General features: G+C 70.6%; 134 protein-coding genes, 1 tRNA gene, 1 rRNA gene, 1 pseudogene and 1 riboswitch (1 of these 138 only partly in view). Of the genes and pseudogenes, 44 read left to right on the forward strand and 93 right to left on the reverse strand.

What is annotated here, in order from left to right; genetic code table 11:
* From ABZV42_RS13900 to ABZV42_RS13915, 4 genes are all read right to left on the reverse strand, one after another.
* Window positions 1-35, reverse strand: partial view of an SRPBCC family protein gene (locus ABZV42_RS13900; RefSeq protein ID WP_355981097.1) — the 5' portion only. Its footprint begins 490 nt before the window's first position; the window shows 35 of its 525 coding nt (coding positions 1-35); it begins with the start codon at window positions 33-35; its stop codon lies off the left edge, out of view.
* Between the two features lie 198 nt (window positions 36-233).
* Window positions 234-683 carry a helix-turn-helix domain-containing protein gene (locus tag ABZV42_RS13905; RefSeq protein ID WP_355981095.1) on the reverse strand — a complete coding sequence of 150 codons (450 nt, stop codon included), beginning with the start codon at window positions 681-683 and terminating at the stop codon, window positions 234-236.
* Window positions 684-885: 202 nt separating this feature from the next.
* Entirely contained in the window at window positions 886-2,874 is a 1,989-nt protein-coding gene (locus tag ABZV42_RS13910; RefSeq protein WP_355981092.1) for an N-acetylmuramoyl-L-alanine amidase, read from the reverse strand.
* Between the two features lie 396 nt (window positions 2,875-3,270).
* The gene (locus ABZV42_RS13915) at window positions 3,271-5,949 is read right to left on the reverse strand and encodes a glycosyl hydrolase (RefSeq protein WP_356052027.1); all 2,679 of its coding nucleotides are present in this window, start codon (window positions 5,947-5,949) and stop codon (window positions 3,271-3,273) included.
* Window positions 5,950-6,345: 396 nt separating this feature from the next.
* Between ABZV42_RS13915 and ABZV42_RS13920 the strand changes: the two genes are divergently transcribed.
* The 3 genes from ABZV42_RS13920 to ABZV42_RS13930 all read left to right on the forward strand — a co-directional run bounded on the left by ABZV42_RS13920 (window position 6,346) and on the right by ABZV42_RS13930 (window position 8,404).
* A complete protein-coding gene (locus ABZV42_RS13920) occupies window positions 6,346-7,002 on the forward strand; it encodes a hypothetical protein (protein ID WP_355981086.1) in 657 nt (218 codons plus the stop codon).
* Window positions 7,002-8,078, forward strand: a complete 1,077-nt coding sequence (locus tag ABZV42_RS13925; protein ID WP_356052030.1) for a hypothetical protein — start codon at window positions 7,002-7,004, stop codon at window positions 8,076-8,078. The genes ABZV42_RS13920 and ABZV42_RS13925 overlap by 1 nt, the downstream gene beginning before the upstream one ends.
* Window positions 8,079-8,209: 131 nt before the next feature.
* Window positions 8,210-8,404 carry a hypothetical protein gene (locus ABZV42_RS13930; RefSeq protein ID WP_355981083.1) on the forward strand — a complete coding sequence of 65 codons (195 nt, stop codon included), beginning with the start codon at window positions 8,210-8,212 and terminating at the stop codon, window positions 8,402-8,404.
* 344 nt (window positions 8,405-8,748) lie between these two features.
* Here the strand turns inward: ABZV42_RS13930 and ABZV42_RS13935 are convergent, their stop codons facing one another.
* Window positions 8,749-10,077, reverse strand: coding sequence for a TRAM domain-containing protein (locus ABZV42_RS13935; RefSeq protein ID WP_356052032.1), 1,329 nt, complete (start codon window positions 10,075-10,077; stop codon window positions 8,749-8,751).
* A gap of 149 nt (window positions 10,078-10,226) precedes the next feature.
* On the reverse strand, window positions 10,227-12,275 hold the full coding sequence (locus ABZV42_RS13940; RefSeq protein WP_355981077.1) for an APC family permease: 2,049 nt from the start codon (window positions 12,273-12,275) through the stop codon (window positions 10,227-10,229).
* A gap of 474 nt (window positions 12,276-12,749) precedes the next feature.
* Between ABZV42_RS13940 and ABZV42_RS13945 the strand changes: the two genes are divergently transcribed.
* The gene (locus ABZV42_RS13945) at window positions 12,750-13,421 is read left to right on the forward strand and encodes a TrkA family potassium uptake protein (RefSeq protein WP_326785032.1); all 672 of its coding nucleotides are present in this window, start codon (window positions 12,750-12,752) and stop codon (window positions 13,419-13,421) included.
* Window positions 13,421-14,101, forward strand: coding sequence for a TrkA family potassium uptake protein (locus ABZV42_RS13950; protein WP_326785033.1), 681 nt, complete (start codon window positions 13,421-13,423; stop codon window positions 14,099-14,101). The genes ABZV42_RS13945 and ABZV42_RS13950 overlap by 1 nt, the downstream gene beginning before the upstream one ends.
* A gap of 126 nt (window positions 14,102-14,227) precedes the next feature.
* Here the strand turns inward: ABZV42_RS13950 and ABZV42_RS13955 are convergent, their stop codons facing one another.
* The 8 genes from ABZV42_RS13955 to ABZV42_RS13990 all read right to left on the reverse strand — a co-directional run bounded on the left by ABZV42_RS13955 (window position 14,228) and on the right by ABZV42_RS13990 (window position 22,624).
* Window positions 14,228-14,995, reverse strand: coding sequence for a DUF3159 domain-containing protein (locus ABZV42_RS13955; protein WP_356052034.1), 768 nt, complete (start codon window positions 14,993-14,995; stop codon window positions 14,228-14,230).
* A gap of 3 nt (window positions 14,996-14,998) precedes the next feature.
* The gene (locus ABZV42_RS13960; protein ID WP_078943188.1) at window positions 14,999-15,397 is read right to left on the reverse strand and encodes an OB-fold nucleic acid binding domain-containing protein; all 399 of its coding nucleotides are present in this window, start codon (window positions 15,395-15,397) and stop codon (window positions 14,999-15,001) included.
* Window positions 15,398-15,545: 148 nt separating this feature from the next.
* Window positions 15,546-16,229, reverse strand: a complete 684-nt coding sequence (locus ABZV42_RS13965; RefSeq protein WP_355981070.1) for a response regulator — start codon at window positions 16,227-16,229, stop codon at window positions 15,546-15,548.
* Complete coding sequence (locus ABZV42_RS13970) at window positions 16,226-18,769, reverse strand: ATP-binding protein (protein ID WP_355981067.1); 2,544 nt, start codon at window positions 18,767-18,769, stop codon at window positions 16,226-16,228. The genes ABZV42_RS13965 and ABZV42_RS13970 overlap by 4 nt, the downstream gene beginning before the upstream one ends.
* Before the next feature lie 319 nt (window positions 18,770-19,088).
* Window positions 19,089-20,309, reverse strand: coding sequence for an alginate lyase family protein (locus ABZV42_RS13975; protein ID WP_356052036.1), 1,221 nt, complete (start codon window positions 20,307-20,309; stop codon window positions 19,089-19,091).
* A 428-nt stretch (window positions 20,310-20,737) separates the two neighbouring features.
* Window positions 20,738-21,502, reverse strand: a complete 765-nt coding sequence (locus ABZV42_RS13980; RefSeq protein ID WP_355981064.1) for a DUF3710 domain-containing protein — start codon at window positions 21,500-21,502, stop codon at window positions 20,738-20,740.
* Window position 21,503: 1 nt separating this feature from the next.
* Window positions 21,504-21,995, reverse strand: coding sequence for a dUTP diphosphatase (dut, locus tag ABZV42_RS13985; RefSeq protein ID WP_356052095.1), 492 nt, complete (start codon window positions 21,993-21,995; stop codon window positions 21,504-21,506).
* A gap of 44 nt (window positions 21,996-22,039) precedes the next feature.
* Window positions 22,040-22,624, reverse strand: a complete 585-nt coding sequence (locus tag ABZV42_RS13990) for a PaaI family thioesterase (RefSeq protein WP_355981061.1) — start codon at window positions 22,622-22,624, stop codon at window positions 22,040-22,042.
* 58 nt (window positions 22,625-22,682) lie between these two features.
* Here ABZV42_RS13990 and ABZV42_RS13995 point away from each other — a divergent pair, with 58 nt between their 5' ends.
* Window positions 22,683-23,159 (forward strand): DUF3093 domain-containing protein, encoded by a 477-nt coding sequence (locus ABZV42_RS13995; protein WP_355981058.1) that lies wholly within the window; start codon window positions 22,683-22,685, stop codon window positions 23,157-23,159.
* Between the two features lie 172 nt (window positions 23,160-23,331).
* Here the strand turns inward: ABZV42_RS13995 and ABZV42_RS14000 are convergent, their stop codons facing one another.
* From ABZV42_RS14000 to ABZV42_RS14015, 4 genes are all read right to left on the reverse strand, one after another.
* Window positions 23,332-24,243, reverse strand: a complete 912-nt coding sequence (locus ABZV42_RS14000) for a hypothetical protein (protein ID WP_356052038.1) — start codon at window positions 24,241-24,243, stop codon at window positions 23,332-23,334.
* A gap of 13 nt (window positions 24,244-24,256) precedes the next feature.
* The gene (locus tag ABZV42_RS14005; protein WP_003997302.1) at window positions 24,257-24,553 is read right to left on the reverse strand and encodes a DUF4193 domain-containing protein; all 297 of its coding nucleotides are present in this window, start codon (window positions 24,551-24,553) and stop codon (window positions 24,257-24,259) included.
* Between the two features lie 394 nt (window positions 24,554-24,947).
* The gene (locus ABZV42_RS14010; protein WP_355981053.1) at window positions 24,948-26,180 is read right to left on the reverse strand and encodes a HAMP domain-containing sensor histidine kinase; all 1,233 of its coding nucleotides are present in this window, start codon (window positions 26,178-26,180) and stop codon (window positions 24,948-24,950) included.
* A gap of 6 nt (window positions 26,181-26,186) precedes the next feature.
* On the reverse strand, window positions 26,187-26,840 hold the full coding sequence (locus ABZV42_RS14015; protein ID WP_103549594.1) for a response regulator transcription factor: 654 nt from the start codon (window positions 26,838-26,840) through the stop codon (window positions 26,187-26,189).
* A gap of 413 nt (window positions 26,841-27,253) precedes the next feature.
* Between ABZV42_RS14015 and ABZV42_RS14020 the strand changes: the two genes are divergently transcribed.
* Window positions 27,254-27,427 (forward strand): hypothetical protein, encoded by a 174-nt coding sequence (locus ABZV42_RS14020; protein WP_355981050.1) that lies wholly within the window; start codon window positions 27,254-27,256, stop codon window positions 27,425-27,427.
* Between the two features lie 123 nt (window positions 27,428-27,550).
* On the opposite strand, the gene ABZV42_RS14025 is transcribed toward ABZV42_RS14020, so the two are convergent.
* Entirely contained in the window at window positions 27,551-28,366 is an 816-nt protein-coding gene (locus ABZV42_RS14025) for an inositol monophosphatase family protein (RefSeq protein WP_355981047.1), read from the reverse strand.
* Window positions 28,367-28,374: 8 nt separating this feature from the next.
* Window positions 28,375-29,502, reverse strand: coding sequence for a ferrochelatase (locus ABZV42_RS14030; RefSeq protein WP_356052039.1), 1,128 nt, complete (start codon window positions 29,500-29,502; stop codon window positions 28,375-28,377).
* A 378-nt stretch (window positions 29,503-29,880) separates the two neighbouring features.
* Here ABZV42_RS14030 and ABZV42_RS14035 point away from each other — a divergent pair, with 378 nt between their 5' ends.
* Window positions 29,881-31,119 carry an MFS transporter gene (locus ABZV42_RS14035; protein WP_356052042.1) on the forward strand — a complete coding sequence of 413 codons (1,239 nt, stop codon included), beginning with the start codon at window positions 29,881-29,883 and terminating at the stop codon, window positions 31,117-31,119.
* On the forward strand, window positions 31,079-32,398 hold the full coding sequence (locus ABZV42_RS14040) for a D-arabinono-1,4-lactone oxidase (RefSeq protein WP_356052044.1): 1,320 nt from the start codon (window positions 31,079-31,081) through the stop codon (window positions 32,396-32,398). The genes ABZV42_RS14035 and ABZV42_RS14040 overlap by 41 nt, the downstream gene beginning before the upstream one ends.
* Here ABZV42_RS14040 and ABZV42_RS14045 read toward each other — a convergent pair.
* Complete coding sequence (locus tag ABZV42_RS14045) at window positions 32,322-33,122, reverse strand: hypothetical protein (protein ID WP_356052046.1); 801 nt, start codon at window positions 33,120-33,122, stop codon at window positions 32,322-32,324. The genes ABZV42_RS14040 and ABZV42_RS14045 overlap by 77 nt on opposite strands.
* 472 nt (window positions 33,123-33,594) lie before the next feature.
* Between ABZV42_RS14045 and sepH the strand changes: the two genes are divergently transcribed.
* Window positions 33,595-34,647 (forward strand): septation protein SepH, encoded by a 1,053-nt coding sequence (gene sepH, locus ABZV42_RS14050; protein ID WP_355981035.1) that lies wholly within the window; start codon window positions 33,595-33,597, stop codon window positions 34,645-34,647.
* Window positions 34,648-34,755: 108 nt separating this feature from the next.
* On the opposite strand, the gene ABZV42_RS14055 is transcribed toward sepH, so the two are convergent.
* Window positions 34,756-35,583 carry a sulfurtransferase gene (locus ABZV42_RS14055; RefSeq protein WP_355981032.1) on the reverse strand — a complete coding sequence of 276 codons (828 nt, stop codon included), beginning with the start codon at window positions 35,581-35,583 and terminating at the stop codon, window positions 34,756-34,758.
* 322 nt (window positions 35,584-35,905) lie between these two features.
* Between ABZV42_RS14055 and ABZV42_RS14060 the strand changes: the two genes are divergently transcribed.
* Complete coding sequence (locus ABZV42_RS14060; protein ID WP_355981029.1) at window positions 35,906-36,709, forward strand: VOC family protein; 804 nt, start codon at window positions 35,906-35,908, stop codon at window positions 36,707-36,709.
* A gap of 53 nt (window positions 36,710-36,762) precedes the next feature.
* Here the strand turns inward: ABZV42_RS14060 and ABZV42_RS14065 are convergent, their stop codons facing one another.
* The 4 genes from ABZV42_RS14065 to ABZV42_RS14080 all read right to left on the reverse strand — a co-directional run bounded on the left by ABZV42_RS14065 (window position 36,763) and on the right by ABZV42_RS14080 (window position 42,427).
* Entirely contained in the window at window positions 36,763-37,410 is a 648-nt protein-coding gene (locus tag ABZV42_RS14065) for a thymidine kinase (RefSeq protein ID WP_355981026.1), read from the reverse strand.
* A 50-nt stretch (window positions 37,411-37,460) separates the two neighbouring features.
* Window positions 37,461-38,648 (reverse strand): nucleotide pyrophosphatase/phosphodiesterase family protein, encoded by a 1,188-nt coding sequence (locus ABZV42_RS14070; RefSeq protein WP_355981023.1) that lies wholly within the window; start codon window positions 38,646-38,648, stop codon window positions 37,461-37,463.
* Window positions 38,648-39,235 carry a DUF5998 family protein gene (locus ABZV42_RS14075; protein ID WP_355981021.1) on the reverse strand — a complete coding sequence of 196 codons (588 nt, stop codon included), beginning with the start codon at window positions 39,233-39,235 and terminating at the stop codon, window positions 38,648-38,650. Before ABZV42_RS14075 ends, ABZV42_RS14070 begins: the two co-directional genes overlap by 1 nt.
* Before the next feature lie 363 nt (window positions 39,236-39,598).
* Window positions 39,599-42,427 (reverse strand): GNAT family N-acetyltransferase, encoded by a 2,829-nt coding sequence (locus ABZV42_RS14080; RefSeq protein ID WP_355981019.1) that lies wholly within the window; start codon window positions 42,425-42,427, stop codon window positions 39,599-39,601.
* Window positions 42,428-42,603: 176 nt separating this feature from the next.
* Between ABZV42_RS14080 and ABZV42_RS14085 the strand changes: the two genes are divergently transcribed.
* Window positions 42,604-42,885 carry an HPr family phosphocarrier protein gene (locus ABZV42_RS14085; RefSeq protein ID WP_355981017.1) on the forward strand — a complete coding sequence of 94 codons (282 nt, stop codon included), beginning with the start codon at window positions 42,604-42,606 and terminating at the stop codon, window positions 42,883-42,885.
* Between the two features lie 242 nt (window positions 42,886-43,127).
* Here ABZV42_RS14085 and ABZV42_RS14090 read toward each other — a convergent pair whose 3' ends face one another.
* From ABZV42_RS14090 to ABZV42_RS14105, 4 genes are all read right to left on the reverse strand, one after another.
* Entirely contained in the window at window positions 43,128-43,820 is a 693-nt protein-coding gene (locus ABZV42_RS14090; protein ID WP_356052049.1) for a GntR family transcriptional regulator, read from the reverse strand.
* A gap of 195 nt (window positions 43,821-44,015) precedes the next feature.
* Entirely contained in the window at window positions 44,016-44,783 is a 768-nt protein-coding gene (locus ABZV42_RS14095) for a peptidoglycan DD-metalloendopeptidase family protein (RefSeq protein ID WP_356052051.1), read from the reverse strand.
* 12 nt (window positions 44,784-44,795) lie between these two features.
* Window positions 44,796-44,952, reverse strand: a riboswitch (cyclic di-AMP (ydaO/yuaA leader).
* 214 nt (window positions 44,953-45,166) lie between these two features.
* Window positions 45,167-46,555: a pitrilysin family protein gene (locus ABZV42_RS14100; RefSeq protein WP_355981009.1), complete on the reverse strand. Its 1,389-nt coding sequence runs from the start codon at window positions 46,553-46,555 to the stop codon at window positions 45,167-45,169.
* Window positions 46,552-47,913 (reverse strand): pitrilysin family protein, encoded by a 1,362-nt coding sequence (locus ABZV42_RS14105; protein ID WP_355981007.1) that lies wholly within the window; start codon window positions 47,911-47,913, stop codon window positions 46,552-46,554. Before ABZV42_RS14105 ends, ABZV42_RS14100 begins: the two co-directional genes overlap by 4 nt.
* 348 nt (window positions 47,914-48,261) lie before the next feature.
* Between ABZV42_RS14105 and ABZV42_RS14110 the strand changes: the two genes are divergently transcribed.
* The gene (locus tag ABZV42_RS14110) at window positions 48,262-50,721 is read left to right on the forward strand and encodes a DNA topoisomerase IV subunit A (RefSeq protein WP_355981005.1); all 2,460 of its coding nucleotides are present in this window, start codon (window positions 48,262-48,264) and stop codon (window positions 50,719-50,721) included.
* Between the two features lie 44 nt (window positions 50,722-50,765).
* Here ABZV42_RS14110 and ABZV42_RS14115 read toward each other — a convergent pair whose 3' ends face one another.
* The gene (locus ABZV42_RS14115) at window positions 50,766-51,902 is read right to left on the reverse strand and encodes a GTP-binding protein (protein ID WP_356052053.1); all 1,137 of its coding nucleotides are present in this window, start codon (window positions 51,900-51,902) and stop codon (window positions 50,766-50,768) included.
* A 320-nt stretch (window positions 51,903-52,222) separates the two neighbouring features.
* Between ABZV42_RS14115 and ABZV42_RS14120 the strand changes: the two genes are divergently transcribed.
* Together ABZV42_RS14120 and ABZV42_RS14125 are read left to right on the forward strand one after the other, a co-directional pair.
* Window positions 52,223-52,723, forward strand: a complete 501-nt coding sequence (locus ABZV42_RS14120) for a DUF6082 family protein (protein ID WP_355981001.1) — start codon at window positions 52,223-52,225, stop codon at window positions 52,721-52,723.
* A gap of 356 nt (window positions 52,724-53,079) precedes the next feature.
* Window positions 53,080-53,316, forward strand: coding sequence for a hypothetical protein (locus tag ABZV42_RS14125; protein WP_355980998.1), 237 nt, complete (start codon window positions 53,080-53,082; stop codon window positions 53,314-53,316).
* Window positions 53,317-53,559: 243 nt separating this feature from the next.
* Here the strand turns inward: ABZV42_RS14125 and ABZV42_RS14130 are convergent, their stop codons facing one another.
* Window positions 53,560-54,738 carry a citrate synthase/methylcitrate synthase gene (locus ABZV42_RS14130; RefSeq protein WP_355980995.1) on the reverse strand — a complete coding sequence of 393 codons (1,179 nt, stop codon included), beginning with the start codon at window positions 54,736-54,738 and terminating at the stop codon, window positions 53,560-53,562.
* Between the two features lie 97 nt (window positions 54,739-54,835).
* On the opposite strand from ABZV42_RS14130, the gene ABZV42_RS14135 reads away from it, so the two are divergent.
* The 4 genes from ABZV42_RS14135 to ABZV42_RS14150 all read left to right on the forward strand — a co-directional run bounded on the left by ABZV42_RS14135 (window position 54,836) and on the right by ABZV42_RS14150 (window position 59,906).
* The gene (locus ABZV42_RS14135; protein ID WP_355980992.1) at window positions 54,836-56,095 is read left to right on the forward strand and encodes a citrate synthase; all 1,260 of its coding nucleotides are present in this window, start codon (window positions 54,836-54,838) and stop codon (window positions 56,093-56,095) included.
* 164 nt (window positions 56,096-56,259) lie between these two features.
* Window positions 56,260-57,204 carry a sucrase ferredoxin gene (locus ABZV42_RS14140; protein ID WP_356052055.1) on the forward strand — a complete coding sequence of 315 codons (945 nt, stop codon included), beginning with the start codon at window positions 56,260-56,262 and terminating at the stop codon, window positions 57,202-57,204.
* Window positions 57,205-57,522: 318 nt separating this feature from the next.
* Complete coding sequence (locus tag ABZV42_RS14145) at window positions 57,523-59,226, forward strand: sensor histidine kinase (RefSeq protein WP_356052057.1); 1,704 nt, start codon at window positions 57,523-57,525, stop codon at window positions 59,224-59,226.
* Window positions 59,226-59,906 carry a response regulator gene (locus ABZV42_RS14150; protein ID WP_355980984.1) on the forward strand — a complete coding sequence of 227 codons (681 nt, stop codon included), beginning with the start codon at window positions 59,226-59,228 and terminating at the stop codon, window positions 59,904-59,906. Before ABZV42_RS14145 ends, ABZV42_RS14150 begins: the two co-directional genes overlap by 1 nt.
* Before the next feature lie 108 nt (window positions 59,907-60,014).
* On the opposite strand, the gene ABZV42_RS14155 is transcribed toward ABZV42_RS14150, so the two are convergent.
* From ABZV42_RS14155 to ABZV42_RS14165, 3 genes are all read right to left on the reverse strand, one after another.
* Complete coding sequence (locus tag ABZV42_RS14155; protein WP_355980982.1) at window positions 60,015-61,076, reverse strand: ABC transporter substrate-binding protein; 1,062 nt, start codon at window positions 61,074-61,076, stop codon at window positions 60,015-60,017.
* Between the two features lie 117 nt (window positions 61,077-61,193).
* On the reverse strand, window positions 61,194-62,057 hold the full coding sequence (locus ABZV42_RS14160; protein ID WP_355980979.1) for an ABC transporter permease: 864 nt from the start codon (window positions 62,055-62,057) through the stop codon (window positions 61,194-61,196).
* A complete protein-coding gene (locus ABZV42_RS14165) occupies window positions 62,047-62,862 on the reverse strand; it encodes an ABC transporter ATP-binding protein (protein ID WP_355980977.1) in 816 nt (271 codons plus the stop codon). Before ABZV42_RS14165 ends, ABZV42_RS14160 begins: the two co-directional genes overlap by 11 nt.
* Before the next feature lie 162 nt (window positions 62,863-63,024).
* Here ABZV42_RS14165 and ABZV42_RS14170 point away from each other — a divergent pair, with 162 nt between their 5' ends.
* Window positions 63,025-63,717: a response regulator gene (locus ABZV42_RS14170; RefSeq protein WP_356052059.1), complete on the forward strand. Its 693-nt coding sequence runs from the start codon at window positions 63,025-63,027 to the stop codon at window positions 63,715-63,717.
* A 76-nt stretch (window positions 63,718-63,793) separates the two neighbouring features.
* Here ABZV42_RS14170 and ABZV42_RS14175 read toward each other — a convergent pair whose 3' ends face one another.
* From ABZV42_RS14175 to ABZV42_RS14200, 6 genes are all read right to left on the reverse strand, one after another.
* Window positions 63,794-65,386, reverse strand: coding sequence for a cation acetate symporter (locus tag ABZV42_RS14175; protein ID WP_355980971.1), 1,593 nt, complete (start codon window positions 65,384-65,386; stop codon window positions 63,794-63,796).
* Complete coding sequence (locus ABZV42_RS14180) at window positions 65,383-65,871, reverse strand: DUF485 domain-containing protein (protein WP_355980968.1); 489 nt, start codon at window positions 65,869-65,871, stop codon at window positions 65,383-65,385. Before ABZV42_RS14180 ends, ABZV42_RS14175 begins: the two co-directional genes overlap by 4 nt.
* A 105-nt stretch (window positions 65,872-65,976) precedes the next feature.
* Entirely contained in the window at window positions 65,977-66,663 is a 687-nt protein-coding gene (locus ABZV42_RS14185; protein WP_355980965.1) for a response regulator transcription factor, read from the reverse strand.
* Window positions 66,660-67,811, reverse strand: coding sequence for a histidine kinase (locus ABZV42_RS14190; protein ID WP_355980962.1), 1,152 nt, complete (start codon window positions 67,809-67,811; stop codon window positions 66,660-66,662). Before ABZV42_RS14190 ends, ABZV42_RS14185 begins: the two co-directional genes overlap by 4 nt.
* A complete protein-coding gene (locus ABZV42_RS14195) occupies window positions 67,808-68,350 on the reverse strand; it encodes a DUF1453 domain-containing protein (protein WP_355980959.1) in 543 nt (180 codons plus the stop codon). The genes ABZV42_RS14190 and ABZV42_RS14195 overlap by 4 nt, the downstream gene beginning before the upstream one ends.
* Window positions 68,351-68,893: 543 nt before the next feature.
* Entirely contained in the window at window positions 68,894-71,017 is a 2,124-nt protein-coding gene (locus ABZV42_RS14200) for a DNA topoisomerase IV subunit B (protein WP_356052061.1), read from the reverse strand.
* Window positions 71,018-71,458: 441 nt separating this feature from the next.
* Between ABZV42_RS14200 and ABZV42_RS14205 the strand changes: the two genes are divergently transcribed.
* On the forward strand, window positions 71,459-71,689 hold the full coding sequence (locus tag ABZV42_RS14205) for a hypothetical protein (RefSeq protein ID WP_266763423.1): 231 nt from the start codon (window positions 71,459-71,461) through the stop codon (window positions 71,687-71,689).
* Between the two features lie 109 nt (window positions 71,690-71,798).
* Here ABZV42_RS14205 and ABZV42_RS14210 read toward each other — a convergent pair whose 3' ends face one another.
* The 7 genes from ABZV42_RS14210 to ABZV42_RS14240 all read right to left on the reverse strand — a co-directional run bounded on the left by ABZV42_RS14210 (window position 71,799) and on the right by ABZV42_RS14240 (window position 82,720).
* A complete protein-coding gene (locus tag ABZV42_RS14210) occupies window positions 71,799-72,617 on the reverse strand; it encodes a serine protease (RefSeq protein ID WP_356052063.1) in 819 nt (272 codons plus the stop codon).
* Window positions 72,618-72,749: 132 nt separating this feature from the next.
* Window positions 72,750-74,285 carry an RNA polymerase sigma factor gene (locus ABZV42_RS14215; RefSeq protein WP_355980952.1) on the reverse strand — a complete coding sequence of 512 codons (1,536 nt, stop codon included), beginning with the start codon at window positions 74,283-74,285 and terminating at the stop codon, window positions 72,750-72,752.
* Between the two features lie 405 nt (window positions 74,286-74,690).
* The gene (locus ABZV42_RS14220; RefSeq protein ID WP_355980949.1) at window positions 74,691-75,578 is read right to left on the reverse strand and encodes an FCD domain-containing protein; all 888 of its coding nucleotides are present in this window, start codon (window positions 75,576-75,578) and stop codon (window positions 74,691-74,693) included.
* Between the two features lie 165 nt (window positions 75,579-75,743).
* A complete protein-coding gene (locus ABZV42_RS14225) occupies window positions 75,744-77,540 on the reverse strand; it encodes an ABC transporter ATP-binding protein (RefSeq protein ID WP_356052065.1) in 1,797 nt (598 codons plus the stop codon).
* A gap of 123 nt (window positions 77,541-77,663) precedes the next feature.
* Window positions 77,664-78,422, reverse strand: a complete 759-nt coding sequence (locus ABZV42_RS14230; RefSeq protein ID WP_261707644.1) for an NUDIX hydrolase — start codon at window positions 78,420-78,422, stop codon at window positions 77,664-77,666.
* A 126-nt stretch (window positions 78,423-78,548) separates the two neighbouring features.
* Window positions 78,549-80,489: a glycogen debranching N-terminal domain-containing protein gene (locus ABZV42_RS14235; protein WP_355981292.1), complete on the reverse strand. Its 1,941-nt coding sequence runs from the start codon at window positions 80,487-80,489 to the stop codon at window positions 78,549-78,551.
* Between the two features lie 794 nt (window positions 80,490-81,283).
* Window positions 81,284-82,720, reverse strand: a complete 1,437-nt coding sequence (locus ABZV42_RS14240; protein ID WP_355981289.1) for a DUF4192 domain-containing protein — start codon at window positions 82,718-82,720, stop codon at window positions 81,284-81,286.
* Window positions 82,721-83,227: 507 nt separating this feature from the next.
* Here ABZV42_RS14240 and ABZV42_RS14245 point away from each other — a divergent pair.
* Window positions 83,228-85,432 carry a RecQ family ATP-dependent DNA helicase gene (locus ABZV42_RS14245; RefSeq protein ID WP_355980945.1) on the forward strand — a complete coding sequence of 735 codons (2,205 nt, stop codon included), beginning with the start codon at window positions 83,228-83,230 and terminating at the stop codon, window positions 85,430-85,432.
* Window positions 85,433-85,656: 224 nt separating this feature from the next.
* Window positions 85,657-86,289, forward strand: coding sequence for a hypothetical protein (locus ABZV42_RS14250; RefSeq protein ID WP_355980943.1), 633 nt, complete (start codon window positions 85,657-85,659; stop codon window positions 86,287-86,289).
* 581 nt (window positions 86,290-86,870) lie between these two features.
* Here the strand turns inward: ABZV42_RS14250 and ABZV42_RS14255 are convergent.
* The 3 genes from ABZV42_RS14255 to ABZV42_RS14265 all read right to left on the reverse strand — a co-directional run bounded on the left by ABZV42_RS14255 (window position 86,871) and on the right by ABZV42_RS14265 (window position 89,316).
* Window positions 86,871-87,491, reverse strand: coding sequence for a hypothetical protein (locus ABZV42_RS14255; protein WP_356052067.1), 621 nt, complete (start codon window positions 87,489-87,491; stop codon window positions 86,871-86,873).
* A gap of 68 nt (window positions 87,492-87,559) precedes the next feature.
* Entirely contained in the window at window positions 87,560-88,261 is a 702-nt protein-coding gene (locus ABZV42_RS14260; RefSeq protein ID WP_355980938.1) for a ribonuclease HII, read from the reverse strand.
* A 431-nt stretch (window positions 88,262-88,692) separates the two neighbouring features.
* Window positions 88,693-89,316, reverse strand: a complete 624-nt coding sequence (locus ABZV42_RS14265; RefSeq protein WP_356052069.1) for a TetR/AcrR family transcriptional regulator — start codon at window positions 89,314-89,316, stop codon at window positions 88,693-88,695.
* Between the two features lie 269 nt (window positions 89,317-89,585).
* Between ABZV42_RS14265 and ABZV42_RS14270 the strand changes: the two genes are divergently transcribed.
* Window positions 89,586-91,133, forward strand: coding sequence for an MFS transporter (locus ABZV42_RS14270; protein WP_356052072.1), 1,548 nt, complete (start codon window positions 89,586-89,588; stop codon window positions 91,131-91,133).
* A gap of 360 nt (window positions 91,134-91,493) precedes the next feature.
* On the opposite strand, the gene ABZV42_RS14275 is transcribed toward ABZV42_RS14270, so the two are convergent.
* The 4 genes from ABZV42_RS14275 to ABZV42_RS14290 all read right to left on the reverse strand — a co-directional run bounded on the left by ABZV42_RS14275 (window position 91,494) and on the right by ABZV42_RS14290 (window position 95,984).
* A complete protein-coding gene (locus ABZV42_RS14275) occupies window positions 91,494-92,957 on the reverse strand; it encodes a DUF4173 domain-containing protein (protein WP_356052097.1) in 1,464 nt (487 codons plus the stop codon).
* 689 nt (window positions 92,958-93,646) lie between these two features.
* Entirely contained in the window at window positions 93,647-94,576 is a 930-nt protein-coding gene (locus ABZV42_RS14280; RefSeq protein WP_356052074.1) for an ADP-ribosylglycohydrolase family protein, read from the reverse strand.
* Window positions 94,577-94,588: 12 nt separating this feature from the next.
* Window positions 94,589-95,248 (reverse strand): histidine phosphatase family protein, encoded by a 660-nt coding sequence (locus ABZV42_RS14285; protein WP_355980929.1) that lies wholly within the window; start codon window positions 95,246-95,248, stop codon window positions 94,589-94,591.
* A 130-nt stretch (window positions 95,249-95,378) separates the two neighbouring features.
* Complete coding sequence (locus ABZV42_RS14290; protein WP_355980927.1) at window positions 95,379-95,984, reverse strand: YdbC family protein; 606 nt, start codon at window positions 95,982-95,984, stop codon at window positions 95,379-95,381.
* 154 nt (window positions 95,985-96,138) lie between these two features.
* Between ABZV42_RS14290 and ABZV42_RS14295 the strand changes: the two genes are divergently transcribed.
* The gene (locus ABZV42_RS14295) at window positions 96,139-96,672 is read left to right on the forward strand and encodes a TerD family protein (protein ID WP_355980925.1); all 534 of its coding nucleotides are present in this window, start codon (window positions 96,139-96,141) and stop codon (window positions 96,670-96,672) included.
* Between the two features lie 66 nt (window positions 96,673-96,738).
* On the opposite strand, the gene ABZV42_RS14300 is transcribed toward ABZV42_RS14295, so the two are convergent.
* The 3 genes from ABZV42_RS14300 to nrdR all read right to left on the reverse strand — a co-directional run bounded on the left by ABZV42_RS14300 (window position 96,739) and on the right by nrdR (window position 101,361).
* A complete protein-coding gene (locus ABZV42_RS14300) occupies window positions 96,739-97,419 on the reverse strand; it encodes a DUF6215 domain-containing protein (RefSeq protein WP_355980923.1) in 681 nt (226 codons plus the stop codon).
* Between the two features lie 330 nt (window positions 97,420-97,749).
* A complete protein-coding gene (locus ABZV42_RS14305) occupies window positions 97,750-100,647 on the reverse strand; it encodes a vitamin B12-dependent ribonucleotide reductase (RefSeq protein WP_355980921.1) in 2,898 nt (965 codons plus the stop codon).
* A 162-nt stretch (window positions 100,648-100,809) separates the two neighbouring features.
* Entirely contained in the window at window positions 100,810-101,361 is a 552-nt protein-coding gene (gene nrdR, locus ABZV42_RS14310) for a transcriptional regulator NrdR (protein WP_356052076.1), read from the reverse strand.
* Between the two features lie 518 nt (window positions 101,362-101,879).
* Here nrdR and lexA point away from each other — a divergent pair.
* Window positions 101,880-102,656, forward strand: a complete 777-nt coding sequence (gene lexA / locus ABZV42_RS14315) for a transcriptional repressor LexA (RefSeq protein WP_103549644.1) — start codon at window positions 101,880-101,882, stop codon at window positions 102,654-102,656.
* 432 nt (window positions 102,657-103,088) lie between these two features.
* On the opposite strand, the gene ABZV42_RS14320 is transcribed toward lexA, so the two are convergent.
* The 4 genes from ABZV42_RS14320 to ABZV42_RS14335 all read right to left on the reverse strand — a co-directional run bounded on the left by ABZV42_RS14320 (window position 103,089) and on the right by ABZV42_RS14335 (window position 110,079).
* On the reverse strand, window positions 103,089-105,155 hold the full coding sequence (locus ABZV42_RS14320) for an ATP-dependent DNA helicase (protein ID WP_355987848.1): 2,067 nt from the start codon (window positions 105,153-105,155) through the stop codon (window positions 103,089-103,091).
* A gap of 231 nt (window positions 105,156-105,386) precedes the next feature.
* On the reverse strand, window positions 105,387-106,229 hold the full coding sequence (locus tag ABZV42_RS14325; protein WP_356052078.1) for a GNAT family N-acetyltransferase: 843 nt from the start codon (window positions 106,227-106,229) through the stop codon (window positions 105,387-105,389).
* Window positions 106,230-106,268: 39 nt separating this feature from the next.
* Window positions 106,269-108,152, reverse strand: coding sequence for an IucA/IucC family protein (locus ABZV42_RS14330; protein ID WP_355987934.1), 1,884 nt, complete (start codon window positions 108,150-108,152; stop codon window positions 106,269-106,271).
* 460 nt (window positions 108,153-108,612) lie between these two features.
* Entirely contained in the window at window positions 108,613-110,079 is a 1,467-nt protein-coding gene (locus tag ABZV42_RS14335; protein ID WP_355987852.1) for a diaminobutyrate--2-oxoglutarate transaminase family protein, read from the reverse strand.
* 347 nt (window positions 110,080-110,426) lie between these two features.
* Here ABZV42_RS14335 and ABZV42_RS14340 point away from each other — a divergent pair, with 347 nt between their 5' ends.
* Window positions 110,427-111,656 (forward strand): hypothetical protein, encoded by a 1,230-nt coding sequence (locus ABZV42_RS14340; protein WP_355987855.1) that lies wholly within the window; start codon window positions 110,427-110,429, stop codon window positions 111,654-111,656.
* Window positions 111,657-111,815: 159 nt separating this feature from the next.
* On the opposite strand, the gene hflX is transcribed toward ABZV42_RS14340, so the two are convergent.
* From hflX to miaA, 6 genes are all read right to left on the reverse strand, one after another.
* Window positions 111,816-113,312, reverse strand: coding sequence for a GTPase HflX (gene hflX / locus ABZV42_RS14345; protein WP_355987857.1), 1,497 nt, complete (start codon window positions 113,310-113,312; stop codon window positions 111,816-111,818).
* Window positions 113,313-113,622: 310 nt separating this feature from the next.
* A complete protein-coding gene (locus tag ABZV42_RS14350; protein ID WP_355987859.1) occupies window positions 113,623-115,119 on the reverse strand; it encodes a M1 family metallopeptidase in 1,497 nt (498 codons plus the stop codon).
* A 378-nt stretch (window positions 115,120-115,497) separates the two neighbouring features.
* Window positions 115,498-117,693, reverse strand: coding sequence for an HD domain-containing protein (locus tag ABZV42_RS14355; RefSeq protein ID WP_356052080.1), 2,196 nt, complete (start codon window positions 117,691-117,693; stop codon window positions 115,498-115,500).
* Between the two features lie 397 nt (window positions 117,694-118,090).
* Window positions 118,091-118,960, reverse strand: a complete 870-nt coding sequence (gene dapF / locus ABZV42_RS14360) for a diaminopimelate epimerase (protein ID WP_355987863.1) — start codon at window positions 118,958-118,960, stop codon at window positions 118,091-118,093.
* A gap of 148 nt (window positions 118,961-119,108) precedes the next feature.
* On the reverse strand, window positions 119,109-119,648 hold the full coding sequence (locus tag ABZV42_RS14365; protein ID WP_355987936.1) for a hypothetical protein: 540 nt from the start codon (window positions 119,646-119,648) through the stop codon (window positions 119,109-119,111).
* A gap of 107 nt (window positions 119,649-119,755) precedes the next feature.
* Complete coding sequence (gene miaA / locus ABZV42_RS14370; protein ID WP_355987865.1) at window positions 119,756-120,694, reverse strand: tRNA (adenosine(37)-N6)-dimethylallyltransferase MiaA; 939 nt, start codon at window positions 120,692-120,694, stop codon at window positions 119,756-119,758.
* A 182-nt stretch (window positions 120,695-120,876) separates the two neighbouring features.
* Here miaA and ABZV42_RS14375 point away from each other — a divergent pair, with 182 nt between their 5' ends.
* Together ABZV42_RS14375 and ABZV42_RS14380 are read left to right on the forward strand one after the other, a co-directional pair.
* Window positions 120,877-121,170 (forward strand): hypothetical protein, encoded by a 294-nt coding sequence (locus ABZV42_RS14375; RefSeq protein ID WP_355987867.1) that lies wholly within the window; start codon window positions 120,877-120,879, stop codon window positions 121,168-121,170.
* A gap of 24 nt (window positions 121,171-121,194) precedes the next feature.
* Entirely contained in the window at window positions 121,195-121,449 is a 255-nt protein-coding gene (locus ABZV42_RS14380) for an antitoxin (protein ID WP_355987869.1), read from the forward strand.
* Between the two features lie 246 nt (window positions 121,450-121,695).
* Here the strand turns inward: ABZV42_RS14380 and ABZV42_RS14385 are convergent, their stop codons facing one another.
* The 4 genes from ABZV42_RS14385 to ABZV42_RS14400 all read right to left on the reverse strand — a co-directional run bounded on the left by ABZV42_RS14385 (window position 121,696) and on the right by ABZV42_RS14400 (window position 125,908).
* Window positions 121,696-122,463, reverse strand: a complete 768-nt coding sequence (locus ABZV42_RS14385) for a class III extradiol dioxygenase subunit B-like domain-containing protein (protein ID WP_356052082.1) — start codon at window positions 122,461-122,463, stop codon at window positions 121,696-121,698.
* A 267-nt stretch (window positions 122,464-122,730) separates the two neighbouring features.
* Window positions 122,731-124,257 (reverse strand): tRNA (N6-isopentenyl adenosine(37)-C2)-methylthiotransferase MiaB, encoded by a 1,527-nt coding sequence (gene miaB / locus ABZV42_RS14390; protein ID WP_356052084.1) that lies wholly within the window; start codon window positions 124,255-124,257, stop codon window positions 122,731-122,733.
* Window positions 124,258-124,405: 148 nt separating this feature from the next.
* Window positions 124,406-125,284, reverse strand: coding sequence for an alpha/beta hydrolase (locus ABZV42_RS14395; RefSeq protein WP_355987875.1), 879 nt, complete (start codon window positions 125,282-125,284; stop codon window positions 124,406-124,408).
* 213 nt (window positions 125,285-125,497) lie between these two features.
* Entirely contained in the window at window positions 125,498-125,908 is a 411-nt protein-coding gene (locus tag ABZV42_RS14400) for a MazG nucleotide pyrophosphohydrolase domain-containing protein (protein WP_355987877.1), read from the reverse strand.
* A 281-nt stretch (window positions 125,909-126,189) separates the two neighbouring features.
* Here ABZV42_RS14400 and ABZV42_RS14405 point away from each other — a divergent pair, with 281 nt between their 5' ends.
* Entirely contained in the window at window positions 126,190-127,188 is a 999-nt protein-coding gene (locus ABZV42_RS14405; protein WP_355987879.1) for a TAXI family TRAP transporter solute-binding subunit, read from the forward strand.
* 34 nt (window positions 127,189-127,222) lie between these two features.
* Here the strand turns inward: ABZV42_RS14405 and ABZV42_RS14410 are convergent, their stop codons facing one another.
* Window positions 127,223-128,629: a HAMP domain-containing sensor histidine kinase gene (locus ABZV42_RS14410; RefSeq protein ID WP_355987881.1), complete on the reverse strand. Its 1,407-nt coding sequence runs from the start codon at window positions 128,627-128,629 to the stop codon at window positions 127,223-127,225.
* Between the two features lie 9 nt (window positions 128,630-128,638).
* Window positions 128,639-129,325 carry a response regulator transcription factor gene (locus ABZV42_RS14415; protein WP_355987883.1) on the reverse strand — a complete coding sequence of 229 codons (687 nt, stop codon included), beginning with the start codon at window positions 129,323-129,325 and terminating at the stop codon, window positions 128,639-128,641.
* A 334-nt stretch (window positions 129,326-129,659) separates the two neighbouring features.
* Between ABZV42_RS14415 and ABZV42_RS14420 the strand changes: the two genes are divergently transcribed.
* The 8 genes from ABZV42_RS14420 to ABZV42_RS14455 all read left to right on the forward strand — a co-directional run bounded on the left by ABZV42_RS14420 (window position 129,660) and on the right by ABZV42_RS14455 (window position 136,344).
* On the forward strand, window positions 129,660-130,436 hold the full coding sequence (locus ABZV42_RS14420) for an amino acid ABC transporter ATP-binding protein (RefSeq protein WP_355987885.1): 777 nt from the start codon (window positions 129,660-129,662) through the stop codon (window positions 130,434-130,436).
* 104 nt (window positions 130,437-130,540) lie between these two features.
* A complete protein-coding gene (locus ABZV42_RS14425; protein ID WP_355987887.1) occupies window positions 130,541-131,377 on the forward strand; it encodes a glutamate ABC transporter substrate-binding protein in 837 nt (278 codons plus the stop codon).
* Between the two features lie 160 nt (window positions 131,378-131,537).
* On the forward strand, window positions 131,538-132,206 hold the full coding sequence (locus tag ABZV42_RS14430) for an amino acid ABC transporter permease (RefSeq protein WP_355987889.1): 669 nt from the start codon (window positions 131,538-131,540) through the stop codon (window positions 132,204-132,206).
* Entirely contained in the window at window positions 132,203-133,093 is an 891-nt protein-coding gene (locus tag ABZV42_RS14435; RefSeq protein WP_355987891.1) for an amino acid ABC transporter permease, read from the forward strand. The genes ABZV42_RS14430 and ABZV42_RS14435 overlap by 4 nt, the downstream gene beginning before the upstream one ends.
* Before the next feature lie 253 nt (window positions 133,094-133,346).
* Window positions 133,347-135,095, forward strand: a complete 1,749-nt coding sequence (locus tag ABZV42_RS14440) for an FAD-dependent monooxygenase (RefSeq protein ID WP_355987893.1) — start codon at window positions 133,347-133,349, stop codon at window positions 135,093-135,095.
* Window positions 135,096-135,217: 122 nt separating this feature from the next.
* A complete protein-coding gene (locus tag ABZV42_RS14445) occupies window positions 135,218-135,289 on the forward strand; it encodes a putative leader peptide (RefSeq protein ID WP_355987938.1) in 72 nt (23 codons plus the stop codon).
* 123 nt (window positions 135,290-135,412) lie between these two features.
* On the forward strand, window positions 135,413-135,934 hold the full coding sequence (locus ABZV42_RS14450; protein ID WP_355987940.1) for a cysteine dioxygenase: 522 nt from the start codon (window positions 135,413-135,415) through the stop codon (window positions 135,932-135,934).
* Window positions 135,931-136,344 carry a rhodanese-like domain-containing protein gene (locus tag ABZV42_RS14455; RefSeq protein ID WP_356052086.1) on the forward strand — a complete coding sequence of 138 codons (414 nt, stop codon included), beginning with the start codon at window positions 135,931-135,933 and terminating at the stop codon, window positions 136,342-136,344. Before ABZV42_RS14450 ends, ABZV42_RS14455 begins: the two co-directional genes overlap by 4 nt.
* A gap of 343 nt (window positions 136,345-136,687) precedes the next feature.
* On the opposite strand, the gene recX is transcribed toward ABZV42_RS14455, so the two are convergent.
* Together recX and recA are read right to left on the reverse strand one after the other, a co-directional pair.
* Complete coding sequence (recX, locus tag ABZV42_RS14460) at window positions 136,688-137,614, reverse strand: recombination regulator RecX (protein WP_355987897.1); 927 nt, start codon at window positions 137,612-137,614, stop codon at window positions 136,688-136,690.
* A gap of 3 nt (window positions 137,615-137,617) precedes the next feature.
* Window positions 137,618-138,739 (reverse strand): recombinase RecA, encoded by a 1,122-nt coding sequence (recA, locus tag ABZV42_RS14465; protein WP_355987899.1) that lies wholly within the window; start codon window positions 138,737-138,739, stop codon window positions 137,618-137,620.
* 390 nt (window positions 138,740-139,129) lie between these two features.
* On the opposite strand from recA, the gene ABZV42_RS14470 reads away from it, so the two are divergent.
* Window positions 139,130-139,906, forward strand: coding sequence for a hypothetical protein (locus ABZV42_RS14470; protein ID WP_355987901.1), 777 nt, complete (start codon window positions 139,130-139,132; stop codon window positions 139,904-139,906).
* Between the two features lie 28 nt (window positions 139,907-139,934).
* On the opposite strand, the gene ABZV42_RS14475 is transcribed toward ABZV42_RS14470, so the two are convergent.
* Both ABZV42_RS14475 and ABZV42_RS14480 read right to left on the reverse strand, forming a co-directional pair.
* On the reverse strand, window positions 139,935-141,146 hold the full coding sequence (locus ABZV42_RS14475; RefSeq protein ID WP_355987903.1) for an AI-2E family transporter: 1,212 nt from the start codon (window positions 141,144-141,146) through the stop codon (window positions 139,935-139,937).
* 71 nt (window positions 141,147-141,217) lie between these two features.
* Complete coding sequence (locus ABZV42_RS14480; RefSeq protein ID WP_355987905.1) at window positions 141,218-141,412, reverse strand: DUF3046 domain-containing protein; 195 nt, start codon at window positions 141,410-141,412, stop codon at window positions 141,218-141,220.
* A 79-nt stretch (window positions 141,413-141,491) separates the two neighbouring features.
* Here ABZV42_RS14480 and ABZV42_RS14485 point away from each other — a divergent pair, with 79 nt between their 5' ends.
* A complete protein-coding gene (locus ABZV42_RS14485; RefSeq protein WP_355987907.1) occupies window positions 141,492-142,436 on the forward strand; it encodes a hypothetical protein in 945 nt (314 codons plus the stop codon).
* Between the two features lie 119 nt (window positions 142,437-142,555).
* Here the strand turns inward: ABZV42_RS14485 and ABZV42_RS14490 are convergent, their stop codons facing one another.
* From ABZV42_RS14490 to ABZV42_RS14500, 3 genes and pseudogenes are all read right to left on the reverse strand, one after another.
* The gene (locus tag ABZV42_RS14490; protein WP_355987909.1) at window positions 142,556-142,864 is read right to left on the reverse strand and encodes an AzlD domain-containing protein; all 309 of its coding nucleotides are present in this window, start codon (window positions 142,862-142,864) and stop codon (window positions 142,556-142,558) included.
* The gene (locus ABZV42_RS14495) at window positions 142,861-143,688 is read right to left on the reverse strand and encodes an AzlC family ABC transporter permease (RefSeq protein ID WP_355987942.1); all 828 of its coding nucleotides are present in this window, start codon (window positions 143,686-143,688) and stop codon (window positions 142,861-142,863) included. Before ABZV42_RS14495 ends, ABZV42_RS14490 begins: the two co-directional genes overlap by 4 nt.
* 117 nt (window positions 143,689-143,805) lie before the next feature.
* A pseudogene (locus ABZV42_RS14500) lies at window positions 143,806-144,693 on the reverse strand (AraC family transcriptional regulator); the annotation flags it as partial.
* Window positions 144,694-144,846: 153 nt separating this feature from the next.
* On the opposite strand from ABZV42_RS14500, the gene ABZV42_RS14505 reads away from it, so the two are divergent.
* The 3 genes from ABZV42_RS14505 to ABZV42_RS14515 all read left to right on the forward strand — a co-directional run bounded on the left by ABZV42_RS14505 (window position 144,847) and on the right by ABZV42_RS14515 (window position 151,690).
* Window positions 144,847-149,976 carry an ATP-dependent helicase gene (locus tag ABZV42_RS14505; protein ID WP_355987911.1) on the forward strand — a complete coding sequence of 1,710 codons (5,130 nt, stop codon included), beginning with the start codon at window positions 144,847-144,849 and terminating at the stop codon, window positions 149,974-149,976.
* A 42-nt stretch (window positions 149,977-150,018) separates the two neighbouring features.
* Window positions 150,019-150,867 (forward strand): DNA-formamidopyrimidine glycosylase family protein, encoded by an 849-nt coding sequence (locus ABZV42_RS14510; protein ID WP_355987913.1) that lies wholly within the window; start codon window positions 150,019-150,021, stop codon window positions 150,865-150,867.
* Window positions 150,868-150,928: 61 nt separating this feature from the next.
* Window positions 150,929-151,690 (forward strand): SDR family NAD(P)-dependent oxidoreductase, encoded by a 762-nt coding sequence (locus ABZV42_RS14515; protein WP_355987915.1) that lies wholly within the window; start codon window positions 150,929-150,931, stop codon window positions 151,688-151,690.
* Here the strand turns inward: ABZV42_RS14515 and ABZV42_RS14520 are convergent.
* The 9 genes from ABZV42_RS14520 to ABZV42_RS14560 all read right to left on the reverse strand — a co-directional run bounded on the left by ABZV42_RS14520 (window position 151,638) and on the right by ABZV42_RS14560 (window position 166,179).
* Window positions 151,638-151,937, reverse strand: a complete 300-nt coding sequence (locus ABZV42_RS14520; RefSeq protein ID WP_355987917.1) for a hypothetical protein — start codon at window positions 151,935-151,937, stop codon at window positions 151,638-151,640. The genes ABZV42_RS14515 and ABZV42_RS14520 overlap by 53 nt on opposite strands.
* A gap of 333 nt (window positions 151,938-152,270) precedes the next feature.
* Window positions 152,271-152,648 (reverse strand): helix-turn-helix transcriptional regulator, encoded by a 378-nt coding sequence (locus ABZV42_RS14525; protein ID WP_355987919.1) that lies wholly within the window; start codon window positions 152,646-152,648, stop codon window positions 152,271-152,273.
* A 109-nt stretch (window positions 152,649-152,757) separates the two neighbouring features.
* Window positions 152,758-153,303, reverse strand: a complete 546-nt coding sequence (locus ABZV42_RS14530; RefSeq protein WP_355987921.1) for a CinA family protein — start codon at window positions 153,301-153,303, stop codon at window positions 152,758-152,760.
* Window positions 153,300-154,043 (reverse strand): CDP-diacylglycerol--glycerol-3-phosphate 3-phosphatidyltransferase, encoded by a 744-nt coding sequence (gene pgsA / locus ABZV42_RS14535; RefSeq protein WP_355987923.1) that lies wholly within the window; start codon window positions 154,041-154,043, stop codon window positions 153,300-153,302. Before pgsA ends, ABZV42_RS14530 begins: the two co-directional genes overlap by 4 nt.
* A complete protein-coding gene (rimO, locus tag ABZV42_RS14540; protein ID WP_356052088.1) occupies window positions 154,040-155,515 on the reverse strand; it encodes a 30S ribosomal protein S12 methylthiotransferase RimO in 1,476 nt (491 codons plus the stop codon). Before rimO ends, pgsA begins: the two co-directional genes overlap by 4 nt.
* Before the next feature lie 92 nt (window positions 155,516-155,607).
* Entirely contained in the window at window positions 155,608-156,462 is an 855-nt protein-coding gene (locus tag ABZV42_RS14545; protein WP_355987927.1) for a RodZ domain-containing protein, read from the reverse strand.
* 334 nt (window positions 156,463-156,796) lie between these two features.
* Window positions 156,797-159,535 carry a DNA translocase FtsK gene (locus ABZV42_RS14550; RefSeq protein WP_355987930.1) on the reverse strand — a complete coding sequence of 913 codons (2,739 nt, stop codon included), beginning with the start codon at window positions 159,533-159,535 and terminating at the stop codon, window positions 156,797-156,799.
* Between the two features lie 134 nt (window positions 159,536-159,669).
* Window positions 159,670-160,353 (reverse strand): response regulator, encoded by a 684-nt coding sequence (locus ABZV42_RS14555; RefSeq protein ID WP_037620357.1) that lies wholly within the window; start codon window positions 160,351-160,353, stop codon window positions 159,670-159,672.
* Window positions 160,354-160,686: 333 nt separating this feature from the next.
* Entirely contained in the window at window positions 160,687-166,179 is a 5,493-nt protein-coding gene (locus ABZV42_RS14560; RefSeq protein WP_355987932.1) for a HAMP domain-containing protein, read from the reverse strand.
* 410 nt (window positions 166,180-166,589) lie between these two features.
* Between ABZV42_RS14560 and ABZV42_RS14565 the strand changes: the two genes are divergently transcribed.
* Window positions 166,590-169,337, forward strand: coding sequence for a SpoIIE family protein phosphatase (locus ABZV42_RS14565; protein WP_355987944.1), 2,748 nt, complete (start codon window positions 166,590-166,592; stop codon window positions 169,335-169,337).
* Between the two features lie 114 nt (window positions 169,338-169,451).
* Here the strand turns inward: ABZV42_RS14565 and ABZV42_RS14570 are convergent.
* The 3 genes from ABZV42_RS14570 to rrf form a co-directional block, all read right to left on the reverse strand.
* A tRNA-Thr gene (locus ABZV42_RS14570) sits at window positions 169,452-169,524 on the reverse strand.
* Between the two features lie 83 nt (window positions 169,525-169,607).
* Window positions 169,608-170,270 (reverse strand): DegT/DnrJ/EryC1/StrS family aminotransferase, encoded by a 663-nt coding sequence (locus ABZV42_RS14575; protein ID WP_355987946.1) that lies wholly within the window; start codon window positions 170,268-170,270, stop codon window positions 169,608-169,610.
* A 113-nt stretch (window positions 170,271-170,383) separates the two neighbouring features.
* Window positions 170,384-170,471, reverse strand: a 5S ribosomal RNA gene (gene rrf, locus ABZV42_RS14580); the annotation flags it as partial.

Below are 170,471 nucleotides of genomic sequence, written 5' to 3' on the forward strand. Positions count from 1 at the left end.
GGCTGGTCAGCGTAGCGCGCGCCCGTCCACTCCATGAGTCTCCGGCCTTCCTCTCATCCCCCAGGAAGCTCACCCACCTTAGGGCCCTGACCTTGAGAGTTGCGTAGATAGACTGTCCTGTCAAGGAAAACCGCTCCCGGCGCGAAGCCGGAAGCGGGAGCGGAGGCGAGATCACCGGAGGAAGCGGCCGGGAGGAAGCCGGAGCAGAGGCGGATCCGCGAACGGGATCGAGCTCAGGCGGTGAACCGCCTTCGGATGTCCGGACGTTCGGCGAGATGCGGCGGGTAGCCGGGGCCGAGCCGCGGACGGGTGTCCTCGGCCGTCATCGGCTCACCGCAGTCGGCGCACACGACCGCGGCCTCGCTCTCGTGCCCGCAGCGGTCGTGGTGGAAGACGACCGGCGGCCCCTGCTCCCCGCTGAGCCAGCGGTTGCCCCAGCTGTTCATGGCGGCCAGCACCCCGAAGAAGTCCCGGCCCATCTCGGTGAGCACGTAGTCGTAGCGCACCGGGTCCGTCTGATAGGCCCGCTTCTCCATGAGCCCCTCGTCGACCAGCCTGCGGAGCCGGTCGGTCAGCGTGTTGCGCGCGATACCGAGCTCCTGCTGGAACGCGTCGAACCGCTTGATCCCGTAGAACGCCTCCCGCAGCACCAGCGGCGTCCACCAGTCGCCCAGCAGATCCATGGTGCGCGCGATGGAACAGGGCCAGTTCGCAAAAGATGTCCGCCTCACACACCCAGCATACGAGGGTCTCGCAAATGGACCCAGCAGTTGGGAGCGGAGTGCTCGGGCCTACCGCGGACGGACTGTTCCGTGCCCGGCACATCATGGGATGTGCCGGGCACGGGTGCGCCGGGCCGCCGGTGTGGGCGCGGCCCGGGCGGGGTCACACGCCGGTCGCGGTCACGTCCGACGAATAGACCAGCGCGACGCGGTGGTTGTACTGGACGGTGTACATCTGCTTCGCGCCGGTGACGACCGCCCCGGAGGTGAAGTAGTCGTCGGTGTTGGCCGGCGGCCGGGTGGCGACGTACGACTGGCCGACGGGAACGGTGTAGTAGCTGATCGGTGCCTGCGTCGAAGGGGACAGCCCCGCGGGGTACTCGGCCCGGTCGGGGTAGCTGGAGCCGTAGACCGCCACCGGCGTGGTGCCCGCGGCGGAGACCAGCGTCACGTCGTGCGCGGGCGTGGTGTTGACGCCGCCCGGGTTGTAGAACCACACCATGGAGCCGCTGTACCAGATGGCGGTCCAGTCGCCGTCGGTCCCGGCCACCACGAACTGCTGTCCCGCCTGAGCGGTGGAACCCCAGTCGCTGATCCGGTCGGTGCCCGCCGCACCCTTGTGAACGGCCTGATCCCCGAAGAGCGGGGCCGTGTCGCTGGGCCCGGTGCGCAGGAAGACGAAGTTGGACGCCTGCTGCTGCTCGGTGCACGCGGGGGTGGCGCCGGTGGGGTCGTCACCGGGGCAGATCTGCACAGTCTGCTGATTCCCGGTGAAGCCGGGGGTGATCGTCACCGCCGACCCGACCGGCCCGACGCCGTGCTCGCCGGTCACCGGAGCGCCGAGCAGGCTCATCAGGTGCTCCCAGTCCCAGGACGTGCCCGGGTCCCAGTGCATGCCGGAGACGAGGCTGGAGCTGGGTCCGGCGACGTTGTCGTGGCCGATGACGTGCTCACGGTCCAGCGGAATGCCGAAGCGGTCCGACAGGTACCGCACCAGGGACGCCGTGGCCTCGTACTGCGCCTCGGTGTACCAGGTGCCTCCGTGCGCGGCGTAGCCCTCGTGCTCGATGCCTATGGAGTGCAGGTTCGCCGAGTAGTTGCCGGCGTGGAAGGCGATGTCCTTGGTGGGCACCATCTGCGTCACCGCGCCGTCCGAGGACCGCATGACATAGTGCGCGGAACCGCCGCCCGCGTTCTGGAACGTGGCGATGGCCGACTCGTACGACGACTCGGTGTCATGGATGACGATCGTGTCGATCCTGATGCCGTTGGCCGGGCGGCTGGAGACCTGGCCGTTGGACGAGGCGGCCGGAACGAAGGTGCACGAGACCTCCGCCGGGCACTCGGTCGCCGCGGATGCCGCGACACCGGCCAGGGAGACCTTGCCCAACTGCCCTGTCGCGACACGGACCTTGGCGTCGGCGGCCAGCGAGACCCGCTGACCGTCAAGGGTCACCCGCGAGGCCCCGGACCTGACCGTGGCGAAGACCCGGTCGGCGAAGGCGCTCGCGCTCCGCCGCTGCGAAGAACCGCTGTAGCGGGCCACCGCCCCGTACCACTGACCCGCGTCCGAGGACCGGCGACCGGAAACGGACTGCTGGTACGAGGCCAACAGCGCGGCCCCGCCCGCGATGTTGGCGGCAGGGTCGTCGCGCAGCTCGGCGGAGGTCAGACCGGTGAGCTTCGCCGCGGCCCGCAGCGTGTGCAGAGCGGGATCCTTCGCCCTGTCCGCCAGATCCGCCCGCCCCACCGCCCCGGCCGGACCACCGGCCAGCATCGCGGGAGTGACGTCGGTCAGATGCATCGGGCCGTAGCCGCCGCTGGTGCTCATCCGGCCGGAGTGGGCGTCCCACGCCGACTCCTGGTACGCCACGGCCAGCAACACCCCTACGGGGACGCGGTACTTGGCGGCGGCGGCCACGAAGGCCCGCTGCCGCGCACTCGACGCGGAAGGCGCGGAGGTTCCGGCGCGGTCGGCGGTTCCGGTCTGTGCGGCGGTTCCGGTCTGTGCGGCAGTACCGGCTTGTGCGGCCGCCGGCATCAGGGCGGTCAGCGCTCCTGCGGTCAGCGCACTCGCTGCGGCTAATCCGACCAGCCGACGGCGCGCCACGCGCTTGCGGTCACCACGGTCCGCCGTTGTCTTCGTCTTCACGTGTTTCCGTACTCCAGGACGAACAGGAAGGAATGATCGGTGCGCCGGACGGCGGAACCGATGACACTTCGAGGTGGAAAATGAGGAAAACCCAGGGATCGCCATGGGGCGAACACCCCCGACAGGACTCCTGCCCGCCCTACGGTACGCGGCGATCATCGCCTTCCCGCACCCGGCACGAACGCACACCGAGCGCGTCAATCCACAACGAGGAAAGAGTGTTTGGGATCTGCACGCGCCACCTTCATCCTGCACGCGGATGCGGTGCCGCACCGACGCGGGGGTGACCCCGGAAGCCCGGGACCATGCCCGGGATCACGCTCGGGATCACCCCCTGCGGTCGCCGCGCCGGCGAAGACCGCGGACGTCGGACAGCTGCTGTGCGGCGGCGCCGCGTCAGCGGAGGTCGCGCACCCTGAACGTGTAGATGCCACGTCCGTGCGTGGCCGCGTACAGCGTGCGGCCGTCAGGGCTCGTCTTCAGCTGGAGCACGGCGACCGCCGGGAGGCTGCCGACGCGCTGCCACTTCGTTCGGCCGGGCGCCCGGTAGACCACGCCGAGGTCGGTGGCGACGGCGAGACCGCCGTTCGCCGTGACGAGCGCGGAGTCGGCCGGTACGTCGGGAAGGCCGGTGGAGATGTCCTTCCAGGTGGTGCCGCCGTCCCTCGACTCGAAGACGTGGCCGACACCGGCGCCCGGTCCTTCGGTCCAGTGCCGGGAGAAGCCGTTGACCGCCAGATAGACGTGGTCGGCGTTCTTCGGGTCGATGGCGAAGCCGCTGAGGTAGCGGTTGGGCACCGTGCCGTCCGCGCCGGTGGCCGGGAGGGTGACGTCGTGCCAGCCGGTGCCTCCCCCAGACTTCGTCCGGGAGGTGCCCCCAACGTTGCCGACGGAGATGCCGCGCGCGAAGCCCTGGTTGTTGCAGGGGCCGCACCAGGCCGCGTACACCTTGCCGCCCGAAGCGGCGACGGCGGTCGCGGTGCGCCCGGCACCGAAGTCGTGGACGCTCGTCCACTCGTCGCCGCTGCGGATGGCGTAACCATGCGTCTGCACCCAGACGTGACGGCCTCCGGCGATCCACGTCGAGCTGTTCTTCATGTCGGCCGCGAGCGGCGCGATGAAGCGGGCCTCGCTCGTGGCGTTGTCGGCCGGGGCGACGTTGTACGACGTGACCTTGCTCGGGTCGCTCACCCAACTTCCGTCGTTGACGGCGCAGTTCTGCGTGACCTGGACGGAGAGGTAGACGTACTCCTCGGCGAGGTTGCAGCCGTTCGCCGGATCGGTGAGGGTGTCGCCGCCGTCACCGCCGAAGTCGGAGCCCATCACCTTGTCGTTGCCGCGCAGGATCGACTGGCCGTTGTCCTGGAGTCCGCCGGTCACGGAGACTCCGCCGTACGCAAGGTCCTTGCCGATGCCCACCGAGTAGTACTGGAGGGTGTCGATGGTGCCGTCGTTGAGGGAGGTCCAGTCGGTGGCGTGGCCGGAGGAGTCCTGGGAGCCGGCGACCGGACGCCGGTAGACGCCGCCGTCGTTGCCGACGTAGACGTAACTCCTGCCGTGGTAGCTGCCGATGGCGACGCCGTGCTGGTCGGAGTGGGTCGTCTGGTTGCAGTCACCGGTCTGCTTGGCCGGGTCGATGCTCCAGCAGGAGAAGCCGAAGTTCCAGTACGGGCCGACGGTGGACCAGCTGCCGCCGCCGTCCTTGGTCTCGTAGACCTCTTCGAGCCCCGCGTACACATGCTCCGCGTTCGCCGGGTCGACCGTGAGGAACTGGTTGTACCAGGCCTGCACACCCGGCATGTAGCCGCTGGAGGTGAGGGCCGAACCGTCGGACGCGAGTTGCTTGTAGTCGGCGATCTGAGTCCACGGGCCAGTGGGGGAACCGGACTTGGAGACGTAGATGCCTTCGAGCCCGCTGTCCGGGTTGGTGTTCAGCTGTTCCGGCGACTGGTCGATGGCGTAGTAGCGGGAGCCGTCGGCGGAGCGGGCGAAGGTGACGCTGCCGACGTTGTCCGCGTCGGAGGGAAGGTCACCCAGACCGCCGGTGATCCGTGTCCAGCCGCCGCCGGAGCCCTTGCTGTAGAAGCCGTTGTAGTCGTCGCCGCTGCGCCAGCCCACCGCGAGGACCACCTTGGCGGGGTTCCTCGGGTCGATCGCGATGTCGTTGGTGATGTTCTTGTACGGGGCCGAGGGATCGTCGGCCAGTGAACCACCCGGCAGATAGGCCGGGTTGGGCGCGAACTCCAGCTTCCAGGGGCCGCTCAGCTTTTTGCTGGAGTGACTCCACACACCTTCACTCGTCGCGGCCCACACCTTGCCGCCGCCGAACCTCAGCTGGTGGACGGTGGTGCTCTCCAGCTCGTCCCCGCCGACCCTGCTGCGCGAGGAGAACGTGCCGTGCCGCGGGTCGCTCAGCACGTACACCCCGCTGCCGAGGTAGGCGTCCGCGTTGGTGTTCGCCTCGCCGGTGCCCAGCCACAGACGCCCGGAGCCGTCCAGCGCGAGTGCGCCGGTCGACTGGGAGGACAGCCGGTCGCTGATGACTTGCCAGTGCCCGCCCCCCGACCGGGACCGCCAGACACCGCCGCCCGCGCTGCCGGCGTAGACGTACCCGTCACTGCCCGCCGCCATCGCGGTCATCCGCCCGGTGACATTGCCGGACCCGCCACTGGAGTTGGAGTCGTAGTCGCGGTACCGGGAGTCGTCGGAGTTGTACGGCAGATCCGTGACGTTCCGCCAGCTGCCTTTCGTGGAGGGCATGTTGGCAAGCCCAGCCCATGCGGCCCCGTACGCACCGGGCGCGACGACACCGGGCGAGGTACGGGCCTCCGCGTACTGATCGGCCCCCTCGGCGATCTCGTCGGCTTCGTTCCCGTCGTCGTCCTCCGCCACCGCCTTGGGGGTAACGGCACCCACGGACTCCCTGTGCTCAGTGCCGAGTTGCTTGAGGGCCCGGACCCCGAAGGGGCTGCCGCCCCCGCCGGGCGCCGCGCCCGCGGGTATCGCCATGAGGGCGGCGGACGCGGTGATGGCGCAGATCGTGAGCAATCGTCTCTTGCGAGTTGTCGCTGACAACAGATCCTCCCGAACACGGTTCGACACAGCCGTCGCAGGAGACCCGACCACTCACACAGGATGCCGTCCACCATTTGGACAACCTTTGAACAGAACCTGCCACATTCCTCATCCGGACCGATAGCGGGCCGTACGGCGCTCCAGGGGGGCGGCGGTGTTGTGCCGGGCGGTGCCGGGGTTCCGACGTCGACGCCGACACGACCCACACCATCGGGAGCACAGTTGGCCGGCCGAAGCGGGGCAACCAGGCACAGGGTGCGGAGACAGCGACGGCCAAACCGTCCCATGTCAAACGTCAGTTGTCCCGGTTCGACGGAATCCCAACTGGTGTCAACGCAAGCCCCACAGATAGCGTTGATTCACTTGCGCAACCCCCCACCTCAACAGGAGTCCCAAGTGAACCGCCCCGCCCGGCTCGTCGTAGCCGCGCTCACCGCATCCACGGCCCTGCTGCTGACCGCCTGCGGCTCCGGCAGGGGCGACGACTCGTCCTCGGACAAGATCAAAGGGGCGGACACCGGCGGCGGGAAGGCCTCGGCCGGCGCGAGCGCTTCCGCTCCGGCGTCGCAGGACCCGGCCACTCGGCCGAAGATCACGCTCTCCAAGGAGTTCCGGGCGAACTTCGAAGGATGGACGAACAGCGATCCGAAGCTCCAGGCGATCCTGAACGACGGACGGGAGGAACTGAGGTCGGAGTACGCCGCAGTCATCGAGGCGAATCTGAATTCCGTCGCGGTGGCGTTCTACAACTCGGATGCCACCTTGGTCACAGCCCATAAGTGGATCAAGCAGTTCGTCGGCGACGACGAGAGTCTGATCGGCAGCGTCACAGCCTTCGACCCCCAGGTCCACATCAACGACACCGGCTCGGGCGTGCTCTTCTACTGCGTCGACGAACGCAAGGCGTCCACGAAGAACCGCAGGACCGCGAAGATCACCACCACCGCCGACAAGCCCGAGAACGTACTCCAGTACCGCAATAAACTGGACAAGAACCCCCAAGGCGTTTGGAAGACCACGTCCTCGACGGTGGTTCCGGGAGCCTGCGGCTGATGAGCTTCACGGCGAAGACGTGCACGCTGTTGACCATGTCGGTCTTCGCGGTGGTCCTCTCCTCCACAGCGGCTTACGGGGCCATCGGAGATCAGGACAACAAGCCCCCGTCCTCGACGCGTTCAGGCGGCGCATCCGGCAACACGCTGAGAGCCAAGGCCACCGCCACCCAGATCAAGGTCACGCAGCTCAGCGGCAGCACCTCGGGTACCTCACCCAAGGTCCTCGCCCCCGTGGACCCCAACTGGAAGCCCCCTGCCTGCTGGTACGAGCCGGTGGCCACTCCGCAGGCACTCAAGGCGGCGGTGGACCGCCTCAAGAAGAACCCCAACTCGGACCTCGTGCCCGTCACGCCCACGCTGAGCTGGGGCGAGGATCTGATGGTGGGCCACTACGAGAAAGGCAAGGCGGAGTCCGGCAGCGGGGACGGCTACGAGAACTACAACCTCGGCAAGGACGGCATGTTCTGGCGTGGGGTCATCAATGCGGACAGCGCGAACGACCCCGCGTCGTACGACTGCGAGGACACCCTGTTCTGGCAGAACGCCAGGACGCTCCCCGCCAACAAGCACGCCCCCACCCCTGACGTCCTCGCCGCCTACGCCTACGACAAGATCAAGGTTCCGGAGACCGAGGTCGAGCTGAAGCCTGCCGCCAAGTCCACGGTGAACGTGCCTACCTGGGTCTGGCTGGACAAGGGCACCTTCAAGGAGGTCAAGGTCCGGGCTGAACTGGCAGCGGCGGGAGTCTGGGCCGAAACAACGGCGAAGCCTGTCGCCCTCCGTCTGAACCCGGGCACGGGCGACGCCGAGACCTCCCCCGCCTCGGGCGACTGCTCGATCAACGACGACGGCTCCATCGGCACCCCATACACCAAGGCCGGCACCGGCCGGACCCCGCCGTGCGGCATCACCTATCTGCTGGCCACGGACGGGAATCCGTACCGGCTGAGCGCGTCCATCACCTGGCGGATCTCCTGGCAGGGCAGCGGCGGCGCACAAGGGGACTTGCCTGACGGCACGTTCGAGACCACCCAGGACATGAACGTCCAGGAGATCCAGTCCGTCAACCGCTGATCACGGATCGTTCCGCGGCGGCGGGCAGAACACACCCTGGCCCCGGATGCCCTCGGCGTGGTGCCGGCAGGTGGCGTTTTCAAGGGCATGTCGAGAGTTGTGCCAGCCAGGAACTGGAAGCGAGCCGCACGATGAAAGACCCGGAAATACAGTCCCGCTTCGACGGGCGAGGCCGCGCCGAGTTCCTCATCGGCGGCTTCGAGGGCAGTCAGTCCAACAAGATCACGGCGGATCTCTACGACGAGCAGCGGATCGGCCAGGTCGGACCCCCGCCACCACCGCCCGATCCTTCCGACCGGCGACCTGTTACAGGGAGCGGACAGTGACGCAGGTTCCACGCCATGAACCCTGTCCCCTCTGCGGCTGAGGCGGACAGCGCAGGTGCCTGCCGGCCATCGAACACGGACAGAGCGAAGCGGGCCTTGGCGTCACCTCACCCACGAAGTCCGCCGAGGCTTCGGAGCGGTCGGTCCCCTCGTAGAGGCAGCTGCGGACAGGTGATCGTTCCTGGCCCGGCAGCGTCGCTACGTCCTTCGGCGGGCGGGAGGACCGGGCCCAGGCCATGGCGCTGCGCGATCGAGGCCGCGCAGGCGGGGCCATCCCCGGTCCTCCCTGAAGGATGTCGTGCGACAGCCACCCCGGTTCGGATGTGAGCCCGGTGGCCTCGGCCTCAGCCGGACTTCGAAACCGGCTCCAGGATCGCCACGCACTCCACGTGATGCGTCATCGGGAACAGGTCGAACGCCCTCAGTGTCCGCACCTTGTAGCCGGCGTCGCGGAAGTACGCCAGGTCGCGGGCCAGCGCCGCCGGGTCGCAGGCCACGTACGCGATCTTGCGGGCGCCCAGCGATGCCAGGTGCTCGACCGTCTTCTTGCCCGCGCCCGCGCGGGGCGGGTCCAGGACGATGATGTCGACCTCGGTGATGCCGGTGCGCGGGAGGTCCGTCTCGACCTTGCCCTGTTCGACGCGGACGCGGTCGAAGGCGGCGAGGTTGTGGCGGGCGTCCTCGACCGCACGCTTGCCGGACTCCATGCCGAGGACCGCGCCCTTGTCGCCGAGGCGGTCGGCGAGGGCGCCGGCGAAGAGGCCGACCCCGCAGTAGAGGTCGAGGGCCATGTCGCCCTTGCGCGGCAGCAGTCCCTGCATGACGGCCTTGACGAGGGTGTCGGCGGCCATCGGGTGGACCTGCCAGAAGCCGCCGCTGCCGACCCGGTGGGTGCGGCCGTCGGCGCGCTCGCGCACGAACGCGCGGCCGTGGACGCGGTGGATGCCGCCGTCCTGTTCGGAGACCCGCATCACGGAGACCGGCTTGTCGAGTTCGACCAGGGGGAGGCGGGCGCCGGGGCGCGGCTCCAGGATGACCATGCGGTCCTGGGAACCCGTCGCGGCGATCGCCTCGACGGCCTCCATGCCGGACCAGTCGCGCTCCTCGATGCCGAGCTCGGTGACCCCCGGGGCGGCGATCATGCAGCGCTCGATGGGCTCGACCTCGTGCGAGCGGTGGCGGCGCAGTCCGGCGTTGCCGTCGGGGTCGACGGCGTACTGCACGCGGGTGCGCCAGGCCGGTACCTCCCCGGCGGGCAGCTTGTCGCCCTCGGCGGGCATCACCGTGCCGTCCCAGCCGGCCTCCTCGGGCGTGAGGCCCGCGAGGCGCTGCAACTGCTCGGCGATGACCTCGCCCTTGAGACGGCGCTGAGCGCCCGGCTTCGCGTGCTGCCAGTCGCAGCCGCCGCAGCGGCCGGGACCCGCGTACGGGCAGGGCGCCTCGACGCGGTCCTTGGAGGCGTCGATGATCCGCACGGCGTCGGCGCGCAGGAACCGCGCGCCCTCTTCGCCCTCGGTCACCCGGGCGACGACCCGCTCACCGGGCAGGGCGTGCCGGACGAAGAGGACCTGGCCCTCGTCCGTACGGGCGATGCAGTGCCCGCCGTGCGCGACGGGGCCGATCTCGACCTCGTGCTCGTCCCCCACCAGCGACTTCTTCGGTTCTGCCTGCATGGTGGGGTGACTCCAGTTGAGAAGGGGGGAACGGCCGGACAACAGCCGTCCAGTCTACGTGCTCGCGGCGCGCATCCGTACGAGCCCGCGGCACGCCTCCCGTACAAGCCCGACCGCCGTACGAGCGCACGGCGCGCTTCCCGCCCCCGTCAGTTCTTCTGGGTGGGCTCCTTGGGCCGCTCGTGAGCCGGGCCCCGGCGCACCGCGCCCGGAGCGTTCCAGTCCTGCCGCTTGCGGGCGCGCAGCTTCGCGGCCTCGGACGACTCCAGCTGGTAGGGCACCGAGGTCACCATGACGCCGGGGGTGAACAGCAGACGGCCCTTGAGGCGCAGGGCGCTCTGGTTGTGCAGCAGGTGCTCGTACCAGTGGCCGACCACGTACTCGGGGATGATCACGGAGACCGCGTCGCGCGGCGACTCCTTGCGCAGTCCCTTCACGTACTCGATGACCGGACGGGTGATCTCGCGGTAGGGCGAGTCGAGGACCTTCAGCGGTACGTCGATGCCGCGCCGCTCCCACTCGTCGCGCAGGGTCTTGGTCTCGGCCGGGTCGACGTTGACGCTGAGGGCTTCGAGGGTGTCGGAGCGCAGCAGCTTGGCGTAGGCGAGGGCGCGCAGGGCGGGCCGGTGGATCTTGGAGACCAGGACGACGGAGTGGACGCGGGAGGGCCGGACGCTGTCGTCGGACGGGCCCTCGGGTGCGGCGAGCTCCTCGGCGACGCGGTCGTAGTGCTTACGGATCGCGGTCATCGTCGCGTAGAAGATCACCATGCCGAGCAGGGCGACCCAGGCGCCGTGGGTGAACTTGGTGACGAGGACCACGACCAGGACCAGCCCGGTGAAGAACGCGCCGAAGGCGTTGATCGCGCGGGAGCGGACCATGTGGCTGCGCTTGGCCGGGTCGGTCTCACTGGCCAGGTGACGGTTCCAGTGGCGGACCATGCCGGTCTGGCTGAGAGTGAAGGAGACGAAGACGCCGACGATGTAGAGCTGGATCAGACGCGTCGAGTCGGCCCCGTAGATGATGACGAGCATGCTCGCGGCGCCGGCCAGGAGCACGATGCCGTTCGAGAAGGCCAGACGGTCGCCGCGGGTGTGGAGCTGGCGCGGCAGGTAGCGGTCCTGGGCGAGGATCGAACCGAGCAGCGGGAAGCCGTTGTACGCGGTGTTCGCGGCCAGGAACAGGACGAGGGCGGTGGCGGCGGCCAGCAGGATGAACAGGAAGCTGCCCTTGCCGAACACGGCCTCGGCGACCTGGGAGATCACCGGGTTCTGGACGTAGCCGGCGCCGACGGCCACACCGTTGTGGATCAGGTCCGTGGCGGGGTTCTCGGCCATGCGCACCTTGGTGGTCATGGCCAGGGCGATGATGCCGCAGAACATGGTGACGGCGAGCAGGCCCATGGCCGCGAGGGTGCTCGCGGCGTTCTTCGACTTCGGCTTGCGGAAGGCCGGGACACCGTTGGAGATCGCCTCGACGCCGGTGAGCGCGGCACAGCCGGACGAGAAGGCGCGCAGCAGCAGGAAGACGAGGGCGAAGCCCGCGAGCCCCTGGTGCTCGGCCTTGATGTGGTACTCGGCGGTCGGCGCCATCATGCTGTCGCCGAGCACGAGTCCGCGGAACGCGCCCCAGGCGATCATGATGAAGACGCCTGCGACGAAGACGTACGTCGGAATCGCGAAGAGCTTTCCGGACTCCTTGACTCCGCGCAGGTTCATCAGCGTGAGCAGGATGATGACGGCGACCGCGCAGAAGACCTTGTGCTGCACCACGAACGGCACCGCCGAGCCGAGGTTCTCGATGCCGGAGGCGATGGAGACGGCGACGGTGAGGACGTAGTCGACGAGCAGCGCGCTGGCGACGGTGAGGCCGGCCCGCGGGCCGAGGTTGGTGGTGGCGACCTCGTAGTCGCCGCCTCCGCTCGGGTAGGCGTGCACGTTCTGGCGGTAGGACGCGACCACCGTGAACATCAGCACGACGACCGCGACCGCGATCCAGGGGCTGAAGTGGTAGGCCGACACGCCCGCGATGGAGAGGACCAGCAGCACTTCTCCGGGCGCGTACGCGACGGAGGAGAGGGGGTCGGATGCGAAGACGGGGAGGGCGATGCGCTTCGGCAGAAGCGTTTCCCCCAGCCGGTCGCTGCGCAGTGCGCGCCCGATGAGGATCCGCTTCGGCACGTCGGTCAGTTTGGACACAACAGGGAATCGTAAGGGTTCGAACTGGCTGTCGCCCACCCGCCGTCCCTCTTCGGTCCGTCATCTGCTCTCCGGGTGAAAACAGGGAGGGCTCCGGCTGCGGATTCCGCAGCCCCGTGGATCGACGTGTCTATATGACGAAACCGCGTCCCCGACCGTCCTGGAGGACCCATGCATCTGACCCCCGAGCTGATCGGCGCGGCCGTCGCACTGGCCGGCCTCGGAATCCTGACCCTCGCGAGTGTTCGCAGCATCACACGGCGCTGAGCTCCACGCGTTCGCCGCCGCTCACCATTGGTCGCGGCCGTTCACCATCGGTCGCCGTCGTTCACCGTCGTTCCCCGAACGTTCCGCGAAAAAGGCACAGGCGAACCTGCGCAACGATGCCCCCGGTCGACCGTGCGTGTGTAGCTTGGGCGGCGGTCTGAGACCCTGTTTAGCCTGAGCCGTAACCATTCATGCGGAAGGACGGTCGTGCACATCGTCATCATGGGCTGCGGAAGAGTAGGTTCCGCTCTTGCCCAGAACCTGGAGCAACAGGGGCACACGGTCGCCGTGATCGACCAGGACCCCACCGCCTTCCGGCGGCTGGGCTCCGGGTTCGGCGGCCGTCGTGTCACCGGAGTCGGCTTCGACCAGGACACCCTGCGCGAGGCGGGCATCGAGGAGGCCGGCGCGTTCGCGGCGGTCTCCAGCGGCGACAACTCCAACATCATCGCCGCCCGCGTGGCCCGCGAGATGTTCGGCATCGAGAACGTCGCCGCCCGGATCTACGACCCCCGTCGCGCCGAGGTCTACCAGCGCCTCGGCATCCCGACCGTCGCCACCGTCCGCTGGACGGCCGACCAGATGCTCCGCCGGCTGCTGCCCTCGGGGGCCGAGCCGCTGTGGCGCGACCCCACGGGCGGGGTGCAGCTCGCCGAGGTGCACACCTCCGTCGCCTGGGTGGGCCACAAGATCAGCCGCCTCCAGGACGAGACGGGTGTACGCGTCGCTTTCCTCACCCGGCTGGGCGAGGCGGTTCTGCCCTCCTCCCAGACGGTGCTCCAGGAGGGCGATCTGGTGCACGTCATGATGCGCACCGACGAAGTGGACAAGGTCGAGGCGGCATTCGCCAAGGGCCCTGAAGAAGAGGCGGGGCACTGATGAGAGTCGCCATTGCCGGTGCCGGTGCCGTGGGCCGCTCGATCGCGGGCGAACTGCTGGAGAACGGCCACGAGATCCTGCTGATCGACAAGGCGCCGACCGCCATCTCGGTCGAGCGCGTCCCGCAGGCGGAGTGGCTGCTCGCCGACGCCTGCGAGATCACCTCCCTGGACGAGGCGGCGTTGCAGCGCTGCAACGTGGTCATCGCGGCCACCGGGGACGACAAGGTCAACCTCGTGGTCTCGCTCCTCGCGAAGACCGAGTACGGGGTCCCGCGCGTCGTCGCCCGCGTGAACAACCCCAAGAACGAGTGGCTGTTCAACGAGTCCTGGGGCGTGGACGTGGCCGTCTCCACCCCGCGCCTGATGTCGGCGCTCGTGGAGGAGGCCGTGAGTGTCGGTGACCTGGTGCGGCTGCTCCGCTTCAGTCACGGCGACGCCAACCTCGTCGAGCTGACCCTGCCGCCGGAGTCCGCCCTGGCCGGCACGACCGTCGGCGACGTCGCGTGGCCGGAGGACACCTCGCTGGTGACCATCATCCGCGGCACTCGCGTCCTGACCCCCTCCCGGGAGGACTCCCTGGAGGCGGGTGACGAGCTCCTCTTCGTGGCCGCCCAGGCCCGTGAGGAGCAGCTCGAGGACCTGCTGTCGGTGCGCCGCGACACGAGCACGACGAAGTAGGCAGCCGTTCCCGTTGTACGACGAAGGGGGCGCCCGGAAATTCTCCGGGCGCCCCCTTCGTCGTACAACAGGTGTGCCGCGGGCGTGCGGCACCGCAGGCTCAGGCGTCGTCGGCCGAGGCCGGGCTCACGCCTCGCGGCGGTGCCGGGCCGGGGCGGGGGTGTCGCCGCGCTCCTGCGCGAGAGCGGCCTTGCGCTCCTTCTCCGCCTGCTCCTCGGCCTCCATCTCCGCGAACACGTCGATGGGCGGCGGCGCCTTGGCCAGGAAGACCCAGGTGAGCCAGACGGCGAGCAGGAACGGGGGGATCTTCAGGGCGATCAGGACCCAGCCGAACTGGGTGGTGTCGCCCCACCAGTAGAGCGGGAACAGCACCGCGCACTTGGCGAGCAGGATCAGGCCCCAGGCCCAACTGGCCTTCGCGTACGCCTTCTTGCGGCCCGGGTTGCGGGTGCGCCAGGAGAGGTTCTCCTTGAACACCGGGCCGAGGATCAGCCCGATCAGCGGGACGCCCGCGAGGGTGGTCACGATGTACGCGACGGCGAGACCGAGCGTGTACAGCATCCCCGGCAGATAGAAGTCCTTCGCGTTGCCCGTCATCATCGCGAAGACCACACCGAAGGCGACGCCGAAGACACCGCTGAAGGCGTGCTTCACGGTGTCGCGCCGCACCAGGCGGACCACGACGAGCAACAGGGACACGGCGAGGGCGGCGATCGCCGCCCAGTGCAGGTTCTTGTTGATCGTGAAGATGGTGACGAAGAGCAGGCCGGGCATCACGGTTTCGACCATGCCCCGCACGCCGCCGAACGCCTCGAAGAGTGCGGCCTCGGTCACCGCCCGTGCATCCTGCTCGGCGTCCTGGGCGTCTTCGGTCGGCTTGTCGAGCGACGTCACCGGCTACTCCCGTCCGAGGGGTCTGAGTTCGTACTTCGGATTGAACAACACCCTACGGCCCCGGCTCATCGAGATACGGCCCGAGGCGATCAACTTGCGTCCGGGCTCGATGCCGACGATGGAACGGCGGCCGAGCCAGACGACGTCCAGGGCGGCCGAGCCGTCGAACAGCTCGGCTTCCAGGGCCGGGACACCGGCCCTCGGCCGCAGAGTGACCGTGCGCAAGGTACCAGTAACCGTGACTATCTGCCGGTCGTGGCAGTCACCGATACGGGTGCAGCCCGCGGTCGCCGTGTCCTCCCGCAGCTCCTCGGATTCCAGGTCCTCCTGGGACGAGGAGAGCCGGTCCATCATGCGCCGGAAGCGGCCCGCCGGCTTTTCGGAACGAGGAACAGCACTCATACCGAAAGCGTACCGGGGGCACTGACAGCTTCGTACCCGCGGCACCGCTGACCGAACCGGCCCCGGACTCCGCCCGATCGGGCGACCGCGCCGGCGGTCCAGCAGTCCGGCGGTCCGGCGGTCCGGCGGTCCGGCGGTCATGATCGCGTCACCGTTCGAACCTGTATCCCATCCCCGGCTCGGTGATGAAGTGTTTCGGGTGCGAGGGGTCCACCTCCAGCTTGCGGCGCAGCTGGGCCATGTAGACCCGCAGATAGTTCGTCTCCGTGCCGTAGGACGGACCCCAGACCTCCTGAAGCAGCTGCTTCTGGCTGACGAGCCGGCCCGTGTTGCGGACCAGGACGTCGAGCAGATGCCACTCCGTGGGGGTGAGCCGGACGTCCCGCCCGTCGCGGTGCACCTTCTTCGCCGCCAGGTCGACGGTGAACCCGGCGGTCTCCACGATCACGTCGTCCTCACCGCCCCCGGTGGGCTCCGCCCGGCGGACGGCGGCGCGGAGCCTGGCGAGCAGTTCGTCCATGCCGAAGGGCTTGGTGACGTAGTCGTCGGCGCCCGCGTCGAGCGCCTCGACCTTCTCGTCCGAGGAGTGCCGGGCCGACAGCACCAGGATCGGCACCCGGGTCCAGCCGCGCAGCCCCCTGATCACCTCGACGCCGTCCATGTCGGGCAGGCCGAGGTCGAGCACGACGACGTCGGGGTGACGGGCGGCCGCGAGCTGGAGCGCGGTGGCGCCGTCGGGGGCCGCGTCCACCTCGTACTTGCGTGCCTTCAGGTTGATCACGAGGGCTCGGGTGATCTGCGGCTCGTCGTCGACCACGAGGACCCGGGTCATGAAGCCTGCCTTTCTGCGACTGCTGATCGGTCTGCCTGGCCGGGACGGCGCTCCACCGCCCGCACCGTGAGCACCATGGTGAGTCCGCCGCCGGGGGTGTCCTCGGCGTTGAGGGTGCCGCCCATCGACTCGGCGAAGCCACGGGCGACCGCGAGGCCGAGACCCACACCGGTGCCGCGCGGGGCGTCTCCGTAGCGCTGGAAGGGCGCGAATATCCGGTCCTTGGCGTCGTCCGGGACTCCGGGGCCGCGGTCCACCACACGTACCTCCAAGCGGTCGGCGATGGCGCTCGCGGCGACCAGGACCCGTTGGTCGACGGGGCTGTACTTGACGGCGTTCTCGACGAGGTTGGCCATGGCACGCTCCAGGAGCCCGGCGTCGACGGCGACCATCGGCAGGCTCTCCGGGATGTCGAGGTCCACGCTGTCCTCGGGGACGCCGCCGAGGGCCATCGGGACGACCTCGTCGAGGTCGATCTCGCGGATCAGCGGGGCGACCGTGCCGGTCTGGAGCCTGGACATGTCCAGCAGGTTGCCCACCAGGTGGTCGAGGCGGTCGGCGCCGTCCTCGATGCCTTCGAGGAGCTCGGCGCGGTCCTCCTCGGACCAGGCCACGTCGTCGGAGCGCAGGGACGAGACCGCCGCCTTGATCCCGGCGAGCGGGGTGCGCAGGTCGTGGCTCACGGCGGCGAGCAGGGCGGTGCGGATGCGGTTGCCCTCGGCCAGCTCCTTGGCCTGGGACGCCTCGTGCTGGAGGCGCTGGCGGTCCAGGACCACCACGGCCTGCGCGGCGAACGCGGCCAGCACCCGGCGGTCGGAGGCGGGCAGCACCCGCCCGGACAGCGCGAGGGCCGTGTGGTCGCCGACCGGCATGTCGACGTCGGCGTCCTCGGGGCGGGTCGCGGGCGACGGTCCGGCGCTGCCCGCACACGTCCACGGCTCGACATCGCCCGCGCGCTCGAGGAGCGCGACCGATTCCATTCCGAAGGTCTCCCGGACCCGCTCCAGCAGCGCCTCGAGGCTGGTCTCGCCGCGCAGCACGCTGCCCGCCAGGAAGGAGAGGATCTCCGACTCGGCCCGCAACCGCGCCGCCTGGTGGGTACGGCGGGCCGCCAGGTCCACCACCGACGCGACGGAGACGGCGACGCCCACGAAGATCACGATGGCGACGATGTTCTTCGGATCGGCGACGGTCAGCCGGTGCAGGGGCGGTGTGTAGAAGTAGTTCAGCAGCAGCGAGCCGAAGGCCGCCGAGGCGAGGGCCGGAAGCAGACCGCCGAGCAGGGCGGCCGCGACCGTCACCGACAGGAACAGCAGCATGTCGTTGGCGAGGCCGAGGTCGATGGTGTTCAGCAGCAGGGCCATGACCACGGGGCCGCCGATGCCGACCGCCCAGCCCCAGATGATCCGGGAGCGGCCGAGCCGTGCTCCGCGCGCCACCGGCAGACCACGCCCCTTGGCGACCTCTTCGTGGGTGACGATGTGGACGTCCAGGTCGGGTCCCGACTCCCGGGCGACCGTGGTGCCGACGCCCGGCCCGAACATGTACTGCCAGGTCTTGCGGCGGGAGGAGCCGAGCACGATCTGGGTGGCGTTGACACCGCGCGCGAAGTCCAGCAGCGAGGCGGGGATGTCGTCGCCGACCACATGGTGGAAGGTGCCGCCCAGGTCCTCCGCCAGGGTGCGCTGGACGGCCAGCTCCTTCGGCGAGGCGGAGGTGAGACCGTCGCTGCGGGCGATGTAGACCGCCATGACCTCGCCCCCCGCCCCCTTCTCGGCCAGCCGCGCCGCGCGCCGGATCAGCGTCCGCCCCTCGGGACCACCGGTCAGCCCGACGACGATCCGCTCCCGTGACCCCCAGATCTTGGAGACCTGGTGCTCGCTGCGGTACTCGGTCAGATATTCGTCGGCCCGGTCGGCGACCCACAGCAGCGCGAGCTCGCGGAGGGCCGTGAGATTGCCGGGGCGGAAGTAGTTGGACAGGGCCGCGTCGACCTTGTCGGATTTGTAGATGTTGCCGTGCGCCATCCGGCGGCGCAGGGCGGGCGGAGACATGTCGACGAGCTCGATCTGGTCCGCCCGCCGCACCACCTCGTCCGGCACCGTCTCGCGTTGCCGCACGCCCGTTATCGACTCGACGACGTCACCCAGTGACTCCAGGTGCTGGATGTTGACGGTGGAGACGACGTCGACGCCTGCGGCGAGGAGTTCCTCCACGTCCTGCCAGCGCTTGTCGTTGCGGGAGCCTGGCACATTGGTGTGCGCCAGTTCGTCCACCAGGGCGACGGCAGGGGCACGCCGGAGCACGGCGTCGACGTCCATCTCGGTGAAGGTCCCGCCCCGGTACTCCAGCTCCTTGCGCGGCACCTGCTCCAGGCCGTGCAGCATCACTTCGGTGCGGGGCCGGTGGTGATGCTCGACGAACGCCACCACGCAGTCCGTCCCGCGTTCGACGCGGCGGTGCGCCTCGGAGAGCATCGCGTAGGTCTTGCCCACGCCGGGTGCCGCACCGAGGTAGATCCGAAGTTTGCCGCGTCCCATGAGCCTATTGTCTTCCTGTCACCGCTGTGTACGCAGCGTCGACCCTACGGCCAGGTTTCCCGACGAATGGGACGAACGTCCCGCCGCGGAAGCTCTTTGACGCAACCCTGATGCGCCGCGCGGCCTCGCGCGGTTCCACGAGGCCCGGCGCGGTCCCCTACGGCTGACCGTGCTGGTGGCAGTGCTGGTGGCGGTGCTGATGCTGGTGGTGACGGCTCGGCTCATGGTTCCTCCCGGTGATCCCCGTGGACCGGGCGCCGGTGTCCCGGCCGGACGCCCGGTCCCTCATCCCTTCATCGGATGGGACCCCGGTTCCGGTTCACGCGGGATTGTCGCCGTGTGTCAGCGTCTCCCACGCGACGAAGAGGTTGTTGCTGCCGGCCGGACGGTTCTGCTCGGTGAGCGCCTGGGTGTTGGTCATCGCGATGCCCAGCCGGTTGTGCAGGGCGTTGTAGCCGACCTCGGTGACCGGGCCGAGCCCGAGGTTCAGCGAGCCGCCGCACAGCCAGCTCGGCACGGCCGCACCCAGCTGGTACTTCGACTGGAAGCCGAGCGCCTGGCGCAGCCGCTCTCCGACGTCGGTGCCGTACAGGTCCTGCCCCTGGATGCGGCGGGTCTCGGCGATGTGCGAGATGGCCGAGATGCCGTACCCGGTGTGGGTGAGGTCCCGGCAGGTCTCCTGGGTGAGCCCGGTGACGAAGGTGGACTGACCCTGCCAGTAGCTGACGATCTTCGCGGTGGTGTCGAGGTTCTGGCTCGGCACGGTCTTCGGCACGGACCCGTCGGTGGACAGGTACACGTACGCCGCGGTGCGCGTCCGGAACCTCGCCATGGCCTTGTCGTACGAAGTCTTGTCCTCCAGGAAGACGGAGATGCCGACGGCGGCCTCCATCATCGACAGCTCCCAGTTCCCGTTGGAGTTGGAGCCGTTGATGATCTCGGGCAGGTAGACGGTGCGCAGCATGGTCGCGAAGCGGCCGGATTCGGCCCAGGAGCCGGTGTACGTGTACTTGATGATCTCGGCGGCCTTGGGCCAGGAGGAGCCCGCCCAGCCGGTCTGGAGCGGCGCGTTGCTGTTGGTGTGGTCCTTGATCACCGCGGACCAGGCGTCCATCAGCTCGATGGCCTTCCTGGCGTACCGGTCGTCGCGCGTGATGTACCAGGCGAGGGCGTCGGTGTACGCGGCGATCGCGTCCTCGCGCTCGTCCGTGCAGCCGTAGTCGGGATTGGAGTACGAGCCGCACTCGACGGTCGCGCGGGGCTTGGGGGTGCGCGTGAGCGAGGCGTACTTGCTCGCCGCCAGCTGGTCGTAGGCGCCCTTCCAGGGCTGGACGCCGGCCAGGACCTCGGTGCGGGCGAAGTCCAGCTGCCCCCTGGAGACGGTGACTCCGGGGTGGACGAAGGCGGCGGGCGCGGCTTCGGCCCGGTGCGCGCCGGGCCAGGACAGGAGGGTGCCGACCAGGGCGGCGGTCGCGGCGGCGACGGTGAGGAGGAAGGCAGGGCGCCGTCGGCGGGGATGCCGAGTGGGGGTGTCGGACATGCAGAGCCATCCATTCTTGTATGTGAACTACACACGGGATGCTGAACATGAAGCGCTGGCCGGTGACCATAGGTACGGACCAGGCTTCCGTCAAGCCCTGAAGAAAGAGCAGCTGCTCAACCGTTGTTCACATACGGGAACCTCGTTGGGGTGGGTCCTGCTGCCGCCCTCCGAGGCCGCGCGAACTGCGTACAAGCACCTGCACAGGAGCCATGCGAACCCGCGCGAACTGTGTACCGGGGCCTGCGCGGGATCCCGGCGAACCCGCGCGAACGGTGTACCGGGACCTGGACGGGATCCCGCCGAACCCGTGCGAACCGTGTACCGGAACCCGCACGGGATCCCGCCGAACCCGCGCACGGAAAAGGGCCGCATCCCTGAGGATGCGGCCCTTCTGTTGCCCGTCTCTTCGACTGTCCCTCGTCCGTCTAGCGGACTTCGGTGATCTCCGGTCCGCGCTGGAGCTGTCCCATGCCGCCGGAGAAGCGTGAGCCGCTCTGGTCCTCCTGCTGAACGCCCTCGGGGACCATCTGAGCGTCGTTCGGCAGCTTCAGGACGATCGGGTCGCGCGGGGCCATCGGGCCCTCACCGCGGACGACGACCGTGTCCCGGAAGATCTGCTCCAGCAGGCCCGCGGCCTGCGGCTGCACCGCGCCCTGCCCGGAGATCACTCCGCGCAGGAACCAGCGGGGACCGTCCACGCCGACGAACCGCACGACCTGGAAACCGCCCGTGCCGTCCGGCAGCTGGACCGGTACCTGAGCCCGCAGCTCCCAGCCCAGCGGTCCTTCGACCTCGTCGATCACGCCGCCCTGCTGGGTGATCCCGGAGGCGATCTCCTCGCGCACCTCGCCCCAGATGCCCTCGCGCTTGGGAGCGGCGAAGGCCTGGAGCTGTACGGCGCTGTCGTTGACGACGACGGTCGCCGCGACGATCGCGTCACCCGCGACCTCGACCCGCAGCTCCATGCCGTCGACTCCGGGCACGAACAGACCACCGAGGTCCACCCGGCCCTCGGCCGGGTCACGAACCTCTTCACTGTCCCAGGGTCCGTCGGGGCGCGGCTCGGGTTCGAGCCTCACGCGCCGGCGCTCCTCGTCCTCGTCCGCCTCAGTGTCGACGCCGTCGACGACCTGCTCGGCCTCGCCCGCCGCGTCCTCGGCGGCACTGCCCTTCTTGCGACGTCCGAACACGTCACTGTCCTTCCCGGTCGGATACGACCGACGCGTATCGATTCCCACCCGTTGTGCTGTCCACGGCGGCATGACCGCCGGTGGACCCGAAGCCCCCTGCGGCCCGCGCCGAGTCGGGAAGTTCCGCGACCTCCTGGAAGCGAACCTTCTCGACTTGCTGGACGACCAGTTGAGCAATCCGGTCGAAGCGCTCGAACCGCACCGACTCGCGCGGATCGAGATTCACCACGATCACCTTGATCTCCCCACGGTACCCGGCATCCACCGTCCCCGGGGCATTCACGAGGGCTACACCGCAGCGGGCGGCGAGGCCGGAGCGCGGGTGCACGAAGGCCGCGTACCCCTCGGGCAACGCGATGGACACTCCCGTCGGCAGCACGGCCCGCTCACCGGGCTCGAGCTCGCGGCTCTCGGTGGTGCGAAGATCGGCTCCCGCGTCACCCGGGTGCGCATACTCGGGGAGCGGGACCTCCGGATCGACGCGCCTGATCATCACGGCGACTTCTGGACGGGGCTCACTGGCCCCGGGGCTACGGGTCACGGGTTCACCTCGAAGGCACGGGCTCGCCGGATCTGGTCCGGGTCGCTCATCGCCGCGCGGATCTCCTCCGGGCGGCCGTTGTCGATGAAGTGGTCGACCTTCACCTCGACGAAGAGGGCGTCCGCGCGGACGGCGACAGGCCCGTCGGGGCCGCCGATCCGCCCCGTGGCGGTGCAGTAGATCTTCCGGCCGGCCACCGCGGTGACCTCGGCCTCCAGATACAGCACGGTGTCGACGGGTACGGGGCGCCGGAAGTCGGTCTCCAGGCGGCCCGTCACGGCGATCGTCCGCAGCAGCCAGTTCAGCGAGCCGAGGGTCTCGTCGAGCGCGGTGGCGAGAACACCGCCGTGCGCGAGGCCCGGGGCGCCCTGGTGGACGGGGCGCACCGTGAACTCCGCCGTGATCCTGACACCGTCCCCGGCACGGGCCTCCAGATGGAGTCCGTGAGGCTGTGCTTCACCGCACCCGAAACAGTGTTCGTAGTGTGCCCCGAGGAGCTCTCCGGGGGCGGGCGCGTCGGGGTGCCGCACCGGCGCGACGGCGTCGGCGGGAGGCGTCAGAGCTGCGGAAGTACCACTCACAGCCGCAGACCTTACCCGCGCGTCCAGCAAGTCTTCGCACCGTGCCAAGCTTGGCGTCATGCAGCTCTCCGCCTCTCCGTACGAAGAACGACTCACCGCACCCCGGTCGTGGTGGGCGATCAGCTTCCTGGTCGGGCTCGCGCTGGCCCTGGTCTTCCTCCCGTTCGGCACACTGCCGATGCTCGGAGCGCTCGTCGGCGGTACCGCGTTCGCGGCGGTCGCGGCAAGTGCGTACGGCTCGATCCGCATCCGCGTGGTCGGTGACTCGCTGATCGCCGGCGACGCCAGGATCCCGGTCTCGGCCCTCGGTGGCACGGAGATCATGGACCCGGAGGAAGCGCGCGCCTGGCGGACCTACAAGGCCGACACCCGCGCCTTCATGCTCCTGCGCTCGTACATCCCCACGGCGCTGCGCGTCCAGGTCACCGACCCGGCCGACCCGACGCCCTATCTGTACCTGTCGACCCGGGAGCCGGAGCGCCTGGCCGCAGCCCTGAAGACGGCGCGGGAGTCGGCCCGACCCGCAGAGAGCTGAGGCTGCGGGCTGCGGGCCCTAAGGCTGAGACAGTCACGGACCACAGCTGGTACGGCGACGCCTGATCGGCCATGCCGGCTGACGGAGGGGACCCGCCTGGCGCGGTCGCACGGCCACAGTTCGAACGGCCGCGGGCGCCGGCCGCGTGAACGAGCTTGATCGCCGGGCCGCCTCAGTCCCCCAGGTCCGTGGGAATCTCCCCGATCCGCACCGGATCCGTCGGCTTCTCCAGCGGTGGCAGTTGCGGAAGGGCGTCCCACGGCACCTGCATCTTGCGCAGGTCCTTGCGGATGTGGCCGGCCACGCGTCTGGTGTCGCGGCGGTTCATCACCGCTCCTACGGCCGCTCCGACCATGAACGGCATCAGGTTGGGCAGGTCGCGGACGGTTCGCTTCATGATCTGCTGGCGCAGCTCGCGCTTCATCTGGCCGCCCAGCGCGGCGTTGATCGTCATGGGCTTGGCCACGTCGATGCCGCGCTCGCCCGACCAGGAGTGCAGATAGGCCGTACTGCGCTCCTTGAGGTTGCCCTGCGGACGCAGGCCGTAGACCTCGTGGAGTTCGGCGATCAGCTTCAGCTCGATCGCGGCGACGGCGGTGATCTCGGCCGCCAGCTCCGTGGGCATGGCGGGCGGCACCGGCAGCATGGCGGCGGCGCCGATCCCGGCGCCGACGGTGGACGTCGCGGCGGCGGCGCCCGCGACGAGCTTGTCCGCGATCTCCTCGGGGCCGAGGCCCGGGAACTGTCCGCGGAGGGTGGCCAGGTCCCGGACGGGAACCCGTGGAGCGATGTCGATGATGCGGTCCGTGACATACGCGAGGCCCGCCCTGGCCCGGACGCCGCTCCTCGTGACGCCTCGCTTGAGCCCGTCCCGAACAGCCTCCACGCGACGCCTCGCTACGGGCGAGGAGGTCTCCGTGGGGGCCGTCAGGCCGTCTGTGACGCCCGCTCGGTCGAGCGAGGCTGATCCCTGTTCGGAAGAGCCCCGCTCGTCGTCACGCACGCCTTCAGGGCCCTTGGAGGGCCCTTCGTCCGCCGCCCTGGAAAGGAGGCGGCGCTTCCAAGGCGGAGTCGAGCCGGTCACGGCCGACCCTGCCTCAGTCGCAGTCGCGGCAGATCGGCTGACCGTTCTTCTCGCGGGCCAGCTGGCTGCGGTGGTGCACCAGGAAGCAGCTCATGCAGGTGAACTCGTCCTGCTGCTTGGGCAGCACCCGGACGGCCAGCTCTTCGTTCGAGAGGTCCGCACCGGGCAGCTCCAGGCCTTCCGCGGCCTCGAACTCATCTACGTCGACGGACGAGGTCGACTTGTCGTTCCGGCGAGCCTTCAGTTCTTCAAGGCTGTCCGAGTCGACGTCGTCGTCGGTCTTGCGCGGGGTGTCGTAATCCGTTGCCATTGTCGCTCTCCCCCTCTGGGTGTCTGCGGTGTCTCCAGCGCACGTAACGCGTGAGAGGCCGGACTTGTGCCCGACCCGAGGCGGAGATTTTGCCTCACATCAAGGTCTGTTACTCAATCGACACCCAACCGGCCTCATCAAGAGTGGTCGGCTTGGATGGCGATGCGGACCGTACACGGTCCGAGGGCCGCACTTCAAAGGCGCCCCACCGTGTACTTCCCGTGATCGGGACCCCTGAAAACCCGGATTTTCCCGGCTTTCCGACAGCCTGCATGATCACGGAGAGTGGATGGATCGAAATTCGTCCTTGTGATCGATCACACACGGGTCACCCGGGTGGGTGATCCGGAAATTCCGCGCAAAGCGAACATCGCCGCGTGTCCGCGACATGCTCTCAGATGGGAAGGGTGACGCGCATCACGAGCCCACCCCCTTCTCGGGGCTGAGCGACGATGTGGCCCCCGTGCGCACGGGCCACCGACCGGACGATCGACAGGCCGAGGCCCACGCCCTTGTCGCTGCCGGTGCGCTCCGTGCGCAGCCGCCGGAACGGTTCGAAAAGATTGTCGACCTCGTACGCGGGAACGACCGGTCCCGTGTTCGACACCTCCAGGACGGCCCGGCCGTGCTCCGTGTCGGTCGTGACCTCGACCCAGCCGTCCCGCGGCACGTTGTACCGAACGGCGTTCTGGACGAGGTTCAGGGCGATCCGCTCCAGGAGCACGCCGTTGCCCTGGACAACCACCGGAGCGCGCAGCCCGCGGATCTCCACGCCCTTGGCCTCCGCCTCGGCGTGCACCTGGTCGATGGCCTGCGAGGCGACCTCGGCGAGATCGACCGGCTTGCGCTCGATGATCTGGTTGTCGCTGCGGGCCAGCAGCAGGAGTCCCTCGACCAGCTCCTCACTGCGCTCGTTCGTGGCGAGCAGCGTCTTGCCGAGCTGTTGCATCTCCGACGGCACCCCGGGTCCCGACAGGTGCACCTCCAGGAGCGTGCGGTTGATCGCGAGGGGGGTGCGCAGTTCGTGGGAGGCGTTCCCGACGAAACGCTGCTGGGCGGTGAAGGCCCGCTGGAGCCGCTCCAGCATGTCGTCGAAGGTGTCCGCGAGCTCCTTCAGCTCGTCGTCCGGGCCGTCCAGCTCGATCCGCCGGGACAGATCGGAGCCGGCCACCGCACGCGCGGTGCGGGTGATGTGGCCGAGCGGCGACAGGACGCGGCCCGCCATCGCGTAGCCGAACGCGAAGGCGATGACCGCGAGGCCGAGCAGGGCCAGCAGGGACCGGCTGAGCAGGTCGTCCAGGGCGTGCTGGCGCTGCTGGTTCACGCAGTCGGCCATCGCGCGGTTGAGCTCGTCCGCCGAGGGCGCCGTCGGAAGGTTGCAGGTGCTGCTGCCGACCTGACCGGAAATGATCTTGAAGGGGAGTTCGCTGCCGACGTTCAGCGCCTGTGCCGCGAGCAGGTAGATGATCGACAGCAGCATGATGCCGGCGATCAGGAACATGCCGCCGTACAGCAGCGTGAGCCGTATGCGGATCGTGGGGCGCAGCCAGGGGAAGGGCGGTTCCGCCCTTCTCGGCTCCCAGGTGGGCTTCGGAGGCGCCGCGGGCGGCGCGGGGGTGGTGGCCACGGTGGATCAGATCCTGTACCCGGAGCCGGGCACGGTGACGATCACGGCGGGCTCGCCGAGCTTGCGCCGCAGCGTCATGACGGTCACGCGCACGACGTTGGTGAACGGGTCCGTGTTCTCGTCCCAGGCCTTCTCCAGGAGCTGCTCGGCGGAGACCACCGCGCCCTCGCTGCGCAGCAGCACCTCCAGGACGGCGAACTCCTTGGGGGCGAGCTGGACCTCCTTGCCGTCGCGGAAGACCTCGCGGCGGTTGGGGTCGAGCTTGATCCCGGCACGCTCCAGGACCGGCGGCAGCGGCACGCTCGTACGACGTCCGAGGGCACGCACGCGTGCGGTCAGCTCGCTGAACGCGAACGGCTTGGGGAGATAGTCGTCGGCACCGATCTCCAGGCCCTCGACACGGTCGCTGACGTCGCCGGACGCGGTCAGCATCAGCACGCGGGTGGGCATGCCGAGCTCGACGATCTTCCGGCAGACGTCGTCGCCGTGCACGAGCGGGAGGTCGCGGTCGAGGACGACCACGTCGTAGTCGTTGACCCCGATGCGCTCCAGCGCGGCCGCGCCGTCGTACACGACGTCGACGGCCATGGCCTCCCGGCGCAGTCCGGTGGCCACCGCATCGGCGAGCAGCTGCTCGTCCTCGACGACGAGTACGCGCACGTCGCTTGTCCTTCCTCTGTCCACCGGCGGGCACGTTTCAGCGCACCACGCGGGCAGGTCCGTCACGGATGAGAGCTCCATCCTGCCCGTTTCGGCCATAAACCGGCTGTAAGACGGGGGAGGCGCCAGGGAAGCGCGTCCGGAGGACCGGGAATGCGAGATTTTCTCGTCGGGTTGAGGTTTCCACGGAAGAGAGCGGGGGGAGGACGGCTTTACACCCCGCGATCACGCTCTGCATGTGGCAAACCACATTGTGGTACGTCCAACGCTTCCGCAGAGCGGGCGTGGGTGTCCGGCACCGTCGCCGCCCAGAGCGGGCAGCGCTGGGCACCCCATTCGGAGACGTGATCGCCCCTTCCCATCGGCACACCCCCGTGCCACCCGACCCACGACCCAGGACGAGGGGGCGCAGCATGGACGCATTCACCACAGGACTTCTGCAGCGCATAAGGACGACCGAGTCCGACCTGACGCTGGCCCGCGAAACAGGCGACGACTTCCTCGCGGAGGTCGAGCAGGCCGAGCTGGACGACCTGCACCGCCTCGCCGCGGAGCACGGTGTGGAGGTCGGCGCCACACGCGTCTGATCGGTACGCACGAGAGCGGGGCCCCGGTATCGATCCAGTACCGGGGCCCCGCTCCGTTGTCGTGCTCCGCCGTCCCCCGTCCCGGCCGGTCGTCCACCGTCGGCCGGTCCCTCGGAGGGGCCGTCAGTCGTGCCAGGCGCCGAAGTCCTCCAGGAGCCGCTGGAGCGGTTCGAAGACGCCCGGGGAGGCAGCCACAGCGAGATCGCCCGTGGGGCGCTCTCCGGGGCGTCCACCGGTCACCGCGCCCGCTTCCCGGGCGATCAGGTCCCCCGCCGCGAGGTCCCAGGGGTGCAGACCCCGCTCGTAGTAGCCGTCGAGGCGGCCGGCCGCGACGTCGCACAGGTCGACCGCCGCCGAGCCGGAGCGCCGGATGTCGCGCACCAGCGGGATCAGCCGCTGGGCCACGTCGGCCTGATGGGTCTTGACCGAGGTGACGTAGTTGAAGCCCGTCGAGACGAGCGCCTGGTCGAGCGGCGGGGACGGGCGACAGGCCAGCCGGCGTTCGCCGACCCAGGCGCCGGAGGCCCGGGCGCCCCGGCCGCGAACCGCGTGGTACGTCTCGCCGCGCATGGGTGCCGCCACGACGCCGACGACGGTCTCGCCGTCCTTCTGGGCCGCGATGGACACGGCCCAGGTCGGCAGTCCGTACAGGTAGTTGACGGTGCCGTCGAGCGGGTCGACGATCCAGCGGACGCCGCTGGTGCCCTCGCTCGCTGCGCCCTCCTCACCGAGGAGTCCGTCGTCGGGCCGGTGTTCGGCGATCAGTGAGGTGATCAGCTTCTCGGCGGCGATGTCCATCTCGGTGACGACGTCGATCGGGCTGGACTTGGTGGCGGCCACCGCGAGGTCCGCCGGGCGGCCGTCGCGCAGCAGCTCGCCCGCGCGGCGGGCGGCCTCGTGCGCGAGCTGGAGGAGTTCGGTGTGCAGGGGCTCGGTCACGTGACTCCTCATGCGAAGGGGCTGTCGGCGCCCGCGGCGGCGGGCTTGGGCGTGCGGGCCGGACAGCAGCCCACCGGGCACAGGTCGTGACTCGCGCCCAGCGCTCCCAGGGCACACCGTGTCACCTGGCGGCCGCTCTCGACCGCGGCGCGCTCCAGCACCAGGTCACGGACCGCCGCGGCGAACCGGGGATCGGAGCCCACCGTGGCCGAACGGCGCACGGGCAGCTCCAGCTCCCCCGCCTTCGCCCGCGCCTCGGTGTCCAGGTCGTACAGGACCTCCATGTGGTCCGAGACGAACCCGATCGGCACCATCACCGCGGCCGGGGCCCCCGCCCCGTGCAGCTCCTCCAGGTGATCGCAGATGTCGGGCTCCAGCCACGGGATGTGCGGGGCCCCGGAGCGCGACTGGTACACGAGCCGCCACGGGTGGTCGGTCCCGGTCTTCTCGCGCACCGCCTCCGCGATGAGCCGGGCCACGTCCAGATGCTGCCTGACGTACGCGCCACCGTCGCCGTGCCCCTCGGCCGGACCGGAGGTGTCCGCCGCGGCGACCGGGATCGAATGGGTGGTGAACACCAGGTGCGCGCCCGCCCGGACGTCCTCGGGCAGCTCGGCGAGCGATCCGAGGACGCTCTCGGTCATGGGCTCCACGAACCCGGGGTGGTTGAAGTAGTGCCGCAGCTTGTCGACCCTCGGCGGCTCCAGCCCCTCCCCCTCCAGAACGGCCAGGGCTCCCGCCAGATCCTCGCGGTACTGCCGGCAGCCCGAGTACGAGGCGTACGCGCTGGTGGCCAGCACCAGGATCCTGCGCCGCCCGTCGGCGGCCATCTCGCGCAGCGTGTCGGTCAGGTACGGCGCCCAGTTCCGGTTGCCCCAGTAGACCGGCAGATCCAGACCGTGCCCGGCGAAGTCCTTGCGCAGCGCGTCGAGCAGCGCGCGGTTCTGGTCGTTGATCGGGCTGATCCCGTCGAACAGGAAGTAGTGCTGCCCGACCTCCTTGAGCCGTTCCTTGGGGATGCCCCTGCCCCGCGTCACGTTCTCCAGGAACGGAACCACTTCGTCCGGGCCCTCCGGACCGCCGAACGAGAGCAGGAGCAGGGCGTCGTAGGGGCTGGCATCGAGCGCTTCTGGCATGGGTCCGATCCTGCCACCCGCCACCGACAGGCAAGAACCGGCAGGGTGACGGGCCGGCGACGGCGGCGGGGCGCACGGCGGCCGGGCGCCGGGACGGCCCGCGCGGAGGCCGACCGGACGAGCACCTCGCGGACGCCGAGCGGAAACAGCCGGACAGACACCCCGCGGACGCCGACCGGACGAGCACCCTCGCGGACGCCGAACGCACAAACGGCCGGACGGGCACCTCGCGGACGTCGACGGGACAAACAGCCGGAGGGCACGAGGGGCTGTATTAGGCTTACCTAACCAGTAAGCTGTATCGGCCAGCTTCACGCCTTACGAAGTTCGGGCCGCCCGAGGCGACCGGGAGGGCCGAGCCGAGCCGACGGAGACCTTGTGCCCAGCCCGTACCGCGCCCTGTTCACCGCCCCCGGCTCCACGAGCTTCTCCGCCGCGGGCCTGCTCGGCCGGATGCCGCTGTCCATGATGGGCATCGGCGTCGTCACGATGATCTCCCAGCTGACCGGGCGCTACGGCCTCGCGGGCGCCCTCTCGGCGACCATGGCGCTGGCGGCTGCGGCGATGGGCCCGCAGGTCTCGCGAATGGTGGACCGGCACGGTCAGCGGCGGGTCCTGCGTCCGGTGACGCTGTTCGCGCTCGCGGCGGCCGGGGGGCTGCTGGCCGCCGCGCACTTCGGGTGGCCGGACTGGGTCCTGTTCGCGTGCGCGGCCGGCATCGGCTGCGTCCCGAGCATCGGCGCGATGATCCGGGCCCGCTGGGCGGCCCTCTACGGAGGCACCCCGCAACTGCACACCGCGTACTCCCTGGAGTCCGTGGTGGACGAGATCTGCTTCATCTTCGGACCGATCATCTCCATCGGCCTGTCCACGGTGTGGTTCCCGGAGGCCGGCCCACTGCTCGCCGCCTGCTTCCTGGCGGCCGGGGTCTTCTGGCTGACCTCGCAGCGCGCCACCGAGCCCCAGCCGCATCCGCGCGGACTGCACAGCGGCGGCTCGGCGCTCCGCTCGGCCGGGCTCCAGGTCCTCGTCGCCACGTTCGTGGCGACCGGGGCGATCTTCGGAGCCGTGGACGTGGTGACCGTCGCCTTCGCCGACGAACAGGGCCACAAGGGCGCCGCGAGCATCGTCCTGGCGCTCTACGCGGCGGGCTCCTGCCTCGCTGGGGCGGTCTTCGGACTGCTGCACTTCAAGGGGGCGGCGGAAGGCAGGTGGCTGCTGGGCATATGCGCGATGGCCGTGAGTATGATCCCCCTCCTACTGGTCGGAAACTTGCCGTTCCTGGCCGTGGCGCTTTTCGTTGCGGGCCTGTCCATCGCTCCCACGATGATCACGACGATGTCCCTCATCGAGCAGCACGTACCTCGCGCGAAACTGACCGAAGGCATGACCTGGGTGAGCACAGGGCTCGCCGTCGGGGTCGCGCTCGGTTCCTCCGTGGCCGGCTGGGTGATCGACTCCGCCGGCGCGAAAGCCGGGTACGGGGTTCCGGCGGTGTCCGGGGCCGTCGCGGTCGCGGTCGGTTTCCTCGGGTACCGCCGGCTCAGCAGGCCGGTTCTTCGGCGGGGAGGGTCGCATGAGCACCACAGCGAGCGAGAAGAACGGCACGTGGCGTAACTGGGCGGGAAACGTCACCGCCCTTCCCGCACGGGAGGTCACCCCTGCCTCGGTCGACGAACTGTCCGCCGCCGTGCGGAAGGCCGCCGAGGACGGTCTGACGGTGAAGGCCGTCGGCACCGGGCACTCCTTCACGGCCGCTGCCGCGACCGACGGTGTATTGATCCGCCCTCAACTGTTGACCGGGATCCGCAAGATCGACCGCACGGCCATGACCGTCACGGTCGAGGCGGGCACTCCGCTCAAGAGGCTCAACATGGCCCTCGCACGCGAGGGTCTGTCGCTCACCAACATGGGCGACATCATGGAACAGACGGTCTCGGGGGCGACCAGCACCGGAACGCACGGCACCGGGCGGGACTCGGCCTCGATCGCCGCCCAGATCAAGGGCCTGGAACTGGTGACGGCCGACGGCTCGGTGCTGGCCTGCTCCGAGACCGAGAACCCGGAGATCTTCGCGTCGGCCCGCATAGGCATCGGCGCCCTGGGGATCATCACCGCGATCACCTTCGCCGTGGAGCCCGTCTTCCTGCTCGCGGCCCGCGAGGAGCCGATGACCTTCGACAAGGTCACCGCCGACTTCGAGGAACTCTTCACCGAGAACGAGCACTTCGAGTTCTACTGGTTCCCGCACACCGGCAACTGCAACACCAAGCGCAACAACCGCAGCGCGGGTCCCGAGAACCCGATGGGCCCCATCCGCGGCTGGATCGAGGACGAGTTCCTCTCCAACGGCGCCTTCCAGGTGGCCAACCTGCTCGGCCGGGCCGTTCCCGCGGCCATCCCCTCGATCGCCGGTTTCTCCAGCCGCGCGCTGTCCTCGCGGACCTACACCGACATCCCGTACAAGGTGTTCACCTCTCCGCGCCGCGTGCGTTTCGTGGAGATGGAGTACGCGGTGCCGCGCGAGGCCCTGGTCGAGACGCTGCGCGAGCTGAAGTCGATGGTCGACAACTCGACCCTGCGGGTGAGCTTCCCCGTGGAGGTGCGCACGGCGCCGGCCGACGACATCACCCTCTCCACGGCGTCCGGGCGGGAGAGCGCGTACATCGCCGTCCACATGTTCCGGGGCACCCCCTATCAGGCGTACTTCACGGCCGCCGAGCGGATCTTCACCGCGCACGAGGGCCGGCCGCACTGGGGCAAGGTGCACACCCGGGACGCGGAGTACTTCTCCAAGGTCTATCCGCGCTTCGGTGAGTTCACCGCGCTGCGGGACCGGCTCGATCCGGACCGGCGCTTTGCGAACGACTACTTGCGGAGGGTTCTGGGGTCGTAGCGGTCGCGCTGGGTCGGGGAGCCGGGGTGCCGTCCCCTGCTCCCGGTCCGGACGAGGCGCTGTACCCCGGGGCCGGCGCGGAGGCCGTGCCACCACCGTCGGCGCCGCCGTCGACAGAACCGCTCCCGTTGCCCGAACCGGTGCCGGCGGACGGCGTCGGCGCCTCCGAAGAGGCCGCCGGCGAGGACGGTGACGAACCGGTCGACGGTGTCGTACCCGACTCACGGTTCCCCGGGCCCGACGTGTGCCCCTTGAAGGCGTCGCCGACCGTCGTGCTCGTGCCGTCGCCGCTGAAGCTCTGCCCCGAGACCGTTTCGTACGTGGTGATTCCGGCCATCGTCACGCCGAAGACGAGAGCGGTCGCGACCAGAGGCCTCTTCCAGCTCCTGACCCGCGCGCGGTAGACGGTCCCTTCGGTGAACCCACCGGGGAGACCGGGCACCTGCCGGGGCTTCGGTTTCGGCGGCACCTTCACGTCACGGATCTGTTCACCCGTGCGCCTGAAGAAGTGCTGGAACAGCGTTCCTCCGCAGGTGGCGACGATGCTGACCAGCCCGGCGCCCAGGATCGTCCCGTAGACACCGAAGTAGGACGCGAGTTTCGCCGCGACCACCGCGGCGACCGCGCTCCCCGCCACCTGGGGGACGCTCAGGTCCAGCCGCCTCTTCCTCGGTTTTACGTCGACACCCGGCTGCTCGCCGCCGACATCCGGCTTCTCACGCATTCCCGGACCCTGCCTACCTTTCCCGTACTTGATCGACCGACCGCACGAGAAAGGGACGTACAGGCGAAACGATAAGTTCCGTTTCTGCCGATTACGTGAAGTGCGCCACGTTCCCGGACCGCCGAGAGGGCGCCGGGATCGGCCAACTAGCACCCCCCGCTAGAAGTTGAGCGGCGTGCCGATCCACGCAAGTGGCCCGAATGGAGTACTGTTGCGAGCCCTGGGTCCGGACTCCCGCCAGGGTGTCCGGGGCCTTGCAGGACCGCCGGGAGGGGGCTCGTTGCACAGGGTGATGGAGTTCGTCACTTAGCGTTGCAAAATAGGTACCGTGTCATAACGGCGACCCCGGGCCCGCGCCCGACACGCCGGGCAACTCGGCAAGGTTGTGGCAGGCTGCACCCGGGCAGGCCACACTCGACTAGCGGAAGCAGCGACGCACGTGACGTCGGCAGGCACCACCCGGGAGGTCCCCATGCCCGAACTGCGTGTCGTGGCCGTCTCTAACGACGGCACACGGCTGGTGCTGAAGGCTGCGGACAGTACGGAATACACGCTTCCGATTGACGAGCGGCTGCGCGCCGCCGTACGCGGCGACCGTCCCCGCCTCGGCCAGATCGAGATCGAGGTGGAGAGCCATCTCCGCCCCCGTGACATCCAGGCGCGTATACGTGCCGGTGCCTCCGCGGAGGAAGTCGCCCAGATGGCCGGCATCCCCGTCGATCGTGTACGCCGCTTCGAGGGGCCCGTGCTGGCCGAGCGCGCCTTCATGGCCGAGCGCGCCAGGAAGACTCCCGTCCGCCGCCCCGGCGAGAACGCCGGTCCCATGCTCGGTGAGGCCGTCCAGGAGCGGCTGCTGATCCGGGGTGCCGAGAAGGACACGGTTCAGTGGGACTCCTGGCGCCGCGACGACGGCACCTGGGAAGTCTTGCTGGTCTACCGCGTCGCGGGCGAACCGCACGCCGCGAGCTGGACCTACGACCCGCCCCGGCGGCTCGTCCAGGCCGTCGACGAGGAGGCGCGCTCGCTGATCGGCGAGTCCGACGACCTCTCGGCGCCCGAGCCGAGCTTCCCGTTCGTGCCGCGGATCGCCCGGCTGCCCCGCGACCGGCCGCTGGACCGTGCCCTGGACCGGCAGACGGAACGCCCGAGCCTGCCTCCGGCGCCCCCGGATCCGGCGGAAGAGGCCGAGGACCGGGACTCCCTGACCAGCCTTCTGGAAGCGGTGCCCAGCTTCCGGGGCGACATGGTGGTGCCCGAGCGGGCCGCCCCCGCCGAACGGCCCGCCGCCGAGGAGCCCGTCGCCGAGCCCGAGGAGGAGGAGCCCCCGGCTCCCGCCGCCTCGGCGGGTGCCGGTTCCGCGTACGCGGACGTGCTCATGCCCCGCTCGGTGGGCAGCCATCGCGACCGGCTCGTCGGCGCGACGGACCGCCAGGCCGAGGCCGACGGCGTCCGTCCGGGCCGCAGAGCGGCGGTCCCGAGCTGGGACGAGATCGTCTTCGGCACACGGCGCAAGAAGCAGGACTAGTCGGATCGACGTCGACGGGGCCCGCACCGATCCGGTGCGGGCCCCGCAGTCGCGCACGGCGTCACCCGGGCGGATGCTCCAGGCTCCACCACGCCGGCACCGCGGGCGTCACTGCGGATCGGGGCCCACCGCGACGGGGCGGTCTCCGTCCTGGGACCACTCCGACCACGAGCCCACGTACAGCGCCGCGGAAACGCCCGCCACGGCGAGCGCCAGCACCTCGTGCGCGCCCGAGACACCGGAGCCGCAGTAGACGCCGACCTCGGACGCCGGTGTCACCCCGAAGGACTTGAAGCGGTCGGCCAGTTCGGCCGGCGGCAGGAACCGTCCGTCCTCCGTGACGTTCTCGGCGGTGGGCGCCGATACGGCGCCCGGGATGTGACCGCCGACCGGATCGATCGGCTCGACCTCGCCCCGGTACCGCTCCCCCGCGCGGGCATCCAGCAGCAGCCCGGTGCGGGCGAGCGCGGCCGCCCCGTCCGCGTCCAGGAGCGGCCTGGCGCCCACCGTCGGTACGAACGTTCCGGGCGCCGGCGTCGCGAGCTCCGAAGAAACCGGTCCGCTCCAGGCGGCGAACCCTCCGTCAAGCACGCGTACCGACGGATGACCCGAATAGCCCAGCAGCCACCAGGCGCGCGCGGCGGCCCAGCCCTGCCCGCCGTCGTACACGACGACGTCACGATTGTCGGACACTCCCGCGGCCCGCATCGCCGCGCCGAAGACCTCGGGGCCGGGAAGCGGGTGCCGGCCCGCCGCACCGGCCCCACCAGCGAGTTCGGAATCCAGATCGACGAAGACGGCGCCGGGGATGTGGGCCTTGTCGTACTCGGAGCGCAGGTTGGGACCACCCAACTGCCAGCGGACGTCGAGGAGGACGGGCGGGTTCGGCCCCGCCAGGTCACTCGCGAGTTCGGGTGCCGTGATGATGGCGTTCATGGCTCCATCCTTGCGCACGGGGTGGCCGCTTCGTCCATGTCCGGCTACTGTGCTCCGCCGGGCAGGCCTGATCACCGGGCGTACGGGATCGGGCACATGCTGTACAACTGATGGCCACCACACGGCAGTCACTCCGCGACGGACGAGCGACGGCGGAACAGGGCGTCCTCCGTCCGTGCGCCGCCCGACGGCGGCGCGGGAGGGACACACGTACGACCGGTGGTGCGAACATCGGCACGGGGCGTGCACGGACGCGACTGAATACGCGTGTTCGCAGGCGGAAGGTGACCGGCCACCGCGAGGGGCCGAGAAGAGAGTGACGATGACCGAGGCACGGGAATCGGCCGGCCCGAACGGCACCACGCACGCTCGGCCCACACCCGGGACACCCTGCTGGGTGAGCCTGATGGCGCATGAGACGGCCGCGACCCAGGATTTCTACGGAGCGCTGTTCGGCTGGGAGTTCCAGCCGGGCCCTCCGCAGCTCGGCCCCTACGCGCGGGCGCTGCTCGACGGCCAGGAGGTGGCCGGGATCGGCCACTTGCCGCCCGACCGCCTCCTTCCGATCGCCTGGACGCCCTACTTCGCCTCGGCCGACGTGGATCACACCGCCGAGACCGTACGGCACAGCGGCGGAACCGTGGGCGTGGGCCCGCTGGACGCCGCCGAGGCCGGTCGCCTGGCGATCGCCTCCGACCCGTCGGGCGCCGTCTTCGGCATCTGGCAGGGGGTGGGCCAACACGGCACGGAGATCACCGGAGTACCGGGCACCCCGGCGTGGAACGAACTCGTGACGCGCGACACCGAGAGCGTCGTCAAGTTCTACAAGGGGGTCTTCGGCTACGAACTGGAGGCGGCCGGCCCGGCCGAGTTCGACTACGTGACCCTGCACATCGACGGACGGCCGGTGGCCGGCGTCCACGGCGTCGGAGACGCCCTGCCGCGCGACCGGGGCCCGCACTGGCTGACGTACTTCGAAGCCGCCGAACTGGACGACACCGTCAGCCTGGTCGAGGAACTCGGCGGGCACCTCCTGCGGGCGGCCCACGACTCCCCGCACGGCCGCGTGGCGACGGTGGCCGATCCGGAGGGCGCGGTCTTCTCCCTGATCCATGCCGCCACCTGACTCGGCGGCTCTCCAGGGGGCAGTGCTCCGGAAACGGTGCTCCGGGACGGGACTCAGACCGAAGCGATCGGCAGGACGTCGGGGGACAGGGCGCTCGCGCGGGCCGTGGCGGCCGTCATACGGCGCCGGTGATGCCGGCGGCACAGGACCTCGTAGCCGATGCTCTCGAGCTGGTTGACGTCGCCGACGACGACCTGGGCACCCTCGACGACCATCTCGCCGCCCACGGTGCGGGCGTTGTGCGTGGCGCGGGCACCGCACCAGCACAGGGCCTCGACCTGGAGGACCTCGACCCGGTCGGCCAGTTCGACGAGACGCTGGGAGCCCGGGAAGAGCTTGGACCGGAAGTCGGTGGTGATCCCGAAGGCGAAGACGTCGACGTCCAGGTCGTCCACCACGCGCGCCAGCTGGTCGATCTGCGCGGGGGCCAGGAACTGCGCCTCGTCCGCGATCACGTAGTCCGCCCGGCCGCCCTGCGAGAGGTGGTCGACCAGATAGGCGTACAGGTCCTGCTCGTCCGCCACCTCGACGGCGTCGGTGACCAGGCCGAGGCGCGAGGAGAGCTTGCCCTCGCCGGCCCGGTCGTCCCGCGTGAAGATCATGCCCTGCAGACCCCGCGCCGAGCGGTTGTGCTCGATCTGGAGAGCCAGCGTGGACTTCCCGCAGTCCATCGTTCCGGAGAAGAACACCAGCTCGGGCATGGGTGGTTGAGCACCTTTCGGCAGCGGGGGAAGGAAGGAGGGGGCGGGCGTCAGGAGCGTACCTGGAGGAGCGGCACCAACTGCTCGGCCGGGGTCATCGAGCCGTGGTTGCCGACCATCAGGGACTCCTTCGGCTCCCGCTCGGACGCGGTGATCAGGACGTCGTCCCGGGCGGCGGCGATGACGTCGCCCAGCCGGGCGTACACCCGCTCGTCGACCTGCGGGCCGAACCAGCCCGCGTCGATCGCCTCGTCACGGGAGGCGACCCAGAACTGCTCGCCGAGGACCTCGCGCCAGCAGGTCAGCACGTCCGTCTCGGCGCCCTGGACCGCGTACACATGGCGGGCGCGGCCCTCTCCGCCCAGCAGGGCGACCCCGGCGCGCAGCTCCCAGTCCTCGTCGAAGTCGATGCGGTGCTGCTCGTCGAACGGGATGTCGATCATGCCGTGGTCGGCGGTGACATACAGCGCCGAGCCCGGTGGCAGCTGCTCCGCCAGCCGCTGGACCAGCCGGTCGACGTACATGAGCTGGCCCCGCCAGGGGTCGGAGTCGATGCCGAAGCGGTGGCCCTTGCCGTCCACCTCCGCGTAGTACGTGTAGACCAAGGAGCGGTCACCGGCGGCCAGTTGCTCGGCGGCGAGGTCCATGCGCTCCTCGCCCGACAGCCTGCCGTGGAACGTCCCGCCGCTGAGCGCGATCTTCGTCAGCGGGGTGTTCTGGAAGGTCGGCGAGGAGACCTGCGCAGTGTGCACACCGGCCGCGTCGGCCAGCTGGAAGATCGTGGGGTAGGGCTGCCAGGCACGCGGCTCGGTCCACGGGTTCCAGCGGAGCTGGTTCATCAGCTCGCCGGTGGCGGGGTTCCGCGCGGTGTAGCCGGGCAGGCCGTGGGCGCCCGGGGGCAGTCCGGTGCCCACGGAGGCGAGGGAGGTCGCGGTGGTGGCCGGGTAGCCGGCGGTGATCGGACGTCCGGTGCCACCGCGCGAGGACGCCAGGAGCGACGTCATGAAGGGTGCCTCGTCCGGGTGGGCCCTGAGCTGCTCCCAGCCGAGGCCGTCGATCAGGAACACACAGTTCCGGTCGGCCGCTGTCAGCTCGGGTATGGCGGCGGTCACGCCGGGCACGGACATACCGGCGGCGAGGGTGGGCAGCAGATCGGCCAGCGAACCGGCGCCGTACTCGGGGACGGGCGCGGAGTCGATGGCGAGCGGTTCCGGGTGGTCCCAGGTGGGCAGGGCCATCAGCGGGCGACGTCCGCGGTCGCTTCGGAAAGGGACTGCGCGAAGACGAGGGCCTGGCGGACGGTCTCCGGACCGTCCCCGGCCTCGCTGACCCGCAGGCTCAGGTCGTCCGCCGTCGAGCTGCCGGTGTAGCCGTGATCGGCGTCGCAGTTGGGGTCACCGCAGGCGGCCGGCTCCAGGTCGATACGGGAGACGGCGCCCCAGCCGATGGTCAGCACCACTTCGCGGGGCAGCGTGCCGGGCGTGTACGACTCGGGGTTCGCGACGACGCGGCTGACGACGACCGAGGAGATGCGGCCGAGCTTGACCGATTCCGTCGAGGTCGTGGCGTAGGGCGTCGGGGAGGTGGTGTCCGCGTTCTGCTCGTCGGTGTGGCTCACGATGAAGCGGTTGCCGGTGAGGACGAGCACGGTGACGTGCCGCCGCACCTCGTTCGCGTCGAACGTCGTCTCCTGGTGGACCAGGTACGACCGGATGGTGTCGCCGCCGATCGCGGCCTCCACCGCCTCGGCCACGAGGGCCGGGTAGTAGCCGCTGCGCTCGATCGCCGCTCGCAGCCCCTGGGTCGTCGTACTGGTCTTGGCCATGACGTCCATCCTACGGGGGCCCACTGACTGCGAGGCACCGCTCGCGTGGGTCTGTCGTGGACGGATCAGACCGAAACGCGCGGGGTGCCCGGCGCGGCGCGGGCGTGGCGGACGTCCGTGCGGGGCCTCCGGCGGGACGGATCCAGGGCGAGCGGCGGGACGGGATCCCGCCCGTCCCACGGACACCCGCTTCCAGCGTCCTGGGCGTCCCGGCCTCTCGGCGTCCCGGCCTCTCGGCGGCTCGGCGGCTCGGCGGCTCGGCGGCTCGGCGGCTCGGCGGCTCGGCGGCTCGGCGGCTCGGCGGCTCGGCGCGACTGTGGTGATCATCGTGCCCCGGACCACCACGGTGACCCGGCCCGGCGCTCAGACGACGGGCAGGGTCCGGGGGCCGAGGTCGTCCCGGAGCGGCGCGCGGGCCAGCCGTACCGTGGCGCCGAGGACACTCACGCCGGTCGGGGCGACCACCACCGGCTCCAGGGAGACGGCGACGACCTCCGGGTGGTCGTCGACCAGCCGGGAGACGCGCAGCATGAGCTCTTCGAGGGCCGCCGTGTCGACCGGGGCGGAACCCCGCCAGCCGAACAGGAGCGGCGCCGTCCTGATCGACCGGACCAGGGAGGCCGCGTCCCGGTCGGTGACCGGGATCAGCCGGTGCGCGGTGTCCCCGAGCAGTTCGGAGGCGGCTCCCGAGAGCCCGAAGGAGAGCACCGCCCCGGCCGCCGGGTCGATCACCGCGTGGACGACCGTGTCGACGCCGCGCGGCGCCATCCCCTGCACGACAGGGCGCAGCACGGTCGGCGGCCCGAACAGCTCGGTCAGCTCCGCGTACGCCCGGCGCAGTTGCTCCTCGTCCGCCACGTCCAGGCGTACTCCGCCGAGGTCGGCGCGGTGCCGAAGGTGCGGGGCGGTGGTCTTGAGGGCGACGGGGTATCCGATGGTCCGCGCGGCCGCGACGGCGTCGTCGGGGGTGGGCGCGGGCAGAGCGCGGTGAACGTCGATGCCGTATCGCCCGAGGAGCGCCGCCGTCTGCTCGCCTCCCAGGGTCAGTCCCTCCCCGCGCGCGAGGAGGTCGTCGATCAGCCGGGCCGCCGACTTCTCGTCGATGTCCTCGTACTCGGGCACCTTGCCGGGCTCCCCTGCGTCCAGGCGCCACTGGGCGTACTTGACGGCTTCGGCCAGGGCGCGGACGGCGCGTTCGGCGGCGGGGTAGGCGGGGATGAGCCGGGAGTCCGGCGGGGATTCGGCCCTCGGCGCCGCGGGTGACAGGTCCGAGGGGTGGAAGCGGGCGCCGGGGGCGGCGCCCGGCGCTGTTTCGGGGGCCTGCGGTGCGGTGCTCACGGCGGCGGACAGGGCTTCGGCGAGTCCGCCCAGTTCGACGTGCACCACGAGGACGGGCTTCGCCGGAGCCTCCAGGGCGGAGGACCGCAGCGCCTCGGCGAGTGCAGCGTCGGCGGCCGAGGTCTCCCCCACCGCCGGTATCGCCGTCACGACGACGGCGTCGCAGCCGTCGTCGGCGAGTGCCGCCGACAGGGCCCGGTGGAAGTCCTCCGCCGAGGCGGCCGTGGTCAGGTCCCGCGGCGGCAGCGGCCTGAGCCCTTCCGCGAGGCACGCGTCGTACGTCAGCAGCCCGAGCGACTCGGAGTTCCCGAGGATCGCGACGCGGGGTCCCCGGGGAAGCGGCTGGCGGGCCAGCAGGAGGCCCGCGTCGACGAGTTCGGTGATCGTGTCCACGCGGATCACTCCGGCCTGGCGCAGCAGCGCGGACACGGTGGCGTGTGGCAGCCGGGTGGCCCGTATGGCGTGGCCTTGGGGAGCGGCCCCGCCGTGTCGCGCCCCCTGGACCACGACCAGCGGCTTGGCTGCCGCCGTCCGCCGCGCGATGCGGGTGAACTTGCGCGGGTTGCCGATGGATTCGAGGTACATCAGGGCGACGTCGGTGTCCGGGTCGTCGTACCAGTACTGCAGGACGTCGTTGCCGGAGACGTCCGCCCGGTTCCCGGTGGAGACGAAGGTCGAGACTCCGGTCACACCTGTGACGCCGCCGCCGCGACGCTCCAGCCGGGACAGCAGGGCGATGCCGATGGCGCCGGACTGCGCGAACAGGCCGATGCGTCCGGGGCGGGGCGGGTGCGGGGCGAGCGAGGCGTTCAGACGCACGTCGGGCGACGTGTTGATGACTCCGAAGGCGTTGGGCCCGATGATGCGCATCCCGTACGTGCGCGCGTGACGTACGAGTTCACGCTGGCGCTCGCGCCCCTCGGAGCCGCTCTCGGCATAGCCGGCGGAGACCACCACCAGCCCCTGCACGCCGTGTTCGCCGCATTCCGTCACGACCGCGGGGACGTTCTCGGCGGGCACGGCGACGACGGCGAGGTCCACGGGCTCGGCGATGTCCCTGATGGAGCGGTGGGCCGGGACTCCGTCGAGTTCCTTGTCCTGGAGTGCCGCGTTCACGGCGTACAGCCGTCCGGTGAACCCTGCTTCCCGGAGGTTGTCGAGGACGCTGCGGCCGACCCCGCCGGGTGTGCGCCCGGCGCCGATGACGGCGACGGAACCGGGAGCAAGCAGTCGCTGTACCGAGCGGGCCTCGGCACGCTGCTCACGCGCGCGCTGCACGGCGAGGGAGCGGTCGGTGGGTTCGAGGTCGAACTCCAGGCGGACGACGCCGTCCTCGAAGCTGCGCTTCTGGGTGTATCCGGCGTCCGTGAACACCTTGATCATCTTGTTGTTGGCGGGCAGCACCTCGGCGGCGAAGCGGCGGATGGCGCGCTCGCGGGCCACCGCGGCGATGTGTTCGAGCAGCGCGGAGGCGACGCCGCGGCCCTGGTGGGCGTCCTGGACGAGGAAGGCGACCTCGGCCTCGTCGGCGGGCGCGGAGGCGGGCATGCCGTCCGCGTTGATCCGGTCGTAGCGGACGGTGGCGATGAACTCGCCGCCCACCGTGGCCGCGAGGCCCACCCGGTCCACGAAGTCGTGGTGGGTGAAGCGGCGGACGTCCTTGGCGGACAGCCGCGGATAGGGCGCGAAGAAGCGGTAGTACTTCGACTCGTCCGACACCTGCTCGTAGAAGCTGACCAGTCGTTCGGCGTCGTCCACGGTGATGGGCCTGATGCGCGCGGTGCCGCCGTCGCGCAGCACCACGTCGGCCTCCCAGTGGGCTGGGTACTCGTGCCGGTCCGACGAGGTCTGCATGGGGCCCAGAGTACGGCTCGCGTACGACAACGGCGCGAGGCAGTCTGAGGGTGACGGGCGTCGGAACGGGCGTTTGACCGACACCGCGGCAGGGCGGGACCCGGGACCGTCCGGGCATGCCTCACGATATGGAACACTGGTCTAGACAACCCTGAACACCCGAAGGGCAGCATCACATGGCTGAGCGCCGCGTCAACGTCGGCTGGACCGAGGGCCTCCACGCCCGCCCCGCCTCCATCTTCGTCCGGGCGGCCACGGCCTCCGGCGTCCCCCTGACGATCGCCAAGGCCGGTGGAGACCCCGTCAACGCGGCCTCCATGCTCGCGGTCCTCGGCCTCGGCGCCCAGGGCGGCGAGGAGATCGTCCTCTCGTCGGACTCCGAGGGCGCGGAGGCCGCTCTCGACCGTCTGGCGAGGCTGGTCGCCGAGGGGCTCGACGAGCTCCCCGAGACCGTCTGAGCCGCCCACAAGGCATCAGGACGCATGCGGCTGAGCCGCGCCCCCTCTCCGGGTGGCGCGGCTCAGCCGTTTCCGTACCCCGCTCGGCGATTCCCCCGGGTGCCCCGCCGGGCCCCTCGCGGCGCGGGTACGAGAATGTCGTGTGCCGGAATTCCGGAGACAGGAAGGAATCCGGACACACAAATAAAAGGGCACCGAAATTGAGCCCCGCAAATTATCTCTCTTTGTATACGGCGTCCGTGTTAATGACGCAGGCCCATCATGTTTACGGGATGTTGCGAACTTCTCACACGGTCCGGCCGTTCGCCGCCGGGAAATCGGAGCCGGTGCGCGGTCGTGGCACGCTCGGCGTGCAGGGCCGTGATCGCGCGGGCCCGCTCGCTGTCGCCGCGGGCCACCGCGTCCACGATGCCGCCGTGCTCCGCCCAGGACTCCGCGGGATCGGCCGGCGCCTCCACCGAGTACATCCAGGCGATCTTGTGGCGCAGCTGGGCGAGCGCGGAGGTCAGGGCGGAACTGCCGGACGCCTGCGCGAGCGTTTCGTGGAACCAGCCGCCCAGCGAGCGCAGATCCTCGCTGTGGCCTCGCCTGGAACGCTCCTGCCCCAGCCTGACCAGGCCGCGCAGCACCTTGAGATGGGCCTCCGTGCGCCGCTGCGCGGCCCTCGCGGCGCCCAGCGGCTCCAGCAGCATGCGCATCTCCAGGAGGTCCGCCGCCTCCTGCTCGGTGGGCTCCGCGACACACGCGCCCGCGTGCCGGCGGGTGACCACGAAGCCCTCGGCCTCGAGCGTGCGCAGAGCCTCGCGCACGGGGACGCGCGAGACGCCGTACCGCCGCGCCAGCAGTTCCTCGGTGAGCCGGCCGCCGCGCTCGTAGACACCCGCGACGATGTCGTCACGGATCGCCGTGCACACCGAGTGCGCCGGAATACGCATGACCGACCTCCGCTTTAATCCCCGTGAAACGCCGTCCATTGACGCTTCTTCAGTGACTCTATTGCAGGAAGCCTGAATTTCCGATGGCAGGCCGGAATCCATGGATATTTTTTGGACAGACGGCCGCGGAAACGATGATGCCCCGGCTCGGTGAGCCGGGGCATCGAAAGCGGTGAAGAAGCCGCGAAGCGGTCGTCAGACGTTGACGCCGTGCGAGCGCAGGTACGCGACCGGGTCGATGTCCGAGCCGTACTCCGCGGTCGTACGGGCCTCGAAGTGGAGGTGCGGTCCCGTGGTGTTGCCGGTGTCCCCGGAGAGGCCGATCTGCTGCCCAGGGGTGACTGTCTGCCCCACGGACACCCCGATGGACGACAGGTGGCCGTACATGGTGTACGTGCCGTCGTGCATCTTGATCACGACTTGATTGCCGTAGGCGCCGCCCCAGCCGGCCGTGACGACCGTGCCGGCGCCGACGACGTGGACCGAGGTGCCGGACGCGGCGTGGAAGTCGACGCCGGTGTGGCTGCCGGAGGACCAGAGGCTGCTGCTGGCCTTGTAGCCGGTGGAGACGTACGAACCGGTGATCGGCATGACGAAGGTGTTCAGGCGCTTTCGCTCGGCCTCGCGGGCGGCGCGCTCCTTGGTCTCACGAAGCTTCGCGGCCTGCTCCGCGGCCTGCTTGCGCGCGGTCTGCTCGGCCTGCTTGCGCGCGGCGGCCTCGTCGGCGGCGCGCTGCTGCGCGAAGGCCTGGGCGTCGATCTGGTCGGCGACCGTGTCGTTGAGGGTGACGGCCTGGGTCAGCCCGGTCTGCTCGACGGAGGCTTCCGCGGCGAACGCGGGGGCGGCCAGGGTTCCGATCACGCCGGTGGTGGTGAGCGCCGCGACCCCGACGGCGGTCGTGGTGGTGCTGTGCACCCGGCTGCTCGTACGACGATGCTTGCCGGTGCCACAGGTGAACGCCATGTAGGGGCTGATCCTTTCCTTCCCTCTCGCCTACCGGGTTAGCTGACGGGTTCGGAGCAGGAAGGTCTCCTACGGACTCCCTCCGAAGAGGGCGTCCGATTCACCCCAGGGACTGCGTGGGTCCCCGGCTCCCCTGACTCGCGTCACGGGGACTCGGCGATGACTGTCCGGTGCCGCGGGCGCGGCGCACTGCATGACGAACAGCCGCCCCGACGCTAGACGGGGCCTCTTTCGAACAACAAACGGATCACGATTTTTGTAACGCATCCCACAGGGCAGAAGGGCAACCAGCATACGAATGCGGACATCTTGGGGGCTGTGGCGAAAAAGGGAGGGCCCTGACGGCTCCTCAGCCGTCAGGGCCCTCCCGGGGCGCACGGGTTCTACTCGGCGGCCACCACGGTGACTTCACCGATTCCGAGAGCCCTGACCGGCTCCGCGATCTGCGCCGCGTCGCCGACCAGGACGGTCACCAGACGGTCCGTCGGGAAGGCGCTCACGGCGGCCGCGGTGGCCTCCACCGTGCCGGTGGCGGCCAGTTGCCGGTAGAGCGTCGCCTGATAGTCGTCCGGCAGGTGCTGCTCGACCTGGTCGGCGAGTGTGCTCGCGACGGCCGCCGCCGTCTCGAACTTGAGGGGTGCGACACCCACCAGGTTCTGCACGGCGACGTCGCGCTCCTGGTCGGTCAGCCCCTCGGCGGCGAGGGTGCGCAGCACCTTCCACAGGTCGTCGAGCGCCGGACCGGTGTTGGGGGTGTCGATCGAGCCGCTGATGGCGAGCATCGCGGCGCCCGTGCCGTCCGGCGCGGAGCGCAGGACCTGCCCGAACGCCCGCACGCCGTAGGTGTAGCCCTTCTCCTCGCGCAGGACGCGGTCGAGGCGCGAGGTGAGGGTCCCGCCGAGGCAGTACGTGCCGAGGACCTGGGCGGCCCACACACGGTCGTGCCGGTCGGCACCCACCCGGCCGATGAGCAGCTGCGTCTGGACGGCGCCGGGGCGGTCGACGACGATCACGCGGCCGGTGTCGTCGGCGCTCACCGGCGGCACGGGAAGCGGTTCGGCGAACGAGCCCGTCCAGGAGCCGAGCGTGTCGGCGAGCAGCTCGTCGAGCTCGACATCGGTCAGGTCGCCGACGACGACGGCGGTGGCCGTGGCGGGGCGCACGTGCTTCTCGTAGAAGCCGCGTACGGCCGACGAGTCGATGTTCCGGACGGTCTCCTCGGTGCCCTGGCGCGGGCGTGCCATGCGCGCGCTCGCCGGGAACAGCTCCTTGGAGAGCTCCTTGGCCGCGCGACGGGCGGGATTGGCCGTCTCGTGCGGGATCTCGTCCAGCCGGTTGGTCACCAGCCGCTCGACCTCGCTGTCCGCGAACGCGGGGGCCCGCAGGGCGTCGGCGAGCAGGCCGAGGGCCTTGGCCAGGCGCGAGACGGGCACTTCGAGCGACAGGCGTACGCCGGGGTGGTCGGCGTGCGCGTCGAGCGTGGCGCCGCAGCGCTCCAGTTCGGCGGCGAAGTCCTCGGCCGAGTGCTTGTCGGTGCCCTCGGAGAAGGCGCGCGCCATGATCGTGGCGATGCCGTCCAGGCCCGCGGGCTCGGCGTCCAGCGGCGCGGCGAGGTTCACCTCGACGGCGACGACCTGCTGGCCGGGGCGGTGGCAGCGCAGCACGGTCAGACCGTTGTCCAGGGTGCCGCGCTCGGGGGCGGGGAACGCCCACGGCTTCGGCCGGCCCGCCTCGGGCTGCGGGTGGAAGTCCATGGTGGCGAGCTCGGTCACTTCGCCGCCTCCTCGTCGGTCTCGTCGGCGGAGTCAGCCGCGTCCGCGGCTTGGGCGGTGGTCGGCTCGTAGACGAGCACCGCGCGGTTGTCGGGGCGCAGGCGGGCCTTGGCGGCCTCCCGGACCTCATCAGCCGTGACGTCGAGGACGCGCTGCACGGCGGTCAGGGCGAGCTGCGGGTCACCGAACAGGACGGCGAACCGGCACAGTTCGTCGGCACGGCCGGCGACGGTGCCGAGCCGGTCGAGCCATTCGCGTTCCAACTGGGCCTGGGCGCGCTCCATTTCCCTGGCCGTGGGGCCCTCCTCGGCGAACCGGGCGAGCTCCTCGTCGACTGCGGCCTCGATGACCGGGACCTCGACGTCGCCGGACGTCTTCACGTCCAGCCACCCCAGGGAGGGCGCTCCGGCGAGCCGCAGCAGGCCGAACCCGGCCGCGACGGCGGTACGGTCACGGCGCACGAGCCGGTTGTAGAGCCGGGAGGACTCGCCGCCTCCGAGGACGGTGAGTGCCAGGTCGGCGGCGTCGCACGCGCGCGTGCCGTCCTCCGGGAGCCGGTAGGCGGCCATCAGCGCGCGTGCCGGGACGTCCTCCTCGACGACCTCGCGCAGCTGCTCGCCGATGATCTCGGGGAGCGAGCCGTCCCGCGGGGCGGGCTTGCCGTCGTGCCCGGGGATGGAGCCGAAGTACTTCTCGACCCAGGCGAGCGTCTGCTCCGGATCGATGTCGCCGACGACGGACAGGACCGCGTTGTTGGGCGCGTAGTTGGTGCGGAAGAACGCGCGGGCGTCCTCCAGGGTGGCCGCGTCCAGGTCCGCCATCGACCCGATCGGGGTGTGGTGGTACGGGTGGCCCTCGGGGTACGAGAGCGCGGTGAGCTTCTCGAAGGCGGTGCCGTAAGGGACGTTGTCGTAACGCTGGCGGCGCTCGTTCTTCACGACGTCGCGCTGGTTCTCCATGGACTCGTCGTCCAGCGCCTCCAGCAGCGACCCCATGCGGTCGGCCTCCAGCCAGAGGGCGAGCTCCAGCTGGTGGGTGGGCATGGTCTCGAAGTAGTTGGTGCGCTCGAAGCTCGTCGTGCCGTTGAGCGAGCCGCCGGCGCCCTGGACGAGTTCGAAGTGGCCGTTGCCGTGGACCTGCTTGGAGCCCTGGAACATCAGGTGCTCGAAAAGGTGGGCGAGTCCGGTCCGGCCCTTGACCTCGTGGCGTGAGCCGACGTCGTACCAGAGGCACACCGCGGCGACCGGGGTCAGATGGTCCTCGGAGAGCACCACGCGCAGGCCGTTGGCCAGGCGGTGCTCGGTCGCTGTCAGGCCGCCGGAGCCTGCCTCAGCTGTGGCCGTGTGACCCATGGGCATGTACGTCCCTTCGATCGCGGAACTGCGTCATTCCTGTCGGTCCTGCCACTGTATGCAAGCGCGCGGACGGCTGGCGCGGTTCCCGCGCCTCGTACGCCGAGAGCGAGACTCACGCGTGCCCCCGGCCCGCTTGGGGAAGCTCCTGCGGAAACGCCGCGAACGCGCTCGGGGCCCGCCGGGCACCGGGCCGCGGGGCTGTCCGGGAGGGGTCCCGGCGACGCCCGCGGAGCGCGCCGGAGGGGCGCTACGGACGGGTCGCGGTCGGCGTTGTCAGTGGGGCGGTCCACAATGGTGCGCGTCAGAACCCGTTCATGCCCCGGCAGAGACCGTGAAGGAGCCGCAGCAGCGATGGCCCGCCGTAGCACGAAGACCCCGCCGCCCGACGACTCGTACGAGGAGAAGATCCTCGACATCGACGTCGTGGACGAGATGCAGGGCTCCTTCCTCGAATACGCGTACTCGGTCATCTACTCGCGAGCCCTGCCCGACGCCCGAGACGGCCTGAAGCCGGTTCACCGTCGCATCGTGTACCAGATGAACGAGATGGGCCTGCGCCCCGACCGCGGCTATGTGAAGTGCGCCCGTGTCGTCGGCGAGGTCATGGGTAAGCTGCACCCGCACGGCGACGCGTCGATCTACGACGCCCTGGTGCGTCTGGCGCAGCCCTTCTCCATGCGTGTGCCCCTGGTCGACGGCCACGGCAACTTCGGCTCGCTCGGCAACGACGACCCGCCGGCCGCGATGCGTTACACCGAGGCCCGGATGGCCGACGCGACGTCGCTCATGACGGAGTCGATCGACGAGGACACCGTCGACTTCACGCCCAACTACGACGGCCAGGAGCGGGAGCCGGTGGCTCTCCCCGCCGCCTTCCCGAACCTCCTGGTCAACGGCTCGTCGGGGATCGCCGTCGGCATGGCCACCAACATGCCGCCGCACAACCTCGGCGAGGTCATCGCCGCCGCCCGGCACCTCATCCGCTACCCGGGCGCCGACCTCGAGACGCTGATGAAGCATGTCCCGGGCCCGGACCTGCCCACCGGCGGCCGGATCGTCGGCCTCTCCGGGATCAGGGACGCGTACGAGTCGGGCCGCGGCACCTTCAAGATCCGCGCCACGGTGTCCGTGGAGGACGTCACGGCGCGCCGCAAGGGCATCGTCGTCACCGAACTGCCCTTCGCCGTCGGTCCCGAGAAGGTGATCTCCAAGATCAAGGACCTGGTCGGCTCGAAGAAGCTCCAGGGCATCGCCGACGTCAAGGACCTCACCGACCGTGCGCACGGCCTGCGCCTGGTCATCGAGATCAAGAACGGCTTCGTGCCGGAGGCCGTCCTCGAACAGCTCTACAAGCTGACGCCGATGGAGGAGTCCTTCGGCATCAACAACGTGGCCCTGGTGGACGGCCAGCCGCTCACCCTGGGCCTCAAGGAGCTGCTGGAGGTCTACCTCGACCACCGCTTCGAGGTCGTACGCCGCCGCAGCGAGTTCCGCCGCACCAAGAAGCGCGACCGGCTGCACCTGGTCGAGGGGCTCCTCGTCGCCCTCCTGGACATCGACGAGGTCATCCGCCTCATCCGCTCCAGCGACAACTCGGCGCAGGCCAAGGAGCGCCTGATCGAGCACTTCTCGCTCTCCGAGATCCAGACGCAGTACATCCTGGACACGCCGCTGCGCCGCCTCACCCGGTTCGACCGCATCGAGCTGGAGTCGGAGCGCGACCGCCTCAACGGCGAGATCGACGAGCTGACCGGCATCCTGGATTCGGACGCCGAGCTGCGCAAGCTGGTCTCCGGCGAACTGGCCGCGGTGGCCAAGAAGTTCGGCACCGACCGCCGGACCGTGCTCCTGGAGTCCGCGGGCAGCCCCGCCCCCACGGTCTCGCTCCAGGTCGCCGACGACCCGTGCCGGATCCTGCTGTCCTCGACGGGACTGCTTGCGCGTACGGCGACGGGTGACCCCTTCGGGGAGGACCCGGACGGCAAGCGCACCAAGCACGATGTGATCGTCTCCGCGGTGCCCGCGACGGCACGCGGCGAGATCGGTGCGGTGACATCCCTCGGCCGTCTCCTGCGCCTGAACGTGATCGATCTCCCGCGGCTGCCGGAGACGGCGTCGGCGCCCAATCTCTCCGGGGGCGCTCCGGTCTCGGAGTTCCTGTCCTCCCTGGAGCCGAACGAGACGGTGATCTGCCTGACGACGCTCGACGAGTCGTCGCCGGGCCTCGCGATCGGCACGGAGCAGGGTGTCGTCAAGCGTGTGGTGCCCGACTACCCCTCGAACAAGGAGGAGTTGGAGGTCATCACGCTCAAGGACGGCGACCGGATCGTCGGTGCCGTGGAGCTGCGCACCGGCGAGGAGGACCTGGTCTTCATCACGGACGACGCCCAGTTGCTGCGCTACCAGGCCTCGCAGGTACGTCCGCAGGGCCGTGCGGCGGGCGGCATGGCGGGCGTCAAGCTGACGGACGGCGCGAAGGTGATCTCGTTCAACGCGGTCGACCCGGCCGTCGAAGCGGTGGTGTTCACGGTGGCGGGTTCACGCGGGACGCTGGACGACTCCGTCCAGACCACGGCCAAGCTGACTCCCTTCGACCAGTATCCGCGCAAGGGCCGCGCCACGGGCGGGGTGCGCTGCCAGCGGTTCCTGAAGGGCGAGGACTGTCTGTCGCTGGCCTGGGCCGGTCCGACGCCGGGACGCGCGGCGCAGAAGACGGGCATGCCCGTCGACCTGCCGGAGATCGACCCGCGCCGTGACGGCTCGGGCGTGTCGCTGGGCAAGCCGGTGTCGGTGGTGGCCGGCCCGGTGTAGTCCGGGGCCTGCCCAGTGGGCCGACGGGCCCGGTGCGGTCCGGGTCAGCCCTCCGGGTTCGGCTCCTGTACGTAGCGGAGGACGCCCCACATGCCGTGTTCATCGGCATGCGGGGCGTCCTCCTTGCATGCCTCCAGCTCCTTGGCCAGCGCCACCGTGTCGATGCCGGAGCCGATGAGGACGAGCTGGGTGAGCCGCTCGCCGGCATCGGCCCAGGGCTCCGGGTAGAAGCGCAGGAACCGCCCGACGGCATGCACGGCATACCGGTTGCGGGGGTCCTGGACGCCGAAGTCGACGTAGCCCTTGATCCGGTAGAGCCCTTCGGGCCTGCTGTCGAGGAAGGCCATCAACTGCCTTGGCCCGAGCGGCACTTCGGAGCTGAAAGAGAGGGAATCGTAGGCGGAGTGCAGATGGCCGAGGTGGCCGCGCCGCTCCTGGCCACGCTCCTCACGGCCACACTCCCCCGGGCCGCCTTCCTCGCCGTCGCGCTCGTTGTCGCGCCCGCCTTCGCCCTCGTCTTCGTCTTCGTGTCTGTGGAGATCGTCGAAGGACAGCTGTCCGATGCGCTCTTCGCTGGGCCGGCAGTCGAAGAGGAACTCCGGATCGATCCGGCCGTAGACGGCGGGAACGACCGCCGCGCGGTCGGTGAGGTCCTGGACGACACCCAGCAACCGCCGGTCGTCGTCGGCCCGGTCGATCTTGTTGACGACGACGAGATCGGCGAGGGCGAGATGCCGGTCGATCTCGGGATGCTTCTCGCGTGTACCGGCGAACTCGGCGGCGTCGACGACCTCGACCAGCCCTCCGTAAACGATCCCCGGGTGCTCGCTGGCGAGAACCATGCGCACGAGTTCCTGGGGCTCCGCGAGCCCACTCGCCTCGATGACGATGACATCGATCCGGGCGGAGGGTTGAGCGAGCCGATCAAGATATTGATCAAGTTCGGTGACATCGACCGCACAGCACAGACACCCGTTGCCGAGCGAGACGGTGGAGTCGCCGAGCGCGCCGGCCACCGCCATCGCGTCGATCTCGATCGCGCCGAAGTCGTTGACGACGGCTCCGATGCGACTGCCACCGCTGCGGTGCAGGAGATGGTTGAGCAGTGTGGTCTTGCCGGAACCCAGGAAGCCGGCGAGAACGATGACCGGAATCTGGCGGGTACTCGACCGACTCACCATGCGCCCTCTCTGAACCTGTGCGCGCACCGGCTCACGGGACCGGCGCTCACGCGGGGAATGAATGTCCACCCAGCATACGAGTGGGTGGAATCGCCCCGAAGTGAACGATTGTTAGCAGCGCTCGCGGGGCACACGTTGGACATGGCGCCGATGGATGCGACCCGCACATCCCTCCGTGCGCCTCCTCTCCGCCTCCCTGCCGATCAGAGCCGCTCGGCGACACTGGGAGGCGGCAAGCGCACCGCCCACCGCTCGCCGGTCCGCTTCCTGTCGCCCCACAACCGACGACCGGCGGACGGTCGCCTGATTCGGGGGTTGACATGGCCACACAGAGTTCCGCGATACGGAGGCTCGGCTCAGCCGCTTGGGCGAGCCTCGGCACCGCGGCGAACACCGTGACGGAGCGAAGCACGCGGCAGCGCCGACGTGCCGTGCTCACTGAGCAGCACCGACTCCATTTCGACCTGATGTGCAAAGCCATGGACGATCCCGCCCTCGCCGCGGTTCTCAACACCTACGAGACCGAGATCGGGCCCGAGAAGCAGCGTCAGTACCTCTTCGCGAACGCCTTGTACATCAACGCCCTGTACTTCCACCGGATCGGGGCGCTCACCCGGGCGGAGCTCCACGGACACTTTCGCATCATCTGCCAGAACCCGATCTTCAGGGAGTACTGGGCGGCGACGGAGCATCACCGCAAGAGCCTGCCCGACTCCTCTGATGAGGCTCAACTGGGCCGGATGATGGACACGCTGATCCAGGATCAGGCGGATGCGGACGCCGACGAGTGGTGGGTCGTCGGTGAGCCGGATGAGGCATAGCCCTGACACGTCTGGACTCGACCGCTAGCCTCACACTCGGGGGCCGTGCCTCGCGCGCCCCTCCCACACCCACATGCACCATCGTCGCCCAACCCCCTCATACCACCCCTGTTCACGCGAGGCTGCCCAGATTCACTCCGCTGCCTGCCGCGCTTTGAGCACAACAGGACACCAGAACCCGCTAGGTTTGCCGCCAGCTCAGTGCTCAGACTCTGAGCACTCCGGCCGAACACCCCTGCGCTCGGAGAACTCTGCCTCCGGTCGGTCACCTCCGCTCGGAGTTCACCACTCCGAGGGAAGCCGCTCGGAAGACATCCCTCACCGCGATTCCCGAGCCATCAGATTGGTACTACTCCGTGAAGATCGTGCGACGTGTCGGGGCTACTCCACGCGAGCGCGGCAGCGCTTCTGGCCAGTCCTGCCCCGACATCTTCGAGCTCAGTGACGGCAGTTTCGCTGTCATTGGGCGCGAGGCCACCCTGGAGCTCGACCCCGAGCTCCCGCCCGACGCCGCACGGGCCGACTACGAGCGGATCGTGGTCATCACGCGCGAGACCCTGTTGCGCGCGAAGAAAGACATCCCGGATGTCTGACACCGGGACAGAACTCGCCCACGGAGCAGCGAGAGCCTGGCAGCATGCCAGCGGACAGGCCGATTCCCCGCTTTCAGCCCATTTAGATCTCTTCACACCCTTTTGATTCATTTCAAGCGAATCCTTTCGACCTAGGCGCAGTGCCCGGCATCATCGCGGTGCCGGGCCCTTCACCTACGGCTCACGAGCCCGGTCATCGCCGACAGCAGCAGGGGCCTGGAACTCGTCAACTGCACACCGGCCTCACGCGGCAGATGGCACCGCCACCGGCGGAACCGGTCCCACGTAGCGAGCCGCCGGGCGGATTATCTTCGAGTCCTCCGCCTGCTCCATGATGTTCGCGCTCCAGCCGACCACGCGGGCCGCGGCGAAGGTGGGGGTGAACATCTCGCGGGGCAGCCCGCAGAGTTCCATGACCACACCGGCGTAGAACTCCACATTGGTGTGCAGCTCGCGGCCCGGCTTGAGTTCGGCCAGGATCTCCTCCACCTGGCGCTCCACTTCGACCGCGAAGTCCACGAGCGGGCCTCCGAACCCCTGAGCCATTCCCCGGAGCATCCGCGATCGTGGGTCCTCCGTGCGGTAGACCGGGTGCCCGAAGCCCATGATGCGCTCGCCGGCCAGGACGCGTTCGCGGATCCAGGAGTCGATGCGGTCAGGGGTCCCGATCGCGTCAAGGGTGTCCAGAGCGCGGCTGGGGGCACCGCCGTGAAGAGGGCCGGAGAGCGCCCCGACCGCGCCCACGAGACAGGCCGCCACGTCCGCGCCGGTGGAAGCGATCACCCGCGCCGTGAACGTTGACGCATTGAATCCATGGTCAATGGTTGAGATGAGGTATTGCTCGATCGCACGGGCCCGGGCGGCGTCCGGTTCCGAACCCGTCAACATGTACAGGTAGTTGGCGGCGTAGCCCAGGTCCTCCCGCGGCTCCACCGGTTCCAGCCCCTGCCCGATCCGGTGGAACGCGGTGAGCAGTGTCGGCACGGCCGCCGTCGCCGCCAGGCCGTCGTCGAGGCGGCGCCCGGCGTCGATGTCGTACACCGGACGGAACCCCAGGGAGGCTCCGAGCAGCGACAACGCGGTACGCAGCCCGGCGAGGGGTCCCGACGGCCCGGTCGCCGCCGCGATCGCGGGCAGCGCAGCGCGCACGTCGTCCGGCAGCCGGCGCAGCCGGGCGGTCCGCGCGGTGAAGGCGGCACGGCGAGCGGCGTCGGGCAGCTCACCGTGGGCCAGCAGATGCCAGACCTCCTCGAAGCCGCAGGCCTGCGCGAGGTCGACGGCCGAGTACTGGCGGTAGTGGTAGAAGCCCTCGAGTCCCCTGACGTCACCCAGTTCGGTGTCGGTGACGACGACGCCCGCGAGACCTCGCGGCACCTCGGCAGTCACATCGACAGAGGTGGACGCGGCTTGGTTGATCGGCATGTTTCCTCCCTGGACTTGATTTGACTGTCCATGCTTGACTCGATAACTGTCAACATTGATTCAATCAATATGCCGATCCACAGATACGGTGGCGCTCATGAGGGATCGAGAAGCGGCGACGCCTGCACACGAGGGCCGACGGCTCAGCACCAAGGAGACCGCCGAACTGCTCGGCGTGAAGCCGGAGACCGTGTACGCGTATGTGAGCCGCGGTCAGCTCAGCAGCAGACGTGAGCCGGGAGGGCGCGGGAGCACGTTCGACGCCAAGGAGGTCGAGGCCCTCGCCCGGCGCAACAGACGTGAAGGCAGCGGCAGTTCGGGGGCCGGCGGCGAGCTCTCCGTCCGCACCCGCATCACGTTGATCGACAAGGACCGGTACTACTTCCGGGGCGTCGACGCGACGGAACTGGCCGAGCGGTACTCCTACGAGGAGATCGCCGAATGGCTGTGGACCGGCGAACTGCGCCCCGGCGTCACGTTCACGGCCCCTGAGGCATCCGTGGCCGCCGCCCGGCGCGCCGTCGACGCCCTGCCCGAGCACAGCGGCCCGACCGACCGGCTGCGCGTCGCGGCGGTCGCCGCGGCGGCCGCCGACCCGCTGCGCTTCGACCTCTCCGAGAACGCCGTCCTCGGCACCGGGCGCACCCTCATTCCCACCCTCGTCGCCGCGCTGCCCACCATGCGGCACGACCACCACGACGAGGGTCCGCTGGCTCACCGGCTGTGGGCACGGCTGAGCGGACGTACACCCGACGACGCGTCACTGCGGGTGCTGGACACGGCACTCGGGCTGCTCGTCGACCACGATCTGGCCGCCTCGACGCTGGCGGTCCGGGTCGCGGCGTCGGCCCGCGCCCACGCGTACGCGGCGGTGTCCGCGGGCCTGGGCGTCCTCGAAGGCCCCCTGCACGGAGCTGCCAGCGGGCTCGCGCACCGGCTGCTGCTGGACGTCCTCGACCAGGGCACGGCCGCTCCCGTGGTCAGCGACGAACTGCGCGCCGGGCGCCGTGTCCCCGGACTCGGCCATCGGCTCTACCCCGGCGAGGATCCACGCGCGCGTGCCCTGTTCGCCCTCCTGGAGAACGTGCCCACCGCCGCGCCCGCACTCGCGGCCGCCCATGACGTGGTGACGACCACGGCCCGGCACACACCGCTGCACGCCAATGTCGATCTCGCGCTGGCCGTCTTCACGGTCTCCTCCGGCATGCCGGCCTCGGCCGGAGAGACGATCTTCGCCGTCGCCCGCACGGCGGGCTGGATCGCCCACACCCTGGAGGAGTACGCGGAACGGCCCTTGCGGATGCGGCCGAGCGGGCACTACGTGGGCGCGCGGCCGCCCCAGCCGCTCCCTCGCTAGACAGCGCGCGCCGAGCGCGGGGAAAGGAATCCGAGCGCGCCCTTCGGGCGCCGCCTCCCCACCCGCGCTTCCGCACACCCGGCCAAGCGCCCGGACCACCCCTGACGCGCTCCCTGGAGGAGGCGGGAAGTCGCCCCGGGCGAAGTCAGGTTAGGCTCACCTCTGTGAGTACGTGCACGACCGTGTCGCGGCAGCTCGACGAGCCCCTCTCCGGGACCGCGGCCACCGCGAGGACATGGCTGCTCATCGAGCAGCCCGGACCCTGGGGTGCCAAGGCGCTCACTTCGAGCCACCTGGATCCCACGCTCGGCCGCGCCCTCGAGGCGGCCGCGCAAGGCACCGGGGTGCGGATCGCGCTCATCCGGCGCCCCGGGCGCCATGCCGACTGCGGTTCGTCCGCCGAGCGGCATGTGTACGCGGCTCACACCACCCCGGGAAACGTATGGCTGCACAGCGCCACGACCCGTGATCCCGGGCAGCTGATCGACCTCGACCTCGCCGCGCTCGGCGCGGGTGATCCGCGCTCCTTCGACGAGGTTCTCCAGGGCCGGCCCCACGCCGGGGATCCGCTGGCCCTCGTCTGCACCAACGGCAAGCGCGACCGCTGCTGCGCGCTGCTCGGCCGCCCCCTGGCCGCGGAACTGGCCGTCTCCGGCCTCGGCGGGGTCTGGGAGGTCACCCATCTGGGCGGTCATCGCTTCTCGCCCACCGTGCTGATCCTGCCGTACGGGTACGCGTACGGACGTGCCGAGGCCCACGCCGTCAAGGAGATCCTCCAGGGCGTCCAGGAGGGCCGGATCATCACTGACGGGTGTCGTGGGAACTCCGCCTGGGAACGGCCCGGCCAGGCGGCCGAACTGGCCGTACGGACGGCTTCGCGGGAGCACGCCGCCAATGTCCTGACGGTGATCCGCACGGACGGAACCGCGCCGCGCTGGGAGGTGACCGTCGCCCACTCCGACGGCCGCCTGTGGCGGGTCGTCGTCGCCCAGGGCGCCTCGCTGCCGCCCCGCCCGGAGAGCTGCGGTTCGGCACTGGGCTCACCCGCGCGGATGGACGTGGTGGCTGTACGACAGTTGGAGGAGACGGCCGTCGCCGTGGCCTGCTGAGGGCCCGGGTCCCGGGTCCCGGCGGACCCTGGTGCGTCGCACGGACCGGCGAGGAGCCGCGGTGGGCTCCTCGCAGCCGGATGTGTGCCGCTGTGATGGGCTCCGCGGAACCGGATGCGCGACGCCATGGCGGGCTCCCCGCATCCGGATGCCTGACGCCATAGTGGGCGCCCCCCTAACCGGATACGCGACGCCGTAGTGGGCTACCTGCATCCGGATGCGTGACACCGTGGCGACTCACCTGCCTCAACCGTTGATCAAGAGATCCACGCCACACTCCCTTCGGACGGACGCGACCGCCCCCGTACCGTCATGGGCATGAGCCCTACTCCCCCCGCACGACGACTGCGCCTCGGTCTGCCGCGGCGGGTGTTCGCCCAGGTGCTGCTGATGCAGATCGCGATCGCGGTGGGAGTCGCCGTGCTCGCCACCGGCCTGTTCCTGGCGCCGCTGAGCGCGCAACTGGACGACCAGGCCATGCGGCGTGCCCTGGCGATCGCGCAGACCACGGCCGCCCAGCCGCAGATAGCCGTGGACCTCCAGAGGACAGCCCCCTCCAGGACCGGACCCGTGCAGGTCGAGGCCGAGCGGATACGGAAGGCGAGCGACGCCGACTACGTCGTCGTGATGAACATGCGGGGCATCCGCTGGTCGCACAGAGCTCCCGCCCAGATCGGCAAGAAGGTATCGACGAGCCCGGACCTGGCCTTGTCCGGCAAGGACGTCATGGAGATCGACACCGGCACTCTGGGTCGTTCCGCACGGGGCAAGGTTCCGCTGCGTGACGCCGACGACCGGATCGTCGGCGCGGTCTCGGTCGGTATCAAGTACGACAGTGTGCGGGCCCGGCTGATCGACGCGATCCCGGGCTTGTTCGCGTACGCCGGTGGGGCCATGGCCGTCGGCGCGCTGGCCGCGTATCTGATCTCCCGCAGGGTTCAACGTCAGACGCGTGACCTGGCCTTCTCCGATATCTCGGCGCTGCTGGAGGAGCGTGAGGCGATGCTGCACGGCATCCGGGAGGGTGTGGTCGCCCTCGATCGAGTCGGTCGCGTACGCCTTCTGAACGACGAGGCGCAGCGGTTGCTCGGAGTCGGCGCCGAGGCCATCGGGCAGTCGCTCGACGAGGCGCTGGGTCAGGGCCGTACGACGGATGTGCTGGCGGGGCGGGTCACCGGCACGGACCTGCTCACCGTACGAGGCCAGCGCGTCCTGGTCGCCAACCGGATGCCGACCGAGGACGGCGGCGCCGTCGCCACCTTGCGCGACCGGACCGAACTGGAGCAGCTCGGCCGGGAACTCGATTCCACGCACGGGCTGATCGACGCCCTGAGAGCCCAGGACCATGAGCACGCCAATCGGATGCACACGCTCCTGGGGCTGCTCGAACTGGAGATGTACGACGACGCCGTGGAGTTCGTCGGGGAGGTGGTCGGTGACCACAGGGTCACCGCGGAGCAGGTCACCGAGAAGATCCACGATCCGCTGCTCGCCGCCCTCCTGGTCGGCAAGGCGACCGTGGCGACCGAGCGTGGCGTGGCGCTGTGGATCTCGGACCGGACGCTGCTGCCGGACCGGCTGGTCGACCCGCGCGGGCTCGTCACCGTGGTCGGCAACCTCGTCGACAACGCGCTCGACGCCGTCGCGGGTACACCGCACGCGCGCGTGGAGGTCGAGCTGCGCGCCGAGAGGCGAACCGCCGTGCTGTGGGTACGGGACACGGGGCCCGGTATCCCTGAGGAACGGCGGGAGTTGATCTTCACGGACGGCTGGAGCACCAAGCAGCCGCCCGCGCACGGCAAGCGCGGAATCGGCCTCTCCCTGGTACGGCGTCTCGCCGAACGGCAGGGCGGCAGCGCGGAGGTGGCCGACGCGGACGGCGGCGGCGCGGAGTTCAGGGTCGTCCTGCCGGAGGCGCTGACGGACCCGTCGCTCGCGCCGATGGACGCCACCGGAGGCAGCGGAGACATCGGGGGCACCGGGGCCGTTGGGACCGTTGGGCCTGCCCACGGGGAGTTGTGATGATCGAGGTCCTGGTCGTGGACGACGACACGCGGGTCGCGCGCGTCAACGCCGCCTACGTGGAGAGGGTTCCGGGTTTCCGTGTCGTGGGGCAGGCGCACAGCGCGGCCGAGGCGCTGCGCCTGATCGAGGCGCTGCCGCACCCGGACCTGGTTCTCATGGACCACCATCTGCCGGACGAGACGGGTCTCGCGGTCGTGCAGGAGATGCGCGGACGGGGTCATCAGATCGATGTGATCATGGTGACCGCGGCGCGTGACCTGACGACCGTCAGGGCCGCGTTGCGGCAGGGCGTATTCCAGTACCTGGTGAAGCCGTTCTCGTTCGCCACGCTGCGGGCGAAACTGGAGTCGTACGCGGACCTGCGGCACGCTCTCGACCGCGGCGGCACGGCCGAGCAGTCCGACGTGGACCTGATCTTCGGGGCGCTCTCCTCGGGCATGGCGCCCGACCTGCCCAAGGGGCACTCCCCTCCGACCGCCGAGCTCGTACGGGGCGCCCTGCTGGCCGCCGAGGGCTCTCTGTCCGCCCTGGAGGTCGCGGAGGAGACCGGACTGAGCCGGCAGACCGCACAGCGCTATCTGAAGCTGCTGGAGCGTACGGGGAAGGTCCGTCTGACCCTCCGGTACGGCGACGCGGGCCGCCCGGAGCACCGGTATGTCTGGGCGACCCGCGGCTGAGACACCCCCGAGGAGGCGAGAACGGCCGCCCCGCCGCTCGTACGACCGGCGGGGGTGCGCGGTCGTACGGGCGACGGGGCGGCTCGGCGCGTTCTCAGCCGAGGACGGTCAGCCGGTGGCCTTCTTGACGAACTCCGTGGTGTACGTCTTGCTCAGGTCCACGTGGGCGTTCTTGATGTTGGGGTTGAACGCCTTCAGCACCCTCTCGACGGTCTCGGGACCGTTCTCGGGCATCACGCCGTCCTCCGTGAACATCGGCAGTGTGCTCTTGATCGCCGCGGCGTAGAGCGTCTGGTTGCCCTGGGAGTAGTCGGCGGGCATCTTGGCGGCGATCTCGGAGGCGCTGTGCGAGGACATCCACCGAAGGGTCTTCACGAAGGCATTCGCCAGCTTCTGGACGGTCTCCTTGTGGCCGTTGACCCAGTCCGTCGTCATGTACAGGCTCGACGAGGGGTACGGGCCACCGAGCGCCTTCTCCGAGCCCTCGGGCGTGCGCATGTCGATGAGCACCTTGCCGAGGTTCTTCTCCATGACCGTGGCGACGGTGGGGTCCGTCGTCATGCCACCGTCGATGGCGCCCTGCTCGAGGGCGGAGACGAACGTCGGTCCGGCGCCGACGGCGACCGGCGTGAACTCGCTCACCTGCACACCGTTCTTGACGGCGAGGTACTTCGTGAGGAAGTCGGTCGATGAACCCAGGCCGGTGACGCCGAGCTTCCTGCCCTTGAAGTCCTTGGGTGAAGTGATGTCGGCCGCACGCTTGTTCGCCACGATCTCGACCTCGCCGGGTGCGTGGGAGAACTGCACGACGGACTCGACGGCCTTGCCCTTGGTCTGAAGGTCGAGCGTGTGGTCGTAGAAGCCGACAGCTCCCTGCACCTGTCCGGAGACGAGCGCGGTCTCGGCCTGGACACCGGCCGGCTCGCTGAGGAGCTCGACGTTCAGACCCGCGTCCGTGAAGTAGCCGAGCCGCTGCGTGAGCATCGCCGGCAGGTAGATGACCTTGTCCAGTCCACCGACCATGATCTTGACGTGCTCCCCCTTGCCGCCACCCCCGCCGTTGCCGGAGTCGGCCGTCGTGCTCGCCGCGTCATTGGCGCAGGCGGTGAGCGAGGTGAGAGCGAGCAGACCGGCGGCTGCCAGCGCGGTGTATCTGGCGGTCTTGCGCATGATGGTTCACGTCCTTGTGAGTGAATGGGGAGACCGTGCGTGCGTACGGCGGGATCGGGCGTACGGGCGGGCTCGTACGCGCGTGAGGCAGAGATCGTGCGTGGTCGCCGGAGCGGATCAGCGGTCGGAGTCCGACGGCTTCCAGCGGAAGATGCGGCGTTCGCCGAACGTCAGCAGTCCTTCGGCGAGCAGAGCGACTACGGCGAGGATGACCATCGCCGCGTAGACCCCGGCCGCGTTGAAGGTGCCCTGGGACTGCGCGACGAGCAGGCCGATGCCCTTGGTCGCGCCGATGTACTCGCCGACGATCGCGCCGATGAGCGCGAAGCCGAAGCTGACATGCAGGCTGGTGAAGATCCATGAGGTGGCGGACGGGATGACGACCTGCAACGTCACCCTGCGGTCGCTCGCGCCGAGGATCCGGGCGTTGGCCACCAGGTTCCGGTCGACCTCCCGGGCGCCCTGGAAGGCGTTGAAGAACACCGGGAAGAAGACGAGCACCACGGCCGAGGCGACCTTGGAGGCGGGTCCGAGCCCGAACCAGATCATGAAGATGGGCGCCAGGACGATCCTGGGTATGGAGTTGAGCACCTTGATGTATGGACCAAGGATGTCCGCGAGCAAGGCGATCCGCCCCAGGGCGATACCGAAGAGCACGCCGGCGACCACACCGATGCCCCATCCGAGCAGCGCCTCGTGAAGCGTGTACCAGATCTGCTCACCGAGTGGACCGAGCGCGGTCCCGTGCATCACCCAGGTCTGGATCTGCTCCCAGATCTTCGAAGGCATCGAGAAGTTGAACGGGTCGATGACCTCGGCGCGCGAGAGCACCTCCCACAGGCTGAGCACCGCGACCAGGAGCAGCACCCGGGCGGTGCCCACCACGATCTTGCGACGGCGGGCGGCGCGGGCGCGGGAGTGCGCGCGGTCCGGAGTTTTGGCCGTGTCGACGGCCGGAGCGCTGAGAACCTCAGGCGACATGAGCGGCACCCCTTTCACGGGTGATGCGGACCTCTTCGCCGAGGGACTCCCAGATCTCGCGGTAGATCTCGATGAACCGCGGCTCCAGGCGCACCGATTCGACCTTGCGCGGCCGCGGCAGATCGATGTCGAAGACCTGCTTCACGGTGGCGGGGCCCGCGGTCATCACGACGACCCTGTCGGCGAGCGCGATGGACTCCTCCAGGTCGTGGGTGACGAAGACGACCGAGGCGCCCGTGCCTTCCCACAGCTCGAGCAGTTCGTCCGACATCAGCGCCCTGGTCTGCACGTCGAGCGCCGAGAAGGGCTCGTCCATCAGCAGGATCTCGGGGTCGTTGACGAAGGTGGCGGCGAGGGCGACGCGCTTGCGCTGACCACCGGAGAGCTGGTGCGGATAGCGGTCCTCGAAGGCCGCGAGCCCGACCCGCGCGAGCCATTCCCGGGCCTGTTCCTTCGCCTCGGCCTTGGGCACACCACGGAACCGGGGCCCGGCCATCACGTTGGACAGCACCGTGCGCCAGGGGAAAGTGGCGTCCTGCTGGAAGACGAAACCGACCTTGTTCCCGACGCCGGCGACCGGCTCTCCGGCGACCAGGACCTCGCCCTCGGTGGGCTCCTCAAGACCGCTCACCAGGGTCAGCGTGGTGGACTTCCCGCAGCCGGTCGGTCCGACGACAGCCACGAACTCGCCCCGGCCGACCGTCAGGTCGAGGTCCCTGACAGCTGTGTGCAAACCCCCCGACGGGGTCTTGAAGATCTTGCTCGCGCCCCGCAGCTCGATGGCGGGACTGGTGTCTGTGCTCATGGCCCGGGACCGTAGGTGTGGTGCGGGCCACAGCATCAGTCTTATGGGCGCAAGGAGTTCTTCTGCTCGCAAGGGTCTGTTGTGCTCATTTTGCTCCCGCTACAACAGCGGAGCCGAAACACGGGCGCAACAAACGCCCAGGCCTTGAGAGAAAGAGGCCCGATGATTGACGTCCTGGTCGTGGACGACGATTTCCGCGTCGCCGAGATCAACGCGAGGTACGTGAGCAAGGTTCCCGGATTCCGGGTGGCCGCCCGCGCGCACAGTGCTGCCCAGGCCCTGGCCGCGCTCGAACGCACTCCTGTGGATCTGGTGCTGCTCGACCACTATCTGCCGGACCGGACGGGCCTCGAACTCGTCCACCAGATGCGGGAGAACGGTCACCGCACCGACGTCATCATGATCACCGCGGCAAGCGATGTCGCCACCGTACGGGCGGCGATGCGCGTGGGCGCCCTGCACTACCTCATCAAACCGTTCACGTTCACCGCCCTGCGCACGCGCCTCGATTCGTACGCCGCCCTGCGCCGCACCGTCGACCGGGTGGGCGGGCATGGTGTGACGGGCCAGGAGCAGGTCGACCGGATCTTCGGGGCCCTGCGCACCGCGCCCGCGCCGTCCTCCCTCAGGCTGCCCAGCGGTCAGTCGGAGCCGACCACGGACCTGATCTGCGACGTGCTGCACCAGGCCGGTCAGCCGCTGTCGGCGCACGAGGTGGCCTTCGAGACCGGCCTGAGCCGATCCACCGCCCAGCGCTATCTGCGGCACCTGGAACAAGCGGGGCGGCTGCGCCTCTCCCTCAAGTACGGCGACACGGGGCGCCCGGAACACCGCTACGCGTGGGTGGCGCCCTGAGACGGCACTCCTCCGGCCAGGAACCACCGTCTGGATCGTGTCGCCTCAGGGCGGTCGTGCACGACGCTCGCGGCTCTCAGACGGCCCCGGCGCCGGTGAGCGCGCGGACCTCGATCTCGGCGTGCTTGGCCTCGTCCGGCGGCTCCGTCGAGGTGATGGTGCCGAGCCAGCCGGCGACGAAGCCCAGGGGGATCGAGACGAGACCCGGGTTCTGAAGCGGGAAGTACTGGAAGTCGACACCCGGGAAAAGTGATTCAGGGCTCCCCGACACCACAGGCGAGAGCAGCACGAGGAGCAGCGCGGGCACCAAGCCGCCGTATACGGCCCACACGGCGCCGCGCGTCGTGAAGGACCGCCAGAACAGGGAGTACAGCAACACCGGCAGGTTCGCGGACGCGGCGACGGCGAAGGCGAGCCCGACCAGGAAGGCCACGTTGAGGTCGCGTGCGAGGAGGCTCAGTGCGATGGCGATCATGCCGATGCCGACCGACGCGGCGCGCGCCACCGTGACCTCGCCGTGCGGTTTCGCGCGGCGGCGACGCAACGAGGCGTACAGGTCGTGGGCCACCGCCGCCGAGGATGCGAGGGTGACTCCGGCGACGACCGCGAGGATGGTGGCGAAGGCGATGGCGGCGACGATCGCGAACAGGACGGTTCCCCCTGTGGAGTCGGCCCCGCCGCCCAGGTCCAGGGCCAGCAGCGGAACGGCCGTGTTCCCCGCGGCGTTCGATCCGCGCACCGCCTCGGGACCGACGACGGCCGCCGCGGCGAAGCCCAGCACGATCGTCATCAGGTAGAAGCCGCCGATGAGCCCGATCGCCCACAGCACCGAGCGCCGGGCGGCTCGCGCGGTCGGCACGGTGTAGAAGCGCGACAGGATGTGCGGCAGCCCGGCTGTGCCGAGTACGAGCGCGAGCCCGAGGCTCATGAAGTCGAAGCGTGCCGTCCAGTCGCCGCCGTACTTCAGTCCGGGCGCGAGAAACGCCGTGCCGTGACCGCTGCGCTCCGCGGCCGTACGGAGCAGTTCGTTGATGTCCCCGTGGAACCGCACCAGGACCAGCACGGTGAGAGCGATGGCCCCGCCGATCAGCAGAACAGCCTTGACGATCTGGATCCAGGTGGTCGCCCTCATTCCCCCCATCGACACATAGATCACCATGAGCGCGCCGACACCGATCACCGTCCAGTTGCGCGCCGCGCCGCTCGTGCCTCCCAGCAGCAGCGAGACCAGACTGCCCGCACCCACCATCTGCGCCACCAGATACAGAACGGACACCACCACCGAGGACGTTCCGGCCGCGATCCGCACCGGCCGCTCTCCCATCCGGGCCGCCACGACATCGGCGAGCGTGAACCGGCCGCAGTTGCGGACCAGTTCGGCGACGAGGAAGAGAACGACCAGCCAGGCCACCAGGAATCCCACCGCGTACAGCAGACCGTCGTAGCCGTACAGGGCGATGAGTCCCGTGACACCGAGGAAGGAGGCAGCCGACATGTAGTCCCCGGAGAGCGCGAAACCGTTCTCCATCGGCGAGAACAGTCGTCCGCCGGCGTAGAACTCCTCCGCCGAGCCATGGCGGTTGCGACTCACCCATGTCGTGATGGCCAGAGTCACTGCGACGAACGCGCTGAACAGCAGCAGCGCCAGGGTCTGATGATGGCCGCTCACCGCTCACCACCCCGGGCGTTCCGCGTCATCTCCTGGGTGTCCCAGCGGAGTTCGAGCGCGGCCCGGTCCCGGCGCAGGCGCGCGTGCCGTGCGTAGGCCCATGCGAGCAGGAACGTCGTGAGGAACTGTCCGAGTCCCGCGAGCAGCGCCACGTTCACCACACCCACGACGGGCCGCGCCATGAACCCCGGCGCGGTGGTCGCGGTCACCACATAGCCCACGTACCAGGGGAAGAAGACGGCGATGGCCGGAATCACGAACCTGCGGTACCGGCCGCGCACTTCCTGGAAGGCGGCACTGCGCTGCACCTCCAAGTAGACCTGGGCGGTCGCGCCGGATCGTCCCTCGTGCTCCGAGCGGGCGGCCGGCACGGCGGGAGCGGGCGCACCCGTACCGTCCAACTCACCCCAGCCGGAAGCGAGCGCGTCGTACCAGGGGTCGTCGAACCGGACCTCCCCCGTGTCGCCGCCGTCGTGCTTCTCCACCGAACTCTCCTTGTCCGCGACCCGTTTCTGCCGCGTACCCAAGGATGTGCAGATCGGAGGGCTCTCCGACTCCTGTCTCCGTGCTCTTCACCCCATCAGGTGACCTCATCCCGCTGGCGGCCGTACGAGACCTTTCCCATAGGCGTAACGCACCGCTTGGGCACGGTCCTTGAGACCCGCCTTGGCGAAGAGATTGTTGATGTGGGTCTTCACCGTGGCCGTCGACACATGGAGCTTGCGGGCGATCTCATGGTTGCTGAGGCCCTCGGCGATCAGCAGGAGCACCTCCGTCTCGCGCGAGGTGAGCCCGTCCGGGGCCTCCGGGGGCGGGCCGGGATCCGGTTCCGGTTCCGAAAGCCGTTCCAGCAGCCGTCGCTGGATGCTCGGCGAGAGCCCCGCGTCCCCGGAGAGCACGCTCTCCACGGCCCGCACGATCTCGTCGCCTCCCGCGTCCTTGGTCAGATAGCCGCGGGCCCCGGCACGAAGCGCGGGGAACAGCGACTCGTCGTCCGCGAACGTCGTGAGCACGACGACCTGGGTCCCGGGATACTCGGCACGGATGCGCCGGGTCGCCTCGACCCCGTCGCAGCGGGGCATGCGCAGATCCATCAGCACGACGTCCGGGGCGAGTTCGGCCACCAGCTCCACCGCCTCGGCCCCGTCACCGGCCGCTCCGACGACCTCGATCCCGGGCAGCAGCCCCAGCAGCATCACGATGCCTTCGCGCACGACCGTCTGATCGTCGGCGACCACGACCCGCGCCGGTCGCCTGCCCTCCGCCTGCTCGGTCATACCGGCACCTTCAACGTCACCACGAACCCCTCCTCGCCCGGTCCGGCATGCAGCGAGCCGCCCAGCAGCTCGGCGCGCTCCCGCATGCCCAGCAGACCGTATCCGGCTCCCGAACCGCTGAGCTCGCCCGGTTTTCCACCCGAATCCCGTACATCCAGCGTCACTTCGTGCTCGCCGTAGTCCAGTGTTATGTCGATCTTGGCGCCCGGAGCGTGTTTGCGTACGTTCGTGAGCGCCTCCTGCGCGACTCGGCGCACTGCCTGGGAGGCCTCCGCGGGCAGCGGCTGACGTTCGCCGGTCACGGTGACACCGGCGCCGGCGGCGGTGGCGACGAGTTCGCCCAGGAAGTCCTCCAGCGGAGACATCTCGCCCCGGAGAGCGGAGAGTGCGTGCCGGGTCTCGGAGAGCCCCTCGCGGGCCATTCCCCGGGCCGCCACGACCCGTTCGAGGATGGTCTCCCGGTCCGCTCCTCTCTCGATGAGCAGACGTGCCGCCTCCAGGTGCACCAGTTGCGCCGAGAGACTGTGGGCCAGGACGTCGTGGATCTCCCGGGCCATCCGCGCCCGCTCCGCGAGGGCCGCCGACTCCGCCTCGGCCGCGCGGGCCGCGCGCTCCTGGGCCAGCAGGCGCAGCGCGCTCGCTCGCGACTCCGCGTCGAGACGCAGCACGTAACCCGCGAGTGCCAGCCCCGCGGTGGTGGCAGCGGTGGTCAGCCACACGTCGTTGTTGAACGCCGCGTAGGCGCCCAGCGCCACCGCCGTGGCAGGCAGGGCCGCCGCGAGAGGCAGCCGTTCGATGGCGGCGACGGCACACCCGCACATCAGAACGAGCGCCGGAATCCGGAAGCCCGCGCCGTACCCCGCGACCGCGACCGCCAGCAGCAGAACGAGCAACGCCAGGGACGGCAGCAGACGATGCTCCAGTGTGGTCCGCCAGAACCGCCATGCGAGGAACCCGCACACCGCGATTCCCGTGACGCCGCCAGCGAGCGCCCACGCGCTGAGCTCGGAGTTCGTGAGTGTCGTGACGACGAGCGTCGTGAGGACGATGGCGCGTGTGACCCAGGCGAGCGCACGGCGGGCCTTGTGCACGCCCACGCGCGCGAGTGCCTCACGAGAGGGCCAGCGCGTCCAGACGTTGTCCGTCACAGGCGCTCCTTCCACAGGACCCGGCTCCGCAGGACCCGGCGCACATCGTCACCGTACGCCGGGAACTGTCCGGCCATCGTCGGCTCCAAGGACTGCGCCCGCCAGGTCAGCAGCGCGGAACGGACCAGCAGAGTGGCCGCCAGGCCGAGCATCAGGGCCGAGGAGTTCTGGTGCACCCCGAGCAGGGCGCCGATGCCGAACAGGCCCACGCGCAAACAGATGCCCGCGATCCAGACGGCCCCGCCGGCCTTGGTGCTCCTGCTCCACACGGAGCCGTCCGGCTCCGTCCATATCCGCGTCGTCCACGCCCATCCGGCTCCGACGGCCAGCGCCGTCACCAGTTCCGCGCCCAGCAGCAGGGACGCCTCGACCTGGTGGTGCGGGTCGATCACACCGGGCTCGCGCAGCGCCACGACAGCGAGAACCGCGGGCACTATCCACCAGCGCCGGTCCGAACCGATCCGGCGCGCACCGAACTGGCGCGCGATCACCACAACGGCGACAGCGAAGATCACCACGGCATTCATGAGCCCGGACATGCACGGCCTCCGTGAGCGAGAAACGGATGTCCGCAGCGAGCGCTGCCGACCCCCTCGACGCTACGGAAATCGCCTTCCCAGCAGATCGGAGCCCGGGTGGATCGTGGGTGGATCCCCGGCACTCTCACATCTCCACCCGCGGGTGGAGCCCGCCCTTGCGCATGAAGCGTGCGGCGCGACCCAACCCCGCTTCCGCCCCCCAGCCCGTCTTCCCGCACCTGGGCTCCGCGCCCCAGCCCCCACTCCTCAGACGCCGGAGGGACCGAAAGTCACGCCGCAGCCGAGAGGCGGGCCGGAGGGAGGGCGAGCCGAAGGGGACTGAAATTCGCGCCCGTGGGGGCCGCGCCCAAGCCACCGTCCACCCGCACCTGGGATCCGGCATCCGGCGGAAGGGGCCGTGCCGGTACATCGCATGCCCGTCGCTTACGTCCGGATCGAGCAGTGGCTCCCTACAGGACCCACGTCTGATCCAACGGCGACAGGCGGATGTACCAGCGCGGCCCCGACCAACAACGCACCGTTGTGCGGCAGCCGCCCGGAGGGCTACGCGTCGATCCGCGACCGGTCAAGCGTCGCAGCCGAGCTGGAGATGAACTCCTTGCGCGGCGCCACATCGTTCCCCATCAGCAGATCGAACACCTGCTCGGACGCCTCCAGGTCGGAGATGTTGATCCGGCGCAGCGTGCGGAACCGCGGATCCATCGTCGTCTCGGCCAGCTGATCGGCGTCCATCTCGCCGAGACCCTTGTACCGCTGGATCGAGTCCTTGTAGCGCACACCCTTGCGCTGAAGCTCCAGCACCGTCTCCCGCAGCTCACGGTCCGAGTACGTGTAGACGTACTTGTCCTGCCCCTTCTTGGGCTGGCTGAGCTCGATCCGGTGCAGCGGCGGGACCGCGGCGAACACCCGCCCCGCCTCGACCATGGGCCGCATGTAGCGCTGGAACAGCGTCAGCAGCAGGATCCGGATGTGCGCGCCGTCGACATCGGCGTCGACCAGAAGAATGATCTTCCCGTAGCGCGCCGCGTCGATGTCGAAGGTCCGACCGGAGCCGGCCCCTATGACCTGGATGATCGCCCCGCACTCGGCGTTCTTCAGCATGTCCGTAACGGACGCCTTCTGAACGTTGAGGATCTTGCCCCGGATCGGCAGCAGTGCCTGGAACTCGGAGTTCCGGGCGAGCTTCGCCGTACCCAGCGCGGAGTCGCCCTCGACGATGAACAGCTCACTGCGCTCGACGTCGTCGCTGCGGCAGTCGGCGAGCTTCGCGGGCAGCGAGGAGGACTCCAGCGCCGTCTTCCGGCGCTGCGCGTCCTTGTGCTGACGGGCGGCGATCCTCGTGCGCGCGGCGGCGACGGCCTTCTCCATCACGACCCGCGCCTGCGCAGCCTCGTCCCGCTTGGCGGAGGTCAGGAACGCCTTGAGCTCCTTGGTCACCACGTTCGTCACGATGCGGCGGGCGGCCGAGGTCCCGAGGACCTCCTTCGTCTGCCCCTCGAATTGGGGTTCGGCGAGACGCACGGTGACGACGGCCGTGAGGCCCTCAAGGGCGTCGTCCTTGACGATGTCGTCCTCGGCGACCCGCAGCAGCTTCTTGGTCCGCAGGACCTCGTTCATCGTCTTGGCGACGGCCTGCTCGAAGCCGGCGACATGGGTGCCGCCCTTGGGCGTGGCGATGATGTTCACGAACGACTTCAGGTTCGTGTCGTAGCCGGTGCCCCAGCGCATCGCGACATCGACGCCCAGCTCACGGGTGACCTCGGTCGGAGTCATCTGACCGTGCTCGTCGAGGACCGGGACGGTCTCCTTGAAGCTGCCCTGCCCGGCGAAGCGGAGGACGTCGCAGACCGGCTTGTCGGCGGCCAGGAACTCGCAGAACTCGCTGATACCGCCGTCGAAGCGGAACGACTCCTCACCCTTGCTGCCGCCCTCGCCCAGCCCGAACTCGTCACGGACGACGATGGTCAGGCCCGGGACCAGGAAGGCGGTCTGGCGGGCACGCTGGTGGAGGTGCTCCAGGGAGAGCCTGGCTTCCTTGAGGAAGATCTGGCGGTCGGCCCAGTAGCGCACACGCGTGCCCGTGCGGGTCTTCGGGATCCGCTTCAGCTTGCGCAGCCCGCTCGCCGCATCGAAGGCGGCGTCGGGCCCGTCGGCCTTGAAGGTCCCCGGGGTGCCGCGGCGGAAGCTCACGGCATGGGTCTGGCCGTTGCGGTCCACCTCGACGTCCAGGCGGGCGGAGAGCGCGTTCACCACGGAGGCGCCCACACCGTGCAGACCGCCGGAGGCCGCGTACGAGCCGCCGCCGAACTTGCCGCCCGCGTGCAGCTTGGTCATGACGACCTCGACGCCGGAGAGGCCGGTCTTGGGCTCCACGTCGACGGGGATGCCACGGCCGTTGTCCCGCACCTCGACGGAGGCGTCGTCGTGCAGGATCACCTCGATGTGGTCGCAGTAGTCCCCGAGGGCCTCGTCGACGGAGTTGTCGATGATCTCCCAGAGGCAGTGCATCAGGCCACGGCTGTCGGTCGACCCGATATACATGCCCGGGCGCTTCCGCACCGCCTCGAGCCCCTCAAGGACGAGCAGGTGCCGCGCGGTGTAGTTGGAACCGTCCCGTTCTGCTCCGGTCAGCAGCGCTGTGGACGGCACGGACTTATCGGCGGTCACGCGGTTCGCTCCTCGCTGAATTTCATGGGAGACCCTTTTGGGCAAGGGCCCGGCTTCGGTTGCCGTTCAGAGGGTACCGAGGCCTGGTAGAGCCGTTGTAGCACCACCCTCGCACGAACTCACCCTAGTCCAGGATCGCATGGGTGTTCGATCCCTCGATGGAGTGAAGTACATATCACGTTCCCTTCGAGGCATGAACCATTTAGGCTCCGGGCACGTCCTCATGAACAACCGGCAATCCAGCCGGGAGGACCGACCCCCGACAGACAGCGCGAACCCGTACAGACACAAAGACACGCAATACGGCTCATTCGCCGCCAACCGGCAACAGACAGCCGGCTCGAAAGAAAATTTCGAGGAAAAGCCGCGAGCGGGAACGTTTTCGGCCTGGTTGGATGTTGACCCTGGTACGACAGCTCGTCGAGCTAGAGAAGAGGCGACGTGACTACTGTTCTGACCCCCGCGAGCCCGCTGACGGCCGCTGACCGCTGCGACCGTTGCGGCGCCCAGGCATATCTGCGCGTCGTCCTCCTGAGCGGCGGAGAACTGCTCTTCTGCGCCCACCACGGTCGCAAGTTCGAGCCGGAACTCAAGAAGATCGCCGCTGAGATACAGGACGAGACGGAGCGGCTCACGTCCGTTCCCGAGAGCGTCAACGACGAAGAACACTGACCCTTCGCATCAACGACGAGCGGGTGCCGGCGACAGGCCGGTGAGTGGGCGGTCACACCCTGGACACAGGGAGTGGCCGCCCGCACTCGTATCGCATCGCGGAGAACTCTCAGTGCCTCGCGTTCAGCGCCTGGAGCGCCTCGGAGACCCGGGTGTAGACGCCCGGGCTGTCGGCGCGCCCACAGCCGCTCCCCCAGGACACCAGGCCGATGAGGCGGCCCTGTGCGACCAGCGGCCCTCCGCTGTCCCCCTGGCAGGCGTCACGGCCGCCCGTCGGCTCTCCGGCGCAGACCATGGACGCGGCGTCATAGGTCCCGGACTCGTTGCCGGGATAGGCCCGCTCGCACGAGGAGTCGGGAAGCACGTGCACATCCGCGGCCCGCAGGCCGCTCGCGTAGTCGCCGCCGCCCGTCAGGTCGCCCCAGCCGTAGACCACGGCAGCGGTCCCCGGTGCGTACGCCGGATCCCCGGAGGGGGCCATCCGGATCACGGAGGCGGCCGGCAGCGGCTTGGCGAGCGTCAGCACCCCGAAGTCCCCGGCGTTCGTCTCGCTGTCGTAGTGCGGGTTGACCCAGATGTCGCTGACCTGGATCTCCTTGCCGTCGTCGGACATGAGATCCCCGCGCCCCGCGATGACCTTCAGATCATCGGTCTGACGCGACGGCGCTCCCAGAACATCTTCGCCGAGACAGTGGGCCGCGGTCAGGACCGTGGTCCGGCCGATGACCACCCCTCCGCAGAACTGTCCCGCGCGCGTACCCCCGAACCGGTCACGGCTGGACAGTGCGACCGTCCACGGACTGTCGGAGATCCGGACCGGACGGCTTCCGATGACAACGCTGTCGGAGGACGCCAGGGCGGGGGTCGTCAGCGATATAACCGCTGTGGCGGCCGCAAGGGCCAGGGTCGGGGCGTAGGGACGGCGCATGCGCGCTCCTCACACTGGGAGGGTCGTGGAACACCCAGAGTGATCCAGTGAGCGGTGGCACGCACTCCGCACATACGGCGAGGGCCCGACCCCCCAAAGGAGATCGGGCCCTCGCCGACGTGCGGCCGGGGCCTAGTCGAGGTAGTCGCGCAGGACCTGGGAACGCGACGGGTGACGCAGCTTCGACATGGTCTTGGACTCGATCTGGCGGATCCGCTCACGGGTCACGCCATACACCTTGCCGATCTCGTCGAGGGTCTTCGGCTGACCGTCGGTGAGACCGAAGCGCATCGAGACGACGCCCGCCTCGCGCTCGGACAGGGTGTCCAGGACGGAGTGCAGCTGCTCCTGGAGGAGCGTGAAGCTGACCGCGTCGGCCGGGACGACGGCCTCGGAGTCCTCGATGAGGTCACCGAACTCGCTGTCTCCGTCCTCGCCCAGCGGGGTGTGCAGGGAGATGGGCTCGCGGCCGTACTTCTGGACCTCGATGACCTTCTCGGGGGTCATGTCGAGTTCCTTGGCCAGCTCCTCCGGGGTGGGCTCACGGCCCAGGTCCTGGAGCATCTGGCGCTGGACGCGCGCGAGCTTGTTGATGACCTCGACCATGTGCACCGGGATACGGATGGTGCGGGCCTGGTCGGCCATCGCGCGGGTGATCGCCTGACGGATCCACCAGGTGGCGTACGTGGAGAACTTGTAGCCCTTGGTGTAGTCGAACTTCTCGACCGCGCGGATCAGACCGAGGTTGCCCTCCTGGATGAGGTCCAGGAAGAGCATGCCGCGGCCGGTGTAGCGCTTGGCCAGGGAGACCACCAGACGGAGGTTGGCCTCCAGGAGGTGGTTCTTGGCGCGGCGGCCGTCCTCGGCGATGATCTCGAGCTCACGCTTGAGCTTCGGAGCGAGCTTGTCGGCGTTGGCCAGCTTGTCCTCGGCGAACAGACCGGCCTCGATGCGCTTGGCGAGCTCGACCTCCTGCTCGGCGTTGAGCAGCGGGACCTTGCCGATCTGCTTGAGGTAGTCCTTGACCGGGTCGGCGGTGGCACCGGCCACGGCGACCTGCTGGGCGGGTGCGTCGTCCTCGTCGTCGTCGGAGAGGACGAAGCCCTTGTTCTCGGCTCCCTCCTCTTCCTCCTCGCCGGCCTTGCCCGGGGTCTCCTCGGCCGCCTCGTCATCGACGAGCTCGGCATCGTCCTTCTTGGCGCTCGTCTTCTTGGCCGCCGTCTTCTTGGCGACCGTCTTCTTGGCGACGGTCTTCTTCGCCGTCGTCTTCTTGGCTGCGGCGGACTTGCCTGCGGAGGCGTCCTCGGCCGAATCGTCGGCGAGGACAGCCGGGGCCGCGGTGGCGGTGGCCTTCTTGGCTGTCACCGTCTTGGCCGCCACGGTCTTGGTGGCGGTGCGCTTGGCCGGACTCTTCGCTGCGACGCTCTTTCGGGTGCGCTTCGGCTCCGCGGCACTGACCATCAGCGTCACACCCTCTTCCTCGAGGATCTGGTTGAGGCTGCGCAGTACGTTCTTCCACTGAGTGGCCGGAATCTGGTCAGCTTCGAAGGCCCGACGCACGTCATCGCCGGCGATCTGCCCCTCAGCCTTTCCCCGCTCGATGAGCGCCATGACAGAGACGGACTCGGCGATCTCCGGCGGGAGCGTACGGGATGTGCTGGCCGACACGAACAACCTCTCGGAACGTTGAAAAACGGCTTCCGGCCCCGTCCACTGCGGACAGGAACCGACGACCGCCGACTGGGGATGGCCGACGGCGCGGGCGGTGCCGGGAAGACTCACAGCGCCACAGATGGCGTCTGTATTCCTTCCTCGACTATCACCTCTTAGGTCATCGCGCTGCCCCGAAGAGCGTTACGCCCAATCTGCGTGGCCCGAGTCACACCGCGTACGCGCTCAAAAGATGGCAGACCCTATCAAGCCAGGTTAGTTCATGATCAGCCGCCCGGTCACACCGTCGGGACCTCGCCGAATCCACGAAGATCCGGCGAGGTCCCGACGGGTGACGGCTCGCGGGTCCGACGCCGCCACGGACGTGCACACGCCCCGCCCGGCGTCACCCTCGGTGCGCGATCAGTGCTCGCGCGGGGCGGGCACGACACGCTCCACCTCGGGGTGGACGGTGAGGAGCTGCCGCATGGCCGTCTCGGCCGCCGCGCCGTCGGCCGCCGCGAGCGCGTCGACGATCCGGGCGTGGTGACCCAGCGAGGCCTCGTTCGGCCGGTCACAGCCGGTGACCGGGCTGCCGGAGACCTGGAGCGCCGCCGACACGATCCCCGAGAGGTGCTCCAGCATCCTGTTGCCCGCGAGCTGGATGAGCAGCGAGTGGAACTCGGCATCGGCCCGCGAGAAGGTGAGGACGTCACCCTGCGACATGGCGTGGCCCATGATCTCGACCATGTCTGCGAGCCGCTGCTGGATCTCCTCGCGCCCGTGTCCGGCCGCGAGTCGCGCGGCGAGCGGCTCGATGGTCCAGCGGAGCTCGCTCAGCTCGCGCCGCTGGTCGTCCCGCTGCGGTCCGAAGGCCCGCCATTCGATGATGTCCGGGTCGAGCAGGTTCCAGTCGCTGACGGGGCGCACGCGCGTGCCGACGTTCGGGCGGGCACTGACCAGCCCCTTGGCCTCAAGGACGCGGAGCGACTCGCGGACGACGGTCCGGGAGACCTCGAACCGCTGGCCGATCTCCTCGGGCACGAGCGGACGGTCAGCGCCGAGGTCTCCGGAGACGATCATCTGGCCGAGCTGCTGGACGAGTTGGCCGTGCAGCCCGCGTCCTCGGCTCCCCGCGGAACGGCGGCCCACACGGCCGAGTTCCGGCTCGGTGCTCGCCCACACAGAGGGGCCCACGCGGTCGGCACCGGACGCGTCGGCATAGGGGTATCGGTCGAGTTCGCCCGGACCGGCGAGGCCGGAGTCTGAGGAACGGGCGGCGGTCATCATGGTCTGCGCAAGGGTACTCACGGGTCTTTTGTCGGCGCCGACTCCAACTCCCTTGAGGTCTTTGGTGAAAAGCACACGAAAGGGTGATCGCTCACACCGTCGCAATTGACGCCTTATCGGAAAGAAATGGGCGTTCTTCGGGAAGTTGTGCGCACACGGGGAACGGAAGGGTGCGGACGGTCGTCATCAGACCCGGCTCCGCAGAGTCGTGAGCAGATATGCGCAGAGCAGAGCGGCCAGCGACAACAGCAGTGCTCCGCCCACGGGTTGGGCAAGCATCCGCACAGCGGCCGCCATGTAACGCTCCCCGCCGAACGGCCACTGCATGAGGACCAGTTCCCGCAGCCGCTCCGGGAATCCGGCCGCCGACCGCACAGACGGCCCCTGCGAGACCCTTTGTACGAGCGGTACGACGACGACCGGCACCGCGAGCACCGCCGCGAGCCCTGCCGCGGTGGACCGGAAGATGCCGGCCGCCAGCACGCCCGCCCACGCGCAGCCCACGACCAGGCCGAACCAACTCGCGCTCAGTGGGAGCCAGTCCGACGGAACTCCGGTGAGCTCCCGTCCGTAGACGAGGTAGAGCATTTCGAGGTCGCATCCCACCGTGAGGAACGCCAGCATCAGCGCGGTGGCCGAGGCGACGAGGAGCTTGGCGGTCAGGAGACCCAGCCGGCGCGGGACGGTGCCACGGTCCGCGGCCAGGGCGGGGTGGCGGAACTCCTCACCGAAGGCGACTGCGCCCAGCAGACCGGCGCCGAGCGCGGCGGGTGGCAACGGGAGCTCGCGCGGCCAAGCGGCCAGCAGGCGCGGCTGAGGAGTGTGGCCGATTCGGGCCAGGAGGACGGACATGAGGACCGAGGAGAGGAGAACGGCGGCGGCGGTGAAATAGCCGGTACCGACACCGGCGGCCCTGCGCAGTTCGTAGCGCAGGGGGCGCAGCGGGCTCCGGGCCTGGCGTACGGCGATGGCCGGCGGGAGAACGGACGGGTCGTCCGCAGCGGGCGTCTCGTCGGGGCGGAGCTCGGCGTCAAGGCGGGGCTCGGCGTCGGGGCTCGGCTCGTCGGCGGCCCGCTCGCCGTCCTCCGCCGACGCCGTGGTCGGCGCGGGACCCATGTCCCCTGTCTCGTCGGCGAGTTGGTGTACGAGGATGCCGTGCCGGAAGGCCGTCTCGCCGATGTCGGCGCAGGTACTGCCGTACACGGAGAGCCGGTTGCCCTCCTCTCGCACCACTTCGACGGAGCGCCGTGACGTACGGGCCTCCTTGGTCAGGAGGGAGCCGAGCCGGGCGGCGTGCGGACTGCGGACGGCCACCCGTGGCCGGAGCCGGGTGCGGGCGAACTCCGCGACATCCTGGTCGGCGACCAGGCGGCCCCGCTCCAGCGTGACGACCCGGTCGGCGGTTCGCGCGGCCTCCTTGGGGTCGTCCGTGGTGAACAGCACCGTGCCGCCCTGTGTCGCGTGTGCGCGCAGAATCCCGTGCAGCCATCGGCCTTCTCTGACGGACAGGCCGTCCGCGGGACCGTCGAGCACGAGGGTGTGAGGGTCGGGCAGAAGCGCGCAGGCCAGTCCGAGCCGACGGTCCATGCCGCGGGACAGCGTGCCCAGGCTCTCGTCCCGGAGGCTGACGAGCCCGACCACTTCGAGGACTTCGTCCGCGCGACGCACGGGCACGCCGACGGCGGCGCACAGCATCCGCAGCTGACCGCGAACCGTCCGTGCCGGGTGGCCCGGCACCTCGCCCAGGAGTACGCCGACCTCGCGCGAGGGATGGGCGATCCGATGCAGCGGCCTGCCGCGGAAGTAGGTGATTCCGCGGCCCTGCCGGAGTTCGAGCATCAGCCTCAGGGCTGTCGTCTTGCCCGCGCCCGGGGCTCCGACGAGCGCTGTGACGTGGCCCGCGTACGCCTCGAAGGACACGTCGTCGACAGCGGGGGGACGCGCCTTGCGGGTGTTGCTGGTCAGTCCGATGGCCTGGATCACTCAAAGCAAGATAGCGCGACATTTCGGATTTTCCGGGCGCCATGCGGCTCGCCTCCGGCGGGCCTCACAGGTCGGGCGAGCACACCAAGACCCCGGGGCCCGAAACCGTCTTCGCCGCCTTCCTCAGACCTCGGGGCGCAGCATCGGCGGGTTGAGCAGTGTGGCACCGCCCGCGCGGAACAGCTGGGCCGGGCGGCCGCCCTGGCGTGTGGTCGTGCCCCCGGTGGGCACGAGGAAGCCCGGCGTGCCGGTCACCTTGCGGTGGAAGTTGCGCGGGTCGAGCACCACACCCCACACGGCCTCGTAGACGCGGCGCAGCTCGCCGACGGTGAACTCGGTCGGGCAGAAGGCGGTCGCCAGGGACGAGTACTCGATCTTGGACCGGGCGCGCTCCACGCCGTCCGAGAGGATCTGCGCGTGATCGAACGCGAGAGGTGCCGCCTGCTCGCCGTCACGCCCGTACCCGCCCTGCTGGAGGAGCTCCTCGACCGGCGCCCAGCGTGCGCTGTTCGCGTCGCCGCCCGCGCGCGGAGCGGGCAGGTCGGGGGCGAGGGCGAGATGCGCGACGCTCACCACGCGCATCCGGGGGTCACGCTTGGGATCGCCATAGGTCGCGAGCTGCTCGAGGTGGGCGCCGTTGTCCTGTGCGGGCACGGAGGGGTCGTGGGCGCACAGCCCCGTCTCCTCGGCCAGCTCGCGCGCCGCGGCCTGGGCGAGGTCCTCGTCGGTCCGTACGAAACCGCCGGGCAGTGCCCATCGCCCCTGGAACGGCTGCTCGCCCCGCCGTACCGCCAGCGCGCACAGGGCATGGCGGCGCACGGTCAGCACGACCAGGTCCACGGTCACGGCGAAGGGCGGAAACGCTGACGGGTCGTAGGGCATGCCGCGATCATAGTCGTCTGCCTGACGATAAACACCTCCTTCGCGAGCCCGGTCCCTGGTCGATCGACTTCTGTTCGTACGGGACCCCGCCGCCGGGGCAAGCGGCCGGAAACGCGTCCTTCGGCATCACACTCCCAACTGCAGCCCGTCGCCGGCTTCCTCGACCATCGCGAGCCCGAGTCTGCTGACGCGCACCGAGAAGGGGGCGCCCGCGATCCGCAGGCCCGTCAGCGCGATCTCTCCCAGGGGCGCTGCCCGCAACGGGCGCAGGGTCACGGTTCCCGCGGGCGCATCGGGACGGATCCCGGCCAGGGAGCAGAGCAGCAGCACCCCGGCGGCGGCCGAGGTGGCCGCGGGCCGGGAGGCGGCCGGATGGGGAAGGGGGGCGCTCCCCGGTGTGCGCTGCTCCCCCGCGTACATCTCGGGCAGTCTGCCGCCGAAGGACGCGGCCGCCGCCAGTACACCGCGCAGCAGGGAGTCTGCCTCCTCCTCGTGACCCGCGGCGGCGAGCCCTGTCACGGCGACGGCCGTCTCATGGACGCGCACGGCCCCGCTGCGATGACCGAACGGGTTGTACGCCGTCTCGTTCGCCCCGAGGCTGCGCAGTCCCCAGCCCGAGTCCATGGCCGGGCCGACGAGCAGCCTCGCGAGCTGTTCGGTCCGCGCCTTGCCCAGCAGGCCGGGGGCCATCTCCCCGGAGCCCGACAGACCGGTGTCGAGGAGATGGGCGGTGCCCCCACCGAGCTGGGGCACGGGACGGCCGTCCCGGGTACGGGCGGCGGCCGGTCGGCCCCCGGTCACGTCCGCGACCCAGAAATCGTCACCGAACGCCGCCCGCATCGCCCGGGCCCACTGCCGCAGCCCTGTGCCGCCGGTCCGACCGTGCGCGTCGAGCAGGTCGGCGCCCAGCAGTGCCGCCCGATGCGCGTGGGCCTGTGTCTCGCAGCGCAACGGTCCCCCGGGCTGCGGATCGGGCAGATACGTGCCGTCACCGACCGTGGTCCGCAGCCACTCCAGACACCGCTCGGCCGCGGGCAGCAGTTCCTCCACCTCCCGCCCTGCCAGTCCCCAGCGCCAGGCTTCCGCGAGAAGGACGGGGAAGAGCAGCGTCGCCTCGGTCCCCGTACAGCCCGGCGGCAGGTGCGGCCCGCTGTCCCGGAGCGGTCCCGGGATCAGTCCGGAGTGCGGGCCCGGACCGGCGAGTTGGGTGCGGGCGAGGGTCCGTAGCGTGCCCGCGGCCAGACGCGTGCCGAGCGGCAGGGTCATCCGGGCCGCGGCCAGCGCCTCGGCGGGCGCCAGCCCGCAGCGCCAGGGAGCCCCCGCGGCGAGGTGTGTGTCGAGCGGATGCCGGGGGTCGCGCAGCAACAGGGCCCGGAGGTCGTCGACGCAGGTTCTCAGGAGCGCCTCTGCCCCTGGCTCGTCGCTCACCACCCTGGCCTCGGCCAACGGGCTCGCCGCCCCGCGGCCCACCGGCCTGGCCGGTGTGTGGCCGTCCGGTCTGATGCGCAGTTCCACTGTGAGAGTGCCGCCCGGCGGCAGTTCGAGTTCCCAGCGCAGCAGTCCCGCCGAGGCCAGGGCGTCGGTCGGCGCCGGGTCTGCGGAGACGGTCACATGGCCCGCGGGGCAGGACCAGCGCAGTCCGGCGGAGTGGACACTGGCCGGCAACTCGGGTCCGGTCCGGCCCGAGGCGACGTCGCCCAGTTCCGCGAGGTCCGTCCCGAGGGCGACCTCGACAGGCAGGCGCAGGGGCCTAAGAGCCGAGCTGCGCAGGGTGATCCGTTCGATGCCCTCCGCATGGCGGGTTCTCTCGACGACCACGTCCGGGTCCGGGCCGGTGTCGGGGGAAGCGCGCAGCGTACCCACGAAGCGGGCCCGGTCGGCCGCGAGCATCCGGGCCTGCATCGCGAGTGGTTCCCGGCCCGCGACCCGGACCAGGCAGCGGGAGAGGATCCGCCGGCCCGCCATGTAGAAGCCCTCAAGGCCGCGGCCGGTCAGCTGCCCTTCCTCCGTCGAGATCACCAATCCGGGAAGAGCGGCACAGATCAGGGTGGTGTGGGCCGGCGGCAGATCCACCGGCCGACCCGGCACGGGAAGAGGCGTCCGGGGAACTGCGGGACCCCCTGCCGCACGCGGGGGCGCTCCTGCGTCGCGGCCCGGTCGTGGGGCCGACGGAGCGCCCCCGCGTCCGTCGGACTGTGCGGACTCTTGCCCGGACGGACGGGTGCCGTCGGGTGCCGAGGACGGATGGGGCATGGACATGGGGTGGCTTCCTCCGCGCTCGATACGCCTGGAGCGCGCTGAGCTCCTGGTGGGAGCTCTGCGGGGTCGCGGGCGTTGCTGCGGCGCAATCCGGCCACGGAATCCGCCACTCAGGTGAACGGGGCAGCCCTGTCCGGGGTCACGCATTTGTCGTGGGAAGCCGACCGAATGGCGGTGGCGGGGCCCGCCGGTCTGACGAGCGCCGGTCGAACGGCGGCCGAGGGCGCGTCGCGCGACATGCCCTCCGGCAAACGCGCCGGTTGATGGCGGAAGGAAGGGGCCCGGCATCAGGGAGTCGGGAAGCCCACTCTGCCTGGGCCAGGCATTGCGGCCGATCGTCGGCCCCGACCTGTCTCGCCTAGGCCAGGCGCTCCGGCCGGTCCTCGTCCCGAACCTGTCCTGCCTGGGCCAGACACTCCAAGCGGTCCTCGCTCCGAACCTGTCCCGCCCAGGGCAGACAGTCCGGCCAGTCGTCGCCCCGAGCCTGTCCTGCCCGGGCCGGGCCCTCCAGTCAAGCCTCGTCCCGAACCCGTCCCACCCAGGCCAGACACTCCACCCAGACCTCGCCCCGAACACGTCCCGGCATGCTGTCCCCCAGGCGCTCACCCTTCCTCCCCGGAACCGTGCCGCTCGCTGTCGCCGCGCCCGCGCAGTCGGCCGTCCGCCCTGTCCGCCGCCGCCCTGCGCCGCCGGTCGCCGGCCGGTGGGGCATCGCCCGACGGACGGCAACCCTGGCTGTTCGAGGTCCCGGGGCCGCGGCGGCCCGCTCGGGTGCCAGCCTTCGCGGCCGGCCGGGGCCTGCGTCGCCGGCGAGTGGTGGGTGTCGAGTACGGGGTGTCCGGCGCGTCGGATCCGGGCGTCGTCACGTCGACCGCCGGGAGGGGCGTGCCGAAGTCACTCGGCTGCTCTGCCTCGGCCGGGCCGGGGTCCGTGCGCTCCGCGCGCAGGCAGCGCCGGACGGATTCCGGATCCAGGCCCTCATTGCACGCCTGGTGGAGAAGGCGGGCGAACAGATAGTCGGGATCGGCGCCCAGTGCCATGGCGAGTGCCTCTCGTGCCTCCAGTTCGTCGCCCACCGACCAGGCGACCCATCCGGCGAGGGTGAGGGGTGCCGCGGCGTGCTCACGGTAGGGACCGACGCAACGACGGGACAAGGCCCGCCACAAGCGCAGCGCCGGGGCGGCCTCGTCGCCCTCCATCCACTGCGCGGCGCGGTCACGGGTCGTGCGGTCCTGAAGGCCGAGAATCAGTGTGGCGGCCTCGTCGTCCTCCAGGAGTCCGTCGTCGCGCAGGTCCGACGGACGCATGCCCGACACGGGAAAGGCCTCCGCGAACCGGTCCCAGATCCGCCGGGCCAGTGCGAGGGTCTCCTCGGCCACCTCGGCTCGGCTGTCGTCCCTCAAAATCCTCGGAACCAGCGCCATGCTGGCCGTGTCGAGCGCCACCTCCTGCCCCAGCGCGGCCGTGGACTCCCAGGGAAGAAACCTGGCTGTCAGGTCCTTCAGGGATCCGCGCACCTGAAGGCCCGCGTATGTCGCGGCGGCGGCGAGGACGGACGTGCCCGGCATTCCCATCGACGTGCCTTCCGCCGGACAGCACCCCTGTCCCGGGCAGGTGTAGGTCCAGAAACGGCCGTCGGAGATGCAGAGAGCCTCGATCACCGGAACGTCGAGGCGTCCGCAGGCCGTGCGGAGCAGCTGAGCGAGCGGGCGCAGACGTTCCATCACGTCCCGGCCCGATTCGCCGCTCCGGGGTTCCTGGCACAGATACGCCACCATGCTCTCGGGGCGGGCTCCCCGGCGCTCGCTCCCTTTCACCAGGCCCTGGGCGAGCTGGTCCGAGGCCGACGGCCAGTCCTCCGCCTGGGCCGGGATGCCGAGCCGCGCCCGGCCGCCGAACCTGCCCCGCTTCTCCTGATCGTGCAGGGCGACCAGGACGATGCTGTCGTCCGGGCGGTACCCGAGGAGATAGGGCAGCGCGTCGGCCAGCTCGGCCGGGGTACGGAGCGTCACCTGGTGCTCTCCGCCCGGGAGGCCCATTCCACCCGCATGACGCTCGTCGCGGGCTCGGCCCTTGCCGCCCCCATGACGCAGCCCGCCGAAGACGGCCGTACCGCCGGGGGCCTCGGGGCAGGCCTGTCGGACGGGCAAGTCCCGGTTCTCGTGTCCGGACGGGCCCTCGGGGCCGTCGGGGCCGTCGGGGCCGTCGGGGCCGTCGGGGCCGTCGGGGCCGTCGGGGCCGTCAGGGTCGCCCCACCCGTCGCGGGCGTGGCCGCCCGACCCGCGTCGGCCCCCTTGACCGCCCTGACCGCCTTCGCCGCCGGATCGGTCAGGCCCGAGGTTCCAGCCGCATCCGCCGACCGCGCTGATGTTCTTGTCGCCGGACGTGCCGGTCGCTTCGTCGTGATTCGTCATGCGGTGACCATCCCGCGGATTGCAAGATTCCGGTTGAGCCTGTGGATAACCATCACCATGGCCACGACAGAAATCGTCCACAGGTCGACGTCTCGTTCGCGCTTTGTCGGACCCATCCGGTTGCATGGAGCCATGACGACCGAAGACTCGCGACCCACAGTCCCCGACAACGGACCCGACACCGCCCGCGAAGACCTCCGGGCCGCTGCCGACACCGTCCTGGCCCGCCTGGTCGGCGCCCGGGCGGGTGAGGCGCGCCTGCGCGAGGACCAGTGGCGTGCCATCGAGGCGCTGGTGGCCGACAAGCGCAGAGCGCTGGTCGTGCAGCGCACCGGCTGGGGCAAGTCCGCGGTGTACTTCGTCGCGACCGCGCTGCTGCGCGAGCTGGGTGCCGGGCCCACGGTGATCGTCTCGCCGCTTCTCGCGCTGATGCGCAACCAGGTGGACGCGGCGGCCCGCGCCGGAATCCGGGCACGGACGATCAACTCCTCCAACACGGAGGAGTGGGACACCATCCAGGCCGAGGTGGCGGCCGGCGAGGTCGACGTCCTCCTGGTGAGTCCGGAGCGGCTGAACAATCCCGACTTCCGCGACCAGGTGCTGCCCAAGCTGGCCGCGGCCACCGGTCTGCTGGTGGTCGACGAGGCGCACTGCATCTCCGACTGGGGGCACGATTTCCGGCCGGACTACCGCCGCCTGCGCACCATGCTGGCCGACCTCCCGCCCGACACCCCGGTGCTGGCCACCACCGCAACGGCCAACGCGCGCGTGACGGCCGATGTCGCCGAGCAGCTGGGCACCGGTGTGAGCACCGACGCGCTTGTTCTGCGCGGCCCCCTGGACCGGGAGAGCCTGAGCCTCGGCGTGCTGCCGCTGCCGGACGCCGCCCACCGGATGGCCTGGCTCGCAGAGCATCTGAACGATCTGCCGGGCTCCGGGATCATCTACACGCTGACCGTGGCCGCGGCCGAGGAGGTCACCGCGTTCCTGCGCCAGAGCGGGTACACCGTGGCGTCGTACACCGGGAAGACCGAGAACGCCGACCGCCAGCAGGCCGAGGAGGACCTGCTCGCCAATCGCGTCAAGGCCCTGGTCGCCACGTCCGCGCTGGGCATGGGCTTCGACAAGCCGGACCTGGGCTTCGTGGTGCACCTGGGCTCCCCCTCCTCCCCGATCGCCTACTACCAGCAGGTGGGACGCGCGGGCCGCGGTGTGGAGCACGCCGAGGTGCTGCTTCTGCCGGGCAGGGAGGACCAGGCGATCTGGGAGTACTTCGCCTCGATCGCCTTTCCCCCTGAGGAGCAGGTGCGACGCACTCTGGACGTGCTGGCCCGGGCCGAACGCCCGCTCTCGCTGCCCGCGCTGGAACCGCTGGTGGAGCTGCGCAGGTCCCGCCTGGAGACCATGCTCAAGGTGCTCGACGTCGACGGAGCCGTGCACCGGGTCAAGGGGGGCTGGATCTCCACGGGCATGCCCTGGACGTACGAGACCGAGCGTTATGCCTGGGTCGCCAAACAGCGAGCGACGGAGCAGCAGGCGATGCGGGACTACGTGTCGACGAGCGGCTGCCGCATGGAGTTCCTGCGGCGACAGCTGGACGACGAGGGCGCCGCGCCGTGCGGACGCTGCGACAACTGCGCAGGCGGCCGATTCCGGCCATCCGTGTCCGCGGCCGCGCTGGACGCCGCGAACGGCGAGCTGGACCGGGCAGGCGTCGAGGTCGAGCCGCGCAAGATGTGGCCGACCGGGCTGGCCTCGGTCGGCGTCGAGCTGAAGGGCCGCATCCCGGCCGGCGAGCAGGCTTCACCGGGGCGCGCCCTGGGACGCCTCTCGGACATCGGCTGGGGCAACCGGCTGCGGCCGCTGCTCGCCCCGCAGGCCCCTGACGGGCCTGTTCCGGACGATGTCGCCAAGGCCGTGGTCGGCGTCCTGGCCGACTGGGCGAAGGGCCCCGGCGGCTGGGCATCGGGGCGGCCCGATGCCCAGCCGCGCCCGGTGGGCGTGGTGACCATCGCCTCGCGTTCACGGCCACAGCTCATCCATTCGCTCGGCGAGCGGATCGCGGAGATCGGCAGGCTGCCGCTGCTGGGATCCGTCGAGTACGTCGGAGAGGCCGCCCAGATCTCCCGGAGCAACAGCGCGCAGCGACTGAAGGCGCTGGACGGAGCCCTGATCGTGCCACCGTCGCTGGCCGACGTCCTGAAGGAAACGGAAGGTCCGGTACTGCTGGTGGACGATGCCACGGACACGGGCTGGACGCTGGCGGTGGCATCGAGGATGCTGCGCAGAGCGGGCGCTCAGGCGGTGTTGCCGCTGGTCCTCGCCGTACAGGCGTGACTCGTGTGTCGCGATTCGAAACACCGGGCAGGTATATAGGACGCTAATCGCCCGAAAACGGCCTGTGGCCCCAATTGCTCGTTGCCGCAACCCAGTTCGACAGGAAGAATTGAGGTCCGCTCCCCGCACGGTTTGCCCGTGGTCCGGTAGGGCTCTGCTGCGGCGTGCCATTCCCCCAAGTCCGACCCCGCCCGCTGTCCGGGCACGTAGCCGAAGGGAGGACCGTGACCTTCGGATTTGCTCCGTCCTCGGCGGCAACCTTGTCGACGTCTCCCGACCTGTCCGCCGCTTCCGCCAATCCACTGACCCGCATGCTGGAACCCGCCGAATGGGCCTCGGCCGGAATTCCGCTTCTGCGCGATCCCCGTGAGGTCGTGAGCGGCCTTCACGCCCGGCACCGGCCCAGACCCTCGACCGCGGTCGTCGCGGTGCTCGACCAGGACGAGCGGCTGATGGCGAGCGCCTCCTTCAGCCGGCGTTCGGCGCCCGCCGACGGCTGGATGTTCCGCAACGCGCTGCTCGCACAGCTGCGCCGGGTCATCCCGCACGACCTGCGGCGTCGTACTCCCGCGCGCACGGCCGTGCTGCTCTACTGCCGGGACGGCGACGCACGCTGGACGGAGGAGGACGGAGCCTGGATGTGGGGGCTGCGGGACGCCTGCACGCTCCACGGGCTGCGGTGCGGCGCGTACATCACGCTGACACGTGACGGCTGGCAGGTTCTCGGCGAGGGCCGCGGTGGACGCCGGCCCAATTCCGAGTCGGCGCCGGAGTTCTACGTGGGCGAGGTACTACCTCCTCTGCCCCGTACCGGAGGTGTCGCGTCCGAGGTGATGCGCCGGGCGGCCGCCCGCTGAGAGACGGCGAGCCGTCAGCGGTGGCCCGCCCCGGGGGAAGGCGGGCCACACACGCCACACACGCCACACACGCTACGCAGGCACGCAGGCACGCAGGCACGCAGGCACGCAGGCACGCAGGCACGCAGGCACGCAGGCACGCAGGCACGCAGGCACGCAGGCACGCAGGCACGCAGCGGGACCGTACCGCTCAGGCACGAGTGCGCCACGACCGCGCGGCCCGAAATCCGGGGCACACCCATGCTGCGCGACGAAGAGGGTGTACACCGGGTAACGGGTGCACTTCAGGTGACCGCGCGCATGCCGGGCGCGGCGCCTGTGCACGCACAGGCGGCGAACCGGGAAGCACACGTGGAGGGCGGCCAGTCGCCCCCTGTGGCACCCGCCCGGGAACCGGAGGGCCCGCGAGTGAAGGGGCGGACGTGCGACAGAGCACCTCGCACGGCACGAACGAGTGGCGGTCCTGGCGCCCGCAGGTGTGAACGCGTGCGGGTACGCCGAAGCGACCGCCGTACAGGTGCCGCCGTGGCGGCACCCTCAGCTTCCCGCCGGGCGCGTTCCGGACCGGGTCCGGAACGCGCTCAGACGCCTGTGGCCAGGACCGAGTTGATCGTCTGCGGGTCGCCGCAGACGATCAGCAGGGCACCGGCCCGGCCGAGGGCCAGGGCGGTCACGGCGGTCTCGCCGGAACCACCATTGACCGCGACCACGACCACGGGACGGGATGCGGCCCGGCGCGCGGCAGCGGCGTCGGCGTAGAAGACGTCGTCGCCGGCGTCGTGCTGCGCCCAGTAGGCGGCCTCGCCGAAGGAGAGTTCGTGCGTGGCCCACGGGTGCGGGTCGCCGGTGGTGATCACCAGCACCTCACCCGGAGCGCGGCCCGACTCCAGCAGCAGGTCGACGGTTTCTTCCGCGGCGTCCAGCGCACCGTCGGCCGAGGCCGGGACAAGCTGGATCTGCGGGGTGACGGCCGCGGGTGCGACCGGCTTGGCGGACGGCCCGGGAGCGGCCAAGACCGGCTCGCGCGGGGTGCGTTGGGCCGGCATCGGCCGGACAGGACCCGGGCGGCCGGGACGCGGCGGGGCCGCGGGACGGGGACCGGGTACAGGGCGAGGGGTCGGCGCGGTGCGGCCACTGGCCGGAGTGACGCGGGGACCCTGGGCACTCTCGTGAATCTGAGGCTCCTCGGGAATGAGAGGCATGAGCTGATATCTATCAAACGCCGGTACGAATCGCCCCGGCGGGTGGCACATGAGTGCGAACGGAATCGTCAGAAATCGAAGCCGAGCTGGCCCTCGATCTCCGGAACGCTTCCGTCCGCCAAGCTGCGGACCTTCTTGAGATGCCGCCACTGGGGCAGCGCATCAAGATACGCCCACGACAACCGGTGGTACGGGGTGGGTCCCCGCTCCTCCAGCGCGGCTTTGTGGACCGGCGACGGATACCCGGCGTTGGCCGCAAAGCCGAAGTCTGCATGGTCGATGCCCAGTTCGGCCATCATTTTGTCTCGCCGCACTTTGGCGATCACCGAGGCCGCCGCGACGGCGACGCAGGACTGGTCGCCCTTGATCACCGTGCGGACCTTCCAGGGAGCGCCGAGGTAGTCGTGCTTACCGTCGAGAATGACCGCGTCGGGGCGGACCGGCAAGGCTTCCAGCGCGCGTTGGGCCGCGAGGCGCAGCGCGGCCGTCATGCCCAGCCGGTCGATCTCCTCGGGTGAGGCGTGCCCGAGGGCGTACGCCGTCACCCATTTCTCCAACTCCACGGCGAGCACGGTCCGTCGCTTGACGGTCAGGAGCTTGGAATCGGTGAGCCCTTCGGGCGGGCGGCGCAGTCCGGTGACGGCGGCACAGACGGTGACGGGGCCGGCCCAGGCACCTCGCCCCACCTCGTCGACACCGGCGATGACCTTCGCTCCAGTCGTGGCGCGGAGGGAGCGCTCGACGGTATGAGTGGGGGGTTCGTACGGCATGGCGACCTCAGACTACGCCGCCCGGAGTCCGTCGCGACACCCAGGCCCCCGGACTGCCGGAAAGCCCTCTCCGGTGCCACCGACACCGGGCCCCTCACGCCGGGCACCGGGCTCCTCACGCCGGGCCACGGGACCCCGCACACCAGGCGGTCGGCCCCCGCACACCGGGCGACCGCACCCCGCGCACCGGCCGACCGGGCCACCACACCGAGCGACTGGGCGGCGCACATCAGGAGGACCCGGCCCGGCACACCGAGCGAACGGCCCCCGCACGCACCGAGCGCCCAGGCCACGTACACGCCGAGGCCCGGGCCGCGCCAACCGGGCGTCAGCCTCCCGTACACCGGTCCCGCCGGCTCCCGCCGGCCCGGAAGCCCCGCCCACGACCGGACCGCCCGACCCGCGACCGCCCGGCCACCCGCCCGGGACTGTCAGCCGGTGCGTACACACAGCAGCGGGACCATCATCTGGTCGATCATCTCCTGGAGATCAAGATCGCTCCATTCGCTCGCGCACACTTTGGCGCGGTACATCATCATCGCCGGGACCGCGTCGAAGACGTATGAGTTCGCGGCGTCGGGGCGCACCTCACCCCTGTCGATACCTCGCTGAACGACCTCGCGCAGCAGATGCAGCGTGGGCTCGACGACCCCGCCGAGGATGACCTGATTGAAGCGTTCGGCCTGCCTCACATCGCATTCGTGAAGAACGGAGCGAAGCGCGATTCCCGGCCGCGAGAACATAGCCTCGCGCACCCGCCGGCACACCTCCAGCAGGTCCTCCCGGACGCTGCCGAGGTCGGGGGCCCGGGTCAGTTCCGGCAGTCCGGCCTGGAGCGCGTCCGCGACCAGGTCCACCTTCGAGGGCCAGCGGCGATAGACCGCGGCCTTGCCGGTCTGGGCTCCGGCGGCCACCCCTTCCATGGTGAGGCCGTTCCAGCCGACCGCGCCGAGCTGTTCCAGCGCGGCTTCCAGGATCGCGCGCTCGAGCACGGCACCGCGCCGGCGCGAGGGGGGCGCCTGAGCGGGGGCGGCCGTCCAACGCGAAGTATCCATCAGAGTGTCTCCGTCGTACAGGGGAGCGGAATGCGGGGATTTCAGGCTTTCATGCGGGGACTTGGGGCTTTCGTGTGGGGAGTTCGAGTTCTCGCGCGGAGAGTTCGGCCTCTCACGCGGAAGTTCGAACTTTGACGCCGGGCGGATGATCGGACTGCCGTCACCGGACAGCGACTTCAGTGAACGCTTGCGTTCACTGACGGGGACTCACTACCGTTGACGCGAAAGTGAACGCGAGCGTTCACTAACGCACTTGTGGGGGAAGCATAGTGACAACCTCTCAACTGGTTCAGGACAGCAAGCCAGGTGCGGCCCGCCGGGAGGGACATCCCGGCATCGCGCTCACCGTCATCGCGGCCTGCCAACTCATGGTGGTACTCGACGCGACGATTGTGAACATCGCGCTCCCGCACATTCAAGACGCCCTCGACATCACTACGACCGACCTGACATGGGTGGTCAGTTCGTACACCCTCACCTTCGGTGGCCTGCTGCTTCTCGGCGCGCGGGCCGGTGACATCCTCGGCCGGCGCCGGGTCTTCATGACCGGCATCCTGCTGTTCACCTTCGCCTCGCTGCTAGGCGGACTCGCCCAGGAACCCTGGCAGTTGCTGGCCGCGCGGGCCCTACAGGGCATGGGCGGCGCGATCGCCTCGCCGACATCGCTGGCCCTGATCACGACGACCTTCCCCGAGGGCCCGGAGCGGAACCGGGCGTTCGCCGTCTTCGCGACGGTCTCGGCCGGCGGCGGCGCCATCGGTCTGCTCGCCGGAGGCATGCTCACGGAGTGGCTCGACTGGCGGTGGGTCCTCTTCGTCAACGTACCCATCGGCATCCTGATCGCCGTCCTGGCGCCGATGTACATCAACGAGTCCCCGCGCCACCCGGGACGTTTCGACATCGCGGGCGCGCTCACCTCCACGGCCGGCATGGCGTCCCTGGTCTACGGCTTCATCCGCGCGGCGGAGAACGGCTGGCGGGACAGCCTCACGATCGGGTCGTTCGGCGCCGCCGCGGCCCTGTTGCTGGCGTTCGGGATCATCGAGACGCGGGCGCGCGAACCCATCACCCCGCTCAGGATGTTCGCCGACCGCAACCGTTCGGGCACGTATGTGATCATGCTGAGCCTCGCCGCCGCGATGTTCGGCATGTTCTTCTACATCGTGCTCTTCGTGCAGAACGTCCTGGGATACACACCGATCTCGGCCGGTGTGGCCTTCCTCCCGGTGACGGTCGCGATCGCGGTCGGCGCTGGTCTTTCGCAGCGCTTCCTGCCGGTGCTCGGCCCCAAGCCGTTCATGGTCACGGGCTCGTCGCTCGTCGCCCTCGGGCTCGGCTGGCTGACCTTCATCAGCCCCGGCGACTCGTACGCGGGCGGAATCCTCGGCCCGATGCTGCTGTTCGGCTTCGGTATGGGCCTGAACTTCGTGACGCTGACGGTGACCGCCGTCTCCGGTGTCGCCCAGCACGAGGCGGGCGCGGCCTCCGGGCTGCTCAACGTCACGCAGCAGGTGGGTGGTTCGCTCGGTCTCTCCATTCTCACCACGGTCTTCGGATCGGCCGGCCGTGACGAGGCGCGGAAGCAGGTGCCGAAGTTTCTGGCGAACGGGTCGGCCGAGCAGAAGGCGGCGTTCGCCAAGACACACCAGCTGCCCACCCCTTGGGGACATGACGTGCTGGCCCACGGCATCTCGACCGCCTTCGTGCCCGCGGTGGGCATGGCCCTGCTCGCCCTGACCACCGCGGCGCTGGTGATCAGGGTCCGCAAGAGCGACCTGGACGCTCTCGCCGGCACGGCGGAACCAGCCGCCGGCTGAGAACGGAGACAGGTACGGCAGGACAGGCCGCCGACTGCCTGCCACCGGGCGGCGCCGGCCGCCTCTGAGGACGGAGACCAGTACGGCGGGGCAGGCAGCCGGCGGCCTGCCCCGGGCAGGACCGGCGCCGGCTGCCTGCCGCCGGCTGGGGACGGACCCACGGAGGGCCGGGGCGCGGTCCGGGTCGAGGCGACCCGTGGCAACCGCGGTCCGGCCGCCCGGCTCTCCGGCTGCCCAGCTCTCCGCTGCCCGGCCGTCCGGCTCTCCGGCGGCCCGACTGCCCGACTCTCCGGCCGTCCGTGACACGAAACCGGTGGCCTGGAACCGTCACCTGGAACAGCCGACGTCGGAACAAGGCGTTCAGCGGTACTCGGGCACCTCCGTCAACGACTGGCACAGGCTCTCGTTGACGGACGCGGCCGGCGGGTTGTCCCGGAGGACGTCCCGGGCCCGGGCCTCGCCCCAGCTGGTCGCGTACCAGGGTGCGTCGTCGTGGTTCAGGCCGTAGGCGATCGATCTCAGCACGCAGGAACGCATCGGTTCCTTGAGCTTGTCGAGGGCGGGTACGGCGTCGGCCGACAGGTCGCGGGCGTACAGGATGTCGAACTTGCCCGTGTCCTCGTACCGCTGGACGTTCTGCTGGGCGATCAGACTGTCGGGCGACAGCAGCCCGAACGCGAGGACGCCCGCCGCCGCACTGGCCGCGACGGCGCGGGGCAGCCAGCGGGCGCCCCACACGCCGGCCGCCATGATCAGCACGATGACCAGACCGAGCCACAACTCCCCCGCCAGCACCGAGATCCTCAGCCGTGTCAGCCCATAAGCCTCCACATACATGTCCATACGTCGCACAGCGGATGCCACGACAACGAGCGCCAGCGCGCAGAGAGTTCCCAGCACACCCCGCACCAGTTTCCGGTCGCCCGCGCCGTCCCGCGGCGCCCAGCGCAGCGCGAACACCACGACCAGCAGAGTCAGCAGCGTGACGAACAGCAGCTGCCAGAAGCCCTGGCGCGCGTACTCGGCGTACGTCTGACCGGTGTTCTTCAGAACCGCGTCGTAACCGCCGAAGAGGACGACGAGCTGAACGGCGTTGAAGGCCGCGAAGAGCACGGTGAGCACGATCAGCGGGAGCGCCCACTCGACACGGTTGAGCGGACGTCCGGGGCGCACCACGACGCGGTCCAGTCGTACGGGCGCGGCCGCCGTGTGGGCCACGGTCAGCGCCGCGACCATGCCCGACCCCAGAAGGAGCACACGCCAGGGGCCACCGGCGACGGAGGTGTCCGGTACCAGGTCGCCGAGCAGATCGGCGAAGGCCGCGTCGGCTCCTGCGAACAGCGCCCCGAAGACCAGCAGCAGGAGCGCGCTCACCAGGAACGCGCGCAGCCCGACGCCCACACCGCGACGGGCACCGCCGAATCGTTCCCGCAGCCCGCGCCAGCCCCAGGCGACACCGGTGACCACGGAGTTGCCTACACCGATGGGGCCGAGCAGAACCGCGGTCCAGCTGCGGCCGCCGTTCAGCGCGAGTGAGCCGAGCCCGATCGCCGCCACCACAGCGAGGAACGACGGCCAGTCAGCGTCCCGCAGAGCGGGCACGGCCAGCAGACCGATGCCGCCGATGCCCCAGACCAGGCTCCACGCGCGCGGGCGGCGTCCCGCGTCCCGGCCCGCGAAGTACGCCGCGAGCGACGCAGGGATCGCGACGAGCAGGAGGTTCACCGCCAGGCCGCCGTCCAGGAGCAGCATGCTCAGTACTCCGGTCGCGAGCACGGCCCACAGCGTGGGCGTACGCACCGGGGCGGGCCAGGTGGCCCACAGCTCCGCCGACCACAGGTCCGGGGCGGACGCCGGGGATGCCTTGCCGGTCCTTGCCTGAGGCCTGCCGGTCCTTGCGTGAGGCGGTCGGGCGGCCTGCGCACGGGCACCGGGGACGGTCGTGTCCGGCCCCTTCTCCGTGGACGCCGGTACGGCCGCATTCGTGGCGTCCGCCGGCTCCGGTGCCTCCGGAAGCCGGGACTCGACTCCCGGAACCCCCTCGCTCGCCTCGAGGCTCTTCCGCTGCGCCGATGGCCTCTCTGCGGGCTCGGGGGCGGACGGTATGTCGGACAAGGGATCCCCTCCCAGCCGGTCACCGGGCAGCCCGGGCCGCGCCACTGGGGCGGAGGGGCTGTCGTCCGGTGTCTCGTCGGCACACGCCCGCCATGATCAACGGGCGGCGTGGCGCACAGGGTATCCACGGGCAACGCCGCTGACGATGGCGCTACGGGGCTGTAGCAAGCCTGTGACACGGCCCCGGGCCCCTCCGTCGCGCCCTTTGAGGGCTGTCCCGTAATGCCCGGCGGGCGCACGACGACAGCTACGGCTCCCCCAGGCTCTTCGAGCACGGGGTACCCCCACGCCGCGTTGTCGGATCGCCCGAATACGCCCAGTACGAGGACGATCCTCCGCCTTGCGATGCACCGCATCCGACACCGCGCGCTGATCCACCGGGGATTACGGGACAGCCCTCAGGCGTCGCCGGCCCTGCTCCCGGACGTGAGCCCCGGCAGCCATTCCGGCAGCGTCTCCGTGGCTTCCAGCCATGCTCCCGGGGGCGCTCCCGCCTTCCCGGAGGCGACCACGCCGCCGACGATGGAGCAGGTCGTGTCCACGTCGCCGCCGACCTGGGCGGTGGCCCAGAAGCCCTCTTCGTAGTCGCCCAGCGCGCGGGCGGCGGACCAGAGGGCGAAGGGCACGGTGTCGTGGGCAGACGTACGCCGTCCGCAGCCCAGTACGGCGGCCACGGTCGTGGCGTCCCCGTAGTCGAGCATGTCCCGGGCGCGCCTCAGCCCGGCCCCCACGGCGCTGCGCGGTACGAGCGCGATGACGCCGTCGAGCAGGGCCTCGGCGCTCGGCGGGCCCGCCGGGTCGGCGGCCAGGGCGGCGGCCGCGGCGACGGCCATGGCGCCGACCACGGCCTCACGGTGCTGGTGCGTCGGATAGGCGGAGATCTCCGCCTGGTGCGTGGCCTGCTCCGGGTCGTCCGCGTACCAGGCACCCAGGGGGGCGATCCGCATCGCGGCTCCGTTGCCCCAGGAGCCCTGTCCCTTGAAGAGGGCCGACGCGAGCTCGCGCCAGTCACCGCCCTCCCGGACCAGGCGCAGCAGCCGGTTGACCGCGGGTCCGTAGCCCCGGTCGAAGTCGTGGTGGTGGGCGAAGGAGTGGGCCAGTGCGTCCTGGTCGATGCGCTGGTGCGTGGCCAGGACCGCGACGACGGAGCAGGCCATCTCGGTGTCGTCGGTCCACTGCCAGGCGCGGGGCGGCAGCTCTCGGCGCTTGAGCAGCGGGTAGTTCGCGGGCACGAAGAACTGCGAGCCCAGCGCGTCTCCCACCGCGAGTCCGCGCAGGCTGGCGAGGGCGCGCTCGAAGCGCCCGTCGGGTGAGAAGTCAGCGATCATCGCCCTGCCACTCTATCCGGTGGCTCCGTACGATTCCGGTTCGCGCCACTGCTCGAAGGGACGGTCGAGGGTGTACCGGCCGTCCTCCCCCAGAACGAGCATCCTCACCTCCGCGTTCCCCGGGTTGGAGAGCGACTCGAACTCGGCGACCGTCCAGTGGAACCAGCGCATGCAGAACAGCCGCATGGCCAGGCCATGGGTCACCAGGAGCACGTTCGGCGGGTGGTCGGGGGCCTCGAAGCTCCGGTACAGGCTCTCCAGGAAGCCGCCGACCCGGTCGTACACGTCGGCGCCGGACTCGCCCTGCGCGAACCGGTAGAAGAAGTGCCCGTACGCGTCGCGATAGGCCTTCTGGAGACGTACGTCGTCACGGTCCTGCCAGTTGCCCCAGTCCTGCTCGCGCAGTCGCGGTTCCTCGCGCACCCGGACGAGACCGGGGTCGAGGTGGAAGGCGCGGAATGTCTCGTGGGTACGGCGATAGGGAGAGACGTAAACGCTTACGCGCTCGCTGCCGAAGAGCTCGCGCAGCCGTTTGCCGGTGTCCTCCGCCTGCTGCCACCCCGTTTCCGTGAGCGCCAGAGCGTGGTCGGGCTCGCGTTCATACACGGTGTCATCGGCATTGCCCACCGACTCGCCGTGCCGGACAAGGACGATGCGCCGTGGTCGTGCCATGCCAAGACCCTAGATCGTGTCGGGCCTGTTCGAGTGGTCGTACGGGTCTCATAAGGCGCAGGTCACACCATCCCCCGCACATCAGTTCGCCTCATGCCGCCCGACGAGGGGTTGCCGTCAGACGATGCCGTCAGACGATCCAGCCCGGTTCCAGCTGCACCACGTCCCCCGCGAGGGCGACTATGTCGGCCTCGAGCTGGGCGCGCAGCGCCAGTCTCTCCAGCCGCTCGGCACGGTATTTTCCGTGCTCGGCGGACGACTGCCACATCGACAGGACCAGGAACTCGCTGCCGGGCGCCTCGCCGAACATGCCCCGGATCATCCCTGGCGAACCGGCCATGGCGGGGTTCCAGACCTTCTCCTGCATGAGCGCGAAGTGCTCCGCGCGCTCCTCGTGGACACGGCAGTGCGCGACCCGGACCGTGTCGGAGTCCGTGAAGCGCGGCTCGAAGCCCGTCTTCACGTCGAAGCGATAGTCGAACAGCTTGACCTGGGAGTCCTTGAAGGTGCCCGACTGCGAGGCGGCGAGGCGATCATGGGACCGGGCCATGAAGGAGTCGTAGAAGGCGCGGCTTTCCCAGAACGAGAAGATGTGCGCGACACCGGACCGCCCCACACTCCAGCCTCCCCCCTGTCCCCGGAATCCCGGCTCCCCCAGAAGCCCCGCCCACCTTCGCTGCCCCCGTTCGAAACCGCGGCGGTCCACCACGGTGCAGCGAATCCACTTGACCAGCACCGCGCCATCGTAAGGCCCCGGAACGTGGCGCCGGTCACGCTCCGGCGGAGTGGATGCGGGCGCACGCCCCGGCGCGCATGGCACGATGGACAACCGGCCCTACTCTCAGGGGAGTTGGTCCGGTGACTGCTGAGGAACGGGGAGGGGACTTCCGGTGAACGGTCTCAACAAGGGGATCCGCAAGGCCGAGTTGGCCATCAAATGGGATCCCAGTCCCGTGGGTGAGCCCGCGACCGATCTCGACATCGTCGCGGCGACGTATCTGGCGTCCGCGCCGCAGGGGAATCCTGACTATGTGGTGTATTTCGGCAGCCGTTCGCCGGACGGCACCATCTATCTGAACCGCGACAGCAAGGACGGCAAGGGCTTCGGCTGGGACGAGGTCATGACGCTGGAGCTCGACCGCCTGGACAGCCGTTACACGCGCGTGGTCGTCGGTGTCCTCATCCAGCAGCGCACCGAGGCGCGGACGTTCGTCGGCGTCCTCAACCCCGGCTTCCGCCTGCGCGAGGGCTACACCGTCCTGACCCAGGGCGACTTCGGCGACGTCCTGGGCTCGACGGCCGCGACCATCGGGGAGTTCGTGCGCGACCACTCCGGGGAGTGGACGTTCCACGCGGGCATCCACGGCTTCGACACCGACCCGGCGACCTTCGCCAGGGTCATGGGCAGCCCTCAGGAGGCGTGAGGCGCCGCCCGGCGCCCTCCTGTCCGTGCTGTGCGGGCCTTCCCGGGCTCGCCCCGCGGCGGGCGCTCAGCCGCTCTTCCAGCCCGGGACCGTCGGCAGCACCAGCTCGGCGACGCGGAACAGCGCCGCGTCGTCGGGTGCCACGTCGTCCTGACGCCAGACGGCGATCTCGAACGAACCGCCGCCCCCCTTCGCGTCCTTGGCGACCAGCAGGCTGCGGGCGATGCCGCCGGGGCCGCTCTCGGCCTTGCCGGAGCCGAAGGTGAGGGCGATCGTCCGGTCCGAGTACAGGACCGCCGGGTGACCCAGGATCTGCCTCGGCTCGGCCTTCGGCAGCAGATCGAGGCCCTGGGTGACCGAAAGCCGGTCGTCCGAGGCCGACAGCTTCACCGAGTAGGTCTTCAGCGTGACGTTCGCTTCAGGGCTGGCGATCCTGGTGCCACCGTCGAGGGTGATCCAGCTGTCGTTGCCGTCGGCCGTCCGCGCGTGCTCGTCGGGCGTCCCGAGGAGGGCCGCCAGGTCCGGGCGGTTCAGTGCCTGGCACAGCTGCGCTCCGGAGACGTGCTTCGCCGGCGGGGCGCTGTGCCCGTCGGAGCAGGTGGCCGGTTCATCGGTGCCGCCGTTGTTCGGAAGGACCCGCGAAAGCCCCCATATGCCCCCCGTGACGCCCGCGACCAGCGCCACCGCCGCGAAGGCCTGAACCCCCGCGTTCAGGCCTCTCTTCGATCCGGCCACCTTGTCGGCCATGTCCCCCGCCCTCCCCCGCGCGCGCTCCGTGCGCGCGCAGGGAGACTAGCCGTTGATCGTTTCGCGGGAAAGGCGAATTCCACCGGGCTTCTGGCCGTCGCGTCACCGCACAGGACACCCGTCGCGTCACCGCACAGGACACCCGTCGTGTCACCGCATACGACACCCGGAGCCGGCGCATGCGACGAGCCCGCCTCCGAGCACGGCGGCACCTGGCCGGCCCACGCCGGGGGCGGTGGAGCCGACTGCCCGCTCCACCGCCCTGATCAGCTGTTCACGCCCGAAAGGCGCTCGGTGTCAGCCGCGACCGCTCGCCGAATCGGCGCCCGGTCAGCTGCAACCGCTCGTCGAACCGCAGCCCTCGCAGATGTAGCAGGACCCGGCCCGCTGCATCTTCGTACCGCAGGAGAAGCAGAGCGGGGCGTCGGCCTGGATGCCCAGCTGCATCTCCACCAGCTCGGCGCTGGTGCGGACCTGCTTCGGCGCGGGCTCGGCCGCGACGGGCTCGACCTTGGGGACCGCGACGGGCTTCAACTCCTGCGCGATGGGCGCGGACTGGGCCAGGCCCTCGACGTCGAGCTCGTCCTCGGAGGGCTCGTACGAGCCCGTCTCCAGGTGACGCTGGCGCTCCTCGGCGGAGTGGATGCCGAGGGCGGAACGCGTCTCGAAGGGCAGGAAGTCCAGCGCCAGGCGGCGGAAGATGTAGTCGACGATCGACTGCGCCATCCGCACGTCCGGGTCGTCCGTCATGCCGGCCGGCTCGAAGCGCATGTTGGTGAACTTCGAGACGTACGTCTCCAGCGGCACGCCGTACTGGAGGCCGACCGAGACGGCGATCGAGAAGGCGTCCATCATGCCCGCGAGGGTGGAGCCCTGCTTCGACATCTTCAGGAAGACCTCGCCGAGACCGTCGTCCGGGTAGGAGTTGGCGGTCATGTAACCCTCGGCGCCGCCCACCGTGAAGGAGGTGGTGATGCCGGGACGGCCCTTGGGCAGACGCTTGCGGACCGGGCGGTACTCGACGACCTTCTCGACCGCGCTACGGATGGTGTCCTCGGCCTTCGCCGTCACCGCGGCCTTCTCCTTCTCCTTGGTCTTGGCGGAGAGGGGCTGGCCGACCTTGCAGTTGTCGCGGTAGATCGCGAGCGCCTTGACGCCCATCTTCCACGCCTCGAAGTAGACCTCTTCGACGTCCTCGACGGTCGCCGTCTCCGGCAGGTTGACCGTCTTGGAGAGCGCGCCGGAGATCCACGGCTGGATCGCGGCCATCATGCGGACGTGGCCCATCGCGGAGATGGAGCGCTCGCCCATGGCGCAGTCGAAGACCTCGTAGTGCTCGGGCTTGAGGCCGGGGGCGTCGACGACATTGCCGTTCTCGGCGATGTGGGCGACGACCGCCTCGATCTGCTCCTCCTGGTAACCCAGGCGGCGCAGGGCCTGCGGCACGGTGCCGTTGACGATCTGCATCGAGCCGCCGCCGACCAGCTTCTTGAACTTGACCAGGGCGAGGTCGGGCTCGAGGCCGGTGGTGTCGCAGGACATCGCCAGACCGATGGTGCCGGTCGGGGCGATGACGGAGGCCTGCGCGTTGCGGAAGCCGTTCTTCTCGCCGAGGCGGACCACGTCCTGCCAGGCCTCCGTGGCGGCGGCCCAGATGGGGGAGTCCAGGTCGTCCATACGGACGGCCGTGGTGTTGGCGTCGGCGTGCTGCTTCATGACGCGCTGGTGGGGCTGTGCGTTGCGGGCGTAGCCGTCGTACGGGCCGACGACCGCGGCGAGCTCGGCGGAACGCTTGTACGACCTACCGGTCATCAGAGAGGAGATGGCGCCGGCGAGGGCGCGACCGCCGTCGGAGTCGTACGCGTGGCCGGTCGCCATCAGCAGGGCGCCGAGGTTGGCGTAGCCGATGCCGAGCTGACGGAAGGCGCGGGTGTTGTCGCCGATCTTCTCGGTGGGGAAGTCGGCGAAGCAGATGGAGATGTCCATCGCGGTGATGACCAGCTCGACGACCTGGGCGAAGCGCTCGACGTCGAAGGACTGGTGGCCCTTGCCGTCGTCCTTGAGGAACTTCATCAGGTTCAGCGAGGCGAGGTTGCAGGACGTGTTGTCCAGGTGCATGTACTCGCTGCACGGGTTCGATCCGTTGATACGACCGGACTCCGGGCACGTGTGCCACTGGTTGATCGTGTCGTCGTACTGGATACCCGGGTCGGCGCAGGCCCAGGCGGCCTCGGCCATCTTGCGGAAGAGCGACTTGGCGTCGACCTTCTCGATGACCTCTCCGGTCATGCGCGAGGTGAGGCCGAACGTGCCACCCTCCTCGACCGCCTTCATGAAGGTGTCGTTCACGCGGACCGAGTTGTTGGCGTTCTGGTACTGGACGGACGTGATGTCGTCGCCGCCCAGGTCCATGTCGAAGCCCGCGTCACGCAGGGCGCGGATCTTCTCCTCCTCCTTGACCTTGGTCTCGATGAAGTCCTCGATGTCGGGGTGGTCGACGTCCAGGATGACCATCTTGGCCGCGCGGCGGGTGGCGCCGCCCGACTTGATGGTTCCTGCCGAGGCGTCGGCACCGCGCATGAAGGAGACGGGACCCGAGGCGTTGCCGCCCGAGGAGAGGAGCTCCTTGGAGGAGCGGATGCGGGAGAGGTTCAGGCCGGCGCCTGAGCCGCCCTTGAAGATCATGCCCTCTTCCTTGTACCAGTCGAGGATCGAATCCATGGAGTCGTCGACGGACAGGATGAAGCAGGCGGAGACCTGCTGGGGCTGGGGGGTACCGACGTTGAACCAGACAGGGCTGTTGAAGCTGAAGATCTGGTGCAGGAGGGCGTACGCCAGCTCATGCTCGAAGATCTCGGCGTCGGCGGGCGACGAGAAGTACTTGAAGTCCTCGCCGGCCTTCCGGTACGTCTTCACGATGCGGTCGATGAGCTGCTTGAGGCTCACCTCGCGCTGCGGGGTGCCGACGGCACCGCGGAAGTACTTGCTGGTGACGATGTTGACCGCGTTCACCGACCAGAAGCCGGGGAACTCGACGCCACGCTGCTCGAAGTTGATCGAGCCGTCGCGCCAGTTGGTCATGACGACGTCACGGCGCTCCCACTCCACCTCGTCGTACGGGTGCACGCCGGGGGTGGTGTGAATGCGCTCGATGCGCAGTCCCTTGCTGGCCTTGGCTCCGCTCTTCGCGCGGGAACCTCGTGCCGGACCGCTCGCCGTCTCTGTCATGCCGCCTCCCAGTTACAGGCTAAAACGCGCTGAAGTGCCGCGAACTTCCCGTGGCACCGTCTGTGTCTGATGCCGCGCACGCCGTTGGTACGGCCGTGCGCTGCAAGTCTGTGGTCGCCGCCCGCGGGCGGGCCCGGACGCCCCGGAGGGTCCGGTCCGCGGTCAGTCGGCGACGGCGGCCGGCACGGGAACCTCCGCGGTTCCGCCGGACCTGTGATCGCTCTCCTGGCGCACCGCGTCCGGGACGTCGTCGTCCGCGGCGGGGCGCTGATTCACCTGCCTGAGTTCCGCGATGGCGGCTTCGAAGTCGTCGAGCGAGTCGAAGGCCCGGTACACGGACGCGAACCTCATGTACGCCACGAGGTCGAGTTCCTGCAAGGGTCCGAGTATGGCCAGCCCCACGTCGTGGGTGGTCAGCTCGGCGCTTCCGGTGGCTCGCACCGCCTCTTCGACCCGCTGGCCGAGCTGCGCGAGCGCGTCCTCGGTGACGGGCCGCCCCTGGCACGCCTTGCGCACGCCGTTGATGACCTTGATGCGGCTGAAGGGCTCGGTCACACCGGAGCGCTTCACCACCATCAGCGAGCACGTCTCCACGGTCGTGAAACGACGGGAGCAATCTGGGCACTGGCGGCGCCTGCGGATCGACGTGCCGTCGTCGGTCGTACGACTGTCGACGACGCGGCTGTCCGGGTGCCTGCAGAAGGGGCAGTGCATGGCTCCAACCCTCCTTCACAGCACGACTCAGAAACCTCGCGGGACCTCACGGGCCCCTCGAAGCAGCCTCAAGCATAGGCGATGCCCGACGGTCCGGAGACCCGGGGGACCACAACTTCTGGGATGCCTCCGCAATCCAACCACTAGATGTGGGGATCGACTCATGAATTCGCCCACGACGCGCGTGTCGTACACGTAAGGGCACGGGCCGCACAGGCATACCCATCCCGGACACGCGGGGATAGCGTGGTCGACGCACGGAAGGGAGCCGCTTCCCGGCCGGCCGGCCATCGGATGGCAGACTGGGCGGCGGCCCAGGTCAGCCCGTACGGCCACCGCCTTCAGCGGTGAAGGGCACAGCGACAGCCCCTTTCGCCCGCGAGGACCGCCACCAGCCATACACCCGGACACATGCTCACGTCAGGCAATTGGCGGTTTTTCACTCGAACGTGTGTTTGGCGCAACCTTTCGAAAGCAACTACCGTTGTCCAGCAGGGAGACCATCGAGAGGGGCCGACGTGACCACCACCGCAGACAGCGCCACCATCACCGCCCAGGACCGCTCCCAGGGCCGACTCGAGCCGGTGCATGTGATGAACGAAGCCGCGAATCATGAGGGGCCAAAGCGCTCCCTGCCTGGCCGACCTCCAGGCATCCGGGCCGACAGCTCGGGACTCACGGACCGGCAGCGCCGGGTGATCGAGGTGATCCGGGACTCCGTGCAGCGGCGCGGCTACCCGCCGTCGATGAGGGAGATCGGACAGGCCGTGGGCCTCTCCAGCACCTCCTCCGTCGCACATCAGCTGATGGCACTGGAGCGCAAGGGCTTCCTGCGGCGGGACCCGCACCGCCCGCGCGCGTACGAGGTGCGGGGTTCCGACCAGTCCTCGGTCCAGCCGACGGACACGGCGGGCAAACCGGCCGCGTCCTACGTGCCGCTCGTCGGCCGTATCGCCGCCGGTGGCCCGATCCTCGCCGAGGAGTCGGTCGAGGACGTGTTCCCTCTCCCCCGCCAGCTGGTCGGCGACGGAGAGCTGTTCGTCCTGAAGGTCGTGGGTGACTCGATGATCGAGGCCGCCATCTGCGACGGGGACTGGGTGACGGTCCGCCGCCAGCCGGTCGCCGAGAACGGTGACATCGTCGCCGCGATGCTGGACGGCGAGGCCACGGTGAAGCGCTTCAAGCGCGAGGACGGGCATGTGTGGCTGCTGCCGCACAACTCGGCGTACCAGCCGATCCCCGGTGACGAGGCGACCATCCTCGGAAAGGTCGTCGCCGTACTGCGCCGGGTGTGACACCGCGACGGGCGGTTCGCCGCCTCCGCCCCTGACCGGGCCCCGGAACCAACTGCGCCGGTTCCGGGGTCCTGTGCGTTCACTGGCCCCTGGCCCTGACCGGCCGTCCGACCGCGGGGTCCTGGACGTCGGGCCGCCGCCGCGTCACGGGCCCGGGAGGCTGCCGTCCTCCGGACGTGACGGGCGCGCGCTCCGGAACTTCTCCCGCCCGGTGAAGCCACAGAGGTCTTGGCACTGGGGCCGGCCACACCCAGCGAGGCACACACGTCTGGACCCCGGGGCCCAGCACGCCCTGCGACGCCGCCGACGTCCGGTGAAGCGGCCCACGTCTTGGCCCTGGGAGCCCGCACGCCCGGCAGGGCCCCACACGCCTTGCCTCTGAGGCCAGGACGTCTCATGGGCCTCAGGTGCATGTGCAGGGTCTGGGACGCGCTACTCGTCCCCCGGGGCCGTCTCCTCCTGCTCCGACTCGGCGACCTCGTCGGCCCCGCCGTCGGACCTGTCCGTCTCGTTCGCCTTGTCGGCTGCCTGTTCGGCCGTCCGGGCCTTCTCGTCGATCGCCGCGAGGGATCTGCGGACCTGGCCCGGGTCCGTGGTGTACCAGAAGTCGGGCAGCGAGGCCTTCAGATAGCTGCCGTAGCGGGCCGTGGCCAGACGCTGGTCCAGCACGGCCACCACACCCCGGTCCCCCGTGGCCCGCACGAGACGGCCGGCACCCTGGGCCATGAGGAGTGCGGCGTGCGTGGCGGCAACGGCCATGAAGCCGTTCCCCCCCTTCTCCTCGACCGCCTTCTGGCGTGCGCTCATCAGCGGGTCGTCGGGGCGGGGGAAGGGGATCTTGTCCATGACGACCAGCTGACAGCTGGAGCCCGGCACGTCAACGCCCTGCCAGAGCGAGAGAGTGCCGAACAGACAGGTCTTCGGGTCGGCCGCGAAGTTCTTGATCAGCTCGCCGAGCGTCTCCTCGCCCTGGAGCAGGATCGGATACTCGGGGATGCGGGTCCGCAGTTCCTCCGCCGCGAGCTGGGCCGCGCGCATCGAGGAGAACAGACCGAGCGTGCGGCCGCCGGCGGCCTGGATCAGCTCGGTGAGCTCGTCCAGCATGTCCCCCCGGTCGGCGTCCCGCGCGGGGCGCGACAGATGCCGGGCGACGTACAGGATGCCCTGCCGGGGGTAGTCGAAGGGCGAGCCGACGTCGACACCCTTCCACTGGGGGAGGTCATCGCCCTCGGTGCCTTCCGGGGCGAGCCCCATCGACGCTCCCACGCCGTTGAAGTCGCCGCCGAGCTTTAGGGTCGCGGACGTCAGGACGACCGACCGGTCGGCGAAGAGCTTCTCCCTGAGGAGCCCGGACACGTTCATCGGAGCGACCCTGAGCGAGGCTCCGAAGCGGTCGTGACGCTCGTACCAGACGACGTCCCATTCGGAGCCGTTGGCGATCCGCTCCGCCACGGCGTGCACGGCCTCGACGGACGCCAGTGCCTGCTTGCGTACGGCGTCCTCGTCCTGGACGGACTTGTCACGGGTCGAGCCGATGGCGGTGATCACCGTGCGGGCGGCGTCACGCAGCGCCATCAGCGCGTACCCGAGGTCCTCCGGGATCTCCTCCAGCCGACCCGGCAGAGCAAGCTCCATCAGGCGCTCGAAGCCCTCGGCGGCCGTCTGGAGCTGATCGGCGGCCTTTTCGTTGGCGAGCTTCGCGGCACGGCGCACAGCACGGTTGACCTGCCCCGGCGTGAGCTCGCCGGTCGCGACGCCGGTGACCCTGGAGACCAGTTCGTGGGCCTCGTCGACGATCAGCACCTCGTGCTGCGGCAGGACCGGCGCGCCCTCGATGGCGTCGATCGCGAGCAGCGCGTGATTGGTGACGACGACCTCGGCGAGCTTGGCACGCTCGCGGGCCATCTCGGCGAAGCACTCCGCTCCGTAGGCGCACTTGGTGGCGCCGAGGCACTCCCGGGAGGACACGGACACCTGACCCCAGGCCCGGTCGGAGACACCGGGTGTGAGGGCGTCGCGGTCTCCGGTCTCGGTCTCGTCCGACCAGTCGCGCAGCCGCATCAGGTCCTGTCCCAGCTTGCTGGTGGGCGCGGCCGCCTCGAACGGGTCGAAGAGTCCCTCTTCCTCGTCCTGCGGCACCCCCTCGTGCAGGCGGTGCAGGCACAGGTAGTTCGACCGGCCCTTCAGCATCGCGAACTCGGGGCGGCGGCGCAGCAGCGGATGCAGCGCGTCGACGGTGCGCGGCAGGTCCCGCTCCACGAGCTGGCGCTGGAGCGCCAGGGTGGCGGTCGCCACGACCACCCGCTCACCGTGCGCGAGCGCGGGCACCAGGTAGCCGAGCGACTTTCCGGTGCCGGTGCCCGCCTGGATCAGCAGGTGGGAGCTGTCGTCGATGGCGGCGGCGACGGATTCGGCCATCGTCACCTGGCCGGGGCGCTCCGTACCGCCGACAGCGGTGACGGCAGCATGCAGGAGTTCGGGGAGGGAGGGCTTTGTCATAGCGCTGCCAGCCTACGGGTCGCCACTGACAACCGAGTGATCAAGCCCGGAACCGACGACGTGATCAAGCGGGGTCCGGGCCCGGCCGCGGGGTCCTGGTGCGGCTCGGACGGACCGTGGGAGGCGGGCCTCTCCCGGGCGTCCGGGACGGCGGAGGGATGGGGCACGGAGACGACTCCTCGGCGGGGAACCGGATCGGGACGGGCGGCCGGTGGACCGGGAACGGCCGCTCTACAGCAGATCGCGCAGGGCCCGGTCCCGGATCATGAGCGCGGCCCGCTTGCCGGGCAGATCGACCTCGGCGGAGAACCGGAAGCCTCCGCTCAGAAACGCGGACACGGAGGGGGTGTTGCGGAGGTCGGGTTCGGCGACGACACGGGCGCACGCGGGACGCTTGTCGAGTACGAGGTCGGCGACGGCTCTGAGCAGAGTGGAGCCGAGGCCTCGCCCGCGGTCGGCGACCCCGCCGATGAGGAGGTGGATCCCCGTGTCGTGGGGTCGGGCGGGATAGTGGCGCGCCAGGGAATCGAGATCCGCGCGGTAGATCTCCCAGTAGCTCATCGGAATGCCGTCCAGCACTCCGAGACACGGGACGCTGCGTCCGTCGCCGTCGAACTGCCGGCGCAGATGTTCCTCGACCACGGCCTCGGGTCCCGCCAGTTCCCAGAACTCCGCGACGGCGGGGTCGTTCATCCAGCGGTGGAGGAGAGCGAGGTCGCGGCCCGCCCGCACCGGGACGAGGTGGAGGACGCCAGCCGGTGTCCTGGCCGGCCCCCAGCCGCCGACGCGGTCGAGCAGATCGTCGTCGTCCGGGCTCCCGTCCGGGACGCCGTGCGCAAATCTGCCGGGGGTCGCGTCCGGGGCCCCCTCCTCGGCCCCGTCCCCCGACCCGGTACCCCCGGCGCCCCCGGCGAACAGTGCGATCAGTTCGTCGGAAAGGCGCAGCTCGAGCGTGTCCTCGCAGTCCGTGCCGGTGCCGGGGTCGAAGCCGGTGCCCGCGCGGGGCCCTGATCCTCGGTCGGCTCGGGTGGCGCGGGCGGTGCCGGCGTCGGTGCTCTCATCGGTGGGAGACACGACGACGCTCCTCTCGGGAGACGGGATGGGTCATGTTCCTCAGGAATGGAGGGGGTTGGAGATGGTGACGTAGACGGACTGGGTGTCGACGGGACCGACGAGTTCGTCGAGGCCGTGCAGCCGGGTGAGCAGGTTGGCCTTGCAGCGCAGGACGGGTGAGTCGAGCAGCAGGGCGGGCAGCGGGGTGCGCAGCCGGGCCGGACCGGTGGCCACGCCGCCCAGGAAACGCCGGAACGCTGCCAGCAACAGGCTCTCGTCGGCGAGCCGTTGGGAGCCGAACGCCCCGATGAGGCCGAACACGTTGTTGATGGCGAGGTAGTAGGCGAAGCGTTCGTCGGTGACCTCGTCGGAGACGAACGTGTCGCTCTGCGCACCGATGCCGGGCAGTCGGCGATCGAGTTCCGCACGCCGGGACTCGCGGAAGTAGTAGCCCTGGTTGTCGCGGTAGCGCCCGCCCGTAGGCCACCCGTCCGCGTCCAGCAGGAGCAGGGTGTTCTGCTGGTGCGCCTCCAGCGCGATGCCCGCCTCGCTGTCCAGCCAGAGCACGGGGCGTACGACCTGTTCGAGATACCGCAGGAACCACTCGGTCGCGACGGCGCCGCGCGGGCGGCCGGTCCGGTCCGCGAGACCGGTGACGATCTCGCTGAGCCGGGAGCGCATCAAGGGGCCGCGGCCGGCCGGGGTGTGCGTACCCGGCCGGGCGTACGGCCGGGGTGAGACCAGCCCGGCGACGCAGCCGACGTCGTGCGCCGGCCCGAACGGGTTGTGGCGGATCATCACGTCGAGCCCGGGGACCGGGGCGCCGTCCTGGCCGTCGACGGCGAGCCAGGACGGATCGCGGACGATGTCGAAGCCGGGGTGCACGGACTGCCACTGCGCGAACAGGCCGCCGCGCAGCAGGCGGTGGACCTCCGCGCCGCGGTGGAGTTCCTTGCGGAGGTTCTCCCGGCGGGAGTTGGTGATGCGCAGCCCCAGTGACAGCTTCAGCATCGCGGGGGCGCCGGTGCGGTAGACGGTGCGGACGGACGAGGTGGGATGCCATGGGGCGCCCTGCGGACCGAGGTTGTGGAGCAGTCCGGCATCCAGCAGGGCCGCGGTCTCAGGACGGTACCGGACCTCGCGCATCTGCCACGGGTGCAGGGGCAGTACGGCGGCACAGCCGGCCGGGAGCGAGACGCCGGGCCCCGCCAGCCGCAGGGTCAGCTGCTCGGCCGGCACGGGGCGGCCGCGCTCCGTCCAGGCCGAGTCGGAGGCCAGTACCGAGGGGGCGACCGCCATCCAGTGCAGGCGGAAGGAGCCGCGCAGCTCGGGTGAGTAGAGCCTGCTCTCCGCGTCGGAGAGGCCGTCGCGCCCCTTCGGGGTCGGGTGCAGGGGATGGCCGAGGAGGAGCGCCTGTTCCGCGGCGAGGAAGCGGTCGGCCGGGTCGGCGGGGTGCTCCCTGCGGTCCCTGATGAACACCGCGGTGCGCCGGACCGAGTCGGCGACGCGGCCCACGAGATCGGTGCCTTCACCAGCCGGGCTGTCCGGGCCGGCAGGGCTCTGCCGGCTGTCCGGGGGTGGGGCGTCGGCCCCGGGGGCCGTCTGCCGTGCGAGCAGGGCCGCCACTGTCACCGCGTCGACGGCAGGTGCCTGTTCGGGAGCGCCGGCGAGGAGGGGAAGCCCGAAGCGGTGCCACCCGGAGCGGGACCAGTGGTGGACGGGAACGAGCAGGGTCGCGCCGCTGGCGGGCAGCGCGATACGCAGCGTGCCGTCGTGGGGGGCGGCCAGGTTGTTCTCCCGTACCCAGCAGCGCAGCAGGTTCTCGACCGCCGCCGCCTGCGCCGCCGTCCGGATGTCGGCGTGGTCCAGCGGATCGGGCGCAGCCGCCCCGTCCGACCCGTTCGGCACAGCCGACCCGTCCGACAGAACCGACCCGTCCGCCATATCCAGCAGAGCCGACCTGTCCGGCACAGCCGAACCGTCCGGCGCATCCGACCGGTCCGCCACATCCAGCAGAGCCGCCCCGTCCGACACAGCCGAACCGTCCGGCACATCCAGCCGACCCGGCAGATCCGGTGCATCCCGCCGACCCGGCAGGTCCAGCAGTTCGACGGCGGCCCCGCCCGGCCGTTCGGGCGCCCACTCCGGCGCCTTCTGCCGGGGAACGGACTCCGGTCCGGGCAGTTGCGGGGCCGGTGTGCCGTCGGCCGCTCGCTCGTACGGGGTGGGAGGGCTGTCGGGTGCGGGGGTGGCGTTCACGAGTGGTTCCTTGCGGGTCGTTCGGGCTCGTGCGCGACGAGACCGGGCCGGAGCCGGGGTGCGTCGCACTCCTGGCGTTCCTGGCCGGCTGCCGGGGAGCGGAAGCGGGGAGGGGTGGTGGGCCGGGCGGGACGGCGGCCGGCCGTCACGGAGGACCGTCGGCGCTTCCTGCCGCATCCCTCCCGGGGTGCCGGTCCCCGGGAGTCGCCGAGCTGACCGCGATCACGGCGTCCGCGAGCCGGTCGAGCACGGCGGACGCCTGTTCGTCGCTGATCGTCAGCGGAGGAAGGAGCCGTACGACGCTCGACCGGCGGCCCCCGAGTTCCACGATCAGGCCGCGCCGCAGGCACTCCCGCTGTACGGCGGCGGCGAGTTCGGGAGAGGCGGGGAGGGGGCCGTCGGGGGCGTGATGCGGCTGCCCTTCGGGGTCCACGAGTTCGAGGCCGATCATCAGGCCGCGGCCGCGTACGTCGCCGACACAGGGGAACTCCGCGGCGAGCGAGCGCAGTCGTTCCAGCATGCGGGCGCCGACCGTCGCCGCGCGTTCGGCTAGGCCGTTCTCGCGGACGTACGCCAGGGTGGCGGTGCCGGCGGCCATGGCCAGTTGGTTGCCGCGGAAGGTGCCGGCGTGGGCGCCGGGCTCCCAGACGTCGAGGTCGTCGCGGTAGACGATGACGGCCAGCGGCAGGCTGCCGCCGATGGCCTTGGACAGCACCATCACATCCGGGGTGATCCCGCTGTGTTCCACCGCCCAGAACGTGCCGGTGCGGCCCACGCCCGTCTGGACCTCGTCCACGATCAGCGGGATGGACCGGTCCTGCGTGATCTCGCGCATCCGCCGTGTCCAGGTGTCAGGCGCCGGAATGACCCCGCCCTCGCCCTGGACGGGTTCGAGGATCATCCCGGCGGGGAGCGGAACGCCCGACTTGGTGTCGTCGAGGAGGGACTCCGTCCAGCGCGCGGCGAGTTCGGCGCCGCGGTCGCCGCCGATGCCGAACGGGCAACGGTAGTCCTGCGGATAGGGCAGGCGCGCGACGCGTACGTCGGTCGCGCCGCCGGACGCTTCGAGCGCGCCCGCGGTCATCCCGTGGTAGGCGCCGGTGAACGCGAGCATGCCGGTGCGGCCGGTGGCCGTGCGCACCAGTTTGAACGCGGCCTCCACGGCGTCCGTCCCGGCCGGTCCGCAGAACTGGACCCGGGCGCGCTCGGCGAACCTCGGCGGAAGCGTGCGGAACAGCTCGGTGGTGAAGGCATCCTTGACCGGTGTCGCGAGATCCAGGACGTGCAGGGGTGCCCCCGAGTCGAGGACCTTCCTGACCGCCTCGAGGACGACGGGATGGTTGTGCCCGAGGGCCAGGGTCCCGGCTCCGGAGAGACAGTCGAGATAACGGCGCCCGTCGGCACCCTCGATCGTCAGCCCGCGGGCTCGTACCGGAACGATCGGAAGGGCGCGCGCGTAGGTGCGTGCCGCCGATTCGCGCGCCGACTGGCGCCGCAGAATGCCCTCGTGCGCCGCGCGCGCCCGCTCGGCCGCTCCGGCGCCGGTGTCCCGCGCTCCTTCGGATTCCCCTGGCGCCCCCACCGGCACCATCGCTGACTCGGTCACGGCCACGACTTCAGGTCCTCCCGCTGTTCAGAGGCGAGTTGGCAGGAAGGTCCGGACGCAGACGGCAGGCCCCCCGTACGTACCAACGACGCCGGTGGCGTTGAGAAGCGGGTGAGTCCGGGGTTCCTTACCCGTTCTTTGCCGGGGAGGACCGGTGTGGCCACTTCGATGACTGTCCGTCAGAAACCCGAGGACGGCGCGGGCACGCCCTCGTAGCTGAACCGTTGCCGTTCCGTCGGGCGTCCCTCATGACGACCGCATAGTCTGTGTTGCCGTTCGGCCGCGCCGGACGAACCGCTCAGGCGCCCGCAGACACACCGCACAGTTCCCATACGTCCAGGGGGAGTTACACCATGCGATCCATACGCCCGCCCTTCGCCGCCCGTCGAGGCAGGAGCGCGCGCCGCAGAACGTCCCCCGCCCTGGCCGCCGTCGGCCTCGTCGCGGCCCTGACGCTGACGGCCACCGCCTGCGGCTCGGGCAGCGACACGGCGAGCGGTGAGCCGACCGCGACCGCGACCCAGAGCGGCGACGGAAAGATCCAGATCCCGGACGACATCAAGAACAAGCTCAAAGAGCACGGCATCGACATCGACAAGTGGAAGGGCGGCGCCTGGAAGAACTGGGACAAGGACGAATGGCTGCGCCAGGCCGACGACTTCGTCAACCCGATCATCAAGGGCCTCTGGGACCCGTCCCGTATGCGCCGTGCCGACGACCCGGACAAGAACAAGGGCGTGAACGACAACGACCTCAGCGGTGACCAGGGCGTCACCGACCCGGAACCGGCCCCGGTGACGGCGCAGGCCGTGAAGACGTCGTACCACGCCAGCGTGCCCGAGGCGGGCAAGGTCTTCTTCGACTCCCCCGAGGGCACGATGGTCTGCTCGGCGACGGTGGTCGAGGACCCGGCGCACCCGGGCAAGTCCAACCTCGTGTGGACCGCGGGCCACTGTGTGCACGCCGGCAAGAAGGGCGGCTGGTACCGCAACATCGCCTTCGTCCCGTCCTACAACGACCAGGGCCGGACGGAGGCGCAGTTGGAGAGCGCCCCGCGCCAGGAGGTCGCTCCTTACGGTGTCTGGTGGAGCGACTGGGCGCAGACCTCGGACCAGTGGATCGAGCAGGGTGGCTCGACGGGCGGCCAGGGGGCCTCGTACGACTACGCCGTGCTGCATGTGACGCCGGAGAAGGGCGGCAACGGCAAGTCCCTTGAGGAGACGGTCGGTTCGGCGCTGCCGGTGAACTTCAACGCTCCGGCCGTGCCCCAGGTGTCGAGCCTCACCGCCACCGGATACCCGGCCGCGGCGCCGTTCGACGGACAGAAGATGTACCAGTGCACGGACAAGCCGGGCCGGCTCTCGGTCGCGCAGTCCGACCCGACGATGTACCGCATCGGCTGCACGATGACCGGCGGTTCCTCGGGCGGCGGCTGGGTGGCCACGGGTTCGGACGGCAAGCCTGCGCTGGTGTCCAACACCTCGATCGGCCCGGTCAAGTTCGGCTGGCTCGCGGGTCCGCGGCTGGGCGACGTGGCCAAGGGCGTGTACACCTCGGTGAGCGCGAAGTTCGCCGGGCGGTGACGCGCACGACGTGACGGGGGCGGCCCGTAGGCAACCCCGTCCGCGTGAGTGCCGGCCGGTGCGGACAGTCCCGTACATGGCGAAGGCCCGCCCCCTCGAAATGGGGCGGGCCTTGCCGTGTCCGAGGCGGCCGCCCGTCGGCGGACCGGTCGGGTTGTCTCAGCGCAGCGCCGGGGCGGCGGCGTACGGTGCGAGGTCCGCCGCCAGTTCCTCGTGAACCCGCACCTTGAGCAGGGTGCCCTCCCCGGTGTGCTCCTCGGAGATCACCTCGCCCTCGGTGTGGGCGCGGGCGACCAGCTTGCCGTGCGTGTACGGAACGAGCGCCTCGACCTCGACCGAGGGGCGCGGCAGCTCGCTGTCGATCAGGGCGAGGAGTTCGTTCATGCCCTGGCCCGTGCGCGCCGAGACCGCGATGGAGCGCTTCTCGATCCGCAGCAGACGCTGGAGGACCAGCGGGTCCGCCGCGTCCGCCTTGTTGATCACCACGATCTCGGGCACCTTGGTCGCGCCGACGTCACTGATGACCTCGCGCACCGCGGCCAGCTGCTCCTCCGGTGCCGGGTGCGAGCCGTCCACGACGTGCAGGATCAGGTCGGAGTCCCCGACCTCCTCCATGGTGGAGCGGAACGCCTCGACCAGGTGGTGCGGCAGATGCCGTACGAAGCCGACCGTGTCGACCAGGGTGTACAGCCGCCCGCTCGGGGTCTCGGCCCGGCGCACGGTCGGGTCGAGGGTCGCGAACAGCGCGTTCTCGACGAGGACGCCCGCGCCCGTGAGGCGGTTGAGCAGGGACGACTTGCCGGCGTTGGTGTAACCGGCGATGGCGACCGAGGGCACCTTGTTGCGGCGGCGCTCCTGGCGCTTGATCTCGCGACCGGTCTTCATGTCCGCGATCTCCCGGCGCATCTTCGCCATCTTCTCGCGGATACGGCGCCGGTCCGTCTCGATCTTGGTCTCACCGGGACCACGGGTGGCGAGTCCGCCGCCCTTGCCGCCGCCCATCTGACGGGACAGCGACTGACCCCAGCCTCGCAGGCGCGGCAGCATGTACTGCATCTGCGCGAGCGCCACCTGCGCCTTGCCCTCCCGGGACTTGGCGTGCTGGGCGAAGATGTCGAGGATCAGGGCCGTACGGTCGATGACCTTGACCTTGACGACGTCCTCGAGGTGGATGAGCTGGCCGGGGCTCAGTTCACCGTCGCAGATCACGGTGTCCGCACCGGTCTCGATGACGATGTCCCGGAGTTCGTTGGCCTTGCCGGAGCCGATGTACGTGGCCGCGTCGGGCTTGTCACGGCGCTGGACGACGCCGTCGAGCACGAGTGCTCCCGCGGTCTCCGCGAGCGCGGCCAGCTCGGCCAGCGAGTTGTCCGCGTCCTGGATGGTCCCCGTGGTCCAGACACCGACGAGGACGACGCGCTCCAGGCGGAGCTGTCGGTACTCGACCTCGGTGACGTCCTCGAGCTCGGTGGAGAGGCCCACCACACGGCGCAGGGCCGCGCGCTCGGAGCGTTCGAACTGCTCGCCGTCCCGGTCTCCGTCGATCTCGTGGCTCCAGGCGACGTCCTCTTCCATCAGGGCATCGGCCCGAAGACCTTCGGGGTAGTTCTGCGCGGAGTTCTGCGCGTCCTGGGAAGGGGAAGAAGAGGAGGTCATTGGATCCTTACGTAGATGGGTCGGGCTGCGGGCCGGCGAAAGCCGACCCCACAGGGAACAACGTCCGAGGCCACCGGGAGATTCCCGGTTCCGGCCCGGCCGACCCTCCGGAGGGGGCCGTGCCGCCGGCTCGAAGATGGTCCCACGGCACCGCCGGGCTCGTCACGCGACTTATCGTGACCCGCCGGACACCCGCGGGCATCCCTTCCCGAGGGTGTCCGGCGTGCACCAGGTCCCGGCGTTCCGGGGGCGCTCCCCGTCGCTCCGAGGGCACTCTCCGTCGCTGCGGGTTCCCGGCCGCGCCGCCTGGTCACGCGTGCTTGCGTGCCTTCGGGGCGTCGCTCTTCCAGTCCGGGTGCCCCGGCATCGGCGGCGTCTTCTCGCCGTACAGCCATACCTTGAAGAACCCGCGCAGATCGCGTGCGGCGACGGCGGAGGCGAGGTCCACGAAGTCGGCCGTCGAGGCCACGCCGTCGCGGTTGACGCTCACCCACGTCCGCTCAAGGCGCTCGAAGGCCCGGTGCCCGATCTCCTGGCGCAGCGCGTACAGGGCCAGGGCCGCGCCGTCGTAGACGTTCGGCCGGAAGATGCTGATCTTCTGGCCGGGCTTGGGGCCCTTGGGCCTGGCGGGCGGCCCGCCGGCGGCACGCCAGGAGTCGGACAGCCGGTAGGCGGCCTTCATCCGCTTCTCCATGGGCTTGTGCGCCTTCTCCTCGGCGTACAGGGCTTCGTACCAGGTGGCGTGCCCTTCGTTGAGCCATACGTCGGACCAGGCGCGGGGGGTGACACTGTCGCCGAACCACTGGTGCGACAGCTCGTGCACCATGATCGAGTCGACGTACCACTTCGGGTAGGCGGGCTGGGTGAAGAGCTCCTTCTCGAAGAGCGACAGAGTCTGTGTCTCCAGCTCGAAGCCGGTCTGCGCCTGGGCCATCAAGAGCCCGTAGGTCTCGAAGGGGTACGGTCCGACCTTGCTCTCCATCCAGGCGATCTGGCCGGGAGTCTTGCGCAGCCACGGTTCCAGCGCCGCCCGGTCGGCGCGGGGGATCACATCCCGCACGGGCAGCCCGTGCGGCCCCTCCCGGTGCAGGACGGCGGAGCGGCCGATGGACACCTGGGTCAGCTCGGTGGCCATGGGGTGCTCGGTCCGGTACGTCCAGGTGGTGGCCCCGCGGGCCCGCCGGGTGCCCTCGGGCAGCCCGTTGGCGACGACCGTGTACCGGTCGGGGGCCGTGACGCGGATGGTGAACAGGGCCTTGTCGGAGGGGTGGTCGTTGCACGGGTAGACCAGGTGCGCGGCGTCGGCCTGGCCGGCCATCGCGAGCCCGTCCTTGGTCCGTACCCAGCCGCCGTCCTGGCCCTTCGCGCTCACCGGGTCGCTGGTGTGGCGCACGGTGATGCGCAGCGGGCTCGCGGCGGGCAGCGGCTCGGACGGCGTCACCACCAGGTCCTCGCCGGCCTTCGCGAAGCGGGCGGGGGCTCCGTTGACGTCGACGGAGCGGACGGTCCCGTGCGCGAAGTCGAGGTTGACGCGGTCGAGCGGTTCCGTCGTCAGCGCGTCGATCGTGGTGACGGCCGCGAGCGGCTTGTCGTTGCCGCCGGGGTAGGTGAAGTCGAGGTCGTACGACTCGACGTCGTACCCGGGGTTGCCGAGCGTGGGGAAGAGGCGGTCGCCGACTCCCAGGGGCACGGCCGGGTCCGGGGCGCTCGCGGCGATCAGGCAGACGGAGACGGCCGAGGCGAGCAGGGCCGCCGTGACGCGGCGGCTCCTCGGACGTGCGGGCGTGGGGATGGCGTTGAGCGGCATGGACCACGGCTACCAGCGCGCACCACGTCCGCGCCGCCGACTCGCACCCGGCCCACCCGAAAGGGTAGGTGCCCGGGCTCATCGGCACCGGCACACGACCGCCGGACGCGGACGCCCGCGCACGCTCCTCCGGATCACCAAGTCGCGGTACGCCGGCCGATCGCCGCCCCTGAGCAGTCCCCGTCCCCCGGTCCGCCCCCGGGCCTCCGCCACATGGTCCCCCGGCCGACCTCGGCCGCCGCGCCTCCGGCGTACGGTCCGCTGTCCGGCCTCAGCCGCCGGGCCTGCGCCGTACATCCGCTGTCCGACCTCCACCGCCGGGCCTGCGCCACCCAATCCGTTGTCCGTTCGCCGTCCCCCGGGGCGCCGTCGCCCGGTCTACTGGGCCGCGGTCGCCGGGTGCTGGGGGCGGCTCACGTCGTACACGCCGGGTACGTTGCGCATCGCGCGCATCAGGCCCGGGAGGTGTGCGGCGTCCGGGAGCTGGAGCGTGTACGTGTGGCGGACGCGCTGCTGGCTCGGGGGTTCGACGGTCGCGGAGACGATGGCGACCCCCTCCGCCGCGATGGCCTCGGTGAGATCGGCGAGCAGGTGCGGGCGTCCGAACGACTCGGCGACCAGGGTGACACGGCACTCGGTGGTGTCCCCCCAGCGCACTCCCACCTCCGGGCGCCCCGCGGTCTTCATGCGCGCCGCTCCGGCGCACTCGACGCGGTGCACGGTGACCACTCCCCCGCGGACGGCGAAGCCGGTCACCTCGTCGGGGGGTACCGGCGTACAGCAGCCGGCCATGCGTACGGACGCGCCGGGCAGGTCGGCGACGGCGCTCGCGGGGCGGGCGGACTGCGTCTCGGTCGGGCGGGGCGGGGCCGCGAGGGGCGGCCGGCGGCCGGTCGCGGAGGCCGGGGACGCCTCCTCGGCGCCGGGTGCGGGGTGGGTGGCCATCCAGCGCTGGATGGCGATGCGCGCGGCAGGGGTGTGCGCGTGCTCCAGCCACTCCCTGGACGGCTCGGAGGCGGGGTCCTGCCCCATGAGCAGCTGAACGGTGTCGCCGTCTCTCAGGACCGTACTCAGCGTCGCCAGGCGGCCGTTGACGCGGGCGCCGATGCAGGCGTGCGCGTCCTCGCCGTACTGCGCGTAGGCCGCGTCGACGCAACTGGCGCCCTCCGGAAGGCCGAGCGAGCCCCCGTCGGCGCGGAAGACGGTGATCTCCCGGTCCTGGGCGAGGTCTTCGCGCAGCGTGGACCAGAAGGTGTCCGGGTCGGGGGCGCCCTGCTGCCAGTCGAGCAGCCGGGAGAGCCAGCCGGGGCGGGTGGGGTCGGCGCGCTCACCGTCGAAGGGGCGGTCCCCGCCGCCGTCCGGCTGGTCCTCCGACGGCGCGGTGTAGGGATTGCCGAGCGCGACGACTCCGGCCTCGGCGACCTTGTGCATCTGGTGGGTGCGGATGAGGACTTCGGCGACCTGGCCGTCGCCGCGGGTGACGGCCGTGTGCAGCGACTGGTACAGGTTGAACTTGGGGACGGCGATGAAGTCCTTGAACTCCGAGACCACCGGGGTGAGACAGGTGTGCAGTTCGCCGAGAACCCCGTAACAGTCGGCGTCCTCGTTCACGAGCACCAGAAGACGCCCGAAGTCGGCGCCGCGCATCGGACCGCGTTTGCGCGACACCCGGTGCACGGATACGAAGTGCCGTGGCCTTATGAGGACTTCGGCCTGGATCCCGGCCTCGCGGAGAACCACGCGCACCTCCTCGGCGATCTCCGCGAGGGGGTCGTCGTCGCGGCCCGCGTTCTCGGAGATGAGCTCCCGGGTGTGCTCGTACTCCTCGGGGTGCAGGATCGCGAAGACGAGGTCTTCCAGCTCGGTCTTGAGCGCCTGCACGCCGAGGCGCTCGGCGAGCGGGATGAGCACGTCGCGGGTCACCTTGGCGATGCGCGCCTGTTTCTCGGGGCGCATGACACCGAGGGTCCGCATGTTGTGCAGCCGGTCCGCGAGTTTGATCGACATGACCCGGACGTCGTTGCCGGTCGCGACCAGCATCTTGCGGAAGGTCTCGGGTTCGGCGGCGGCTCCGTAGTCGACCTTCTCCAGCTTGGTGACGCCGTCGACCAGATAGCAGACCTCGTCGCCGAACTCCTCACGGACCTGATCGAGCGTCACCTCCGTGTCCTCGACGGTGTCGTGGAGCAGAGAGGCGGTCAACGTCGTCGTCTCGGCGCCGAGTTCGGCGAGGATCAGGGTCACGGCGAGCGGGTGGGTGATGTACGGCTCGCCGCTCTTGCGCATCTGGCCTCGGTGCGAGGACTCCGCGAGCACCCAAGCCCGGCGCAGGGGTTCCAGCTTGGCGTCGGGGTGGTGGGCGCGGTGGGCCTCGGCCACATGCCCGATCGCGTCCGGCATCCGGTCGCGGGCCGTGGGCCCGAGCAGTGCGGCCCGCCCCAGCCTGCGCAGGTCGATCCGGGGCCGCGCCTTCTTGCGGTGCGCCGCGGGCACTCCGGGCTCCAGTGCCGCCGTGTGCTGGCTGGCGGGCGTGACGGGGCCTGGCGTCGCGGGATTCGTCGCCTCCGCACTCATGGGCACCTCCGGCTGCGTCAGACCGGCGGACGGGTGCCCCATGGCGTACTCGGCTCAGGGGATGGTGTCGATCCCCCGTCCGGGCCGGTGCTTGATGCTACCGACCCCACCACGCCCGGCTGACCGCCTCTCGCCGAGCGTGAAACGGATCACCCATTCGAGCGAAGGTTTTGGGGTTTACGGTTTCGATTTTCTGGAATGGGCGGCAAGGACGTACGACGTCCGTCCTGCGGCCGGGACAACGCAGGGGCGGAACGACGTCCGGGCGGAACGACGACCGGCCGATGTGACACCTCGCGCCGGTATGACCCCTCCGGCCGGGGTGACGTCTCCCGCCACTACGAGCCGGGCGCTTCGGTTCGGTCCGGTCCGGTTCGGTGAACCGTCGACGCGCGGCTCAGCGCAGTGCGCCGCCCAGCCACTCCGCGTCGATCTCGCCCTCGGCGACGATCACCGCCGGGCCCGTCATCTCGATCTCGCCGTCCGGACGCTCGGTGATGACGAGGCGTCCGCCGGGCACGTCGACGGTGTACGTCGCCGGGGTACCCGTCACGGCGGGGTCGGCGTTGTCGCGGCGGGCGGCGGCGACGGCCACGGCGCAGGCGCCCGTGCCGCAGGAGCGGGTCTCGCCCGAGCCTCGCTCGTGGACCCGCAGGGCGACATGGCCAGGGCCCCGGTCGACGACGAACTCGACGTTGACCCCGTCCGGATAGGCCGACGCCGGGGCGAAGGGCGGCGGCGCGAACAGGTCGCCGGCGTGAGCGAGATCGTCCACGAAGGCGACGGCGTGCGGGTTGCCCATGTTCACGTTGCGCGCGGGCCAGCTGCGCTCGCCGACGCTGACCGTGACCTCTCCCCCGGGCAGGAGCGCCTTGCCCATGCCGACGGTGACGTCTCCGTCCTTGGCGATGTGCACGGGCTTCACCCCGCCGCGCGTGGCGACCACGGTGTCACCTTCGGCCACATGTCCGGCGCGGTGGAGGTAGTGGGCGAACACACGCACTCCGTTGCCGCACATCTCGGCGACCGAACCGTCGCCGTTGCGGTAGTCCATGAACCACTCCGCCTCGGCCGCCATCTCCTTGGCCTCGGGGTGCTCGGCGGACCGCACGACGTGCAGCAGACCGTCGCCGCCGATGCCCGCGCGGCGGTCGCACAGGGCGGCGACGGCGGCGGGAGACAGGTCGATGGCGTTCTCCGGGTCCGGGATGATCACGAAGTCGTTCTCGGTCCCGTGGCCCTTGAGGAAGGCGATCCGCGTGCTCATTCCTCGATCGTACGGGGTCGGTACGACAGTCCGGCCCGTGCGGTGACGGCACCCGGCCCGGCACTCACGCCGGCACCGGACACGTCCGGCGGCGACACACCCGGCGACATCTCCGAGGGCCCGCGTCCCGGTGGAGCGGGCGGACGGCTCAGCGCAGCCTGGCCACGCGTCCGACGGCGAGCACGGCCACCGAGGCGACGATCACGACGTACGCGAGCACCACCCGCCAGTCGGCGCGCCGGCCGGAGCCGCGCGGCGGGAGGCCGGGCAGCGCGTAGCCGACGCGACGGGCGGCCATCAAGCCCCAGCCGGCGGCGCACAGGCAGATCAGCAGCCCGAGCATGGCGACCACGGCACCACCGTCGCCGAACTCGAAGGCGAGCGGGAACGCGAACATCAGGGAGCCCGTGGCGGCCAGCGCCACGATGGGCGCGAGCTGCCAGATGCGCAGCAGACGCTGCGGGCGCAGCTCGACCTCGACCTCCGGCTCCGGGGACATCTCGCCGGGGCCGGGGCCGTCGGCGATCACCCCGCCGAGGGTGTCCTCGGGGCCGTCGGAGCTCAGCCGCGCTCCGCCCAGCTCCGGCTCGACGCCGTGGTCTGCGTCCGGATCGATGCTCAGACGAACTCCGTCCCGATCGGCACCGTACTCGGTGCCGCGTGCAGTGTCGCGAGGGCCGGCCTCCATCGCCACGCGCCCTCCCAACTCGGACTTCACTGGTCGATCGAAGCTCGATGATGGCACGGCGCAGGAGGCCCGGATGACGGCCGGAGCGTCCCGATGCCATGACGTGATCAGGCTGTGACCGGTCGTTCGACCAACGCCAGTGCGAGTTCCGGGAGTTCTGTGAGATCCGCCGCAGCCCCACTGAGCCAATGCACCCTGGGGTCGCGCCGGAACCATGAATCCTGACGGCGCGCGAAGCGCTTGGTGGCGCGAACGGTCTCGGCGCGGGCCTCGTCCTCGGTGCACTCTCCGGCGAGCGCCGTGAGCACCTGCTGGTATCCGAGTGCGCGGGAGGCCGTGCGCCCGGCGCGCAGTCCTTGCGCCTCCAGTGTGCGGACCTCGTCCACGAGCCCGGCCTCCCACATCCGGTCCACCCGGCGCGCGATGCGCTCGTCGAGCTCGGGGCGGGCCACGTCGACACCGATCTGAAGGGTGTCGTAGACGGAGTCGTGGCCGGGCAGATTGGCGGTGAAGGGCTTGCCGGTGATCTCGATGACCTCGAGGGCGCGGACGATGCGGCGGCCGTTGCTGGGCAGGATCGCCCGGGCCGCCCCGGGGTCGTTCATGGCGAGCCGCGCGTGCAGGGCTCCCGAGCCGCGCAGGGCGAGCTCCTCCTCCAGGCGGGCGCGCACGGCGGGGTCGGTGCCGGGGAACTCCATCTTGTCGACGGCCCCGCGCACGTACAGTCCGGAGCCGCCCACCAGGATCGGCCAGCGGCCCTCGGCCAGCAGCGCGTCGATCCGGGCGCGGGCGAGCCGCTGGTACTCGGCGACACTGGCGGTGACCGTCACGTCCCAGATGTCCAGGAGGTGGTGCGGGACGCCGCCGCGCTCTTCGGGCGTCAGCTTGGCGGTGCCGATGTCCATCCCGCGGTAGAGCTGCATCGAGTCGGCGTTGACGACCTCGCCGCCAAGACGCCTGGCTAGGAAAACGCCCAGATCGGACTTTCCTGCCGCGGTCGGTCCGACAACGGCGATGACCCGGGGTGCGGGGGGTGTGCTGCTCACGGTCCCAGTCTCGCAAACCCCGGGACCTCTCCCGCAACGAGCCGCGTGACGCGACGGTTCCGGGTTCGTTCCCTCTTGCGGGGCTCCGGCCGCCGGTCACGAGAACCGGGGACCCGGGTGACGCAATGGGCCGCACCGGGCAACGCGGAATTTCGCCCTCACGAGTAACGTATGGAGCTGATATGGGCGTTTTTGAACGGCTTCTCCGGAGGTCGAAGGCCACCGAGGAGGCGCCGGCCGCGGAGGTGGGGACCGACGCGGAGCCGGCCGTCACCGAGGCGAGGGTGGCGGTGGAGGCCGAAGGTCCGTCCGAGGACGAGGGTTCGCCCGAGTGCGAGGAGACGGCGGGCTCCGCCGAGACCACCGGGACCGCCGCCGAGACCACCGGCACCTCTTCGGAGGACGTCGGCATCCCCAGGCAGCAGACGGCCGAACAGGCCGCCGACGCCGAGGCCGGCAAGGGCTCCCCCACGTAACTGTCCCGCGAGGGAAGGCGAACCATGGGTCTGATGGACAATCTGAAAGCCAAGCTGGAGCCCGCCAAGGACAAGGTCTCCGGGCTCGCGCAGCAGCACGGGCACAAGGTCGCTCACGGTCTCGACAAGGCCGCGAAGGTGGTCGACGACAAGACCAAGCACAAGTACAGCGACAAGATCCACACGGGCACGGGCAAGGCCAAGGACGCCGTGGACCGCCTCGCGCACAAGGACGACGGCACGGACACGGACACGCCGACCCCGCCCCGGGCGTCCTGAACGACCCGCGCGTCGGTTCCGAACAACCCACGCGCCGATCCTGAGTGGCCCGCGCGTCGGTCCCGAAACGACCCGCGCATCGGTCCTGAACGACCCGCGCGTCGGCGGACGGCCGCGAAGAGCCCAGGCTGCTTCCGGCCGCCCGCCGCGTCGAGGGCGCGCACAGCCGTCCCCGAACCTCAGGGGCGTGCCCGGCCCTCCACGCGGAACAGACGCCCGTAGAAAGCCGTCGTCGGCCGCCGGTTCCTACGACCAGGCCGCCACGAGGTATCCCACCCCGTAGGGAGCGTCGTCGTAGAGCAGGGCGCCGCCGAGCCCCGCGCCCTCGGCCGCGCCCGCGAGGACCTGCCAGGGGGCGCGCCCCGCCGCCTTCAGCTCGTACGCCAGTGACGCGTCGAGCGCCTTGAGGGCCGCGACGTCGGCCGCCCCGAGCGCCCGGGCGACCTCCGCGTCGAAGTCCGCCGCGCGCTCGTCGAGATAGCCCGGGGCCTTGAGGGTCCTGCACGCGCCGGCGTCACCCATCACGAGCAGGGCCACCCGCGCGGCCCGCCCGCCCAGCTGCTCACCGGCCAGGACGCACCGCTCGGCCTCCAGACCTTCGCCGACCCCGAGCCCCTCCACCGGGGCGTCGGACCAGCCGGTGCGCTCCAGCAGCCAGGCGGCGACGGCGAGGGAGGACGGCAGTTCACGTCCGGGGGACGCGGGGCTCATGCCGTCCGCGCCTTCCGCGCCATCTCGGTCGGAGGTCACGCCGTCCGCGTCCGGGCAGCCGAGCCAGACGTCGAGGTCGACCCCGAAACCGCTGAAGGAGCCCCGGGTGCCCTCCGGATGGGGTCCGCGACCGCTCTCCCCGGCCGGGCCGACGACCACCAGCAGGTCGGGACGGGAGGCGGCGAGCACCCCGAGGGCGTCCATGCACGCGGCACGCGCGGCGTCCAGCTCGGGGGCCGCGCCCGCGGCGACCTCGGGGACGAGCAGCGGAGGGCAGGGGCAGACTGCGGCGGCTACAAGCATGATCCGCAGCGTAACCCCGTACGACGCCGATCCACCCTGGCCGCCGCGGTTCCGCCCGTCCGCCGCGGTCCAGGCGCGGTCCAGGCTGTCCGCCGCGGTCCCGCCCGTCCCGCCCGTCCGGCGCGGTCCGGCGCGTCGGCGTGGGCCCACCGGTGCGCCCGTGCGGGCGCACCCATGCTCTCGTCCCGGCTCAGCCCGGCCAGGGTCCCCCGGCCTCGGTGCTGCCCTGCTCGGTGAAGCCGATGTGTCCTCCGGGCAGGCCCCGGGTCAGTCGCAGCCGCAGCCGCTGCCCACGGCGACCGGCAGCGGCTCAGGGGCGCCGATCTTCGGCAGGCCCAGCATGACGCCCGTCGGCTTGGCGGCCTCGGCCGCGTTGCGCTTCTCCCAGGCGTCTCCCGCGCGCGTGCGGCGCACGTCCAGGACGGCGCCCTCGGCGAGCAGGTGGTGCGGGGCCGCGTAGGTGATCTCGACGGTGACCACGTCACCGGGGCGGACCTCTTCGCCGGGCTTGGTGAAGTGGACCAGCCGGTTGTCGGCGGCGCGGCCCGACAGGCGGTGGGTGGCGCCGTCCTTGCGTCCCTCGCCCTCGGCGACCATCAGCTCGAGGACCCGGCCGACCTGCTTCTTGTTCTCGTCCCAGGAGATCTCCTCCTGGAGGGCGACGAGACGCTCGTAGCGCGCCTGGACGACCTCCTTGGGGATCTGCCCCTCCATGGTGGCCGCCGGGGTACCGGGACGCTTGGAGTACTGGAACGTGAAGGCGGCGGAGAAGCGGGCCTCGCGGACCGCGTGGAGGGTCTGCTCGAAGTCCTCCTCCGTCTCGCCGGGGAAGCCCACGATGATGTCGGTGGTGATCGCCGCGTGCGGGATGGCGTCCCGGACCTTCTCGATGATCCCGAGGAAGCGGTCCTGGCGGTACGAGCGGCGCATGGCCTTCAGGACGGTGTCCGATCCGGACTGCATCGGCATGTGCAGCTGCGGCATCACGTTCGGCGTCTCGGCCATGGCGGCGATCACGTCGTCGGTGAAGTCGCGCGGGTGCGGCGAGGTGAAGCGCACGCGCTCCAGGCCCTCGATCTTCCCGCAGGCCCGCAGCAGCTTGCTGAAGGCCTCGCGGTCGCCGATGTCGCTGCCGTACGCGTTGACGTTCTGGCCGAGGAGGGTGATCTCGGAGACGCCCTCGCCCACCAGTGCCTCGATCTCGGCCAGGATGTCGCCGGTCCGGCGGTCCTTCTCCTTGCCGCGCAGCGCCGGAACGATGCAGAAGGTGCAGGTGTTGTTGCAGCCGACGGAGATCGACACCCAGGCCGCGTACGCGCTCTCGCGGCGGGTCGGCAGCGTGGAGGGGAAGGCCTCCAGGGACTCGGCGATCTCGATCTGCGCCTCTTCCTGGACGCGGGCGCGCTCCAGGAGGACCGGCAGCTTGCCGATGTTGTGCGTGCCGAAGACGACGTCCACCCACGGGGCCCGCTTCACGATGGTGTCGCGGTCCTTCTGGGCGAGACAGCCGCCGACGGCGATCTGCATGCCCGGGCGCTTCGTCTTCATCGGGGCGAGGCGGCCGAGGTTGCCGTAGAGCTTGTTGTCGGCGTTCTCGCGTACGGCGCAGGTGTTGAAGACGACGACGTCCGCGTCCCCGTCCGCGCCCTCGGGCGCCCGCACGTAACCGGCGTCCTCCAGGAGCCCGGAGAGCCGTTCGGAGTCATGGACGTTCATCTGGCACCCGTAGGTGCGCACTTCGTACGTCTTGGATTCCTGAACGTCCACTGCCTGACTCCGGTCGCCGCTGCTCATGGGACAAGGGTAGGCGGTGCCGGGAGCGCGTCCGGACGCCGAGCCCCGCAGCCCGTCACAGGACGTGCGGCTCCCGGCACCCGGCGTGCGGTCCGGGCGACCACGCGCCGGTGACCGGCCTCCGGCACCCCGTCGGGTCCGCGGCCGGTCATCCGCCCAGCGCGACGAACCGATCCGCGACGGTCCCCGCGGCGGCTCCGAGCAGGATCGTGTAGTGGTTGGAACCGTCGATCAGCTCGGCGGAAAGGTCCGCAGGACCGTCGGTCCAGCGTTCGACGACGGACGCAGGCAGCATGGGCGGCTCCTGGCCGAGCAGTCCGAGCGGCGCGTTCAGCAGCAGGGCGGGGACGCGCAGTCCCGTGAGCCGGGCGGCGAACAGGCCGGCCGACGTCAGCAGATCACGCCCGTCGTGGCGCACGGCCTCCTCACGGACCTTCGAACGCCTGGCACCCAGGGATCCTGTGACGTCGTAGCGCACGTACGCCTCGATGTCCGCGTTCCAGTGCGGTCCGAGCGCAGGATGCGCGCGGAAGAAGGCGACGTAGTCCGCGTCGCTCCCGTACGTCCTGCCGAGGCGGGCAAGCGCCGGTCCGAGCGTGGCGTCCAGAACGGCGTCGGGGTCCGCGCCCGGCGGGACGGACAGCGGCAGGCCGCCGTCGACGAGCAGCAGCCGGTCGAACAGCGCGGGCCGGAGGGCGGCGGCGGTCAGCGCGATGTACGCGCCCATCGAGTGGCCGGTCAGGGCGACCGGCCGGCCGCCGCCCAGGTCCTGGGCCAGCCGGCACAGGTCCATGGCGTGCCGGTCGAGGCCGTACGGGCCGGGGGTGTCCGCGCTTCCGCCGCGTCCGCGCAGGTCGGGCGCGAACAGGCTCCACTCGTCGGGGAGCCGACGGGCCACGGCGCGAAAGGACATCCCGGATCCGGTGATGCCGTGCGCCGCGAGGGCGGTCCGCGGTCCCGTGCCGAATCTGAGGACACGGAGGGCTCCGCCCTCGACGGGGAGATCGAGTTCGGCCGGCTCGTTCATACGCTCTCCTGGTCGTCGCTGGGTACCCCGGGGTGGCGGCGGACGTGCGGCCTCCTCCACCGGGCATACCCAGGTCCTACGTGTCCGGTCCGGCGGGGCATACCCAGGTCCTACGTGGCCTCCTCCGGCGGGGCGTAAACAGGTCCTACGCGTCCGGCCCGGCGGAGCGCAGCCAGGCTCTCTGCGTCCGGCCCGGCGGGGCGTACCCGGCTCCTACGCGTCCGGAGCGTTCCACCCCTGGCGCCGCAGCACCTGCGACACGTCCGGTGCCCGGTAGTGCTCGCCCTTGAGCACCTTGCCGTCGGCCCTGCGGGCGACGTGCCCGTCCGGGCCGAGCTTCGTCATGTTGGCCCGGTGGATCTCGGCGATCACCGCGTCGAGGTCGATGCCGTGGACGAGGGCCGTGCCGTACGCCACGTACACGACGTCGGCGAGCTCGTGGGCCAGCCGGTCGAGCGGACCGCCGACCGAGACCTCGGCGACCTCGGCGGCCTCCTCGGCCAGCAGTTCGCCGCGGTGTGCGGCGAGCTTCGGGGAGACCTCGGCCGGGGTGCCGCGGGCCTCGAGACCGAAGGCGAGATGGAACGCACGGACCAGGGCCGCCGGGGAGGCCGGGGAGGCCACCGGGGGAACGGGAGAGTCCGGAGAGACGGAAGACACGGAGATCGCCGAGGACCCGGAAATGTCGGAAGCCACGCAAGGCACCGGGGCGCCGCCAGGCACCGAAGGAACTCGGGACGCCGGGGCGCCGGGAGGACCCGAAGAGGCGTGAGGTGCCGGGGAGCCGGGCGGCGGGACCTGCTGCGGCGAGGACGGCTGCATCCGGCGAGCCTACCGATCCGCCGGGGCCCCCTCACGGGCCCGGCCCTGGCCAGGACCGGGCCCGGGCTGGCAGGATCGCGCGCATGTTCCAGGCACTCCCCCGTATCGGCCGGCGAAGCGCGCTGTTCGGCTCGACGGCCGTCCTCGCGGTCGTCGGGCTGCTGCTGTGGTGGCTGCTGCCGCTGGGCGAGGAGTCCCCGAGCGGGACGATCACGTTCAGCACGGGCACCCCGACCGGGGTCTACCAGATGTACGGCAAGCTCCTTCAGGGCGCCATAGCCAAGGACATGCCGAACCTGAACGTGCAGCTGCTGAACAGCGACGGATCGCAGGAGAACATCAGCCGGGTGGCCACGGGCAAGGCCGACTTCACCATCGCCGCGGCCGACGCGGTGGAGACGTACGTCCTCCAGAACAAGCCGGGGGCGAAGCGGCTGCGCGGCTGCTCGCGGCTCTACGACGACTATGTGCACCTGGTGGTCCCGCGCTCCTCGCCCATACGGTCCGTGGAGGACCTGAAGGGCCGTAGGGTCGCAGTCGGACCGAGCGGTTCCGGGGTGAGGCTGATCGCGAACCATGTGCTCGAGGCGGCGGGGCTGGACCCCGCCAAGGACGTCAAGCCCCTCGCCGAAGGCATCGCGACCATGCCGGGCCTGCTCGAACAGCACAAGATCGACGCCTTCTTCTGGTCGGGCGGTCTGCCGACGAACGCCGTCCAGAAGCTCTCCAAGGCCTACGACATCCGGCTGGTGCCGATCGGCAACGACCTCGTCGAGAAGCTGCACGAGCAGGGCGGCGCCTCCCGCTACTACCGGTCCGCCGTGATGCCCGCCGACGCCTACCCCGAGGCGCAGCGAGGCTCCGCAGTGCCGACCCTCGCCGTGGCCAACTTCCTGATCACCCGGGAGGACGCCGACGCGAACCTCACCGAGCAGCTCACCCGCACGGTGATCGCGAGCCGGGACCGCATCGGCGCCGTGGTGCACGCGGCCCAGCTGGTCGACCTGCGCACGGCGATCTACACGGACCCGCTGCCCCTGCACGAGGGCGCGCGGCGCTACTACCGGTCGATCAAGCCGTAGCGGCCGCCCCCGCGCGGACGTTCCGCGGGCTCTCTCAGGTCGCCTGCTCCGACCTGGGCACCGTCACCGTCACCCGCAGACCGTGCGGTTCGTGGTGGTCGTACGCGATGGAGCCGCCGCCCGCGGCGAGCAGGGCCCGGGAGATGGAGAGGCCGAGGCCCGAGCCCTTGACGTTCTGGTGGGCGGTGCTGCGCCAGAAGCGGTCGCCTATGCGGGCCAGGTCCTCGTCACCGAGGCCGGGGCCGCCGTCGGTGACCACGACGGTCGAGGACTCGCCGTTCGAGGCGACCGTCACCTCGACGCTCTCCCCCTCGGGCGTGAACTTGACCGCGTTGTCGATCACCGCGTCCAGCGCGCTGGACAACGTGATGGGGTCGGCCCACGCGGTCGTGGCCGGGCAGTTCCCCACCAGGTGTACGCCCCTCATGTCGGCGACCGGCTGCCAGGACGCCACCCGCTCCGCGGTCAGCGCGCCGATGTCGGTCAGGCGCACATCGGCCTCGGCGTGCTCGGCGAGGGCCAGGTCGAGCAGGTCGTCGAGAACCTGGGTGAGGCGCTTGCCCTCGGTGCGGACGGACGCGATCTCCTCGTTGCCCTCCGGGAGTTCGAGGGCGAGCAGTTCGATCCGCAGCAGCAACGCCGAGAGCGGGTTGCGCAGTTGGTGCGAGGCGTCGGCGACGAAGGCACGCTGCTGCTCCAGCACGCTCTCGACGTTGTCCGCCATCTCGTTGAACGACCGCGCCAGACGCTGGAGTTCGGGCGGTCCGCCGGCGGGAGCGACCCGGGACTTGAGGCGGCCGGTCGCGATGTCGTGGGTGGTGGCGTCGAGAACCCGTACGGGCCTGAGCACCCAGCCGGTCAGGCGCAGCGCGGCACCGAGCGCGAGCAGCATCGCGGCGATCTCGCCGGCGCCGATGACCAGCAAGCCGTGCAGGGTCTTGGACCGCATCTGGCCGGTGGGCGAGTCGGTGACGACGACGCCGATGACGTCACCGTCCCTGATGACCGGGGAGGCGACGACGAGACGGCGGTGCTGCCAGGGCCAGACCTGTTCGGGGTCATGGCTGCGACGGCTGACGAGCGCCTCGTTGAAGGCCTCGCGGGCGGCGCCCGCCTTGGGCAGGAGCCAGCTCTCCGGCGCGTTGGCCATCGGCTCGTCGTCGCGGTAGAAGACGCCGGCCCGGATGCCGTACACCTCGTAGTAGCGGGTGAGTTCCGTGCGCAGGGTCTCGCCGCGCTCGTCCGGGAAGCCCGCCCGGGACCGGCTCGGGGAGTCGGTGACGTACTGGGCGAGCGCGGCGAAGCGCGCGGTGTCGTCGATGCGGTCGACGACCACGCGCTGCTGCTGCGCCGCCGCGACGCTCACCGCGAGCGGGACGCCGAGCGCGAGCAGCACGGCCGCCATCAGGACGATGAGCAGCGGGAGCAGGCGGGTACGCACCCGTGCCCGCTACGAAGCCGGGGCGACGAGCCGGTACCCGACGCCGCGTACGGTCTCGATCAGCGCCGGCATGCGCAGTTTGGAGCGCAGCGATGCCACGTGCACCTCCAGCGTGCGGCCGGTGCCTTCCCAGCTGGTGCGCCACACCTCGCTGATGATCTGCTCGCGGCGGAACACCACCCCGGGGCGCTGGGCCAGCAGCGCGAGCAGGTCGAACTCCTTGCGGGTCAGCTGGACCGTCGAACCATCCACGGTGACCTGGCGGTTGGGGAGTTCGATGCGTACGGATCCGAGGAGCACCAGGCCCTCGCCGGATGCCGACGCGTCGTCGTGGGCGCTGCGCCTGCTGACGGCGTGGATCCGGGCGAGCAGTTCCCCGGTGTCGTACGGCTTCACCACGTAGTCGTCGGCGCCGAGGTTGAGGCCGTGGATGCGGGAGCGGACGTCCGCGCGCGCGGTGACCATGATCACCGGTGTGGCGGTCCGCTTGCGGATCTTGCCGCAGACCTCGTAGCCGTCCTGGTCGGGCAGGCCGAGGTCGAGCAGGACGACGCCGAAGCCGTCGCTCTCCGGGACGAGTGCCTGAAGGGCCTCCTCGCCGCTGCGGGCATGCGTGACCTCGAAGCCGTGCCGTGCCAGCACCGCGGACAGGGCGGCGGCGACGTGGTTGTCGTCCTCGACGAGGAGCAGTCTCATTCCGGCCCCCTCCGGTTCATCGGTCGTGCCTTTTCGTCGGTCGTACGGTCTCGGGTCTCGGGTCTCATCGGTCGAACGGTCCCCGTTTCAAGAACACGGTGCATCGCGCGCGTGCACCAAGGAAGTCACGCCGATGGACAAGGACGGCGTCAAGGGACTTCGGGTTGCCCGGGGCTTCCGTTACCCAGCCGGTACGCGCTTCCGGGGGGGTCGCTACGACACGTGTCCGATTGCTACCGGATCGTGATGCTCAAGTTCCCCTCAGATGTAATGACGCTGGTCGTGAGGGGTTACTACTGTCCACCGAAACCGAGGAGGACGGAGCCCAAAAGCGATGACCGAGGTATCGGCGGTCAACGACGCCATGGCCGGGACCGACGAACTGGTCGTCCTGAGAGGCGTCAACAAGCACTTCGGCGCGTTGCACGTGCTCCAGGACATCGATCTGACGATCACCCGTGGCGAGGTCGTCGTGGTCATCGGGCCCTCCGGGTCCGGGAAGTCCACCCTGTGCCGCACGATCAACCGCCTGGAGACGATCGATTCGGGTGACATCTCGATCGACGGCAAGCCGCTGCCCCAGGAGGGCAAGGGGCTCGCCCGCCTCCGGGCCGACGTGGGCATGGTCTTCCAGTCCTTCAACCTCTTCGCGCACAAGACCGTGCTCGAGAACGTGATGCTGGGGCAGATCAAGGTCCGCAAGACCGGCAAGCAGGCGGCGGAGGAGAAGGCCCGTGCCCTGCTCGACCGCGTCGGCGTGGGCACGCAGGCCGACAAGTACCCGGCGCAGTTGTCGGGCGGTCAGCAGCAACGTGTCGCCATCGCGCGGGCGTTGGCGATGGACCCCAAGGTGATGCTCTTCGACGAGCCGACCTCGGCGCTCGACCCCGAGATGATCAACGAGGTCCTCGAGGTCATGCAGCAGCTCGCCCGGGACGGCATGACCATGATCGTCGTCACGCATGAGATGGGCTTCGCCCGTTCGGCCGCCAACCGAGTCGTGTTCATGGCCGACGGCCGCATCGTCGAAGAGGCCGTGCCGGACCAGTTCTTCAGCAACCCGCGCAGCGACCGCGCCAAGGACTTCCTGTCGAAGATCCTGCACCACTGACGTCCCCGCGCGCGGGGATCACTGACGTCCTCGCGCGCGGCGGACCCGCACGTCACCTGCCAGTCGACGGCCCGCACTTCACCCTTACCCGAAGGATGTTCATCATGAAGCTCCGCAAGGCAGCTGCCGCTTCGGCCGCCGTACTCGCCCTCGCCTCGGCCGCCACCGCGTGCGGTTCGAGCGACAAGAACGACAGCGGGTCCTCGGGCGGCGGCAAGATCAAGGTCGGCATCAAGTTCGACCAGCCCGGTCTCGGCCTACAGCAGCCGGACGGTTCCTTCGCCGGTTTCGACGTGGACGTCGCGACCTATGTGGCGGGGCAGCTCGGATACAAGCCCAAGCAGATCCAGTTCATCCAGACCAAGAGCGCCGACCGCGAGAACGCGCTGGCCCGCGGTGACGTGAAGTTCATCGCGGCCACCTACTCGATCACCGACGAGCGCAAGCAGAAGGTCGACTTCGCCGGCCCGTACCTGCTGGCCCACCAGGACCTCCTCGTGAAGACCGACTCGAAGATCACCAAGGGCACGGACCTCAACGGCAAGAAGCTCTGCTCCGTGACGGGCTCGACCTCGGCGCAGAACGTCCACGACACCATCGCCCCGAAGGCCAACCTGAAGGAGTACAGCGGCTATTCGGAGTGCATCGCCGCCCTCCAGAGCGGCGCCGTGGACGCGGTGACCACCGACGACTCGATCCTCGCGGGCTTCGCCGCGCAGGACAAGTACAAGGGCCAGTTCAAGCTCGCCGGCCTCAAGCTGAGCAACGAGAACTACGGCATCGGCGTCAAGAAGGGCGACGCCGCGCTGGAGAAGAAGATCAACACCGCGCTGGAGAAGATGGTCAGCGACGGCTCCTGGCAGAAGGCGGTCGAGAAGAACTTCGGCCCGGCGAGCTACAAGAACGAGCCGGCACCGAAGATCGGCGCGATCGTCAAGTAGTCCGCGGGTCACCGGACAACGCAGGGCCCTCGGGCAACGCGGGAATCCGCGGTTCACACGGGGTTGCGCAGGTGTGCCGCCGCCCGCCGCGATCACGGCGGCGGCAAGCCGCGCCCACCCCGTCCGCCACGTACACCACCACCCGGAAGCGCGGGAGATCGTGTTCGACTTTCTTCAAGGTTATGACGTCCTAGGGGCGTTCTGGATGACGGTGAAGCTCACCGTCTTCTCCGCCCTCGGCTCCCTGGTCCTGGGCACCCTGCTGGCCGCGATGCGGGTCAGCCCGGTCCCGCTCATGCGCGGATTCGGCACCGCCTACGTGAACATCGTCCGGAACATCCCCCTGACGGTCATCATCGTCTTCAGTTCGCTCGGCCTCGCGGACATCTTCGGTGTGACGATGGGCGCCTCCGACGACTTCAAGCTCCAGGCCTTCCGGCTCGCGGTGCTCAGCCTGATCGGCTATCACGCGGCCTTCGTCTGCGAGGCGCTGCGCTCCGGCATCAACACCGTTCCGGTCGGGCAGGCCGAGGCGGCCCGCGCGATCGGGCTGAGCTTCGGCCAGACGCTCCGGCTCGTCGTGCTGCCGCAGGCGTACCGTGCCGTCGTCGTCCCGCTGGCGAACGTGCTGATCGCGCTGACCAAGAACACGACCGTGGCCGCCGCGATCGGCGTGGCCGAGGCCGCCGCCCTGATGAAGACGATGATCGAGAACGAGGCCCAGACGGTCCTCATCGCCGCGGTCTTCGCCTTCGGGTTCGTGGTCCTGACCCTCCCCACCGGCCTCTTCTTCGGCTGGCTGGGCAAGCGACTGGCGGTGAAGCGATGACCTCCGTCCTCTACGACGCTCCCGGCCCCCGCGCCAAGCGCCGCAACGTGGTCCTCTCGGTGTTCTTCGTCATCCTGCTCGCGCTGCTGCTGTGGTGGATATGGCTGGCGATGGACGACAAGGGCCAGCTGAAATGGTCCCTGTGGGAGCCGTTCACGACGGCGAACGCCTGGAGCACCTATCTGTGGCCGGGCCTTCTCGGCACGTTGAAGGCCGCCGCGCTCAGCATGGTGATCGCCCTCCCGCTGGGCGCCGTCTTCGGCATCGCGCGCATGTCCGACCACCGCTGGGTACGCGTTCCGGCGGGCACCGTGGTCGAGTTCTTCCGCTCGATCCCGGTCCTGCTGCTCATGCTGTTCGCGAACGAGCTCTACGCCAAGTCCGCGAACATCGTGAGCGAGGACCGTCCGTTCTACGCGGTCGTCACCGGCCTGGTTCTCTACAACGCCTCGGTCCTCGCCGAGGTCGTACGGGCCGGCATCCTCGCGCTGCCCAAGGGACAGACGGAGGCCGCGTACGCGATCGGGCTGCGCAAGGGGCAGACGATGACCAGCATCCTGCTGCCGCAGTCGGTCACCGTGATGCTCCCGGCGATCGTCAGCCAGCTCGTCGTCATCGTGAAGGACACCGCACTGGGCGGTGTGATGATCGGATACGCCGAACTCCTCACCGCCCGCAGCACCCTGGCGGCCAACTACGCCAACGTCGTCCCGAGCTTCATCGTGGTCGCCGTCGTCTTCATCGTGCTGAACTTCTCGATCACCAGCTTCGCCTCCTGGCTCGAGGGGAGGCTGCGCCGTGGCAAGAAGACGACCGGCGCGGTGCTCTCGCCGAACGACGCCGCCATCGAAGGTACGGCCTCGACCGGTGCCGGCGGAGGAATCTAGGGGCGGTCATCGATTCGGCCGAGGGACTCCGCGCATCGATCGGGGTCCCCCGCACCGCCCGATTCTGACGGATCGTCCGAACATCGGTCGATCCATGTGACCGAAGGGGTCAGTGACGTGATCGCCACGGACCTCGTCACTTGACGCAAGCAGCGGCAATGGGTTGCATACGTTCTGTGATCGTGCACCCTGCTCCACCTGCCTGTTCCCGTACGTCCCTCAGGACACAGCTCCGTGCAGGGGGCACCGCGCCGTGGACCCGGTGATCATCGTCGGAGCGGGGCCCGTGGGGCTCACGCTGGCCCTTGCGCTGGCTCGCCAGGAAGTACCCTCCGTCGTCCTCGACGAGGGACCTGGCAAGGACGAACTGAGGCTCGCGCGGACCGTGGTGCTGCGCGAGGACACGGTCGCGCTGGTCGAGCGGCTGACAGGTCTGCCTCTCGACGACGCCGGCTTCCGTTGGGCCGGATGGCGGTCGATGCGGCGCAAGCAGGTGATGCGCGAGATCGCGTTCGGCGGGGAGGCATCCGGGGGCACGAAGGACGCCTCCGATCCTCCGGGCGCCGGTGCCGCGTGGGGCGAGGGTCCTCGGGGGACCGTCGCCCCACGCGGCACCGGCGCTTCCCGGGAGGCGGAAGGCGCCACGGACGGCGAGGAGTTCGACGCCCCGCTGCACATCGCCCAGCACGCGCTGACCGGCGCCCTGCGCGAGGCCATCATCCACGAGCGGCTCGTCAAGGTCGCCGTGCACAGCCGCCTCGACTCCGTCGAACAGGACGGCTCCGGCGTCACGGCGCACACCCGGGGCCCCAACGGCACCTGGTGGCGCGGAAGTTACCTGGCCGGCTGCGACGGACCCCGGTCGACGGTGCGCAAGCTCCTGGACATCCGCTTCCCCGGGCGCACCGCCGTCGAACGGCACGCCGTGGCGGCCCTGCGCACGGAACTCCCCTGGCCCGGCGAAGCGTTGCTGCACCGGATGACACCCTGGCGCACCTCCGGCCCCTCAGCCGGCGAGGTGAGCGCCCGTCCGCTCGCCGAGGACGTCTGGCGGCTGGACTGGCTGCTGCCCCCGGGCAAGGACCTCGTCACGCCCGACCTGCTGGTGGCACGCATCCGGGAGACCCTCGGGGGCTGGAGCGGCGGCGCCACACCCGCGTACGAGCTGCTCGACACCGGAGTCCACGCCGTCCACCACCGGCTGGCCCGCCGCTGGCGTGTCGGCCGGGTCTTCCTCGCCGGGGACGCGGCCCATCTGCTGGGCGCCCTCGGCACCCAGGGCCTGGACGAAGGACTGCGGGACGCCGACAACCTCGCCTGGAAACTGGCACTCGGCTGGCATCACGGCCCGCGCACCGCGCTCCTCGACAGCTACCAGGCGGAGCGGCGCGCGGTGGTCGCCGCCCGGCTGCGCGCCGCCGACCAGGCGCTGCCGCTGCTGCGGAGCGGCGGCGGCCTGCGCGCCTACGTCCCCGGATCCGCACGCGGCCACGACGCGCTGCTCACGGACGGCCACCTGGGCCGCGGCCCGCTGGGCGCGCCGGGGGCGTACACCGGCTCCCCGCTCATGCCCCCGCCAGCCGAATCGCACGCCCCCGTCGACACCGAGCCCGGCGCACCGGTGGTCGACGTACGGGTGACCGCGGAGGACGGCTCGTTCGTACCGCTGCGGGAGCGGCTCGGGCGCGGGGTCCTGCTCGTCGTCCTGATCGCCCCGGGTACGGGAGTGTGGGCGCGCAAGCACTGGGTGACGGCCGGCATCATGCCGCGGCTCGCCGCCTCCGTGACCGCGCTGCCGCACCCCGCCGAACTGCTCGTCGCGGAGAGTTACCCGGGTGCGGCGGCGCACACCGTGCTGCTGGTCCGCCCCGACGGGCACCTGGTCACCGCGCTCGGCGGGGTCCGGCCGGCCGACCTGTACGAGGCGGCCGAGGCGGCCCTCGGCGGACCCGCGAAGGCGGACGCCCAGAGCGCCGCGGAGGCGACCGCGGGCCGGAGCTGAACGCCCTGTGACCGTCCTGCCCGGGATCTCCCGGCTCCCCGGGCTTCCATGGTCCATATAGTGACGGTGAGTTGACCGGCCTGCGCCACCATGGTCTACTCCGGATCGTGACCGACACCTGTGTGCGCCTGTGGCGGAGGGTCCATATGGACCTCGTCCGCTATGCGGGCTGCGTGTGTCGTCCGTCCCTCTGACTTCGCATCCTCACCTTCCGCGCGCCGCCGCCGTGCCATCGCGCGCTCCTCTCGCGAACTCTCAGGACGGTCCGAGTGTCTGTGCCACCCCCTGTATCCACGCATACCCCCGCCGCCGCCTCCGTGCCCTCCGCCGTCTCCGGCGCACCCCGCACTCCCACGCAGGCCGGTCTGCTGGCCTTCGTACGCCGCACGGCAGCCGATACCGAGCTGATCGCCTCGCTTCCCCTGGACCCCGAGGGCCGTACCTGGGTGCGGCTCGAAGGCCCCGGCGGCAGCGAGGCCTGGCTCATCGGCTGGCCGCCCGGCACCGGGACCGGCTGGCACGACCACGCCGAATCGGTGGGCGCCTTCCTCACCGCGTCGGGCGAGCTCAAGGAGAACTCTCTCGCCGCCCGGCTGCCCGCCGACGGCTGGAAGACCCTGGAACTCACCGAGGAGATCGACCGCACGCGGAGGCTGCCCGCGGGCACCGGCCGCGGCTTCGGGCGCCATCACGTGCACGAGGTGCTCAACGAGTCCACCGAGCAGCACGCGATCTCCGTCCACGCCTACTACCCGCCGCTCCCGCAGATCCGCCGGTACAGCCGTACGGGCCAGATCCTGCGTCTGGAGCACGTCGAGCGTCCGGAGGACTGGCAGTGAGCGACCCCCGGAAGCCCGTCGGCATCGACGTCCTGCTGGAGCAGGTCCGCGCGGGCCTGGACCGCGTGGAGGCGGAGGATGCCTTCGCGACCGTAGAACGTGGCGAAGCGCTGCTGGTCGACACCCGGTACGCCGCCCTGCGGGAACGGGACGGCCTGATCCCCGGTGCTCTCGTCGTCGAGCGCAACGAACTGGAGTGGCGGCTCGACCCCACGGGCAGTCATCGCGCCCCGGAGGCCACCAGCCATGACCTGCGGTTCGTGCTGTTCTGCAACGAGGGATACGCCTCCAGCCTCGCCGCCGAGTCCCTGCGCCGGCTGGGACTGCACAGGGCCACCGATCTGATCGGCGGCTTCCAGGCGTGGAAGAGCGCCGGACTTCCGGTGACAGCCGCCGACCCGGAGAGCTGACCACCCGCTTCACGCGAGGTCAGGCCGCCCGTGTACACAAGGCCGGCCGGTCGAAACGGCATCGATCTTGTCCGGTCGTCGGGCTGCCCCCCGTACTCGGTCCGGCTGGCCCGTGCCCGGACAAGCTGCCCCGCACCCGGTCTGGCTGCCTCTTGTCCGGTCGGGCCGGCTCGTACCCGATCGGGCCGGCTCGCGCCTGGTCTGGCTGCCCTCGTATCCGGTCCGGTCGGCTCACGCCAGGACAGGCTGCCCCGTACCCGGTCCGGCCAGCCGGCTCGTGCCCGGACAGCCCGGCTGCCCCGTACGCAAGCCCGTGAGGTTACGCATACGGGCGCCCGTGGGATCAGAATCCCTCGTCCCCGAGGCCTTCCGTGTCCTCGCCCTCTTCCTCCAGCGCCTGGCGGACCACGCGCACGGCCATGCCCTGGGAGTAGCCCTTGCGGGCGAGCATGCCGACGAGGCGTCTCAGCCGCTTGTCGCGGTCGAGTCCGCGGGTGGAGCGCAGCTTGCGCGCGACCAGTTCACGCGCGGTCGTCTCCTCCTGCTCGGAGTCGAGCTGTCCGACGGCCTCGTCGATCAGCGTCGATTCCACGCCCTTGGTGCGCAGTTCCTGGACGAGCGCCCGCCGGGCCAGTCCCCGGCCATGGTGCCGGGACTCGACCCAGGCGTCCGCGAAGGCGCTGTCGTTGATCAGCCCGACCTCCTCGAACCGCGACAGCACCCCGTCCGCCACGTCGTCCGGGATCTCGCGCTTGCGCAACGCGTCCGCCAGTTGCTTCCGCGTGCGCGGGGTCCCGGTGAGCAGGCGCAGACAGATCGCTCGCGCCCGCTCAGCCGGGTCCCCGGGGGACTCCCCCTTCTCGGCCCTCGACGAGGAGGGGGTGTCTCCGTTCCGCGGGTCGCCGGACGGCTCGCCGAAACCGCCGCGCCGTCGACGACCCCTTCCACCACGCGGTCCGCCCTCGGCGCGTCCACCGCGCCGGGAGACCGCGTCCGGCGAACCGTGACCGCGCGGCAGGCCGTCACCGTGCCGTGCGTCACCGCCCGTCGGACCATCGCCGTCCGGACAGCCGTCGTCCGGACCCGCTCCGTGGAAACCGTCGGCTCGATAAAGCCCGCCGTCGGTGCCGTACGGCTCACCGCCGTACCCCCCGGCACCGTCGTAGGGCCTGTCATCGTCTCCGGCCGGGCCGCCGTCTCCCCCGCCATACCCCTGCCCCTCGGAGGTGAGGGGACGGGCGTACTCGGCCCAGTCGGTTCGTCGTGTCATGGACTAGCTCTTGGCCGCCGCGGCCCTGGACTTGGTGGTCTTGGCAGCCGGAGCGGGCACCTTCGCGGCGTCGTCCGGGGTGGCCGAGACCGCGGCGTCCACGCCCGGCTCGCCGGCGGGCTGCTCGGGCTTCACACCGACGCCCAGCTTCTCCTTGATCTTCTTCTCGATCTCGTTGGCGAGGTCGGGGTTGTCCTTCAGGAAGTTGCGCGCGTTCTCCTTGCCCTGGCCGAGCTGGTCGCCCTCGTACGTGTACCAGGCGCCGGCCTTGCGGACGAAGCCGTTCTCCACGCCCATGTCGATCAGGCCGCCCTCACGGCTGATGCCCTGGCCGTAGAGGATGTCGAACTCGGCCTGCTTGAAGGGCGGCGCGACCTTGTTCTTGACGACCTTGACGCGCGTGCGGTTGCCGACCGCGTCCGTGCCGTCCTTCAGCGTCTCGATGCGGCGGATGTCGAGTCGCACCGAGGCGTAGAACTTCAGCGCCCGGCCACCCGTCGTGGTCTCCGGGGAGCCGAACATCACGCCGATCTTCTCGCGGAGCTGGTTGATGAAGATCGCGGTGGTCTGGGACTGGCTGAGCGCGCCGGTGATCTTGCGGAGCGCCTGGCTCATCAGACGGGCCTGGAGACCCACGTGCGAGTCGCCCATCTCTCCCTCGATCTCCGCGCGCGGCACCAGGGCGGCGACGGAGTCGATGACGATGAGGTCGAGCGCGCCGGAGCGGACCAGCATGTCCACGATCTCCAGGGCCTGCTCGCCGTTGTCCGGCTGCGACAGGATCAGGTTGTCGATGTCGACGCCGAGCTTCTTCGCGTACTCGGGGTCGAGTGCGTGCTCGGCGTCGATGAACGCCACCTGGCCGCCGGCCTTCTGCGCGTTCGCCACCGCGTGCAGGGTCAGGGTCGTCTTACCGGAGGACTCCGGGCCGTACACCTCCACCACGCGGCCACGCGGCAGGCCGCCGACGCCGAGGGCGACGTCGAGCGCGGTCGACCCGGTGGGGATGACCTCGATGGGCTCATTCGGCCGCTCGCCCAGGCGCATCACGGCGCCCTTGCCGAACTGCCGTTCAATCTGCGCGAGCGCGGCGTCGAGCGCCTTCTCGCGGTCGGTTCCTGCCATGGGTTCCACCCGGTTTGCTTGAGTCGATCGCTTCACGTCAAAGACGCTAACGCCTGCCACTGACAATGCGCCCCGACGCCCGCCCGGCCTGTGGATAACTCGGGCACATCTCTGCCGAAACCATGCCTAATCACCCGTCGAAAGCTCCGCCGGAACCTCCATGAGAATGGATGTTCGATTTCCGTGTCAAGCGCAACACCCGGCACTTCCGAGACTACGTTCGCGCTCCGACAGCGACCCGGGAATCCGGCCGATCCGGCCCGGGCACCCGCACCGGACCATCTCGCGGAACCCGGTATCCGCCCCGGACCCGGGCTACTCCCCGGGGTGTACGGCCGGCGCCTCCGGCCGTACGACGACACCGCAGGGCCCGCCCGGCAGGCTGTGGCCATGCCGACGACGAGGACCCGTCCCCCGACACAGCGGAAGCCTTCACTCCGGCCTGCCGAGCGGCTGTGCTGTGCGACGGGCGCCCTGCTCGTGCTCTCCGGCCTCCTGCATCTGCTGGTCTTCGCCGTCGACGGCGGCCCGTGGGACGGTCCCGTCTCCTGGCGCAAGCCCGTGACCTTCGGGCTGTCCTTCGGACTGACCCTGATCGCGATCACCTGGGTCACCACGTACGTGCGGATGGAGGCGCGGACGCGCACCGCGCTGCTCCTCGTGTTCGCCGCGGACTGCGTGGTGGAGGTCGGCGGGATCACCCTCCAGGCATGGCGCCGGGTCCCCTCGCATCTCGACATGGAGACGGGCTTCGACACGGCGGTGTCCATGATGCTCGCGGTGGGCGGCGGCGTCCTGGTCGTGGTACTGACCGCGTTCGCGGTCGCGTCGTTCCGCCGCAGGCCCGCGGGCCCCGCCGGCATGCCCCTGGCCGTGCGCTCGGGGTTCGCGATCCTGCTCGTCGCGCTGGCCTCCGGCGCCGTGATGATCGCCCGCGGGGTCGTCCTCACCAGGACCGGCCACCAGCAGGCCGCGTACCACTCGACGGCTCCGCTCAAGCCGCTGCACGCGGTGAGCCTGCACGCCGTGCTGGTGCTGCCCGCGCTGGCCTGGCTGCTCTCCCGCACCGGCTGGAGCGGGAGCGGGGAGCGGGTCGTGCGGGTGGCGGTCGGCCTCTACGCGGCGGCCGTCGTCGCCGCCGGTGTCCAGGCCGCCCTCACCTGGTGAACGTCACCGGCCGAGCGCCCTGGTGACGTCACCGGCCGAGCTGCCGCCGCACGCGGGCGACCAAGCCTTCCGAGCTGCGGGTGCGGTGTCCTTGCACCCGCGGGTCGTCCGTGACGTCGTAGCGCTTCACATAGGCACCCAGGAACGCCTGGAGGGTGGCGACGGCGGGGATGGCGATCAGCGCGCCGACGGCCCCGAGGAGGGCGGTGCCGGCGATCACGGACCCGAAGGCGACCGCGGGATGGATGTCCACCGTCCTGGAGGTCAGCTTGGGCTGGAGCACATAGTTCTCGAACTGCTGGTAGACCACCACGAAGACGAGCACCCACAGTGCGTACCAGGGGTCGATCGTGAACGCGATCAGCATGGGCAGGGCGCCCGCGAGGTAGGTGCCGATGGTCGGGATGAACTGCGAGACCAGACCGACCCACACCCCGAGCACGGGCGCGTACGGCACGCCCAGGGCCTCCAGCAGGATGTAGTGGGCCACGCCCGAGATCAGTGCCATCAGGCCGCGCGAGTACAGATAGCCGCCGGTCTTGTCGACGGCTATCTCCCAGGCGCGCAGCACCTCCGCCTGCCGGGCCGGCGGCAGCACCGAGCACAGAGCGCGCCGCAGCCGGGGTCCGTCGGCGGCGAAGTAGAACGAGAACAGCGCGACCGTCAGCAGCTGGAAGAGACCGCCGAGCACCTGCCCGGACACGTCCAGGACGCCGGTGGCGCTGTTCTGCACGTACTTCCGCAGCCAGTCGGAGTGCAGCAGGCCTTCCTGGATGTCGACCCGTCTGAGGTCGGAGTGGAAGTGCGTGTTGATCCAGCTGATGACCGAGTCGAGGTAGTCGGGGAAACCCTCGATCATCTTGATGATCTGGCCCGCGAGCATCGAGCCGAGCAGGGTGACGAACCCGGCGATCATGATCAACGACCCCAGGAAGACGAGGAAGGCGGCCAGCCCCCTGCGCATGCCACGTGAGGCCATCCAGCTGACCGCGGGTTCTATCGCGAGCGCGAGGAAGAACGAGATCAGGATGTTGATCAGGAGGCCGGTGAGCTGATGGAACGCCCAACTGCCCAGCTGGAACAAGGCTATGAGCGTGAGGGCGAGCACCATGGCACGCGGCAGCCAGCGCGGCATGCGCGTGCCTGGTGCGACGGCGTCGGCGCCGGACGGACCGGGCGGCGTCGTGCCGAACGGTGACGACTGCTGATCGACCTGCGTGTTCTCGTCTGTCGGGGCCACCCGCCAAGTCTGGCCCACGCCACCGACACGGGATCCAGGTCCCCCTGGTCTTTCCCGGTCCTCGGTCCCCTTCAGTGGTTTTCGAACGGAACGTTCATGGTCGCGCACACCACGCGCCACACGTCCTTTGCCTCCCAGCCCGCGTCCAGCGCCTCGATGACGGTGCGCCCGCCGAGTTCCGTCATCACATGATCGCGCGCGAACGTCTCGGCGTAACCCGCGCCGAAGTGATCACCCATCCGCTGCCAGAAGACCGTCAACCGCATGACTCCAGTATCCCGCCCTGAGAGTGGGCCCGAGCCGGGACCGCGTGCCGAGACCGCTTTCCGCCCTACGGTCTGACGCATGGCCGAAACCGGAGCATCTCCACTCCCCCAGCCGCCCCTCGCGCCCTCCCCTCTCGCACGTGCCGAGCACTTCGTCTGGCTCACCGCGCGCGTGCTGGAACAGCGCCGCTTCGCCTACCACTTCCTCGGCGGCGGCGCCGACGCGGTCGAGACGGCGCTGGCCGCCTACCGCAACGACGACGAAGGGTACGGTCACGCGCTCGAACCCGATCTGCGCGGCCCTGTCAGCCAGCCGCTGCACACGGGACACGCCCTGCGCGTGCTCGACTCGATCGGGCGCTGCGGCGGACAGCGCGTGGAACGGGTGTGCCGCTATCTGACCTCCGTGTCGACCGCGGACGGCGCGCTGCCCGCCGTCCATCCCAGCCAGCGCGGCTATCCGGCGGCCCCGTTCGTGCCGGTCGTCGACGATCCGCCGAGCGAACTCCTCGCCACCGGACCGATCGTGGGCCTGTTGCACCGCAACGAGGTGTGGAACGCCTGGCTGTTCCGGGCCACCGACTTCTGCTGGCAGGCGGTGGAGTCCCTGGAGAAGTCCCACCCGTACGAGATCGAGGCCGCCGTCGCGTTCCTGGACTCCGCGGCCGACCGCCCGCGCGCGGAGGCGTGCGCCGACCGGCTGGGCCGGCTCGTCCGTGAGCAGCGGCTCGCCGCGCTGGACCCCGGGCGGCTGGAGGCCTACCCCGTCCCGCCCGGTTACGCGCCCGGTGAGCACCACTTCCCGCACGACTTCGCGCGGACGCCGGACTCGCTGGCGCGCGCGTGGTTCACCGACGAGGAGATGGCCCGGTCGCTGGACCATCTCTCGGACGAGCAGCAGGAGGACGGCGGGTGGCCGATCCGCTGGCGTCAGTGGGCACCGGGCACCGCTCTGGAGAGCCGTCCCATCGTGACCGTCGAGGCACTGCGCACGCTCCGGGCGTACAAGAGGGCCATCAACTGAGACCGCCGGTGGCCCGGGTGCGCCGGAGCATCGAGGTACGGTTCCGGCGCACCCGGGGTGTCAGCGGGACCGCCAGGCTCCCGGGTGACCCGAGATACGACTCCGCGTGCGGCCGGGTGTCAGCCTGTCAGCGCGCGGACCCCGGCCGTCACCACCACCGCCGCGGCGACCACCACCAGGAACGGGGCGCGCAGGATCAGTGCGACGGCCGCCGCGGCGAGCCCGGCGGCCCTGGCGTCGAGGACGAGGACCCGTCCGTCCGCGAAGGTCTGCTGGGCCGTGAGAGCGGCCAGGAGCGCGACGGGCAGCAGGGCGGCGAGGCGCTGCACGATCGGCCGCTCAAGCACGCCCGCGGGGATCAGCAGTCCGACGAGTTTGACGGCGTAGCAGCCGACGGCGGTGACGCCGATGGCGATCCAGATGTTCAACGCTCTTCTCCTGACACGTCCGAGCCGTCGTTCCGCGCGCCGGCCGGTGGACCCTCCACCGCATCGGCCGTCGTCTCGTCCGCCATCTCCGTGGAGGTGTCGCGGACGGTGTCCGCGCGACGGCGCCCTGTCACGCAGAGCACGGCGGGGGCGGCCAGAGCGGCCACCAGTACCGGGACTCCGGCGGGCAGCACGGGCAGCAGACCGAGCCCCAGAAGGACGGCGATTCCCGCGACCGCTCGTTCCGTGGCGGTCTTCAGCATCGGTGCGAGCAGCGCCAGGAACACCGCGGGCCCTGCCGCGTCCAGTCCCCACGCGCCGGTGTCGCCGATGGCCTCGGCCCCGGCCGCGCCGAGCAGCGTGGTGAGGTTCCACAGCACGTAGAGGGACAGGCCGGTGACCGTGAAGCCGATCCGGACGCCGCGTCGGGTGGGCTGGGCCAGCGCCACCGCCGTGGTCTCGTCGATGACCCACTGGGCGGCGAACGGCCGCACCGCGCGCGGGAGGGCCAGGAGCTGGGACAGCCGCAGCCCGTAGAACGCGTTCCGGACTCCGAGGAAGAACGCCCCGGCGGCCGCGGTGAGCGGGTTGCCCCCGGCCGCGAGCGCGCCCACGAGCGCGAACTGCGACGCCCCGGTGAACACCAGGAGGCTGAGGGCGCAGGTCTGGAGCAGGCTGAGGCCGCTGCCGGCCGAGGTCACCCCGAAGGCGAAACCGGACAGTCCGACGGCGACCCCGACTCCGAGGGCGTCGCGGACGACGGCCGCGTCGGGTTTTCCGGCGTGTTCACTGCGTATGTCTGGGAGAGCTGTCTGTTGTGCCACGCGTCGAACGGTACGAGGAGCCGCCCCCCGGCGTCTTGTACGTTCTTGCGCTCCCGTTGGTACGCCCACGATCCGGCTGAAGTGCCGGTTGAGGTGCGGCTGGTCGGTGAAGCCGACGGCGACGGCCGCCTCTGCCGGTGTGGACCCGGCGTCCAGGAGCCGGCGTGCCCGGCGTACGCGCGCGTCGGTCAGCCAGGTGTGGGGCGGCATGCCGTAGGCGTCCCGGAACGCGCGCAGCAACGCGAACGAGCTGGTGCCGAGGTCGGCCGCGAGCCGTTCCAGGGTCGGCGGCTCGGCCATCCGCTCGTCGAGGACGCCACGCGCGCGTGCCGCGAGTCTGCCGCCCGCGGTGCGTACGGCCCGCTGCGGCAGCGGTCCTCCGTTCAGGCGCAGCAGCCGGGTCACGGCGACCCTCAGCAGGGTGTCGGCGGCCAGCGCGTTGCCCTCCTCCGCGGCTCGGAGCACCTGATGGACCAGGCTCGCCGCGTAGGGGTCGTCGAGTACCGGGCTGATGAATCCGGGGGTGCCGCGCAGGGTGGTGGTCTCGGCGGCGATCTCGGCCACCGTTTCCGGAGAGGGGTAAACGGCGCCGTACCTCCAGCCCTCGGGAACGCCCGCGCGCCCGGTGTGCGGGGTGTCGGGGTTGACCAGGGCCAGCGAACCCGGGCCCGCGTACTGGTCGGCGCCTCCGTGGTGGAAGACCTCGACGCCCTCGGTGACGGCGGCGATGACGAAGTTCTCGTGGGTGTGCCGTACGAAGATCTTCTCGACGTAGCGGGCGCGCAGCAGATCGACACCGGGCAGCTCCGGATACTGCCAGTGCCGTGCCCGCTCCTGCCCCGAACCTGCCACGCCCTCATTGTCCGCCACGTGCCAGGCCGGACGGATCCGCCACCGTGCTGGGCCGAACGGATCCGCCACCATGCCAGGACCGGATGGATCCGCCGCCGTGCCGGACACAGACGGATCCGCCGACGTACCAGGCCCGGACGGGTCCGCCAGCATGCCGGGCCCGGACGCCGGACCCCGGTCCGCCTTGCCCCGGCTGTCCCGATCTGCGCCGCACCGCTCTCGCCCGCACCGCTCTCGCCCGTTCCGCTCGCCGTGGCGTTCTCGCAGGTCAGCACGGTTGTCAGTGGGCGGGTGCAGGATGGACGCATGGTCAGCTCCGCACACCGAGCCCTCGACGGCTTCTCCCCCGCGACCCGCGGCTGGTTCACGGGGGCCTTCTCCGCGCCCACCGCGGCCCAGGCCGGGGCCTGGGCGGCCATCGGCGCGGGCTCGGACGTGCTGGTCGTCGCCCCCACCGGCTCCGGCAAGACACTCGCCGCGTTCCTCGCCGCGCTCGACCAGCTGGCCTCGGCGCCACCGCCGGCGGACCCGCGCAAGCGCTGCCGGGTCCTGTACGTGTCGCCGCTCAAGGCGCTCGCTGTCGACGTGGAGCGGAATCTGCGCAGTCCGCTGACCGGCATCCGGCAGGAGTCCGTGCGGCTCGGGCTGCCGGAGCCGGAGGTGAAGGTGGGCATCCGTTCCGGCGACACCCCGCCCGCCGAGCGCAGGGCGCTGGCCACCCGCCCGCCGGACATCCTGATCACCACCCCCGAGTCGCTGTTCCTGATGCTGACCTCGGCCACACGCGACGCGCTGACCGGCATCGAGACCGTGATCCTGGACGAGGTGCACGCGGTCGCGGGCACCAAGCGCGGCGCCCACCTCGCGCTCACCCTGGAACGCCTCGACGAACTGCTGCCGAAGCCCGCCCGGCGTATCGGCCTGTCCGCGACCGTGCGTCCCGTCGACGAGGTGGCGCGCTATCTCTCGCCGCGGGGCAAGGTGGAGATCGTCCAGCCCCCGTCCGGCAAGGAGTTCGACCTCTCCGTGGTCGTCCCGGTCGAGGACCTGGGCGAGTTGGGCGGTTCCCCGGCCGCCGACGGCAAGGAGGGCGCGGAGAAGCCCTCCATCTGGCCGCACGTGGAGGAACGGATCGCCGACCTCGTCCAGTCCCACCGCTCGACGATCGTGTTCGCCAACTCGCGGCGCCTGGCCGAGCGCCTGTGCAACCGGCTCAACGAGATCGCGTACGAGAGGGCGACCGGCGAGCCGCTGGATGAGGCGCACGCGCCGGCCGAGTTGATGGGCGGCTCGGGCGCGGCACAGGGGGCGCCGCCGGTCATCGCCCGGGCCCACCACGGCTCGGTCTCCAAGGAGCAGCGTGCGCAGGTCGAGGAGGACCTGAAGGCCGGCCGTCTGCCCGCCGTGGTCGCCACCTCCAGCCTTGAATTGGGCATCGACATGGGCGCGGTCGACCTCGTCGTACAGGTCGAGTCGCCGCCGTCCGTGGCCTCGGGGCTCCAGCGTGTGGGCCGCGCGGGTCACCAGGTGGGCGCGGTCTCCACCGGTGTCGTCTTCCCGAAGTACCGCGGCGACCTGGTGCAGGCGGCGGTGGTCACCGAGCGGATGCGCACCGGCTCCATCGAGTCCCTGCGGGTCCCCGCCAATCCTCTGGACGTGCTGGCGCAGCAGCTCGTCGCCATGACGGCCCTCGACACCTGGCAGGTCGACGACCTGCTCACCACGGTCCGCCGGGCGGCACCGTTCGCCTCACTCCCGGAGTCGGCGTTCACCGCCGTGCTCGACATGCTCGCGGGCCGCTATCCGTCGGACGCCTTCGCCGAGCTGAGGCCCCGCGTGGTGTGGGACCGGGTCGCGGGCACGGTGACCGGCCGTCCCGGAGCCCAGCGTCTCGCCGTCACCTCCGGGGGCACCATCCCGGACCGCGGACTCTTCGGGGTGTTCCTCGCCGGGGCCGACCCCAAGAAGGGCGGCGGCCGGGTCGGCGAACTCGACGAGGAGATGGTGTACGAGTCCCGGGTGGGCGATGTCTTCACCCTCGGCACCAGCTCCTGGCGCATCGAGGACATCACCAGGGACCGGGTGTTGGTCTCCCCGGCGCCCGGCGTCCCCGGCCGGCTGCCCTTCTGGAAGGGCGACCAGCTCGGGCGGCCGCTCGAACTGGGGCGCGCGGTGGGCGCGTTCCTCCGCGAGGTCGGATCGCTTCCCGAGGGCGACGCCCGGCTGCGCCTGCTGGCCGCGGGCCTGGACGCCTGGGCCGCCGACAACGTCATCGCGTACCTCACCGAACAGCGCGAGGCGTGCGGGCACATCCCGGACGACCGCACGATCGTCGTCGAACGCTTCCGCGACGAGCTCGGCGACTGGCGTGTGGTCGTGCACTCTCCCTTCGGTGCCCAGGTCCACGCTCCCTGGGCGCTCGCCCTGGGCGCCAAGCTCTCCGAGCGGTACGGCATGGACGCCCAGGTCATGCACGCGGACGACGGCATCGTGCTGCGGCTGCCCGACGCCGATCTGATGAGCCTGGACCTCCTCGACCAGGCGCCTTCGAAGGCGGGCGCGGAGTGGGACGCGGAACAGGCGCCGGTCGGCGCGGCGGACGTCGCCTTCGACAAGGGCGAGGTCAACCAGATCGTCACGGACCAGGTCGGCAGTTCGGCCCTGTTCGCCGCCCGCTTCCGCGAATGCGCCGCCCGCGCCCTGCTCCTGCCCCGGCGCAGCCCCGGTAAGCGCACCCCGCTGTGGCAGCAGCGGCAGCGCGCGGCCCAGCTGCTCCAGGTGGCGAGCGAGTTCGGTTCGTTCCCGATCGTCCTGGAGGCGGTGCGCGAATGCCTCCAGGACGTCTTCGACGTCCCGGGTCTCACGGAGCTGATGGGCGACATCGAGTCCCGCAAGGTGCGGCTCGTCGAGGTGACCACCCCCGAGCCCTCCCCCTTCGCCCGCTCCCTGCTCTTCGGTTACGTCGCCCAGTTCCTGTACGAGGGGGACTCACCGCTCGCCGAGCGGCGGGCCGCCGCGCTGTCGCTCGACTCGCGGCTCTTGGCCGAGCTCCTGGGCCAGGCCGAACTCCGCGAGCTCCTGGACGCCGACGTCCTGACCGAACTGGAGCGGGAGCTCCAGTGGCTCACCGAGGACCGCCGCATCAAGGACGTGGAGGGCGTCGCCGACCTGCTGCGTCTGCTCGGGCCGCTCTCGGACGCCGAGCTGGCCGAGCGGGGCGCTCAGCCGCAGTGGGCGAAGGAGCTGGCCGCCGCCCGCCGCGCCATCCGGGTACGGATCGCCGGAGCCGACCACTGGGCGGCCATCGAGGACGCGGGCCGGCTGCGGGACGCGCTCGGCACGGCGTTGCCCGTCGGTGTCCCGGAAGCCTTCACCGAGCCGGTCAAGGATCCGCTCGGCGATCTCCTCGCCCGGTACGCGCGCACCCATGGGCCGTTCACATCGGCGACGGCCGCCGCCCGCTTCGGTCTCGGTACGGCCGTCACCGACGGCGCGCTGCACCGCCTCGCGGCGAGCGGCCGGGTCGTGCAGGGAGAGTTCCATCCGGCGGGCATCGGCCAGGAGTGGTGCGACGCGGCGGTGCTGCGCAGGCTGCGCCGTCGTTCGCTCGCGGCGCTGCGCCATGAGCTGGAGCCGGTCCCGCCCGCCGCGCTCGCCCAGTTCCTGCCGCAGTGGCAGCACGTGGGCGGCGGGCACGGGCTGCGCGGTATCGACGGACTGGTGCGTGCCGTCGAGCAGTTGCAGGGGGCGTCGGTGCCGGCGTCCGCGCTGGAGAAGCTCGTACTGCCGTCTCGGGTCGCCGGTTACACACCCGCGCTGCTCGACGAGCTCACGGCCGCCGGCGAGGTGGTCTGGGCCGGGGCGGGGTCACTGCCGGGCAAGGACGGCTGGGTGTCGTTGTATCTCGCGGACGCAGCCCCGCTGCTCCTTCCGGCCGCGCACCCTCTGGAGCCGACGGCGCTGCATCAGTCGGTCCTCGACACCCTCTCGGGGGGCTACGGCCTGTTCTTCCGCCAGATCGCCGACCAGGTCCGCGCCACCACGCACCCGGACGCGACCGATCCCCAGCTCGCCGACGCCGTCTGGGAGCTGGCCTGGTCCGGACGGCTGACAAACGACACGCTCGCGCCGATGCGCTCCCTCCTGGGTTCGGGCCGCACCGCCGGGTCCACGGCCCACCGGGCCAAGCGCTCGGTCCCCCGCGGGCGTTACGGCTCCCTGACGGGAGGGGCGCGCCCCCAGTCACGTACGGGTCCCCCCACCGTGGCGGGGCGCTGGTCGCTGCTGCCCGAGCGCGAGCCCGACGCGACCGTCCGCGCCCACGCCCTGGCCCGCGCGCTGCTCGACCGGCACGGGGTGGTGACCCGGGGCGCCGTCGCGGCGGAGGGCGTGGAGGGAGGCTTCTCGGCGGTGTACCGCATCCTGTCGGCGTTCGAGGACAGCGGCCAGGCACGGCGGGGCTATGTGGTGGAGGGGCTCGGTGCGGCCCAGTTCGCCATGGACGGCGCGGTGGACAGGCTCCGGGCGGCCGCGAACGCGCGCGACCGGGGCGCCGCCCTGTTCGGGCCGGCCCTCCAGGACAACTCCCCCGCCGCCCACGGTTTCCCGGACAGCGCCGCCTTCCCGCGTTCCGGCTCGGGCCTCGACGGCACGGGCAAGGGCGGCGACTCCTTCATGGGCAGGGCGGATCTCGCCGAAGGTCCGGACTCCCTGAACGCCCTCGCCCCCGACCCGGACCCCGATTCCCCCTCCGGACCCGACTCCGGCCCCGATTCCTCCCTCGGACCCGACTCCGGCCCCGATTCCTCCCTCGGACCCGGCTCCGCCCCCGATTTCGATTTCGGCGACGACCACACCTTCTCGGCGGACTCCGCCTTCCCGGCCGGCTCCCCCCACCCCGACGCGCGCAACCCGGGCGCGCCCCACCCCTACGCGACCCACAGCCGGAACACCCCGTCCCGCCGGGGCGGCTCGCCGTATCCGGAGAACGGTTCCGGCTATCCCGGCGGCGCGGGTCTCGCGGGCCGTTCCCGTTCCCGTACCGCCTCCCCGGCCGTCGTGCTGGCCGCCGCCGACCCCGCGAACGCCTACGGCGCGGCCCTGCCGTGGCCCGAGTCCCCGACCGAGGCGGGCCACAAGCCGGGCCGCAAGGCGGGTTCCCTGGTCGTCCTGGTCGACGGTGAACTGGCTCTCTACATGGAGCGCGGCGGCAAGACCCTGCTGGCCTGGCCGGCCGACCCGGACGACCCGGTCTCGCAGGACACCCGTCTCGGTGCCGCGGCGGAGGCCCTCGCCGCGGCCGCCCTCGCGGGCTCGCTCGGCACGGTGACCGTCGAGCGCGTCAACGGCGCCTCGGCCCTCACCTCGCCTCTCGGCGCTCTCCTGGAAGGAGCCGGCTTCATCGCCACCCCGCGCGGACTCCGCCTTCGCGCCTGACCGACCGCCCCTGACCGTTCCGACCCGTGCCACCCTGGTGTCATGCCCGAAGGAGACACCGTCTGGCAGGCCGCGAGGCGTCTGCACGTCGCCCTCGCGGGCAAAGTCCTGACCCGTTCCGATCTGAGGGTGCCCCGGTACGCCACGGCCGACCTCACCGGCCGTTCCGTCCTGGACGTCACCCCGCGCGGCAAGCACCTCCTCACCCGGATCGAGGGCGGTCTGACGCTGCACTCGCATCTGCGGATGGACGGTTCGTGGAAGGTGTACGAGAACGGGCGGCGCTGGAGCGGAGGTCCCGGACACCAGATCCGGGCCGTCCTCGGGACGGAGGACCGCACGGCCGTCGGCTACCGTCTGCCCGTACTGGAACTGCTCAGGACCTCGGACGAGGCCCGCGCGGTCGGTCACCTCGGCCCCGACCTCCTGGGCCCGGACTGGGACCCGGCCAAGGCCCTGGAGAATCTCCTTCGCGATCCCGACCGCGCGCTCGGCGAGGCCCTGCTCGACCAGCGCAATCTCGCGGGCATCGGGAACGTGTACAAGAGCGAGCTGTGTTTCGTGCTCGGTGTCACGCCCTGGCTCCCCGTCGGCGCGCTGCCCGCCGACCGTGCCGCCCAACTGCCGGTGCTGGCGAAGAAGCTGCTGGAGTTCAACCGCGAGCGGCCGATCCGTGTCACCACCGGGCGCCGTGAGCAGAACCTGTTCGTGTACGGGCGCACCCCTCGCCCGTGTCTGCGCTGCGGGACGCCGGTCCGCTCGGGGGACCAGGGCGACGGATCCCGTGAACGGCCCACGTACTGGTGCCCCCGATGCCAGACGGGTCCCACCCCGCGGCCGGACGCCGGCCGGAACACCGTCACCGCGTACCGCCGCACCGGATACGAGTAGTCGCGGAGTAGTTCCGCCCGACCAATTGACGACCCGTCAGATCTCTTCGTACGGTCCCTTCATGGGCCTTCCCGCGTACGACCTCACCGGACGCTCCGCCTTCGTCACCGGCGCGGGCAGCGGCATCGGCCGCGCGACGGCGGTCGTGCTCGCGGAGGCGGGCGCCACCGTGCACTGCGCGGACGTCGACGAGCAGGGCCTGCACGAGACGGCGACGCTGATCAAGGATCAGGGCGGTACCGCCCTCGGCCATCCCCTCGACGTCACCGACCGGGCCGGGTTCCAGCGGGCCGTCGCCTCCTGCGGCCGGCTCGACGTCATGGCGGCGATCGCGGGGATCATGCACAGCAGCCCGGTCCTGGAGACCCTGGACGAGGACCTGGACCGGGTGCTGAACGTCAACTTCAAGGGGGTCCTGTACGCCTGCCAGGAGGCCGCTCGCTCCATGATCGCGAACGGTGTCCACGGCAGCATCGTCACCATGGCCTCGGGCGCGATCGACTCCGGCGGTCCTGGCCTGTTGTGCTACAGCGCGGCCAAGGCGGCCGTCGTACAGCTGACGAAGACGCTGGCGACCGAGACCGGTCCGTACGGCATTCGCGTCAACGCCGTGGCGCCGGGCTGGATCCGCACTCCCATGACCGACCGCCACGGCGAGCGGCAGGCCCGCACCGAGGCGTTCATGGCCCGTCTGTCGCCGCTGGGCCGCGTCGGGGAGCCCCAGGACATCGCCCACGCCGTGCTGTACCTGGCCTCGGACGCCTCGGCGTTCACGACGGGTCAGATCCTCCGCCCCAACGGCGGCGTCGCCATGCCCTGGTAAGGCTCCCGCCACCGCGTCGGCGCGTTTTCGCCCGCCGGTCGTGCCGCCACCGGTCAGGTCCGACGGCACCGGCTGCCCGGGTTTTCGGCACGCAGTGGACCGGCAGCAGGCTGAGCCCCCACCCGCCCGCGGCGACCGTTCCTTCGAGCACCCCGGCTCCAGGTACCAGCGCGAGCCGGAGCACGCTGAACCACCACAGCGCACCGAACACCACACACGCCCCCCGGCGCACTATTCGCCCTGCCATGGCACCCTCCTCCGGCGCGGCACCGCGCCGCCGATCTCAAGCGCGAGCAGGGCACACCGGCGGCACGCGGCTCTTCACGGTGTACATCCGCGTCCTCCGGTTCACGGTGACTGCGGCGGCCCCTCTCGCGGCCGCACCCGTCACGACGGCCGGCATCGGCTTCGCCGGACCACTCCAACCATGGGCGCCGCGCCGGAGACCGGCAAACGGGCCCACGAGGGACCGCGGGGAACGCGAAAGCCCCGGCCGGGCTTCTCCGGGTCTTCCCGGGGACGCCCTGGCCGGGGCTTCGGTGGTACGTCTGCCGGCTCGGAGAACGCGAGCCGGTGCGCGTCAGGCGGCGACGACGTCGACCGCTTCGGCAGGCGCCTTGATCGTGACCCGTTCCGGTGGCACACCGGTCACCGATACGGAATTGAGCATCGGGCGACGTACCGGTGCGTGCACCGGTTCGGTGGCAGCAGCCGACCGTGCCAGCTCCGCGAGGGCGAGCTCGTCGCTCACTTCCCGCATGAGCTCGGACATCCGTACGTCCAGCGCGTCGCAGATCGCGGAGAGCAGTTCGGAGGACGCCTCCTTCTGCCCCCGCTCCACCTCGGAGAGATAGCCGAGCGAAACTCGGGCGGACGAGGAGACTTCGCGCAGAGTACGGCCCTGGCGCTGGCGCTGCCGACGCAGCACGTCACCCAGCAGGCGACGGAGCAGAATCATCGGTGGCTCCCTCCTCGGACCGCGTAGCCGCATCCTTCACGCCCCACCGTACCGCCTTGCGCCGCGGCCGTGCGGGGAGCGATGTCGTGTTCACTCAGGGCTGCAAACATCAAAACCCCCCGTTCTGTTCCGTATCCTGTGCCCGCTCATTCCCGGTCTGTTCGCCCGCGGTCTCCCGAAGGAGCAGCGCGAGTACGCTGCGTACACTCTCCATACGGATTTCCGCCCGGCCGCCGTTCAACCGCAGCGGCAGCACTTTCCCGTCGCGAACGGTGCCGGAGGGGCCTTCGAAGGGCCCGTCGACAGCCACGTAGACCGTACCGACAGGCTGTCCGTCCTGGGGGTCGGGACCGGCGACGCCGGTGGTCGCGATCCCCCAGTCGGCGCCGAGCGCCTTGCGCACCCCGGCGGCCATCTGCGCCGCGACCTGCGCGTCCACCGCGCCGCGTTCGGCCAGAAGAGTGGCGTCGACGCCGAGCAGTTCGTGCTTCAGTTCGGTGGCGTAAGCGGTCACGGAGCCCCTGAACACCTTCGAGGCACCCGGAACAGCGGTGATCTCCGCGGCCACCAGACCGCCCGTGAGCGACTCGGCGACGGCGAGGGTCTCGCCCCTCACCGTGAGTAGTCGCACCACTTCGGCGGCCGCGGTAGTCACCGCTCGGCCTCCACGGCGGCCGCCTGCCGCTCGGCGATTCCACTGCGGCGCAGCACAATGGCCTGTCTCACATAGTCGATCCCGGTGACCACGGTCAGCACGACCGCGACGGCCATCACCCAGAACCTCAGGCTGGCCAGCGCGCCGGTCAGCGGCAGGATGTACATGCCGACCGCCGTGCCCTGGACCAGCGTCTTCATCTTGCCGCCGCGGCTCGCCGGGATGACTCCGTAGCGGATCACGACGAAGCGCAGCAGGGTGATGCCGAGCTCACGCCCGAGGATCACGAAGGTGACCCACCAGGGCAGATCGCCGAGCCCGGACAGACAGACCAGCGCCGCGCCCATGATCGCCTTGTCGGCGATGGGGTCGGCGATCTTCCCGAAGTCGGTGACGAGGTCGTACGTGCGCGCCAGGTGACCGTCGAAGATGTCGGTGATCATGGCGACGGCGAAGGCGGCCCAGGCCCAGGCCCGCATGGCCGGGTCGTAGCCGCCGTCGGCCAGCATCAGCGCCACGAAACCCGGCACGAGGACGAGCCGGATCATGGTCAGGATGTTGGCGATGTTCCACAGGCTCGCCTGGTTGACGGCCGCGGCGCCCAGTTTCCCGCCACGCGGTGTCTTCGGGCCGCCGGGAACGCCGGACGCGCCGCCCGGAGCGTCGGATGCGCCGGGAGCGCCCGTCGCGCCCTGTGCGCCCGGGGAGCCGCCTGCCGCGGATGCCGGGGCTCCGGTCATCTGGCCGCCTCCTCAGCGCTCGCGAGCGAGCCCGGAAGCGGCTCGGCCACCAGGTCGACACCTTCCGTACCGACCACCTTGGCCTCGACGATACGGCCGACGGTCAGACCCTCGCCGGTCGTGAACAGCACCTGGCCGTCCGTCTCCGGTGCCTGGTGCGCGGCGCGGCCGTACGCGCCGTCCTCGTCGTCGATGCCCTCGACGAGCACGTGGACGGTCTCGCCCACGCGCTCCTCCGCGCGCTGGGCGACCAGTTCCTCGGCGAGCCGCGAGATCCGCGCGAGGCGCTCGGCGACGACGTCCTCGTCCAGCTTGTTCTCGTAGGTCGCGGCTTCGGTGCCCTCCTCGTCCGAGTACCCGAAGACACCGATCGCGTCGAGGCGGGCGCCCGTGAGGAAACGCTCCAGCTCGGCGAAGTCGGCCTCGCTCTCACCGGGGAAGCCCACGATGAAGTTGGAGCGCACGCCGGCCTGCGGGGCCTTGGCGCGGATGGTGTCCAGCAGCTCGAGGAACCTGTCGGTGTCACCGAAGCGGCGCATCGAGCGCAGCACGTCGGGCGCGGAGTGCTGGAAGGACAGGTCGAAGTACGGGGCGACGTTCGGCGTCGAGGTCAGTACGTCGATGAGTCCGGGGCGCATCTCGGCGGGCTGGAGGTAGCTGACCCGCACCCGTTCGATGCCGTCGATCTCGGCCAGCTCGGGAAGCATCGTCTCCAGGAGACGGATGTCACCCAGGTCCTTGCCGTACGAGGTGTTGTTCTCGGAGACGAGCATCACCTCCTTGACGCCCTGCTCGCCGAGCCAGCGGGCCTCGTTCAGGACGTCGCTGGGGCGGCGCGAGATGAACGAGCCGCGGAAGGAGGGGATGGCGCAGAACGTGCAGCGGCGGTCGCAGCCGGAGGCCAGCTTCACCGAGGCGACCGGGGAGCCGTCCAGGCGGCGGCGCAGCGGCGCGCGGGGGCCTGAGACCGGGGCGACGCCCTCGGGGAGGTCGGTGGGGGCGCCGTGGCCGGGAAGGGCCACTTCCTCGCCGGCGCTCTGCCGCTCGGCCGGGCTGATCGGCAGCAGCTTGCGCCGGTCACGCGGGGTGTGGGAGGCGTGGACGCCGCCGTTGAGGATGGTCTGGAGGCGGTCGGAGATGTCGGCGTAGTCGTCGAAGCCGAGTACGCCGTCGGCCTCGGGAAGCGCCTCGGCGAGTTCCTTGCCGTACCGCTCGGCCATGCAGCCCACCGCGACCACGGCCTGGGTTCTGCCGTGGCCCTTGAGGTCATTGGCTTCGAGGAGGGCGTCGACGGAGTCCTTCTTGGCGGCTTCGACGAACCCACAGGTGTTGACGACGGCGACGTCCGCTTGCTCGGCGTCCTCCACGAGTTGCCAGCCGTCCGCCTCCAAGCGGCCTGCGAGCTCCTCCGAGTCCACCTCGTTACGGGCGCAGCCAAGGGTGACGAGTGCGACGGTACGGCGTTCAGGCATGGGCTCAAGACTACTTTGTCTGACCGACAGCCCACGTCGACGGGGTTGGCCGATCTTGGCCGACCCCGTCGACGGTGTGCTATCAGGGACCCCTATCCGACCTGCGGGTCACCCTTTGTGTAGGTCAGACGCTCCACCGCGCCCGGCTGGAACTGGTCCTCGATCTTCTTGCCGTTGACGAACAGCTGGATGGCTCCGGCGTCGCCGAGGATCAGGTTGATCTTGGAGCTGTCCTGGAAGGTCTTGGACTCGCCCTGCTTCAGCAGCCCGTCGAAGAGCATCCGCCCGTTGTGGTCCTTCGCGGAGATCCAGCTGCGTCCGTCCGCGGCACTGACCCGGACGGTCACCTTGTCCTGCGGGGCGGCCGCGATGGCACTGTCGGACGGCTCGGGCTTCGGGTCGGCGGGCTTGGTGACGGTCGCCGACGGTGGGGCCTTCTTGGTGATCGGCGTGGAACCCTCGGCGACCTGGGTCTTCGAGTCGTCGCCGTTGCCGCCGCCCTTGACCATGGTGAACCCGACGAAGCCGATCACCGCGACGATCGCGGCGACCATGGCGGCCGTCCAGTTCGGTCCGCGACGCTCGGGGCGGATCCGTTCCGCCTCGAAGAGCGGGGCGGCGGGCGTCGGCGCGGGACGTCCGCCGTGCTCGGCGTCGTACTGCGTGAGCAGCGGGGCCGGATCGAGCCGGACGGCGCGGGCCAGGGTCCGGATGTGCCCGCGCGCGTAGACGTCGCCACCACAGGAGGCGAAGTCGTTCTGTTCGATGGCGTGGATGATCGTGATACGGACGCGGGTGGCGTTGCTGACTTCGTCGACGGTCAGGTGGGCCTCGATGCGTGCCTGCTGGAGGGCACGGCCGATCGAGGGCCGCTCGGCCGCAAGGTCGTCTTCGAACGGACGCTCGTCTTCGGGGGAGTTGCCGTCAGGTGAGTTGACGATGGACACGGGGGCGCCTTTCGAGCGTGTAGCCACCTGTGCTGGAAGTTCAGTCTAGGGGGGGTACGAAAGGGTGGGGCAACCGGGCGGTGGGACTTTGTACGCCATCAGAATGGCCGGTCATCCTGATATAGGGACATGGTGGCGTCCCTTCGCTCAACTTGACGTGCGACAAGGCGAAACGGTTGCTCACCGACTTCTTACGGGTGAGTCACATTCACATATCAGCCGGGTTCGGAACATGACGTTCCGCCATCCGCCCGACAGCACGGCCGCTCCTCGGGCGACCGCCACGCGCTCACCGCGCCGTTGCCGGTTGTGCCGTCCCCCCTCGCCGAGGGCTCTACGCTTCTGCTTCCCCGCGCATCACGGCCAACACCCCGTCCAGCTCGTCGGCCTTCACAAGGACGTCACGGGCCTTGGACCCCTCACTGGGCCCGACGATCCCGCGTGACTCCATGAGGTCCATGAGCCGGCCGGCCTTGGCGAAGCCGACGCGCAGCTTGCGCTGGAGCATCGAGGTCGACCCGAACTGCGTGGAGACGACCAGTTCGGCCGCCGCACACAGCAGGTCGAGGTCGTCGCCGATGTCCTCGTCGATCTCCTTCTTCTGCTTGGTCGCCACGGTGACGTCTTCCCTGAAGACGGGCGCCATCTGATCCTTGCAGTGCTGAACGATCGCCGCGACTTCGTCCTCGGTGACGAAGGCACCCTGCATACGCGTGGGCTTGTTGGCCCCCATCGGCAGGAAGAGCCCGTCGCCCTTGCCGATGAGCTTCTCGGCACCGGGCTGGTCGAGGATGACGCGCGAGTCCGCGAGGGACGAGGTGGCGAACGCGAGCCGGGAGGGCACGTTCGCCTTGATCAGACCGGTGACGACGTCGACGGACGGCCGCTGCGTGGCGAGCACCAGATGGATGCCGGCCGCGCGCGCGAGCTGCGTGATGCGCACGATCGAGTCCTCGACGTCGCGCGGCGCGACCATCATCAGGTCGGCGAGCTCGTCGACGATCACCAGGAGGTACGGGTACGGGCTGAGCTCGCGCTCGCTGCCCTCGGGCAGCTTGACCTTGCCGTTCCTGATGGCCTCGTTGAAGTCGTCGATGTGCCGGTAGCCGAACGCCGCGAGGTCGTCGTAGCGCAGGTCCATCTCCCGTACGACCCACTGGAGCGCCTCGGCGGCCCGCTTCGGGTTGGTGATGATCGGCGTGATCAGGTGCGGGATGCCCTCGTACGCCGTCAGCTCGACGCGCTTGGGGTCCACGAGGACCATCCGCACGTCCTCGGGGGTCGCCCTGACCATGACCGAGGTGATGAGGCAGTTGATGCAGGACGACTTGCCGGAACCGGTGGCTCCGGCGACCAGGACGTGCGGCATCTTCGCCAGGTTGGCCATCACGTAGCCGCCCTCGACGTCCTTGCCGAGCGCGACCAGCATCGGATGGTCGTCCTCCGCCGCGTCCGCGAGCCGCAGCACGTCACCGAGGTTGACCATCTCGCGGTCGGTGTTGGGGATCTCGATGCCGACCGCGGACTTGCCGGGGATCGGGCTGATGATCCGCACGTCGGGACTGGCGACCGCGTACGCGATGTTCTTCGTGAGCGCGGTGATCCGCTCGACCTTCACGGCGGGGCCGAGCGTGACCTCGTACCGCGTGACCGTCGGTCCTCGGGTGAAGCCCGTGACGTCGGCGTCCACCTTGAACTCGGTGAAGACCTGGCGCAGGGAGTCGACGACGGCGTCGTTGGCGGCGCTGCGGGTCTTGCCCGGGCCGCCGCGCTCCAGCAGGTCGAGGGAGGGCAGCGAGTAGCTGATGTCCCCGGAGAGCTGGAGCTGCTCCGCGCGCGGGGGCAGCTCGCGCGGGGCGTCGGGGGCGGCCTTGGTGAGGTCGGGCACGACGGACTCGACCGGCAGGCTCTCCTGCTTGGGCCGCTTGGCGCCCGGAACCGCCTTGGCGCGGGCGGCCGGCACCGGCGTGGTCTCCTCGTACCCGTCTCGCTCCACGCTGACGCCCTGCGTCAGATCGGCGACCAGGGGCGAGGGCGGCATCCCGTGCAGCACGGCGCCGTCCAGCGCCGCGGCGGCGGCCGCGGCGACGTCCACCGCGTCCATCGGCCTGTTCATGTCGGGCTGCTGCGCGCCGGGCCGCCTGGGACGGCCTCTGCGCCTGGTGAGCGCCTCCTGCTCGGCACCGTCGGCGTCGTACGCCTCGGGGGGGCGCGAGCGCCTGCCGGGGCGCCCCGCGATCCCCTCGCGCCACTGTTCGTCGTAGCGCTCGTCGTCGCCGCCGAGCAGGTCCTCGTCGAAGTCGGCCTGGACGACGCCGAGCTTCTGGCCGAGCAGCCGCAGCCGCTGCGGAATCGCGTTGACCGGGGTCGCGGTGACGACCAGCAGTCCGAAGATCGTGAGCAGCGCCAGGAGCGGTACGGCCAGGACATCACCCATGGTGTACGTCAGCGGGGTGGACGCCCCCCAGCCGATCAGGCCGCCGGCGTCCCTTATCGCCTGCATCCCGTCGCTGCGCGCGGGCGATCCGCACGCGATGTGCACCTGCCCGAGCACGCCGATCACGAGCGCCGACAGCCCGATCACGATCCGGCCGTTCGCCTCGGGCTGCTCGGGATGGCGGATGAGCCGCCCCGCGATCAGGGCGAGGAGTATCGGGACGAGCAGGTCGAGGCGGCCGAAGGCGCCGGTCACCAGCATCTCGACGAGGTCGCCGACCGGACCGCGCAGATTGGACCACGTACCCGCCGCGACGATCAGCCCGAGACCGATCAGCAGGAGGGCGAGCCCGTCCTTGCGGTGTGCCGGGTCGAGCCCCTTGGCGCCCCGCCCTATCCCGCGGAAGCCGGCCCCGACGGCATGGGCGACGCCGAGCCACAGAGCGCGTACGAGTCTGTACACGCCCGCGGTCGGGTTGGGCGCCGGTGCGGGGACGGGCTTCTTCGCGGCGGCCCTCTTGGCGGGCGCCTTGGCTGCGGCCGCCCTTTTCGCCGGGGCCTTCTTCGCCGGAGCCTTCGTCGGAGCGGCCGCCTTCTTCGCGGGCGGCTTCTTGGCTGCGGACTGACGTGAGGCCATGTGTGTGAGGTTACCGGTGGAGACGACAGCGGACACGTGTGCCCAGCGCTTCACCCGATCGTGTCGCCCTTACAGGGAGCGGAACTGACGCTTCCTCAAGGACTCGCCCGCCTCCGGCACGCTCCCTCACGGCTTCAGCTCTGCGACGGCACCGAGGGTGCCCCGCTCCCCGTACCCGGCTCCAGCGCGTCCAGCGCCCGGCGCAGTCCGGTGAGTTTGCGCTCCAGATGGGCCGCGGTCGCCACGGCCGCCGCGTCCGCGGAGTCGTCGTCGAGCTGCTTGGACAGCGCCTCGGCCTGCTCCTCGACGGCCGCGAGCCGCGCGGAGAGTTCGGCGAGAAGTCCGGCGGGCTCCTTGGCCTCACCCAGCGCCGCCTTGCCGCCGCCCTCCAGCTGGAGCCGCAACAGCGCCGCCTGCTCCCGGAGTTGACAGTTCTTCATGTAGAGCTCGACGAACACCGAAACCTTCGCGCGCAACACCCACGGGTCGAAGGGCTTGGAGATGTAGTCCACCGCGCCGGCCGCGTACCCCCGGAAGGTGTGGTGCGGGCCGTGGTTGATCGCGGTGAGGAAGATGATCGGGATGTCCCGGGTCCGCTCCCGCCGCTTGATGTGCGCGGCGGTCTCGAATCCGTCCATGCCCGGCATCTGAACGTCCAGCAGAATGACCGCGAAGTCGTCCGTGAGCAGCGCTTTGAGCGCTTCCTCCCCGGACGATGCCCGTACCAGTGTCTGATCGAGCGCGGAGAGGATCGCCTCCAGCGCCAGCAGATTCTCCGGCCGGTCATCGACCAGGAGGATCTTGGCCTTCTGCACCATGGCCCGCCCTCCTCGCCCCGGCATGGGGCCTCCCCTGTCCGCAGGACTTGGGGAAGCGCCGGGCGCCGCCCCAGGGGACGACTCCCTTGCGCCGTCCGTCCTTGTGCCGGTCATGCTAGCCGCACCCCGCCCGTCGCCACACCCTGTCACCGTGATGTCACTGTGCACGTAGCAGAAACGCGGCAGGGGACCAGAAGGTTCCCCGTATCCCGTGCTTCTACACGGCTTCGGGCACAGTCAGTCATGCGACGACGAACCCGGCCGGGCGGCCGTACCGCACGGTGCATCCATGCCGGACACACCGCGACGGCCCGCGCCGCTCCCCCGAGTGTGTCACTCCTGGCGCATCCACTGCGCCATCACCGAGAGCAGATGATCGGGGTCGACCGGCTTGGTCACATAGTCGGAGGCGCCCGACTCGATCGCCTTCTCCCGGTCGCCCTTCATGGCCTTCGCCGTGAGCGCGATGATCGGCAGTCCCGCGAACTGCGGCATCCGCCGGATCGCCGTGGTCGTGGCATAGCCGTCCATCTCGGGCATCATGATGTCCATCAGAACGACCGTCACATCGTCGTGCTGCTCCAGGACCTCGATGCCCTCGCGGCCGTTCTCCGCGTACAGCACCGAGAGTCCGTGCTGCTCGAGGACGCTGGTCAGCGCGAAGACGTTGCGGATGTCGTCGTCGACGATCAGCACCTTCTCGCCCTCGAAGCGGATGCCCCGGCCCTGCTGAGGTCCGGCGTCCTGCCCCGCGGTCGTCCACGGCTCCTGAGCCGCGCCCGCACCGCCCTCCTGCTGTCCGGCGGCCTCCGCGCGCTGCTCGGCCGTGGGCAGCGCCCTGCGGCGCCTCCTGAACAGCGCGGCGGGCCCGTTCTGCGCGTCCTGGTACGACTTCACCTCGGCCGGCATCCCGGTGCCGTGCAGTTCGGCCTCGGAGGCCAGCAGCTCCCCCGCCTCCATCGCCGGCGCGAGCTGCCCGTAGCCCTGGGGCGGCAGTTCGCTCGGGTGCAGCGGCAGGTACAGCGTGAAGGTGGAGCCGCGTCCCGGCTCGCTCTGGGCGTAGATCTCGCCGCCGAGCAGCCGCGCGATCTCCCGCGAGATGGAGAGCCCGAGGCCCGTACCGCCGTACTTGCGGCTCGTCGTGCCGTCCGCCTGCTTGAAGGCCTCGAAGATCACCCGCATCTTGCTCGCCGCGATCCCGATTCCGGTGTCGGTCACGGAGAACGCGATCAGATCGGCGTCCGCGTCCCGCAGCGACCCCGACTCCAGCAGCTGCTCCCTGATGGCCACCGGCACGTCCGTCCCGGCGGGCCGGATGACCAGCTCCACCGCTCCGGAGTCGGTGAACTTCACCGCGTTGGACAGCAGGTTGCGCAGCACCTGGAGAAGACGCTGCTCGTCGGTGTGCAGCGTGGCGGGCAGCTCCGGCGAGACCCGAACGGAGAAGTCGAGCCCCTTCTCCGCGGTCAGCGGACGGAACGTCGCCTCCACGTAGTCCACGAGCTGGACGAGCGCGATCCGCGTCGGCGACACGTCCATCTTGCCCGCCTCGACCTTCGACAGGTCGAGGATGTCGTTGATCAGCTGGAGCAGGTCCGAGCCCGCGCCGTGGATCGTCTCGGCGAACTCGACCTGCTTCGGTGTGAGGTTCGTGTCCGCGTTGTCGGCGAGCAGCTTGGCCAGGATCAGCAGCGAGTTGAGCGGCGTGCGCAACTCGTGCGACATGTTCGCCAGGAACTCGCTCTTGTAGCGCATGGAGACCGCGAGCTGTTCGGCGCGCTCCTCCAGGACCTGCCGCGCCTCCTCGATCTCGGTGTTCTTGACCTCGATGTCGCGGTTCTGCTGCGCCAGCAGCTCGGCCTTGTCCTCCAGTTCCGCGTTCGAGTCCTGGAGCGCCTTCTGCCGGTTCTCCAACTCCGCCGAACGCTCCCGCAGTTGCTCGGTGAGTTCCTGCGACTGCCGCAGCAACACCTCCGTCTTGGTGTTGACCGAGATGGTGTTGACGCTCGTCGCGATCATCTCCGCGATCTGGTTCAGGAAGTCCTTCTGGATCTGCGTGAAGGGAGTGAACGACGCCAGCTCGATCACACCGAGCACGGTCCCCTCGAAGAGCACCGGAAGCACGATGACCTGCGCCGGCGGCGCCTCCCCGAGCCCGGAGGAGATCTTCAGATAACCGCTCGGCGCGTTCTCCACGAGGATCGTGCGCTTCTCCTGCGCGGCCGTCCCGATCAGCGCCTCACCGGGCCGGAACGACGTCGGCATGGAGCCCATCGAGTAGCCGTACGACCCGAGCATGCGCAGCTCGTACGCCTCCTCGTCCTCGCTGCCCGCGTCCTTGCCGTCGACCAGCGGCATCGACAGGAAGAACGCGCCGTGCTGGGCCGAGACGACCGGCGTCAGCTCGCTCATGATCAGCGAGGCCACGTCGGCGAGGTCGCGGCGGCCCTGCATCAGGGCGGAGATACGGGCGAGGTTGCCCTTCAGCCAGTCCTGCTCCTTGTTGGCGATGGTGGTGTCGCGCAGGTTGGCGATCATCTTGTTGATGTAGTCCTGGAGTTCCTGGATCTCGCCGGAGGCGTCCACGTCGATCTTCAGGTTCAGGTCACCGCGGGTCACCGCCGTCGCGACACGCGCGATGGCGCGCACCTGCCGGGTCAGGTTCCCGGCCATCTCGTTCACCGACTCGGTGAGGTCGCGCCACGTGCCGTCGACGTCACGGACACGCGCCTGGCCGCCCAGCTGCCCCTCCGTGCCCACCTCGCGGGCGACCCGGGTGACCTCCTCCGCGAAGGACGACAGCTGGTCGACCATCGTGTTGATGGTGGTCTTGAGCTCCAGGATCTCGCCGCGCGCGTCGATGTCGATCTTCTTGGTCAGATCGCCCTTGGCGATGGCCGTGGTGACCATCGCGATGTTGCGCACCTGGCCGGTCAGGTTGGACGCCATCCCGTTCACCGACTCGGTGAGGTCCTTCCACGTCCCGGCGACTCCCGGAACCTGCGCCTGCCCGCCGAGGATGCCGTCCGTACCCACCTCGCGGGCCACCTTGGTGACCTGCTCGGCGAACGAACTCAGCGTCTTCACCATGGTGTTGAAGGTGTCGGCGAGCTGCGCGACCTCGCCGCTCGCCTTGATCGTCACCGTCCGCGTCAGGTCGCCGTTGGCGACGGCCGCCGCCACCTGCGAGATGTTCCGCACCTGCATGGTCAGGTTGTAGGCCATCAGGTTGACGTTGTCGCTCAGGTCCTTCCAGATGCCCGTGACACCCGGCACCCGTGCCTGACCGCCCAACTGGCCCTCGGTACCCACCTCGCGGGCCACCCGGGTCACCTGCTCGGCGAACGACGACAGCTGGTCGACCATCGTGTTGACGGTGGTGACCAGTTCGAGGATCTCGCCCTTGGCGTCGACGGTGATCTTCTTGGACAGGTCTCCCATGGCGACCGCGGTCGTGACCTCGGCGATGTTGCGCACCTGGATGGTCAGGTTGTTGGCCATGAAGTTCACGGACTGGGTGAGGTCCTTCCAGGTGCCCGAGACACCCTGCACCTCGGCCTGCCCGCCGAGGATGCCCTCCGTACCCACCTCGCGGGCCACCCGCGTCACCTGCTCGGCGAAGTTCGAGAGCTGATCCACCATCGTGTTGAGGGTGTTCTTCAGCTCCAGGATCTCGCCGCGCGCGTCCACGTCGATCTTCTGCGACAGATCACCCCGGGCCACCGCGGTCGCGACCTGCGCGATGTTGCGCACCTGAGCGGTGAGGTTGCCGGCCATGCCGTTCACCGAGTCGGTCAGGTCGCGCCACACACCGGCGACGCCGGGCACCTGCGCCTGACCGCCGAGCCGGCCCTCCGTACCCACGTCACGGGCCACCCGCGTCACCTGGTCGGCGAACGCGGAGAGCTGGTCGACCATCGTGTTGATGGTGTTCTTCAGCTCCAGGATCTCGCCGCGCGCGTCCACGTCGATCTTCTGCGACAGATCACCCCGGGCCACCGCCGTGGTCACCTGGGCGATCTGGCGCACCTGCGAAGTCAGGTTCCCCGCCATGAAGTTGACGGAGTCCGTGAGTTCCTTCCAGGTGCCGGACACGCCGTCCACCCGGGCCTGGCCGCCGAGCCGGCCCTCCGTACCCACGTCACGGGCCATCCGCGTCACCTGATCGGCGAAGCTCGACAGCTGGTCCACCATGGTGTTCACGGTGACTTTCAGCTCCAGCATCTCGCCGGCGACCTCGACGGTGACCTTCTGCGACAGATCGCCGTTCGCGACCGCCGTGGTCACCTGGGCGATGTTGCGCACCTGGCCGGTCAGGTTCTGGAACGCCGTGTTGACGGAGTCCGTGAGGTCCTTCCAGGTGCCGGCCACGCCCGGAACCTGGGCCTGGCCGCCCAGTTCACCCTCGACACCGACCTCGCGCGCCACCCGCGTGACCTCGACACCGAACGACGACAGCTGGTCGACCATCGTGTTGACGGTGTTCTTCAGCTCCAGCATCTCGCCGGCGACCTGGACACTGACCTTCTGCGACAGATCACCGTTGGCCACCGCGGTCGTCACGGCGGCGATGTCACGCACCTGGGTCGTCAGGTTCCGGAAGACCGTGTTGACCGAGTCCGTGAGGTCCTTCCACGTCCCCGCCGCCCCCGGCACGTTCGCCTGACCGCCGAGCCGGCCCTCGCCGCCCACCTCGTTGGCGACACGGGTGACCTCGTCGGCGAACGTCCGCAGCGTCTCGGTCATCTGGTTGATCGTCTCGGCGAGCTGCGCGACCTCACCGCGTGCGGACACGGTCACCTTCTGCGACAGGTCACCGCTCGCGACCGCGGTGGTCACCTGCGCGATCCCGCGCACCTGGGCCGTCAGGTTGCCGGCCATGAGGTTCACCGAATCGGTGAGGTCCTTCCACACCCCGGCCACACCGGGCACCTGCGCCTGACCGCCCAGCTCGCCCTCCGTACCCACCTCACGGGCGACACGCGTCACCTCGGAGGAGAACGAGGACAGCTGGTCCACCATCGTGTTGACGGTGTTCTTCAGCTCCAGCATCTCGCCGGCCACATGAACGGTGACCTTCCGCGACAGGTCACCCTTGGCGACCGCCGTCGTCACGAGAGCGATGTCACGCACCTGAGCGGTGAGCCGGTACGCCATCGTGTTGACCGAGTCCGTGAGGTCCTTCCACGAACCGGACATACCGCGCACCCGGGCCTGCCCGCCCAGCTTGCCCTCGGTACCGACCTCACTGGCCACCCGGGTGACCTCGTCGGTGAACGTCGACAACTGGTCCACCAGGTTGTTGACGGTCCGGCCGACCTTCAGGAACTCACCCCGCAACGGATGCCCGTTGCCGTCCGCGGCCTGCGCGCGCAGGTCCATGCGCGGCGACAGATCGCCCTCCGCGACGGCGGACAGCACCCGGCCCACCTCGGAGACAGGCCGTACGAGATCGTCCACCAGGGCGTTCGACGCGTCGATCGCGGCCGCCCAGGCGCCCTCGCCGGCGCCCGCCTCCAGCCGCTCCGTGAGTTTGCCCTCACGGCCCACCACACGCCGTACCCGCGAGATCTCACCCGTCAGGTGCAGATTGCGGTCGGCGACCTCGTTGAAGACCGCCGCGACCTCCGACATCACGCCGTCACCGGAAACAGTGAGCCGCTTGCGGAAGTTGCCGTCCCGCATCGCCACCAGGGCCGCCAACAACCGGTTCAGGGCCGCCGTGTCCACCTCGGTGGTGCCGGTGCGCGGTGTGCGCCCGCTGTTCAGGGACTGTCCGCCCTTCGCGCGCGTCCTACCGCCCCGCGCCGCTGCGCCAGACTCCACTGTGTCCCTCCCGCAAGGGTCGACCAATACTGCTCGGCGTACTCGGGTACTTCTGCTCGGGTACTTCTGTTCGTGGTACGCGGGAGGCATACGACCTGCCCGGACCTACTCCTGGAACCTGCCCAGTGTTTCACCCCGGCCGAACCAGGCCATAACAGTTCGGCAGCTTCGCACATCGTCCGCACACTCGCGGGACAATCCTCCGGCCCTGGCCGGAGGCAATCACAGGCACCTGTCCGAACGGAAACACCGCACTCTTCAAGACGGAAACACCCGTGACCGGCATCCGCAGGGCCCACGAAGGTAAGTAACCTTGCATGCGGCTGTCCAGCCGCGCGGTCCCGACCGGCCAGGGCGGTGGCACGAGTACGAGCGGCACGAGCGGGCAGGCATCGGAGGGGCACCGCACCATGACCACCGGACTGCATCCTGGGGGAACACCCCCGGATCCCCGGCCGACAGGGCACCAAGCCCTGCCCACGCAGGAGCGGGTCGGCCACGGAGCCCCGCATACCGACGACCGGACAAGGAGTTCTGTGATCACCGCGCGCGCGGCCGCCAGTTTCGATCCCGTGGGACGGTCCGTGGCGACCGCCCGCTCGTTCGTCCGGGACACGCTCCAGGGCTGGGGCTTCGCCGACATCGTCGACGACGCCGTCGTGCTGACCAGCGAGCTGGTCACCAATGCCGTCGTGCACGCGGGCACCTCCGCCGACGTTCTGTGTCTGCGCAGCGACGACGGCGTGCGCATCGAGGTGGCGGACCGCTACCCAGAACGCGAGATCCCACTCCAGGCCACCGCCGTCAGCATGGGCAGCCCCGACCGCGAAGGCGGCCGCGGCCTCCAGCTCTGCGCGGCCCTCGCCCGCCGCTGGGGTGTCGAGTACACGCCCACCCACAAGCAGGTCTGGTTCCAGCTCGACCTCCCCGCGCGCGCGATCGGCACCCGCTCCGCCGGACCCTCGCTCCCCGCCGACCTCCTCCCCCTCGCCGACGGCCGCGTACGCGTGGCGGTCGTCCAGATCGACCGCACCGGCGCCATCAACGCCTGGAACGAGGACGCCGAGGAGCTCTTCGGCTACGCGGCCGAGCAGGTCACCGGCAAGCCGCTCACCGACCTCGCGGCCTGGCCGCACACCCCCGGCACCGGCACCGGCATCGTCGAAGCCCTCCAACTCTCCCGCTGGGAAGGCAGTTACGGCGTCCGTTGCGCCGACGGCCGCGTCACACCGGTGTACGCCTCCCACCTGCGCGTCCGCGACACGAGCGGCGAGCCGTCCACCGTCTGCCTCCTCGTCCGCGACCACGAACGCGCCGTCCTCCAGACCCCGTTGCGCGGACCCGCCTCCGACTCGGGCTCCCACTCCGAGGGCCAGGCCGCGGACCCGTTCGAGGTCTTCATCGGATCGCCGGCCCCGGACGACCTCGACGGCCTCCTCCAGCGCACGGTGGAACGGGCCCGCGACATGCTCGACGGCGACTCGGCCTTCCTGCTCCTCGCGACCGACGACGAGACGGAGCTGGAGGTACGCGCCTCCACGGGCCTGCCCTCCGCGCGCCAGCGCTTCGCCCGCGTCCCCGTCGAGGCCGGCCCCGGCCGCTACGGCTCGGCCCGGATGCCCGCCGTCCACGAGGATCTGACGGTCGTCCCCGGCGCCGTACCACTCCTCGGGGGCACCGGCATGCGCTCGGTCGTCACGGTCCCGCTGAAGGTCGAGGGCCGCCTCACCGGCTCCCTCGGCGTCGCCGCCGAGTCCCCGAACCGCTACTCCAACGAAGAGGCCCTGCGCCTCCAGTTCGCCGCCGACCGCATCGCCCTGGCCGTGGAATCCGCGCGCCTCGGCGAGCTGGAACGCCTGCGCCGCGGCTCGCTTTCCTTCCTCGTCGAGGCCTCCGACCTGCTCGCCGGCACCCTTGACCGCGACCAGACGCTCGCCCTCATGGCCCAGATGACGGTCCCGACCCTTGCCACCTGGTGCGCCGTGTACACGATCGCCGACCAGGCTTCCGATCCCTACCTCTCGTACGTGCTGCACGAGGACGAGGAACTCATCGACGGCCTCAAGGCGTTGCTCTCGAAGATCGCCCCACCGGACCCGGTGCCCACCCCGGGCGCCCGCGTCTGGTCCGCCCCGGCCGCGGCCGCCCACGACGCCGCCCTGCGGACCTCGATGCGCAGCCTGGGCCGCGGCGAGAGAACGTCGATCAGCTCCGGTATCGGCACGACGCTGGCGACAGCCGCGGCGGTCGGCGGCGAGACCGTCGTGCTGCCCCTGGTCGCCCGCAACCGTGTCATCGGCATGCTGACCCTCGGCAAGCCCTCGGACGAGCATTTCCGCCAGGAGATCCTGGAGTTGGCCGAGGACCTCTCCCGGCGAGCGGCACTCGCCCTGGACAACGCCCGCCTGTACTCGGAGCGCACGGCCATCAGCCAGTCCCTCCAGCGCAGCCTCCTGCCCCCGGAACTCCCCCAGATCGAGGGCGTCGAGGTCGAGGTGATCTACCGGGCGGCAGGCGAGGGGAACGAGGTCGGCGGCGACTTCTACGACCTCTTCCCGATCCGCGACGGCGCCTACGGCTTCGCCATCGGCGACGTCTGCGGTACGGGCCCGGAGGCGGCGGCGGTCACCGGCCTGGCCCGGCACGCGCTGCGCCTGCTGGCCCGCGAGGGCTACGGCGGCCCCGCGGTCCTGGAGCGGCTGAACTCCGCGATCCTCGACGAGGGCGCCCGCAGCCGCTTCCTGACCCTCCTCTACGGCGAGCTGTGGCCTCAGGAGGACGGCAGCGCCGTCCTGAAGGTCGTCTGCGCCGGACATCCCCTCCCGCTGCGCCTGCGCCAGGACGGCACGGTCGAGCCGGCCGCCGAACCACAGCCGCTCCTCGGCGTCATGGAGGACCTGGAGCTGTACGAGCAGAGGGTCACGCTGGATCCGGGCGATGTCCTGCTGTGTGTCACGGACGGCGTCACGGAGCGGCGCGAGGGAACCCGCATGCTCGGCGACGACGGCCTCGCTGACGTCCTCACCACATGCACGGGGCTGACGGCCGGCGCTGTCGCCGCGCGCATCATGCGCGCGGTCGAGCGCTTCGCCTCCGACGCCCCGTCGGACGACATGGCGATTCTCGCGATGCGCGTCCCCGGCCTCCACACGGACTGACACCCGACGCGCCGACGCCCCTGGGACTCGATCGAGTCCCGGGGGCCGAAGTCCTGTCGGCCCCCGGACATGCGAAAGGCCCCCACCCACAAGGGCGGAGGCCTTTTCTGCTTGAGCCCCCCAACGGAATCGAACCGTTGACCTTCTCCTTACCATGGAGACGCTCTACCGACTGAGCTAGGGGGGCCTGTTGTCCTCGAGGTTTCCCTCGCGGCAACAAGAGAGATCATACCCCGAACTGGACCGTGCCCCAAACCAGTCCGGCCCTGATCAGAAGGCCGGTTGCAGCAGTCCGCCGAGCGCGTTGCACGCGGAGACGATCCGCTGCATCTCCCGCTTCGTCAACGTCCCGTCCACAGGCAGCGAAAGGGTCTCGTCGGCGGCCCGCTCCGTCTCCGGCAGCTGTACGTCCCGACGGAACCCGGGCAGGCGGTGCACCGGCGTCTTCACCGGCACCCGGCACTCGACTCCCCTGGCCCGTACGGCCCTTGCGAAGGCGTCCCGGTCCGGCCGCCCGTTGCCGGGTACCCGCACGACGTACTGCTGGTAGGTGTGGTGGTCGCCGCCGACCGGTGTGTGTACGCCGCTGAGCCGGCTGTCGAGATAGGCGGCCCGCTCCCTGCGCTGCGCGATCTCGTCGTACGGCGCCTCGGACTCGCCCTGTTCCAGCACCAGCAGTTCATGGCGCCGGCCAAGGTCCCGCAGTCCCGCCATGTCGGCCGTCCGCCCGAAGCGGTGCACGACAACGAGCGCCGCCGTCCGGGGAGTTACGACCGCGTCCACCGCGTGAGGGTCGAGGCAGTAGGTCACGGGGTCTATGTCGGCGAAGACGACGGTGGCGCCGGCCCGGGTGACGGCGTCGGCGACCTCCAGGTTCCCGAAGGCCGGGACGACGACCTCGTCACCGGCTCCGACGCCCGCGGCACTGAGCATTGCAGCAGTACTCATGGTGCGGATCCTGGTCGCGCAACGTGAACGTCAAGTAAAGCAAAACAAAAAAGAGCTGGTCCCCGAACCGAAGTTCGGGGACCAGCTCTCTAAAATTTGTTCGGCGGCGTCCTACTCTCCCACAGGGTCCCCCCTGCAGTACCATCGGCGCTGTGAGGCTTAGCTTCCGGGTTCGGAATGTAACCG

Origin of the sequence: Streptomyces sp. NPDC005281 (genome assembly GCF_040607495.1) — a bacterium.
Lineage (GTDB): Bacteria > Actinomycetota > Actinomycetes > Streptomycetales > Streptomycetaceae > Streptomyces.

Bases quoted from the DNA above. Each gene is read 5' to 3' on its own strand.
- ABZV42_RS13905 (WP_355981095.1), bottom strand. From the start codon at position 683: ATGGATCTGCTGGGCGACTGGTGGACGCCGCTGGTGCTGCGGGAGGCG.
- ABZV42_RS13925 (WP_356052030.1), top strand. From the start codon at position 7,002: ATGAGCTTCACGGCGAAGACGTGCACGCTGTTGACCATGTCGGTCTTC.
- ABZV42_RS13930 (WP_355981083.1), top strand. From the start codon at position 8,210: ATGAAAGACCCGGAAATACAGTCCCGCTTCGACGGGCGAGGCCGCGCC.
- ABZV42_RS13935 (WP_356052032.1), bottom strand. From the start codon at position 10,077: ATGCAGGCAGAACCGAAGAAGTCGCTGGTGGGGGACGAGCACGAGGTC.
- ABZV42_RS13950 (WP_326785033.1), top strand. From the start codon at position 13,421: ATGAGAGTCGCCATTGCCGGTGCCGGTGCCGTGGGCCGCTCGATCGCG.
- ABZV42_RS13960 (WP_078943188.1), bottom strand. From the start codon at position 15,397: ATGAGTGCTGTTCCTCGTTCCGAAAAGCCGGCGGGCCGCTTCCGGCGC.
- ABZV42_RS13965 (WP_355981070.1), bottom strand. From the start codon at position 16,229: ATGACCCGGGTCCTCGTGGTCGACGACGAGCCGCAGATCACCCGAGCC.
- ABZV42_RS13970 (WP_355981067.1), bottom strand. From the start codon at position 18,769: ATGGGACGCGGCAAACTTCGGATCTACCTCGGTGCGGCACCCGGCGTG.
- ABZV42_RS13975 (WP_356052036.1), bottom strand. From the start codon at position 20,309: ATGTCCGACACCCCCACTCGGCATCCCCGCCGACGGCGCCCTGCCTTC.
- dut (WP_356052095.1), bottom strand. From the start codon at position 21,995: ATGATCAGGCGCGTCGATCCGGAGGTCCCGCTCCCCGAGTATGCGCAC.
- ABZV42_RS13995 (WP_355981058.1), top strand. From the start codon at position 22,683: ATGCAGCTCTCCGCCTCTCCGTACGAAGAACGACTCACCGCACCCCGG.
- ABZV42_RS14005 (WP_003997302.1), bottom strand. From the start codon at position 24,553: ATGGCAACGGATTACGACACCCCGCGCAAGACCGACGACGACGTCGAC.
- ABZV42_RS14020 (WP_355981050.1), top strand. From the start codon at position 27,254: ATGGACGCATTCACCACAGGACTTCTGCAGCGCATAAGGACGACCGAG.
- ABZV42_RS14030 (WP_356052039.1), bottom strand. From the start codon at position 29,502: ATGCCAGAAGCGCTCGATGCCAGCCCCTACGACGCCCTGCTCCTGCTC.
- ABZV42_RS14040 (WP_356052044.1), top strand. From the start codon at position 31,079: ATGAGCACCACAGCGAGCGAGAAGAACGGCACGTGGCGTAACTGGGCG.
- ABZV42_RS14045 (WP_356052046.1), bottom strand. From the start codon at position 33,122: ATGCGTGAGAAGCCGGATGTCGGCGGCGAGCAGCCGGGTGTCGACGTA.
- sepH (WP_355981035.1), top strand. From the start codon at position 33,595: ATGCCCGAACTGCGTGTCGTGGCCGTCTCTAACGACGGCACACGGCTG.
- ABZV42_RS14055 (WP_355981032.1), bottom strand. From the start codon at position 35,583: ATGAACGCCATCATCACGGCACCCGAACTCGCGAGTGACCTGGCGGGG.
- ABZV42_RS14060 (WP_355981029.1), top strand. From the start codon at position 35,906: ATGACCGAGGCACGGGAATCGGCCGGCCCGAACGGCACCACGCACGCT.
- ABZV42_RS14065 (WP_355981026.1), bottom strand. From the start codon at position 37,410: ATGCCCGAGCTGGTGTTCTTCTCCGGAACGATGGACTGCGGGAAGTCC.
- ABZV42_RS14070 (WP_355981023.1), bottom strand. From the start codon at position 38,648: ATGGCCCTGCCCACCTGGGACCACCCGGAACCGCTCGCCATCGACTCC.
- ABZV42_RS14075 (WP_355981021.1), bottom strand. From the start codon at position 39,235: ATGGCCAAGACCAGTACGACGACCCAGGGGCTGCGAGCGGCGATCGAG.
- ABZV42_RS14080 (WP_355981019.1), bottom strand. From the start codon at position 42,427: ATGCAGACCTCGTCGGACCGGCACGAGTACCCAGCCCACTGGGAGGCC.
- ABZV42_RS14085 (WP_355981017.1), top strand. From the start codon at position 42,604: ATGGCTGAGCGCCGCGTCAACGTCGGCTGGACCGAGGGCCTCCACGCC.
- ABZV42_RS14090 (WP_356052049.1), bottom strand. From the start codon at position 43,820: ATGCGTATTCCGGCGCACTCGGTGTGCACGGCGATCCGTGACGACATC.
- ABZV42_RS14095 (WP_356052051.1), bottom strand. From the start codon at position 44,783: ATGGCGTTCACCTGTGGCACCGGCAAGCATCGTCGTACGAGCAGCCGG.
- ABZV42_RS14105 (WP_355981007.1), bottom strand. From the start codon at position 47,913: ATGCCCATGGGTCACACGGCCACAGCTGAGGCAGGCTCCGGCGGCCTG.
- ABZV42_RS14110 (WP_355981005.1), top strand. From the start codon at position 48,262: ATGGCCCGCCGTAGCACGAAGACCCCGCCGCCCGACGACTCGTACGAG.
- ABZV42_RS14115 (WP_356052053.1), bottom strand. From the start codon at position 51,902: ATGGTGAGTCGGTCGAGTACCCGCCAGATTCCGGTCATCGTTCTCGCC.
- ABZV42_RS14120 (WP_355981001.1), top strand. From the start codon at position 52,223: ATGGCCACACAGAGTTCCGCGATACGGAGGCTCGGCTCAGCCGCTTGG.
- ABZV42_RS14130 (WP_355980995.1), bottom strand. From the start codon at position 54,738: ATGCCGATCAACCAAGCCGCGTCCACCTCTGTCGATGTGACTGCCGAG.
- ABZV42_RS14135 (WP_355980992.1), top strand. From the start codon at position 54,836: ATGAGGGATCGAGAAGCGGCGACGCCTGCACACGAGGGCCGACGGCTC.
- ABZV42_RS14145 (WP_356052057.1), top strand. From the start codon at position 57,523: ATGAGCCCTACTCCCCCCGCACGACGACTGCGCCTCGGTCTGCCGCGG.
- ABZV42_RS14150 (WP_355980984.1), top strand. From the start codon at position 59,226: ATGATCGAGGTCCTGGTCGTGGACGACGACACGCGGGTCGCGCGCGTC.
- ABZV42_RS14155 (WP_355980982.1), bottom strand. From the start codon at position 61,076: ATGCGCAAGACCGCCAGATACACCGCGCTGGCAGCCGCCGGTCTGCTC.
- ABZV42_RS14160 (WP_355980979.1), bottom strand. From the start codon at position 62,057: ATGTCGCCTGAGGTTCTCAGCGCTCCGGCCGTCGACACGGCCAAAACT.
- ABZV42_RS14165 (WP_355980977.1), bottom strand. From the start codon at position 62,862: ATGAGCACAGACACCAGTCCCGCCATCGAGCTGCGGGGCGCGAGCAAG.
- ABZV42_RS14170 (WP_356052059.1), top strand. From the start codon at position 63,025: ATGATTGACGTCCTGGTCGTGGACGACGATTTCCGCGTCGCCGAGATC.
- ABZV42_RS14185 (WP_355980965.1), bottom strand. From the start codon at position 66,663: ATGACCGAGCAGGCGGAGGGCAGGCGACCGGCGCGGGTCGTGGTCGCC.
- ABZV42_RS14195 (WP_355980959.1), bottom strand. From the start codon at position 68,350: ATGTCCGGGCTCATGAATGCCGTGGTGATCTTCGCTGTCGCCGTTGTG.
- ABZV42_RS14210 (WP_356052063.1), bottom strand. From the start codon at position 72,617: ATGCGCCGTCCCTACGCCCCGACCCTGGCCCTTGCGGCCGCCACAGCG.
- ABZV42_RS14230 (WP_261707644.1), bottom strand. From the start codon at position 78,422: ATGCCCTACGACCCGTCAGCGTTTCCGCCCTTCGCCGTGACCGTGGAC.
- ABZV42_RS14240 (WP_355981289.1), bottom strand. From the start codon at position 82,720: ATGGGCCTCCCGGGCGGAGAGCACCAGGTGACGCTCCGTACCCCGGCC.
- ABZV42_RS14245 (WP_355980945.1), top strand. From the start codon at position 83,228: ATGACGACCGAAGACTCGCGACCCACAGTCCCCGACAACGGACCCGAC.
- ABZV42_RS14255 (WP_356052067.1), bottom strand. From the start codon at position 87,491: ATGCCTCTCATTCCCGAGGAGCCTCAGATTCACGAGAGTGCCCAGGGT.
- ABZV42_RS14260 (WP_355980938.1), bottom strand. From the start codon at position 88,261: ATGCCGTACGAACCCCCCACTCATACCGTCGAGCGCTCCCTCCGCGCC.
- ABZV42_RS14265 (WP_356052069.1), bottom strand. From the start codon at position 89,316: ATGGATACTTCGCGTTGGACGGCCGCCCCCGCTCAGGCGCCCCCCTCG.
- ABZV42_RS14280 (WP_356052074.1), bottom strand. From the start codon at position 94,576: ATGATCGCTGACTTCTCACCCGACGGGCGCTTCGAGCGCGCCCTCGCC.
- ABZV42_RS14285 (WP_355980929.1), bottom strand. From the start codon at position 95,248: ATGGCACGACCACGGCGCATCGTCCTTGTCCGGCACGGCGAGTCGGTG.
- ABZV42_RS14300 (WP_355980923.1), bottom strand. From the start codon at position 97,419: ATGGCCGACAAGGTGGCCGGATCGAAGAGAGGCCTGAACGCGGGGGTT.
- ABZV42_RS14305 (WP_355980921.1), bottom strand. From the start codon at position 100,647: ATGACAGAGACGGCGAGCGGTCCGGCACGAGGTTCCCGCGCGAAGAGC.
- nrdR (WP_356052076.1), bottom strand. From the start codon at position 101,361: ATGCACTGCCCCTTCTGCAGGCACCCGGACAGCCGCGTCGTCGACAGT.
- ABZV42_RS14320 (WP_355987848.1), bottom strand. From the start codon at position 105,155: ATGACAAAGCCCTCCCTCCCCGAACTCCTGCATGCTGCCGTCACCGCT.
- ABZV42_RS14330 (WP_355987934.1), bottom strand. From the start codon at position 108,152: ATGGCGGACGGGTCGGTTCTGTCGGACGGGTCGGCTGTGCCGAACGGG.
- ABZV42_RS14340 (WP_355987855.1), top strand. From the start codon at position 110,427: ATGCGATCCATACGCCCGCCCTTCGCCGCCCGTCGAGGCAGGAGCGCG.
- hflX (WP_355987857.1), bottom strand. From the start codon at position 113,312: ATGACCTCCTCTTCTTCCCCTTCCCAGGACGCGCAGAACTCCGCGCAG.
- ABZV42_RS14350 (WP_355987859.1), bottom strand. From the start codon at position 115,119: ATGCCGCTCAACGCCATCCCCACGCCCGCACGTCCGAGGAGCCGCCGC.
- ABZV42_RS14355 (WP_356052080.1), bottom strand. From the start codon at position 117,693: ATGAGTGCGGAGGCGACGAATCCCGCGACGCCAGGCCCCGTCACGCCC.
- dapF (WP_355987863.1), bottom strand. From the start codon at position 118,960: ATGAGCACGCGGATCGCCTTCCTCAAGGGCCACGGGACCGAGAACGAC.
- ABZV42_RS14365 (WP_355987936.1), bottom strand. From the start codon at position 119,648: ATGGAGGCCGGCCCTCGCGACACTGCACGCGGCACCGAGTACGGTGCC.
- ABZV42_RS14375 (WP_355987867.1), top strand. From the start codon at position 120,877: ATGGGCGTTTTTGAACGGCTTCTCCGGAGGTCGAAGGCCACCGAGGAG.
- ABZV42_RS14380 (WP_355987869.1), top strand. From the start codon at position 121,195: ATGGGTCTGATGGACAATCTGAAAGCCAAGCTGGAGCCCGCCAAGGAC.
- ABZV42_RS14385 (WP_356052082.1), bottom strand. From the start codon at position 122,463: ATGCTTGTAGCCGCCGCAGTCTGCCCCTGCCCTCCGCTGCTCGTCCCC.
- miaB (WP_356052084.1), bottom strand. From the start codon at position 124,257: ATGAGCAGCGGCGACCGGAGTCAGGCAGTGGACGTTCAGGAATCCAAG.
- ABZV42_RS14395 (WP_355987875.1), bottom strand. From the start codon at position 125,284: ATGAACGAGCCGGCCGAACTCGATCTCCCCGTCGAGGGCGGAGCCCTC.
- ABZV42_RS14405 (WP_355987879.1), top strand. From the start codon at position 126,190: ATGTTCCAGGCACTCCCCCGTATCGGCCGGCGAAGCGCGCTGTTCGGC.
- ABZV42_RS14415 (WP_355987883.1), bottom strand. From the start codon at position 129,325: ATGAGACTGCTCCTCGTCGAGGACGACAACCACGTCGCCGCCGCCCTG.
- ABZV42_RS14420 (WP_355987885.1), top strand. From the start codon at position 129,660: ATGACCGAGGTATCGGCGGTCAACGACGCCATGGCCGGGACCGACGAA.
- ABZV42_RS14425 (WP_355987887.1), top strand. From the start codon at position 130,541: ATGAAGCTCCGCAAGGCAGCTGCCGCTTCGGCCGCCGTACTCGCCCTC.
- ABZV42_RS14435 (WP_355987891.1), top strand. From the start codon at position 132,203: ATGACCTCCGTCCTCTACGACGCTCCCGGCCCCCGCGCCAAGCGCCGC.
- recX (WP_355987897.1), bottom strand. From the start codon at position 137,614: ATGACACGACGAACCGACTGGGCCGAGTACGCCCGTCCCCTCACCTCC.
- recA (WP_355987899.1), bottom strand. From the start codon at position 138,739: ATGGCAGGAACCGACCGCGAGAAGGCGCTCGACGCCGCGCTCGCGCAG.
- ABZV42_RS14470 (WP_355987901.1), top strand. From the start codon at position 139,130: ATGCCGACGACGAGGACCCGTCCCCCGACACAGCGGAAGCCTTCACTC.
- ABZV42_RS14480 (WP_355987905.1), bottom strand. From the start codon at position 141,412: ATGCGGTTGACGGTCTTCTGGCAGCGGATGGGTGATCACTTCGGCGCG.
- ABZV42_RS14485 (WP_355987907.1), top strand. From the start codon at position 141,492: ATGGCCGAAACCGGAGCATCTCCACTCCCCCAGCCGCCCCTCGCGCCC.
- ABZV42_RS14505 (WP_355987911.1), top strand. From the start codon at position 144,847: ATGGTCAGCTCCGCACACCGAGCCCTCGACGGCTTCTCCCCCGCGACC.
- ABZV42_RS14510 (WP_355987913.1), top strand. From the start codon at position 150,019: ATGCCCGAAGGAGACACCGTCTGGCAGGCCGCGAGGCGTCTGCACGTC.
- ABZV42_RS14515 (WP_355987915.1), top strand. From the start codon at position 150,929: ATGGGCCTTCCCGCGTACGACCTCACCGGACGCTCCGCCTTCGTCACC.
- ABZV42_RS14520 (WP_355987917.1), bottom strand. From the start codon at position 151,937: ATGGCAGGGCGAATAGTGCGCCGGGGGGCGTGTGTGGTGTTCGGTGCG.
- ABZV42_RS14525 (WP_355987919.1), bottom strand. From the start codon at position 152,648: ATGATTCTGCTCCGTCGCCTGCTGGGTGACGTGCTGCGTCGGCAGCGC.
- pgsA (WP_355987923.1), bottom strand. From the start codon at position 154,043: ATGACCGGAGCCCCGGCATCCGCGGCAGGCGGCTCCCCGGGCGCACAG.
- rimO (WP_356052088.1), bottom strand. From the start codon at position 155,515: ATGCCTGAACGCCGTACCGTCGCACTCGTCACCCTTGGCTGCGCCCGT.
- ABZV42_RS14550 (WP_355987930.1), bottom strand. From the start codon at position 159,535: ATGGCCTCACGTCAGTCCGCAGCCAAGAAGCCGCCCGCGAAGAAGGCG.
- ABZV42_RS14555 (WP_037620357.1), bottom strand. From the start codon at position 160,353: ATGGTGCAGAAGGCCAAGATCCTCCTGGTCGATGACCGGCCGGAGAAT.
- ABZV42_RS14565 (WP_355987944.1), top strand. From the start codon at position 166,590: ATGACCACCGGACTGCATCCTGGGGGAACACCCCCGGATCCCCGGCCG.
- ABZV42_RS14575 (WP_355987946.1), bottom strand. From the start codon at position 170,270: ATGCTCAGTGCCGCGGGCGTCGGAGCCGGTGACGAGGTCGTCGTCCCG.